This window comes from Georgenia ruanii, assembly GCF_009193175.1.
In the GTDB taxonomy this organism is placed as follows: domain Bacteria; phylum Actinomycetota; class Actinomycetes; order Actinomycetales; family Actinomycetaceae; genus Georgenia; species Georgenia ruanii.
Genome location: NZ_VUKE01000012.1, coordinates 1 through 166,617 on the forward strand (window position 1 = coordinate 1; position 166,617 = coordinate 166,617).

At 72.1% G+C, this 166,617-nt stretch carries 141 protein-coding genes, 2 tRNA genes, 1 rRNA gene, 5 pseudogenes and 3 riboswitches; of the genes and pseudogenes, 95 read left to right on the plus strand and 54 right to left on the minus strand.

Translation table 11 applies throughout. The features are described from left to right. The first annotated feature begins 2 nt into the window (after window positions 1–2). A 5S ribosomal RNA gene (gene rrf, locus GD880_RS12425) occupies window positions 3–119 on the plus strand. Window positions 120–511: 392 nt separating this feature from the next. Continuing rightward, a pseudogene (locus GD880_RS12430) lies at window positions 512–2,172 on the plus strand (IS1634 family transposase). Window positions 2,173–2,266: 94 nt separating this feature from the next. On the opposite strand, the gene GD880_RS12435 reads toward GD880_RS12430, so the two are convergent. Next, a complete protein-coding gene (locus GD880_RS12435; protein ID WP_152231948.1) occupies window positions 2,267–2,563 on the minus strand; it encodes a hypothetical protein in 297 nt (98 codons plus the stop codon). 487 nt (window positions 2,564–3,050) lie between these two features. Between GD880_RS12435 and GD880_RS12440 the strand changes: the two genes are divergently transcribed. From GD880_RS12440 to GD880_RS12465, 7 genes are all read left to right on the plus strand, one after another. Next, window positions 3,051–4,607, plus strand: coding sequence for a sensor histidine kinase (locus GD880_RS12440; protein WP_152231949.1), 1,557 nt, complete (start codon window positions 3,051–3,053; stop codon window positions 4,605–4,607). Continuing rightward, window positions 4,604–5,788: a GGDEF domain-containing protein gene (locus GD880_RS12445; protein WP_152231950.1), complete on the plus strand. Its 1,185-nt coding sequence runs from the start codon at window positions 4,604–4,606 to the stop codon at window positions 5,786–5,788. The genes GD880_RS12440 and GD880_RS12445 overlap by 4 nt, the downstream gene beginning before the upstream one ends. Before the next feature lie 162 nt (window positions 5,789–5,950). Beyond that, the gene (locus GD880_RS12450) at window positions 5,951–6,547 is read left to right on the plus strand and encodes an alternate-type signal peptide domain-containing protein (RefSeq protein ID WP_152231951.1); all 597 of its coding nucleotides are present in this window, start codon (window positions 5,951–5,953) and stop codon (window positions 6,545–6,547) included. 95 nt (window positions 6,548–6,642) lie between these two features. Then, window positions 6,643–7,188 (plus strand): hypothetical protein, encoded by a 546-nt coding sequence (locus GD880_RS12455; RefSeq protein WP_152231952.1) that lies wholly within the window; start codon window positions 6,643–6,645, stop codon window positions 7,186–7,188. Then, entirely contained in the window at window positions 7,185–8,390 is a 1,206-nt protein-coding gene (locus GD880_RS20365; protein ID WP_193314480.1) for a hypothetical protein, read from the plus strand. The genes GD880_RS12455 and GD880_RS20365 overlap by 4 nt, the downstream gene beginning before the upstream one ends. Before the next feature lie 4 nt (window positions 8,391–8,394). Continuing rightward, the gene (locus GD880_RS12460; RefSeq protein ID WP_193314481.1) at window positions 8,395–9,171 is read left to right on the plus strand and encodes a signal peptidase I; all 777 of its coding nucleotides are present in this window, start codon (window positions 8,395–8,397) and stop codon (window positions 9,169–9,171) included. Beyond that, a complete protein-coding gene (locus tag GD880_RS12465) occupies window positions 9,171–9,545 on the plus strand; it encodes an Hpt domain-containing protein (RefSeq protein ID WP_152231954.1) in 375 nt (124 codons plus the stop codon). Before GD880_RS12460 ends, GD880_RS12465 begins: the two co-directional genes overlap by 1 nt. Here the strand turns inward: GD880_RS12465 and GD880_RS12470 are convergent. Then, the gene (locus tag GD880_RS12470; protein ID WP_152231955.1) at window positions 9,529–10,344 is read right to left on the minus strand and encodes a response regulator transcription factor; all 816 of its coding nucleotides are present in this window, start codon (window positions 10,342–10,344) and stop codon (window positions 9,529–9,531) included. The genes GD880_RS12465 and GD880_RS12470 overlap by 17 nt on opposite strands. A 280-nt stretch (window positions 10,345–10,624) precedes the next feature. Here GD880_RS12470 and GD880_RS12475 point away from each other — a divergent pair, with 280 nt between their 5' ends. Beyond that, window positions 10,625–11,014 carry a hypothetical protein gene (locus GD880_RS12475; RefSeq protein WP_152231956.1) on the plus strand — a complete coding sequence of 130 codons (390 nt, stop codon included), beginning with the start codon at window positions 10,625–10,627 and terminating at the stop codon, window positions 11,012–11,014. 282 nt (window positions 11,015–11,296) lie between these two features. After that, window positions 11,297–11,680, plus strand: coding sequence for a hypothetical protein (locus tag GD880_RS12480; protein WP_152231957.1), 384 nt, complete (start codon window positions 11,297–11,299; stop codon window positions 11,678–11,680). Here the strand turns inward: GD880_RS12480 and GD880_RS12485 are convergent. Beyond that, window positions 11,631–12,605 (minus strand): response regulator transcription factor, encoded by a 975-nt coding sequence (locus tag GD880_RS12485; protein ID WP_152231958.1) that lies wholly within the window; start codon window positions 12,603–12,605, stop codon window positions 11,631–11,633. The genes GD880_RS12480 and GD880_RS12485 overlap by 50 nt on opposite strands. Before the next feature lie 283 nt (window positions 12,606–12,888). On the opposite strand from GD880_RS12485, the gene GD880_RS12490 reads away from it, so the two are divergent. Then, window positions 12,889–13,254 carry a hypothetical protein gene (locus GD880_RS12490; RefSeq protein ID WP_152231959.1) on the plus strand — a complete coding sequence of 122 codons (366 nt, stop codon included), beginning with the start codon at window positions 12,889–12,891 and terminating at the stop codon, window positions 13,252–13,254. Between the two features lie 45 nt (window positions 13,255–13,299). On the opposite strand, the gene GD880_RS12495 is transcribed toward GD880_RS12490, so the two are convergent. The 5 genes from GD880_RS12495 to GD880_RS12515 all read right to left on the minus strand — a co-directional run bounded on the left by GD880_RS12495 (window position 13,300) and on the right by GD880_RS12515 (window position 18,066). Beyond that, a complete protein-coding gene (locus GD880_RS12495) occupies window positions 13,300–14,106 on the minus strand; it encodes an IclR family transcriptional regulator (protein ID WP_226909622.1) in 807 nt (268 codons plus the stop codon). 146 nt (window positions 14,107–14,252) lie between these two features. Further along, window positions 14,253–15,110, minus strand: a complete 858-nt coding sequence (locus GD880_RS12500; RefSeq protein ID WP_152231961.1) for a creatininase — start codon at window positions 15,108–15,110, stop codon at window positions 14,253–14,255. A gap of 10 nt (window positions 15,111–15,120) precedes the next feature. After that, complete coding sequence (locus GD880_RS12505; RefSeq protein ID WP_226909623.1) at window positions 15,121–15,465, minus strand: BCCT family transporter; 345 nt, start codon at window positions 15,463–15,465, stop codon at window positions 15,121–15,123. Window positions 15,466–15,638: 173 nt separating this feature from the next. Continuing rightward, a complete protein-coding gene (locus GD880_RS12510; RefSeq protein ID WP_152231962.1) occupies window positions 15,639–16,889 on the minus strand; it encodes an aminopeptidase P family protein in 1,251 nt (416 codons plus the stop codon). Between the two features lie 517 nt (window positions 16,890–17,406). Further along, window positions 17,407–18,066: a GntR family transcriptional regulator gene (locus tag GD880_RS12515; RefSeq protein WP_152231963.1), complete on the minus strand. Its 660-nt coding sequence runs from the start codon at window positions 18,064–18,066 to the stop codon at window positions 17,407–17,409. A 130-nt stretch (window positions 18,067–18,196) separates the two neighbouring features. Between GD880_RS12515 and glyA the strand changes: the two genes are divergently transcribed. From glyA to GD880_RS12575, 13 genes are all read left to right on the plus strand, one after another. After that, entirely contained in the window at window positions 18,197–19,501 is a 1,305-nt protein-coding gene (gene glyA / locus GD880_RS12520; protein WP_152231964.1) for a serine hydroxymethyltransferase, read from the plus strand. Next, window positions 19,498–20,718: a sarcosine oxidase subunit beta family protein gene (locus tag GD880_RS12525; protein ID WP_152231965.1), complete on the plus strand. Its 1,221-nt coding sequence runs from the start codon at window positions 19,498–19,500 to the stop codon at window positions 20,716–20,718. The genes glyA and GD880_RS12525 overlap by 4 nt, the downstream gene beginning before the upstream one ends. A 23-nt stretch (window positions 20,719–20,741) precedes the next feature. Continuing rightward, a complete protein-coding gene (locus GD880_RS12530; protein ID WP_152231966.1) occupies window positions 20,742–21,029 on the plus strand; it encodes a sarcosine oxidase subunit delta in 288 nt (95 codons plus the stop codon). Between the two features lie 2 nt (window positions 21,030–21,031). Continuing rightward, window positions 21,032–23,992, plus strand: a complete 2,961-nt coding sequence (locus GD880_RS12535; RefSeq protein WP_152231967.1) for a 2Fe-2S iron-sulfur cluster-binding protein — start codon at window positions 21,032–21,034, stop codon at window positions 23,990–23,992. Continuing rightward, window positions 23,985–24,626 carry a sarcosine oxidase subunit gamma gene (locus tag GD880_RS12540; RefSeq protein WP_152231968.1) on the plus strand — a complete coding sequence of 214 codons (642 nt, stop codon included), beginning with the start codon at window positions 23,985–23,987 and terminating at the stop codon, window positions 24,624–24,626. The genes GD880_RS12535 and GD880_RS12540 overlap by 8 nt, the downstream gene beginning before the upstream one ends. Then, on the plus strand, window positions 24,626–26,026 hold the full coding sequence (locus tag GD880_RS12545) for an L-serine ammonia-lyase (RefSeq protein WP_152231969.1): 1,401 nt from the start codon (window positions 24,626–24,628) through the stop codon (window positions 26,024–26,026). Before GD880_RS12540 ends, GD880_RS12545 begins: the two co-directional genes overlap by 1 nt. A gap of 16 nt (window positions 26,027–26,042) precedes the next feature. After that, on the plus strand, window positions 26,043–26,888 hold the full coding sequence (gene purU, locus GD880_RS12550) for a formyltetrahydrofolate deformylase (RefSeq protein WP_152231970.1): 846 nt from the start codon (window positions 26,043–26,045) through the stop codon (window positions 26,886–26,888). 62 nt (window positions 26,889–26,950) lie between these two features. Next, window positions 26,951–28,246: an MFS transporter gene (locus GD880_RS12555; protein WP_152231971.1), complete on the plus strand. Its 1,296-nt coding sequence runs from the start codon at window positions 26,951–26,953 to the stop codon at window positions 28,244–28,246. 228 nt (window positions 28,247–28,474) lie between these two features. Beyond that, window positions 28,475–29,599, plus strand: coding sequence for a glycosyltransferase family 4 protein (locus GD880_RS12560; RefSeq protein ID WP_152231972.1), 1,125 nt, complete (start codon window positions 28,475–28,477; stop codon window positions 29,597–29,599). Window positions 29,600–29,721: 122 nt separating this feature from the next. Further along, window positions 29,722–29,985: a hypothetical protein gene (locus GD880_RS12565; RefSeq protein WP_226909625.1), complete on the plus strand. Its 264-nt coding sequence runs from the start codon at window positions 29,722–29,724 to the stop codon at window positions 29,983–29,985. A gap of 276 nt (window positions 29,986–30,261) precedes the next feature. After that, window positions 30,262–31,290 (plus strand): glycosyltransferase family 2 protein, encoded by a 1,029-nt coding sequence (locus GD880_RS12570; protein WP_193314482.1) that lies wholly within the window; start codon window positions 30,262–30,264, stop codon window positions 31,288–31,290. A gap of 1 nt (window position 31,291) precedes the next feature. Further along, a complete protein-coding gene (locus GD880_RS20370) occupies window positions 31,292–31,450 on the plus strand; it encodes a hypothetical protein (RefSeq protein WP_193314483.1) in 159 nt (52 codons plus the stop codon). Further along, entirely contained in the window at window positions 31,447–31,635 is a 189-nt protein-coding gene (locus tag GD880_RS12575; RefSeq protein WP_152231975.1) for a hypothetical protein, read from the plus strand. Before GD880_RS20370 ends, GD880_RS12575 begins: the two co-directional genes overlap by 4 nt. Window positions 31,636–31,730: 95 nt before the next feature. On the opposite strand, the gene GD880_RS12580 is transcribed toward GD880_RS12575, so the two are convergent. Continuing rightward, window positions 31,731–33,248 carry a S8 family peptidase gene (locus GD880_RS12580; RefSeq protein WP_226909626.1) on the minus strand — a complete coding sequence of 506 codons (1,518 nt, stop codon included), beginning with the start codon at window positions 33,246–33,248 and terminating at the stop codon, window positions 31,731–31,733. Between the two features lie 196 nt (window positions 33,249–33,444). On the opposite strand from GD880_RS12580, the gene GD880_RS12585 reads away from it, so the two are divergent. Beyond that, entirely contained in the window at window positions 33,445–33,789 is a 345-nt protein-coding gene (locus tag GD880_RS12585) for a hypothetical protein (protein WP_152231976.1), read from the plus strand. Window positions 33,790–33,980: 191 nt separating this feature from the next. Here the strand turns inward: GD880_RS12585 and GD880_RS20375 are convergent, their stop codons facing one another. Further along, window positions 33,981–34,250, minus strand: a complete 270-nt coding sequence (locus tag GD880_RS20375; RefSeq protein ID WP_193314484.1) for a DUF2530 domain-containing protein — start codon at window positions 34,248–34,250, stop codon at window positions 33,981–33,983. 140 nt (window positions 34,251–34,390) lie between these two features. Between GD880_RS20375 and GD880_RS12595 the strand changes: the two genes are divergently transcribed. Continuing rightward, complete coding sequence (locus GD880_RS12595) at window positions 34,391–35,854, plus strand: NCS2 family permease (protein ID WP_152231978.1); 1,464 nt, start codon at window positions 34,391–34,393, stop codon at window positions 35,852–35,854. A gap of 158 nt (window positions 35,855–36,012) precedes the next feature. Next, the gene (locus GD880_RS12600) at window positions 36,013–36,903 is read left to right on the plus strand and encodes a nuclease-related domain-containing protein (protein WP_193314485.1); all 891 of its coding nucleotides are present in this window, start codon (window positions 36,013–36,015) and stop codon (window positions 36,901–36,903) included. 71 nt (window positions 36,904–36,974) lie between these two features. Here the strand turns inward: GD880_RS12600 and GD880_RS12605 are convergent, their stop codons facing one another. Beyond that, window positions 36,975–37,355 carry an antitoxin Xre/MbcA/ParS toxin-binding domain-containing protein gene (locus GD880_RS12605; RefSeq protein WP_152231980.1) on the minus strand — a complete coding sequence of 127 codons (381 nt, stop codon included), beginning with the start codon at window positions 37,353–37,355 and terminating at the stop codon, window positions 36,975–36,977. Window positions 37,356–37,555: 200 nt separating this feature from the next. On the opposite strand from GD880_RS12605, the gene GD880_RS12610 reads away from it, so the two are divergent. After that, window positions 37,556–38,791, plus strand: a complete 1,236-nt coding sequence (locus GD880_RS12610) for a phospholipase D-like domain-containing protein (protein ID WP_226909627.1) — start codon at window positions 37,556–37,558, stop codon at window positions 38,789–38,791. A 144-nt stretch (window positions 38,792–38,935) separates the two neighbouring features. Beyond that, window positions 38,936–39,205, plus strand: coding sequence for a zinc-binding dehydrogenase (locus tag GD880_RS12615; RefSeq protein ID WP_193314486.1), 270 nt, complete (start codon window positions 38,936–38,938; stop codon window positions 39,203–39,205). A 108-nt stretch (window positions 39,206–39,313) separates the two neighbouring features. Here the strand turns inward: GD880_RS12615 and GD880_RS12620 are convergent, their stop codons facing one another. Next, complete coding sequence (locus tag GD880_RS12620) at window positions 39,314–40,852, minus strand: UxaA family hydrolase (protein ID WP_152231981.1); 1,539 nt, start codon at window positions 40,850–40,852, stop codon at window positions 39,314–39,316. A gap of 226 nt (window positions 40,853–41,078) precedes the next feature. Between GD880_RS12620 and GD880_RS12625 the strand changes: the two genes are divergently transcribed. The 3 genes from GD880_RS12625 to GD880_RS12635 all read left to right on the plus strand — a co-directional run bounded on the left by GD880_RS12625 (window position 41,079) and on the right by GD880_RS12635 (window position 43,181). Beyond that, a complete protein-coding gene (locus GD880_RS12625; protein ID WP_152231982.1) occupies window positions 41,079–41,525 on the plus strand; it encodes a MarR family winged helix-turn-helix transcriptional regulator in 447 nt (148 codons plus the stop codon). Further along, entirely contained in the window at window positions 41,522–42,874 is a 1,353-nt protein-coding gene (locus tag GD880_RS12630) for an MFS transporter (protein ID WP_152231983.1), read from the plus strand. The genes GD880_RS12625 and GD880_RS12630 overlap by 4 nt, the downstream gene beginning before the upstream one ends. A 79-nt stretch (window positions 42,875–42,953) precedes the next feature. Then, complete coding sequence (locus tag GD880_RS12635; RefSeq protein WP_193314487.1) at window positions 42,954–43,181, plus strand: hypothetical protein; 228 nt, start codon at window positions 42,954–42,956, stop codon at window positions 43,179–43,181. Window positions 43,182–43,224: 43 nt separating this feature from the next. Here the strand turns inward: GD880_RS12635 and GD880_RS12640 are convergent, their stop codons facing one another. From GD880_RS12640 to GD880_RS12650, 3 genes are all read right to left on the minus strand, one after another. Beyond that, a complete protein-coding gene (locus GD880_RS12640; RefSeq protein ID WP_152231984.1) occupies window positions 43,225–43,428 on the minus strand; it encodes a cold-shock protein in 204 nt (67 codons plus the stop codon). A 105-nt stretch (window positions 43,429–43,533) separates the two neighbouring features. Beyond that, window positions 43,534–44,304: a hypothetical protein gene (locus GD880_RS12645; protein ID WP_152231985.1), complete on the minus strand. Its 771-nt coding sequence runs from the start codon at window positions 44,302–44,304 to the stop codon at window positions 43,534–43,536. Window positions 44,305–44,357: 53 nt separating this feature from the next. Beyond that, window positions 44,358–45,029 carry a GNAT family N-acetyltransferase gene (locus tag GD880_RS12650; RefSeq protein ID WP_193314488.1) on the minus strand — a complete coding sequence of 224 codons (672 nt, stop codon included), beginning with the start codon at window positions 45,027–45,029 and terminating at the stop codon, window positions 44,358–44,360. A gap of 235 nt (window positions 45,030–45,264) precedes the next feature. Here GD880_RS12650 and GD880_RS12655 point away from each other — a divergent pair, with 235 nt between their 5' ends. Together GD880_RS12655 and GD880_RS20380 are read left to right on the plus strand one after the other, a co-directional pair. Continuing rightward, window positions 45,265–46,029 carry a class E sortase gene (locus GD880_RS12655; protein ID WP_152231987.1) on the plus strand — a complete coding sequence of 255 codons (765 nt, stop codon included), beginning with the start codon at window positions 45,265–45,267 and terminating at the stop codon, window positions 46,027–46,029. Further along, window positions 46,029–46,190 (plus strand): hypothetical protein, encoded by a 162-nt coding sequence (locus GD880_RS20380; protein WP_193314489.1) that lies wholly within the window; start codon window positions 46,029–46,031, stop codon window positions 46,188–46,190. Before GD880_RS12655 ends, GD880_RS20380 begins: the two co-directional genes overlap by 1 nt. Before the next feature lie 70 nt (window positions 46,191–46,260). Here the strand turns inward: GD880_RS20380 and GD880_RS12660 are convergent, their stop codons facing one another. Continuing rightward, complete coding sequence (locus GD880_RS12660; RefSeq protein WP_152231988.1) at window positions 46,261–47,490, minus strand: ROK family transcriptional regulator; 1,230 nt, start codon at window positions 47,488–47,490, stop codon at window positions 46,261–46,263. Window positions 47,491–47,597: 107 nt separating this feature from the next. Between GD880_RS12660 and GD880_RS12665 the strand changes: the two genes are divergently transcribed. The 5 genes from GD880_RS12665 (at window position 47,598) to GD880_RS12685 (ending at window position 53,695) form a co-directional block, all read left to right on the plus strand. Beyond that, window positions 47,598–49,112: a sugar ABC transporter ATP-binding protein gene (locus tag GD880_RS12665; RefSeq protein WP_152231989.1), complete on the plus strand. Its 1,515-nt coding sequence runs from the start codon at window positions 47,598–47,600 to the stop codon at window positions 49,110–49,112. A 110-nt stretch (window positions 49,113–49,222) separates the two neighbouring features. Then, window positions 49,223–50,161, plus strand: a complete 939-nt coding sequence (locus GD880_RS12670; RefSeq protein ID WP_226909640.1) for an ABC transporter permease — start codon at window positions 49,223–49,225, stop codon at window positions 50,159–50,161. A gap of 171 nt (window positions 50,162–50,332) precedes the next feature. Further along, a complete protein-coding gene (locus GD880_RS12675) occupies window positions 50,333–51,391 on the plus strand; it encodes a substrate-binding domain-containing protein (RefSeq protein WP_152231990.1) in 1,059 nt (352 codons plus the stop codon). Window positions 51,392–51,455: 64 nt separating this feature from the next. Then, window positions 51,456–52,655: a Gfo/Idh/MocA family protein gene (locus tag GD880_RS12680; protein WP_152231991.1), complete on the plus strand. Its 1,200-nt coding sequence runs from the start codon at window positions 51,456–51,458 to the stop codon at window positions 52,653–52,655. Window positions 52,656–52,690: 35 nt separating this feature from the next. Further along, entirely contained in the window at window positions 52,691–53,695 is a 1,005-nt protein-coding gene (locus GD880_RS12685; protein ID WP_152231992.1) for a sugar phosphate isomerase/epimerase family protein, read from the plus strand. Between the two features lie 9 nt (window positions 53,696–53,704). Here the strand turns inward: GD880_RS12685 and serC are convergent, their stop codons facing one another. Continuing rightward, on the minus strand, window positions 53,705–54,817 hold the full coding sequence (serC, locus tag GD880_RS12690) for a phosphoserine transaminase (RefSeq protein WP_152231993.1): 1,113 nt from the start codon (window positions 54,815–54,817) through the stop codon (window positions 53,705–53,707). 137 nt (window positions 54,818–54,954) lie between these two features. On the opposite strand from serC, the gene GD880_RS12695 reads away from it, so the two are divergent. Continuing rightward, window positions 54,955–55,608, plus strand: a complete 654-nt coding sequence (locus tag GD880_RS12695; protein WP_226909629.1) for a vitamin K epoxide reductase family protein — start codon at window positions 54,955–54,957, stop codon at window positions 55,606–55,608. A 13-nt stretch (window positions 55,609–55,621) separates the two neighbouring features. Here the strand turns inward: GD880_RS12695 and GD880_RS12700 are convergent, their stop codons facing one another. Next, window positions 55,622–56,641: a citrate/2-methylcitrate synthase gene (locus tag GD880_RS12700; protein ID WP_152231994.1), complete on the minus strand. Its 1,020-nt coding sequence runs from the start codon at window positions 56,639–56,641 to the stop codon at window positions 55,622–55,624. A gap of 275 nt (window positions 56,642–56,916) precedes the next feature. On the opposite strand from GD880_RS12700, the gene GD880_RS12705 reads away from it, so the two are divergent. The 3 genes from GD880_RS12705 (at window position 56,917) to GD880_RS12715 (ending at window position 60,353) form a co-directional block, all read left to right on the plus strand. Next, window positions 56,917–57,735 carry a metal-dependent transcriptional regulator gene (locus GD880_RS12705; RefSeq protein WP_152231995.1) on the plus strand — a complete coding sequence of 273 codons (819 nt, stop codon included), beginning with the start codon at window positions 56,917–56,919 and terminating at the stop codon, window positions 57,733–57,735. A gap of 578 nt (window positions 57,736–58,313) precedes the next feature. Continuing rightward, a riboswitch (cyclic di-AMP (ydaO/yuaA leader) is annotated at window positions 58,314–58,464 on the plus strand. Window positions 58,465–58,466: 2 nt separating this feature from the next. Continuing rightward, complete coding sequence (locus GD880_RS12710; RefSeq protein WP_152231996.1) at window positions 58,467–59,255, plus strand: C40 family peptidase; 789 nt, start codon at window positions 58,467–58,469, stop codon at window positions 59,253–59,255. 174 nt (window positions 59,256–59,429) lie between these two features. After that, window positions 59,430–60,353 carry a universal stress protein gene (locus GD880_RS12715; protein WP_152232069.1) on the plus strand — a complete coding sequence of 308 codons (924 nt, stop codon included), beginning with the start codon at window positions 59,430–59,432 and terminating at the stop codon, window positions 60,351–60,353. 283 nt (window positions 60,354–60,636) lie between these two features. Here GD880_RS12715 and rocD read toward each other — a convergent pair whose 3' ends face one another. After that, window positions 60,637–61,947, minus strand: coding sequence for an ornithine--oxo-acid transaminase (gene rocD, locus GD880_RS12720; RefSeq protein ID WP_152231997.1), 1,311 nt, complete (start codon window positions 61,945–61,947; stop codon window positions 60,637–60,639). Between the two features lie 465 nt (window positions 61,948–62,412). Between rocD and GD880_RS12725 the strand changes: the two genes are divergently transcribed. Continuing rightward, on the plus strand, window positions 62,413–63,840 hold the full coding sequence (locus GD880_RS12725) for a dicarboxylate/amino acid:cation symporter (protein ID WP_452176742.1): 1,428 nt from the start codon (window positions 62,413–62,415) through the stop codon (window positions 63,838–63,840). A 73-nt stretch (window positions 63,841–63,913) separates the two neighbouring features. On the opposite strand, the gene GD880_RS12730 is transcribed toward GD880_RS12725, so the two are convergent. Beyond that, window positions 63,914–64,303, minus strand: coding sequence for a universal stress protein (locus tag GD880_RS12730; RefSeq protein WP_152231998.1), 390 nt, complete (start codon window positions 64,301–64,303; stop codon window positions 63,914–63,916). Between the two features lie 211 nt (window positions 64,304–64,514). Here GD880_RS12730 and GD880_RS12735 point away from each other — a divergent pair, with 211 nt between their 5' ends. Further along, a complete protein-coding gene (locus GD880_RS12735) occupies window positions 64,515–65,129 on the plus strand; it encodes a GNAT family N-acetyltransferase (RefSeq protein ID WP_226909630.1) in 615 nt (204 codons plus the stop codon). Window positions 65,130–65,196: 67 nt separating this feature from the next. On the opposite strand, the gene GD880_RS12740 is transcribed toward GD880_RS12735, so the two are convergent. After that, window positions 65,197–66,027 (minus strand): alpha/beta fold hydrolase, encoded by an 831-nt coding sequence (locus GD880_RS12740; RefSeq protein ID WP_152231999.1) that lies wholly within the window; start codon window positions 66,025–66,027, stop codon window positions 65,197–65,199. Window positions 66,028–66,164: 137 nt separating this feature from the next. Then, window positions 66,165–67,925 carry a RecQ family ATP-dependent DNA helicase gene (locus GD880_RS12745; RefSeq protein WP_152232000.1) on the minus strand — a complete coding sequence of 587 codons (1,761 nt, stop codon included), beginning with the start codon at window positions 67,923–67,925 and terminating at the stop codon, window positions 66,165–66,167. A gap of 276 nt (window positions 67,926–68,201) precedes the next feature. On the opposite strand from GD880_RS12745, the gene GD880_RS12750 reads away from it, so the two are divergent. Then, entirely contained in the window at window positions 68,202–70,076 is a 1,875-nt protein-coding gene (locus GD880_RS12750) for an alpha-glucosidase (protein ID WP_152232001.1), read from the plus strand. 48 nt (window positions 70,077–70,124) lie between these two features. Here the strand turns inward: GD880_RS12750 and GD880_RS12755 are convergent, their stop codons facing one another. Next, complete coding sequence (locus GD880_RS12755) at window positions 70,125–70,889, minus strand: AfsR/SARP family transcriptional regulator (protein ID WP_152232002.1); 765 nt, start codon at window positions 70,887–70,889, stop codon at window positions 70,125–70,127. A gap of 270 nt (window positions 70,890–71,159) precedes the next feature. Here GD880_RS12755 and GD880_RS12760 point away from each other — a divergent pair, with 270 nt between their 5' ends. The 8 genes from GD880_RS12760 to GD880_RS12795 all read left to right on the plus strand — a co-directional run bounded on the left by GD880_RS12760 (window position 71,160) and on the right by GD880_RS12795 (window position 81,030). Beyond that, window positions 71,160–71,357 (plus strand): hypothetical protein, encoded by a 198-nt coding sequence (locus tag GD880_RS12760; protein WP_152232003.1) that lies wholly within the window; start codon window positions 71,160–71,162, stop codon window positions 71,355–71,357. Between the two features lie 36 nt (window positions 71,358–71,393). Next, window positions 71,394–71,591, plus strand: a complete 198-nt coding sequence (locus GD880_RS12765) for a hypothetical protein (protein ID WP_152232004.1) — start codon at window positions 71,394–71,396, stop codon at window positions 71,589–71,591. Window positions 71,592–71,676: 85 nt separating this feature from the next. Continuing rightward, entirely contained in the window at window positions 71,677–74,517 is a 2,841-nt protein-coding gene (locus tag GD880_RS12770; RefSeq protein ID WP_152232005.1) for a MinD/ParA family ATP-binding protein, read from the plus strand. A 166-nt stretch (window positions 74,518–74,683) separates the two neighbouring features. Next, window positions 74,684–74,759 (plus strand) — tRNA-Arg (locus GD880_RS12775). A gap of 79 nt (window positions 74,760–74,838) precedes the next feature. After that, window positions 74,839–75,573: a hypothetical protein gene (locus GD880_RS12780; protein ID WP_152232006.1), complete on the plus strand. Its 735-nt coding sequence runs from the start codon at window positions 74,839–74,841 to the stop codon at window positions 75,571–75,573. Between the two features lie 80 nt (window positions 75,574–75,653). Continuing rightward, window positions 75,654–76,073, plus strand: coding sequence for a pyridoxamine 5'-phosphate oxidase family protein (locus tag GD880_RS12785; RefSeq protein ID WP_193314490.1), 420 nt, complete (start codon window positions 75,654–75,656; stop codon window positions 76,071–76,073). A 443-nt stretch (window positions 76,074–76,516) separates the two neighbouring features. Further along, the gene (locus tag GD880_RS12790) at window positions 76,517–80,770 is read left to right on the plus strand and encodes a DNA helicase (protein WP_193314491.1); all 4,254 of its coding nucleotides are present in this window, start codon (window positions 76,517–76,519) and stop codon (window positions 80,768–80,770) included. Then, window positions 80,767–81,030: a hypothetical protein gene (locus GD880_RS12795; RefSeq protein ID WP_226909631.1), complete on the plus strand. Its 264-nt coding sequence runs from the start codon at window positions 80,767–80,769 to the stop codon at window positions 81,028–81,030. Before GD880_RS12790 ends, GD880_RS12795 begins: the two co-directional genes overlap by 4 nt. Window positions 81,031–81,134: 104 nt before the next feature. Here the strand turns inward: GD880_RS12795 and mscL are convergent, their stop codons facing one another. The 3 genes from mscL to GD880_RS21255 all read right to left on the minus strand — a co-directional run bounded on the left by mscL (window position 81,135) and on the right by GD880_RS21255 (window position 83,082). Then, window positions 81,135–81,623: a large conductance mechanosensitive channel protein MscL gene (gene mscL, locus GD880_RS12800; protein WP_152232008.1), complete on the minus strand. Its 489-nt coding sequence runs from the start codon at window positions 81,621–81,623 to the stop codon at window positions 81,135–81,137. 134 nt (window positions 81,624–81,757) lie between these two features. Beyond that, window positions 81,758–82,441 (minus strand): SAF domain-containing protein, encoded by a 684-nt coding sequence (locus tag GD880_RS12805; RefSeq protein ID WP_152232009.1) that lies wholly within the window; start codon window positions 82,439–82,441, stop codon window positions 81,758–81,760. Window positions 82,442–82,743: 302 nt separating this feature from the next. Next, complete coding sequence (locus tag GD880_RS21255; RefSeq protein WP_152232010.1) at window positions 82,744–83,082, minus strand: FmdB family zinc ribbon protein; 339 nt, start codon at window positions 83,080–83,082, stop codon at window positions 82,744–82,746. Between the two features lie 129 nt (window positions 83,083–83,211). Here GD880_RS21255 and GD880_RS12815 point away from each other — a divergent pair, with 129 nt between their 5' ends. Continuing rightward, window positions 83,212–85,917 carry a penicillin acylase family protein gene (locus GD880_RS12815; protein ID WP_152232073.1) on the plus strand — a complete coding sequence of 902 codons (2,706 nt, stop codon included), beginning with the start codon at window positions 83,212–83,214 and terminating at the stop codon, window positions 85,915–85,917. A 45-nt stretch (window positions 85,918–85,962) separates the two neighbouring features. Here the strand turns inward: GD880_RS12815 and GD880_RS12820 are convergent, their stop codons facing one another. Further along, complete coding sequence (locus tag GD880_RS12820; protein ID WP_152232011.1) at window positions 85,963–86,661, minus strand: 5-formyltetrahydrofolate cyclo-ligase; 699 nt, start codon at window positions 86,659–86,661, stop codon at window positions 85,963–85,965. A 139-nt stretch (window positions 86,662–86,800) separates the two neighbouring features. Here GD880_RS12820 and GD880_RS12825 point away from each other — a divergent pair, with 139 nt between their 5' ends. The 10 genes and pseudogenes from GD880_RS12825 (at window position 86,801) to GD880_RS12870 (ending at window position 99,063) form a co-directional block, all read left to right on the plus strand. After that, window positions 86,801–87,817, plus strand: a complete 1,017-nt coding sequence (locus GD880_RS12825; RefSeq protein ID WP_152232012.1) for a UTP--glucose-1-phosphate uridylyltransferase — start codon at window positions 86,801–86,803, stop codon at window positions 87,815–87,817. After that, entirely contained in the window at window positions 87,814–89,028 is a 1,215-nt protein-coding gene (glp, locus tag GD880_RS12830) for a molybdotransferase-like divisome protein Glp (RefSeq protein WP_152232013.1), read from the plus strand. Before GD880_RS12825 ends, glp begins: the two co-directional genes overlap by 4 nt. Next, window positions 89,025–89,639, plus strand: a complete 615-nt coding sequence (locus GD880_RS12835; RefSeq protein WP_226909632.1) for a GNAT family N-acetyltransferase — start codon at window positions 89,025–89,027, stop codon at window positions 89,637–89,639. The genes glp and GD880_RS12835 overlap by 4 nt, the downstream gene beginning before the upstream one ends. Before the next feature lie 134 nt (window positions 89,640–89,773). Continuing rightward, window positions 89,774–91,156 carry a hypothetical protein gene (locus GD880_RS12840; protein WP_152232014.1) on the plus strand — a complete coding sequence of 461 codons (1,383 nt, stop codon included), beginning with the start codon at window positions 89,774–89,776 and terminating at the stop codon, window positions 91,154–91,156. Window positions 91,157–91,248: 92 nt separating this feature from the next. Next, window positions 91,249–91,321 (plus strand) — tRNA-Ala (locus GD880_RS12845). 179 nt (window positions 91,322–91,500) lie between these two features. Further along, the gene (locus GD880_RS20385) at window positions 91,501–91,755 is read left to right on the plus strand and encodes a helix-turn-helix transcriptional regulator (RefSeq protein ID WP_193314492.1); all 255 of its coding nucleotides are present in this window, start codon (window positions 91,501–91,503) and stop codon (window positions 91,753–91,755) included. 4 nt (window positions 91,756–91,759) lie between these two features. After that, window positions 91,760–93,193, plus strand: a complete 1,434-nt coding sequence (locus tag GD880_RS12855; RefSeq protein WP_152232016.1) for a tyrosine-type recombinase/integrase — start codon at window positions 91,760–91,762, stop codon at window positions 93,191–93,193. Between the two features lie 271 nt (window positions 93,194–93,464). Beyond that, window positions 93,465–96,887, plus strand: a complete 3,423-nt coding sequence (mobF, locus tag GD880_RS12860) for a MobF family relaxase (RefSeq protein ID WP_152232017.1) — start codon at window positions 93,465–93,467, stop codon at window positions 96,885–96,887. Between the two features lie 430 nt (window positions 96,888–97,317). Continuing rightward, a pseudogene (locus GD880_RS21260) lies at window positions 97,318–97,486 on the plus strand (bifunctional DNA-formamidopyrimidine glycosylase/DNA-(apurinic or apyrimidinic site) lyase); the annotation flags it as partial. A 665-nt stretch (window positions 97,487–98,151) separates the two neighbouring features. After that, window positions 98,152–99,063 (plus strand): ABC transporter substrate-binding protein, encoded by a 912-nt coding sequence (locus GD880_RS12870; RefSeq protein WP_193314493.1) that lies wholly within the window; start codon window positions 98,152–98,154, stop codon window positions 99,061–99,063. A 97-nt stretch (window positions 99,064–99,160) separates the two neighbouring features. On the opposite strand, the gene GD880_RS12875 is transcribed toward GD880_RS12870, so the two are convergent. The 3 genes from GD880_RS12875 to GD880_RS12885 form a co-directional block, all read right to left on the minus strand. Continuing rightward, entirely contained in the window at window positions 99,161–100,270 is a 1,110-nt protein-coding gene (locus GD880_RS12875; protein WP_193314494.1) for an OsmC family protein, read from the minus strand. A gap of 158 nt (window positions 100,271–100,428) precedes the next feature. Then, a complete protein-coding gene (locus GD880_RS12880) occupies window positions 100,429–101,211 on the minus strand; it encodes an ABC transporter ATP-binding protein (protein ID WP_152232020.1) in 783 nt (260 codons plus the stop codon). After that, window positions 101,208–102,101, minus strand: coding sequence for an ABC transporter permease (locus GD880_RS12885; protein ID WP_152232021.1), 894 nt, complete (start codon window positions 102,099–102,101; stop codon window positions 101,208–101,210). The genes GD880_RS12880 and GD880_RS12885 overlap by 4 nt, the downstream gene beginning before the upstream one ends. A 904-nt stretch (window positions 102,102–103,005) precedes the next feature. Here GD880_RS12885 and GD880_RS12890 point away from each other — a divergent pair. From GD880_RS12890 to GD880_RS12930, 9 genes are all read left to right on the plus strand, one after another. After that, window positions 103,006–104,532, plus strand: a complete 1,527-nt coding sequence (locus tag GD880_RS12890) for an ABC transporter substrate-binding protein (protein WP_193314495.1) — start codon at window positions 103,006–103,008, stop codon at window positions 104,530–104,532. Between the two features lie 10 nt (window positions 104,533–104,542). Beyond that, entirely contained in the window at window positions 104,543–105,604 is a 1,062-nt protein-coding gene (locus tag GD880_RS12895) for an isocitrate/isopropylmalate dehydrogenase family protein (protein ID WP_152232023.1), read from the plus strand. Window positions 105,605–105,612: 8 nt separating this feature from the next. Beyond that, the gene (locus tag GD880_RS12900; RefSeq protein WP_152232024.1) at window positions 105,613–106,560 is read left to right on the plus strand and encodes an ABC transporter permease; all 948 of its coding nucleotides are present in this window, start codon (window positions 105,613–105,615) and stop codon (window positions 106,558–106,560) included. Continuing rightward, window positions 106,560–108,563: a dipeptide/oligopeptide/nickel ABC transporter permease/ATP-binding protein gene (locus tag GD880_RS12905; RefSeq protein WP_152232025.1), complete on the plus strand. Its 2,004-nt coding sequence runs from the start codon at window positions 106,560–106,562 to the stop codon at window positions 108,561–108,563. The genes GD880_RS12900 and GD880_RS12905 overlap by 1 nt, the downstream gene beginning before the upstream one ends. After that, complete coding sequence (locus tag GD880_RS12910; RefSeq protein WP_226909633.1) at window positions 108,556–109,575, plus strand: ABC transporter ATP-binding protein; 1,020 nt, start codon at window positions 108,556–108,558, stop codon at window positions 109,573–109,575. Before GD880_RS12905 ends, GD880_RS12910 begins: the two co-directional genes overlap by 8 nt. A 39-nt stretch (window positions 109,576–109,614) precedes the next feature. Next, the gene (locus GD880_RS12915; RefSeq protein ID WP_152232026.1) at window positions 109,615–110,823 is read left to right on the plus strand and encodes an LVIVD repeat-containing protein; all 1,209 of its coding nucleotides are present in this window, start codon (window positions 109,615–109,617) and stop codon (window positions 110,821–110,823) included. A 104-nt stretch (window positions 110,824–110,927) separates the two neighbouring features. After that, a complete protein-coding gene (locus GD880_RS12920; RefSeq protein WP_226909642.1) occupies window positions 110,928–112,067 on the plus strand; it encodes an MFS transporter in 1,140 nt (379 codons plus the stop codon). Between the two features lie 67 nt (window positions 112,068–112,134). Next, complete coding sequence (locus GD880_RS12925; protein ID WP_152232028.1) at window positions 112,135–113,208, plus strand: Ldh family oxidoreductase; 1,074 nt, start codon at window positions 112,135–112,137, stop codon at window positions 113,206–113,208. Window positions 113,209–113,272: 64 nt separating this feature from the next. Then, complete coding sequence (locus tag GD880_RS12930) at window positions 113,273–114,190, plus strand: LysR family transcriptional regulator (RefSeq protein ID WP_193314497.1); 918 nt, start codon at window positions 113,273–113,275, stop codon at window positions 114,188–114,190. Window positions 114,191–114,273: 83 nt separating this feature from the next. On the opposite strand, the gene GD880_RS12935 is transcribed toward GD880_RS12930, so the two are convergent. Further along, a complete protein-coding gene (locus GD880_RS12935; protein ID WP_152232030.1) occupies window positions 114,274–115,281 on the minus strand; it encodes an ABC transporter substrate-binding protein in 1,008 nt (335 codons plus the stop codon). 418 nt (window positions 115,282–115,699) lie between these two features. Between GD880_RS12935 and GD880_RS12940 the strand changes: the two genes are divergently transcribed. The 5 genes from GD880_RS12940 to GD880_RS12960 all read left to right on the plus strand — a co-directional run bounded on the left by GD880_RS12940 (window position 115,700) and on the right by GD880_RS12960 (window position 123,121). Next, the gene (locus GD880_RS12940) at window positions 115,700–116,530 is read left to right on the plus strand and encodes a PaaX family transcriptional regulator (RefSeq protein WP_152232031.1); all 831 of its coding nucleotides are present in this window, start codon (window positions 115,700–115,702) and stop codon (window positions 116,528–116,530) included. Between the two features lie 138 nt (window positions 116,531–116,668). Further along, entirely contained in the window at window positions 116,669–118,171 is a 1,503-nt protein-coding gene (locus GD880_RS12945) for an FAD-dependent monooxygenase (RefSeq protein ID WP_226909634.1), read from the plus strand. Then, the gene (locus tag GD880_RS12950) at window positions 118,164–120,257 is read left to right on the plus strand and encodes an acetate--CoA ligase family protein (RefSeq protein WP_226909635.1); all 2,094 of its coding nucleotides are present in this window, start codon (window positions 118,164–118,166) and stop codon (window positions 120,255–120,257) included. Before GD880_RS12945 ends, GD880_RS12950 begins: the two co-directional genes overlap by 8 nt. 285 nt (window positions 120,258–120,542) lie before the next feature. Beyond that, a complete protein-coding gene (locus tag GD880_RS12955) occupies window positions 120,543–122,027 on the plus strand; it encodes an aldehyde dehydrogenase family protein (protein ID WP_152232033.1) in 1,485 nt (494 codons plus the stop codon). 182 nt (window positions 122,028–122,209) lie between these two features. After that, entirely contained in the window at window positions 122,210–123,121 is a 912-nt protein-coding gene (locus GD880_RS12960; RefSeq protein ID WP_152232034.1) for an ABC transporter substrate-binding protein, read from the plus strand. 496 nt (window positions 123,122–123,617) lie between these two features. Here the strand turns inward: GD880_RS12960 and GD880_RS12965 are convergent, their stop codons facing one another. After that, window positions 123,618–124,379, minus strand: a complete 762-nt coding sequence (locus tag GD880_RS12965) for a sulfite exporter TauE/SafE family protein (protein WP_152232035.1) — start codon at window positions 124,377–124,379, stop codon at window positions 123,618–123,620. A gap of 241 nt (window positions 124,380–124,620) precedes the next feature. Between GD880_RS12965 and GD880_RS12970 the strand changes: the two genes are divergently transcribed. Further along, window positions 124,621–125,340: a GntR family transcriptional regulator gene (locus GD880_RS12970; protein WP_152232036.1), complete on the plus strand. Its 720-nt coding sequence runs from the start codon at window positions 124,621–124,623 to the stop codon at window positions 125,338–125,340. A 60-nt stretch (window positions 125,341–125,400) separates the two neighbouring features. Here GD880_RS12970 and GD880_RS12975 read toward each other — a convergent pair whose 3' ends face one another. Both GD880_RS12975 and GD880_RS12980 read right to left on the minus strand, forming a co-directional pair. Continuing rightward, the gene (locus GD880_RS12975) at window positions 125,401–126,210 is read right to left on the minus strand and encodes an alpha/beta fold hydrolase (protein ID WP_193314498.1); all 810 of its coding nucleotides are present in this window, start codon (window positions 126,208–126,210) and stop codon (window positions 125,401–125,403) included. Window positions 126,211–126,319: 109 nt separating this feature from the next. Continuing rightward, window positions 126,320–127,438: an NAD(P)/FAD-dependent oxidoreductase gene (locus tag GD880_RS12980; RefSeq protein ID WP_152232038.1), complete on the minus strand. Its 1,119-nt coding sequence runs from the start codon at window positions 127,436–127,438 to the stop codon at window positions 126,320–126,322. Window positions 127,439–127,675: 237 nt separating this feature from the next. Between GD880_RS12980 and GD880_RS12985 the strand changes: the two genes are divergently transcribed. The 4 genes from GD880_RS12985 (at window position 127,676) to GD880_RS13000 (ending at window position 132,144) form a co-directional block, all read left to right on the plus strand. Continuing rightward, window positions 127,676–128,983: an alpha-hydroxy acid oxidase gene (locus GD880_RS12985; RefSeq protein WP_193314499.1), complete on the plus strand. Its 1,308-nt coding sequence runs from the start codon at window positions 127,676–127,678 to the stop codon at window positions 128,981–128,983. A 37-nt stretch (window positions 128,984–129,020) separates the two neighbouring features. Beyond that, window positions 129,021–130,097: an NAD/NADP octopine/nopaline dehydrogenase family protein gene (locus GD880_RS12990; RefSeq protein WP_152232040.1), complete on the plus strand. Its 1,077-nt coding sequence runs from the start codon at window positions 129,021–129,023 to the stop codon at window positions 130,095–130,097. A 142-nt stretch (window positions 130,098–130,239) separates the two neighbouring features. After that, window positions 130,240–131,151 (plus strand): transporter substrate-binding domain-containing protein, encoded by a 912-nt coding sequence (locus tag GD880_RS12995; protein WP_193314500.1) that lies wholly within the window; start codon window positions 130,240–130,242, stop codon window positions 131,149–131,151. A gap of 201 nt (window positions 131,152–131,352) precedes the next feature. Next, window positions 131,353–132,144, plus strand: coding sequence for a cyclase family protein (locus GD880_RS13000; RefSeq protein WP_152232042.1), 792 nt, complete (start codon window positions 131,353–131,355; stop codon window positions 132,142–132,144). Window positions 132,145–132,171: 27 nt separating this feature from the next. Here GD880_RS13000 and GD880_RS13005 read toward each other — a convergent pair. From GD880_RS13005 to GD880_RS13065, 13 genes and pseudogenes are all read right to left on the minus strand, one after another. Continuing rightward, window positions 132,172–133,130, minus strand: a pseudogene (locus GD880_RS13005) (L-serine ammonia-lyase, iron-sulfur-dependent, subunit alpha); the annotation flags it as partial. A 17-nt stretch (window positions 133,131–133,147) separates the two neighbouring features. Continuing rightward, a pseudogene (locus tag GD880_RS13010) lies at window positions 133,148–133,560 on the minus strand (serine hydroxymethyltransferase); the annotation flags it as partial. A 19-nt stretch (window positions 133,561–133,579) separates the two neighbouring features. Next, window positions 133,580–133,960: a glycine cleavage system protein GcvH gene (gene gcvH / locus GD880_RS13015; protein WP_152232043.1), complete on the minus strand. Its 381-nt coding sequence runs from the start codon at window positions 133,958–133,960 to the stop codon at window positions 133,580–133,582. 124 nt (window positions 133,961–134,084) lie between these two features. Then, window positions 134,085–135,236, minus strand: coding sequence for a glycine cleavage system aminomethyltransferase GcvT (gene gcvT / locus GD880_RS13020; RefSeq protein ID WP_226909636.1), 1,152 nt, complete (start codon window positions 135,234–135,236; stop codon window positions 134,085–134,087). A gap of 19 nt (window positions 135,237–135,255) precedes the next feature. Beyond that, complete coding sequence (gene gcvP, locus GD880_RS13025) at window positions 135,256–138,144, minus strand: aminomethyl-transferring glycine dehydrogenase (RefSeq protein ID WP_452176743.1); 2,889 nt, start codon at window positions 138,142–138,144, stop codon at window positions 135,256–135,258. Window positions 138,145–138,194: 50 nt separating this feature from the next. Next, a riboswitch (glycine riboswitch) is annotated at window positions 138,195–138,286 on the minus strand. Continuing rightward, window positions 138,287–138,380, minus strand: a riboswitch (glycine riboswitch). 58 nt (window positions 138,381–138,438) lie between these two features. After that, window positions 138,439–138,703, minus strand: a pseudogene (locus GD880_RS21265) (3-keto-5-aminohexanoate cleavage protein); the annotation flags it as partial. Window positions 138,704–138,909: 206 nt separating this feature from the next. Further along, the gene (locus tag GD880_RS13035) at window positions 138,910–139,812 is read right to left on the minus strand and encodes a transporter substrate-binding domain-containing protein (RefSeq protein ID WP_152232045.1); all 903 of its coding nucleotides are present in this window, start codon (window positions 139,810–139,812) and stop codon (window positions 138,910–138,912) included. A 155-nt stretch (window positions 139,813–139,967) separates the two neighbouring features. Then, the gene (locus GD880_RS13040) at window positions 139,968–140,876 is read right to left on the minus strand and encodes an amino acid ABC transporter permease (protein ID WP_226909643.1); all 909 of its coding nucleotides are present in this window, start codon (window positions 140,874–140,876) and stop codon (window positions 139,968–139,970) included. Window positions 140,877–140,885: 9 nt separating this feature from the next. Next, a complete protein-coding gene (locus GD880_RS13045) occupies window positions 140,886–141,941 on the minus strand; it encodes an NAD/NADP octopine/nopaline dehydrogenase family protein (RefSeq protein WP_152232047.1) in 1,056 nt (351 codons plus the stop codon). Between the two features lie 62 nt (window positions 141,942–142,003). Then, window positions 142,004–143,251, minus strand: a complete 1,248-nt coding sequence (locus GD880_RS13050; RefSeq protein ID WP_152232048.1) for an alpha-hydroxy acid oxidase — start codon at window positions 143,249–143,251, stop codon at window positions 142,004–142,006. Between the two features lie 5 nt (window positions 143,252–143,256). Further along, on the minus strand, window positions 143,257–144,111 hold the full coding sequence (locus tag GD880_RS13055) for an amino acid ABC transporter ATP-binding protein (RefSeq protein WP_319593264.1): 855 nt from the start codon (window positions 144,109–144,111) through the stop codon (window positions 143,257–143,259). Next, the gene (locus GD880_RS13060; RefSeq protein ID WP_193314501.1) at window positions 144,108–145,085 is read right to left on the minus strand and encodes an amino acid ABC transporter permease; all 978 of its coding nucleotides are present in this window, start codon (window positions 145,083–145,085) and stop codon (window positions 144,108–144,110) included. The genes GD880_RS13055 and GD880_RS13060 overlap by 4 nt, the downstream gene beginning before the upstream one ends. Before the next feature lie 11 nt (window positions 145,086–145,096). After that, window positions 145,097–146,461 (minus strand): NAD(P)/FAD-dependent oxidoreductase, encoded by a 1,365-nt coding sequence (locus GD880_RS13065; RefSeq protein WP_152232050.1) that lies wholly within the window; start codon window positions 146,459–146,461, stop codon window positions 145,097–145,099. A gap of 263 nt (window positions 146,462–146,724) precedes the next feature. Between GD880_RS13065 and GD880_RS13070 the strand changes: the two genes are divergently transcribed. The 8 genes from GD880_RS13070 (at window position 146,725) to GD880_RS13105 (ending at window position 156,993) form a co-directional block, all read left to right on the plus strand. Next, window positions 146,725–148,866, plus strand: coding sequence for a hydantoinase/oxoprolinase family protein (locus tag GD880_RS13070; RefSeq protein ID WP_226909638.1), 2,142 nt, complete (start codon window positions 146,725–146,727; stop codon window positions 148,864–148,866). Further along, a complete protein-coding gene (locus tag GD880_RS13075) occupies window positions 148,863–151,157 on the plus strand; it encodes a hydantoinase B/oxoprolinase family protein (RefSeq protein ID WP_226909639.1) in 2,295 nt (764 codons plus the stop codon). The genes GD880_RS13070 and GD880_RS13075 overlap by 4 nt, the downstream gene beginning before the upstream one ends. 87 nt (window positions 151,158–151,244) lie before the next feature. Further along, window positions 151,245–152,063, plus strand: a complete 819-nt coding sequence (locus GD880_RS13080; protein ID WP_152232051.1) for a CoA transferase subunit A — start codon at window positions 151,245–151,247, stop codon at window positions 152,061–152,063. Then, window positions 152,063–152,725 (plus strand): CoA transferase subunit B, encoded by a 663-nt coding sequence (locus GD880_RS13085; protein WP_193314503.1) that lies wholly within the window; start codon window positions 152,063–152,065, stop codon window positions 152,723–152,725. The genes GD880_RS13080 and GD880_RS13085 overlap by 1 nt, the downstream gene beginning before the upstream one ends. 142 nt (window positions 152,726–152,867) lie before the next feature. Beyond that, window positions 152,868–154,031: an acetyl-CoA C-acyltransferase gene (locus tag GD880_RS13090; RefSeq protein WP_226909644.1), complete on the plus strand. Its 1,164-nt coding sequence runs from the start codon at window positions 152,868–152,870 to the stop codon at window positions 154,029–154,031. A gap of 604 nt (window positions 154,032–154,635) precedes the next feature. Continuing rightward, window positions 154,636–155,061: an acyl-CoA thioesterase gene (locus tag GD880_RS13095; protein ID WP_193314504.1), complete on the plus strand. Its 426-nt coding sequence runs from the start codon at window positions 154,636–154,638 to the stop codon at window positions 155,059–155,061. Window positions 155,062–155,299: 238 nt separating this feature from the next. Then, window positions 155,300–156,205 carry a BKACE family enzyme gene (locus GD880_RS13100; protein ID WP_152232082.1) on the plus strand — a complete coding sequence of 302 codons (906 nt, stop codon included), beginning with the start codon at window positions 155,300–155,302 and terminating at the stop codon, window positions 156,203–156,205. Between the two features lie 434 nt (window positions 156,206–156,639). Continuing rightward, window positions 156,640–156,993: a hypothetical protein gene (locus tag GD880_RS13105; protein WP_152232054.1), complete on the plus strand. Its 354-nt coding sequence runs from the start codon at window positions 156,640–156,642 to the stop codon at window positions 156,991–156,993. 60 nt (window positions 156,994–157,053) lie between these two features. Here the strand turns inward: GD880_RS13105 and GD880_RS13110 are convergent, their stop codons facing one another. The 6 genes from GD880_RS13110 to GD880_RS13135 all read right to left on the minus strand — a co-directional run bounded on the left by GD880_RS13110 (window position 157,054) and on the right by GD880_RS13135 (window position 162,813). After that, window positions 157,054–157,704 carry a TetR/AcrR family transcriptional regulator gene (locus tag GD880_RS13110; RefSeq protein WP_152232055.1) on the minus strand — a complete coding sequence of 217 codons (651 nt, stop codon included), beginning with the start codon at window positions 157,702–157,704 and terminating at the stop codon, window positions 157,054–157,056. Next, on the minus strand, window positions 157,601–159,007 hold the full coding sequence (locus GD880_RS13115; protein ID WP_193314506.1) for an NAD(P)/FAD-dependent oxidoreductase: 1,407 nt from the start codon (window positions 159,005–159,007) through the stop codon (window positions 157,601–157,603). The genes GD880_RS13110 and GD880_RS13115 overlap by 104 nt, the downstream gene beginning before the upstream one ends. Window positions 159,008–159,308: 301 nt before the next feature. Further along, a complete protein-coding gene (locus GD880_RS13120) occupies window positions 159,309–160,790 on the minus strand; it encodes an aldehyde dehydrogenase family protein (RefSeq protein WP_152232057.1) in 1,482 nt (493 codons plus the stop codon). Continuing rightward, complete coding sequence (locus GD880_RS13125) at window positions 160,787–161,194, minus strand: carboxymuconolactone decarboxylase family protein (protein WP_152232058.1); 408 nt, start codon at window positions 161,192–161,194, stop codon at window positions 160,787–160,789. Before GD880_RS13125 ends, GD880_RS13120 begins: the two co-directional genes overlap by 4 nt. Window positions 161,195–161,210: 16 nt before the next feature. Next, window positions 161,211–162,158 carry a fumarylacetoacetate hydrolase family protein gene (locus GD880_RS13130; RefSeq protein WP_152232059.1) on the minus strand — a complete coding sequence of 316 codons (948 nt, stop codon included), beginning with the start codon at window positions 162,156–162,158 and terminating at the stop codon, window positions 161,211–161,213. A 25-nt stretch (window positions 162,159–162,183) separates the two neighbouring features. Continuing rightward, entirely contained in the window at window positions 162,184–162,813 is a 630-nt protein-coding gene (locus tag GD880_RS13135; RefSeq protein WP_152232060.1) for a VOC family protein, read from the minus strand. A 407-nt stretch (window positions 162,814–163,220) separates the two neighbouring features. Between GD880_RS13135 and GD880_RS13140 the strand changes: the two genes are divergently transcribed. Both GD880_RS13140 and GD880_RS13145 read left to right on the plus strand, forming a co-directional pair. Then, window positions 163,221–163,958, plus strand: coding sequence for an IclR family transcriptional regulator (locus GD880_RS13140; protein ID WP_152232061.1), 738 nt, complete (start codon window positions 163,221–163,223; stop codon window positions 163,956–163,958). Further along, complete coding sequence (locus tag GD880_RS13145; RefSeq protein ID WP_152232062.1) at window positions 163,955–164,659, plus strand: IclR family transcriptional regulator; 705 nt, start codon at window positions 163,955–163,957, stop codon at window positions 164,657–164,659. The genes GD880_RS13140 and GD880_RS13145 overlap by 4 nt, the downstream gene beginning before the upstream one ends. 60 nt (window positions 164,660–164,719) lie before the next feature. On the opposite strand, the gene GD880_RS13150 is transcribed toward GD880_RS13145, so the two are convergent. Beyond that, a complete protein-coding gene (locus GD880_RS13150; protein WP_152232063.1) occupies window positions 164,720–166,216 on the minus strand; it encodes an APC family permease in 1,497 nt (498 codons plus the stop codon). Window positions 166,217–166,617 lie beyond the last annotated feature (401 nt).

The following is a 166,617-nucleotide window of genomic DNA, read 5'->3' on the forward strand; positions in this document are numbered from 1 at the left end:
GTTACGGCGGTCATAGCGAGGGGGAAACGCCCGGTCCCATTCCGAACCCGGAAGCTAAGCCCCTCAGCGCCGATGGTACTGCACGGGAGACCGTGTGGGAGAGTAGGACACCGCCGAACACCCATTCCAGAAAGGCCCCCACACCCGTGGGGGCCTTTCTGCGTCTACGCGCTTCGGACGCGGGTGCCGCCCGGCGGGTGAATTAACAATTTTCGAGCGCAAGTTTTCAATTGTTCTGCGGAGCACTCGACACTGCTGTTCTGCTGTTCGCGGACCGAAGGCTTCGCGTATGTTCTGCGGATAGCCGAACACTTCGCCGGCACATGCGTTGCATGACGCGGCCCCGTGCGGCCCGCGTGAAGTGCGTCTGTGCTGAGCCATCACGGCCGCGGTCCTAAGCCTGAGTTTGGTCACCGCTGCGCGATCCAGGATCGCGCACCTCGCTGACCTGGGGTGATGGGTGCGCGGGGGGCGGTTTTGAGGCACTAATTGGTGCTCTACCGTGGGGTTCGTGGCGTGGATTCGGCGGGTGCGGACGGCCTCGGGAGCGACGGCCGTGCAGATCGCTGAGTCCGTCAAGGGCCGTCGGCGGATCGTCGCCCATGTCGGCTCGGCCCATACCGAGGCCGAGCTCGGGCTGCTCCTCGAGCGGGCACGGGAACTGCTGGACAACCCCGGCCAGGGCGAGCTCGACCTCGGCCTCGAGCCCGCAGCGCCCAGGACGCCGCTGATCGGCCGGCCCGGGGTGCCGGCCCTCTTCGACGAGGCGGGCTCACCGGTACGTGAGCGGGGACCGGTCACGACACCCCGGGTGGTTGGCACCGCCTCGCGGGTGCTCTACGACGCGCTCGCCGCGGTGTTCACCGATCTGGGGTTCGACGCCCTCGGTGACGCGGTGTTCCGGGACCTGGTGATCGCCCGGATCGTGGAGCCGACCTCGATCCTGGACACCGCCCGGGTGCTGACCGAGCTCGGTGTCAGGCCGGCCAGTGAGAAGACGATGCGCCGCACCCTGGCCCGGGCCGCGGCCGGCGAGGGCCCGGGCGCCTACCGGGACCAGGTCGCCGCGCTGTGCTTCACCCACGCGGTGACCAGCGGTGATGTCTCGCTGTGCTTGTACGACGTGACGACGTTGTACTTCGAAGCGGAGAAGGAGGACGACCTGCGCAAGGTCGGCTACTCCAAGGAACGCCGCGTCGACCCCCAGATCGTCGTCGGGCTGCTCGTCGACCGGCACGGGTTCCCCCTCGAGATCGGCTGCTACGAGGGCAACCAGGCCGAGACGGCCACGATCGTGCCGATCGTCAAGCAGTTCCAGGACCGGCACGACATCGAGGACATGGTCGTCGTCGCGGACGCCGGCATGCTCTCGGCGGCCAACCTGACCGCCCTGGAGGAGGCGCACCTGCGCTTCATCGTCGGCTCCCGGGTGACGAAGGCGCCGCTGGACCTAGCCTCGCACTTCCGCTGGCACGGGGATGCGTTCACCGACTCCCAGGTCATCGACACCATCACCCCCAGGACCGGGCGGCACCGCAGCGAGAACAACGAAGCGGTCCGGGCTGAGCCGGTCTGGGACCCCCAGCAGCATCCCGGGTCCTGGCGGGCGGTCTGGGCGTACTCGGCCAAGCGGGCGGCCCGAGACGCCAAGACGTTGACGCTCCAGGAGAACCGGGCCCGCGCGGTCATCGCCGGGGAGAAGGCCGCCCGCACCCCGCGGTTTGTCAAGACCAAGGGCGACGCGCGCAGCCTGGACGAGGCCGCCCTGGCCCGCGCCCGCCGCCTGGTCGGCCTGAAGGGCTACGTCACGAACATCCCAGCCCAGCTGATGCCGGCCGGTGAGGTCATCGGGTCCTACCACGAGCTCTGGCACGTCGAGCAGTCGTTCCGGATGTCCAAGACCGACCTGGCGCCCGGCCGATGTTCGTGCGGACCCGGGACGCGATCGAGGCCCACCTGACCATCGTGTTCACCGCCCTGGCCGTCTCCCGCGAGGTCCAGCGACGCTCCGGGCTCGCGATCCGCAACGTCATCCGCCAGCTCCGCCCGCTGCGCTCGGCGACCATCACCGCCAACGGCGCCACCCAGACCATCCCACCCCAGATCGACCCCGACCGACGAGCCATCATCGACACCCTCACGACCGGGAAATCTCAGGCACTAAGCGAATGACCGAACTCAGGGCACATGCGTTGCATGACGCGGCCCCGTGCGGCCCGCGTGAAGTGCGTCTGTGCTGAGCCATCACGGCCGCGGTCCTAAGCGACTACTTGTCACGCTCCGCAACGACCTGCTCGCAGTTGGTGGCCGTTCGGTTGCACTGCCTGCACCACAGCTCGCCGACGTTGGCGTCGTACTCATGGTCATGGGCGGTCCAGTGCTCGTCGTCGAAGGGCAAGGTGTCCTGGATCCCGCTGGGGCGGAGCTCGCGATAGAGCTCGAAGGCCGTTTCGTATGAGATGACCCCGTCAAGGGCGAGATCGGCCAGTGCGTCGAAGACGCGGTACTTTTCCTCGTCGTCCGGGGCGGGCAGGCCGGTCGTGGGCTGGCGGTGACGTGCCATGGCGGATCCCCTCCTGGCGCGGAGTCGTGGCTCGGGCCGGAGCCTGCAACCTACCCCGACTGTTGGGGTCGCGCGCGACAACCCGCCATGGCATGTGGCGGCCGCCAGGCCCGTGAGCAGGCCTCTTACTTACCGCCTCAGGCAGTCGCAAATGCCGGTTCCTCGCTAGGCTCGGCGCATGCCGGAGGCAGACACCGAGAGCGAGGAGTCCCTCGGTCGTGCCGCCGCCCCACCAGCAGGGGCCGCGACGCCGGCCAGCCGGTCCGGGTCCGCCGCTATGCCCGACCCTCCGGACGGCGGCCGGTCATCCGATGACGCCCAGGGCGCTCGGCGGGGGACGCCGAGACAGACGCTCTCGCCGAGCGGGTTTGCCGGCGGGCCGCAGGACCTGCGCGAGGGTCCGTCGAAGACCGCTCCTCGCCGGGGCTATTCGCCACACACGGTGTTCTATCGACAGCTCCCGTTCCTGGCGGTCAGCCTGGTCCTCTTGGCGGCAGTCGTGGCCTACGACCCGGTGTACCTGCGCCAGCCGCGCTTCGGGGCCGGGCTGCTCGTGGCGATCGGTGCCTCGGTGCTGGCGATCGTGGTGCCGTGGCACCGGCTTCCCTCGCCGGCGGCCGTGCTGGTGCCCATGGCCGACATCGTCGCGGTCGGGCTCGTGGTCGCTGGCGGATACCGCGCCAGCTTCCTCCTCGTGCTGCCCGTGCTGTGGATGTCCGCCGTCCACGGCGCCGCGGGCGTCGTCGTCTCGGTGGCTGCGGCGACGTTGGCGGTGTGGGGTGGCAACCTCTACGCGCCCTCCATCGCCCTCGGCGACCTGCCCCGGTTGATCCTGCTGCCCGTCGTCCTCGTCGCCGTGGGGGTCGGCACCTACCTCTCTGAACGTCGCTCGGCTGCCCGGCTCGATCTGCTCGGCCGGCAGAGCGCCCTGATCGAGGAGACCCTGGCGGACTCCCACCAGCAGAGCCGGCTGCTGGACTCGATTCTCAACACCATCGACGTCGGCGTCGTGGCCCTCGACAAGGACGGGTACATCACCATCCTCAACCGCGCTCACGCCGCCGCGGTCGAGGGCCGGCTCAAGGTGGGCGACCACGTCAGCGTCCACGGCGGCATCGACGGCTACGCCGCGGACCGCAAGACCCCGCTGGGCGCCGGCGGCTCGCCGCTGGTGCGCGCGAGCCGCGGTGAGGACATCGACCGCGAGCTGACCTGGTGGGACCACGGCGAGGGCCGCTGGATCGCCTACCGGGTCTCCGCGGCCCAGCTCGCCGACGGGGCCGGAAGGCGCGCGGGCGCCGTCGTCGTCTATCAGGACCTCACGGCCGAGATGGCCGCGCTGGCCCAGCGCGAGGACTTCGTCTCCTCGGTGTCACACGAGCTGCGCACCCCGTTGACGTCGGTGCTGGGCTACCTCGAGCTTGCCGCCGACGAGCCGACGGCCACCGAGGGCGTGCGGACCCACCTGCGGGTGGCCGAACGCAATGCCGAGCGGCTGCTCCACCTGGTCGCGGACCTCCTCCTCGCGGCGCGCACCCGCGAGCGCGGGGTCGAGCTGGACCGCTCGATGACCGACCTGCGCAACCTCGTCGCCGAGTCGGTCCAGAGCCAGCTCCCGCACGCCCGCTCGGCGGGCCTGGAGGTTCGTCACCACCTCACGGAGCCGTGCCGGCTCCTCGGCGACCGGACCCGGCTCGGTCAGGTGATCGACAACGTGCTGTCCAACGCCATCAAGTACACCCCGCGGGGAGGGGAGGTCGAGGTGGCGCTGTGGCCGGGCCCGGACGTGGCCCGGCTGACGATCCGCGATACCGGGATCGGCATTGCGGCCGCCGACCAGGAGAAGCTCTTCGCCCGCTTCTACCGTGCGCCGGCGGTGCGCCAGGGCTCGGTGCCCGGCACCGGGCTCGGACTGTACCTGTCCCGCCAGATCGTCGAGGCCCACGGCGGGACCATGGAACTCACCTCGGTCCTGGGCGAGGGCACGAGCGTGGAGATCCTGCTGCCGACGCCGGGTCCGGGCGAACGGGAAACGCGGCCATGACGCTGGACCTCTTCTCCCTCCTCGTCGTCTCGGCGCTCGTCATCCTCACCTCGGCGGGGATGTTCGTGGCCGAGGCATGGGCGCGCACGGGTGACCTGGTCGACCGGCTCTGGACCCTGTCCTTCGCCGCCGCGATCACGACGGCGCTCGCGTACGTCGTCGGGTCGCTCGCCCCCGAGGGCTGGTGGGCCAACGCCATCGGCAACGGGGCGAGCGTGCTCTGCGTGTGGGCGATGTGGAGCGGCATCCGGGCCTATCAGCGCCGGCCGCCCCGCATCGTCCTATCGGCGGGGTTGGCGCTCGCGGCGGCGGCGGCCGTGCTGCTCCACGGACCCGGTGGTGGTCCCTGGGCCGGTGGGGCGGTGGCCCTGGGCGCCACCGCAGCCGGCGGCCTGGCCGGTGGCGTCGCGCTCCTGTACGGCCGGCTGCGGGCGGGGCGCGCGACGCTTGTCCTCGCGGTCATCCTGCTCCTCGCCGGTCTGTTCTACGCGGTGCGGTTCGCGGTGTTCGTCCTCGCCGGTCCGACGTCACCGAGCTTCGAGCGATACCTCGGGACCGCATTTACGACTGTTCTCAACACACTGCTCGTCAACGCCGCCGCCTTCGCCGCGGTGACGATGCGTGCCCGCACCGCCCGGGCGAAGGTGGCGGAGGGGCGCAACTTCGATCCGATGACCGGGGCCCGCACCAGCCACTCCTTCGAGCCGCGCGCGGCGGCGCAGTTGCGTCGGTCCGCCGAGACCCTGGCCCCGGTCGCGATGGTTCATCTCGTGCCCGACGGAACGGACGCGCTCGAGGTCGCGTTCGGTCGCGAGGTCGCCGAGCGCGCGCTCGTGACCTGCGGCGAGGTCGCGCAGATGCTGCTGCCGCCCCGGGCGTTGATGGGCCTGGACCCGGACGGGCAGGCGTCGTTCCAGGTGCTGCTGCCTGGTTGGGAGGCGGACGACGCCGCGGAGTGGGCGACGGCCGTGCGCCGAGAGCTCATCGCCACGACCGTGGAGGTGCCCGGCAGCCATGTGCGCATCGGCGCCTGCGCCGGCGTCGCCACGACCCGCGCGGCGGGCTACGAGCTCGGAGACCTGTGCGACGCCGCGCGGGCAGCGGCGCAGCGGGCTGTGGGCGACGGCGGGAACCGGGTCGTGGCGGCGGGCACGGAGGAACGCTCCGAGCGCCCCGGGTGAGGCGATGTGTCCGGCCTTGAGGAAGTGGCGGCAATCTTGAGCCGACCTTGAGGGGACCTGAAGCCGGCGCGGACGGCGTGTTGAGGCTGAACGGGCATCGTTGCCGACGTCGCAAGGAGCGGACGCAGCCGCTCGCCAGCCCGTCACCCCGAAGGAATACCGATGTCGCGCACCGCGCCCGCTCAGCCCCGTAGCTCCGCCAGAAAGATGCGCAAGGGCGTTATTGCCGGCATTGCTGGCATTGCGCTGCTCGCGGGTGGAGGGGCGTCGTTCGCGACGTGGAGTGCCGACTGGACCACCAGCGGAAGGATTTCTTCCGGCACGATGAGCTTGAAGAGCAGCTGGCAGGGTGAACCGATCTCCCACTGGCAATTGAACGACGCGGACATTGTCGGGATAACGAAGGTCGCCGACCTCAAGCTTGTCCCTGGTGACAAGCTCACCTATCGCGACAACATAACGCTGTCGGCCGAGAAGCGCGCCATGTCCGTTAATCTGGAACCGCTCGCTCCGGGAATTGTGGGGAACCTGCAGGGCGTCACGTACAGCGTCAAGGTCACCGGGCCGGACTTCGAGCGAACTTGGAATGGCCGTGAGAGTAAGCCTATGTCGATCGAGACCCGGGCTGGTTCGGATACCGCGATGTCCGTGGTCACGACCTTCACGTTCGACACGGACGCGGACAACAGCACGAAGAATAAGAACCTCACCTTCACTGACGCGGGCATTCGCGTCACTCAGGTCGCGAACGCGAACTGAGTCGCCCCTGATCTGGGGAGGGAGCCGGACGCCCCCCAACCCGGCTCCCTCCCCGCCTACTGCCCCAAGCTGCTGAGCAGCTGAAGAGGATGATCATGCGCGCCTACGCCATCCGTGGCCTTGTCGCGGTCGCCTTCGTCGTCGTTCTGCTCAGCAGCAGCCTCGGCAGCACTGCACTGTGGTCCGCGCAGGCCTCCATGTCGTCGGGCCAGGTCACGAGCGGCCAGCTGGACCTCACGCAGGACCCGATGACCATCACGCTCAGCCGCGAGGGAACGACGAGGGACGTCTCCACGACCCTGTGTCATGAAGCGCTGCGTCCCGGCGACGTCCTGACGTACCGCGTCCCCGTGACGCCAGTTCTCGAGGGCACGCACCTCGAGGCCACCCTCGCACTCGACGTCAGCGGGCTGGTCGTCGGCCCTCTGCGCGACGTCGTGGGCTCGCCCTCGGTCAGCGTCGAGACCCGGCCGCAAGGCTTGCTCCCCGCCGCCCCCGGCCCGTGGCACGTCACTCCTGCGCTACACGACAAGCTCGTGACCGGTATCGTCACGGTCACCATCCCGGAGTCGCTCGGCGGCGAGCATCAGGGACGGACCCTCGAGCCGGGCACCATCCGATGGACCCTGACGCAGGCATGACCCCCACTCCGCGCGACCTCAGGACGAACCGGCGCTCCGCCGTCCGAACCGGTCTCCTCGCCGCGATCGCCGCCGGTGTCTTCGCCATCCTCATGGCCCCAACGACCGGCACTCAGGCACGGTGGCACGCGGAGGCGATCGCGCAAACGCCCGCCGCGACCATGGACCAGGTGGCGCTCTCGGTTCCGGCAACCACGTCGGAGCCCGGCACGACCATCTCCAACACCGCCCGGGCGACGGCGGTGACGTGGAGACCCGCCGCCCTCACGGTGGCTACCGGCAGCGGAACGTTGCCCGCCGCCGCACTGGCGGGAACGGCCCTTTCCTATGGCCTCGCGTCTGCAGGAGCATGCCTCAGCGTGACAGCCCGGTGGATGGCTGGGGCCGACCTGACGATCATCCCGGCCGCCGGGGCTAGCCGCAGTGAGACGTTGGCGCCGGGTGCCTCGACAGCCCTGTGCCTGAGCATCCAACCAGGAGCCGAGCTGCTCGCCAGATACCCCGGCCAGACGCTGACTCTGACCACCGGCATTGAGGCCCGGGCGGCTGAACCGGCCACCTGGACCGCGCCCCTCGCCACCTGGACGACGACCTTCCATGTCCCCGCCGCAGCCCTGACCCCGCCCGGCCTGAGCGCCTGCAACGTCAAGTCGCCGAACGAGAAGACAGCGGAGATCAGCTGGACCTGGACTGGCCAAGCCAAGGGCTGGGACGTCCTGCAGCGGAAGGGCAGCGAGTGGGTGTCCCTCGGTAAGGATCAGGACCCCTCGGGGAACCACCCGAAGGTTCCGCCGGGTCAGCTGCTGCCCGGTGACCGGCGCTCCACCACGATCCGCCCGGCCGAGAACAGTGCCGAGGACGTCAAGGTGCGCGTCTACGTCACTGACACCGTCTTCGTCGACAGCACGCAGGTCTTCACATTCACCGCCAAGCACCCGAGGAACGAGAAGGTCGTCTGCGAGGGCCTGGACTGGGCTACCGCTGACCCAGCAGCCGCCGACGTAGCGCCTGCAGATGCCGCATCCACGTCCGGCCCGGTCGTGGCGAGCACCGCCCCGTCGGCATCCGCCACACCGGCTCCGGCGGCGACCGCCGCGCCCGCTCCCACGCCAGCCCCGTCGGCGACCGCTACCACCACGACGCTCACGCTCCCGGCGACCGCCACCGACGCGACCACCGTGCCCGCCACGGAAGGGAAGTAACTTCATGACCTCCATCGCCCGTTTCACGGGGAACGTCGTGCTCTGGCTGGTCCTCGCGGCCGTGGCCGCGCTCGCCGCCGTCATGGTGCTCATCCCCCGTGTCATGGGGTGGGTGCCTCTGACGATCCTGACCGGGTCGATGGACCCCACCATCCCGGCCGGCTCCCAGGTGGTCGTCGAGACCGTCGACGGCGAGGCGGACGCCGCGCAGCTGACCATCGGGGACGTCATCACCTTCATGCCCCACCCGGACGACCCCACTCTCGTCACCCACCGCATCGTCGCCCGCACCCTCAGCTCGGACGGCACGGTCTCCTTCACCACCCAGGGCGACGCGAACAACGCCCCGGACGAGTGGACCCTGACCGCCACGCAGATCCGCGGCGTCGTCGAGTACCACGTGCCCTACGCCGGCTACCTCGCCACCGCGCTGGACGGCTCGCAGAAGCAGACGGGCGTCGGGCTCGCCGCGGCCGCGCTGCTGGCCTACGCCGTCGTCCAGCTGCTCGGCGCCCTCCGCCAGCACCGCCGTCCCGCGCCCGTCGCGGCGGCCGGCATCGACGCCACCGCCGGCACGGTGACCCGCGAAGCCGCGTCCACGCTCGACGGCGTTGCACCGGAGCCCTCAGGGGACCACGGCGTCGCCCCCGCCGCCGCCCGCCCCGACGACGGCGCAGCCGCCCCGGCCGGCACCGTCGACCGCGACGCCGGCGCACGCACCAGCAGCCTTCGCACGCCCCAGGAGCGCACGAGCACACGCGAGCTCGCGGACGCCGCCTGATGAGCGTCGTGCTCAGCCATGGCACGCTGAGCGCCCTCTCCGACGACCTGGGCGCCGCCGCGGTCTGTTCCTTCGTGCGCCGCTACCTCGACCTCCTCGACGGGCGGGTGCGGGACCTGACCGCGGCGCTCGCTGGTAGAGACGTCGAGGCGGCGCAGGTGGTGGCGCTGAGCCTGCACAGCGCCAGCGCGATGATCGGGGCCGAGGCGCTCGCCGACGTCGCCCGCGCGCTCGCGACACAGCTCCGGACCGGCGCGGTGACAGCCGCGCGGCTGGCCCTGTGCGACGTGCCGTCGCTGGCGAGGGCGACGGCGCAGGCGCTGGCCGCGTTCCTCGCGCCGCCCGCCCCCGTCGCGCTCAGCGCGCGGGCGTGAGCCGATAGCCGGTGCCCCGGACGGTCTCGATGAACCGCGGCCGACTGGCGTTGTCGCCGAGCTTGCGACGCAGGTTCGCGATGTGGACCTCCACCGCCCGCTTGTCGGCGCCGGTGACGACCGCGCCGGTGCCGTAGTCCTCCGGCCACAGGTCCCGGACCAATTCGCTCTTGGGCAGCACCCGCCGCGGGGCGGCGAGCAGCGCCGCGAGCAGGTCGAACTCGGTGCGCGTCAGGTGCACCGGCGCGCCGTCGAGGTCGACGGTGCGGGCGCCGACGTCGACGTGCACCCCGTTGTGGGCGAGGACGCCGTCGCCGTCGGGCTGGGCGAGCACGACCTGGACGGGCGTCGCGGCGCTTTCCGAGAGCGCGATCGGCGCCGGGGCGGTGCTCGCGGAGGCGGGCGCGGCCGGGCCGGCCAACTGCCGCGGCCGGCGGAGCATGGCCTGGATCCGGGCCCGCAGCTCCCGCGGCCGGAACGGCTTGGTGACGTAGTCGTCGGCGCCGGCGTCCAGCCCCATGAGGGTGTCGATCTCCTCGTCGCGGGCGGTGAGCATGACGATGTAGGTCCCCGAGAAGGTGCGCACCCGGCGGGCGACCTCGAACCCGTCGATGTCCGGCAGGGACACGTCGAGCGTGGTGACCTGCGGGCTGTGCTCGCGCACCAGCTCCACGCCGGCGGTGCCGGTGCCCGCGGCGTGCACGGCGAACCCTGCCTGCGTCAGGACGGAGACGAGGAGCTCGCGGATGTCCCCGTCGTCCTCGACGACCACTGCCGCCCGCGGCTCGCAGTCCTCCATGGACCCAACCTACTTGCTGCTTCCGAAAAACTCCTGGGAGAGCGGCGGAGATCTCGCCAGTGCGGCACCACGACGGCCTACCGAGGGAAGCGCACCTCAGAACGCCACAAGTGGGGCTGGAGTGACGTATGTGGCGGAGATCAGGGCCTCCGGCCGCCTCACCCGCACCACTTGTGGTGTTCTCGGCTTTGTGTCGAGGCACCGGGCGACGGCGCACGCGCCGGCGGTCGCGGCGCGTGCGCGCATGCCCCTTCCGGACGACGGCGGTACGCTCCCGGCGATGAACGAGCCCGGCTGGCACGAACCGCCCCGCGTCACATCGGTGCTGCGCACCGATGCCCTGGACGCGCTGGCTGCCGATGTCGGAGCCGGCGAAGCCGAGCTTTTCGCCGGGCGATACCTGGCCCTCCTGGAGCAGCGGGTCGGCAACCTCCGCCAGGCAGCGGAGACGGCGGACGCCACCGGTGTCCGCGAGGCGGCGCTCAGCCTGCAGACGACCTCGGCCATGATCGGTGCCGAGGCGCTCGCGGGCACGGTCGCCGCGCTGCCGACGGTCGCCGGGTCCGTGGTGGGGGAGTCGGTGGCGGAGGTCGAGGTGGTCGCGGCGGTGACCACCGGCGCGCTGGTGGCGCGCGCGTCCGCCGCGATCCCGGTCGGCGCGGGCGCCTGACGCCGGCGAAGCCCGGGATCTCGCTGTTTGACGCATCCGCTGTTTGACGCTCAGGGCTCAGGCGTCCTGGCTGACGCGTCGCAGCTGGTACGCCCGCGGCCCGACTCACCCGGCGCCATGCCCGCCCTCACCCTGATCCCCGCAGGGTGAACACGGTCGTTCATCCTCGGATCACCTTGCCGAACGACAAATCGGCGGGTGGCCGTCCTGGTGTCCTGTCGTAGCCGGGGGGACCCGTCCGCGGCCGTATTGCCGCGTACGACCGGACATGAAAGGCGTGGCGTGGAGGAGATCATCGACCGCGGGGCGCTGGCCGCGCTCGTCGACGACATCGGTACCGAGCGGGTCCAAACCATCGTGGGCAGCTACCTCGCCACGTTGGACGAGCGGGTGTATCACCTGCGCGCCGCGCTGGTCGCGTGTGACACCGAACGCGCGCTCATCGCGCTGCGGGGGCTGGGCAGCGCCAGCACGCTCGTGGGCGCGCAGCAGCTGGCGGAGATCGTCCGGGAGGTCGAGCCCGCGCTCGCCAACGGCAGCGACGGCCCGGCCCGGGCCGCCCTGCCCGAACTCATGCTGAGCGCGGCGGCCACGACCGGCGTGCTCCTCGCCGTGCTCAGCGAGCCGGCACCAGCCGGTAGCCGACGCCCCGCACGGTCTCGATGAATCGCGGGCGGGCGGCATCGTCGCCGAGCTTGCGGCGCAGGTTGGCCATGTGGACCTCGAGGCTGCGGCGGTCGGCGCCCGCGAGGGGCGCCGCGTAGCTGGTGCCCCACAGGGACTCCACCAGCTCGGTCTTGGCCCGGACGACGCCCGGGGCCGTGAGCAGGGCGGCCAGCAGCGTGAACTCGGTCGGCGTGAGGTGGACCTCCGCGCCGTCGACGAAGACCTGGCGGGCGTCGACGTCGAGGCGCAGGCCGGCGGGGGCAGCCAGGGTCGCCGTCCGGGACGCGGCCGCGGTGGCAACAAGCGGTGGGACAGCCGTGATCGGGCCGAGGCCCGACGCCACGGCGGCGACCGGACCGGGGCTCGGCGCCCTGGCGGTGATCGGGCCGGGGGATACCGATGGGGCCGTGGCGGCCGGGCTGGGGGCGGCCGCCACGGCGCCCGGTGCGGGCAGCGCGAGGCTCGGTGCGGGCAGCGCGAGGCTCGGTGCGGCCAGCGCGAGGCTCGGCCGCGCGGGCGCCACCGCGGCGCGCGTGGTCCCGAGGTGGCGCGGCCGGCGCAGCATCGCCTCCACCCGGGCGCGCAGCTCACGGGGCCGGAAGGGCTTGGTGACGTAGTCGTCCGCGCCGGACTCCAGGCCCAGCAGCGTGTCCACCTCGTCGGTGTGCGCGGTGAGCATGACGAGGTACGTCGCCGAGAACGCCCGGATCCGCCGGGCCACCTCGAAGCCGTCGATGTCCGGCAGGGAGATGTCCAGCGTGGTCACCAACGGCTCGTGGCTCCGCACCAGCTCGACGCCCGCGTGCCCGGTCGCCGCCGGGTGCACCACGAACCCGGCCTGGGTCAGCACCGCGACGAGAAGCCCGCGAATGTCGTCGTCGTCCTCGACGACGACCGCCGTGCGGTGCTCCACGAATCCGGACATCAATCGGGAGATTACTACGGGCCCGACACCCGCATTCGATTTCCGTGCGCCCATGTCGCCGCAGGTCGCAGGGCACGGAGGGCTGGTCCCGGTGGGAGACGTTGCCGGTGGCGTCACCCCGGAGCCAGGGCCGTTCACCCCGGAAAACAGCCGGGGTGAACGGCGGTAATCATCTGGGATTCACCTACGCGTCGGCATTTTCCCAAATTGGTCAGGTGGTGTGCTGAAGCGCATCCCCGATAGGGGGCGCAACGTCGTGCCGAGCAGGGGGAGAGGGAGCGCGATGAATCGGGTGGTGGACCCCGCGGTGCTGACGGCGCTGCAGCAGGAGGCCGGCGCCGATCGCGCCCGGGAGATCGTCGCGCGCTACCTCGCCACGCTCGAGGAGCGGCTGTACATGCTGCGCGGCGCGGTCGCCGCCTACAACAGTGCCGGCGCGCTGGTCACCCTGCGGGGCCTGAGCGAGGCCAGCACCGTCGTCGGCGCGCACCAGCTCGGCCAGCTCGCCGACTCCCTCGAGCCGGCCCTGCGGCGCGGCAACTTTCGCCCCGCCCGCGACGCGCTGCCCGAGCTGCTGCAGCTGGTGGCCGCGACCAAGTCCGCCCTCGCCCCGGTGCTCGACCCGAGCGCGGTCCGCACCGCGCCGTGACCACCGCGGTAGGCGGCCGCTGAGCCCGGGCGAGGATGGTGCGGCTCAGGCCGGCACGGCCCCCAGGCGCGCGGAGATCTGTGCCGCGGTGTGCGCACACGCCCGGCCCAGCTCCTCACGGCGCCGCTCGTCGACCCGGTAGCGCGGCGCGGCCAGCAGAACCCCTGCCACCGTCTCCCCGCGGAGGTCGCGCACCGGCGCCGCGAGGCCGACCTCCTCGGGGTAGGTGTCGCCGTAGTTGACCGCGAAGCCGCGCTCGCGGGTCCGGGCCAGCCAGGTCAGCACCTCGTCGGTGCCCACGCCGGACCCCGCCGGCGGCGCTGCCGCGCCGGCGAGGAGCTCCCGGGCGCGGTCCTCGGACATGTCGGCGAGGAAGACCTGCACCGAGGCGTTGAGCGCCGAGGCGTACCGGGTCCCGAGCGGGGCAGTGTGCTTGATGTTCTGCGTGCTCGGCACCTGCTCCACCGTCACCGCCTCGGACCCGTCCCACACGACGAGCGCGACCGTCTCCTCGGTCGCGGCAGAAAGGTCCCGCAGCATGGGCAGCGAGACCCGCCGCACGTCGAGGTTGGCCAGCAGCGGGCCCGCGATGGCGATCAGCCCCAGCCCGAGGCGGAACTTCCGGGACAGCTCGTCCCGCTCGACGATGCCCTCGCGCTCCAGCGTGGCGAGGATCCGCGACACGCTGGACTTGTGGAGGCCCACCTGGGCGGCGATCTCCGTCACCCCCTGCAGCGGCTCCTCGACGGTGAAGCAGCGCAGCACGTCGATGACGTTGACGATGACCGAGGCCGACCGTGGCCCGGCCCCCTCGCCGTTCAGGTCGGCCGGCTGCGTCGTCGCCCCTGCCACACCGCGCCTCCGTTCCGTGCCCCCGGGATGTGACCGGCCCTGCGGGGGCCGGCTCGCCGTCCGTCCGGGCGAGGGACCCATGATGGCAGGCCCCGGGCGGGTGGTGCGGGAGCTCACCTGATCGTGGCGGCCGGTGGTGCTGGAGCTCACCCGACTGCGGCGGCCGACGACGGCGCCGCGTCCGACGACGGCGCAGCGCCCGGCGCCGACACCGGGCGCCCGCCCAGCTCGGCCTCCAGGTCGGCGGCGAGATCGCGCACGACCTGCTCGAACAGCAGCCGGCCCTTCGCCGCGTCGGCCCCGCGGGGCGCGGACAGGCACCCCGACGACGGCGTGCGGGCGGGCACCACGGGGAGCCGGTCGAACCGGGGCAGCTGCGCCGGGTCGTGGTCCACCACCCGGTCCATGCGCACGAGCTGGGGCTCCAGGTGCAGCATGAGCGCCGTCTCCAGGACGCCCCCGTGCTCGACGTCCCAGCCGGGGAACGACCCGTGGTAGACCGCCTCCAGCGTCTCCTCCGAGACGTAGTCCCAGTAGGACAGCAGCAGCACGCACCGGGCGTCGTCGGCCCCGATCCCCAGGTCGCGGACGGCGAGGTCGACGCCCTCGTAGAGGAACTGGTAGTTCTCGTAGTGGCCGTTGACGAGCACCACGTGCCGCACGCCCTGCTCGAGCAGGCTGCGCACGAGGCTGCGGGTGAGGCCGATCAGCGTCGCCGCGTCCACGCTCGTGGTCCCCACGAGGTGGTCCCCGCCGCCGGACTTCTGCTGGGAGCGGTAGCCGTACGTGATCGGCTGGGCCACGCGCGCCCCGGTGGCGGCGGCCACCGCCAGCGCGATGCGCTCGGACAGGATCGCGTCGGTGCCCATGGGCAGGTGCGGGCCGTGCTGCTCCAGCGCCCCCACGGGCACCAGGACGGTCGCGTCGCCGGCTCCCACCCAGTCGGCGAAGCTGTGGGCGTCGAGGTGGGCGAGCTTGACCTGGGGGTTGTCGTGCGTCGTCATGATGCTCCTGTCAGCTGCGGGTGGGGGAGGTGGGCGGGGCGGGGACGGCGGGCGCGGTGTGCTGGGCACCGGATCCTGGCGCAGCGACCGCCTCCGGCGCCAGGGGGAGGCCGTCGGCGTCGACCAGGTCGTCGCCGGGGCGGTGGCGCGGGTCGTTGACCTCCTTCTCGAGCTGCCGGACCGCCTTGTCCCGGCAGCGCAGGCGCCGCACCAGGGTGGCGATCATCAGCAGGATGACGAAGGAGAACGGGAACGCGCCGATGATCGTGCCGGTCTGCACGGTGTCCACCACGGCCGTCCCGCCGAGGGAGAGCAGCAGCAGCGCCACCGCGCCGATGCTCACCACGAGCACCACGCGGAAGCCCGGCCCGGGACTTCTTGGGGGCGGCGCGGGACCGGTCGGCCCCGGCGGACCGGGGGCGATGATCGGCCGTGACCACCCCCCGGGGGCCGGGGGCGGTCGGCCGTGACCACCCCCCCCGGGGGCCGGGGGCGGTCGGCCGTGACCACCCCCGGCACGGACGGTCGTCAGCAGGGGATGATGTTGTGCTCCGGGCCGAAGCCGAACTTGGTGATGTTCTCGGCGCCGTCCTCGTGGACGACGAGGATGTCGTGCTCGCGGTAGCCGCCGGCGCCGGGCTCGCCGTCGGGCACGGTGATCATCGGCTCCATCGACACGACCATGCCGGGCTCGAGCACGGTGTCGATGTCCTCGCGCAGCTCCAGGCCCGCCTCCCGGCCGTAGTAGTGCGAGAGCACCCCGAAGGAGTGCCCATAGCCGAAGGTCCGGTTGGGCAGCAGGCCGTAGCCGACGTAGATCTTGTTGAGTTCGGCGGCGATGTCCTTGCACACCGCGCCGGGCTTGATCAGCTCCAGCCCGGCGCGGTGCACCTCGACGTTGATGTTCCACAGCTCCAGGGACCGGCTGTCCGGCTCGCCCAGGAACATGGTGCGCTCCAGCGCGGTGTAGTAGCCGGAGGTCATCGGGAAGCAGTTCAGCGACAGGATGTCGCCCTTGCGCAGCTTCCGCGTGGTGGACCAGTTGTGCGCGCCGTCGGTGTTGATGCCGGACTGGAACCACACCCAGGTGTCGCGGACCTCCCGGTGGGGGAAGGTGCGCGCGATCTCGTGGGTCATCGCCTCGGTGCCGATCAGGGCGACCTCGTACTCGCTGATGCCCTCGCGCAGCGCGGCCTTGATCGCCTCGCCGCCCAGGTCGCCGATGCGGGCCCCGTGCTTGATGACCTCGATCTCCTCGGCCGACTTGATCATGCGCTGGCGCATGGCGTCCTGCGAGACGTCGACCAGCTCCACGCCGTCGAACGCGGCCTGGATCCGCTGGCGGTTGAGCAGCGGGAGCGAGTCGTCCTCGACGCCGAGCCGGCGGGCCTTCACGCCGCGCTGGCGCAGGGCCTCCTGCAGCCCGTGGTAGTAGTTGTCGCGCCTCCAGTCGGTGTAGACGATGTTCTCGCCGTAGCTGGTGCGCCACGGCATGCCGGCGTCGATGTTCGCGGTGATCGTGACGGTGTCGTCGGCGGTGACGACCAGGGCGTAGGAGCGGCCGAAGTACGTGAACAGGAAGTCCGAGTAGTACTTGATGCCGTGGTAGCTGGTCAGGATCACCGCGTCGAGGTCCTTGGCGGCCATGATCTGGCGCAGGCCGGAGAGGCGACGCTCGAACTCGGCGTCGGAGAAGGTCAGCGGCTGCTTGGTGCCGTTGTGCAGCACCTTGAGACGCTCCAGCTCGGTGACGGAGGCCGGGGTGTTGGTGGCGGTCATTGTCGGTGTCCTTTCGGGATGGAGGTCGTGCCAGGCGGCGGTGCCGTGCTCGTCTCACGCGGCGCTGCCGGGATGCCCAGTGCCGCTGGGATGGGAGGTGTCGGTCGGCGCCGGGGCTTCAGCGCTGAGCCGGCGTGCCGGCCGGGGCGGTGCTGCCCGGCCGGGGCGAGGGATATGTGTCCGTCGGATCCAGGTCCGCGGCCGTGGTCGGCCGGGCCCCAGCGAGTCGAGTCGGGGCCGGTGACGCGTGGGTGGCGGTCATGACTGTCCGATCCGTCCTCGTTGCACCCATTGCAACGATGTTGCGGAAGTATGCCCACGGCTTCTGACGAGCGTCAAGGGTGCGGAGTCCCCGAGGTGAGGGGGCGGGTGTCATCGACGGGCGGACGCCGCGGAACGGGCCGCGTCGCGGGGGTGGAGCGGCTTGGCGCCGGCAGCGGGCGCCACCCGGGTGTGGCGCGTGGAACGGCCCGTGGCGGGGACACCCGCATGGCGAGGCGCGCTCGGCGCGGCGCCGCTACAGCACCCGGCGGACCGACTCCTCGAACCGCGCGACGTGCTCGCCGGCCAGCGTCGCGGCCCGGTCGGCGTCGCCGTCGACGATCGCCCGCAGCAGGCCCACGTGCTCGTGGATGTGCGCGGCGACGTCGGGCAGGCGGTCCAGGACGAGGCACCAGATCCGGGTGGCGAGGTTGTCCAGCCGGACGAGGGTCTCCTCGACGTGGGGGTTGCCGGCGGCCCGGTAGATGAGCCGGTGCACCTCGAGGTCGTACTCCATGAGCCCGCGCCGGTCGGCCGGATCGTGGTCCATCGCGCCGATCTGCTCGGCCTTGGCCGCCAGCTGGGCGCGCAGCTCGGGCCCCGCGCGGCGCGCCGCGCCCGCGGCCGCCACCGGCTCGAGCACCTGGCGCAGCTCGCTGATGTCGGCCAGGTCGGTGAGGTCGACCCGCGTGGCGAAGGTGCCCCGGCGCGGGAAGGAGACCACGAGGTGGTCCTGCTCGAGCTTCTTCAGGCCCTCGCGGATCGGCGTGCGGCCGATGCCGAGCTCGAGCGCGAGCCGCGCCTCGTTGATGGGCGAGCCCGGCGCGATGTCCAGCAGCACCAGCTGGTCGCGCAGCTCGTGGTAGGCCCGCTCCGCCAGCGAGTCGTAGCTGCGTTCGGTGCTCTGGCGGGCCATGCGCCCTCCTCCTCGTTCGAACCGTCGATCAGAGTGTTGACCGTGCCGGGATTGTCCCCTTAGTGTTGCGCATCACTTGATATATCAGCCGTCGACACGACGTCGTGCGCCCGACCTGCTGGAGATCCCCATGACTGACACCACCTTGTCCCGGTCCGTGCTCGACGCGGACCTCGGCGTCGTCGACCCCGAGGTCGCCGCCGCGATCGACGCCGAGCTGACCCGCCAGCAAGGCACGCTGGAGATGATCGCCTCGGAGAACTTCGCCCCGGTGGCGGTCCTCCAGGCGCAGGGCTCGGTCCTGACCAACAAGTACGCCGAGGGCTACCCGGGCCGGCGCTACTACGGCGGCTGCGAGCACGTCGACGTCGTCGAGACGCTGGCCATCGAGCGGGTCAAGGGCCTGTTCGGCGCGGCCTTCGCCAACGTCCAGCCGCACTCCGGCGCCCAGGCCAACGCGGCGGTCATGCACGCGCTGCTCACCCCCGGCGACACGATCCTCGGGCTCGACCTGGCCCACGGCGGCCACCTGACCCACGGGATGCGCCTGAACTTCTCGGGCCGGCTGTACGACGTCGTCGCCTACGGCGTGCGCGAGGACACCCACCTCGTGGACGTGGACGAGGTCGCGCGGCTGGCCCGCGAGCACCGCCCGCGGATGATCGTCGCCGGCTGGTCGGCCTACCCCCGCCAGCTGGACTTCGCCCGGTTCCGGCAGATCGCCGACGAGGTGGGGGCTTACCTGTTCGTGGACATGGCGCACTTCGCCGGGCTGGTCGCCACGGGGCTGCACCCCTCGCCGGTGCCGCACGCCCACGTCGTCTCCTCCACCACCCACAAGACCCTCGGCGGGCCGCGCGGCGGGGTGATCCTCACCAACGACGCCGATATCGCCAAGAAGATCAACTCCGCGGTCTTCCCCGGCCAGCAGGGCGGCCCGCTCGAGCACGTCATCGCCGGCAAGGCCGTGGCGTTCAAGGTCGCCGCCGGCGAGGCCTTCCGGGAGCGTCAGCGGCGCACCCTTGAGGGCGCCCGCATCCTCGCCGAGCGCCTGTCCGCCCCGGACCTGGCCGACCGCGGCATCACCGTGCTCACCGGCGGCACCGACGTCCACCTCGTCCTGGTGGACCTGCGCCACTCCGAGCTCGACGGCCGCCAGGGCGAGGACCTGCTGCACTCGATCGGCATCACCGTCAACCGCAACGCCGTCCCGTTCGACCCGCGGCCCCCGATGGTCTCCTCGGGACTGCGCATCGGCACCCCGGCGCTCGCCACCCGCGGCTTCGACGCCGCGGCCTTCGCCGAGGTGGCCGACGTCATCGCCGCGGCGCTCACCGCCGGCCCGCAGGCCGACGTCGCCGCCCTGCGGGACCGCGTCAGCGCGCTGGCCGCCCGCTTCCCCCTCTACCTCACCGTCGGGAAGGCCGTCCGATGAACCAGCGCCACCTGCCCCCGCACCCGGAGTTCCTCTGGGACAACCCCGAGCCGCGCAGCAGCTACGACGTCGTCATCGTCGGCGCCGGCGGCCACGGCCTGGCCACCGCCTACTACCTGGCCAAGAACCACGGCATCACCAACGTCGCGGTGCTCGAGCGCGGCTGGCTGGCCGGCGGCAACATGGCCCGCAACACGACGATCATCCGGTCCAACTACCTGTGGGACGAGTCCGCCGCCATCTACGAGCACGCCCTGAAGCTGTGGGAGGGGCTCGAGGAGGAGCTCGACTACGACGTCTTCTTCTCCCAGCGCGGCGTGCTCAACCTCGCCCACACCCTGCAGGACGTGCGCGAGTCCGTCCGCCGGGTGGAGGCGAACCGGCTCAACGGCGTCGACGCCGAGTGGCTGGACCCCCGGCAGGTCAAGGAGGTCTGCCCGATCGTCAACATCGCCGACGACATCCGCTACCCGGTCATGGGCGGCACCTACCAGCCGCGCGCCGGCATCGCCAAGCACGACTGGGTCGCCTGGGCCTACGCCCGCCGCGCCGCCGAGCTCGGCGTGCACCTCATCCAGAACTGCGAGGTCACCGGCTTCACGTTCGACGGCGACCGGGTCACCGGCGTGGAGACCACCCGCGGGCGCATCGGCGCGGGCAAGGTCGCGCTGGCCGCGGCCGGGCACACCTCGGTGCTCACCGAGCGGGCCGGCTTCCGGGTGCCCATCCAGTCCCACCCGCTGCAGGCCCTGGTCTCCGAGCTGCACGAGATCATCCACCCCACCGTGGTGATGTCCAACCACGTGCACGTCTACGTCTCCCAGGCGCACAAGGGCGAGCTGGTCATGGGCGCGGGCATCGACGCCTACAACGGCTACGGCCAGCGCGGCTCGTTCCACATCATCGAGCACCAGATGTCCGCCGCCGTCGAGCTGTTCCCGGCCTTCTCCCGGGCCCACCTGCTGCGCACCTGGGGCGGCATCGTCGACGTCACCCTCGACGCCTCCCCGATCATGGGCCTGACCCCGGTCGACCAGCTCTACGTCAACTGCGGCTGGGGCACCGGCGGGTTCAAGGCCGTCCCCGGCGCCGGCTGGGCCTACGCCCACACCATCGCCCACGACGAGCCGCACGCGCTGAACCGCCCGTTCAGCCTCGACCGGTTCGTCACCGGCGCCCTCATCGACGAGCACGGCGCCGCCGCCGTCGCCCACTGACCCGGCCTTCCGGAAGGACCAGCATGCTCACCATCGACTGCCCGTTCTGCGGGCCGCGCCCCGAGACCGAGTTCGGCTACGGCGGCCAGGCGCACGTGGCCTACCCCGAGGACCCCCACGCCCTGACCGACGAGGAGTGGGCCGCGTACCTCTTCTACCGCGACAACCCCCAGGGCGACTTCGCCGAGCGGTGGGTGCACTCGGCCGGCTGCCGCAAGTGGTTCAACGCCGTCCGCGACACCCGGACCTACGAGATCGCCCGCGTCTACACCATGACCGAGCCACGACCCGTCACGAGCAAGGGAGCCTGAGGATGGGGACCGACCAGACCCTGCGACTGGACGCCGGCGGCGCCATCGACCGCTCCCGGCCGGTCGAGTTCGTCGTCGACGGCGCGCCGGTGACCGGCTATGCCGGCGACACCGTCGCCTCCGCCCTGCTCGCCGCCGGGCGGGCGCGCGTGGGCGACTCGATCTACCTCTCCCGGCCCCGCGGCATCCTCACCGCGGGCGTGGAGGAGCCCAACGCCCTCGTGCGCATCCGCGGCGACTACGACGAGTCCATGCTGCCGGCCACCACCGTGGAGATCACCGAGGGCCTGGACGTCACCCTGCTCACCGGGATCGGGGTGCTCGACCAGCGCCCGGACCCGGCCGAGTACGACACCATGAACGTCCACACCGACGTCGCCGTCGTCGGCGCCGGCCCCGCCGGCCTGGCCGCGGCGCGCGCGGCGGCCGCCACCGGTGCCCGGGTGATGCTCTTCGAGCAGGACTTTCTGCTCGGCGGGTCCCTGCTGGCCGACCCGGGCGAGACCGTCGACGGCGTGCCCGCCGCCGACTGGATCGCCGCGGTGCGCGCCGAGCTCGAGGCGGCCCCCGAGGTCAGCGTGCTCACCCGCACCTCGGTCTTCGGCAGCTACGACGGCAACTACCTCATGGCCCTGGAGAAGCGGGGCCCGCAGTTCGGCGGCACCGCCCGCCCTGGGGTCTCCCGGCAGCGGGTCTGGCGCGTCACCGCCGGCCGGGTGGTGCTGGCCACCGGCGCGAGCGAGCGGCCGATCGTCTTCGCCGACAACGACGTCCCCGGGGTCATGCTCGCCTCCGCGGTGCAGACCTACCTCGGGCGCTACGCCGTCCGGCCCGGCCGCGCGGCGGTCGTGTTCACCACCAACGACTCCGCCTACGCCACCGCCCACGCCCTGCGCGACGCCGGCGCCGAGGTGACCGTGGTCGACGCCCGCGAGGCGTCCGAGCCCTCCGCGGCGCGCGACCGGGCCGTCGCGGCCGGGCTGGCCATCCGCTCCGGGTCCGCCGTCGTCGGCGTCGACGGCACCACCGCCGTCGAGGCGGCCTGGGTCGCGCCGATCGACGCCGACGGCCGCCCCACCGTGGAGCCGGACCGGGTCGCGGCCGACCTGGTCGCCGTCTCCGGCGGCTGGAGCCCCGTGGTCCACCTGCACAGCCAGCGCCAGGGCGCCCTGACGTGGGACGACGCCCTCGCCGGCTTCCTGCCCGCGGCCCCGGTCCGCGGCCAGCACCTGGCCGGGGCGGTGACGGGGACGTCCTGGACCGCCGGGTGCGTGGCCGAGGGCCGTCGAGCCGGGGCGGCGGCCGCCGCGGCTGCCGGGTTCGGCGCGGTCGACGACGCCGCGGCCGCTTCCGCCGACGCCGCCGAGACCGACCCCGCCGGCGCCGGGACCGACCCGGCCGAGCGGCGCGCCCGGGCCGGCGCGACCCGCCAGCTGTGGATCGTCGAGGGCCGCGACGGCGCCTACGACACCCACATCGTCGACCCCGGGCGCGACCAGACCGCCGCGGACGTGCTGCGCGCGACCGGCGCCGGCATGCGCTCGGTCGAGCACGTCAAGCGCTACACCTCCATCGGCACCGGCCTGGACCAGGGCAAGATCGCCGGCGTCACCACCATCGGGCTGCTCGCCCGGGCGCTCGCGGGCGAGGCCGGCGGGCGCGTGTCCCCCGGGGACATCGGCACCACCACGTACCGGGCCCCGTTCACCCCGGTGGCCTTCGCCGCCCTGGCCGGGCGCCACCGCGGTGACCTGTTCGACGCCGCCCGCACCACCCCGGCGCACCCGTGGCACGTCGCCCACGGCGCGCGGTTCGAGGACGTCGGGCAGTGGAAGCGGCCCTGGTACTACCCCCAGGACGGCGAGGACATGGACGCCGCCGTCGCCCGGGAGTGCCGCGCCGCCCGCGAGAACGTCGCCTTCATGGACGCCACCACCCTGGGCAAGATCGAGATCCGCGGGGCCGACGCGGGGGAGTTCCTCAACCGCGTCTACACCAACGCGTTCAAGAAGCTCGCGGTGGGCAAGGGCCGCTACGGGGTCATGTGCACCCCGGACGGCATGGTCTTCGACGACGGCGTCACCCTCCGGCTGGCCGAGGACCGCTACTTCATGACCACCACCACCGGCGGGGCCGCCAAGGTCCTCGACTGGCTGGAGGAGTGGTCCCAGACCGAGTGGCCCGACCTGGACGTCACGTTCACCTCGGTGACCGAGCAGTGGGCGACCACCGCCGTCGTCGGCCCGCGCTCGCGGGAGGTGATCGCCCGGATCGCCCCGGACCTGGACGTGTCGACGGAGGGCTTCGGCTTCATGGAGTTCCGCGAGACCGTCCTGGCCTCCGGGATCCCGGCCCGCATCTGCCGGATCACCTTCTCCGGCGAGCTGGCCTTCGAGGTCAACGTCGCCACCTGGTACGGGCTGAAGGTCTGGGAGGACATCGCCGCCGCCGGCGCGGACCTGGGCATCACGCCCTACGGCACCGAGACCATGCACGTGCTGCGCGCCGAGAAGGCCTACCCCATCGTCGGGCAGGACACCGACGGCACGGTCACCCCGCAGGACCTGGGGATGGACTGGATCGTGTCCAAGACCAAGGACTTCATCGGCAAGCGGTCCTACGCCCGCGCCTCCCACGCCGAGGGCGGGCGCAAGGAGCTGGTCTCGGTCCTGCCGGTCGACGCCTCGCTGCGGCTGCCCGAGGGCACCCAGCTCGTCGCGGCCGACGCGCTCGGCGGCTACACCGGCGCGGGCCTGCCCGAACGGCCGATCCCCATGCTCGGGCACGTCACCTCCAGCTACCACAGCCAGGCGCTGGGCCGCAGCTTCGGCCTGGCCCTGGTCACGGACGGGCGGGCGCGGGTGGGGGAGACCCTGCTCGCCTCCTTCGGCGGGCGCTTCGCCGAGGTCCGGATCGACGAACCGGTGCTCTACGACAAGGAAGGAGCCAGGCGAGATGGCTGACGTGCTGACGCTCGCAGACGACCCGACCGCCCGCGGCGCGGAGGTGCTGGGCCACCGGCGCAGCCCCGCCCACCACCTTCGCGCCGAGATGGCGGCCGGCTCCGCCGCCGCCGTCGCCCTGCGCGAGGTCGCGTTCCTCACCCAGGTCGCCCTGCGCACCGAGCCGGGCACGCCCGGCGGGGACGCGCTCGAGGCCGCGCTCGGCGCCGTCCTGCCCCGGCGGGTGGGCGAGGTGACCGAGGGGCCCGGCGGGCTGTTCGTGCTGTGGCTGGCCCCCGACGAGTTCCTCGCCGTCGCGCCCGACGAGGCCGATTCCGGCGTGCTCACGACGGAGTACGCCGCCCGGCTGGCGGCGGCGCTGGGCGACCGGCGCGGGCAGGTGGTGGACCTCTCCGCCAACCGGACCACGCTCGAGCTGTCCGGGCCCGCCGCCCGCTGGGTGCTGGACAAGGCCTGCCGGCTCGACCTGCACCCGCGGGTCTTCCCGGTCGGCGCCGCCCTCGCCACCCAGCTGGGCGCGACCCCGGCGATCCTGTGGCGCACGGCCGAGCAGACCTGGCGGGTGCTCGTGCGCTCCTCCTTCACCACCCACGTGGTGCGCTGGCTGCTGGACGGGATGCGGGAGTACGCCTGATGGCCCTCTCCGCCCTGGACCTGTTCTCGATCGGGATCGGTCCGTCCTCCTCGCACACCGTCGGCCCGATGCGCGCCGCGCAGCGGTTCGCCGCCGGGCTGGCCGCGGCGGGGCTGCTCGAGCGCACCGCCCGGGTCCGTGCCCAGCTGTTCGGCTCGCTCGGGGCCACCGGGCACGGGCACGGGTCGGACCGGGCGGTGCTGCTCGGGCTGGAGGGCGAGGTCCCCGAGACGGTCGACACCGACCACGCGGTGGCCCGCGTCGCCGCGCTCAAGCAGGACCAGAGCCTGCGCCTGGGCGGCGCCCACCGGATCGCCTTCGACCCCGACGAGGACCTGGTCCTGCACCGCCGCAAGGCGCTGCCGGCCCACCCCAACGGGATGACGTTCGAGGCGTTCGACGACGGCGGGGCCCTGCTGCGCGAGCGGACCTACTACTCGGTGGGCGGCGGCTTCGTCGTCGACGACGAGGCCGCCGGGGCCGACCGGATCGTGGAGGACGCCACCGCGCTGCCCTACCCGTTCCGCACCGGCGCCGAGCTGCTGCAGCGGTGCCGGGAGGCGGGCACCTCCATCGCCGGGGTCATGCTCGCCAACGAGCTGAGCTGGCGGACCGAGGAGGAGCTGCGGGCCGAGCTGCTGACCATCTGGGACGTCATGCAGCAGTGCGTCGAGAACGGGTGCACCCGCACCGAGGAGACGCTCCCGGGCGGGCTGAAGGTGCGGCGCCGCGCCCCGCGGCTGCGCGAGCGGCTGCGCGCGCAGGAGGCCGAGGCCACCAAGGACGGCGGGGTGATGACCGACCCGCTGTGGGCCATGGAGTGGGTCAACCTCTACGCCCTGGCCGTCAACGAGGAGAACGCCTCCGGTGGACGGATCGTCACCGCCCCCACCAACGGCGCGGCCGGGATCATCCCGGCGGTGCTGCACTACTACACCCGGTTCGTCCCGGGGGCCGACGACGACGGCGTGGTCGAGTTCCTCCTCACCGCCGCCGCGATCGGCATCCTCTTCAAGATCAACGCCTCGATCTCCGGGGCGGAGGTCGGCTGCCAGGGCGAGGTGGGCTCGGCCTGCTCGATGGCCGCCGCCGGCATGTGCGCCGTCCTCGGCGGCAGGCCGGAGGAGGTCGAGAACGCCGCCGAGATCGGCATCGAGCACAACCTCGGGCTCACCTGCGACCCCGTCGGCGGGCTGGTGCAGATCCCGTGCATCGAGCGCAACGCGATCGCCTCGGTCAAGGCGATCAACGCCGCCCGGCTCGCCCGGCAGGGGGACGGCACGCACAAGGTCAGCCTCGACCAGGCGATCAAGACCATGCGCCAGACCGGCGCCGACATGAAGATCAAGTACAAGGAGACCTCCCGTGGCGGCCTCGCGGTCAACGTCATCGAGTGCTGAGGGAGCGCCGGGCTACGTGCTCACCCTGGACTGCCCCGAGCGGCCCAACCTCGTCCACGCGGTGACCGGGTTCCTCCTGCGCCACCACGGGGACATCCGCGAGCTCAAGCAGTTCGACGACTTCCGCGCCGGGCACTTCTTCCTCCGGCTGCACTTCGTCGTGGGCCAGGGGCATCCCGACCCGGGCGCGCACGGGCTGCGCGCGGACTTCGCCCCGCTCGCGGCGGAGCTGGGCGCCCGGTTCACGATCCGGGAGGCGGGGGCCAGGACCCGCGTGCTGGTCATGGTGTCCCGGTTCGCGCACGCCCTCAACGACCTGCTCTTCCGCACCCGCACCGGCGACCTGCCGGCCGAGATCGTCGCCGTGGTGTCCAACCACCCCGACCACCGCGACCTCGTGGAGTGGCACGGCATCCCGTACTTCCACGTCCCGGTGACCGCGGCCACCAAGCCCGAGGCCGAGGCGCGGCTGCTGGAGCTGGTCGACGCCCTCGACGTCGAGCTCGTCGCCCTCGCCCGCTACATGCAGATCCTCAGCGACGACCTCGCCGGGCGGCTGACCGGGCGGGCGATCAACATCCACCACTCGTTCCTGCCCAGCTTCAAGGGCGCCCAGCCCTACCACCAGGCCTACCAGCGCGGGGTCAAGACGGTCGGGGCCACCGCCCACTACGTCTCCTCCGACCTGGACGAGGGGCCGATCATCTCCCAGCAGGTCCAGGACGTCGACCACGCCTTCGGCCCCGAGGAGCTCGTCGCCGCCGGCCGGGACACCGAGTGCAAGGCGCTGTCGAACGCCGTCCGGTGGCACTGCGAGGGGCGGGTGTTCCTGCACGGCAACCGGACCGTGGTGCTGCGCTGACGGGCGACCGCTCCGTGGCCTCGGGCTGAGCGCCTCCGCGGGGCGCGCCATGATGGGCCATCATGACTGCCCGCCCCACCACGTCGCGCGACGGCGACGGCCCGATGTTCCCCTTCCGCACCGTGGTGCTCGGCGCCCTGCTGCCCTCCCTGGTCTTCGAGATCGGCGTGGGCGCGATGCTCCCGATCATCGCCCCGACGGCGGTGGGCCTGGGCTCGAGCCTCGCCGTCGCCGGGGTGGTCGCGGCCCTGCTGCCGGTGGGGCAGATCGTCGCCGACCTGCCCGCCGGGGCGCTCGCCGCCCGGGTGGGCGACCGGCGCGCGATGATCCTCGCCGGCGTCGTCGCGTCCCTCGCGTTCGCCGGGGCGGCGGCGTCGTCGAGCCTGCTGCTGCTCGCCGTCGCCGTGCTGGCCACCGGCGCGGCGGCGGCGGTGTTCAACCTCGCCCGGCAGTCCTACCTCACCGAGATCACCCCGCCGCTGCGTCGGGCCCGGGTGCTGTCGACCCTGGCCGGGGTGCACCGCATCGGGCAGTTCCTCGGCCCGTTCGTCGGCGCCGCCGTCATCCACGGCGGCGACCTCCACCACGCCTACCTCCTCGGCGCGGTCACCGCCGTCGCCGCCACCGTCACGGTCATCTTCGCCCGGGACGAGACCGAGCGGATCGGCGTGCCCGTCTCCGGCACCCTGCGCGAGCGCGCCGCCGCCGCCCGCGCCGCCCGCCGCGCGCACACCGCGCCGACGATGGTGCAGGTGCTGCGCGAGCACCGGGCCGTGCTGGGCACCCTCGGCGTGGCCGTGCTGCTCGTCGGCGCCGTGCGCGGCGCCCGGCAGACGGTGCTGCCGCTGTGGACCGAGCACCTGGGCTTCGACCCCAGCACCACCTCGCTGATCTTCGGCCTGGCCGGGGCGGTCGACATGCTGCTGTTCTACCCGGCCGGGAAGGTCATGGACCGCATGGGCCGGCTCTGGATCGGGATCCCGTCCATGATCGTCATGGCCGTCTCCATGGTCCTCCTGCCCTTCACCACCAGCCTCGCCGCCGTCGCGGTCGTCGCCGGGCTCATGGGGCTGGGCAACGGCATGGGCTCGGGCATCCTCATGACCCTCGGCTCCGACGTGGCCCCGGCGCACGCCCGCGCGAAGTTCCTGGGGCTGTGGCGGGTGCTGCAGGACGGCGGGATGGCGCTGGGCCCCCTGGTCGTCTCCGCCGGGGCCGCCCTCGGCTCGCTCGCCGCCGGCATCTGGGTGACCGGCGCCCTCGGGTTCGGCGCCGCCGGGGCTCTCGGGCGGTGGGTGCCGCGGTGGTCGGTGCACGCCAACCGCACCACCCGGCGCCGGGCCGGGATCCGCGTCTGAGACGCTGCATCACCCTGGACTCACCCCAGCGCCCCCGGCATCACCCACCCGTGGCGGGGTCCACCCCGCCGGATCATCAGGCGATCATCCGTCCGTTTCGAGGAGCACGGGGAGCCCGGCCGGTTTTCTGGGCTGGCGCGTACCCGCGCGGGCGTACCGGTCACCCGGTTCGCCCTTCGGGTCCTCCTGCGCACCGTCGCGGTGGTCCTTGGGACGAAGGGACGCTTCATGGACTCTCGGATGCTCGTGATCTCCACGGTCGCCCGCGACCTCGTCATGCAGGGCCCGGCGGCGTGGCAGATCGCGCGGGAGCAGGGGCTCCGGCTCACCTTCGCCGCGGCTCAGGACGGGTGGAGCGAGCGGCTCACCGCCCTGGGTACCTTCGTGCCGCTGCCGGCCCCACCCTCCCTCGGCCCCGCCGCGCTCGTGCGGCTCGGCCGCGCCCTCGCCCGGCTGGGCGAGGCCGAGGACTGGGACCTCGTCCAGGTCCAGGCGCCCGTCGCGGCCGCCGTGTGGCGGCTGGTGGCGCCCGAGCGCCTGCGCCGCCGCACCCTCTACGTCGCCCACGGGTTCCCCTTCCAGGACGGGGACAGGAGCCTGGCGTCCGCCGCCAGCCGCACGGTCGAACGTTTCCTCGCCCCGCGCTCCCTGGCGGTGGCCACCGTCAGCCGCGAGGACCACGCCTGGTTTTCGGCGCTCCCGCCACACCGGCGGCCGGCGATCGTCTGGAGCCTCCCCGGGGCGGGGGTGGACGTCCACCGCTTCCGGGACGCGCCTCGCCGGGCGCACGCCGGGGTTCCGTACGTCCTCTTCTGCGGCGATCTCGATGCCAACACCGACCCGCTCCTGGCGGTGGAGACCGTGGAGCGCGCCCACGTCAGCCTTCCCGGCCTCCGCCTGGTGGTGATCGGCGAGGGGCCGCTGCGCGGGCGCCTGGAGGAGCTCGCCCGCGCCCGTCCGTGGCTCACCCTGATCGACCGCGCCGACACGATGCCCGCGTGGGTCGCGGGCGCCGGAGCAGTGCTCGCACCCAGCCGGCGGGAGGGCATGGCTGAGACCGTCGTCCAGGCGCTGGCCGCCGGGACGCCCGTGCTCGCGCGTGCCAACCGGGGCAGCCGCGAGCTGCTCGGCGATGGCGCGGGGATGATCCTCCCGGCGAGCGCCGGTGCCGCACGGTGGGCGGCGGCGCTGGAGGCGCTCCTGAGGCAGCCGCCGGACCCCGCTCTCATGCTGGACCGGGCCATGGCCTACGACCTCACCGCGTTTCGCCCCGCCTACGCCGGCCTGCTCGCGACCTGTCTCGAGGCAACGTCCCGCGGCAGCGGCCAGACGGAGGCCCTGTCGGCCACCTGATCGGCACCGCTCAGCGCCGTGCTCCCGGTCGCGGCCGTCTGCCGTATCGTCGCTGCCGGCCCGTCAGGGGCCGGCCGAGGGCCGAAGGGAGAGCGGTGCCGTCGTACCGGGTAAGGGTGGGCGTGGGGCTGCTGCACCCGGGCGTCGATCCGGCCGCCGTGCTGCCCGCCGCCGCCGACGCGGCCGCCGCGCTGACCACGGTCGAGGCCCGCGACGTCGCCCTCGTGCGCGGTGAGCCGCTGGTGAGCGTGCGCTTCACCGCCGACGACGACGACGACGCCGACCACGTCGCCTTCCGGGTGGCCGCCGCCGTGGCCGCGCTCGCCGGGACCGGTCACGTCCGGCTGGAGTGCCGGGCCGGGGCCCGCTGGCGGCCGGTGCGCTGACTCCGGCCCGCCCATGCTCGAGGGTCACCCTCCCTCGCCCTGCCCCTGATCCCAGGGTGAGTCCTCCGAAATCCTCTGCCCTTCACCCTCGGGCCCCCACCCGCCGGTGACGCCGCCGCGGTGTGCTTGTGGGGACCGCACGGAGCACACCAGGGACGGGAGGGACGCCATGGCCGACCGGCACGCGCGCCTCACGCTCGCGCCGTGGGTCGTCCCGGGACGGCCCGGCGCGCACCGCGGGCGGCCTGGCCGCACGACCCTCGCCGAGGTCGCCCGGTGAGCGTCGTCGCCGTCATCCCGGCCCACAACGAGGAGGCCTCCGTCGGCCGGACCGTCCGCTCGCTGCGCGCGCAGACCATCAAGGTCAACCGGGTGCTCGTCGTGTCGGACAACTCCACCGACCGCACGGTCGTCGCCGCCCGCAAGGCCGGGGCGGGCACGATGGTCACCCGGGGGAACACCCACCGCAAGGCCGGGGCGCTGAACCAGGCCCTGGCCGCGTTGCACCTGGCGCCGGGCGACTTCGTCCTCGTCATGGACGCCGACACCGAGCTCGTCCCCACCTTCGTCGCGCGTGCGCTCGAGGATCTGCGCGACCCGCGGGTCGGGGCGGTGGGCGCGGTCTTCCGCGGCGAGCACCCGCGTGGCTACCTGCAGTTCATGCAGCACCTGGAGTGGGCCCGCTACGCCGAGCAGATCGCCCGGACCGGCAAGACGTTCGTGCTCTCGGGCACGGCCGCGCTGATCCGCTGGGAGGCGCTGGTGTCCGTCCGCGAGGCGCGCGGCCACTTCTACGACCCGCACTCCATCACCGAGGACTCCCGCCTCACACTCGACCTCAAGCAGCTCGGCTGGCGGGTGACCTCGCCCGTGGAGTGCCGCGCCACCACCGAGATGATGCCGACCCTCCGACTGTTGTTCCTGCAGCGCCGGCGGTGGTACCTCGGGGCGCTGCAGAACGTCACCGCCTGCGGACTGAACCGGGTGACCGCGCCCTACTGGGGCCAGCAGGTCATGCTCACCGTCTCGGTCGCGCTCATGGCCACCTACCTCGTCCTCACCACGATCGCCCTGGTCACCGGCAGCTTCCGGGTGGACCCGTTCTGGCTCTCGGTCGGGCTGGTCTTCGTCCTCGAGCGCGTGGTGACGGTGTGGGACGAGGGGTGGAAGGCCCGACTCACAGCGGTCGTCGTCCTGTTCGAGCTCACCTACGCCCTCGTCCTCCAGGCCGCGTTCGTCGCCGCCGTCGTCCAGCACGCCAGGCGCCAGGAGGGCACCTGGCACCACGTCACGCAAGGAGCATGAGATGTACGGATCCGACATGTCCTCGGCCGCGGCGCTCGCGGCCACCGGCCTCGCGGTCGGCTACCAGTCGCTCGCGCTGGGCGTCCTCGTCCTCGCCGGCGTCGCCGGGCTCACCGCCGCTCGCGTGCTCGCCCGCCGGCTGCTCGGGGAGCCCCGATGAGGGGCCTGCTGGCCGCGCTGCGCGCGGCGTTCGGAACGCCCCTCGCCGACGCCGCCGCGGAGCCGCAGCCCGCCGCCCCGAGGGTCACGCGCGCCCGGCACCGGGCCGAGTCGAGCGAGGACGTGGCCCGCCGTGCCGACGACTACGCGCCTGCCGGCCGGCATCGAGCGGCCGCGCCGGCCTGACCGCGCCTGGGCCAGAGCACGGAAGCAGGGCCTGCGAAGAGGGCTCAGGCCGCGCCCCGAGAACGGGACGCGGCCTGAGCGTGGGCTTCAGCCGGTCAGCCGATAGCCCTGAGGGCGTCGGCGATGCCCTCGCCGTAGAAGCTGTTGTTCAGCTCCGTGCCCACGCACGCGGCGCCGCGCGTGGTGGTGGTGCACGAGTGGTCGCGAGCCTGCTCACGCAGCGCGGTGACCACCTGCTCGGGCGTGTACTCCGGGTGCGCGGAGACGAGGAGCGCCGCGACGCCCGCCACGTGCGGGGAGGCCATCGAGGTGCCGCTCATCAGGGCGTACTTGCCGCCCGGGACGGTGGACAGGATCGACGAGCCCGGGGCCGCGACGTCGATGACGCCCAGGCCGCGGTTGGAGAAGGACGACAGCGCCTCGGTGTTCGTCGTGGAGGAGACGGTCACCACGCCGGGCAGCTCGGTGGGGATGTCGTGGCAGCCGCTGTTGATGACCCGGTCCACCGGCTTCGGGGCGTCGTTGGGGCTGGAGGCGTTGGTGGTCTTGTTCGCCAGGTCGTAGGCGCTGTTGCCGGCGGCGGCGACGGAGACCACACCCTTCTTCTGCGAGTAGGCGACGGCGCGGCGCACGGCCTCCTTGGCGGCGGCCTGGTCGCTCTGGTCGTCGCACCAGAACTCGAACGGGTCGACGTAGTAGCTGTTGTTGGTCACGTCCATGCCGTGCTCGGCGGCCCAGACGAACCCGCACACGGCGTACTCGGGGTAGATGAACCCGTCGTCGTTGACCACCTTCACCGAGGCGAGGCGCACGTTCGGGGCGACGCCGACGATGCCGGTGCCGTTGCGGGCCGCGGCGATGGTGCCGGCCACGTGCGTGCCGTGCGACGACGTCGTCGGCTCCCAGGATGCGGCGGAGGTGTCGGGCCGGCCGGCGTCGATGCAGCTGACCGAGCTCGCGGCGTCGATGTTCGCGGCGAGGTCGGGGTGGGTGGACTCGATGCCGCTGTCCAGCACACCGACGAGGACGCTGCGGGCGCCGTCGGTGATGGCGTGGGCGTCGTCGGCGTTGATCTGCGCCATGTCCCACTGCTGGGCCTCACCCGGGTCGGTGGCGGGGGCGACGTCGAAGACCTCGCCGGCCGCGAAGCCGTTCAGGTGCGGCTGGCCGTTGGCCTTCTTGTAGGCGGCGGCGCCGCGCGAGCCCGGGGTCCGCGGGGTGTCGGCGGTGGCCGGGGTGCCCTCGGAGACCGCGACGGTGCGGGTGGCGCCCACGGACTGCACGGCCGCCTTCGCCGCGAGCACGTCCTGGCGGAAGGTCGAGACGGTGGAGTGCGCGACGACGACGCCGATCTGCGGCCAGGACTGCACGACGACGCCGCCGGCGTCCTCGACGGCCCGCTCCACCAGGCGGGTCTGCCCGGGGTTGGCCTGCTTGGCGTTGACCACGTAGCTCATGAGCTTGCCGTCGGGCGTGGCGATGGGGACGGGCGTGGACGGCGGCTCCGCCGTCGGTGCGGCGCTGGCCGGCCCGGCGAGGAACGCGGCGCCCAGGAGCACCGCGGCGGTGGCGCCGGCGCCCAGACGACGGCGGCGCGAGAGATAACGAGACAAAGAAAACTCCCCCTAGTGTGATGTCCGAACCGGACGACGCTGTCCGGTGATGGGGGAGTGTAGCGGGGGTCACGTTTCGACAAGGTTTCTTCTCATACGGTTCTCGTTCGCCGTGGCGAGATGGCGGCGCAAACCCCTCCGGGGAGCCGTCCGAGGCTCTACGCTGACGCCGTCCGCAAACCAGTGGGGAGCCGGCATGAGCTACGAGGTCCACCTCACCCGGGCAGAGCTGCCCTGGGAGAGCGCCGAGCGGCCGATCGATCTGAGCGAGTGGCTGGCCTTCGCGGGTGCGCGCGCGGATCTCACCGTCAACGGCCGGATCGGGTGGGCGGACGGGACCGAGATCCCGGTCTACGAGTACCGGTCCGCCGGCGGCGACCCCGTCTCGCTGACGTGGGACGACGGGGCCGTGGCGGTCAAGGGACTCGCCGACGAGGACGGCGCGCGCGAGCTGTTGCCCCTGGCCGCCGCCCTCGGCGCGAACCTCGTGGGCGACGACGGCGAGCACTACACCGCCGACGGCGTCGTCTGGCCCGACTGACCCGTCCTCCCGACTGACCCGTCCTCCGCCTCCAGCGCGCTGGAGCGACGCAGAGTTCCGCGGACGCTGTCCGGCCGCGTGGGGGGACGACCTCTTCCAGGTGCACGGCGACGATGTGACGGCGCGGACGGGGGCCGGTTCAGCGCCGCGCACTGCGGCTGTGGGCCCGTTCGGCGTGACGCCTCACCGGCTCACTGCCGTGGCTCGGTCCGTGGCTCGGCCCGGGACCGCCGGGCGCGGCGCTCGTGGACGTACCCCCAGCCGATGGCGAGGACGCCCATGGCGAGGCCGGCGAAGCAGACGTCGAGCAGCGCGGCGTCGACGGCTCCGGCGACGATGAGGGCCGCGACCGCCGCCGTCGCGACGGCCCACACCAGCGTGCCGGTGACGGTGAGCGTGATGGCATTGACCTTCGCGGGCGGCGGGTCGGGGCGACGCTCGAAGAAGCGGGGCTCGGGCACGGCTTGATCGTAGGCCGGGCGGGCGGCGCGTCGGCTCCACCAGGACACCGGCAGCGGCCGGTGTTCGTGATGTGAGACACGGTTCCCAGTATCTGAGCCGGAGGGGCTGACTTTCTCGCGGAGTGGGACGATTCGGCAACGTGAGCACCACAGCGCCGAGCGCGCCCCCCACGTCCCTCGGTCGTCTGGACCGCTTCTTCCGCCTCACCGAACGGGGTTCCACCGTCGGGTCCGAGATCCGCGGCGGCTTCGCCACGTTCTTCGCGATGGCCTACGTCCTCGTGGTCAACGCCGGCATCCTCTCCGGCCCGGACTCCACCGGCGCCTACCTCGGCGGTGGCACGTCGCCCAACATTCCCGCCATCGCCGCCGCGACCGCCCTGGTGGCCGGCATCATGACGATCCTCATGGGCGTGGCCGCCAACTACCCCCTCGCGCTGGCCGCCGGCATGGGCATCAACGCCCTGCTCGCGTTCACCGTCGTCCAGCTGCCCGGCATGACATGGGCGGACGGCATGGGCCTGGTGGTCCTCGAGGGGCTCGTCATCCTCGTCCTGGTCCTCACCGGCCTGCGCGCCGCGGTGTTCAAGGCCGTGCCGCACACGCTCAAGGTCGCCATCTCGGTCGGCATCGGCCTGTTCATCACCCTGGTCGGCCTGGTCAACGCCGGCATCGTGCGTCCCGGCGGCACGCCGCTCGAGCTCGGCATCAACGGCTCGCTGGCCGGCTGGCCCGCTCTGGTGTTCGTCTTCGGGCTGTTCCTCATCGCCGTGCTCATGGTCCGCAAGGTCCGGGGCGCCATCCTCATCGGCATCGTCGCGGCCGCCGTGCTGGCGGCGATCATCGAGGCGGTGGCGCACATCGGCACCAAGAGCGACGCCAACCCGGCCGGCTGGGCGCTGAGCGCCCCGACCCTGAGTGGCTCGCCCGTCCAGCTGCCGGACTTCAGCACGCTCGGCCAGTTCTCCCTCTTCGGGGCGTTCGAGAAGCTGGGTCCGCTCGCGGCGATCCTGCTGATCTTCTCCATCATGCTCGCCGACTTCTTCGACACGATGGGCACGATGGTCGCCATCGGCGCCGAGGGGAATCTGCTCGACGAGGAGGGCAACCCGCCGAACACGCGCAACATCCTCGTGGTCGACTCCCTCGCCGCCGCCGCGGGTGGTGCCGCCGGCGTCTCGTCGAACACCAGCTATGTCGAGTCCGCGACCGGCGTCGGCGCGGGCGCGCGCACCGGTCTCTCGGCCGTCGTCACCGGGCTGGCGTTCCTGGTGGCCATGTTCTTCTCGCCGCTCGTGGCCTTCGTGCCCTTCGAGGCGGCCAGCCCCGCCCTCGTGATCGTCGGCTTCCTCATGATGACCCAGGTCGTCGAGGTCCCGTGGCGCGACCTGTCCATCGCCATCCCGGCCTTCCTCACCATCGTGATGATGCCGTTCGCCTACTCGATCACCGCCGGCATCGGCGCGGGCTTCATCGCCTACGTGCTGCTCTCCGTCGTGATGAAGGGTGGCGCGAGGCGGGTGCACTGGCTCATGTGGGTCGTCTCGGCGCTGTTCGTCCTCTACTTCGCCCTCGGGCCCATTCAGGCGGTGCTCGGTCTCTGACGAGCTCTGCACGGGACGGGGCCCCATCCGCCGCTCTCGGGTGGGGCCCCGTGCGTCTGCGGGGGAGCGGAACGTGGCAGAGCGGTGGGCCGGTCCCGGACGGCTCCGCGCCGTCGTTCCGCCGCCTGCGCCGACGACCCGGATGTAGTTTTGCCATGATGCCTCCGAATCCTGGCGGCGGCGGCGACATCGGTCCGCGACGCCGCGGCGCCGCCAACGTGCACCAGACCGGCACGTCGCTGCGCTCCCGGGCGCCGGGGCAGTCCGCCATGGCCCAGCTGCGCCGGTTGGAGGCGGGGCGGTCGCGCCGCGGCCTCCTCCGGCGACTGCTCGGCCTCGGCGCCCTCAGCCGGGAGGGCCGCAGCTGGTACCAGGGCGCGCTGGGCGAGATCGCGGCAGCGCGGGAGCTCGCACGGCTCGGACCGCGCTGGCTCGTCCTCCACGCCGTCCCCGTGGGTGCGGCGGACTCCGACATCGACCACGTCGCCATCGGCCCCGCCGGCGTCTACACCATCAACACCAAGCACCACGCCGGCCAGGACGTCGCCGTCTCCGAGGCGCTCTGGGTGTCCGGGCAGCGCACCGACCACCTGCGCAACTCCCGCCACGAGGCCGGACGGGCCGCCCGGCTGCTCGGTGCCGCCACCGGGCGGGCCGTCGTCGTCCGACCCATCGTCGCGATCCACGGTGCGAAGCGCGTCACGATCCGCCGGCGCCCGCGCGACGTCGAGGTTCTCACGGTGCGCCACCTGACGCGGTGGCTCGCGAAGCAGCGACCGCGACTGACCGAGGAGGACGCGGCGGCCATCCGATCGGCGGCGGAGGACCCGCGCACCTGGCGGACGCGGCTCGTGCCTGGCCTCGAACCGGCGCCGGAGGACTCGATGGAGCTGCGGGCGTGGTTCGACCGGCTGGACGGGACGGTCCGGGCGGCCCGCCGGCGCAGGATCGTGGTGGGGATCGCTGGGTTCTCGGTCGTGGCGGCAGTGATCCTACGCAGCGTCGCTGCCCTGCCTCCCGGCCTGGTCGCGGCCCTCATTCCCGGCTGACCGCCCCTCGGCCGCTCTGGGGAAGACGCCTCAGGAGTCGGCGTCGGGCACCTCGTCCGCGACGGCGGCGGTCATGTCGCCCAGGTGATCTCGTCCGCCTCGGCCAGCTCGACGATCGCTCGCACATCGGCCGGGCGGGCGTGCAGGAGCGCCTCGACGGGGCAGCGGCCGCCGAGGTCGGGCCGGGAGCGACGCAGCCACCGCGCCCTCTCGACGCCGGAGCGCTCGCCGAGGGCGCGCCAGACGTCGGGCAGGCCCTCGATCACCTGGCCGTCCGGACGGAACTGCCAGACGGGGAAGTGCGCCTCGCCCGAGCGGTCGCGCACGGCGAGGAGCTCCCCGGCGCGGACCCGGCGGCGGATGCGCCGCTCGCTCAGGCCCAGCCACCACTCCAGATCGACCGAGGTGTAGAACGGCCCGATCAGGACCTTCCACCGCTCCGAGACCGCCATGGCTCCTCCCTCGCCGCTGTCGCGCTCAAGGTAGTCCGCGCCGGGGGCCGCCAGGGGCGTTTCGAGCGACATCTGTCGGCCATTCGCGCACGTGAGACGCGCGCCGTCGGACGGCCACCGCGCCGTCACGTCGTGGCCACATTGACGCCATGAAGCGTCCGTAACGTGCCTGGTCATCACCGCCGTCGGAAGGAACGCTTGTGTCACGTTCGATGTCCCGTCTCGCCGGACTGGCTGCCGCCACACTGGTGGCCCTGCCCGTGGCCGCCACTGCCCTGCCCGCCGGCGCGGCCGCCACGGCCGCCGCTGTCGCGTCCCCTGCGGTAACGGCCGCCGCGGCCACGCCCGCCACCGCCTGCGCCGAGGCCCCGCCGACGCCCGTCACCACGGGCGCCGCGTTCAACAACCCCGCGGCCGGCGACGCGACCGGCGTCGTCGAGCAGATTTGCAGCCTCGTCACCCAGGCCCCCGCGGGCTCCCAGATCCGCCTCGCGCACTTCGTCATCTCCGGCTCCGCCGGCATGGACTTCACCAACGTGCTGCTGGCCGCGCGCGACCGCGGCGTCGACGTCCAGGTGGTCCTGGACGGCTGGCAGGTGGCCAACCCGGCCTCGGTGGCCCTCATCGAGGGGCTCGGCCAGGACGAGTCCGCCGACTCCTGGGTGCACGTGTGCGGGAACGTCTCCCCGGAGGGCAACACGTCCTCGTGCATCGGCACCAAGGGCCAGCACAACAAGTTCTACCTGTTCTCCGAGACCGGGGGCGCGAAGAACGTCGTCGTCCAGTCCTCGGCCAACTTCACCGACGTCAACTCGCGCACCTACTGGAACAACGCGGTGGTCCTCCCGGGCAACCACCGGCTCTACGACGCGTACAACGCCTACTTCGAGGACCTCGCGGCCGAGGTGCAGGACCCCGACTACTACCGCCAGGTGGCCACCGCCGGCCCCGGCGGCCCGGTCACCGCCCACTTCTTCCCCAGCGCCGACACCGACCCGGCGCTCGAGCGGCTGACCGAGCTGGGCTGCAAGAACAACGGGACCACCGAGATCCGGGTCGGCATGTCCGAGTGGGACACGACCCGCCTCGGCATCGCCGACCGGCTCGTGGAGATGGCGGAGAGCGGGTGCACCGTGCGGGTCGTGCACGGCCCCATGGACCAGGAGGTCGCCGACACTCTCACCGCGGCCGGCATCGAGCTGCGCGCGCTGAACAGCGGCACGCTGCCGGGGCGCATCCACTCCAAGTACCTCGTCGTCGACGGCGCCACCGGCACCCGCTCCGGCGGCCAGCTGGTGCTGACCGGCAGCCCGAACTTCAACACCACGTCGCTGCACCGCAACGACGAGACGATGCTCGAGCTGCGCGACAAGGGGATCTACGAGCAGTACGAGGAGAACTTCGAGACCATGTGGGCCGCCGCGGCCCAGGGCTGACCGGATGCGCCACGGCGCTGCCCGCCCCCGGTTCCCGACGACGGCGGCGGGCAGCGCCACCCCCGCCGGGGAATGACGTCCGGACAGAGGCGTTGACCGAACAAGCGCGCCATCGGTGTCACGGAGTTCGGCGGTCCCGACCAGATGGAGGTCGTCGACCTCCCCGAGCCGCACGCCGGGCCGGGCCGGGCGAGGGGCGGGGACGGCGACCCGGGACGCGGCATCCGCCTCCACCGGGTGATGGTCGCGCAGGTGGCCGGCCGCACGGACTGGCTCGAGGAGCTGCGCCGGGACGCCGAGGACGGCTGGCTCACCCCGCGGGTGGCCCGGACCTTCCCGGCCGAGCAGGCGCCCGAGGCGCACCGGACGCTCGAGGCGGGCGGGACGCGCGGGCGGCTGTTGCTGACATTCTGACGTCTGACCAGGCGCGCTCGCCGTCGTCGGAGGTCGACGCCGAGACGCGAGGTCCGCCGTCGTCCGTCCTGGCGGAGGTCGGCACGGAAACCCGGGCCCGCCGTCGGGCTAGGTGACGGTGCCGAGCTGCCAGGGGACGAACTCCTCCTGGCCCAGGTCCAGCTCCTCGCTGACCGTCCGCTCCCCTGAGGCGACGGCGATGATCTTCTCGAAGATCTCGGCGCCGACCTCCTCCAGGGTGGCCGTGCCGTCGACGATGCGTCCGCAGTTGAGGTCCATGTCTTCGCGCATGCGCTCGTACATCTCGGTGTTGGTGGCGAGCTTGATCGACGGTGCGGGCTTGCAGCCGAACACCGACCCGCGGCCGGTGGTGAAGGCGACGACGTTGGCCCCGCCGGCCACCAGCCCGGTCACCGACACCGGGTCGTAGCCGGGGGTGTCCATGAACGTGAACCCGTGGTCGGTGATGGGCTCGGCGTACTCGTACACCGCGGTGAGCTCGGCGGTGCCGCCCTTGGCGACGGCGCCGAGGGACTTCTCGAGGATGGTCGTCAGCCCGCCGGCCTTGTTGCCGGGGGAGGGGTTGTTGTCCAGCGTGCCGCCGCCGGCCGCGGCGTAGTCCTGCCACCAGGCGATCCGGTCGAGCAGCCTGCGGCCGACGGCCTCGCTCACCGCCCGGCGGGTGAGCAGGTGCTCGGCGCCGTAGACCTCCGGCGTCTCGGCGAGCACCGACGTCCCGCCGGCGCCGACGAGCAGGTCCGAGGCGTACCCGAGCGCCGGGTTGGCGGTGACGCCGGAGTAGCCGTCCGAGCCGCCGCAGTTGAGCCCGAGGACCAGGTGGGACAGGTCCGCCGGCTCGCGGCGCCGCTGGTTGACCACCGGCAGCATGTCCCGGATCTTCGCGACGGCGGCGCGCACGGTGGCCCGGATGCCGCCGGCGTCCTGGATGGTCAGGGTGTCCACGAGCAGCCCGTCGGGCAGGTCGAGCCCGTCCACCAGCGAGGTGACCGGGATCATCTCGCAGCCCAGCCCGAGGACGAGGAGGCCGCCGAAGTTGGGGTGGCGGGCGTAGCCGCGCAGGGTGCGCAGCAGCAGCTGGCCGCCGACGCTGTCGGGCACCAGACCGCAGCCGGACTGGTGGGTCAGCGCCATGACGCCGTCGACGTTCGGGTACTCGTCGAGGACGCCGAGCCCGCGGAACTGGTCGGCGATGATCCGCGCCGAGGAGGCCGAGCAGTTCACCGAGGTGATGACGCCGATGACGTTGCGGGTGCCGACCCGCCCGTCGGCGCGCGGGTAGCCGAGGAAGACCCGCGGCGGCGCCGGCGGGATCGTGACCCGGGCGGTGCCGAACTCGTGGGCGCGCTCGGCGTGGTCCATGCCCAGGTTGTGGGTGTGCACGTGGTCGCCCGGGGCGATGTCGGCGGTGGCCCGGCCGATGGACTGGCCGTACTTGTGCACCTGGCCGCCGCGCGGGACCGGCCGGACGGCCACCTTGTGCCCGCGGGGGACGGTGGCGGTGACGGTGAGCTCGCCGTCGGCGGTGGTCAGGCGGGCGCCGACGGGCAGGTCGCGGGTGGCGATGGCGACGTCGTCGTCCGGGCGCAGCCGGATGGTGACGGCGGCGAGCTCCGTGGTCGTGCTCATGCGTCCTCCCCAGGCCCCGATGGTCGTCGTCGACCGCGGGCGTCACTCACAGTAGCGCCGGGGCACCGCCGGAGGCCGGTCGAGGGCTGCCGCCGGTGGCGCCGGGGAGCCGCCGGGGGTCGGGCTCGGGCCGCGAGGGTGTTCCCGCCCTCGGTGCGGGGTGGCCCGCCTCACGTTCGTTACCCCTAGTAATTAGCAATGCTAATGACCTAGACTAACGAACGGTATGACTCAGACCTCTCCCACCCCGTCCCGCGCCGAGCGCCGCCCCGACCTGGCGACCAACCTGCGCATCGCCGTCCTGCGCCTGTCGCGCCGGCTGCGCAGCGAGTCCGGCGAGCTCACCGAGGCGCAGTACTCGGTGGTCTCGGCGCTGTGCCACCTCGGGCCCATGAGCCCGGGCCAGCTCGCCGAGCACGACAAGGTGCAGCGGCCGTCCATGACCCGCACGGTGGCGGCGCTGGAGGAGCGGGGGCTGGTGACGCGCGCGGCCCACCCGGACGACAAGCGGCAGGTGGTCGTCGCGGTGACCGACGCCGGGCGCGACCTCATCCGGGAGGTCAAGCGACGTCGGAACGCGTGGCTGGACAAGCGCCTCGCGAAGCTCACGCCGGCGGAACGGGAGATCGTCGCCCAGGCCGCCGTCATCCTGCGGAAGGTGGTGGAGGAATGACCCGGACGTTCTACTCGCTGCGGTACTTCAACTACCGCCTGTGGTTCGTCGGTGCCCTGGTGGCCAACGTCGGCACGTGGATGCAGCGCGTGGCGCAGGACTGGCTGGTGCTCACCGTCCTGTCGAACGACTCCGGGCTCGCCGTCGGCATCGTCACCGGCCTGCAGTTCCTGCCCATGCTGGTGCTCAGCCCGGTCGCCGGGCTGGTGGCCGACCGGCTGCCGCGGCGCAAGCTGCTCGTGGCCACCCAGGCCGCGCTCGGGCTGCTCGCCGCCGGGCTCGGCGTCCTCGTGCTCACCGGCGTCGCCGAGCTGTGGCACGTGTACGCCTTCGCCCTGGCCCTGGGCGTGGTGACGGCGTTCGACAACCCGGTGCGCCAGACCTTCGTCGCCGAGATGGTGCCCGCCAAGGACCTGCCCAACGCTGTCGGGCTGAACTCCACGTCCTTCAACGCCGCCCGGCTCATCGGGCCGGGCCTCGCCGGTCTGCTCATCGCCGCCGTCGGGCCGGGGTGGATCTTCATCATCAACGCCGTCTCCTTCGGCGCGACGATCTTCTCGCTGACCCTCATGCGGGCGCGGGAGCTGAAGGTCCTGCCGCACGCCGGGCGGGGCAAGGGGCAGGTCCGCGCGGGCGTGGAGTACGTGCGCCGTCGCTCGGACATCGTCGTGATCCTCGTGGTCGTCGGCGTCGTCAGCGCCCTCGGCCTGAACTTCCAGCTGACCTCCGCCACCATGGCGCGCGAGGTGTTCCACAAGGGCGCGGGGGAGTACGGCGTCCTCGGCTCCGTCATGGCCCTGGGCACGCTCGCCGGGGCGCTACTCGCGGCCCGGCGCCGGCGGCCGCGCGTGCGGCTGGTGGTCGGCGCGGCGCTGGCCTTCGGCGTGTCCGCGGGCATCCAGGCGCTGATGCCCACCTACGAGCTGTACGCGCTGATGTGCATCCCGGTGGGGCTGTTCTCCCTGACCATGATGACGGCGGCGAACACCACGATCCAGATGTCCACCGAGCCGGCCATGCGCGGGCGGGTGATGAGCCTGTACATGATGGTGTTCCTCGGTTCTACCCCCATCGGCTCGCCGATCATCGGCTGGATCTCCGAGCAGTGGGGTCCGCGCTGGTCGGTCGGGGTGGGCGCGATCGCCTCGATCCTCGTGGCGGTCGGGGCCGCCGCGTGGGTCCAGCGGCACTGGCACATGCGGGTGAGCTACTCGCTGCTGCACCGCCCGCACCTGGCCGTGGTCGGGCCGGGCGAGCGGTACACCCGGCAGGTGGAGCGCGCCGAGCGGGAGCTGGCCAAGGTCGCCATGGGCGCCGAGGAGGCGCAGCAGCGCACGGCGAGCGCCTGAGGCGGGCGGCTCGCCCTTCGCGTTGCGGCACCCCACGGGCCGGGACAGGGTGGGCCCATCCAGCCCCGGAGGGAGTGCCATGAACGAGTCCGCGCTGGGAGGCGGCCGCCAGAAGGCCGACGAGGCCAAGGACCTCGCCGAGGCGGCGGCGGAGAACCTCGGCGAGGCGAGGCCGCGGGACGACGACGCGGTCGATGAGGACGTCGACGTCGCGAACACGCCCGAGGCCGAGCGCGAGGGCCGGCCCGACATGGAGGCCGAGGGGGAGGGCGGGGACATCGCCGGCCCCGGCTCGCCGATGCCCTAGGCCGCGTCCCGCCGCGGCGCCGCCGGCGGGCAGCGCTTGCGGCTCAGGAGGGACGGACGTTCTCCGCCTGCGGGCCCTTCGGGCTCTCCGCGACGTCGAACTCGACCTTCTGGTCGTCCTCCAGCGTGCGGTACCCGCGCATCATGATCGCCGAGTAGTGCACGAACACGTCCGGGCCGCCGTCGTCGGGGCTGATGAAGCCGAAGCCCTTGTCGGCGTTGAACCACTTCACGGTCCCGGTGCTCATCTCGCACCCTCCCTCCCAGGAACCATCAGCCGGAACATAGGGCAGGGACCGGCCGGTTCGGGTCGGATTGGCGGGTGAATCCTCGGGCAGCGGCGCCGTCCACGGTCAGCGCGTCGCGGTGACCTCGCAGCTCTCCGGCGTGGCGCCGTACAACGTCACCTCGTAGGCGGCGTCGCCGTGGGCGGGCACCTTGGGCACCCGGCCGAACCCGGCGGCGACCGGCCTGCCGTCGGTGGTGCACACCGCCATGACGCGGACCGCCTCGAGGGCACGCGGGTGGGTGGAGCGCACGCGTCCGGTGACCGTGGGGTTGTGCGCGTCGGGGTGGATGGTGCGGCCCGTGACGCTCAGAGCCGGGCTCAGGGACGTGGGCCCGGCGGAGGCGGAGACCGGGGCTACCACCGAGTGGGCGGCGTCCATGCGGGCCACCGTCGTCCCCTCGGGGGAGATGACCTCGGCGACGAAGAGCGTCGATCCCCCGGCCGCCACCTCGACCTCCGCCGTGTTGTCCTGCGACAGGACGGCGCCGGCGTCGTCGTAGGTGGACACCTCGACGGTCACCCGCACGGCGGATCCCGTGGGGTTGACGACGGTGCCGAACGCGAGGTCGTGCGGCCCGCTGCGGAGCAGCCCCAGGTCCTCGATGACGACCCCGTCACCCACGGTGGGCCGCGCCTCGGGCGCCGGTTCGGCTGGTGCGGAGAGCGTCGTCGCGGCCGAGTCTCCTGGCTGCTCTGCCGACGGCGCCGGGGACGGGAGGGGCACCACCGCCTCGTTGGCCACCAGCACCGACGGCGCCCCCGCCGAACAGGCGGCGAGGCCGAGCACCGCGAGCACGCCGAGCGCCGCGAGGGCGGGGCGTCGGGCCGGGGGCATCCTGTCTCCGATGGTGGCCGGGCTGGTCTTGCCCTATCATTCGGCAGCTCTGGTCATTTCGTGACAGAACGGCGCGGGAAGTTCCGGCCAGCGGCGGGTGTCGCCGGCGTGGCATGGCCCGGCCGCGTGGCAGAGAAGTGGCTCGGTTCAGCCCCGTCGAGCGCCCGGCGCACGGTGGGCCGGCCGCGGCGCCGGCCGACCTCCACGAACCCCGCGCGCAGGAAGAGCTCGAGCGGCCCGCGGAACAGTCCGGAGTCGGACTGGCCGGGACCCGGCTCGACGGGGTAGGCCTCCAGGTGCTCGGCGCCGTGGGCGCGGGCGTGCTCGACGGCGGCGGCCAGCAACTGGCGCAGGAGGCCCCGGCCCCGGTGGTCGGGGTGGACGTAGAAGCAGGTGACGGCCCAGCAGCCGGGCACCTCCTCGTACGTGATGACGGTCGAGCGGGGGATGCGCGGGTACTCCGCCCGCGGCGCGAGCGCCACCCAGCCGATCGGGACGCCGTCGGCGTAGGCCAGCAGCCCCGGCGCCGGGGGCCGCGCCACCCGCTCGGCCAGGAGCGCGCGACGATCGGCCACCGATGTCGCGCTGTAGTCCGCCCGGGGCAGGCGCCACCACGCGCACCAGCAGTTGCGTGGATCGCCGGGGCCGCGGAAGAGGCGCTCGACGTCGGGCCACCGGTCGGCGTCGGCCGGGTGGATCGCGACGGTGGCGGGCGGCGTGACCACATGGGCTCCTTCGGCGGTGGGCGTCTCGGACGATGCCGGCCGAGCATGGCGCGAGGTCCTGCACGGTGGCAAGCAGCCGCCGCCCAGGAGGCGCCCGCGCGGCCGGCGCCGGCGCGAACCTTGTCGACGCTGACCGACCGGCAGGTGCTCGTCGTGCCGACACCGGGACGCCGCGCGCGGCGGCGAATAGGGTCACGGGGCGTCAGGTGTGAGACCGGCGGCGAGGGAGGCACCCATGAGCACGGTGATCGCCGAGCCCGGCCCGGCGCGATCGCCCGCCCGGCATCGCGGGCGGCGCCCGAGCCGGGGGGCACGCATCGTCGGCGTGCTCGGCGAGCTGCTGCTCACCGCCGGGGTGCTGCTCGGCCTGTTCGTCGTGTGGCAGGTCTGGTGGACCGACGTCGTCGCCGGTCGCGAGCAGGACACCGTCGTCGCCCAGCTCAAGGAGAGCTACGCGGCCCCGGCGGTGGAGGCGACGGCGCAACCCCGGACGGACCCGCCGCCCACGGTGGCCCCCGTTCCTGAGGGGCAGGGCTTCGCCACGCTCCACGTCCCGCGGTGGGGGAGCGACTACGAGGTGGCCGTGGCCGAGGGCGTCGGGCTGCGCACGGTGCTCAACACCGGCGCCGCCGGGCACTACCCGGGCACCGCGATGCCCGGCGAGCTGGGCAACTTCGCCCTGGCGGCGCACCGGCAGACCCACGGCGCGGCCTTCCACGGCGTCGACAAGCTGCGGCCAGGCGACCCGCTCGTCGTGGAGACGGCGGACGCGTGGCTGGTGTACCGGGTGACCGACAGCGATGTCGTCACCCCCGACGAGGTCGACGTCATCGCGCCGGTGCCCGGCGAGCCGGGGGCGCAGCCGACCGCCCGGACGATCACGCTGACCACCTGCCACCCGTTGTGGAGCGTGGCGGAGCGGTGGATCACCCATGGCGAGCTGACCGAGTGGTATCCGCGCGCCGAGGGCATGCCGGCCGAGCTGCTGGAGGGGAACTGATGTACGCGGCGATCTGGCGGCTGCTGCCCGGGCCGCGCTGGCTCAAGGCGCTCGAGGCGGTCGTGCTCGCGCTCGCGGTCGTGGCGGTGCTGTTCGCCTGGGTGTTCCCGGCGCTGGCCGACAGCGTCAGCCTGTTCGGCCCCACAACGGTGGGGGAGTAGCGCCCTCGCCGGGGCGGCATGGGGCGCCGGTGGACGTAGTCCCGCTCCGGGCGTGCGGAGGCGCCCGGACCTAGTCCGCCGAGCCGACCAGGGCGTTGATCTGCTCGGGGGAGAGCACGTGCTGGGCCACCATCGCGGCGGCCCCGAGCACCCCGGCCCTCCCCGCGGTGCGTGAGGCGACGATGCGCAGATGCTGCGTGGCGAGCGGCAGCGAGCGGGTGTAGACCACCTCGCGGATGCCCGCCAGCAGGTGCTCCCCGGCCGCCGCCACGGCGCCGCCGATGACGATCACGGACGGGTTGAGCAGGTTGACGCAGGTGGCCAGCACCGCGCCGATCTCCCGACCGGCCTGCCGGACGGCGAGGGTCGCCTCGAGGTTTCCCGATCGGATGAGGTCGACCAGCGCGGCGTTCGACGGCACCTCGAGGCCCTGTTCGCGCAGGGCGGCGGCCACCGCCGGCCCGCCGGCGACCGCCTCGAGGCACCCGAGGTTGCCGCACCGGCACGGCGCCTGCGCCCCGCCCGGGACGGCGATGTGGCCGAGGTCGCCGGCGGCGCCCTGGGCGCCGCGCTGGAGCGTGCCGTCGCTGATGATGCCCGCGCCGATGCCGGTGGCGATCTTGACGAAGAGGAGGTCGTCGACGTCGGGCCACACCGCCTCGTGCTCGCCCAGCGCCATGATGTTGACGTCGTTGTCGACGAGGATCGGGACGGGGAAGGCCTCGCCCAGCCGTGCGGGGACGTCGAAGCCGTCCCAGCCGGGCATGATCGGCGGGCTCGTCGGCCGGCCCGAGGCGTGCTCGACCGGCCCGGGCAGGCCGACCCCCATGCCGGCGACGTCGGACTCCGGCCGCCCGACCTCGCGCAGCAGGGCCCGAGCGACCTCGACGACGCGGTCCAGCACCGGTTCCGGGCCGTCCGCGATCGCCAGGTCCAGCGTGTCCTCCGCGAGGACGTGCCCGCCCAGGTCGGTCACCGCGACGCGGGCATGGCTCACCCCGAGGTCGACGGCGACGACGACGCGGGCGCGCGGGTTGAACGCAAAGGTCGCGGGCGGGCGCCCGCCGGTGGAGGCGGCCTCGCCGGTGGGGGCGAGCAGCCCGGTGGCGAGGAGGTCCTCGATGCGTGCCGCCACGGTGGACCGGGCGAGCCCGGTGGTCGCCGCGAGGTCCGCGCGGGTGCGGGGCTGGCCGTCACGCAGGAGCTGGAAGAGGCTGCCGGCGCTGTTCGGGCGCACGGCAGCCCGGCCTGCCTGGTCGGGTGAGGAGAGAGGAGCCGTTCTGGGGGCAGCGAGCGCCATGCCGCGAGTAAACCACGGCCACTTCCGCACGTCATCACGAGACAACTAGGAAAAATGGACGTCATCTTTTGCTTGACGGCCATCAGAAGCCTCCCTATGTTGTGCCCATGGTCACCGCCGACCCCCCGCTGCTGCTGCAGATGCGCGACATCGTCAAGACGTTCCCCGGCGCGCGGGCCCTCGACGGTGTCAACCTCGACATCCGTGCCGGCGAGGTCCACTGCCTCCTGGGCCAGAACGGCGCCGGGAAGTCCACCCTCATCAAGATCCTCGCCGGCGCCCACCAGCCGGACGAGGGGGAGATCCGCTGGCTCGGGGAGCCGGTGACGATCGCCGGCCCCCAGGCGGCGCTCGCGCTCGGTGTCGCCACGATGTACCAGGAGCTCGACGTCGTCGACGGCCTCACCGTCGCCGAGAACATCTTCCTCGGCCACGAGCTGGCGCGGGGCGGGTTCCTCCGCCGGTCGGAGGCGCACGCGCGCACCCGGGACCTGCTGCGCCGGCTCGGGCACCGGGAGATCGCCCCGGGCCGCGAGGTGGGCCGGCTCTCCGCGGCCGGCAAGCAGATCGTCTCCATGGCCCGGGCCCTGTCCCGCGACGCCAAGGTCATCGTCATGGACGAGCCGTCCGCGGTGCTCGACCCCGAGGAGGTGGAGAACCTCTTCCGGGTGGTCCGCTCGCTCACCGCCGAGGGCGTCGCCGTCGTCTACATCTCCCACCGCCTCGAGGAGATCCGCCGGCTCGGGGACCGCATCACCGTCCTCAAGGACGGGCGCACCGTCGCCGCCAACCTTGACGTCGCCGGCACCCCCACCCGCGAGCTCATCCGCCTCATGACCGGCCGCACCGTGGACCCCGCCCTCGGCGGCGAGCCCCGAGAGGTCCAGGGCGGGCCCGTGCTCGAGGTCGCGGGCCTCGCCCTTGCCGGGGTGTTCCAGGACGTCTCCTTCACGGTGCGTGCCGGAGAGATCGTCGGCCTCGCCGGCCTCGTGGGCGCCGGCCGGTCCGAGATCCTCGAGACGGTCTACGGCGCCCGCCGGCGCACCGCCGGCAGCGTGCGGGTGCGCGGGCGGGAGCTGCGCGCGGGCTCCGTGCCCGACGCCGTCGCCCACGGCGTGGGGCTGGCCCCCGAGGAGCGCAAGGGGCAGGGCCTGCTGCTGGACGAGCCGGTGTACCGCAACATCACCCTCTCGACGTTCGCGCGCTTCGCCCGCTCGGGGTTCGTCGACGAGCGCGCCGAGCGGGTCGCGGCCCGGGAGCAGATCCGGGCGATGCGGCTGTCCCCGAGCGACCCCGAACGGGCCATCCGCACCCTCTCCGGGGGCAACCAGCAGAAGGCGATGCTCGCCCGGTGGCTCGTCCACGGCTGCTCGGTCCTCCTGCTCGACGAGCCCACCCGCGGCGTCGACGTCGGGGCGCGGGCAGAGATCTACGGGCTGATCCGCCGCCTCGCCGGGGAGGGGGCCGCCGTCGTCGTCGTCTCCAGCGAGATCGAGGAGGTCCTGGGGCTGTCCGACCAGGTCCTCGTCGTCGCCGACGGCCGCATCGTCCACCAGGGCCCGTCCCACCTCATCGACGAGCACGGTGTGCTCGACCTCGTCATGGAAGGAGCGCACTCGTGAGCGAGCCGCAGACCACCGGGAGCGCGGCGGCGCTGCCGCCGTCCAACCGGGACCTGCTCCCCGCCGGGGCGGAGACGAAGCCCGCCGCGGCCCCGGCCCGCTGGCGCGGCATCGGCCTCGGGCACAACCTTGGCCTCGTCATCGCCCTGGCGCTGCTGGTCGCGATCGGCGTGGCGACGGCGGGGGAGCGCTTCGCCAGCCTCGACAACCTCATGACGATCCTGCGCCTCGCCGCCGTCACCGGCGTGGTGAGCGTGGGGATGACGTTCGTCATCACCTCGGGCGGCATCGACCTGTCCGTCGGCTCGGTCCTGGGCCTGGCCAGCGTGTGGGCGACGACGGTCGCCACCCAGACGATGGCGGCGAACACCCACTGGGTCGTGATGGTCTTCACCGCCCTGGCCGTCGGCGCCGTCGCCGGGCTCATCAACGGCGTCCTCGTCGCCTACGGGAAGGTCGTCGCCTTCATCGCGACCCTGGCGATGATGATCGCCGCTCGCGGCCTGGCTGAGATGATCGCCCAGAAGCGGACCCAGGTCGTCACCGTCCGGCCCTTCCTCGACTTCTTCCAGGCCCGCGTGCTCGGCATCCCGATGATCGTGTGGATCTTCGTGGTCGTCGCCGTGGCGGGGTGGGTGGTGCTCAACCGCACCACGTTCGGCCGGCGCACCGTCGCCGTGGGTGGCAACCCGGAGGCGGCCCGGCTGGCCGGCATCAAGGTCCAGCGGCACACGATGTACATCTACGCCCTCGCCGGCCTGACCGTCGGCATCGGCTCTGTCATGATGGTCGCCCGCACCACCTCTGGCTCGTCCACGCACGGCCAGCTCCTGGAGCTCGACGTCATCGCAGCGGTCGTCGTCGGCGGCACGCTGCTCATCGGCGGGCGCGGCACCATCGTCGGGACCGTCCTCGGCGTCCTCATCCTCGCGACGCTGACCAACATCTTCACCCAGAACAACCTGTCCATGTCGGCGCAGTCGGTGGCCAAGGGGGCCATCATCGTCGCCGCCGTGCTGCTGCAGCAGCGCTTCTCCCGCCGCACCTGAGGCGGGGCCGGGCGCGTCGCCCGGCCGCACCTGTCCCGCACGATCTCGGCCCGCACCCGCCGTCCCGCTCGCTTGTCGCTTCTCCGTCCCCCGTCCGCCCTCGACCGCACCCTTTGTCCCAGCCCCACCCCTTTGTGTTTGACGCCCACCCCCTTCCCAAGGAGAGAAAGCATGTCCGCACCGAAGACGCTGCGCCGCCGGGTCATGGCCCCGCTGGCGGTCCTGGCCGGGGCCGCCGTGCTGGCCGCCTGCACCTCGAACACTCCCGCGCCGACCGAGACCAGCGGCGGCGGCAGCGCGGCCCCGGCGCCCGCCGGGGCCAACGACGAGCCGGGCGACACGGTCACCATCGGCTTCTCGGCCCCGGCCGCCGACCACGGCTGGATGGGCGCGATCACCTCCGCCGCCCAGGCCGAGGCGGAGAAGTACAAGGACGTCGAGCTCCGGGTCGCCGAGGGCACCAACGATGTCAACGTGCAGATCAGCCAGGTCGAGCAGTTCATCAACGACAAGGTCGACGCCATCGTCCTGCTGCCCTTCGACGGCGCCGCCCTCACGGACGTCGCCACCAAGGCGATGGAGGCCGGCATCCCGGTGGTCAACGTCGACCGGGAGTTCTCCAGCCCGTTCGCCGCGCGCACCACCGTGCTCGGTGACAACTACGGCATGGGCGTCTCCGCGGGCACCTACATCTGCGAGCGCCTGGGCGACAAGCCCGACGCCGTCGTGGCCGAGATCGCCGGCATCGACAACCTGCCGCTGACCCAGGACCGCAGCCAGGGCTTCGCCGACGCGCTGGAGGACTGCGGGTTGAAGGTCTCCAACCGCGTGGCCGCCGACTTCACCGTCCAGGGCGGGGAGACGGCCACCTCCAACCTGCTTCAGGCCGCGCCGAAGATCGACGCCATCTGGAACCACGACGACGACCAGGGCGTCGGCGTCCTCGCCGCCATCGACAACGCGGGCCGCGACGAGTTCTTCCTCGTCGGCGGCGCCGGCTCGAAGAACGTGATGGACATGATCAAGGCCGGCGGCTCCGTCGTCGAGGCCACCGTCATCTACCCGTCCACGCAGGCCGCCGACGGCATCCGCATGGCCCGGCTCATCGCCCAGGGCAAGTCCATGAGCGACCTCGTCGAGGTCGAGGTGCCGCGCACGGTCCAGCTCCACGCGCCCGTGGTGACCAAGGACAACGTCGACCAGTACCTGCCCACGGCGTTCCAGTCCTGACGCGACGCCGCCCGGCGGCACCCGCCGGGCGGCCCGCCCAGGAGAGGTGAGGAGAGATTTTCTGATGAGTCAGGCAGCACGGCCGCTCCGCGTGGCCATGATCGGCTACGCGTTCATGGGGCGCGCGCACTCCCAGGGGTGGCGGGTGGCCCCCCGCTTCTTCGACCTGCCGTCGGAGCCGCGCATGCAGGTCCTCGTGGGCCGCCACGCCGACGCGGCGCAGGCGGTGGCGGACCGGCTGGGCTGGCAGGAGGTGGAGACGGACTGGCGGCGGGTGCTCGAGCGCGACGACGTCGACCTCGTGGACATCTGCACCCCCGGCGACACCCACGCCGAGATCGCCTGCGCGGCGCTCGCGGCCGGCAAGCACGTGCTGGTCGAGAAGCCGATGGCGAACACCCTCGCCGAGGCCGAGACGATGGCCGCCGCGGCCGAGGAGGCCGCCGCCCGCGGGGTGCTGTCCATGGTGGGCTTCACCTACCGGCGGGTGCCCGCCGTCCAGCTCGCCCGGCAGCTGGTGGCCGAGGGCCGCATCGGCCAGGTCCGGCAGGTGCGCTGCCAGTACCTGCAGGACTGGCTGGCCGATCCGGAGGCGCCGCTGTCCTGGCGCACCGACAAGGCCAAGGCCGGCTCCGGGGCGCTGGGCGACATCGGCGCCCACATCGTCGACCTCACCCACTTCGTCACCGGCGAGCGGGTCGCCGGGGTGTCGGGGATGCTCGAGACGCTCGTGGCGGAGCGGCCGGTGGCGGAGAGCTTCGACGGCCTGCACGGGGTCGGCGGCAGCGCGCGGGGACCGGTGACCGTGGACGACACGGCGATGTTCACCGCCCGCCTCGCGAGCGGCGCCCCGGCGGTGTTCGACGCCACCCGCTTCGCCTGGGGCCGCAAGAACGCCATCCGCATCGAGGTCAACGGCAGCACCGGGTCCCTGGCGTTCGACTTCGAGGACATGAACGTCCTGCAGTACTACGACGCCACCGAGCCCGCCCGCACCGCCGGGTTCCACCGGATCCTCGTCACCGAGCCCGAGCACCCCTACATGGCCGGCTGGTGGCCGGCGGGGCACGGCCTCGGCTACGAGCACGGCTTCGTCCACCAGGCCGTGGACCTCGTCCGGGCCGTCGCCGCCGGCGAGCAGCCCACCCCGTCCTTCGCCGACGGCCTGGCCGTGCAGCGCGTGCTCGACGCCGTCGAGCGCTCCAGCGCCGCACGCAGCGTCTACACCGACATCGCCGCGCACGCGGCGGCCGCACAGTCCTAGCCGCCACGGCGGCGCACAGTCCTCAAGGAGGGACCATGACGCGACCGATCACCCTGTTCACCGGCCAGTGGGCCGACCTGCCCTTCGAGGAGGTCGCCCGGCTCGCCTCCGAGTGGGGCTACGACGGGCTGGAGATCGCCTGCTGGGGCGATCACCTCGACCCCTGGCGCGGCGCCATGGACGACGCCTACATCCAGGACCGCCTCGACATCCTCGAGCGCCACCACCTCAAGGTCTACGCCATCTCCAACCACCTCAAGGGCCAGGCGGTGTGCGACGACCCGATCGACGAGCGGCACCGGGACATGCTGCCCGACCGGATCTGGGGCGATGGCGAGCCCGAGGGCGTGCGCCGGCGCGCCGCGGAGGAGATGAAGCTGACCGCCCGCACCGCCGCCCGGCTCGGGGTCAAGACGGTCGTCGGCTTCACCGGCTCCTCGATCTGGAAGTACGTGGCGATGTTCCCGCCGGTGAAGGAGGAGTGGGTCGAGGCCGGCTTCCGGGACTTCGCCGACCGGTGGAACCCCATCCTCGACGTCTTCGACGAGGTGGGGGTGCGCTTCGCCCACGAGGTTCACCCCAGCGAGATCGCCTACGACTACTGGACCGCCGTGCGCGCGCTGGAGGCGATCGGGCACCGCGAGGCCTTCGGTTTGAACTGGGACCCGAGTCATTTCGTCTGGCAGGACCTGGACCCGGTGGGCTTCCTGTGGGACTTCAGGGACCGGATCTACCACGTGGACTGCAAGGACGCCAAGCGCCGGGTGGGCAACGGGCGCAACGGGCGCCTCGGCTCCCACCTGCCCTGGGCGGACCCGCGCCGCGGCTGGGACTTCGTCTCCACCGGCCACGGCGACGTGCCCTGGGAGGACTGCTTCCGGATGCTCAACACCATCGGCTACGACGGCCCCATCTCGGTGGAGTGGGAGGACGCCGGGATGGACCGGCTGGTCGGCGCGCCCGAGGCGCTGGCGTTCGTGCGCACGCTGGCCTTCGACAAGCCCGCGGCCGCGTTCGATGCCGCGTTCAGCGTGCGCTGACCGGCCCGGTCAGCCCAGGCAGTCGACGACGTAGTCCACGCACGCGGTCAGCGCGCGCACGTCCGCGGGGTCGACCGCGGGGAACATCCCCACCCGCAGCTGGTTGCGGCCGAGCTTGCGGTACGGCTCGACATCGACCACGCCGTTGGCGCGCAGGGTGGCCGCCAGCGCCGCGGCGTCGACCGTCTCGGCGAGGTCGACGGTGCCGACCACGGGGGAGCGGTGCGCGGGGTCGGCGACGAACGGGGTGGCGAGCGCGTGGGCCTCCGCCCAGTCGTAGAGGATCCGGGACGACTCGGCGGTGCGCGCGGCGGCCCAGGCGAGCCCGCCGTTCTCGTTGAGCCAGTCCACCTGCTCGGCCAGCAGCACGAGCGTGGCGATGGCCGGGGTGTTGAGGGTCTGGTCCTTGCGCGAGTTGTCCACCGCCAGCTGGAGGTTGAGGAAGTCCGGCACCCACCGGGCCGCGGTCAGCTCCTCGACCCGGGCGAGCGCGGCGGGGGAGAGGACGGCGAGCCACAGCCCGCCGTCGGCGGCGAAGTTCTTCTGCGGGGCGAAGTAGTAGACGTCGGTGGCCTCGAGGTCCACGGCCACCCCGCCGGCGGCGGAGGTGGCGTCCACCACCGTGAGCGCGCCGTCCGCGGCCACCCGCTCCACCGGGGAGAGCACCCCGGTAGAGGTCTCGTTCTGGGGGTAGGCGTAGACGTCGACGCCGTCGGCGGGCTCGCAGCGCGCCAGGGTGCCGGGCGCGGCGGTGCGGATGTCCGAGGCGGCGAGGAACGGCGCCCGGTCGGTGGCGGTGGCGAACTTGTGCCCGAACTCCCCGAAGTCGGCGTGCTGGGCGCGCTCGCGGACCAGGGAGAACGTCGCCGCGTCCCAGAACGCGGTGGACCCGCCGTTGCCCAGCACCACCTCGTACCCCTCCGGCGCGCCGAGCAGCGTGGCGACGCCCTCGCGGACCCGGCGCACGAGCGAGCGGACCGGGGCCTGCCGGTGGGAGGTGCCGAGCAGGGTCGTGCCCAGCGCGGCGAGCATGTCCACCTGGGCCGGGCGGACCTTGCTCGGGCCGCAGCCGAACCGGCCGTCGGCGGGGAGGAGGTCGGTGGGGATGGTGACGGTCTCCATGGGGCGGATCATCCCATCGCGGCCGGGCGGTCCGGTGGGGTGTCCATGGGCGGCGCCTGAGCCCTTCGTCCCGCCCCGCGGCCCGGACGAACCGGAGGATTGGTGCGACCGCCCACGACCGATTCCCGGAGCCCGATGTGACCACCACGAACCTCGCGCCGGAGGCCGTCGGGTCCGACGACGACGCGCCGGACCCGGCCGCGGGGCGCCTGGTGCGGCGCCCGCTCGCCGTCATGCTGGCCTCGTCGCTGCTGAGCCTGGTCGCCTCCTTCGTGCTCTCCGTCGACGCCGTCCGGCTGGCCGCGGACCCGGACGTGGCGCTGAGCTGCAACATCAACGCCGCCATCTCCTGCGGGAAGGTCGCCGTCGCCTGGCAGGCGAGCCTGTTCGGATTCCCCAACGCCTTCCTCGGGCTGGTGACCGAGCCGGTCGTCATCACCATCGCCGTCGCCGCACTGACCGGGGTGCGCTTCCCGCGCTGGTTCATGCTGGCCGCGCAGGCGGTCTACCTGCTCGGCCTGGTCTTCGCCTACTGGCTGTTCGCCCAGTCCTACGTCGTCATCGGCGCGCTGTGCCCGTGGTGCCTGCTCGTGACGGCCTCCACCACGACGGTGTTCACGAGCCTGCTGCGGGTCAACCTCGTGCAGAACACCCTCGGCCTGCGCCCGCCGGCGTACGAGCGGACCGCGTCGCTGCTGCGCACCGGCGTCGACCACGCCGTCGTCGTCGTGATCTTCGTGCTGCTGGCCGCGGCGATCGTCGTGAAGTACCAGCACGAGCTGTTCGGCTGACGGCGGCGGCGGCTCAGCCGCGCAGCGCGCGCTGGACCTCGAGCACGTGGGCCGACCAGCCCGCGGTGCGCCCGCACAGGTACAGGGCGCCGTGCAGCGAGGCCGGCACTCCGGCGGCGTCGAGCAGGACCGCCCCCCAGAACAGCGCCCCGGCGCGCGGCCGGCCGTCCGGGGCGCCGTCGCCCGCGGTGCGCAGCGCCTCCTCGCCGGCGGCGGCCACGGCATCGGCGGCCTCCAGGCGCGCGGCCCCGAGCCGGACGCACGCCGCGCGCAGCAGCTGCCCGCGGGCGTCCTCGGGCAGGTGCGGGTCGCCGAAGCCGGGCAGCGCGCCGTGCCGGGCGAGGTGCTCGGCGACGACGGCGGCGGCGTCCCCGTCGCGCTCGGCCCGTTCGACCAGCGCCAGGGCCCGCGCGCCGGCCCCGCCGCTGCTGGGCCCGCTGCCCACGGCCACGGCCGCGGCCAGGCAGGAGGCGGCGTCGGCGCCCTCCTCGGCGGCGAGCCGGGCCGTGCGGGTCGACGGCGACAGGCCGTTCTCCGCCAGGGCCAGCCAGTAGGTGTTCAGCGCCTCGACGGCGGTCGGGTCCGCCTCGCCGCGCCAGCGCACGAGGAAGCGCTCGGTGATCGTGGCGGCGAGGTCAACCTCGCGCTGGGGCACGGCCGGGACGTCCTCGCCCCGCGCCGACTGGGCGACGAAGCTCAGCGCCATCACCGACGCGCGCGCGAGGTCCTCCCGGGCCTGCTGCGCGCCGATCTCCGCCAGCGGCCGGTACGCCCACACCGGGGTGAGCTGGGCCAGCGCCGACATGACGTCGACGCGCACGTCGCCGGTGCGCACCGGCAGGTTGAACGGCTCCGCCGGGGGCAGGCCGGGCGTGGGTGCGCCGTCGACGAGCAGGCCCCAGACCCGCTCGAACGGGGAGCCCAGCAGGTGGGGTAGCGGGTGGCCGCGGTAGACCGGCGTGCCCGTGCCCGGTTCGAAGGCGGAGATCGCCGGCTCTGGAGCCCCCGTCTGGTCGGCAGGTGTGGTGACCATCTCGGGCAGGATAGGGCGCGGCGGCCGCCAACGAGGAATCCCCGTCGGCGACTGGGCGCCGGCGGCGCGGGACGACGGCGTCTGGCGGTGACCGGCGGATGGCGCCGGCCCGCTCTGCCACCGACGCCGGGAGATGACTGGCGACGGCGACGGGGCCGCGAAGGCGGCGAGTCTGCCGAGATGTGGGCGATTCTCCCTATCCTGAGGCCAGAAGGGTGCGCGCCGGCCGGACGGCGGGCGCCGGCCGGGGCCACGTACGAAGGAGCGGCGGACGCGTGAGCGACCTGATCGACACCACCGAGATGTACCTCAAGACGGTCTACGAGCTCGAGGAGGAGGGCGTCGTCCCGCTGCGCGCCCGCATCGCGGAGCGGCTCGGCCACTCCGGGCCGACCGTCTCCCAGACCGTGGCGCGCATGGAGCGCGACGGGCTCCTGGTGCTCACGGGTAGCCGCCAGCTGCGCCTGACCGACGAAGGCCGGGCGCGGGCGACGATGGTCATGCGCAAGCACCGCCTCGCCGAACGTCTGCTCACCGACGTCGTGGGGCTGGAGTGGCCCTTCGTGCACGAGGAGGCCTGCCGCTGGGAGCACGTGATGAGCGAGCGCGTGGAGCGCCGCCTGGTCGAGCTGCTCGGCCACCCGCACATGGACCCCTACGGCAACCCCATCCCCGGGCTCGACCAGCTGGGCGAGCAGGGCTCGGCGGCGACCCACCCCGAGGTGCGCTCGCTCGCCGACGTCGCCGCGGAGTCCGTGCCCGCCGGGCTCGGTGCGGCCCCCGGGGCGGCGCGGCCGATCGTGCATGCGGCGGTGACCGGCGCGGCCGTGCCGCACGCGGCCCCCGCCGCGGCGCCCGGCCAGCCCGCCGGCGCCCCCGAGGGCTCCTTCACCGTCGAGCTCGCCCGCATCGGGGAGCCCCTGCAGGTCGACGTCGAGCTCCTCGGCCGCATGGCCGAGGCCGGGCTCCGGCCCGGGCTGCGGGTGGAGGTCACGGTGCACCCGGACGAGATGATCTCGCTGCACGCACCGGGCTCGGACGTGGTGCTCGATCTGCCGGAGGACATTGCACGCCACCTGTTCGTGGTGGCCTGAGCGCGGCGCGGCCGGGGCCGGCGGCGCTTGCGTGACCGTGCCCGGCTGAGTCCGGCGCGCAGGGGGCGCCGGGGGCGCGCCGCTGGCTCGATGCGCCGATGCACCCGTGTGAGCCGAGTTCCACTGCGCACCTGAGACGGAGCGCTGGGGCGGCGGAGCCCCGCGCCGCCCGGTGCCACGCACTTCGGACCGGACTCGTCCCCGCAGCCGAGTCCTCACCCGGTCCGGCCGGTCCGTTACCCTCGATCGCCGGCTGCAGGACGGCGTCGCGGGAGGTCCGCATCTCCCGAGCCCGGTCCCGTGCGATCGTCCTCAGGGGTTCTCGGACCTCGGAACCCCCGTCAGCTGGCCCGGCACTCCGCCACGTGGAGGCCTGACACAGCTCTCACCTGGGGCATCGCGGCCGCGACGACGCCGTCGCGCGGCTCGACGGGCAACGGCACCGCGTGACGTCCCCCACGGTCCGTTATAGAAACGTGACAATCGAGTTCGCGCCACGTAGATTCGCTATCGCTTTGCGGAAACCCTCCCCGTAAAGCCTCTGGACGGGCACCGAACCCTGCCGCCGTCCGGAGCCGTTCGACTACGCACCGCGGCAGGGGCGGGGGACCCACATCCGGTCCTGGCCCGGCCAGGACCTTGGGGTGAAGCGCGGCCCACCGGGACGCGCCGGGTGAACTCCACACCCGAACCCGACAGCTCACCCCGCAGGCTTCCAGGAGAGGTAGTTCGTGACCATCAGCACCACCACTGACGCGAAGCACCGCGCGGCGCGTCGCCCCAGCACCCCTCTGACCACCCTCACCGCCGGCACCCGCCGCGGTCTCGCGGCCATCGCGGCGTCGGGCCTCGTGCTCACGGCCGCGGCCACCGGGGCCACCGCCGCCACCGCCGGCGCCGACACCGTCGCCGCCCCGAAGGCCGACGTCGCCGCCGCCGCGCAGAAGGCCGCCGCGGTCGTCACCACGCCGACGGTCACCGTGCCCGCCGACGTCACGTGGAGCGTCGAGACCGACACCATCACGGCCAAGGCCACCCCGGCCCCCAAGCCGAAGCCCGTGCCCGCGCCGGCCCCGGCCGCCGCGGCCCCCGCCGTCGACCGCGAGGCGTCGACGGCGTCGCGCAGCACCGACCGCCCGGCGCTCGCCGCGGCCGAGCAGGAGGCCGCGCCGCAGCTGGCCTCCGCGTCGGCGAGCGCGGTCATCAACTACGCCCGCCAGTTCATCGGCACCCCGTACGTCTACGGCGGCTCCACCCCGGCCGGGTTCGACTGCTCCGGCTTCACCCAGTACGTGTTCGCCAAGTTCGGCGTGAACCTGCCGCGCAGCTCCGGCGCCCAGGGCACGGCCGGCAAGCAGGTCTCCGCCGCCCAGGCGCAGCCCGGCGACCTCGTCGTGTGGCCCGGCCACGTCGGCATCTACACCGGCAACGGCAACCACATCGCGGCCCGCAACCCGGGCACGCCCCTGGCCGAGACGCCGATCTACAAGGCGAACCCGACCTACGTCCGCGTGCTCTGACCCTCGCGCGCGCCGAGCGGCCCGTCCCCGACCCCGGGGGCGGGCCGCCGTCGTCCCCGGCTCCGACGCCCGGGGCGCGAGTTCCGGACAGTTCCCGCGGGTCCCGGCCCACCACCCCATCGATGGCGGCACAATGAAGGTCAACGGATGACCAACCAACGGAAGGGGCGGGTCATGGCGAACCAGAAGGTGGTCGTCGTCGGGGTCGACGGCTCGGAAGCGAGCCTCGCCGCCGTCGACTGGGCGGTGGCGGAGGCGAAGCAGGCGGGCATGCGCCTGCACATCGTGTGCGCCTACGCCCTGCCCTCCTTCACCGCGGCCTCGCTCGACGGCGGCTACGCGGCGATGGACGACACCGCGATCCAGCAGGGCGCCCAGGCCGTGGTCGAGGAGGCGGTCGTCCGCGTGGGCGACGCCGACGTCGTCGTCACCTCCGCGCTGGAGACCGGGGACCCCGCCGGCGTCCTCGTCGACCTGTCCCGGGAGGCGGCCCTCGTCGTCGTCGGCACCCGCGGCGGCGGCGGCTTCACCGACCGGCTGCTGGGGACCGTCTCCTCCGCGCTGCCCGCCCACGCGCACTGCCCGGTCGTGGTCGTCCCCGTCCGGGAGGGCCGCACCTACATGCCGATCCGGCGCCTCGTCGTCGGCGTCGACGGCTCGGAGTCGGCCCGGGTGGCGCTGCGACGCGCGGTCGACGAGGCGGCGGTGTGGGACGCCGAGCTGACCGCCGTCGCCGCGGTCCCGATCGCCACCGGCGCCGGCGCGATGGCGTGGCTGCCCGCCACCGTGGACCGCGAGGAGGTCCTCGCCGACGTCCGCGAGGGGCTCGGGGTGGCCGTGGCCGGCGCGGTGGGGGACCGCCCGGTGCGGGTGCGCCAGCACGCCTTGGACGGCAACGCCGCGGCGCTCATGGCCGAGTTCTCCACCGCCGTCGAGCTGATCGTGGTGGGCACGCGCGGCCGCGGCGGCTTCGCCGGGCTGCTGCTGGGCTCGACCAGCCAGGCCGTGCTGCACCACGCCGCCTCGCCGGTCATGGTCGTGCCGAGCCGCGTCAAGGACGAGGGCCGCTCGCCGTCCGACGTGCCCTGGAACGCGTAGCCGGAAGGGGCGCACTGGCCCGACGCGGGCCGAGCGAGAGGGTGCGGCGGGTGGGACAACCCGCCGCACCCTCCCGTTGCGCGTGCCGCCGACCACGATCGGCACGCCCCCAGGGCGCACTGGTGCGCATGGTCGATGCGGGCGGCAGGCGGGCCGCTCCCCGCCCCGGCGCCTGCGCTCCCGCTGTGCAGTATCCAAGCGTGCCGCACGTCCGGGCGCACACGGAACCGCGGGACGGTTCGGTGGGCAGGCGGGCTGGCCGCTGTGCGAACGGGCGGCGACGTCACGAACGCGGGCGTGCCGCCTCGGCGGCCTCCTCCTCGAGGACGTCGCCGAGCGTGTCGAGGGCCAGGTGCAGGTCGTCGCTGGAGATGGTCAGCGGCGGGGCCAGCCGGATGGTGGTCCCGTGCGTCTCCTTGACGAGGATCCCGCGGGTGACCAGCCGCTCGCAGGTGGCCCGCCCGCTCAGCCCCAGCGCGGGCTCGACGTCAAGCCCCGCCCACAGCCCGACCGTGCGCCCGGACGCCAGCAGCCCGCGCGCGACGAGCTCGTCCACCCGCTCGCGGAGCTCCGCGCCCAGCGCCGCCGCCCGGGCCTGCAGGTCGCCCGGCGCGAGCAGGTCGATCACGGCCAGGCCGACCGCGCACGCCAGGGAGTTGCCGCCGAAGGTCGACCCGTGCGTGCCCGCTGTGAGGACGCCGAGCACGTCGCGCCGGCCGACCACGGCGGAGACGGGCAGGATGCCGCCGCCGAGCGCCTTGCCCAGCGCGATGAGGTCCCCGCGCACGCCGGTGAGGTCCTGGGCGAGGGTGGTCCCGGTGCGACCCAGCCCGGACTGGACCTCGTCGAGCACGAGCAGCACGTCGGCCGCCGTGCACAGGTTGCGCAGCCGGGGCAGGTAGTCCGCCGGCGGGATGACGACGCCGGCCTCGCCCTGGATCGGCTCGACGAGCACCGCCACGGTCGTCTCGTCCACGGCGGCGGCGACGGCGTCGACGTCGCCGTAGGGGACGATCCGGAAGCCGGGCGTGTAGGGCCCGAAGCCGTCGCGGGCCTCGGGGTCGGAGCTCATCGAGACCATCGTCGTGGTCCGCCCGTGGAACGCGCCCTCGGCGACGACGATGGTCGCCCGGCCGTCCGGCACGCCCTTGATGTCGTAGCCCCACTTGCGGGCGGCCTTGACCGCCGTCTCCACCGCCTCGGCGCCGGTGTTCATCGGCAGCAGCATCTCGGTGCCGGTCAGCCGCGTCACCGCCTCGGCGAAGGGCCCGAGCAGCTCGTGGTCGAAGGCCCGGGAGGTGAGCGTGATCTTCCCCAGCTGGGCGGTGGCCGCGGCGACCAGGGCGGGGTGGCGGTGGCCGAAGTTGAGGGCGGAGTACCCGGCGAGGCAGTCGAGGAAGCGGCGGCCGCGCACGTCGGTGACCCACGAGCCCTCGCCGGCGGCGAGCACCACGTCCAGGGGGTGGTAGTTGTGGGCGAGCGCGCTGGGCGCGAGGGCGGGCGCCGCGGCCGCGGCTCCGTCGGTGGCCGGCGGGGCGGTGCCCGACCCGGACGACGCGTTGGTGCCGGTGCGAACCTGCCCGTCGTGGAGCACGTGGCCTCCCTGGTCTCATGACGGACGGTAGAGCAGGCGGTCACCCGGCGGAAGGGGAATGGAGACGCGGTGCTCGGCCGGCCGCGTCGTGAGGCCGCACACAGCCGCCACCCACCACTTTCAGGAACCGGTCGTCTGGAGTACGTTGGCCTCGTCCCGCGCTCCGCGGGCGGTCCTTCTTCTTGGAGCGAGCGTGCTCAACCCCTGGAACCTCACCATGCGCCACGACGTCGACCTTCGTCGTCAGGCCAGCATGCTGTGTGCGTCCGGGACGTGTTGTTGAGCCGTGACCACGCCGCCGACGACGACCGTCGGCACCTGCTGATGCCCCGCTGACCGGGGCCCCGCTCCCTCCCGCCGCGCCCTGCCCCGGCGGCCCGCGTTCGCGCGCGTGCCGCCGCGCGGCACCGCTCTTCCCGTCGTCCCCGCGCGCCGCCGGGACGAGACCCGAAAGGTAGAAAACCCGTGTCCTCGACCACCACCGAGCGCTCCCGGGGCCGCCGCCTCCGGATGCCCTCGTTCAGCGTCCAGATCCTGCTGGGCCTCGCGCTCGGCGTCGTCCTCGGCTGGATCGCCCTGAGCCTGGGCAAGACCGCCGACGACGCCGACAACTGGCTCACCGTCACGCTGAGCACCATCGGCTCCTCCTTCGTCACGCTCCTCAAGGCCGTCGTCCCGCCGCTGGTGTTCACCGCGATCGTCGCCTCCATCGCCAACCTGCGCGGCCTGACGAACGGCGCCCGGCTCGCCGGGCAGACCCTCCTGTGGTTCGCCGTCACCTCCCTGGTCGCCGTGGCGATCGGCATCGGCCTGGGCCTGGTGCTCCAGCCGGGCGCCAACGCGGGCGTGGACGCCGCGGAGGCCGCCGCGCCGAGCAAGACCGGCACCTGGCTGGACTTCGTCCAGGGGCTCATCCCGGCCAACTTCCTCGGCCTCGGCGCCTCGTCCTCGCTCCAGACCGGCGCCGACGGCGCCGTCACCGCCGTGACCACCGGCGTGAGCTTCAACGTCCTGCAGATCATCGTCATCGCCCTGGTGGTCGGCCTCGCCGCGCTGAGGGTCGGCACGAAGGCCGACCCGTTCCTCACCCTCAACGCCTCGGTCCTCGCCGTGATCCAGAAGGTGCTGTGGTGGATCATCCGCCTGGCGCCGCTGGGCACCCTCGGCCTGGTCGGCCGCGCCATCGCCACCTACGGCTGGTCCTCGCTGGCCAACCTCGGCACCTTCGCCGTCGCGATCTACGTGGGCCTGGCCCTGGTGCTCTTCGTGGTCTACCCGGTGCTGCTCAGGACGCACGGCCTGCCGGTGATGAGCTACTTCCGCGGCGCCTGGCCGGCCATCCAGCTGGCGTTCGTCTCCCGTTCCTCCATCGGCACCATGCCGGTGACCGAGCGGGTGACCCACCGCAACCTCGGCGTCCCGCGCGCCTACGCCGCCTTCGCGGTGCCGTTCGGCTCGACGACCAAGATGGACGGCTGCGCCGCCATCTACCCCGCCGTCGCCGCGATCTTCGTCGCGCAGTTCTTCGGCGTGGACCTCTCCGTCACCGACTACCTGCTCATCGCGTTCGTCTCGGTGGTCGGCTCCGCCGCGACCGCGGGCCTGACCGGCGCGACGGTGATGCTCACCCTGACCCTGTCCACCCTGGGCCTGCCGCTCGAGGGCGTGGGCCTGCTGCTGGCCATCGACCCGATCCTCGACATGGGCCGCACCGCGGTCAACGTCGCCGGGCAGGTGCTGGTGCCGATCGTGGTGGCCAAGCGCGAGGGCATCCTCGACGTCGAGAAGTACCGCGGCGCCGACGCCGAGGACCTCTTCACCGAGGACGACGCCGACGCCGACGCCGACGCCGACGTCGCCACCCGCGAACCGGAGCTCATGGCCAGCCGCTGAGGCGGGCGGCCAGGGGCCGCGCCGGACGAGGGCCGGTGGTGCGGGAGACCGCGCCGCCGGCCCTCGCGCCGTCTCAGGCCTTGACGGCGAGGACCGGCACGGCGGCGTTGAGCAGGATCCGCTGGGAGTTGCTGCCCAGGACGAGCTTGCCCACCGGGGTCCGCTTGCGCAGGCCGATGACGATGAGGCTGGCACCGACCTCCGCGGAGACGGCCTCGATCTCCTCGGCCGCGTCCTTGCCGCGCACCAGCTGGCGGACGGTGCCCTCGACGCCCGCCTGCGCCAGGTGCGCCCGCACCTCGTTCAGGTCGTCCTCGGAGGCGAGCAGCGGGTCGCGCATCCCGTCGCCGTCGGAGACGTTGAGGACGACGAGGGACTCGCCGTGCGTCTTCGCCTCGACGATCGCCTTCTCGAGCGCGGCGCGGCCCTCCGGCCTGGTGGTGTACCCCACAACGATGGTCATGACTGCATCATGGCGTGTCCCGGCTCACGGTGCAGGGATAAGAGTCCTATGCGCCGGATTTCTGCCGGACGGGCGGCTCGACGACGGGCCACGACGGCGCGTGCCCGGCTCCTCGGCGGCGGTAAGGGCACGCGGCCCCTGGCCGGTGTGGGAACGCGGCCCTGGAACGGCACGCCGGGGCGCCCGCGCCGGGTTGTAACGTCCCTGTCCCGTGAGCTTCCGCGACGTCCCGACCCTGCCCGGGACCCTCATGACCCTCGAGCCGCTGGCGCTCGAGCACGCCGACGAGCTGGCTGAGGCCGTTGCCGAGGGGGACCTGTGGAAGCGGTGGTACACGAACATCCCGGCGCCCGAGCAGATGCACGCCGAGATCGAGCGGCGCCTGGCGCTGCACGCCGCCGGGGAGGTGGTGCCGTGGACGGTCCGCCGCGCCAGCGACGGCCGGGCCGTCGGCATGACCACCTACCTCCACATCGTGGCGGAGCACCGGCGCCTGGAGATCGGCAGCACGTGGCTGGCGGCGAGTGCCCAGGGCACGGGGATCAACACCGAAGCCAAGCTTCACCTGCTCGCCCGCGCTTTCGACACGCTCGGGTGCATCGCCGTCGAGTTCCGCACCCACTGGCACAACCGGCAGTCGCGCCGGGCCATCGCGGCGCTGGGGGCCAAGCAGGACGGCGTGCTCCGCAGCCACCAGATCGGCCGGGACGGGACGCTGCGCGACACCGTCGTCTTCTCGATCCTGGCCAGCGAGTGGCCCACCGTGCGGCTTGCCCTCAGCGAGAAGCTCGCCCGGACCCGCGGGCACGCCTCCGCCGCGTCGTAGCGGGGCCGCGGCACGCCCCTGCCGCGTCGTAGCGGGCCCGCGGGCACCGCCCCCGGGCCGCCGGTGCTCAGCGCGCCGCCGCGTGGGCGCGATGCAGGATCGCCTCGGCGACCTCCTCCGGCCGCGTCTCGGGCAGCCAGTGGCCCGCGTCGAGGGCGACGGACCGGTACGGGGCGCTGATGTAGTGCTCCGTGCGGTCGGCGGTGGCCGCGCTCACGGCGGGGTCGTGCACGCCCCACAGGTACGTCGCGGGGGTCTCGACGGCCCCCGGCAACGGGCGGCCCGCGAGCGGGATCGCCCGGTACCAGTTCAGCGCCGCCCTCAGGGCGCCGGGCTCGCGCATCCGGGCGGCGTACCGCGCGGCGTCCGCTCCCGGCAGCCCGCCGGCCGCCAGGAGGCCCTCCAGCCGCGGGCCGAGGAGCGCCTCGGGCAAGGCGGGCAGCTGGAAGAAGCCCATGTACCAGGAGCGCAGCGGCTGGGCCGAGTGGGTCAGGGACCAGGCGAAGGCCCGCGGGTGCGGGGTGGTGAGGACGGTGAGCGAGGCGACCCGCGCCGGCTGGCTCGCCGCCGCGGCCCAGGCCACCCCCGCGCCCCAGTCGTGGCCGACCAGGTGCGCCCGGCCGAGGCCGGCGGCGTCGAGGACCGCCATGGCGTCGGCGACCAGGAACGGGAGCCGGTAGGCCGCCCGCTCGGGCGGGCGGGCGCCGGGGGAGTAGCCGCGCTGGTCCGGCGCGAGCGTGCGCAGACCCTCCCCGTGCAGCAGCGGCACCACCCGGTCCCAGCTGGTGGCGTCCTCGGGAAACCCGTGCAGCAGCAGGACGGCTTCCCCGTCCACCGGCCCCTCGTCGCGCACGTCGAAGAGCAGTCGGCCGCGGCGCACCTGGCTCAGGCGGGACATGGCGGGAGGCTATTTCGCCCGGCGCCCCCTCGCCACATCCCGCCGAGGTCGCCGAGAATCGGCTGCTGGTTCGCCGGTCCGCTGCTGGTTCGCCGATTGCCCGCCGTGTCGGCGGGCACGGCCGGATGGCGCCCCGGTCAGACCCGGCGCAGCAGGTCCTGGGCGGCGATGAGCTCCCGGCCAAGGGTCTTGTACCCCTCGCGCTCGAAGAAGACGGTGATGCGGTCGCCCTCGTGGCGCATGACGACGCCGCGGCCCCACTCGCGGTGCTCGACGGCCGCCTGGAGGGGGAAGGGGTCCTCACTGTCGCCGTCCGGGGCGGCGGGGAGGGGGCCGGCGGCCCGGATGCGCCCCGCAGGCGGGGTGGGCCCGCCGAGTGCGTCGGCGCCCTCGAGCCCGCCGGTGCCGGCGAGGACGTCGGTGTCCGCCATGACGTCCTCGACGCCGTCGTCCTCCCGCATCTCCGGACCCGCGCACACGTCGCACGTGCCGCATCGGCCGGCGTGCGGCTCCCCGAAGTACCCGAGGAGGAACTGGCGCCGGCAGCGCAGCGTCTCGGCGTAGCCGCGCACCATCTCCACCCGGGAGCGGTTGATGCGCTCGCGGGAGTCGGTGAGCTCCCGCGCCCGGTCCACCACCCCGGCCGGCGCCTCGGCGCCCACCGCCGCCACGCCGCGCCGCTCCCGCCGCACGGCGCCGACCTCCTGGAGCACATTGACCAGCCCGGCCGCCTTGCGCGCCGCCAGCCCGGTCCGCTCGCGCAGGTCCTTGAGCGCCAGCTCACCGGCGCGGCGCACCGCCGTCAGGACCGCGCGCAGCGCCTCCTCGTCGACCGAGGTGGTGGCGAAGTACTGCCGAACCCCCAGGTCCTCCGGCCGGTAGTGCAGCACGGCGCGGGCCGGCTCCCCGTCCCGGCCGGCGCGGCCGATCTCCTGGTAGTAGCTGTCCAGGGAGTCCGGGGCGTCGGCGTGGACGACGAAGCGCACGTTGGGCTTGTCGATGCCCATGCCGAAGGCGGAGGTGGCCACCACGACGTCGAGCTCGTCCTCGAGGAAGGCCCGGTGCACCTCCTCGCGTTCCGCGGCGGCCCGGCCGGCGTGGTACGCCGCGGCCCGCAGGCCCCGCTCGGCGAGGGCGGCGGCGTAGCGCTCGGTGTCCTTGCGGGTGGCCACGTAGACCAGGCCCGGCCCGGGCAGGTCGGCCACGTTCTCGACGACGGCGCGCCGCTTGGCGGCGTCGTCGGGGTGGCGGACCACGTCGAGGAAGATGTTCGGCCGGTCGAAGCCGCGGCTGACCACCAGCGGGTCGCGCAGCCCCAGCCGCTCGACGATCTCGGCCTGCACCGGGGTGGACGCGGTGGCCGTGAGGGCGATGACCACCGGCCGCCCGACCCGCTCGGCCGCCGCCCCCAGGGCGAGGTAGTCGGGCCGGAAGTCGTGGCCCCAGGAGGAGACGCAGTGCGCCTCGTCGACGACGAACAGCGACGGGCGCAGCGCCTGGAGCCGGTTGGTGACGTCCTCCTTGGCCAGCTGCTCGGGGGAGAGGAAGAGGAACTCCGCGCGCCCGCGGCCCACGGAGCGCCACGCCTCGGCGTTCTCGCGCCGGTCCTGGGCGGAGTTGACGGCGACCGCCTCCGCGCCGGCGCCGGCCTCCTCCAGGGCCGCCACCTGGTCCTGCTGCAGGGAGATCAGCGGCGAGACGACGACGGTCGGGCCGTCAAGGAGCAGCGCCGAGACCTGGTAGATGGCGGACTTGCCGTACCCGGTGGGCATCACGGCCAGGACGTCGCGGCCGGCGACGACGGCCTCCATCGCCTCGCGCTGCCCGGGCTTGAGCGTGGCCCAGTCGAAGGTGTCGCGGGCGGCCTCGCGCAGCCGCTCCAGGGTGGAGGCGCTCACGCGCGCACCGGGCGCGGCGCCGCCGTGCGGGGCGACGAGGCGGAGGGGCGGGCGGGCGCGTCGACGTCAGGTGTCACCGGACCACCTTGCGGCCCCGGTGGGGGCGCGGCAATCGGAACACCGGAGCACCGCAGCGACCACCACGCCATTCCGGCTGCGACCACTGTGTCATTCCGGCCGCGACCGGGACGCCATTCTGGCTGCGACCGGACTGGCACTCCGGCTCCGGGTGGGGCACCGCTGGCGGGACTCGGCGCCGTCGTTAGCCTGAGGGACATGACCGCCCGCTCCACGTCCGTAACCACCGGCGCGCTGGGCCCCGGCCGGGAGTGGTGGCGCCGCGCCGTCGTCTACCAGGTCTACCCGCGCTCGTTCGCCGACTCCGACGGTGACGGCGTGGGCGACCTGCGCGGCATCATCGGCAAGCTCGACTACATCGCCGCGCTCGGCGTCGACGTCGTGTGGCTCTCCCCGATCTACCGCTCGCCGCAGGCGGACAACGGCTACGACATCTCCGACTACCAGGACGTCGACCCCGCCTTCGGCTCTCTGGCGGACCTGGACGAGCTCATCGCGGGCCTGCACGCGCGCGGCATGAAGCTCGTCATGGATCTCGTGGTCAACCACACCAGCGACGAGCACCCGTGGTTCGCCGAGTCTCGCGCCTCGAAGGATGCGCCCAAGCGGGACTGGTACTGGTGGCGCCCGCCGCGCCCCGGCTTCCGCGGCGGGGCGCCGGGGGCCGAGCCCACCAACTGGCACGGCTTCTTCTCGGGCTCGACCTGGGAGTGGGACGATGCGACGGGCGAGTACTACCTGCACCTGTTCGACCGCAAGCAGCCGGACCTCAACTGGGAGAACCCCGAGGTGCGCCGGGCCGTGTTCGCCATGATGCGCTGGTGGGTCGACCGGGGCGTCGACGGCTTCCGGATGGACGTCATCAATCTCCTCTCGAAGGCGGTGCGCCCCGACGGCTCGCTGCCCGACGGTGCCCCGCTGCCGGGCCCGTCCCGGTACGGCGACGGCGCGCCGCACTACACCAACGGGCCCCGGCTCGACGAGTTCCTCCACGAGATGCACCAGGCCGTGCTCGCCGGCGGCGCGCGCGACGGCGCCGTGCTGCTGTCGGTGGGGGAGACCCCCGGCGTCACCCTGGAGCAGGCCCGCGCCATCACCGACCCGGCCCGCCGCGAGCTCGACATGGTGTTCCAGTTCGAGCACATGGGCGTCGACCACGGGCCGGGCGGGAAGTGGCAGCTGCGGCCGCTGCGCCTGCCGGACCTCAAGGCCAACCTGGCCAGGTGGCAGGAGGGGCTGGCCGGGGCGGGGTGGAACTCCCTGTACTGGAACAACCACGATCAGCCGCGCGTGGTCTCCCGCTGGGGCGACGACTCGCCGGAGCACCGCGTCGCCTCCGCCAAGACCCTCGGCACCGTGCTGCACCTGCAGCAGGGCACGCCCTACGTCTACCAGGGCGAGGAGCTGGGCATGACCAACGTGTCCTGGGCCCAGATCGGCGACTACCAGGACGTCGAGACGCTCAACTACTACCGCGAGTCCGTCGCCGGCGGGGCGAGCGACGGCGAGGTCATGGCCGGCATCGGCCCGGTCAGCCGGGACAACGCCCGCACCCCCATGCAGTGGGACGACTCCCCGCAGGCCGGGTTCACCACCGGCACCCCGTGGCTGAGCGTCAACCCCGCCTACCCCCAGATCAACGCCGCCGCCGCGGTCGCCGACCCGGACTCGGTGTTCCACCACTACCGCCGCCTGATCGAGCTGCGCCACCGCCTCGACGTCGTGGTGGACGGCCGGTTCGACCTGCTCCTGCCTGAGCACGAGCAGGTCTTCGCCTACACCCGCACCCTCGAGGCCCGCGGCGGGCGGCCCGGCGACGACGCCGCACCCGACGACGCCGCACCCGACGGCCACCACGGCCGGCTCGCGGCCGACGGCGATCCCGCCACGGGCGCGCCGCGGATCCTCCTCGTCGTGGCCAACATGTCCAGCCGACCGGCCGCCGTCGACCTGGCGGGGCAGGCCGCTGTGCTGGCCGGCGAGCTGCTGCTGACCACCCATCCCGACGGCGCCCCCGCGGACGGCGACCGTGTGCGCCTGGCGGCCTGGGAGTCCCGCGTCTACGCGGCCTGACGCTCGCCGGGGCCCGGCGTCGGCACGCCGGTCCGCGATCCCGGCGTCTCAGGCGGCCGGATCCGGCGGCGGGAGGTCGTCGCGTGCGTGCGCCGCCTGCAGGGGGCGGATGAGATCGACGATCTGGTTCGACACCGAGATGCCCAGCTCCTCGTTCAGCCGCTCCTTGAACGCCCGGTAGACCCGCACCGCCTCGACGTGGTTGCCGTCCTTGAGGTGGACGCGGATGAGCGCGCGGTGCGCGCTCTCGCGCAGCGGCTCGAGCTGGACCGCCCCCATCGCGGCCTGCAGGGCCCCGTCCAGGTCGCCGTGGTCGAGAAGGCGGTCCGCCAGCGCCTCGAGCGCCCGCAGCCGCAGCTGGTGCAGCTGCTCGCGCTCTTCCAGCGCCCAGTCGTCGTACCACCCGGGCAGCAGGGTGCCGCGCCGCAGCACCAGCAGCGCCCGGGACGTGTCCGGCGGGCCCTGGCCGGCGGTGACCTGGTGGGCGATCTCGCGCAGCTCGTGCACGTCCACATGGACACCCGGGGCCAGTGCCATCATCCCCTGGGACTCTTCGAGCACCCCGTCGTGCAGGTGCTGGATGCGCCAGACGGCGGCGCGAAGGTTCCCGTGCGCGCGGGGCTCCTCGCTCTCCGGCCACAACAGCCCCGCCAGGTGCGCCCGGGGCCGCTCGCCCTGCAGGGCGAGCAGGCTGAGCAGGCGGCGCTCGCGGTAGGCCACCACCACCGCGACGTCCCCGTCCCGCAGCTGCCAGCCGTCGAAGAGCCGCAGCGACCAGCGTGGTCCGGTGGTCGCGATCGCGTCGCTGTCCATCGTCGGTGCGTCCCCCTCGACCCGACTCCGCGGCGTGCGCCGCCCGGCCTCACGTGTCGCCGACCGGTCGACAGCATCACGATCCCCACCTGTCACTCCACCGTCAAGGATGAAATCGCGGATCGGGCGGTCTGCCGAAGCCCCGTCATGGCGCCGATGCCCGGCGGCGGTGCGGGCGCGGTCACGGACCTGTCACGCGCCAGTAACAGCGAACCCGGCTCACTGGGCACGTTCGTCACGTACCGGAGATCACGAGGGGGGGTGACAAAGATGCGCGAGCTGACCATCAGCGAGATCGAGGGCCAGGACGTGGAGCTGCTGCCGGAGCGGGAGACGCTGTTCTACTTCAAGAACAACAACTTCTCGGCGGTGTTCGCTCACAACTCGGCCACGGCGGTGAACTTCTTCACCAGGGACTCCGTCGCTGCCGCCAACGCCCAGCAGTGGATCGGCGTGAACCAAGAGTGACCTGCATGGCCCGACGTCTGCGAAAGGTGAGTGGTCATGACGGATCACGCGATCCTGGAACCCGAGCTCGACGACCAGGTGGTGGAGGTCCTCCCGGCTCGGGAGACTCTCTGGCTCAACATCAACGTTGCGCCGGTCATCGGGGTCAACATGGCAATCGCCGTCAACGCGTTCTCCACCCACTCGGTGGCCGCGGCGAACGCCCAGCAGTGGCTCGGCACCTTCCAGCGCTAGGAGCCGGCCGGTCCGTCGCCCGGTGGGTGCGCCGCGTGTGGCGTGCCCGCCGGGCGGCGGTTTCTCGCAACGAGGGGGGACGGGGATGTCGACCCAGACCCGCGGGCCCGCCGCCCCGCCGGTCGCGCCCGCCGGCGCCGCTCCGGACGGCGCCCCGGAAGCCGCGCGCCGGTGGCGCCGGGCCGACGGCGTGGAGTCGCTCGGGCAGGTGCAGGACTCGGGGCTGACCGCGCCGGCGTTCCTGGTGCGCCGCGGCGACGGCCAGGTGGTCCAGGTCTCCGAGCTCGTCCACCTCGTCCTCATGGCACTCAGCGCCGACCACAGCCCGGCCGAGGCCGCCGACGTCGTCAGCGCCGCGTTCGGCCGTCGCCTCAGCGTCGAGGGCCTCGACCGCCTGGTGACGACCAAGCTCGCGCCCGTCGGGCTGGTCACCGACGCCGCGGCCCCGGCGGCCCGGCCGGTCCCGCGGGCGACACCGCTGCTCGCGTTGCGCGCCAAGGTGACGCTGCTGCCGGCCGGTGCCGTCCGGTTCGTCGCCGGGGCGCTCGCGCCGCTGTACTGGCCGCCCGTCGTCGTGCTCGCGCTCGCCGCGCTGGTGGCGATGGACGTGGTGCTGTTCGTGCGCAGCGACGCCCTCGCGGCGCTGGCCGCCACGCTCGCCACGCCGGGGCTGCTCGTGGCGCTCTACGTGCTCACCGCCCTCGGCATCCTCGTCCACGAGCTCGGTCACGCGACGGCGTGCCGGTACGGCGGCGCCACGCCCGGCCGGATCGGCGCTGGGGTGTACCTCGTCTTCCCCGCCTTCTACACCGACGTCACCGACTCCTACCGGCTGGGCCGGGCCGGCCGGCTGCGCACCGACCTCGGGGGCCTGTACTTCAACGTCTGGGGGCTGCTGGCCGCCGGGAGCGCCTACCTGCTCGGCGGGCCGCAGGTGCTGGTGCTCTACGTGCTCATCACGCACGTCCAGATGATCCAGCAGCTCATCCCCACCCTGCGCTTCGACGGCTACTACGTCCTCGCCGACCTCGCCGGCGTGCCCGACCTGTTCTCGCGGGTCGGCCCGGTCATGCGGAGCCTGGTGCCGGGGCGGGCGGCCCACCCGCGCGTCGTCGAGCTGCGCCCGCGCGCCCGCCGGCTCGTCACGGCCTGGGTGCTCGTCGTCGTCCCGACGCTGGCGGTGGGGCTGGCTTTGCTGGTGTCGAACCTGCCCGAGATCGTGCGTGTGACGCTCGACGCCGTGCGCATCCACCTCGCGACGGCGCAGCAGGCCGTCGCCGACGGCGCGCCCCTGCCGTTCCTCGGCGCCGTCTTCGCGATGGTGGTCCTCGCCCTGCCCGCCGTGGGGGCGGCGCTGGTGGTCGAGCGCACCGCGGTCATGGCGCTGCTCCCCGCGCGCCGGGCGGCCCGGGCCTGGCGGGCCCGCCACCCGCGCCCCGCACCCATCACCAAGGTGCGTCGTCACGCGACCACGACACGGAGGCCGATCATGGTCCACCCCCGGCCCGGCAGCACCGGCGCCCCCGGCGCGCCCGCCGGCACCGCCGCGCCCCAGACGGCGGACGGCCCGTCCGGGCCCGCCGCCCGGCCCCTGCCGGCCGGCCAGGGGGGCTGGGACGGCTGGCGGATCATCGGCTCCGACGTCCCGGTGGCGCCCGCGGTGCCCGCCCCCGCGCCGCCCCCGGACACGGGCGCCCCGGCCGACGAGGCCGCCGTCCCCTCGCCGGCCCCCGCCCCGCCGGCCGAGCCGGCGGCGCCCTCGCCGGCCGCACGACCGGCCGACGCCGCCGCGCCCCCGATCACGGCTCGGCCCGCCCAGCAGGCCCCCGCACCCCCCCCCCCCCCCCCCCCCCCCCCCCCCCCCCCCCCCCCCCCCCCCCCCCCCCCCCCCCCCCCCCCCCCCCCCCCCCCCCGCCCCCCCGGCCCGGCGGCGGCGCCGTCGGACGCCGATCACCTGCCCGGCGCCGGCCACCCCCTCCCGCTGACGGCGGCGGCCTTCACCGACGCGGAGATGTTCCCCGCGCCGCGGCCGGCGGCCACGCTCGGCTGGCAGCACGCCGTCCACGCGCTCTCCGGCGGGCGGATCAGCCCCCGCCCGGGTGCCGCGGAGCGCCGCCATCTGGAGGTCCTCGAGCGGGTCCGCGCGCCCATCGCCGGCTCGCGCCGAGTGGTGGTGATGAGCCGCAAGGGCGGGGTCGGCAAGACCACCCTGGCGCTCGCCCTCGGCAGCACCTTCGCGCTCGAGCGCGGCGACCGGGTCATCGCCGTGGACGCCAACCCCGACGCGGGCAACCTCGCCCACCGGCTCGCCCGCAGCGGCACCCGGCCCACCGACCGGTCCATCACCGACGTCCTGGGCGACATGGACCGCATCCACACCTACGCGGACCTGCAGGGCTACACCTCCCAGGCGCCTGAGTCCCGGCTGGAGGTGCTCGCCTCCGACGACGACCCGCGCATCTCCCTGGCCCTGACGCGGGCGTCCTACCACCGGGTCATCAGGCTGCTCGACGCCTTCTACAACCTCATCCTGCTCGACACCGGCACCGGCATCCTCGACAGCGCCAACCAGGGCCTCATCACCGACGCCGACCAGCTCGTCCTCGTCCTTCGCCCCGCGCTCGACGGCGCCCGGGCCGCCGCGCTGACCCTCGACTGGCTCGACCAGCACGGCCACGGGGACCTGGTCGAGCGCGCCGTGGTCATCGTCAACGCGGTGCGGCCGGGTGTCGGGGTACCGCTGGAGAAGATCGAGGCCCACTTCACCAAGCGGTGCGCGCACGTGCTGACCGTGCCGTGGGACGAGATGCTCGACAAGGGCGCCCAGACCGCCGTCGGGCAGCTGCGCCGGCCCACCCGCGAGGCCCTGCAACGCGCGGCAGCGGCGGTCGCCGACAACTTCGTCCGGGTCCGCGGCGGCCGGTAGCGCGCCGACGACGTCGTCCGCTCGTGCGGCAGCCGACGAGCCCGCCGCGACCTCCCCCCTGCCCCCGCGAGCCGGCGTGGCGAGATCGCTGCCGGCTCGAGCTGCGCCGGCGGAGAGCCACGTTTCGGTGCGCGTGGTCGCGCCCGCTACCCTGGTGTGCGTCCCCGCCCTCGTAGCTCAGGGGATAGAGCACCGCTCTCCTAAAGCGGGTGTCGGCAGTTCGAATCTGCCCGAGGGCACCAGCCCGAGGCCTTCCGGCCCGAGGTCGACGGCGGCGGCGGCCCGGGACCACCGAGTCACCTCCACCGGGGGAGGCCGCTGATGAACCTCGGCAAGACCGTCGCCCGGGCGCGTGACGGCGTCGTCGTGCTCGGCGAGTACGCGCTCGAGACCGCCTACGCGGCCACCCATCCGGAGTGGCGACGCTCGGGCGCCACCGCCGAGGAGGAGGCCCGCGCGCTGCCGGGCGACGACCTGGTCCGCAGGCCGAACTGGTCCACCACCCGGGCCGTGACCATCACCGCGCCGCCCGGCCAGGTGTGGCCGTGGCTCGCGCAGATGGGCTACGGCCGCGGCGGCTGGTACAGCGACTTTCCCTGGTGGCAGGACCCCGCCGGGCACCGCGGCCGCCGGTCCGCGGCGACGCGTCTGCTCCCGGAGCACCAGCGCCTCGCCGTCGGTGACGTGCTCCTGGACGGGGCGAGGTGCTCGGAGGAGATCGGGTCGTGGTGGGTGCGCGCCGTCGCCCCCGACCGTCACCTCGTGCTGTTCAGCTCCCGGACCCTCACGGGGCGCGAGGTCCGGTTCCTCCCGGCCCGTCCGCGGAGCTACTTCGACTGCAGCTGGGCGTTCGCCCTCGCGCCGGCCGGCGAGGCCGTGCGGCTCCTCTTGCGCACCCGGGTGCGGTACCACCCGGCCTGGATGCTGCGCCTGGCGGTGGTGCTGCGCACCGGCGACACGGTGATGCAGCGGGCGATGCTGCTGGGGATCAAGCGCCGGGCCGAGTCGGCGCGGGCGGGCCATTCGTCCCTGGCCCGCCAGGACCGGGCGTGGTGACGTGGGGATGACACGGCCTCGCGCCGCCCCTTCGCCGGAGCGGCGCGTGGGGCACCGATCGGCAGTCTGTGGGAGGCGCGGTGGACACCCAGCCCTACGGCGAGGTCCTCGACCGCGGGGAGTCCCTGCGGCTCGTGCGGTCAGTCCCCGTCGGGTGGCTCACCTTCTGCGCCGGCGAGGAGCCGCAGGCGGTCCCGGTGAACTTCGCCCTCGACGGCGACGAGCTGGTGATCCGCTCGGGCTACGGCGCCAAGCTCGCGGCCGCCGCCCGCGGCGCGGTGGTGGCCCTGGCGGTCAGCGCCCTGGACACCGCGGCCCGCACCGGCTGGTCGGTGGTGGTGCGCGGCCCCGTCCGCCTCGTCGAGGACACCGATCCCGACGCCGGCGCGTGGCTCGCCGAGCCCTCGCCGTGGGCGCCCGGCGAGAAGGAGTTCGCCGTCGTGCTGCGGGCGGCGGAGGTCTCCGGGCGCCGGCTCCGCCGGCCCGGCACGGGCGCCTGACTCCCCGTCCGCACCGCCGGCCGCCGCCCCGCCAGCACGCCCGCCGGCGGCGGTGGGCCCCCGCCCGCGAGGACGGTTCGCGCACCAGGCGTCCGGAATCCGGAAATGTGATCGACGTCACATCGGTGCGCCGTGGGCGCACGGATGAGGTCGACTTTCGGCCAAAATTCAACGCCCCGCAACCCGGGGGAGGTCGCCGGCGCCCTGGAGGTGGCTACGGCAGGGGTGTTCGGGCTGGTCGCGGTGCTTGCGCCCGGCCGTCCGCAGGCCCCATGATTGGGCGGACGGAGCGCGACGCCTGCCCCCCCTGCGCGCCGCGCTCCGTTCTATACTTCCGGGCCCGCGCTGTCGCGAGTCGCCCGACCTCCCGCCGCGCCGCCTCTCCGGAGGCCCGTCCGGCGCGGCACCCCGCGAAGCGGCCCATGGCTGCCTACCTTGGTGGGATGACACTCCCTGCGCTCTTCTCCCGTGGCGCGTCCGGCCGGCGCCGGACCGCCGCGGCGGCACAGGACCAGCCGACGCCCGTGGCGCCCCCGCCCTCAGGACCGGCCTTCGGTGGCCGGGCGGCACCCGACGTCTCCGCGGGGCGGGCCTCGGTCGTCGCCCGCGCGGCCGGGCAGTGGCGCCGCTCGCTCGTCCAGCTGGGCGGGACCAGCACGCTCGCCGACATGACGCTGCTCGGGGACGCGGTCATCGACCTCACCGCGGCCCATCCCTCCGGCATCGCCCAGCTCTACGCCGGGCGCACCACGCGGCTCAGCAACCTCGTCCGCGAGGGCAGCGCGCAGCTCGCCGCCCGCCGCAGCGCCCGCATCGTGCGCGCCCGCGCCGACGAGCTCGCCCAGCGCTACGGCCTGGCCCCCACCTACCTCGCCATCGGCGTGGCCACCTGGACCGCGCTGCCCGACCCGCCCGAGCCGGACGTCGACGACCACCGCGACGTCGCGCTCGAGGTCTCCGCCGACCCCGGCGCCGCGCTGACCGACCGCGCCCAGGCGGCCGGGGACGACCCGGCGGGACCCGCCGCGCCCGGAGCCGCGCCCGAGGCCGCCGCGGCCCAGGTGCGCACCGTGCACGCCCCCGTCCTGCTGCGCCCGGTGCGGCTGACCGCTCACCCGGGCCCGGAGTCCGACTTCGACCTCGACCTCGAGTCCGCCGTGGACGTCAACCCGGTCCTCGTGCGCGCGCTGCGCGCGGCCGGGGTCCGGCTCGACCTCGCCGCCGTCGCCCGGGCCACCCAGCGCGACCACGGCTTCTCCCCGCGCGCCGCGCTGACGGCGCTGGCCGAGCTGGGCCGGGAGAACCTGCCCGGCTTCGAGATGACCGAGCGCATCGTCGTCGGCCCGTTCGTGCACCCCGGGCAGGTCCTCGTCGACGACCTCGACGCGATGCGCCCCTCCCTCGCCGGGGCCGACGTCGTCGCCGCCCTGGCCGGGGACGACGGCGCCCGCGCCGCCCTCGCCGCCGACCTGCCCGCCCGCGTCCCGGGGGACCGGGCGCCCGAGGCCGAGCGCGGCGCCGGCGACCTCGACGTCGACCAGCAGCACGCCGTCGACGCCGTCGCCGCCGGCGCGCACGTCTTCCTCGACGCCCCGCCCGGCGCCGACGTCCCCGGCACCCTGGCCGCCGTCGTCGCCGACGCCGCCGCCTCCGGCCGGCGCGTGCTGTACGTGCCCGGCACCCGCCGCACCGGGCGGGCGCTGCTCGGGCGCATCGAGGAGCTCGGCCTCGGCGACGTCGTCCTCGACCTGTCCACCGACGCCTCCTGGCGCGCCCGCGCCGCCGGGCAGCTGCGCGCCGGGCTGAGCCCGGCCGAGGTCGTCGTCGACGACGACGCCGTGCACGCCCTGCGCGCCGAGCTCACCGAGGTGCACGGCAAGCTGGCCGGCTACGTGGCCGGGCTGCACGCCAGCCACGAGCCGTGGGGCGTCTCCGCCTACGACGCCCTCCAGGCCCTGGCCCGGCTGACCTCCGCCCGCCCCGGCCCGCGCACCCGGGTGCGCCTGGACGCCGCCGCGCTGCGGGGCCTGACCGGTGGCGGCCTGGACCAGGCCCGCGAGCGGCTCGCGCGCGCGGCCGGGCTGGGCGCCTTCACGCTGCGCCCCCAGGACACCCCCTGGTACGGCGCGGCCCTCACGGACCCCGCCGCCGCCTCGGCCGCGCTCGAGCGCACCCAGCGCCTGGGCGAGCTGAGCCTGCCCGCCCTGCGCGCCCAGGTGCAGCGCGTGGCCGAGCAGACCGGCCTGGAGCCGGCGGCCACCCTGGCCGGGTGGACCGAGCAGCTGCAGATGCTCGACGGCGTCGCCGAGGCCCTCGACGTGTTCCTGCCCCAGATCTTCGAGCGGTCCGCCGCCGACATGGTGGTGGCCACCGCCACCCGCGCCTGGCGGCGCGAGCACGGCGTGGCGATGAAGGCCTCGGTGCGCCGCCGCCTGCGCAAGCAGGCCAAGGACCTGCTCCGGCCGGGCCGCCCGGTCGCGGACCTGCACGCCGAGCTCATCCACGTCCAGGAGCAGCGCGAGATCTGGCGGCGCTACAACTCCCAGGGCGGCTGGCCCCGCCTGCCCGACGGGCTCGCCGAGATCAAGGCCACCGAGCGCGAGGTCCGCGCCGACGTCGAGGCGCTCCAGGGCGTCATCGGCGCCGGCGCCGGCAAGGACGACCTGTTCGCGCTGGGCCTCGAGGCGCTCACCGACCGGATGCGCGAGCTGGGCCTGGACGCCCCGGCCCTGCGGCTGCTGCCCGAGCGGACCGCGCTGCTGCGCGACCTGCGCGCGGCCGGGCTCGGCCCGCTCGTGGACGACCTCACCGAGCGGCGGGTGGACACCGCCCTGGTCGGCGCCGAGCTGGACCTGGCCTGGTGGAGCTCGGTGCTCGAGCAGATCCTGCGCACCGACCCGGCGCTGGCCGGCTACGACGGGCCGGCGCTGGCCGCGCTCGCCGAGCGGTTCCGCGAGCTGGACGCCGCCCAGGTCGCGAGCCTGGCCGGGCCGGTGCGCCGCGCCGTCGTCCACCACCTCGCCGCCGCGGTGCGCGGCCGGCGCGACGAGGCCGCCGCGCTCTTCGGGGCCCTCGGCGCCGGCGGCGGCAGCCTGCGCGACGCCCTGGCCGCCTACCCCGAGGTGGTCGGCGCGGTCCGCCCGGCGTGGCTGGTCGCGCCCATGCTCGTCCCGCAGCTGCTGCCCGAGGGGCGCGTGGTCGACCTGCTCGTCCTCGACGGCGTCCAGCACCTGCCGGTCGAGCAGGCGGTCGCCATCCTCGCCCGCGCCCGCCAGGTGGTCCTCGTCGGCGACTCCCGCCGCGGCGGGGACGGGCTGGTGGGGGCCCTGGCGCCGCTGCTGCCCGCCGTCACGCTGCCCACCGGGCGGGCCCAGCGCAACGAGGGCATCACCGCCTTCCTCGCCGAGCACGGCTACGGCGACGTCATCCGGTCGGTGCCGGCGCCGCCGTCGACCTCCCGCATGCGCCTGGAGGTCGTCGAGGGCTTCGGGATGCCCGCGCCCGGCTCGGACGCCATCGAGAGCGTGCAGGCGGAGGTCGACCGGGTGGTCGACCTCGTCATCGAGCACGCCCTGGGCGCCACGGAGGCCTCCCTCGCGGTGGTCGCCCTCAACGCCCGGCACGCCGACCGGGTGCGCGAGGCCGTCACCACCGCCGCGGCCGGCAGCCCCGCGTTGGCCGAGTTCTTCCGGGCCGACCGGCCCGAGCCCTTCACCGTCGTCGAGGTCGACGCCGCCGCCGGGCTGCGCCGCGACGTCGTCCTCCTCGCCGTCGGGTTCGGCAAGACCCCGCACGGGCGCGTGCTGCACCGCTTCGGCGCCCTGGACGGGCCCGACGGGCTGGCCTGCCTGGTCGACGCGCTCGACGCGGTGCGCCACCAGCTCGTCATCGTCAGCTGCATCGGCCCGGGGGAGATCGACAAGGAGCGGCTGCGCCAGCCCGGCCCGCGGCTCCTCGCCGACCTGCTCGAGCAGGCCACCGTCGGCACGCTCACCGGGGAGACGCCCACCAGCGCCCCCGAGGAGAGCCCCGACCAGCTCCTGGTCGACCTGGCGGAGCGGCTGTGGCGCCTGGGCCTGACGGTGGTACCGCGCTACGGCCTCGAGGGCGGGGTGCGCATCCCGCTCGCCATCGGCCACCCGGACCTGCCCGGGGAGCTGGTCCTGGCGGTCCTGACGGACGACGCCGAGTACGTGGCCGAGCCGAGCCTGCGCCGGCGCGACCGGCACTGGGTCCAGCGCCTGACCGCCCGCGGGTGGCGGGTGCACATGGCGTTCTCGACGGCTGTGTTCATGGACCCGCAGGCCGAGGCGGAGGCGATCCTCGCCGAGGTCACCGGGGTGGTCGAGGAGCGCCGGGCCAGCCGCGCCGTCGCGTCCGTGGTCCAGGTCCCGCGCGTCCTCGACGAGGGCCCCGACGACGACGACGCCGCGCCCGCCGACGGCGACGCCGCCCCCGGTGACGGCGACGGCCCCGTCCGCCCGCGCGGCGCGCGCCCGCCCGTGGCGCCGGGGCTGCCGCTGGCCGCCTACGGCGACGACCAGCTCGACGACCTGCTGACCTGGATCGTCTCCGACGGCGCCGACCGCACCGACGACGAGCTCGTCGAGGCGCTGCGGGCGGAGCTGGCGCTGACCCGCCGCGGGGACCAGATCGACGCGGTGCTCGGCCACGTGGTGCGGCGGCGGGCGCAATGAGCGATCAGGGCGCGGGCCCGGGCGAGGCCCCGGGCGCGGGCGGTCCGGCCCCGCGCCGGCGCGGGCACCACCACCGCGTCGTGGCGCTGTCCGAGGCCGACCGGCGCCGCCTGGCCGCCGGGGAGCTGACGAGCGCGGTCGACGCGCTGCACCAGGGCGACGCCCCGCCGGTGACGCCCTCGGCCGAGCCGCAGCAGGGGACCGGGGAGAACGACGCGCGCCTGCTGCGCGACGTGCCCCCGCACTGGGGCAAGCGCTGAGGGCGTCCCTGGACCGGTCGGCCCGGTCCCGGCCGAGCCAGGACCGCGGGCCGTTCCGCGCCTAGGAGTCGGCAAGCATTCGGCGGCGGTTCAGTACTGGCGATTCAGTAGCGGCGGTCGGTCGCGGCACCACCCCAGCTGGGCGCCGACTCGTCACGGTGACGGGCCCCTGACGCGTCCAGGGCGTCCGGCTCGCCGAGGTCGCCGGCGCCGCGCCCGGCGGCGAGCAGGTCGCGGATCTCGGTGAGCACCCGGACGTCCTCGGCGGGTGCCTCGGGCTCGGCGGCCTGCACCTTGCGGCGGGCGGCCAGCTGGTTCATCGGCAGCACCACGAAGAAGTAGATGGCCGCGGAGACGATCAGGAAGTTCACGAGCGTCGTCACGACGGCGCCCGGTTGGACGACGGCGTCCCTGATCTTGAAGGCGAGCACGTCGTCGAAGTTGGGCTTGCCCACCAGCCCGGCGATCAGCGGGTTGAGCACCCGCTTGACGATCGAGTCCACCACGGCGGTGAACGCGGCACCCACGACCACGCCGACCGCCAGGTCGAGCGCGTTCCCGCGCGAGATGAACTCCTTGAAGCCCTTGAGCATGCCTGTCCTTTCGGTGGGGGCCGGTGGCCCTACGGTGCCGGCCGATGGCCGTGCGCGTCGTGTCCGGCGTGCGACCGCGCCCTCGACGCCGGCGTGCGCCCAGGCTCTGGAGCCGGCCGTGCCCGGTCGATGCGCTACCCGGCCCCCGGCGGCCCCTCGAGGACCGCACGCAGGGGCGCCCACGCGGCCGCACCCACCAGAACGGTAGCGACCCGCTCCGGCGCGGCAACGTAGACGGACGTGACTCCGGGCACGCCGCCGCTCAGCACCCCGCCGCCGGCGTCGTCCTCGTGCACGGCCAGGACGACGACGCCGCGGGCCACCACGCGGGCCTCGCCCGGGGAGCCGGCGGCGTCGGCGGTGGCCGCCACCAGGCTCACCCGCCGGCCCGGCTGGGCCAACCGGGCCGAGGCGGCGTCGGCGAGCGGGACGGCGGCGACGACCGTGCCCGGCGGCGCGCCCGCGGCGAGCCCGGGACCGGCGAGCATGGCGGGCAGCAGCGGTGTGCCGGCGGGCAGGCCGACGGCGAGCGGCTGGCCGGTCGCCTCCGCGGGGGCCCGCAGCGCCTCGGGCGGGACCACGCCGCGGGGGAGGGACCGGACGGCGACGTCCGCCGCGCTGAGCACGATGCCGGCGGCGACGTCGTCGGCCAGGACGAGCACCTGCTCGCGGGGCGGGGCGGGCGGGCGCACGGCCTCGAGCGCCGTGGCCGCCGCCAGCCCCAGGCTCAGTGCGGCGAGGGCGTGGCGACCGCGCCACAGTCCGCGCCGCAGCCGGCTGCGCAGGGAGCGGGAGGGCGGGGCGGGCGGGGTGCGCATCCGCCGACGCTAGGGCGCGCCGGGGCGGCGGCAGGATCGCCTCGGCCGTGCCTGTGGACGCCAGGGTCGCAGTAGCTCCTGGCCATCCCCGGCGGCCACCGGTCTGGTCCCGTTTCGCCCATCTGCCGCTGGCTCAACACGCGCCGGCGCCTGGCACGCGATACCGCCCGGCACGGAGGCGATACGCCGTCGCGCCCCGGCCCGCCAGGCGGGTCGGCGCGCGATTCGGGCGCTGAAGTCTGGCGCGCCTCAGCTCGCTGCGGCCGGCAAGGGGCAGTCTTCGGCGACTGCCGATGGTGCGGTCAGTTCGCGGCAGCCGCGGGAGCCGGCGCGGAGGTGGAGGAGCTCGACGAGCTGGACGACGAGGCCGAGCTGGAGCTGGACGAGGCCGAGCCGGAGCTGGAGGAGGCGGAGCCGGAGCTCGACTCCTTGGCCGCCGCGGCGGGGCTGGAGGAGGCCGAGGTGGAACGGGAGTCCGTGCGGTAGAAACCCGAGCCCTTGAAGACCACGCCGACGGACGAGAAGAGCTTGCGCAGCGCGCCGCCGCACTGGTCGCACACCGTCAGCGCCTCGTCACTGAAGGACTGCTTGATGTCGAACTCGTTGCCACAGACGGTGCAGCGGTAGGAATAGGTAGGCACTCCTGAACCTCCAAGGACTCGCGGGCGAGCGTTGGCACTCCACCACATCGAGTGCCAATCGTACTCCCGTCAACGCGCCGCACCCGGTGATGCTTCCCACCCCCGGATACGCTCGCGGACGTGCAACGGATGTCTCTGCCGCGGAAGGTGACCGTCGGCGTCGTCGGGCTGGTCGTGGTGGCCCTCGTCGTCGCCGCCGGCCTGAGCATGTTCCTCGTCCGCCGGCCGCTGCCCGAGCAGGCCGGCACGCAGTCGCTCAGCATCCTCGGCTCCCGGGTCGAGGTCGTGCGTGACGCGCGCGGCGTGCCGCAGATCTACGCCGACTCCGACGCCGACCTCATGCGGGCGCAGGGCTATGTGCACGCCCAGGACCGCTTCTTCGAGATGGACTACCGCCGCCACGTCACCGCCGGCCGGCTCTCCGAGCTCGTGGGCAAGAACGACGCGGCGCTCGCCGCCGATCAGGTGGTGCGCACCCTCGGCTGGCGGCGCGTGGCCGAGCAGGAGTGGGAGCAGCTCGACCAGGGCACCAAGGACCTCTACGCCGCTTACGCCGACGGCGTGAACGCCTACCTGCGCGGGCGGGAGGCGTCGGAGCTCGGGGTGGAGTACACGGTGCTGGGCACGAGCATCACCCTCAGGGACATCGCGCCGTGGGACCCGGTGGACTCCGTCGCCTGGCTCAAGGCCATGGCGTGGGACCTCAGCCAGAACTTCAACGCCGAGGTGGGGCGGGCCGCGGCGCTGCGTCCGCTGGGCGAGGACGTCGGCCGGGTCGAGCAGCTCTACCCGGACTACCCGTACGACCTCAACCCGCCCATCATCGACAACGCGCCGGCTCCCGCCGGGCGCGCGGCCCCCGCGGCGGGGTCGGCCACGTCAGGCCCGGCCGCCGCGTCAGGCCCGGCCGCCGCGTCAGGCCCGGCCGCCGCGTCAGGCCCGGCCGGCGCCTCGGCGGCCCCGGCCGGCGTGCCCGAGGCCGGGCGCGGCGCCACCCTGGCGCTCGCCCACGCCGCCACGGCGCTGGACGCCGTGCCCACGCTGCTCGGCGAGGGCGACAACATCGGCTCCAACTCCTTCGTGGTCAGCGGCCAGCACACCGCCTCCGGCAAGCCGCTGCTCGCCAACGACCCCCACCTCGCCCTCAGCGCGCCGGGCGTGTGGTACCAGGTGGGCCTGCACTGCACCGAGAAGCGGCCGGACTGCACCTTCGACGTCGCCGGCTTCAGCTTCTCCGGCATGCCGGGCATCGTCATCGGCCAGAACGCCGACCTCGCCTGGGGCCTGACCAACCAGGGCACCGACGTCATGGACCTCACCCTCGAGCGCATCTACGAGGACGGCACCTACCTGCGCGACGGCGCGCGGGTGCCCCTCGAGCAGCGGCGCGAGACCATCGAGGTCAACGGCGGCGACCCGGTCACCCTCACGGTCAGCAGCACCGCGCACGGCCCCATCGTCTCCGAGGTGCTCCCGAGCACGGGCGTGGCCGGCACCGTGCCGGTCCCCGAGGGGGCCCCGCCGGCCGGGTTCTCCGGCTACGCCGTCGCCCTGCAGTGGACGGCGCTCACGCCCGGGCGGACGGCGGAGGCCGTCCTCGCCCTCGACCGGGCCGCCACCCCCGACGACGTCGCCGCCGCGGCGGCCCTCCTCGACGCGCCCGCGCAGAACATCCTTTACGCCACCGCCGCCGGCGACATCGGCTACCAGTCCTCCGGCCGCACCCCGGTGCGCGCGGTGGTGCCGGACGCACCGGTGCCCTCCGACGGGTCCTGGCCCCGGCCGGGCTGGGACTCCCGCTACGACTGGCAGGGCTTCGTCGCCCCGCAGGACATGCCGGCCGAGCGCAACCCCGCCGCCGGGTTCATCGTCGCCGCCAACCAGGCGGTGACCGCCCGCGGCCAGGGGCCCTTCCTCACCACCGACTGGGACGAGGGCTACCGCGCGGGCCGCATCCGCGCGCTGATCGAGCGGCGCCTGGACGAGGGCAAGACGTTCGACGTCGCCGCGATGAACGCCATCATGACCGACGACGCCAGCCCCTTCGGCCCGGTGCTCGTCCCGGCGCTGCTCCAGGTCGACGTCGACGACGACTTCGTCGCCCAGGCCGTCGACGAGCTGCGCAGCTGGTCCGCCGCGGGCTTCCCGACCGACACCGACTCCGCGGGCGCCGCCTACTTCAACGCCGTGTGGTCGGCGCTGCTGCAGCTGACCTTCGCCGACGACCTGCCGGCGTCCCAGGCCCCCGACGGCGGGGCGCGGTGGCTGCGGGTGGTCCAGATCCTGCTCGAGGACCCGCAGAACCCCTGGTGGGACGACCGCACGACGGTCAACGTCGTCGAGGGCCGCGACGAGATCCTGCGTCAGGCGCTGGTCTCGGCCCGCCACCAGCTGACCAACTCGATGGGCAAGAACCCCCGGGACTGGACGTGGGGCCGCGTGCACCAGCTGCGCCTGGAGCACCCGGTGCTCGGCGGGCCCACGGTGCCCGAGCCGGTGCGCCGGCTGGTCAACCCGGCACCCATCGGCGTGCCGGGCGGCAGCGCGGTGGTCAACGCCATGGGCTACAACGCCGCCGCCCGCGACGAGCTCGGCCGGCCGGACTTCACCGTGACCGCCGGGCCGTCGATGCGGATGGTCGTGGACCTCGCCGACCGGGACGCCTCGACCTGGGTCGCCGGGCCGGGCAACTCCGGGCACCCCGGGTCGCCGCACTACACCGACCAGCTGCGCGCCTGGGCGCGCGGGGAGACCTTCCCCTGGGCGTTCGGCCGGGACGCCGTGGAGAAGGCGGCCACCGAGACGCTCACGCTGCGGCCCCCGGCGAACCAGTAGCCGGACCGACGGGTCGGTGCGAACACCTGGCCCCGGGCGTCCGGCTCAGCGGTCGGTGGCGTCGTCCTCGAGCGAGGCCACCTCGTCCGCCTGCTCGGCCAGCGCCTCGGTCTGGAAGACGGACTTCTCCAGCAGGAACCACTCCTCGGGGGTCATCACGGCCGTCACGGGCGCGTCGTGCCCCGCCTGGGGCAGCAGCACGTCGCGGACGAGCTCCTCGCCGTAGACCATCGCGAAGATCGGGGTGCCCGGGCGGGCGTGGCGCAGCACCCGGTCGTACCAGCCGCCGCCCTGCCCGAGCCGGGTCCCCGCGGCGTCGATCGCCAGGGCGGGGGCGATGACGACGTCGGCCTGGGCGATCGCCTCGGCCGGCAGCACCTCGCCCGAGGGCTCCGGCGGGCGGCCCGGCGCGCGGACCTGCAGGTCGTCCGGGCCTTGGTAGACCCCCCAGGTGCGGGCCAGGCCCGGGCCGAGCACGGGCAGCAGCACCCGGATCCCGGCGCGGCGCAGCGCCTCGAGCACCTCCAGGCTGTTCGGCTCGCTGCCCTGGGAGACGTAGGCCGCCACGCACCGGGCGTCGCCGACCGCCTCGAGCGCGTGGTCGGCGAAGGCCCGGGCGGCCGCCAGCCGCTCCTTCTCCGGCCGCTGGGCGCGGGCCTCGCGCACCAGCTGGCGGAGCATCTGCTTGGCGTCCTCCGCCTCGTAACCATCGGTGCGGGGCAGGGAGAGCTGCGGACGCTGCATGCGGCCAGTTTCCCAGCCGGTCCCGCGACCGACGCTCGAACGGCTGGCATTCCGCCCGGAGCGGACAACCTTGACGGCGCCACGCCACGACCGCCGTCCGCAGCGCGCGCCCGGGCGCCAGGCCGATAATGTCGGCCCCATGGCAGCCAACACCTCGCCCACGTCCGTGCCCGTTCGGAAGGCGGTGGTCCCGGTCGCCGGACTGGGTACCCGCTTCGTCCCTGCCACCAAGGCCATCCCCAAGGAGATGCTCCCAGTGGTGGACAAGCCGGCGATCCAGTACGTCGTGGAGGAGATCGCCGCCGCCGGCATCGACGACGCCGTCATGGTCACCGGCCGCGGCAAGGGCGCCATCGAGGACCACTTCGACGCCGCCCCCGAGCTCGAAAGCAAGCTGGAGGCGAAGGGCGACGACGCGCGCCTGGCCGCGGTGCAGGCCTCCACCGGCCTCGCGCACCTGCACTTCGTGCGCCAGGGCGAGCCCAAGGGGCTCGGCCACGCCGTCCTGCAGGGCAAGGACCACGTGGCCGGGGAGCCCTTCGCCGTCCTGCTGGGCGACGACCTCATCGACGCGCGCGAGACCCTGCTCCAGGACATGATCGCCGTGCGCGAGCGGCTCGGCGGGTCCGTCATCGCCCTGCTCGAGGTCGACCCGGCCCAGATCAACCTCTACGGCTGCGCCGCGGTCGAGCCGGTCGCCGGCGCCGCCGGTATCGGCTCCCTCGGTGAGGGCGACGTCGTCCAGGTCACCGAGCTCGTCGAGAAGCCCGCGGTGGAGGAGGCCCCGTCCAACCTCGCCGTCATCGGCCGCTACGTGCTGGACCCGGCCGTCTTCGCCGTGCTCGAGCAGACGCCCCCCGGCCGCGGCGGCGAGATCCAGCTGACCGACGCGCTGCAGACCCTCGCCCGCATGGACCCGGCCGAGGGCGGCGGGGTCTACGGGGTGGTCTTCCGCGGCCGCCGGTACGACACCGGCGACAAGCTCGACTACCTCAAGGCCGTGGTGCGCCTCGCCGTCGACCGCGAGGACCTCGGCCCGGACTTCGGCGCCTGGCTGGAGACCTTCGTCGCCGGGCGCCGCGTGGAGCTCGGGTCCGACGCCGGCGCCGCCGGGCGCGCCGCCGAGCCGAGCCCGGGCACGCCGAGCGCCCGGTGAGAACGGTCCAGGAGCACCTCGCCGCGTGCCTGGCGGCCGTGGGACCGCTGCCGCCGCTGGACGTGGTGCTCCCCGACGCCGTCGGCTGCATCCTCGCCGAGGACGTCGTGGCCGGCGAGGACCTGCCCGTGGCGGACCTCGCCGGCCTCGACGGGTACGCGGTGCGCGCCGCCGACGTCGCCGAGGCCCGGCCGGACCGGCCGGTCACCCTGCACGTGACGGACGAGCTGCGCGCCGGGCAGGTCGACCATCTGCGGCTGGTGAGCCACGCCGCGGTGCGCATCGCGTCCGGTGCGCCCATGCCGGTGGAGGCCGACGCCGTCGTGCCGGTGGAGCAGACCGACTTCGGCACCGCCGAGGTGGCGGTGCGCACCGCCGTCGTCGGCGGCGAGAACGTGCGCCGGCGCGCCGAGGACCTGCGCGCCGGGGAGGTGGTGCTGCCCGCGGGGGAGCGGGTCGGCGCGCGGCAGGTGGCCCTGCTGGCCGCCGTCGGCCGGGGGCGGGTCAGCGTGCACCCGCGCCCCCGGGTGGTCATCGTCTCCGTCGGCGACGAGCTGGTCGAGCCGGGCCGCCCGGCCCAGCCCGGCCAGGTGTTCGACGCCAACGGCCACGCCCTGGCCACCGCCGTCCAGGACGCCGGGGCGGCGACGTTCCGGGTGGCGGCGGTGCCCGACGAACGGCGCGCGCTGCGCGAGACGCTCGAGGACCAGCTGGTGCGCGCCGACCTGGTCATCACCACCGGCGGGCTGAGCTACGGCGCGAACGACACCGTCAAGGAGGTCCTCGCGCCGCTGGGCACGGTGCGGTTCGACAACGTCGCCATGTGGCCCGGGCGCCAGCTCGGCGTCGGGCACATCGGCGACGGCACCCCGATCTTCTGCCTGCCGGGCGACCCGGTGTCGGTGCAGGTGGCGTTCGAGGCGTTCGTGCGCCCGGCGCTGCGCGCCATGGCCGGCTACGCCGAGCTGTACCGGCCCTCGGTGGCGGCCGCGGTCACCGGCGGCTGGTACTCGCCCTACGGTCGGCGCGAGTTCGTGCGCGCCCACGTGACCGGGACGCCCGCCGAGGGCTACCGGGCCGAGCCGGTCGGGGCGCCGGCGTCGCTGCTGCTGTCCGCGCTCGCCCGGTCCAACGCCTTCGCCGTCGTGCCCGAGGACGTCACCGACGTGCGGGCCGGCGACCGGCTGCACTGCCTCCTGCTGGACTCGTGAGCGCCGACGCCTGGCCGCTGCGCTGGCCGCTCACCCTCGCCGAGGACCGGCTCGTGCTGCGCCCGCTGCGGCGCCGCGACCGCGACGCCTGGGACCGGCTGCGCCGGCAGAACGCCGCCTGGCTCGAGCGCTGGGAGGCCACCTCGCCCAGCGGGGCGCCGCCGACGTCGTTCGGGGGGTACGTGCGGGCGCTGAACCGCCAGGCCCGGGAGGGCCGGTCGCTGCCGTTCGCCGTCGAGCTCGACGGCGAGATGGTGGGCCAGCTGACGGTCTCCTCCATCACGCGCGGCTCCTTCTGCTCGGCGTCGATCGGGTACTGGGTGAGCCGGCACGTGGCCGGGCGCGGCGTCATGCCGACGGCGGTGGCCATGGCCTGCGACTACTGCTGGTTCGAGGCGGGGCTGCACCGCATCGAGATCAACATCCGGCCGGAGAACCACGCCTCCCGGCGGGTGGTGGAGAAGCTCGGTTTCCGCGACGAGGGGCTGCGGCTGCGGTTCCTTCACATCCAGGGCGACTGGCGCGACCATCGCTCCTACGCCCTGACCGCCGAGGAGGTCCCCGGCGGGCTGCTGCGCCGCTGGCGCGAGCAGGGCGGCGGGGTCCGGTAGGGGGGCCCGTGCCCTATCACCGAAGCCCCTGGTCAGCACGCCGGGAGGGTTGGGGCGCGGTCGTGCCCGAAACGTAAGCAGACACGCCGGAATAGGTCACGTTTCGCGCGGTGCGGCGCGCCTAGCGTTGGACCGTGGAGCTTCAGGGATACGTGGTCACCGCGCTGGCCCTGATGCTCCTGTGCTACCTGCTGCCGCAGCTCGTGCGCAGCCGGCAGTTCCTGCTCGACTCCCGCGTGGAGGACCGGTTCTCCGGCGACCTGCGGGTCCTGGCCACGGCCGGGGCCGGCGCGCCGGGGGCGGCCTCCGCCGGCCACGCACCGCACCACGGCCAGCCCGCGGCGCGGCCGTACCTGCACGATCCTGCCCGACGACCGGAGGCACCCGCCGTGAACAGGCCTCACGCCCGCACCGGGCGTCCCAGCGACGACGCCCGTGCGCTGGCGGCCGCCCGCGCCGCGCGCGCGGCCCGCGTCTCCCGCCGGGCGGCCGCCATCCGCCGGCGCCGGATCCTCACGGCGGTGCTGCTGGTGCTGGCCGTCGCTGGCTGGGTCGGCGTGGGGCTCGGCCGCGTGCCCTGGGTGATCGCGGCGGCGCCGACGCTGCTGCTGGTCACCGTGCTCGAGCTGGGCCGGCGCACCGCGATCAAGGCCCGCGCCCACGACCGGCGCGACCGCGCTGAGATGGCCCGGCTGGAGGAGCGGCTGCGGGCCCTGTCCGCCCGCGAGGGCGACGGCGCGCCGCGGCAGCCGCGTCCGGGCGCCCGTCCGGCGGGTCGGCCTGCCGCGCGTTCGACGGCCCCGGTGCGCTCCCGAGCTGGGGCCCGGCCGGCGGCGCGCCCGGATGTGGTCACCCCGGCCCGCGCGGCGTCGGCGCCCGCCGGTGATGGCGGAGCGGCCGCCGAGGCCTCGCCGGGTTCTCCGGCTGTGGCAGGCTTGCCCGCCGCCGCATCCCCGGGTGTGGCCGGATCGCCGTCCGTCACTTCGCCGGCCCGCGCCGGATCGCGCTCGGCCGCGGTGTCTCCTGCCGCCACCGTCTCCCCGGCGACTGCGGCCTCGGCTGGTGCTGGCTCCCCGGCGGCTGCGGTCTCCCCTGCGCCTGCCGCCTCGCCTGCCGCTGCGGCCTCCCCGGCCGTCGTCGTCTCGCCGATGTCGCCGCCGTCGGCTCTCTCCGCCCCCTCGCCCGCGGTCGCGGCGTCTCCCGGGACCGCGGCAGTGTCGGCCTCATCGCCCGCCGAGGTCGCCGGTCCGGCGCTCGACGGCGAGGCCGAGGTCCCGGCCCCGGCCAGCCCGTGGACGCCGGTGCCGGTGCCGGTGCCCTCCTACACGCTCAAGCCGACGGCGCCGCGCCGCGACGTCGACCCGTACGTCGACGCGCCGGTCGGTGCCACGGCGGCGGTGCCCCAGCGGCCCACCACGGCCTCGCCCGCCGCCGCGGCGGCCTCGCTGACCGAGCCGGTGGCCGTCACCCTCGACCTGGACGCCGTCCTCGCCCGGCGCCGCGCCGCGGGAGAGTGAGTGGCGAACGCCACCTCGAGCCTGCCCGTTCCGATTTCGCACGACGGGGCGAGCCGGTGCTAAACTCGTCATGCTCGCGTTGAGCGGGCGATGGGGCTATGGCGCAGTTGGTAGCGCGTCTCGTTCGCAATGAGAAGGTCGGGGGTTCGAATCCCCCTAGCTCCACCCGGTGAAGGCCGCTGAACCGCACGAAAGTGCAGGTCAGCGGCTTTTTGCTTTCCAGCCAGGGCGCCGACATCGAGGACGGTGACCTGCCGATGCCACGGTTTGTGCCACGGAATGGTCAGCGCCGGGGGCGCGCGAACGGGCGTTGTCGGCCGGTGTGCCTCGCACACCTGACGGGCATGAGCGAGGACATCGAGACCCCAGAGCCCCTGGCCCCCACGCCCTTGTGGACGCTGGAGGAGCTGTGCGAGAAGCTGCGCACCTCTCCGCGGACCGTCCACGGGTGGCGACGAGCTGGCACGGCGCCGAAGGCGTACAAGGTCGGCAAGCACCTGATGTTCGACGAGGCCGACATCCGCGCCTGGCTCGAGGCCAGGCAGACGACCGGCACGACCGCCGATCTCGCCGCCCGCGACGACGAGACGGGCTGGTGACCCCGTGGCCCGGCAACGGCTGAAGCCCGGCGAGCACGGGAAGATCTTCATCTACCAGACGCCGGGCGGGCAGTGGCGGGCGAAGACCCGGCTGCGGCTGATGGACGGCACCGAGACCCAGGTCTCGCGCGTCGGCAGGTCCGCCGACGCTGCGCGCCTCAATGTCCAGGCCGCCCTGGCCGAGCGGCTCGACGTGCCCCAGGGGTCCGGCGCTCTGAGGCCAGCCAGCAAGGTCGGGCTCGCCGCCCGGCAGTGGATTAACGAGCTGCGCGAGCAGTCGACGTGGCCCAACCCCCCGATCCTTCCGCAGACGGTCGACGAGTACGAGCGGCTGCTCGCCAACCACCTCGTGCCGTACCTGGGCAAGCTACGCCTGAACGAGCTGACGCCTGCGGTCTGCCAGGACTGGATCAACGCGCTCATCCAGAAGGGCAAGAGCGGCCCACACGATCTGGTGGTGACCGCGGCTCAGGTGCGTGGCGCATTCCGTCAGGTCCTCGACCGGGCGATCGTCCACGACGCGATGCGCTACAACCCTGCCGACAAGATCACCACGCCCAAGCGGAAGCAGCCGGACCCGAAGGCCCTGACGGTCAACGACGTGTATCGGCTGCGCAGGGCCGTGCGCGACTGGGAGACCTCACGGAAGGGCCGACCGGGTCCGAAGCCGACCGGGCACCTGCCGGCCGCGGTCGACGTCATGCTCGGCACGGGCCTGCGGATCGGGGAGGTGATGTCGCTGCTGTGGGGCGACGTGAACCTGACGGAGGACGGACTGCCGACGATCTCGGTCGCCTCGACGATGGTGGACATCAAGGGCCAGGGCACGGTGCGGCAGGCGCACACCAAGACCGCCGCGGGCCGGCGCACGATCATCATCCCGAAGTTCACCGTCGAGGCGCTGAAGGCGATCCGGCCCGCGACCACCACCGACGACATGCCGGTCTTCCCGGCGCGACGGTTCAAGAACGGAACCGTGGCGCTCAAGCCGCAGACCACGCACAACGTGCGGCGGACGCTGCGCGATGCGCTCGAGCTGGCCAAGATGCCCGGCGAGGTCCACCCGCACCTGCTGCGCTCGACGGTGGCCACCTTCGTCGCCCGCGAGCAGGGCGTGGCCGACGCCGCCGCGCTCCTGGGGCACAAGATCAACGCCGGGGTGACCGGCCGGCACTACATCGAGCGCCTGCAGCTCGCCCCCGACACCTCTGAGGTGCTGCAGGCACTGATCGAGATCGGGGAGGCCGAGGCGCGGGCGGAGGAGTCCGGCGGGCGGGAGGAAGACTTGTCGGACGACGGCGCGTTCCGCGCCAACGAAGTGGCCGGCCTCACTGACGGCCGTGCGAACAGCCAGAACGAGGCCGCCCAGACCCCCGAAGCGACGCCGCGGGGAGCAGCGCCGAGCAGCCGCCCGCGGCAACGAGCACTCTTCGACTGACGGCACGCAATTTCGACCCCCTTACGGCCCGCCTTCCACCCCGCCGCAGCCAGTCGCCCCCGAGAGCACGCCCGTCTTGTGCACGACGGCGCCGCCATCGCACGGACCGTCGGCCGCGGAGCGGGCGGCCCCGCGGTGGATGCAGAGCCGAGTTCGAGTGGACGGCGTGATGGTTCGTCCAGGTATCCCCACGCCTCTTGCAACCGAGGGCTGAGCGCCCCCGAGCACCCGGCGGGACCCGCACACCTACCTCCTAAAGGTAGGTGGGGCGATGACCGTCACGATCCGCAAGATGAGCGCGGGCAAGGGGTACGAATACCTGCTGCGGACCGTCGCCGCGGGCGACGGAGACAGGTCGCTGGCCACTCCACTGACTAGGTACTACACCGAGGCCGGCACGCCACCGGGACGATGGATGGGCTCCGGCCTCACCAGCCTCGCCTCCGGCATCGACGCCGGTGACGAGGTCACCGAGGACCAGCTCAGGCGACTGATCGGGCACGGCGCCCATCCCGTCACCGGCGAGCCCCTCGGCGGTAGGTACCGGGTCTTCCAGAAACCGGCAGCCGGCCAGCTCCGCCATGCCGTCGCGGGCTACGACCTGACCTTCTCGATCCCGAAGTCCGCCAGCATCCTGTGGGGAGTCGCCGACGCCGGGACCCAGGCGATCATCGCCGACGCCCACCACGCCGCCGTCGCCGAGGCGCTCGACTTCCTCGAGCGCGAGGTCGTCGCCACCCGCGTGGGCGCCAAGGGGCCGAAGGGCGCCGTCGCGCAGGTCGCCGTCACCGGGGTGCTCGCCACCGCCTTCGACCACTACGACTCCCGCGCCAATGACCCCCACCTGCACACGCACGTCGTCATCTCCAACAAGGTCAACACGGTCCGTGACGGCAAGTGGCGCACGATCGACGGCACCGCGCTGCACGCCTGGGTCGTTGCACTCTCCGAGCTGCACGAGGCCACCTTCAGCGACCACCTCACCCGGGCCCTCGGCGTCGGCTGGGAGCGGCGCCCGCGCGGCCGCGACCGCAACCCCGCCTGGGAGATCACCGGTGTCCCGCACTCGCTCGTCGAGGAGTTCTCCCGCCGCTCCCAAGGCATCGACGCCGAGACGGACCGCCTCATCGAGGACTACGTCGCCCACCACGGCCGCCGTCCCCGCCGCTCGACGATCATGAGGCTGCGCCAGCAGGCCACCCTGTCCACCCGCCCCTCCAAGGAGATCCACTCGCTCGCCGACCTCACCGGGCTCTGGCGGCGCCGCACCGCCGACTACCTCGGCACCGACCCGGTCGCCTGGGCGCGGCGTTCGACGACGAACCCACCGGCTCGGTTGCTGCGCGCAGACGACGTCCCGCTCGACGTCATTGCGGACGTTGGCCGCCGCGTCGTCGTCACGGTCGAGGAGAAGCGGTCGACCTGGCGACGTGCCAACCTTTACGCCGAGGCAGCCCGCCAGACCCTCGGGTGGCGGTTCGCCAGCACCGTCGACCGGGAGGCGATCACCGGCCTCGTCGTCGACGCCGCCGAGCGTGGCTCGCTGCGTCTCACCCCGCCGGAGCTCGCCACCAGCCCAGTGGCGTTCAGGCGCGATGACGGCACCAGCGTGTTCCGGCCCAAGTACTCCACCGTGTTCTCCTCCGAGCACCTGCTCGCGGCCGAGGACCGGCTGCTCAAACGCGCCGCCGCGATGACCGCACCCACCGTGGCGATCGAAATCGTCGACGCGATCACCGCCCAGCCGGTCAAGGGCAACCGACTCAGCCCCGAACAGGCGCAGGCCATCGCGACGATCGCGGTGTCCGGCCGTCAGGTTGACCTCCTCGTCGGCCCGGCGGGCGCGGGCAAGACCACGGCCATGACTGCGCTCTACCGTGCCTGGACCCGCCAGCACGGCAGGGGCAGCGTGATCGGCCTGGCACCCAGTGCCGTCGCAGCCGCGGTGCTCGCCGACGACCTCGGCATCCCCTGCGAGAACACCGCCAAGTGGCTCCACGACCACCAGCATGGGCGGACGGCCTTCCGGAAGGGCCAGCTCGTCGTCATCGACGAGGCCACCCTCGCCGGCACGCTCACCCTGGACCTGATCACCGGCCACGCAGCCGCCGCGGGAGCCAAGGTGCTGCTCGTCGGTGACTGGGCCCAGCTGCACTCGGTCGACGCCGGGGGAGCCTTCGCGATGCTGGCCGACGCCCGCGGCAACGCCCCGGAGCTCGTCGACATCCACCGCTTCACCCACGCCTGGGAGAAGACCGCTTCCCTCGACCTTCGTCACGGCCACCCCGAGGCCATCGACACCTATCTCGCCCACGATCGGGTGAGCGAGGGCGACGCCGATGCCATGACGGATGCCGCCTACCGAGCCTGGCGCGAAGACATCACCGCCGGCCGAGCAAGCGTCTTCATCGCCGACACGTCGCACACGGTCCGCGACCTCAACGCCCGCGCCCGCGGCGAACGCCTCCTCACCGGACAGACCCACACCGGCCCCGAGGTCCGCCTCGTCGACGGCACCTACGCCTCCGCCGGCGACTGGATCATCACCCGGAAGAACGACCGCCGCCTGCGCACCCTGCGCTCCGGCTGGGTCCGCAACGGCGACCGCTGGTGCGTCAGCGCCGTGTGCGGCGACGGCTCCCTCGTCGTCCGGCGCCTCGACCGGAAGGCCGGCGGCGCCGTCGTGCTGCCAGCGGCGTACGTCGCCGCGCACGTCGACCTCGGCTACGCCATCACCGCCTACCGCTCCCAGGGCATCACCGTCGACACCGCCCACGTCGTCGTCTCCGACGCCACGACGCGGGAGAACCTCTACGTCGCGATGACCCGGGGCCGCGACCACAACCAGGCCTACGTCGTCACGCAGGCCGCCGACGACAACCACGGCGCACCGCTCGGCGAGGAGGTCACCGCGAGATCGGTGCTGCTCCGCGTGCTCGCCAACCGCGGAGCCGAACTCTCGGCCCACCAGACGATCACGGCAGAGCACGAAACGTGGAGCTCCATTGCTCAGCTCGCCGCCGAGTACGAAACCCTCGCCGCGGCCGCGCAACGCGACCGCTGGGCCAGCCTGCTCCGGTCCTGCGAGCTCACCGAGGACCAGATCGACGACGTGCTCGCTTCGGAAGCCTTCGGCCCCCTCGCCGCAGAACTGCGCCGCGCCGAGGCCAACGGCCACGACGTCGACCGCCTCCTGCCGGCCGCAGTCGCGCGCCACGGGCTGCGCGACGCCGACGACATCGCCGCGGTCCTGCGCCACCGGGTGCACCTTGGCACCAACCAACGAGCCGGTGGCCGCGCCCGGCGCCCGCGCCTCATCGTCGGTCTGATCCCCGAAGCCCTCGGCCCGATGGAGCCCGAGATGCGTCAGGCCCTTGACGAACGCCGCGACCTGATCGAACAGCGCGCCCGGGCGCTCGCCGAGGAGGCCCTCAGCACGAGGACACCGTGGATCAGAGCACTCGGTCCCAAGCCCACCGATCGAGCCGCGTCCGTCCGCTGGGCGGAGGGCACCATCACCGTCGCTGCCTACCGCGACCGGTACGGCGTCGCCACAGCACAACCTCTCGGTGGACAGCCGGCCACGGATGCCCAGCGCCTCGACCGAGCACGCGCCACGTGGACCCTGCGAAGGTTCGATGTCGCGACCGTCAACATACCGCGGCGCGACAACGGCCCGCGGCTGAGCTTGTGAGCCCCTTTATTGGCCGTGGTCGATGCCTGCATCGGCGCAGGCGGTCAAGACTACGGGCCCCCGCGGGGTTCATCCGGGACCGTTCCACGGCCGGGGCGATTCGCCCCAGCCTCGGATTCCGCCCCTCCTGCCCCGGGGCCAATTGCGTCCCCTCGATCCGGCGCTGCGCGACTACCGCCGCCGCTGGAATCCAGCTCGCCGGTCCGGGCGTGTAGTCCATGGCCACCACGCTGGCCGCGCGGCATCACTCACTTCGTACCCCCACACGATCTACGCCATCACCCGAAACACGCGTTCACGCTGCTCACCGGGCATACCCCCGGACACCTTTGATGCGCCCGCGCTCCACGAGGTTGTCCCTGCCCTCGGCCCACACGCGTCGACGGGCGAGGGCGATGAGGGCCTGGCTGTGTCTCTTGCCCTCGTCGCGGTTGCGGTCGTAGTGGTCATGCGTGAGGCGCTGGCGGTGGGTGGGACGAGCTTCGACGGGTTGTACGTCGACGTCGAAGGTGCTGCCGGTTCTGCGCCCGGTCCCTCGCTGTGTATGGCCGCGCCGGGCTGCCCTGCCCGCAATGCGGGCGCCGGTGTGCCGTGAGTAGTTCATGAACCGCAGCTTCTGCTCGTGCCCACGAGTGCCAGCGGCGCCCGGCGGCCGCGACGGCCCGAGGCGCGTCCCACGGGGTGTGTCAGCTGCTTGACGGGCAGTGGGCAGGGCTGACAATCCCTCGATGAAGGCAGCCGTCGGGCGCCATCGGGAGGACCGGATCGGCCCGGACGGCAGAGTGCGGGGAGCGGAGATGCCGCCAACCCGAGCCGAGAGCGTCGATCGGAAGCAGTGACTGTCGCGTCCTGCCGCCGCGGCGAACACCGGTGTGAGGTGATGCCTCGCTATGTTGCATTAGAGCAACGACCGGCACGGAAGTGTGGCAACATCATTGACGTACTCCCGGGCGGACTCGATCATGGACGGGAAGCGTCCGGCAGGGTGGTCGGGCCGCGGTGGTGTACGGACCAACTGGGACAGCCGGGCGGTCCGCGTTGCCGAGGGCTCCACCCCAGCGACGTGCCCTCCACGACCGAGAGGAATGACCCGATGCAACGACGCACAGGACTGATGAGGCACCGTATCTTTGCCGTGGCAGGAGCCCTCGGCATCGCACTGGTTGCTGCCGGTTGCTCCGGCGGCGACGGCCAGGGCAAGAGTGCCGCGGCTCCGGATCCGGGAACGACGTCCCAGGGCGCCGGAGGGAAGGCCGGTGGCGAGGTGTGTGACCCGATCAACTTCGCCACCATCGACGACGACGCCCACCGCGTGGGGTGGTACGCACTGACCAACGGCCTGATCGAGTCGGACATCCTCACGGAGTTCGACGTCTCCTACCTGGCACTGCCCGCGCTGGCGCAGGCCGCCGGCACCGGCGAGTACCAGATCATGCAGGCATCGCTCGCGGTGGTGCCGTTCGCGCGGGCCAGCGGAGGGATCGACTTCCGCTTCCTGGGCTTCGGCAGCGGGTATGGCGGCAACGGCCCCGCCTTCTACGTCCAGGCCGACAGCGACATCACCTCACCCGAGCAGTTTGCCGGCAAGACCCTCGGCGTGCAGGGATTCACCTCGGTGTTCGCCAGAGAGGCGCAGTTAGTGCTCGCCGAGACCTATGGCCTGGCATTCCCGCTCGAGGGTGGGGACATCACGTGGGTGGAGCTCGACCCACCGACCCTGCTGAACGCCGTCAAGGAGGGTGACGTCGACGGCGCAGTGCTCGCCTACCAGGCGGGCTGGCTCGCCGAGCAGGACACGGCGCTGAAGAACATCGGCCAGCTCGACGCCCTGTACTCCGAGGCGACCGACGGTTCGGTCGCCTTCGGCTCAGCGATCATCGCGGAGAACGAGTACATTGAGGCCAACGGGGAGTGCGTGGCGGAGTTCCAGCGGATGGCCGAGGAGTCGACCAAGTACGCCGAGGAGCACTACACCGAGTTCGCCGACGAGATCGTCGAGGCGACCGGCGTGTCGCCCGAGTACCTCGACTACTACTGGTCGACGGACGAGAACTACATGTTCTACGGCGGCCTGGACGGGGAGTGGGTCAGGTCGGCCCAGGCCTTCTACGACGTCATGACCGAACACGGGCTCTACCCGGAGAGCCTTGACGTGGAGGCGCTCGTCGTCGACTGAGGTCAGGAGCGCTGCTCCCGCCCAGCGACGAGCCGGCCCCCACCACAGCCCAGCGTGGTGGGGGCCGGCTCCTTCGGTGCCGGTGGCGTGCCGCCCCTCAGTGCACGCGAGCGGTCGCGTCGACGCCGAAGCTGACCTCGACGTTGCTCGCGAGTGCCCGGTGGGCGTAGCAGATGTTCGCGGCCAGTGTCATCAGTGCCGTCGTCTGGGCGTCCTCGCAGCGGCCGTTGAGGAAGACGTGGGTGGCCAGCGGGTCCGCTGTCGCACGCGTGCGGTCGATCTCGAAACGACTTACCTGGGTCAGCCGCGCCCGCTCCAGGGGCAGGCGGCGGACGGCGACGTACCGGCACAGCTGGGTGTGGTAGCAGAAGGCCGTCCCGATGCTGAAATACGCCAGCGGGCTGGGCGCCACGGTGTCGGCGGGGTCGGACAGCAGGGACCACCGGTCGCCGGTGACCTCGGGGAAGCCGACAGTGGTGCGCACGGTGCCCAGCCGCGGATCGAGCTTCCCCCGGGCTTCGACGTGGAACTCCACCGCACCGTCGCTGTCGTCGGTCACTACGTGCGTCCGGTCGGGATGTCCCGGCTCGAAGCCGACGACATCCCCCAGCTGCTCGTCCGTCGGCTCGGGTACCTCGGCGTACTTCCGCAGCGGGTCCACCGCGGGGGCACCGTGGAGGGCGGGGATGCCGTGCACCGCCGTCGGGCGTCCGTTGCTGTGCAGCCCGAACCGGCCCTCGCGGGCAGTCGCCACCGCGGCGACCGCGGGCGAGGTGGCGATGGCGTGCGCGACGAGCGCGTCGAGCTCGGCCGGGGTCGCCGCGCCGTCGACGGCGACGTCGATCCGCAGGTCGAAGACCTTCGCCACCGCCTGAGCCCGGACGAAGGAGCCGGTGGCGGCGAACCCCTGCCGCACCGTGCCGCTCAGGGAGGTGAGCGTGACGCCACGCTCTCGGGCCGCAGCGGCGACTCTGGTGAGGATGTCGGCATGCAGGCCGGCACCCCAGTACATCAGCGGAGCGGGTGCCAGGTTGGTGCCGCGCAGGTAGGTCCCCTCGTCGGCCTCGAGGCGCCACATGCGGCCCGTCGATGTCGTCTCGACCAGTCCGCGCTTGTGGAAGCCCTCGAGGCCCATGACCTCGACGGTGTACGTCTCGGCGCCGTGGCCCAGCAGGTGCAGCGGCGAGTGGCCGGCCCGTGGGGTCACCGGCGCCGCAGCTTGCGATCCGACATCCATGGAACAGTCTTCCTTCCCGGCCCGGGAAACCTAGCCGCGGGCCACGATCGTCGTGATTGGCGTTGCCGCAGGAGCCGTTGCGCCAGGCAGTAGCGGGCTCGCTGTCGAGCCCGCCCGGGCCCCGCCGACTATCCGAGGTTGCTCTCGGTGAGCTCTTCGACCGCCGGGTCGTCGCCGAACTTGGCGACGATCTGTTTCCGAATGAGCTGGAACTGCGGGGAGAGGGGGTTGGCGGGGTGGGAAAGGTCGACAGGAATGTCGGCGAGCATCGTGGTGGGTTTGGGGGAGAAGACCACGATCCGGTTGCCCACGATGATCGCCTCGTCCACGTCATGAGTGACGAAGATGATCGTCAGGCCTGTGCGCTCCCACAGGCGCACGATCTCGTCGCGGAGCTGGTGTCGGGTCTGGACGTCCAGGGCGCTGAAGGGCTCGTCCATGAGCAGGATCTCGGGCTTGACTGCCAGGCCACGGGCGATAGCCACCCGCTGCTGCTCGCCGCCGGAGAGAACGTGGGCGGGGCGCTTGGCCAAGTGCTCGATGTCCACGGTCGCCAGGGCCTCACGGGCCTGTTGGCGCAGCTCGTCCTTGCTGCCGGGCATCCCGCGCAATTGCATGCCGAGCACTACGTTGTCCAAGGCGTTGCGCCACGGCACCAGGCGGGGCGCTTGAAAGACGTACGCCAGCCGGTCCCACGCCTCCCAGGTAGGCCGCTCGCCCACTCGCACCTCCCCGCCGTGGTGGCTGGTCAGCTCACCGATGATGCGCAGCATCGTCGACTTTCCGCACCCGCTCGGGCCGAGCAGGCACACGAACTGGCCCTGCTCGATCGTGAGATTCATGTGGTTCAGGACTACCTCGGTGCCGTACTGCACCTTCAGGTCCTCGATCTTCACTGCTGGGGCGCTCATGCTGCTCCTCCACCGCTACGCCGGGCGAACATCTGAGACATCGGATCGAACACGAAGCGCTCGACCACCGTGACGATGACCAGGACCACCACGATCGTGGCGAATACCGTCGGGGTGTCGAAGGCCTGCCGGGCCCGGTTCATCACCAGGCCCAGGCCCGACCGGGCGCCGAAGAATTCGGCGATCAAGGCCACCTTCCAGCCGACCGAGAAGGACAACCGGACGGCCGCCAGCACGTAGGGCATAAGCAGCGGCACCTGGATGCGGAACAGCATCTTCACCCGGGACCTGGTGAAGCTACGGGCCATCTCCTGCAGGCCGGCGTCGAGGTTGCGCATGCCCTCCCACATGTTCACCATGCAGAACGGGATAAGGATCAGCGTGACCACCACGATCACGGCCGAGTTCCCCACTCCGAACCAGATCACGCCCAAGATTGCCCACCCGAGCGCGGGAACACTGTTGAGGAACGGCAGCAAGGCCTTGGTCACCAAGGACTCCGTCACCGGCACCAGCCGGGCGAGGAACACCAGGCCGCTGCCGATCAACAGCGCCAGCACCACCGCCGCCAGGATGCGCACCATCGAGGTCCAGGTGTGCACTGACTCGGCGGTGAACAACAAGTCGATGGTGCGCCGCGCCACGTCGAGCGGCTGGGGGACCGTCAGGGGCGAGCTGTTCTGCGCCGCCCACCACCACATGGCCAACGCTGCGAGCGGCCCCAGGACCGCCAACGCCGTCCGCGCCCGAACCATTCGCAGACTACCGGCGCGCGATCGTCCCGAACGCACCCGCTCACGTGAGCTGCGGCCACCCGTCGGCGTCGACGCACGGCTGTCCGCGCCGTTCGGTAGGCGGTCGCCGATCACTTGCGGCTGCGCCTCGCTCACGACCGGCTCCTGTGTGTCTCGCACAATGTTGTGACTCCTTAAGACTTGTCCACCTGTAGCGGCTCGGCGCGTGGGAGATGCCGGGGTTGAGCGGGAGGTGCGATAACCGCTGTACCCAAGAGACGAAGAATCAGACGGCTGATATCCGCGGTAGGTCAAATCGATGGGCGCACCCTCGCGTCCGCAGTCCATCTCTGGCTATCGGACATGCCGTCCAGCCCATCCTCCTCCATTGCATAAGTCGGTGGCGGCCGCATGTGATCCGCAACATTAGAGCTCACGGCTTGATCTGTACAAGTAATGCGTGTCGATAGGTCGCATCAACGCTAGTGATCAGTCGTAGGGTGCCGATGGCCCACGGCCAGTCCGGTTCGCCCCCGTTGTGAGTGGGGGTGCGCGGCGTTCACGGCAGCGCCCCTGCGCCGGCACGCCCACATCACGTTGAATGATGAGATGTATCGATTCCCATTGCTTGCAGGAATCCCACGCGGCCTCCTAGTGTGCTGAATCACAGACGGTCGACGGAGAAATAGCACGGCCGGTTCGCAGCCACATCGCCGCGAAGGAGCGAGCACTGTGATTGTCGAGTTACCTCCCAAGCTCTCGGGATGAACGAAGGTTGGCCGGAGTCCACAGCGTCAACTGGGACGCGCGGCTCCGCCGGGCCCTAGGTTTCGCGCCCCGCCGAAAAGGCGTTCGCCAGGCCCCTCTCGGAATCACTGATGGTTCCCCCGCGCACCACCCGGCTGTCGGAGCGTCCCGCGTGGGCCGGCACCGGAGCGAGCGGCCGCACCGATTCTCAGCACCACCGCCATCGGATCGCTCAGCAACTCAACTTTCGACAATGAGAGGCAAAACCATGATTGCTCGACCGCAGGTCCCGGGTGTCCGTGCACACCGACGGGTGGCCGTCTCTGTGGCGGCGCTTGCCATCCTCCTCGCGGGATGCGCCGCCGGCGCCGAGTCGACGGAGTCGGAGTCCACGGGGGACTCCCAGGACAAGGGTGTCCTGAAGGTCGCTCTCGGTCGCGAGCTCCCCATTCTCGACCCGTACCTCTCGGTCGCGAACAAGGACCTGGAGTTCTACTTCGCCTTCTACGACCGTCTGGTCCACGTCGCGCCCGACTACACGCTCGTTCCCGGGCTGGCCGAGTCCTGGGAGTTCGCCGAGGACATGTCCTACCTCGAGCTCAAGCTCCGTCAGGGCGTCACCTTCCACGACGGCGTGCCGTTCAACGCGGAAGCAGTGAAGAAAAACTACGAGCGCGCCATCTCCGAGGGCACCGGCTCCATCGTGACGGACCTGGCCGACGTCACCGGCGTGGAGATCGTCGACGACTACACCGTCAGGTTCATGACGGCCGTGCCCGTCTCCAACCTCCCCGCCATCCTCTCCGACCGCGCCGGCATCCAGCCCAGCCCGGAGATGTCCGAGGGATCGGACCACGTGGCCGGCTCCGGGATGTACGAGATCGACCGGTACGAGCCTGGTGTGGGCCTCTCTCTCAAGCCCTTCGCAGACTACTGGGACAAGGAGGCCCAGGGCCTGGCGGGACTCGAGTTCAGCTTCCTGACCGACAGCTCTGCGATCTTCAGCGCTCTGCAGTCGGGGCAGCTAAACGCGGCGCCCATCGACATCCCGCAGGCCGAGCAGGCCCGCGCCGTCGGGCTCCAGATCGACGACAAGCCCACAGTCGGGGTCACCATCATCAGCCTGAACTCCGACCGTGAGGGGCTCGACGACGCGCGGCTCCGCCGCGCCATCAACGTCGGGATCGACCGGCAGGCGCTGGTCGACAAGCTGGCATTGGGCGCCGGTGAGCCGACCTGCCAGTGGTTCCCCGAGGGTATGGCCGAGCACGACCCCGAGATGGGGCTGGAGCCCTGCGCATACGACCCCGACGAGGCGCGCCGCCTGGTCGAGGAGGCCGCCCCGGACGGGTGGACGCTCACGCTCTCCCACATGTCCGACGACTTCGCGAACACCCAGTTCGCCCAGGCCGTGGTGGAGATGTGGAAGGAGGTCGGCATCAACGCCCAGCTCAACCCCGTGGAGTCGTCCGTTGCGATCGGGCTCCTCAACGACACCAAGGAGATCACCGCCCTCGGCGCACCGTTCGCCGGCCGGCCCAGCGCGCTGCAGACCATTGCGCACTTCACCATCGACGGCGGGTTCGGCGTGTTGGGCGACGCACACCTGAGCGACAAGCGCGAGGAGCTCTACGCCCAGGCGCGTGCGGCAGCCGACCCTGACGAGCAGGCAGGCCTCGTCCGGGAGATCAGCGCCGAGATGGTCGAGAACTCGGCGGTGCCGATCCCGCTCTATTTCGAGCGTGCTCCGCTCGCCTTCACCAAGGACGTCCACGGCCTGGAGAAGTACGTCTCGAACAAGCTGGAGTTCCGAGGCGTCACCGTCGGCTCAGCGAGCTGAGGAAGGTCTCATGCGCAGCTACTCCATCTGTCTGATGCCCGGTGACGGCATCGGCCCCGAGGTCATCGGAGCCGCGAGGGAGGTGCTCACCGCGGTGGCCGGCATGTCTGGGGCGGTGGACCTCTCGTTCGACGAGCACCGGATGGGCCACGAGGCCTACAGCGACGGCTTCGAGCCCCTCTCAGAGACGGCGATCCAAGCGGCACTGACCGCCGACGGCGTGCTCGTCGGCGCAGTGGACACCGTCAGCTTTCCCGAGCACGTCGCCCAACCGACGCGCACGCTCCGGGAACGGCTGGAGGTCCGTGCGAGCGTGCGGCCCAGCCGGAACTTCCGCGGTGTGCCCTCCAGGTTCGACGGCGTGGACCTCGTAGTCGTCCGGGAGGTCACTGAGGGCTTATACGCCGGCATCGAGGAGTACGTCGGGCAGAACGAGGTCCGTGCGGCGCGCGTCATCACCCGAGGAGCGTCCTCCCGAGCGGCACGTGTCGCCTTCGAGGCCGCCGCGGGACGAAGAAAGAAGGTGACGGTGGTGCACAAGCTCGGGGCGCTGCCCCTGTCTGACGGCATGTTCGTCGCCGCCGCCCGCGAGGTTGCCGACGAGTATCCGGACGTCGAGCTCGAGCTTCGCAACGTGGATGCATGCGCCATGGAGATGGTCGAGCACCCCGAACGCCTCGACGTCGTCCTGTCCACGAACGCGTTCGGGGACATTCTCTCCGACGTGGCGGCCGGGGTCGCCGGCGGCATCGGCATCGCACCGTCCGCCTGCGTCGGCACGCACGGCAGCTACTTCGAGCCCGTGCACGGCACCGCGCCGGACATCGCCGGCCGAGGGATCGCAAACCCCATGGCGGCCATCCTCACCGCCGCGATGATGCTGCGTCACCTCGGTGAGGAGGAGCTGGCAGTGACGGTCGAGGACGCGGTCGAGCGGGTGCTCGTGCAGGGCCGTCACCTCACCGCCGACCTCGGTGGCGAGGCCACCGGCGCCGAGGTGACAAGAGCGGTCATCGGGCAGCTCACCGTCGGTGGGCGTCAGGCGGTCGCCGCAACGCGTACCGAGAGGTAGAGGCAGGCATGGCAGTTGTGGTCCTCCGACGGCTCGTAAGTGTGGTGCCGCTGTTCGCGGTCGTGAGCGTCGTCGTGTTCCTCATGGTGCACATGGTGCCCGGGGATCCCGCCGTTCTAGTCGCGGGCGACTTCGCCTCGCCCGAGCAGATCGCCGCCGCACGCGAGATGCTCGGCCTCAATGACCCGCTGTGGCTGCAGTACTGGAACTGGCTGCTGGCCGCGCTGCAGGGCGATCTGGGTGCCTCGTTCCTGCCTTCCTCGCAGAGCGTTACGGAGGCGCTCGCGGCCAGGGTCCCGGTCACGGCATCGCTCATCGGCGGGGGCATCGTGGTCGCGCTCGTGCTCGGCCTTCCGGCGGGCATCGTGTCGGCACGGTTCCGCGACACCTGGATCGACCGGGCGACCCTCCTCACGGCCACGATCGGGTATGTGGTGCCCGGGTTCGTGTTCGCAATCATCGTGGTCTCGGTGGTGAGCATCCGGCTGGGCCTGCTGCCCGCAACGGGGTACGTCTCACCGGCCGTCGATCCGGTCGCTTGGATGCGCCACCTGATCCTGCCAAGCCTGGCGGTCGGGATCGGGATCTTCGCCTTCGTGGCCAACCAGTGCCGCGCCTCACTGATCGAGGCGCTGGGGCAGCCCTACGTGCGGACGGCGACGGCGAAGGGTCTCCTGCCTCAGCAGGTGCTGATCAAGCACGCGTTGCGAAACGCCGCCGTGCCAGTCGTGACCTCGGTGGGCCTGCAAATCGCGTTCGCGATCGGCGGCTCCGTCCTCATCGAGGTGGTGTTCGGCCTCCCCGGGCTCGGCTCGCTGGCTGTCAGCGCCATCCAGCAGCGTGACTTCCCCATGATCCAGGGCGTCGTCCTCGTGAGCTGCATCTGGGTCGTCGTGGTCAACCTCCTCGTCGACATCGTTCACATGGCGCTCGACCCGAAGGTGAGGACTGCGTGATGACCAAGCACGAGGGCCGGAACCGCTGGGGCGGGGCCGGTATCCGGAGATTCATGCGACAGCCCATGGCCATCGCGGGTCTCGCCGCGCTCGCCGTCATGGCATTGATGGCCGCCGTGTACGGCCTGTTCATCCCCGGAGGGGCCGCCACCAACCAGGACGGCATGCCATTCCAGGCGCCCCTCGGCGCGGCGGGTCTGCTCGGCACAGACAGCCTTGGCCGCGACGTCCTGATGCGCATGTGGGGCGGAACCGAGGTCGCCGCCGTCACTGCCTCGGTGGTTCTCCTCGTGGCGATGAGCCTAGGCGTGCCGGTCGGCGTCGTCGCCGGGTACTGGGGTGGCCGGCTCGACCAGGTCATCATGCGCGTCGTCGACGGCGTCATGAGCTTCCCGGCGATCATCCTAGCTATGGCTGCGGTCGCCGTTCTTGGGCCCGGGCTCATGAACGCGCTGTTCATCATCGGGGTGATCTTCGCGCCCCGGTTCGCGCGGCTGGCCCGGGCGTCGACCATCTCAGTGCGGCACCAGGGCTATGTGGAGGCGGCGATCGTGGCCGGGCTGCCACGTCGCCGCATCATCACCCGGCACGTCCTGGCCAACATCCGGGGGCCTTTGCTCGTGGAGATGGCGCTGACCTCTGGCAACGCAATCGGCGCCGAAGCAGCACTGAGCTTCCTCGGTCTCGGCGTGCAGTCCCCGGATCCCAGTTGGGGAAACATCCTCTCCGATGGATACCGCGGCATCTTCCTCGCCCCCTGGCTCGTGGTGTGGCCCTCCGTGGCGATCGGCCTGACGGTCCTGGCGTTCCACGCCGTCGGTGACGGGCTCACGGACGCGCTCGGCATCGAGAGCCGCGTGCGGCGGGTTCGACGCCGAGGGGCCCCCGTTGCTGGTGAGGCTGCCGCAGCCGTTGCCGCGGCCGGCTCCCCGGCGCCGGCGGGCTCCACCGCCAGGGCCGTGATCCCACCATCCTCGGAACAGGCGCCCGCTGCCGACGACACCGTGCTGGAGGTCGCGGACTTGCGGGTGAGCGTGCTGGCCCAGTCGGGATGGACGCCCATCCTCAGAGGCGTGGACCTGCGCCTGGCGCCTGGTGAGATCCACGGCCTTGTCGGGGAGTCCGGATCCGGCAAGACGATGGCAGGGCAGGCACTCATGGGCATGATCCCGCCCGACACCGCCCGCATGCGGGCGGCGAGGTTCGCACTTGACGGGCGCGACCTGCGCGGTCTGTCGAGCCGGGCGATGGCGGACGTGCGAGGAAACGACATCGCGATGATCTTCCAAGACCCGATGTCGAGCCTCAACCCATCGTTCAAGGTCGGCGAGCAGATCGCCGAGAGCGTCCGCAGGCACACCGGCGCCTCGCGGCGGGTGGCCTGGGCGAAGGCCGTCGAGATGTTGCGCCTCATGCACATCCCCAGCCCTAGCCGTATCGCCGACTGCTACCCGCACCAGCTGTCCGGCGGCATGCGCCAGCGGTGCGTCATCGCCATGGCGCTCTCGTGCGATCCGAAGGTGCTGATCGCAGATGAGCCGACGACGGCGCTCGACGTGACGATCCAGGCGCAGATCCTGGACCTGATCAAGGAGAAGAGCCAGGAGCTGAACATGGCGGTCCTCTTCGTCACCCACGACCTGGGGGTGGTCGCCGACGTGTGTGACCGCGTGTCGGTCATGTACGCGGGCCAGATCGTGGAGACCGCGGCGGTGGAGGACATCTTCGCCCGGCCGACTCATCCGTACACCCGCGCTCTTCACGACGCGACACCCCGCCTTGACACGATCGCCCCCGCAGTCGCGGCGCTGCACGGGGGCCCCCCGCAGTTCGACGAACTTCCACCCGGCTGCAGCTTCGCCGCGCGCTGCGCCTGGGCGAGCGACGCGTGCGCCGCCAGCCCTGTCCTGCTCGAGCCGACCGCCACCGGGTCGACACGGTGCATCCGGCGCCAAGAGCTGGATCTCGCCCTCATTCCGCAGAAGGAGCTGAGCCGTGATTGACGGTGCACAGACGCCGGTCCTGGAGATGGAGGACGTCCACGTCTCCTTCCGTGTGCGTGCAGGAGGATGGCGCGGTGGGCGCGTGCAGGCCGTCGACGGCGTGAGCCTGACGGTCGAGCGTGGCGAGGCACTGGCCCTGGTGGGCGAGTCGGGCTCGGGCAAGTCCACGTGCGCGCGGGCCATCACGGGACTCGTCCGGCCGTCCGATGGGACGATCCGCGTGAACGGCGTCGAACTAGGACGGCTGCACGGCCGGGCGTTGCGCGAGCACCGCGGCAAGGTCCAGATGGTGTTCCAAGACCCCTACTCCTCCCTGGACCCCTCCATGGTGATCGGGGAGTCGATCGCGGAGGTGGTCGCGCTCACGGACCGCCTGCGGGGGAAGGCGCTGAAGGACCGGGTGGCCGAGTTGCTCGGCTTGGTCGGGCTGCGCGCAGAGCACGCCACCCGGTACCCGCACGAGTTCTCCGGCGGTCAGCGCCAGCGGATCGCCATCGCGCGCGCACTGGCCAGACGCCCCGAGCTAGTCGTCATGGACGAGGCCATCAGCGCGCTCGACGTCTCCAGCCAGGCCCAGATCATCGAGCTTCTCGTGCGGCTGCGCGCAGAGCTCGGGCTGTCCTACCTCTTTATCTCCCACGACCTCTCGGCCATGCGAGCCCTTGTGGACCGGGTCGCCGTGCTCTACCTCGGCCGGCTCGTGGAGATTCGGTCCGCCGATGAGTTCTACGGCGACCCGGCACACCCCTACTCGGCGTCGTTGATCACGGCGGTGCCGACCCCCGACCCGGTCGCCCAGCGCAAGCGCGAGCGGGTCGTCATCGCGGGGGAGATACCGGACCCGGCCAACCCGCCCAGCGGGTGCACCTTTCACACCCGGTGCCCGCACCGCATGGACGTCTGCGCTCAGCAGCGCCCAGCCACCCGCGAGCTGCCGGACGGCGGGAGGGTGGCGTGCCACCTTCCCGGCCCCGTCAGCGCCACCTTTGCGGTCTCTGCACCGCCGGCATGACAAGCGAATTCTTTCCCGCCCACTGAACAAGGAGACATCTTGACCACGACGACATGGAACCCGGACGTCATGAACGCCGAGGCGTCGGGACTGCGCGTCATCGGCTGGACGGACCTCAACGGGTCCGGTGACGCCATGCACATCAACTTCCACCGCAACGGCAAGTACGCCTATGTCGGGCACATGGGCGACACAGAGATCGGGACGTCCGTGGTCGACATCTCGGACCCGCGGAACCCTGTCGTGGTCAACCAGCTCACCAAGCCGGACGGGGTCCGGTCCCACAAGGTCGCCGTCGTGGACGACCTCCTCGTCGTCAACTATGAGGGCTACCCCTTCCAGCCGGTCGACCCCGCCCTGGCGACCGGGTTCAAGGTCTTCTCGCTCGAGGACCCGGTGAACCCCCGTGAGCTCGCCTACTACCACATGCCCGGCAAGGGCGTGCACCGCATGAAGTTCACCGAGATGCCCTACTGCTATGTCAGTGGCAGCGACACCGGGTTCCACGAGGACCGGCAGACCTTCATGATCATCGACCTCAGCGACCCGGCGAACCCCAAGGAGGTCAGCCGCTGGTGGTTCCCCGGTATGAACACCGGGGCGGGGGAGACGCCGACCTGGCACCCGGACCGGTGGGTGTGGAACCATCACGCCCACATCGTCGGTGACCGGGCCTACTGCGCCTGGTGGGACGCCGGAGTCATCATCCTGGACATCTCCGACAAGACCCGGCCGACCCTGGTCAGCCACCTGACGTTCGACGACCTCAGCGCGCCCCCGCGCGTAGCGGGCTCGGTCCACACGGTGATGGCGATCCCCGAGAAGAACCTGCTGATCGTGACGGAGGAGGAACTCGAGGACGGCGTCGCGAGCTACAAGAAGTACGTGCGGGTCATCGACATCGCCGACGAGCAGCGGCCCCGTCAGATCAGCATCCTGCCCGAGCCCCAGGGCGACTTCGCCCATCGGGGTGGCCGGTTCGGACCGCACAACCTCCACGAGCGCCGCCCGGGCACGTACCAGAACCCCGATGAGGTCTTCGTCACCTACTTCAACGCCGGCGTGCGCGTGTACGACATCAGCGACCCTTTCTCCCCGCGAGAGATCGCCTACCACGTGCCGCCGGCGCCGACGGGGGACCGTCCCATCCACATGAACGACCTCATCGTCGACGCCGCCGGGCGGGTCTACGTCACGGACCGGCACGGCGGCGGGCTGTACATCATGGAACGCACAAAAAATGCCTAGGCCGGCCCCCGCCGCGTCGCCCGATCGGCGCCTGCGTGGCTGACCGGTGCCCGGCAAGCGGCGCGGTGCGCAGGTCGCACCGCGCCGCACTGCTCGCCGGCGGGATGATCGGCCCTTTCGCTGGGCTGATGACCACCTCGGTGCTGCCGGAGCTCGGCGCTTCCTTCGGTGTCGGCGCCGACACGGCGTCGCTCTCCGTCATGGCCTACACCCTGCCGTTCGCCGCGACGATGCTCTTCTCGGGACGGCTCGGCCAGCGGTGGGGCGTCGAGCGGACCGTCGCACGGACCTACTCGCTGTTCGTGGTCGCCGCCCTCGCCTGCGCTGTCGCGCCCGTCTGGTGGGTGTTCCTGACGTCCTTCATGGCGTTGGGGGTGCTCAACGCCTTCACCACGCCGCTGATCATGGCCGTCCTGGCCAAGGTCACCGAGCAGGCCCGCCTCGGCAGGGTGCTCGGGACGATGGGCGCGTTGGCGGCGACCGGCACGCTGTCGGCCCCGCTCGTCAGCGGGATGCTCGCCCAGTTCTCGTGGCGCTACGCGTTCGTGTGCCTGGCGGTGGCGGCCCTGGCGCTGCGCCTCGTCGGCGTCCCGGCCGCACCCGGGCAGGGCGCGCCCCACGTGGTACCGGTGCCGGTGGCGGGCCGAAGCCGAACCCTGTGGTTGTGCGGCATCAACCTCATGGTCGGGACCGGCGTGGTCGGGCTCGGCTTCCTCGTGGCTCTTTTCGCCGACGACACCCTCGGCTCTGGGTCCGCCGAGCGCGGGATCATCCTCATGAGTGGCGGGGTGGCGTCGTTGGTGCTCGCCCCACTCATCGGTGCTGGGCTCGACCGCTGGGGCGCGATGCGTGTGGGCGGCGCCGCGCTGCTCACCAGCGCGAGCTGCATCGCGCTGGTGCCTACCGGGGCGACGTCGGCGCTGGCACTGGCGGCCCTGTGGGCGGCGGCGTCGGCAGGGGCCCAGGGCGTGGGCGTGGCGATCAACAAGTACGTGCTCGGCACCCCGGGCGGACCGTCGACGATCTCCTTCGTGCAGGCCTTCCGCTTCTTCGGGATGGGACTCGCTCCGGTGATCCTCCTGCCGGCCCACCGGCAGGTGGACGGCGGGGGGTTCTTCCTGGCCGCGGCACTGGTGGGCGCGGCGCTCCTCGTGCACCTCGCCGCCAGGCCGGTGGACGACCGCTCGCTCGCAGCACGCGTCGGTGCCACAGGAGACGCCAGGGAACACCGGCCGGACCGCTGACGGGCACCTGAACAGCTGACGGAGGCTGGTCCCAGGACGGGCAGCCGATGAGAGGAAGGACCGCACGATGCGACGAACTGACCCAGCCGTGCTCCACCGCATCACCACGAGCGTCTTCAAGGCGGTCGGCACACCGGAGGACATCGCGTCCGACGTCGCCGAGGTGCTGGTCGACAACCACCTGGCCGGACACGACTCCCACGGCGTCCTGCGGATCGCGCAGTACCTGCAGTGGATCCGCGAGGGGCGCATCGTGCCGCACGCGCGCCCCGAGGTGCTGGCCGAGACAACGAGCACGGCGCTGATCCGTGGTCACATGGGGTTCGGCCAGTCCGTTGCGCTCGCCGCCACAGACCTGGCCACCACCAAGGCGAAGGAGAACGGCGCCGCTGCCGTGAGCGTCGTGGATCTCGGGCACACCGGCCGGCTGGGCGCCTTCACTGAGCGTGCAGCCCGGCGTGGGGTGGTCATGTTCATGACGGTCGGCAGGGGAGGGCCCCCCATGACCGTGCCGTACGGGGGGGCTGAGCCCTCGCTCGGCACGAACCCGGTGGCGTTCTCATTGCCGCGCGGGCCGCATGCCCCAGTCACCCTCGACTACGCGACCTCCGCCATCGCGAATGGCAAGCTCATGCTCGCGCGAGCAAAGGGCGAGCCGGTTCCGGAGGGGGCCATCGTTGACCGCGAAGGTGCGCCCACCACCGATCCGGAGGACTACTTCGCAGGCGGTCACCTGCTGCCCTTCGGCGGCCACAAGGGATATGCGCTGGCGGTGATCGCGGACCTGCTCGCGGGTCCGCTCACCGGCGCGGACCGCTATTCGGGAGCCGTGATGGAGACCGGCGTCTTCATCTTCGCTGTGGCGAGCGACGCCTTCCGGCCCGAGCCCGACTACCTCCACGCCATGGACAGCGTCACCCGCCGCATCACCGATGTCCCGGCCGCGCCCGGCTTCGACGCCGTCCTGCTGCCAGGGGAGCCGGAGAGCCAGACCCGCGGAGTCCGGACCGCCGACGGGATCCCCCTGCCCGCGCAGACGCTCGCAGAGCTCGCCCGTATTGCCACCGGCCTTGGGCTCCCGGTGGACGAGCTGGGCCTGTCGGCGCCATCCGCCGGGGCGGCGCGCGCCACCACCCTCTAGACGATTGCGGCTCGCGCTGGCCGATACGATCTGTTCAGCGGGCCCGTCGGGAGGATTGTGTCGGATGGAGCTTTCCCGGATCGATCTCAACCTGTTGGTGGCGTTGGACGCGCTGCTGACCGAGCGCAGCGTCACCCGCGCCGCCGACAGATTGTCCGTTGGTCAGCCGGCCATGAGTGCCACGCTGGTGCGGCTGCGCAAGCTCTTCGATGACGAGCTGCTATTGCGGCAGGGGCGCGGCATGATCCTCACGCCGGTCGCCGAGGCGCTAATCGAACCGGTCCGGGATGTGATCCGGCATGTCGAGGCGGTGTTCGCGGCGCGGCAGACGTTCGAGCCCTCCACCACGCGGCGGACGTTCTCGGTCACGGCCAACGACTACGTGACGCGAGTCTTCCTGCAACCACTGCTGGAGGTGCTCGCGGCCGAGGCGCCCAACCTGTCCTTCGATATCAACGCGGTGCGGGACGACTACGAGACCCGGCTCAGCCGCGAGGAGACGGACCTGCTGATCATTCCCAGCCAGGTCTTTCCCGGGCACACCCAGTACTCCCACGAGGTGGTCTTCCAGGACCGCTACGTCTGTGCGGTCGATGCCGACAACGCTGACGTCGGTGAGGTGCTGACCCTGGAGCAGTTCTCCGAGCTGCCCTACGTGGCGTTCAACGTGGGTCTCCTGCGCTCACACGTCGAACTCCAGCTGGACGCCCAGGGGATTGCGCGCAACACCCAAGTGAGCATCCAATCCCCAACGGTGGCGCCGTACCTGCTGCGCGGCACCCGGAGGGTGACGATCATCCAAGAGCGCCTGGGGCGGGCGTTCGACGAGGCGGCACGCCTCCGGCTTGTCGAGCCCCCTGTGGAACTCGCACCCGTGACGATGGTGATGGTCTGGGGCCGGCACGCCGAGCACGACCCCGGGCACCGTTGGTTCCGGCAGCGCGTCGCCGCCTTCGCGCAGGAGATGATGCAGGAGGACTGAAGGCACCATGGGCTGGGCCTGTGGGCGGCGGGTCATCGCCAAGCACCGACGGAGCCCGAGGCCCCGCCGTCGGCTAGCCTGCGTCAGGCCTTCGGTAGCAAGGAGCTGACCTCGACCGGGTTGGAGATGAGCCCCTGCCGTTCGGCGAAGTCGATCAGGAACTCCAGCTCCGACCTGGTGACCTTGGCATTGAACCGTGGCAGCACCAGCTTTTCGGCGATCGCGGGATCGATCGTCATGTAGGTGCCGAGGACGTCCCGGGTCATGTCCTCGTTCTCCTGGGCGAAGGCCTGAGACTCCTCCATGGCCGCGCTAAATCGCTCGACGACCTCCGGCTCCGACTCCATCAGCCCGGTGGAAGTGAAGTAGCTCGCGATCAGCAGGTCGGGCGTCGTGGCGACGTAGTTGGAGGCCAGCAGGCGCGCGCCCTGATCGAGGGCAATGGTCAGGAACGGCTCCACCACCCATGCCGCTTCGACCTGGCCGCTCTCGATGGAGGGAAGCATGTCCGGGAAGGCGATCTCGGCGAAGGTGACCGAGGAGCCGTCACCACCAGCGTTGTCGACCGTTTCCCGGACCGTCGCGTCTCCGATGCTGTTCATCGTGTTTACGGCCACCCGAGCTCCATCGAGGTCCGCGGGCCCGGAGATGTCGCTGGCCCCGGCGACGATGATGCCCGAGGTGTCGTTGCCATCGACTCCGGTCGAGCTGGACGCAGATGCGACGAGGGGAAGCGCCAGCCCCTGGGAGTGCGCCGTGATCAGCGCGGCCACGTTGCCAAAGCCGAAGTCCAACTGGCCACTGACCACGCCGGGCACCAACGCAGCCGCACCTTGGCTCGACGTCTGCAGATCAAGGTCGAGGCCGTGCTCGGCGAAGATGCCTTCCTGGACGCCCAGGTAGATGGGTGCAGTGTCGACAATCGGCATGACGCCCACCGTGACCTTGGTCGTGCCCCCGGAGCCTTCGGAAGAGCCGTCCCCAGCGGACGTCTGCGAGCTCTGGGCTGCGGTGCCGCTGGAGCCGCAAGCGGTTAGGAGGGTGGCCGCCGCCGCGAGCGCAGCTACCGCGACCGCAAGATGTGTGCGCATGGGTTCCTCTCGGGGTTGACTGTCGGCAGCGTGACGCTGCCATGCCGTCTTCAGGCGCGCGGTCCACCGTCGGACCCGGCCCAGGCAGCTCTGGGCGAACCAGACCGATCATCAGACAATGCGACGCGTGGCGTCAAAGATTTGTCACATGTCGGGTGTGTCGGGTGCGGTCAGGTGGTTCGTGCGGCTTCCAAGTTGTAACGGCGGCGGCCGACGTGATACTCCCACGAGCGTCAACGGTCGTGGCGCCTGCTGACCTCACCCGACCCGTGAGGTAAACGAGGAGGCCCGACGTCGAGCGCGTGTCGGCGCACCGCGGGCCCCTACCTGTCCATGCCCAGCCTAAGAAGGGCCCGCGGCGCGGCCGAGCCATCCGGGTCGCAGGTGACGGGCGGTACAGATGTGAAACGATTGCACGATGAAGCCTCGCGCCCTGCTGATCGACCTCTTCGGTGACTACCTGCGCTACCGCGGCGGCCAGGCCCGTCTTCGTGAGCTCACCGCCCTGCTCGAGTGCTTCGACGTCGGCGCCAGCACGGCGCGGGTCACCCTGGCGCGGCTGCGCAAGGACGGTTGGTTCGAGACCATCCCCGAGGGCCGTGAGGTGAGCTACCGGCTGACCGAGAAGAGCTGGCACATGCTCGACGAGGGGCGTGTGCGCATCTTCGACCGGGCAGACGGGGAGTGGGGCGGTGTGTGGCACATGGTGATCTACTACGTCCCCGAGGCGGAGCGCGCGGTCCGTGAGCGCCTGCGCCGTGAGCTGGCCTGGCTCGGCTTCGGTCCGCTTGCCGCCTCAACGTGGCTCTCCCCCCATGACCGCCTCGCCGCCGTCGAGGAGAAGTTCGGTGGTACGCCGATGCTGCGTCTGGACATGCTGCGTGCGAGGTCGCGAGGACTGACATACGACCGCGACATGGCAGAGCGTTGCTGGGACCTGTCCGGGCTCAATGCCGACTACGGCGACTTCCTCGACCGGTACCGGGCTCGGATGCCCCGGTTCCGCGCCGGCCGGATCCCGCCGCGTGAGGCGCTGGTCGAACGCACCCGGCTCATTCAGGAGTACCGGCAGTTCCCGTTCCGAGACCCCGACCTGCCGGAGGAACTGCTGCCTCCGCGCTGGCGCGGTGGCGAGGCCCACGAGATGTTCCTTGAGGCGCGTGAGTTGCTCCGTGAGGCGGCGGAGGCTCAGGTCGACGCCATCATGTCTCGTCGTGATGCATCTCTGTTGCGGCCGCTAGAATCTTGACACATGTCCTGCCTCCCGTGACGATGGGCACCTCACGTCGTTTCCCGGGAGGTAGTCATGAAGGTCGCGTGCGTCGGTGGTGGTCCAGGAGGGTTGTTCTTCGCAACCTTGCTCAAGCAGCGGGACCCCGCGGCCGAGGTGGTGGTGTTCGAGCGCAATCGGTCGGACGACACATTCGGCTTTGGGGTCGTGTTTTCCGATGCCACGCTGGCGCGAATCCACGAGGCGGACCCCGTTCTGCTGCGTGGCCTGCAGGACCAGGGCCGGCACTGGGACGACATCGAGGTGCGCCTGAAGGGCGACCGGCTGCGCGTCGGTGGCAACGGGATGGCGGCAATCTCCCGGAAGACCCTCCTGCAGCTTCTGCAGGACAGGGCGCGAGAGGTGGGTGTGGACCTGCGCTTCGAGGCCGAGGTGCCCGGCTTGCGCGCCTTGGACGGGTACGACGTGGTGGTTGGCAGCGACGGGGCGAATTCCCGGGTGCGCGAGGAGCTCGCGGCCGAGCTGGAGCCGTCGTTCGACGAGGCCACCGCGAAGTTCATCTGGTTCGGGACTCCCTACATGTTCGAGGGCCTGACCTTCGTGCACAAGCAGAGCCCGTACGGCACCTTCGCCGTCCACGGCTACCCGATCTCGGCAGACGTGAGCACCTTCATCGTCGAGACCGACGAGGCGACGTGGCAGGCCGCCGGCCTCGACGAGTTCGACACCACGCAGCCGCCCGGGCCCAGCGACGAGAAGACGCGGGCGTTCCTCGAGGACCTGTTCGCCGACGAGATCGACGGCCAGGGGCTGCTGGTGAACAACTCCCGGTGGGCCAACTTCCGCACCCGGCGTGCGCGCACGTGGCACGCCGGCAACGTGGCCATCCTGGGCGACGCCGCCCACACCGCCCACTTCTCGGTCGGCTCGGGCACCAAGATGGCCATGGAGGACGCCATCGAGCTCGCCCGCGCCCTCACCGAGCACGACGACCTGGAAACGGCCCTGCGCGCCTACGAGTCCGCCGCCCGTCCGTCGGTCGAGAAGATCCAGGGCTCGGCCCGCCCGAGCCTGTCGTGGTGGGAGCACTTCGGCCGTTACCACGAGGCGTTCGAGCCCACCCAATTCGCGTTCCACTTCATGAGCCGGAGCATCGGCCGGGACAAGATCGCCCGCCGCGACCCCGGCTTCATCGCCGAGGTCGACGCACACTGGCGTGCGCGGCACGGGGCGGAGCCCCGCCACACCCCGATGGCTCTCGGTGATGTCCACTTCTCGAAGCGTGTCGTCGACCTCGTGGAGGAGGGCTCCGGCCCCAGTCTCGAATGCGCGGGCACGCGCCTGGAGCTTGCGTCGACCGTGCCGGGGCGGGGCCCGTGGGGTCTCTGGTTCGAGGCGCCGGAGACCGAGAGCGGCCTGCCGACCGCCATTGAGCGGCTCCGCGGGTACCTGGCGACCGCTCCCGCCGCCGTCGTTGTCCATGGCGGCACCGCGCTCACCCGGGTCCTGGTTGCTGAGCAGGCCCGACTCGTCGAGGGTGTCCCGGCGGCCGTCGTCGAGGCCGAGCCGGACGCTGACCGGGTCACCACCCTGCTGCTCTCCGGCCGCGCCGACCTGGTCGCGGTCCCCGCTGTCGCGAGGGAGCGCGCACATGCCTGAGCTGGTCACCATGGGCACAACCACGGCCACCGGGGTCGACGCCGACCTGTCCGCACTCTTCGCGCCCCGCGGCGTCGTAGTCGTGGGCGCCTCCCGGACGGGCACCAAGCTGGGTTCCGTGATGGCGCGGTCACTGCAAGCGTTCGGCGGGCCGCTCGCCCTGGTCAACGCCCGCAACCCCGACCCTGCGGTCGGGCTGTACCCCTCTGTCGCCGCAGCCGCCGACACACTGGGGGAGCCACTGGACCTCGCCGTGTTGTGCGTGCCCGCCGGGGCGTGCGCGGACGCGCTCAAGGACGCTGCGGCCGCCGGCGTGCGTGCGGCGCTGGTGTGCGCGGGCGGGTTCGCCGAGGCGGGCGGTGATGGCGTCGCCTATCAGGAGCGGCTCGTGGCCGCGTCGCGTGCGAGCGGTGTGCGTCTGCTCGGCCCCAACACCTCCGGGTTCCTCATCCCGCACCGCCGCCTCACCGCCAGCTTTGTGCCCGGTGTGGGCGACGTGCCCGCTGGCGCCGTCGCCGTGGTCGCCGCCAGCGGCGGAGTGAACCACGCGCTCGCGTTCCTGCTGGCCGACGCCGGTGTCGGCGTCAGCCTGGCCGTTGGCCTGGGCAACGCCACCGACGTCGACGCCGCCGACGTCCTGGAGCACCTGGTCGGCGACGACAGCACCGAGGCGGTGGCTCTCCACGTGGAGTCGGTGGGCGATGGACCCCGGCTGTACGCGGCGGTGCGGCGGCTCACCCGCACGAAGCCCGTGGTCGCGCTCGTCGTCGGGCGCAACGACGTCGCCGAGTTCGCCGCATCCCACACCGGGGCGTTGGCCACCTCCTGGCGCACCACCCGTGCCGTGCTGCGCCAGGCCGGCGCCGTCCTCGTCGACGACGAGCGCGCCCTGGTCGACGCCGTCGCCACCCTCTCGCACAGCCGCCTGCAGCCCAACCCCGACCCGGGCGTAGGCATCGTCACCGCCCAGGCGGGGCCCGGGCTGATCCTTCTCGACGCGCTGCGCGGCGCCGGGGTGCGGACCCCCACGCTGACGGAGGACACGCAGGCGCGTATCGCCGGGCTGCTGCCGCCCATGACGTTCCAGCGCAACCCCGTCGACACCGGCCGCCCGGGGGAGACGTTCGGCGACGTGCTGACCGCCGTGGCCGCCGATGCCGGCGTGGACGTCGTGGCCGCGTACGCGCTGGCCGAGCTCGGCAGCACAGAGCAGCTGGCGGCCGCGGCGGCTGCAACGGCGACGGAGGGTGCACCGGTCGTGGCGGGTTTGGGTGGCAGCCCGACCGAGGCGGGTGAGCTGCGGCATCAGCTGCACGCCGCCGCCGTCGCGTCGCACCTGTCGCCCACCGCGCTCGCGACGGGCGTGGCCGCCCTGGTCGAGGACGCCCGGCTGGCGCACCTCGCGCAACAGCCCGACGCGGAGGGCGCGTTCGATGGCCGGTCGGTTCTCGTCGGTCGTGCGTGGGACGAGGACCAGGCGAAGTCCGTCATCGAGGACCTAGGGCTGCGGGCGATGCCGCGGCGAGCGTGCGACGACGAGGAGTCGGCCCACCGAGCGCTCGACGCCCTGGGCGGCCCTGTCGCCGTCAAGCTGCTCGACGCCGCCGTCCTGCACAAGACGGAGATCGGCGGGGTGCAACTGGGCGTGCGGTCGCACGCCGAGCTCGACGACGCGCTGACTGCGCTGCGCGCAGCGGGAGCGTCCCGCTACCTCGTCGAGGCAATGGCCCCGTCCGGTGTCGACCTCATCGTCGGCGCTCACCGCGACGCGGTGTTCGGGCCCATCGTGCTTCTCGGCCTGGGCGGCACCCAGGCGGAGGCCCTGGCCGACGTCACCATGCGCCTGGTTCCCGTGAGCACGGCCGAGGCCGCCGCCATGCCGGACGAGCTCCTCGGTGCGGCCCTGCTCGACGGATGGCGCTCCGGCCCGCGCCTGGACCGAGGCGAGCTGGCTCGTGTGGTGCGTGCCCTCGGTACACAGCTGGCTGCCGATCCCGGCCTGCAGAGTCTGGAGATCAACCCGCTGCGGCTCACCCACGACGGGCTGATCGCGCTCGATGCCGTGATCACTGCGATCGAGAACTGACGCCCGCGGCTTCGTGGGCCCTACGCGATCACCGTGCGGGAAAGGTGCGGAGGGCATTGATGGAATCTCCTAAATGGCTCGCCGCGTCCTCCGCCGGGGTTGGGGCGGGCCTGGGCGAACGCCGCGAACTGCCGGCTGCTGCGGTGTTTCGGCGCGGGTCCGTCCTGTGGAACCAGACGTTCCGTTACCGAGCGACGAGTTGCTGTTACGTTACAAATGGGGCGCCCTCGCTGCCGTTCGGCGGTGGTGTGCTCACTGTCGGCACGATGGAGTGGAGAGGTGGAAATGGCCAGCACCGCGTCAAAGAACATCGTCAGTAACGCCTGGTCCTCCGCGAACGAGGAGGACGCGTTCGATGTGGAGGACCCCGCGACGGGTGCGGTGCTCGCTCGGGTGCAGGGCAGCGGTCCGGATGAGGTCGGTGCCGCGGTGCGACGCGCCCACGACGCGTTCCTGACGTGGCGTGAACTGACAGGCCGGGAGCGAGGTCAGTACCTGTTTGGGGCGGCGGACAGCCTTGGTGCCCACACCGACGAGCTGGCCGAGCTGCTGTCCGCCGAGAACGGGAAGCCCGTCAGGGACGCCAAGGAACTCGACCTGCAGATGCTCGTGGGATCGTTCCGGTTCTTTGGCGGCCTTGCCGACAAGCTGCCCGGCTCGTTTCTGACGCAGGGCTCGGTCAACGTCGGCACCGTCCGTGAGCCGTTCGGGGTAGTCGCCGGGATCATCCCGTTCAACTGGCCCCCGATCCACCTCGGCGGAAAGGTCGCCCCGGCGCTCGCGGCCGGCAACACGGTGGTCCTGAAGCCCGGCGAGCAAGCCCCACTGACAATCCTGCGCATCGTGGAGATTCTCAATGAAGTCCTGCCCGCCGGTGTGGTCTCCGCAGTGGCGGGCGGTGCCGCCGTGGGGATCGCGCTGACTGCGCACCCGCTAGTGCGCATGATCTCCTTCACGGGTTCCCCGGAGTCCGGGACCGCGGTGCTGAAGGCAGCGGCGGAACGCCATGTCCCTGTGCTGACCGAACTCGGCGGGAAGAACCCGTTCATCGTGTTCGACGATGCGGATCTTGATCGCGCCGTCTACGACGCCGTCGAGGGCGCCTTCTTCAACAAGGGCGAGGCATGCACTGCGGCGTCCCGCATCCTCGTGCAGGACGGTGTCCACGAAGAGTTCGTGCGCCGCTTCGCCGACGCCGTCTCCAAGCTCCGGGTCGGCGACGGTCGTGACGACGGCACGCATGTGGGCCCATTGGTCAGCCGGCAGCAGCAGGCGAAAGTCGCCGAGTACATCAACGTGGGCGTTGGCGAGGGGGCCACCATCACGGCGCAGGCGGCCCTTCCCGACGACGAGGACCTTCGCGACGGGTTCTTCGTGCAGCCGACCGTGTTCACCGGCGTCGAGCCGGGGATGCGAATCGCCCAGGAGGAGATCTTCGGGCCGGTCACCTGCGTGATGAGGTTCTCCACCGAGGACGAGGCGGTGGAGATTGCCAACGGCACTCGGTACGCCCTTGTCTCGGCCGTTTACACTCGCAACAGCGACGTGGCGACACGCGTCGCGCGGCGTGTCGAAGCAGGGGTGGCGTTCATCAACAACTACTTCCGCGCCTTTCTGGGCTCCCCGTTCGGTGGCACGAAGGCCAGCGGCTCGGGTCGCGAGCACTCGGCGGACACGTTGCTCGAGTTCACGTATGCGAAGGCGCTGCGAGCCCCGTCGGGCGAGGGCGTAGTACCCCGGTGGGGTGCGATCTCGGAGATCTTCGACTGAGGAGGAGTCCGGCACCTCTGAGGCCCCACAGGGTCGGAGGATAGCCCCTGTCGGTCGCGCGTCCCCGAGCGGGTAAGCCCGGGAAACTCTGCTGTTCGCAAATAACCATGCAATGACGTAGGCACATCGGTCGCTGGAATAAGGCGGAGGTCGTCGGATCTAAGCCGAACGAGAGGAGTACCATGGATCGGCTCAACGTGGGTATCTTCGTGCCATCGGCAGCAATGGTGGTCGCACAGGCCGCCGGGTTCTTCGCGGCCCAGGACCTCGCAGTCACGTACGAGCGTGTGGAGTCCTCCGAAGCCCAGTTCCGTGATCTAGCGGGTGGGCGCTACCAGTTCGTGCACACAGCGTTCGACAACGTCCCCAACTACCGGCTGAACAGGCAGAACCCACTTGGCGACCGCTTCCAGGTCAGCGTGGTGTTTGCACTGGACCGCGGCATGGACCTCACCGTCGTCGGTGCCCCGGAGGTGGAGTCCCTGGCCGATCTTCGGGGCCGCGTCGTCTCCGTCGACGCTCTCGACACGGGGTTCGCGTTCGTGCTGTTCGACATCCTGGCGTCGGCAGGCCTCGAACGTGACGTCGACTATGAGGTCGTCCGTCACGGCGGTGTCGCGTCGCGCTTCGACCGCCTGCTCGCCGGCGACGCATCCGCCACACTGCTCAGCAACGGGCTCGAGCTTGTCGCGATGGCTCGGGGCCTGAACCGGTTGGCGCGCTACGAGGACGTCGTCACGCCGTACCTCGGGGGTGTGATCGCCGCGGCCGATGCGTGGCTTGATGGCCACGGCAAGCTCGCGTCGCGGTTCCGTGCGGCGTACGAAGAGGCGCTGCGGTTCGTTCTGGACCCCGTCAACCGCACCGACGTCGTCGCGCAGGTCGCTGCAGCGCGAGGGATTCCGGTGGAGCGAAGCGAAGCGATCGTGGGTGCAGAACTGTCCGACACCGGTCTGGCGCGCTCGACGTCGATCGATCCCCGGGCGGTCGAGACCGTTCTCCGGCTCCGCGCTGCATGGGGCGGTTTCGAGGAGGAACTGGACATCGCCGCCCTAGCATCCGCGGATTCGGAGCTCTTCGCGCGGGAGCGGTGATTGCGCGTCGGCCCCGCCACGGCGCCCGGTGCCGGCCGTACGGCGAATGCTGGAGTGAGAAGTTTGGCGGTGGGCAGCTCAGATCCGAAGCGGCACCCTGTCACCGGCCCGGAGCGCCGATCTAAGGGTTAATTCTGACCGTCCAAGTCAACATGCCCCCACCGGACCCGTGTGAGTCAACTCAGAAATAGGTCGTGGGCACCCCCAAACTCCTCTCGCATTGATGCACCACGTACGTGGGCTGATCGCGAACAGTCAGATGCCTGGTCCTGCGGCGCCGCTTCATAACCAGGGATTCGAAGCGCGTTGGCGGCTTCTCTGGGCACTCGGTACTTGGCCGGATCGCCGTCGGCCACGTGTGGCGAGCCGACGTGCTTGGAGGCGGGTGGTGAGTCCAGGGTCTGCTGACCGGGGATGGCTCTCCTCCCGCGTAGCGACGGGACCGTCTACGGGCTCCGAGTGGGCCTTGAAGGGTAAGCCCACCGGGACGACAACCTCAGAAGAACAAGATGCGCGCGATGGCGACGATGCCGATCGCCACGATGACGACGCGAAAGGCCAGGTCGGGGATCCGCCGGCCGACCCGAGCGCCTATCTGCCCACCGATGATCGCGCCAAGCGCTACGACGCCTGCGGCGGCCCAGTCGATCTCGCTGATCAGCACGAAGACAACGGCGGCCGCAGCATTGGCGGCGGCGGCCAGGACGTTCTTGAGCGCATTGGCCCGCTGCATCCCACCCGGCAGCGCAATCGAGAGGACCGAGAGCAGGATGACGCCTTGGGCAGCCCCGAAGTAGCCGCCATAGACGCCGGTGAGACCCACTCCGAGCGCGAGCTTGCCGCTCACCGTCCGCGGAGCGCCGAGGGCCACCCGTCGTGCGGAAAGCCAGGTCTTGATCCGCGGGCCGGCGATAATGAGCACGCACGCGAGCACGATGAGCAGCGGCACCACCCAGGAGAAGACCTCCTCGGGCAGCACGAGCAGCAGCAGTGCCCCGGCCACGCCACCCGCGACCGAAGCAATCGCGAGGCGCCAGGCGGTCCCGCCGTTGCCACGCAGCTCACCGCGGTAGCCCAGCGCACCGGAGATGTTCCCTGGCAGGACGCCGATGTTGTTGGTGACATTGGCCAGCACCGGCGGGAGCCCCACCATCAGCAGCGCAGGGAAGGTAACGAGCGAGCCGGATCCGACAACGGCGTTGATCGTTCCGGCGGCTGTGCCAGCTACCACGAGAAGGAGGACGTCGGCCCAGGACATGGGGTTCCCTTCAGGGTCAGGGGCTTCCGGATGTACGGGCAACTACGACGTCGCGCGGCACTGATCCAGGTGCGTATGCAAAACCTTACTGATTGCATGCAGTCAGGGCAAGCTGCCCGATTATTGGGCCGGGGCGATCCTCGCCGGCTTCAGCCATGGATCGCATGCAATTCGGCAGTACGCGCACGCGAACCAGTTGCTTTCGTATGTCGGTACCGGATGGCGCGACTAGGATCGGGTCGTGGCTGAGGGTGCGGTGGTGGACGGTGTGCGTGCCGACGAGGAGACCGTCGGTGCGGCGGACAGGATTGCGGCGGGGTTGCGACGCAAGGTGGCCAGCGGTGAGCTTCCGCTCGGGTCGTGGCTGCGGCAGAGCGCGATAGCGGAGGAGTTCGGGACCAGCCGGACGCCGGTGCGTGAGGCGATCCAGGCCCTCACCGCGACCGGCGTGGCGGAACTCATTCCCAATCGAGGTGCACGGATCCGGGTACCGACTGTCCGCGAAATCCAGGACGGGTATCGGGTGCGCGCCGAGCTCGAAGGTCTGGCGGCTTCGATCGCCGCCCGTTACGCCACCCAGCACCAGATCGAGCAGCTGCGAGAGGCGGAACGGCTGTTCGAGACTGCAGTCGCGGACGTCGTCGCTGGAGAGGAAGGCCTGGAGGAGGGCCGGCAACGGTGGACCCGTGCCAACGACCGGTTCCACGACATCATTCTCGATGCCGCGAGAAACCGGACGCTGTCAGCGGCTCTTGAGTGGTTGCACCTGACCCTGCCAAGGAACCTCACCTGGAACGAGCTCAGCCGCGACCCCAGGCTGATGCAGACCAACGTCGCTCAGCACAGTGCGATCCGGGAGGCCATCGAGCGCGGTGACGCGGGGGCGGCCCGCGAGGCCGTGATCGCACACGTGATGAGCTCAGCCGAGGTGGTCTCGATCGGACTTGGAGATCAGTCGTAAGGGGTCAGCTCCGGCGGCCCGTAGTGGCCGGGAGCCGAAAGGGGCGAGCACGTCGGTTGTTCAGGTGCCCCCCAGGAATGTGCGTAGCTCCTCGTTGAAGCGGGCCACCTCTTCCAGCTGCGGCTGGTGCGCACTGTTCTCGAACGTGACGAGATGCGCACCGGAGATGTGCTCCGCGAAGTACTGCGCGCCCTCGTACCGCTGCTTCTTGTCGTGACGCCCGTGCGCCACCAGCACCGGACAGCGGACCTCGGAGAGGCGTCCGCGGTGGTCGGCGCCGGCCACGTTGCGGTTGTAGGTCTTGAGGACGTGGAGCGGCGTCTCGAACGCCATGTTGAGATACCACTCCTTGACCGCTGGCCCGGGGTCCTCGAAGAACATGTAGCGGTCGTAAAGCTCGGCATTGGCCTTCGGGCGAAGGGAGCTGCCGCCGAGGTTCTGCGAGGCCCAGGCCACGAACTCCTCGGTCAGCCCGCCGTCGACGCCGTCCCGGGTGCCCGAGCGCCATGGCGCACCGCACACCAGGGCGAGCCCGGCTACGAGGTCGGGGCGTCGATAGGTCGCCTCGAGCGCGACGTTGTTGCCGGTTCCCTGCGCGACCAGGGTGACGGGGCCGCTGTCGAGGTGAGTGATCAGGGAGATGAGGTCACTGGTGACCGCGTCGAGGGTGTACCCGGCCCGTGGCTTGCACGAGCGACCCACCCCCCTCCAGTCGAAGGTGACTGTCCGAAACTCGTCGGCAAGGTCGGCGGCCTGGTGCTCCCAGATCGCGTGGGTCTCCGAGAGGCCGTGCACGAAGACGACGGCCGCGCCGTCCCCGAAGTCCTCGAAATATAGCTCGACGTCGTCGTCGGTCTTCAGATAAGGCATCTTGCTGATTCTCCTGTCGCGTTTGTGCCGGGCCGTGGGTGAGCCCGCCGAGATGGGCTTGAGCAGTTCGGATCGATGACCCGCCCTCTGTTCCCTGCGGCGTAAGTCGCTAGTTGAGGAACCGTGCCGGGCGGTAACTGGCAAGCAGTGGGCTCTGCTCTCCTGTCGCGATTTCCGCGGCAAGGAGGCGGCCCAGGAGGGGGCCGAATATCGCACCATTGTGCGTGACGGCCTCGAAGTAGCCGGGGACCGACTCCACGGCGCCGACCCTCGGAAACCCGTCGGACGGGATCGGGCGCACGCCGGACCAGGTGGCGATCGGCCGGAGCGATACCGACGGAATGAGCTTCTTCGCCTCCTCGACGACGTGAGCAACGAAATCGTTCCGCTCGAGACCGCCCGTGAAGCCGGCGTCCGGTGCCGAGACCCCCGCGCTGGTTCTCCAACCGAGCATGCTCCGCAGGCGGATCACGCCCTCGGCCTCGCGCTTGGCGACCAACTCCTTCGTGAAGACGCTTCGGCGGAGAGGATCTCCTGCTGCCCGCACCTGGATGCCGATGCCGGGCTGGGGTCGCATCGGCATCGCAATGTCGTAGAACCCAGCGACCACGTCGGCGCCGGGCCCGGCGCAGTTCACGACCGCGTCAACCTCGAGCGCGGCGCCGTCATCGAACGCGACCCGGTGCCGGCCGCCCTGGACCTGCTCGAGGCCGACGACTCGAGAGCCGAGGTGGCTGATCGCACCGTTGTCGGTCGCTGCCTCGACCAGGACCTGGGTCAGCAGGGAGCCAGTCACGGTCAGCTCGGTCGGGAAGTGCGCGACGCGCAGGTCCGGGCGCTCGAACGAGACGTTTGGCTCCAGCCGCGTATTAACCTCCGCCGCTGTCAGGACCTCGACCGGGAAGTCGGTCCGCTCGCAGTCCTCGATCAGCGTCCCGAAGTCGTTCGCGGCGTCCTCGGTCCACAGCGTCCCGCCCACCGTCAGCCATGGGCTGGCAGGGAAGAGGGCGGCGAGCCGGTGGTGCTCGTCCATCGCGAGCAGTCCGAGCCGGCGGTACTCCGGGTCCCGCTCGTCGCGCGCGGTGATCCACCCGGTACCCGCAGACGTCGTCGCGGCGCCGGGGTAGCCGACGTCAACGATCGTCACCCGGAGGCCTTCGAGCCGCGAGAGATAGAACGCGGTCGACGCTCCGACGATGCCGGCCCCGATCACGCAGACGTCTCGCATTACGCACCACTCATCCTCGAGGTCGAGTCCAGGTGTCCCCTCGCCGGACACGGACGGGCGCCAGCGAGCCGCAGACGGAGGCGCCCCGCTGAACGATCCCGAAGGCGGCTGAAAGTGTCAAGTACTTGACGGTCGACATGTTTGTGTTACGTTCCGCTCGGCGGCCACCACGGGTCAATGCAATGTATGCGACATATCGATGGCGGTCGCTGCTTGGACAACGGAGTCAGGTGCGGCGTGGTCTTCCCGTCGCGAAAGGCGCGACGAAGGGAGCTGGCGCAGGTGGCAGGATCATCTCTCGCGACGCAGGCGGTCGACATCTCGCACCTCAGGGAGCTGGCCAGGAGACGGCTGCCGGCGGCGCTGTTCGGTGCCCTCGACCACGGCAGCGAGGACGACGTCGCTTACCAGCACAATCGCGAGGTCCTCCAGCGGATCAAGTTGGTCCACCGGGTGCTGAACGACGTGTCGCACAGGGACCCCGCGGTGACGTTGTTCGGCAAGCGGCACCAGTTGCCGCTGGTGGTAGCGCCCACCGGCATCTCGAGCTGGATCGCGTTCCGCGGTGAGGTCGCGCTGGCGCGCGCCGCGGCGAGCTCCGGCATCCCGTTCACTTTGACGAGCACTACGGACACCCCGATGGAGAACGTCCTCAATGAGGGGGGCGGGACCCAGTGGTACAACCCCATCATTTGGCGGGACACCGCCGCGTCGCTCCGGGGCGTCGCGCGGGCGCGGGACGCCGGCTTTGACGCCCTCGTGCTCTCCGTCGACTCCAACGTGCCGTACAACCGGCCTCATGACCAGCGCAACCGGGTGACGTTCCCTATGAACATCCGGCCGAGCAACCTCCTGGAGGCGGTGCGCCACCCGCGCTGGACGTTCGGCACCCCGACCCGGTACCTGCTCCGCGAGAGGCGCCTGCCGGCCTTCACCAACATCTCGGTGCCAGAAGGTCTGTCGCGGGCCGACAAGCAGAAGTTCTTCGTCAAGGACGACTCGCTGACGTGGGAATTCCTGCACCGGGTCCGCGACGTGTGGCCGCGCACCATGGTGATTAAAGGCATCCTGCACCCGGACGACGCGCAGCGGGCCGTCGAGTACGGGGCCGACGGCATCGTGGTCAGCAACCAGGGGGGTGGCACAAACGATGCGGCACCCTCCCCGGTCGAGATGCTGCCCGGTGTGGTCGCGGCAGTGGCAGGCCGCGTCCCGGTGCTCGTGGACAGCGGATTCCGGCGCGGCAGCGACGTGCTTAAGGCGCTCGCGCTGGGAGCAGACGCGGTCATGGTCGGCCGGGCTCCGCTGTATGGCCTCTCCGCCGGCGGGGAGGCCGGTGCGCACCATGCGCTGTCGCTCCTCGGCCAGGAGATCACCCGGATGATGGGCGTCATCGGACTGTCCGGCCTGTCGGAGCTTGGTCGCGACCACCTCATGCTCCCCGGCGACCTCGAGCACTTCGCGGGTCCCGGCATGCCCTGGAAGGGACCGGCGATGGCCGCGCGCTCGCACGTGGACGTCGAGTCCCCGGCCGGAGTCCGCTGAGCCGGCGGCAGGCAGCAGGCTGAGAGGAGAAGAGGACATGCTGGTCGTTGTCGGACCCGCCGAACGCACGCTGCCCGTGGCCGCAGTGGCGTCGGTCTCCAGCGGTGAGCGGGTGCTGTTCACGAGCGAGGAGGTCTCCGGGCAGCTGACGGCCCCGATCGAGGGCTGCGGCTTCTCCGGGACCGCTGTCATACAGGCGATCTCCCCGGATGCCGCGTTTGCCGGGGACAACTTCGTCGCAACCGGCACCGCCGAGGAGCTCGAGGGCTTCTTCGGTGCACGCCCCGAGGCGTTCGCGGGGAAGCCGGTCCTGCTCGCCCCGGGCGGTCTCGGCGCGGTGCTCGTGGTCCCAGAACGGTTCCGGCAGTGGGGCGTGGCAGAACCGCGGCTCAGTGAGGTACCGGGGTGGATGGTCGGCGGCGGGCTCCACGAGGGCCGGGTACGGATAGTGCTGCGGAGGCAACGCCTGGCGCTCGCCGCGGCAAGTGAGGAGGAGACCTACGCGGCGCTCGGGCTCTTCGGCAGGTACTTCCCCGACCTGGTGGCGTCGGACCTGGTCTCGACCGGGCTGGGCGGCATCAATGCCATGGTCCATCCGCCGCTGGCGCTGTTGAACGCGACCAGGATCGACAACGGCGAGGTGTGGCACTACTGGGACGAGGGCTTCACGGCGGCGGTGGAGCGGCTCATGGAGGCGGTGGACCGTGAGCGGCTGGACCTGGTCGAGGCGTTGCAGGGCACGTCGCCGCGGCTGCGGGAGATGGTGTTGTCATGGCGCGGCGACGGCGCGTCGGCGAGCGCCCCCCTCTACGAGGAGATCAGGTCGAGCGAGCACTACCGGAGCCGGCCGGGGCCGACCGTGCTGGACACCAGGTTCCTCACGGACGACGTGCCGTACGGGATCGCCGGGTGGGAGCAGGTCGCAGCACGGCTCGGGCTGGCGCACGAGACGCTCAAGGCGGTCCGCGTGCTGTCCGAGATCGTCCTCGGCCGTGAGCTGGAGGCGGACCCGCACGCGGTCGAAGCACTCCTGACGTACGCGCAGCGGCGGACCGCCGCGACGCCGGTCCCGGACGACGCCGCAGAACCAGGGGCGACGCCGAAGCGCGCCTAGCACCTCGCAGGCGCGGGCGTGAGGGCGGTCGACAAACAGGCGACACCGCCGTCGCCCCGAGGGCAAGGGAAGTCACCTTGGTATCACGTTCCATCCGCAGTGCCGGGAGCGTCCCGGTGTTCGACCATGATTGGAGTCCGCATTGAGTACCAGGAAGCTGTTCGTCGCAGGATGCCTCGCAGGGGTGCTCGGCCTGAGCGCCTGTACCAGCACGACGGCCGGAGGCGGGGATAAGGCCGGGCCCGGCGATGCCGCGACGGGGATCGAGCCCGTCCAGGAGCTGGCGGACGCGTTGCCCGACGCCATCCGGGACCGCGGTCACCTCAGTTTTGCCGCCACGAGTGCCAACCTGCCGGCCCAGTACGTCGACGAGGACGGTGAGATCCTCGGGGCCCAGGTCGAGCTCATCCAGGCGGTGGGAGCGGTGCTGGATATCCCGGTCGAGATCGACGTGGTGACCAACGACGCGTTCGACAGCGGTATCGCGTCCGGCCGGTATGACACCGTGACGAGGGGCGACAACGCGGATCGCCAGAAGACCATGGACTTCATCGACACGTTCAACAACGGCTTCTCTGTCATCGCGCATTCGGGGTTCGAGCTCGACGAGCTCGACTACAAGACGGAGCTGTGCGGCGTGTCCACCGCGGTGACGAAGGCGACGTTCACCGAGAACGTCCTTGTTGGCCTGTCCGAGGAGTGCGAGGCCCGGGGGGAGCCCGCGATCGCGATGAACTCCTACCTCGACGAGGCAGGAGTTGTGCTGGCGCTGCAGAGCGAGCAGAACGACGTCGGCTTCATCGAGGCCGTCATCGGGCTGGCGTACGTCTCGAAGGACCCTGAGGGCCTGAAGATGGTGGACCGGGACCTGGGGGAGGACGTCGGCGGCTACTTCAGCGGGTTCGCCGTCAAGAAGGGCAACACGGAGTTCCGAGACGTGCTCCACACCGCCCTGCTCCACCTCGCGGAGCTGGGCGTCTACCAGGAGATCTTCGAGGCCTATGGCATCGGGGAGCTGACTCTCCCCGAGTTCCCGCTCAATCAGGGAGCCTAGCCCGTCCGCTGCTCGTGACCGGCGTGCCCGGCCACGAGCATGACTTGCATGCCTCTGCCCGACCGGCGGCGACCTGTGCGGCCGCCGGCTCGGCAGGGGAAGCATGAGGGGGCGGTCCGGACGGCACGTCCCGGGCGGCCCAAGATCAATCCGCCCCGGGGGCCCGCAAGAGTTCAGGGAGCAGCTGCGACGGAGGAATCTATGACCCAGGTGACACCTCGCTTTGTCGATCTCTCGGTTCCGTTCGAGAACGACGTCGCGGCCGATCCACCGTTCCAGCGACTCGACATCCAGTACGCAAGGCACGAGGAGACCGCGAACGACATCGCCGGCCTCTTTCCGGGCCTCGCGGCCGAGGACCTCCTCGAGGGGCAGGGCTGGGCCGTCGAGAGGGTGACGATGTCCACCCATAACGGCACGCACGTCGACGCGCCGTGGCACTACCACCCCACCATGGACGGGGGCGCACGCGCCTGGACCATCGACGAGGTGCCACTCGACTGGTTCTTCAGGCCCGGGGTCAAGCTCGACTTCCGCGCGTACGACGACGGGTACGTCGTCCAGCCGGCCGACATCGACGCCGCGCTGGAGGACATCGGGTACGAGCTCCAGCCCTACGACATCGTTCTCATGAACACCTCCGCCGGCGCGGCCTACGGCAGTGACGACTACGTCGACCGCGGCTGCGGGTTCGGCCGGGAGGCCACCCTGCACCTGGCGTCCCGTGGCATCCGTGTCGTCGGGACCGACGGCTGGAGCTGGGACGCACCGTTCAGGGCAACCGCCCAGCGGTACGCCGAGACCGGAGACGTCTCGCTGATCTGGGAAGGGCACAAGGCCGGCGCCGAGGTCGGCTACTGCCAGGTGGAGAAGCTCCACAACCTCGATACCCTGCCCGCGACGGGCTTTACCGTGGCCTGCTTCCCGGCCAAGGTCCGCGGCGCCTCCGCCGGCTGGACCCGGGCAGTGGCGATCCTCGGCGGCGAGGCGTGACGGAAGGGCAGTGACCTCCGGCTCGGGTCAGCACTCCAGAATGTTCACGGCGAGCTCGCTGGTCGGGGTCTCCTTGTACTTGGTACTTGGTACTTGGTACTTGGTACTTGGTACTTGGTACTTGGTACTTGGTACTTGGTACTTGGTACTTGGTACTTGGCGCTCATGTCGTGTGGCTGGTCTCGCGCTTGGTCACGATGACCTCGTCCAGCGAGACGCGCTGCCGGCCGTCGCCATACAGGACCATCATGGCGGCGTTGATCGCCTTCGCGGCGGCGCCGGCGTCGCGTTTCGATGCGGGGCACCTGGACGCAGCCGCAGAGCGGGTCGCACGTCCGGCCCAGGTCGTGCTCCATGGCGATCTCGGCGGCGTTCTCGACCTGCTCGGGGATGCCGCCGAAGCACCTCGGCGAGCCCGGCGGACGCCGAGCCGACCTCGCCCTGCCAGCCGACCTCGGTTCCGGAGATGGAGGCATGGTCCTTTTAGAGGACACCTATAGTGCCGGCCACGAGCAGGTACCGCACGGTGGCCTTGTCCCGCGCGGCGGTCCGCCGTCGGCCACGGCCGGCACGTAGTAGGTGGCGTAGTGCAGCACGGCCGGCACGATTCCCGGGCCCCGTTGGTCGGCGCGGTGACGACCCGGCGGCCCGAGGCGTTCTCCTCGTTGGCGGCCAGCGCCACTGGGTTGACCCACTCCTTCCAGTAGCGCGGGTCGCCGGGTGGGCGCCTCGCCCAGCAGACGCTCGTACCACGCCCACGCCCGCGCGCGACGCCGCACACCGAGCCCGCCGGGCCGGACGCCGTCGCGGGTGAGCGAGGAGGCCACGCGGGCGTCCATGACGTGTGCAGCAGCCCAGCACGTATCTCCTCGGTGCGCGGGCGAGCTCGTTAGTGAGCACCACTCGCTTACGTTCAGCCCTCGTGCGGCAAAGTGGGTGAGCAGCTTGGCTGCAGTGCAGAAGGGCCAGCGGCCGGTCGCGCCATGGCCGCTCGGTGGGTGCCCTCGGCGACGTGGTGAGAGACGACGTCGTAGAGGCGGCCGGAGAAGTTGATCCTCATGCCGTCGGTGAGGCGGCCGCCGTGGGTCAGGTCCAGGCCGAGGATCGTGTCGCCCGGCCGCAGGAGGGTGCGTATGACCGCGGGGTTTGGCTAGGGCGCCGGAGTGGGGCTGGATGTTGGCGAACGGGCGTCGAAGAGCGCCTCGCCGGGTCGATCGTCAGCTGCTCGCTGACGTTGACGTGCTCGCAGCCGCCGTAGTAGCTCCGGCCGGGGTAGCCCTCGGCGTACGTGATGGGTGAGCGCCGAACCCTGTGCCTGCATGACCATCTCCGGGCCGCCCTGCTGCGACGCAGCTCGGCGTCGATGCTCGCGGCGACCTGGGGTCGAGCTCGGCGAGCAGCGCAGTCTGGTGCCACAGCCGGTCCGCGGGTGCGCTCAGAGCTCGGCCCCGGTGATTCCGGCGTACTCGGCGGCGGAGAGCAGCGGCCCCTCCTCGGCGACGTCGACGGCGAAGAGCCAGCCCTCGCCGAACGGGTCGGCGTTGAGCAGGGAGGGGTCGGCGACGACGGCGTCGTTGATCGCGGTGACCACGCCTGACACGGGCGCATAGAGCTCCGAGACGGACTTGGTGGACTCGACCTCGCCGCAGGGCTCACCGGCGACGACCTCGGCGCCGACGGCAGGCAGCTCGACGTAGACGATGTCGCCGAGCGCCCCGGTAGCGATGGTGGTGATACCGATGCGGGCGGGGGCGGCGTCGTCTACCCACTCGTGCTCGGCGGAGTAGCGCAGGTCGGACAGGATCTTCTCGGTCATGATGGCCTTTCGGAGTTGGCGCGCGGGTGCGCGTTCGACGGGAGCCGGTGCGTGGGTGCGCGTTCGGGTTTGGGGGCCCGCCGGTGCCGTGTGTGGACGGACGGGCTTCGGGGGATCGGTGAGGCTAGGCGGCGCGCTTGTAGAACGGCGGCTTGACGACCTCGAAGGGGTGTGCGGTGCCGCGTACGTCGACGTGGAGGGCGGTGCCCACGGCCGCGTGGGCGGGGTCGACGTAGGCCAGGGCGACCGGGTGCCCGAGGGTGGGGCTGGGGGCGCCGGAGGTGATCTCGCCGACGACCGCGCCGCAGGCGAGGACCGGGTGGTGGGCGCGTGCCGCCCGCCTGCCCAGCCCCTTGAGCCCGACGAGCACGCGGCGCCCGTGCGGGTCGGCGCCCGGCGCCGTCGCGGCGTCGTGCGCGGTCTTGGCCGCCTCCAGGGCCGCCCGGCCGACGAAGTCCCCGGGCTTGGACAGTGCGACGACGGCGCCCAGGCCCGCCGTGTAGGGGTCGGTGTGGCGGGAGAGCTCGTTGCCGTACAGGGGCATGCCGGCCTCGAGGCGCAGCGAGTCCCGGCAGGCGAGCCCGGCGGGGAGGAGGCCGCGGCCGGCGCCGGTGGCCCGCAGCGCCTGCCAGAGGGCCGGCGCCTGCGCGGCGGGCAGGTACAGCTCGAACCCGTCCTCCCCGGTGTAGCCGGTCCGCGCCAGCAGCGCGTCCAGCCCTGCCAGGGTGGCCTCGGTGGCCGCGTAGTACCGCAGGGAGGTCACGGTCTCGGCGTGCTCGGCGGGGATCAGCTCGAGCAGGATCGCCTCGGCGGCGGGGCCCTGGAGCGCGATGAGCGCCGTCTCGGCCGTGGCGTCGGCGAGCTCGACGTCGAATCCGGCGGCCCGCTCGGTCAGCGCGGCGACGACTGCGGGGGTGTTGCCGGCGTTGGGCACCACCAGGAATCGGTCCTCGGCGCGCCGGTAGCTGATGAGGTCGTCGATGATGCCGCCGTCCTCGGCGCAGAGGAGTGAGTACTTCGCCCGCCCCATCGCCACCGCGGACAGCTTGCCAACGAGGGCATGATCCAGGAACTGCGCGGCCTGCGGGCCGCTCACCCAGACCTCGCCCATGTGGCTGAGGTCGAACAGCCCGGCGGCGCGACGCACCGCGTGGTGCTCCGCAAGCTCGGAGGTGTACCTCAGGGGCATCTGCCAGCCGCCGAAGTCGGTGAAGGAGGCACCCTGGTCGACATGTTCGTCATACAGCGGTGTGCGCAGGGTCATCGTCTCGGTCATCGGGTTGGTCCTTCCGGGGTCAGGCGAAGTCGGCGACGGGCGGGCATGAGCAGACGAGGTGCCGGTCGCCGTGGGCGCCGTCGATCCGCGCCACCGGGGGGAAGTACTTGTCCCGCCGCAGGGTCGCGAGCGGGAACGCCGCCTGCTCGCGGGTGTAGGGCCGGTCCCAGTCGGTGGCGGCGACGATGGTGGCAGGGTGCGGGGCGTGCCGCAGGGGGCTGGCCTCGACGGGGAAGCCGTCCGCGGCGATCTGGTCGATCTCGGCGCGGATGGCGATCATCGCGTCGATGAACCGGTCGAGCTCGGCCAGGTCCTCGCTCTCGGTCGGTTCCACCATGAGGGTCCCGGGCACCGGGAACGCGAGGGTGGGGGCGTGGAAGCCGAAGTCGATCAGCCGCTTGGCCACGTCCTCCGCCGTGACGCCGGTGGCGGCGGTGAGCTGGCGCAGGTCGAGGATGCACTCGTGGGCGACCAGGCCGCTCTCGCCGGTGTAGAGCGCCGGGAAGTAGGGATCCAGGCGGCGGGCGATGTAGTTGGCGGCGAGCAGCGCGCTCTCGGTCGCCCGGGTCAGTCCCTCGCCGCCCATGAGGGCGATGTAGGCCCACGAGATGGGCAGCACCCCGGCGGAACCGAACCGTGCCGCGGAGATCGCGGCGCCGAGCCCGGCCTCTGCGTTGCCCGCGGCGGGCGCCGGGTCCCCCGGCAGGAACGGCGCGAGGTGCGCGCGCACGGCCACCGGGCCGACGCCGGGGCCGCCGCCGCCGTGGGGGATGCAGAAGGTCTTGTGCAGGTTCAGGTGCGAGACGTCGCCGCCGAACCGGCCCGGCTGGGCCAGCCCCACGAGGGCGTTGAGGTTCGCGCCGTCGACGTAGACCTGCCCGCCGGCCGCGTGCACCGCGTCGCACACGTCGCGCACGTCGGTGTCGTAGACCCCGTGCGTGGACGGGTAGGTGATCATGATGGCCGCGAGCCGGTCGCCGTGCTCGGTGAGCTTCGCGCTCAGGTCGGCCTGGTCGATTGTGCCGTCCGCGGCGGTGGCGACGGCCACGACCTGCATGCCGGCGAGCACCGCGGAGGCGGCGTTGGTGCCGTGGGCGGACGCGGGGATGAGGCACACGGTGCGCTGGTGCTCACCGCGGGAGCGGTGGTAGCCGCGGATGGCGAGCAGCCCGGCGAGCTCGCCCTGCGAGCCGGCGTTGGGCTGGATGGAGACCCGGTCGTACCCGGTGATCGTCGCCAGCCACGACTCGAGGTCGGCGATGAGCTCGCGCCAGCCCGCGGTCTGGTGGTCCGGGGCGAGGGGGTGGATCGAGGCGAACTCGGGCCAGGTGATGGCCTGCATCTCGGTGGTTGCGTTGAGCTTCATGGTGCACGAGCCCAGCGGGATCATCGTGCGGTCCAGCGCCAGGTCCCGGTCGGCCAGGCGGCGCAGGTAGCGCAGCATCTGGGTCTCGGAGCGGTGCTGGTGGAAGACCGGGTGGGTGAGGTACTCCGTGGAGCGGACCAGCCCGGCCGGCAGGGCGAAGGCCTCGTCGGTCGGGGTGTCGAGGCCCGCGGCGTCTTCTCCCGTGAAGGCCGCGACGACGGCCGCAAGATGGGCGGGCGTGGTGGTCTCGTCGCACGAAATGCCAACGTGGTCGGCGTCCGCGAGGCGCAGGTTCACGCCGGCGGCGTCCGCCGCGGCGACGACGGCGCGCGCCCGCCCGGGCACCCGGACGGTCAGGGTGTCGAAAAAGTGCTCCGCCGTCAGCTCGACCCCTTGGTCGGTGAGGGTGGCCGCCAGGGTGCGGGCGGCGTCGTGCGCGTGCCGGGCGATGCGGCGCAGCCCCTCCGGACCGTGGTACACCGCGTAGAACCCGGCGACGATCGCCAGCAGGGCCTGAGCCGTGCAGATGTTCGAGGTCGCCCGCTCACGGCGGATGTGCTGCTCGCGGGTCTGCAGTGCGAGGCGGTAGGCCGGAGTGCCGAGGGCGTCCTTGGACACGCCGACGAGCCGGCCCGGCAGGGCGCGCTCGAGGCCCTGCCTGACGGCCATGTAGGCGGCGTGCGGCCCCCCGTAGAAGAGGGGCACCCCGAAACGCTGCGCGGAGCCGACGGCGATGTCCGCGCCCTGCTCGCCCGGCGGGGTGATCAGGGTCAGCGCCAGCAGGTCCGCCGCAACCGTGACCATGGCTCCACGGGCGCGGGCTGCGGCGATGATGCCGGACTGGTCACGCATGCGTCCGGAGGTGCCCGGCTGCTGCAGGACGACGCCGGTGATCTCCCCGTCCGGCAGGCCGACGTCGAGGTCCGCGACGACGACCTCGAACCCGAGGGCTTCCGCCCGCCCGCGGACGACGGCGATCGACTGCGGGAGCAGCTCGGCGTCCAGGACGACGAACCCGTCGGCCGCCGCCTTGTTGGTCCGGCGCATGAGGAGGACGGCCTCCGCCACGGCGGTCGCCTCGTCCAGCAGGGACGCGTTTGCGACCGGCAGGGCGGTGAGGTCAGCGACGACCGTCTGGAAGTTCAGCAGGGCCTCGAGCCGTCCCTGGGAGATCTCCGGCTGATAGGGCGTGTAGGCGGTGTACCAGGCAGGGGACTCGAGCACGTTGCGCTGGATCACCCCGGGCGTGACGGTGCCGTAGTAGCCCTGGCCGATCATCTGCACCTTGCAGATGTTCTTCGCCGCCAGCTGGCGCAGCCGCTCGAGCACCTCGGGCTCGCTGAGCGGAGCCGGAAGCTCGAGGGGCGTCGTCTGGCGGATCGCCGTGGGGACGGCCGCGTCAGTGAGGGCGCCGCAGTCGTCCATGCCCATGGCGGCGAGCATGATCCGCTGGTCGTCGCTGCCGGTCCCGACGTGCCGGTGGGCGAAAGGTGCCGGCGCCGTCGTGCGCCTGGACATGGTGGCAGTGGGTGGTGGTGTCATGAGGAACTCCCGGGTCTTGCGGCGTGCCGACCGGCACGCCTGAACGAGTTCCTCCCCGCTCTGTAGCTGGACCTGAGAGATTTCACCGGCTGCTGCCGGCCTGCCCCTTCGGTGAGCATTGCATGCTGCTTTCCAGAGGTGCCTTCCCGTGGCGGTGGTGGATGCCTGAGAGATTCCTGGGGAGGAGTTGCTCCTACGGCGCCCGCCGACGGGCGGGACTCTCCCGCCACGGGTCGAACGGCATGTTCAGTTGTTGCGGCGCAGCCTGGTGCAGCGTGCGCGGTTCAGCGGAGCCTAGGACCAGACGCCCTGCCGTGCCGGCTCCTCGCCGCCCGCGGTGCCCGAGGGCAGCGTCTCGTGGGGCGGCCTGAGGCGGAGCGCGACCCGGGCCTCCTCGACCGTGGACCCGCCGCGTTCCAGGTCCCGCGCGAGCCGGACAGCGCGTTCCATGAGCGGGGGTGCTGCCCGGGGAGAGTTCACCCCGGCGTAGGTACAGCGTGTCCACGAGGCCCGCGCGTGCGTTCCCACCGAGCGCGAGGCCCATGGCCGTGCGCTCCAGGGGGTACCTCCTCGGCATCGCGGTCCATTCGCCGGCGGTCGTCTCACAGGCTGGGGTGCGCGGTCGGGGTCCAGTTCGTGTGCGGTCATGCCCCGGCTCCTCCGCCTCCTGGCGCTGACGGCCTGACCGTGGGCTCGGCCGTCGTGCGAGGCGCGGGGATCCCCGCCCGTGCCCGGACAGGGATCTCCCGACGGCATCCGGGTGCGCTACATCGTCAGGTCGATCGGCAGCTCGGGGAGCATCATGTCCGCGATGCCGTACTTCGTCATGATCTGCTCGTACACACCGGTGTCCACGAGGTGCAGCATCGCGGCGTGGACCGCGTCGAGCAGCTCGTCGTTGCCCTGCTTGATCGCCGCGCCGCTCGAGAGGGTGACGTCCGTGTCCACCACCTTCACGGCGTCCGGGTCCCGGTCGGCGTAGGCGAGCGCGACGACGATCTCGAGCACGCCGAACTCGTCCTGCTCGCTCGTGACGGCGAGCGCGACTCCGGCGTTGTCGACGTAGGAGTTGACCTGGATCTCCGGCTCACCCGCGTCGACGCACGCGGTGTTGATGTCCCCGCTGATGAGCCGCTCGACGAGCGTGCCCTTGGTGACCGCCACCGAACGACCGCACAGGTCGGCCTTGTAGTCGACCTCGTCGTCCTCCGAGCCGGCGTGGGCGATGGTCGCAAAGCCGTTCTGGTAGAGCGAGATGATGTCGAAGAGCTCCATGCGTTCCTTGTTGGCGCCCATGGTGGCCAGGTCGTAGCGCCCGGACTCGACCCCCGGCTGGAGGGCGTCGAACGTCACCACGTCGAAGTCGGCCTCGAGGTCCAGCACCCGGGCCGTGGCCTCGTAGATCTCGATCGCGACGCCGGTGAGCTCGCCGTCCTCGTCGGTGTACTGGGCGGGCATGTTGGTGCTGGTAGCCCCGATCCGCAGGGTGCCGCGCTCGCGGATCTCCGCGGGCACCATCTCCGCGATCTCGGGCACGGCCTCGCCCCCTGCCGCCTCCTGGCCCGACGTCGCGCCGTCCGGGGTGTCGCCCGAGCTCGGGTTCGAGCATGCGCTCAAGCCGAGCAGTGCCAGGAACGCCCCCGCGGTGACCAGCTTCTTCCTCAACATCGTGAATTCCTCTCGTTGGGCACAACTGTGTGTGACGCGCGGCGGGCCGACGGCCCGCGCCGTTGTCCTGCTCCTCCAGCGGCGATCGGGGCCGCCGGATCATTTCCTCGCCCCCCACCGACGCCCACGGCCTGTGCGGGACGTCGGGAGTCGGGTCACGCCTTCACGGGCGTGATGCTCGGACGCCGGTTGAAGCCGCGCCCCAATCTCCGTTCCAGCCAGATCTGTCCGACCATCAGCACGCTCGTCAGGGCGAGGTACCACACGCACGCGACCGTGAGCATGGGGATGGTCTCCCCGGTCTGCGAGTAGACCTTCTGCACCGTCGTCAGCAGCTCGCCGTAGCCGATCACCGTGACGATCGAGGTGTTCTTGAACATCGTGACGACCTCGTTCGCCATCGGCGGGATCAGCACGCGGATCGCCTGAGGCCCGCTGACCCGCGTCAGTGCCGTCCACGGCGTCAGACCCAGCGCTCGCACCGCCTCGTGCTGGCCGGAGGCGACCGCGAGGTACCCGCCCCGGAAGATCTCCGCCGCCTTCCCGCCGAAGTAGAGCGACAGACCCAGCAGGGCCGATCCGAACTGGGTGACCACCCGCTTGGTCTCCACCTCCCACAGCGGCGGAAGGCCCGGGATCCCGAACCCGAGGGTGGGGACCAGAGCGGCCAGGAAGAAGATGAACAGCAGCACCACCATGATCGGCAGTGCCCGGATCACCCAGATGTAGATGAGCGCCAGGTTTCGCAGCAGCGGGTACCGGGACAGCCGCGCCGCGCACACCAGCAGCCCGAGGAGGCATCCGCCCACGAGGCTCAGCGCAGTCAGACCCAAAGTCCTTCCGACGCCCGCGAGCACCTTGTCGGCGAACAGGTGCTGGGCGACGATGTGCCAATTCCACCCCGGGCTCAGGAGGAAGTCGACAAGGAGGAGCACGAGGAGAATCCCGGCCGCCGCCGTCACCCACCGGGAAATCTCGAAGCGTCGTCGGACCGGCATCGCCGCGATCTGCTCGTGGTCCAGCACGGTCGCGGACGCCGAGCCGGCCTGCATGGTCATCTGCATGCGGATCACTCAGCCTTCCCTGGTGCCGGCGCCGACGCGCAGCGCACTCCGCTCGTGCGCGTACGCCACGAGAGCCTCGACCGCCTCGTCGTCCGCCCGGAGACCACGCCCGAGGATGATCTCGGAGATCACTCGCACCGCGGTCAGGGCGGTGTGGTCCAGCCCCACCCGTGCTGCGAGCTGCTCGTAGCCGGCGACGCCGAACGGCACGTCGTCCGTCAGGAACCGGCTGTCCAAGTCTGTGGGTCCCGGCCGGTTGCGGTAACCCGCGAATGACTTCACCGTCTCGTAGTAGGACTCGCCCCGCATGCCGTCGTCTCCGTACGCGGCGAGCGCCATCTCGAGGATCGTGTCGGCCCGTCCGCCCAACGCCTCGACGACCGCACGGCGTTCACGGTCGATGGCCACCATGAGCCGCTCGACCGCCGGTGTGAAGCCCTCGTCCCAGTAGTGCCACACCTCCCGGTTCTCGATCCGGGTGGCGTTGAGGATCGCGAGCGGCGGGTGGATGAGTGCGTTGATGTTGGACAGCGAGGTCGTCACCAGGTCGGACGGGACCACGTCGGGAAAGTAGCGGCCGAAGTGTGCCAGTGCCGCGGACGTCTCCTCGTCGCTTGGCGCCGCCAGATCGAGGTTCCGCTTGCGCATGAACAGCTGCACCCGGCCGTGTGTGAGCCGTCCACCGAACATCCAGCCGGGAACCTCGCTGAAGCGGGGGAGCGGTACACCCCACTGCCGGAACCGTTCCGCCGACAGCAGCGCCCCGGCGAAGCCTCCCGGAGCCAGGAGCACCGGCCTGCCCGCGAACTGCTCGGGTCGTGCCGAGAAGATGCGCTCGAGGTCCATCGCCGGCGCCGTGACCACGAAGCTGCCCCCATCCAACGGGACGTCCGGCGAGACCGAGGCGATGACGGCGGTCCCGGACAGCCCGCTCCCCGTCACCGGGACCGTCAGCTCCCCCAGGTCCTCGTCGCTGGTGAACATCACGCGCTCGCCGCTCGCCAGCGAGGCGACGGCAGCCACCGGCAGCGTGCGCTCGGCGTCTCCCACGATGATGAGACTCATCTACTGCTCCTCGCTCCTCGCTCGTCGCTCGGTCGTTCGTCGGTTCCTCGTCGCCGTGCCCGTCACGGGGTCGTCACCGGTTCGAGCTCCGGCGAGGCCAGGGCGAGGTTGGGGCCCTTCCACGGCGCGGCGTCGCGTGCGAGGTGGGCGAGGTCGCCGGGGAGCATGAGATGGTCCCGGCCTAGGGACGACAGTTCCGATACGCCCAGGACCCCCATCATTCGTCTGATCTCGTTGCCCAGGATCGAGACCGCACGCTGCGCGCCTGCCTGTCCGCCGGCGCCCAGGCCGTACAGGGTGGCGCGGCCGACCAGCACCGCGTCGGCACCCAGCGCGATCGCCTTGACCACGTCGCTCCCACGGCGGAACCCGCTGTCGACCAGCACCGGCACCCGTCCGGCCACCGCGGCGGCCACACCGGGCAGCATCTCCAGCGGGGCCGGCGCCGCGTCGTTGGTGCCGCCCCCGTGGTTGCTGACGACGATGCCGTTGGCACCGCAGTCGATGGCCTTGACCGCGTCGTCGGGGTGGAGGATGCCCTTGACGACCAGGTTGCCCGGCCAGAGGGCGCGCACGCGGCGCAGGAAGTCCCACGTCAGGGAGTCGGCCTTGACCCAGAAGGGACTGCCCGCGCCTCGCGAGACGCCCTTCGGGACGTCGATGTTGACCATCTGCGGCAGCCGCCGCTCGTTGAGCAGATACCGAACGGGCGTGGTGAACGTCCAGCCTGGATGACGCAGCGGCTCCAGGAAGTGGCTGGGCCGGAGCTTCAGCGGGAACTTCAGGCGATTGCGCTGGTCGTACGGACGGTTGTACGGGATGGTCGAGTCGACGGTGAGGATCAGTGTCTCGAAGCCCGCGTCCCTGGCGCGGATGATCCCGCTCAGCGCCGCCTCGACGTCCCGCCAGATGATCGCCTGGTACCACTGGCGCCCGCCGCCCTGCTCGAGCACCGTCTCCATCGGGGTGGCGGTGGTGCTCGTGAGCACGAACGGGATGCCCGCCTCCGCCGCGGCCCGGGCGAGCGCCACCTCGCCGCGGTAAGACACCCAGCTCGTGATGCCCGTCGGTCCGATGATCAGGGGCAGGGCCTGCCGGTGCCCGAAGAGGTCGGTCGAGGGATCCCGGTCGGACACGTCGTTCAGCACCCGGTGCACGAGCTTGATCCGGTCCAGGACGTCGCGGTTGTGCCGGTACGCGACATCGTCCTCGCTGCCGTGGTCGAGCGAGTCGAACATGGCTCGCGGCAGGCGCTTCTTGGCGAGCTCACGAAGGTGGAAGATGTCGACTGCCTCTGCGATGTTGGCCATGTGACCTAGCTCCTCGTCCGTGGCGTCGCGACGACCTCGCCCTGCTGCGGGTCCGCGGAGGCCTGTTGCTCTGCCGGGTGAATCTGCCCGTTGACCGCGGCGAAAAACGCTCGCCCGCGCTCCGTCCTCGGATGGGCCAGCACCTCTCGCGGTGGGCCCTGCTCGATGATCCGGCCGTCCGCCATGACGACCAGCTGGTCGGCGATCTCCGCGGCAAGGTTCATCTCGTGGGTGACGATCACCATGGTGGTGCCGTCGTTCGCGAGCGACCGGATGACCTCCAGGACCTCGGCGACGAGCTCGGGGTCGAGCGCGCTGGTCGGCTCGTCGAACAGCATGACCTCGGGCTCCATGGCCAGTGCCCGCGCGATCGCGACGCGCTGCTGCTGCCCGCCGGACAGCTCGTTGGGGTAGTTGTTGCGTTTGTCCGCCAGCCCCACCCGCGAGAGGTGCTCGACGCCGATGCGCTCGGCCTCCGCCCGTGAGAGTCCGCGGACGGTCCGGGGAGCAAGCGTGACGTTCTGCAGCGCGGTCATGTTCGGGAACAGGTTGAACGACTGGAAGACCATGCCGAAGCTAAGGACCTGCTCGCGGGCCTTGGCGGGCGACACGGGTACGCGGTACCCGTTGCGTACCTCCTCGCCGCACAGCTCACCCTTGAAGAAGATCGCACCGCCCTGGATCGACTCGAGCATGTTGACGGTGCGCAGCAGCGTCGACTTTCCCGACCCGGAGGGCCCCACGATGCAGGTCACCGTCCCCGCGGGGACCTCCAGGCTCACGCCGTGCAACGCCTGGAACGACCCGAAGAACTTCTCCACCTTGACCAGCTCAAGAATCGGCACGGAGGACGCGTTCACCGGACACCACCTTTCTCACTCACGGTCTCTGACACCGGCACAGGGACCGGGAACGGCACATCGGGCCCGAGGCCCTTCTCCTTGGACAGCTTCGTGTTGGGACGACGGTCGAACCCGCGGGCGAACTTGCGCTCGAGGAGCAGCTGCCCGGCCATGAGCACGCTCGTCAGTGCGAGGTACCAGATGCACGCCACCGTCAGCATCGGGATCGTCTCGAAGTTGGTTGCGTACAGGCGCTGCGTGGTCGTCAGCAGCTCCGCGAAGCCGACCACCGAGACCAGCGACGTGTTCTTGAACATCGTGACAACTTCGTTGGCCATCGGTGGGATCAGCACCCGGACCGCCTGCGGGCCGGTCACCCGGGTCAGCGCCGTCCACGGGCTCAAACCCAACGCCCTGACGGCCTCGCGCTGCCCGGTGCCGACGGCGAGGAACCCGGAGCGGAAGATCTCGGCCGTCTTCCCGCCCAGGTAGAACGCCAGTCCGACGACCGCGGCCGTGAAAGGCGTGATCAGGTCGTTCGTCGGCCACGCGACGAGGTAGGGCAGGAACGGCAGCCCGATACCGAGGGTGGGCTTCAGCACGCCCAGGAAGTAGATGAGCAGCAGTATGACCAGCGGTGGTGTCGCGCGGACGAGCCACACGTACCCGAACGCGATCGTGCGCAGGACGGCGAACCGCGACAGCCTGGCCCCGCATGCCACGAGCCCCACGAGCAGGCCGAAGGTGAGGCTAAGGACGGTCAGCCAGATCGTGTTGAACACGCCGAGCACGATCCGTTGCGAGAACAGGTAGGACGCGACCAGCGGCCAGTTCCACGACTCGTTGAAGATCAGGAGGTTCCCCACCACCGCCACCATGTAGATGACCGCGATCAGGATCACCCACTGCACCAGGTCGAAGCGCCCTTTATGGGGTAGTCCGAGCAGTTGGTCCACTGGCGGCGTCTCGTGCCGGGTCGTCGTCGACCGCATACGCATCTCCATCAGGTCAGGGTCGAGCCGGCGGCGTCGCCGGCGAGGTGTGCGGACGGGGCCGGGGAGCCGAGGAACCGGTCCGGGCGGTAACCGGCGAGCAACGGGCTCTGCTTGCCGGTCACGATCTCCTCGGCGAGGAGGCGGCCCACGAGCGGGCCGAGGACGCCACCGCTGTGCATGACCGCGTCGAAGTAGCCGGGCACCGAGTCCACCGTGCCGACCCGGGGGAGCCCGTCCGCCGGCATGGGCCGGACACCGACCCTGGTGGCGATCGGGCGGATCGGGGCCATCGACGGGAGCAGCTGCTCCGCCTGGGCGAGGACGTGCGCGACGAACGCGTTGCGCTCCATCCCGCCGGTGAAACCCTCGTCCCGTGCGGAGGCCACCTCGCCGGTCTTCCACCCGACGAGACTCCGCAGCCGTATGATGCCGTCCGTTTCGGGCTTGGCGGCGAGCTCCTTCACCGTGATCATCCGGCGCAACGGGTTCCCGATCGCCCGTACGTGGATACCCATCCCGGGCTGAGGACTCATCGGCATGGCGATGTCGTAGGACGCCGCGACCTCGCCGGCGCGGGCTCCGGCCGCGTTGACCACCGCGTCTGCCTCGAGCGCGGTGCCGTCGTCGTGGACGATGCGGTGCCGACCGCCCGGGAGTTGCTCGAGGCGAAGCACCCGTGAGCCGAAGTGCCCGATCGCACCGTTGTCGACCGCCGCCTGGAACAACGTCCTCGCGAGCAGCGAGCCGGCGACCGTGAACTCGTCCAGGAAGTGCGCGACGCGCAGGTCGGGACGCGCGAACGCGACATGGGGCTCCAGCCTCGCGTTCACCTCGGCCGCGCTCAGCACCTCGACCGGGTAGCCGGCAGCGTGAGACTCCTCGACCAGCAAGTCGAGCTCGTCGGCCGAGTCCTCCACCTGGAGGGTGCCGCCGGTGGTCATCCACGGGCTCGAGGGGAACGACTCGGCGAGACGGTGGTGCTCCTCCATGGCAAGCAGTCGGAGCTCGCGGTAGTGCGGGTCCGACTTGCCGCGAGCGGAGATCCATCCCGTGCCGGCCTCGGTCGTGCCGGCACCGGGATACCCGGCATCCACGACGGACACCCGTACGTCCCCGAACCGCGACAGATGGAACGCCACCGAGGTCCCGACGATCCCGGCTCCGATCACACAGACGTTCCGCACGCCGTCCACCTCTCCCTTCGCTGCGGACGTGAACACGGGTAACGGGTCCACGTCCGCGTGGTGCGCCATGAGCGGATGCGCTCGTAGATGCATGGTCGCGATCGCCAATCCCATGTGCAGGTGGCAGCGCAGCTCGCGCGTCGTTGTTGCCCGGCATCGTCGGCTGGCTCCTTCGCCGCGTGCCGCCATACCGGATCCAGCATGAACCGGATTGCGTGCAATCGTGAGAGCAGTGCACGCCAAGATGCAACATGTCGACACCGTTCGTTATCAATTTGTTACATGGCTGAGAGGGGCTACTGGGCATCAGTGACGGTGATGTGAGTCATTGGCAACCATTGTTTGAAGAGATTACTTCCCCGCTTCTACAGTTCCGGAAACGGGCCACGACGGCCCCACCGGGCGGTCTGGCCTTCGCCAGGCACGCCGCACAGCTGCGAAGGAGCACGGACTTGACTGCCATCACCGACGATCGGCCAGGACCTGTCGGCACCGACTGCGAGGGGAGCCTCGGCTGGGCCATCGGGACGGACGTGGGCGGCACATTCACGGACCTGTGGCTGCGCACCGATGACGGGCGTTCGTTCGTGTGCAAGTCGCCGACCACCGCCGACGTCGTCACCGGCGTCATCGACGCGCTGCACATCGCGGCGCGGACCGCCGGCGTCAGCACCGAGGAGCTCTGCGGCAAGGTTGACCGGTTCGGCCACGGTACTACGGTCGGGCTCAACGCCCTGCTCACCGGGCGCACCGCGCGGGTCGGCCTCGTCACCACTCTCGGGTTCGGTGACGTGCTCGAGATCGGCCGGCTGCGGCGGGGCACGGCCGGACTGGAGGGGCTCGACCTCGGGAACTACTTCCTGCGCGGTCAGGTGGCGCCTCTCGTGCCGCGCGAGCTCGTCGTCGAGGTGGCCGAGCGCGTGAATCCGCAGGGCGAGGTGCTGACCCCGCTCGACACGGGCTCCGCGCGCCGGGCCCTGGAGGCGCTGCGGGACGAGGGGGTCGAGGCGGTCGCGATCTGCCTGCTGTGGTCCACCGAGAATCCCGCGCACGAGCTCGAGGTCGCCCGCTTGGCGGAGGAGATCTTGCCCGGAGCATTCATCAGTGTCTCCCACGACGTCGCGCCCACGGTCGGGGAGTACGCACGCGCCTCCACCACCGTGGCGAACGCGGCGCTGGGCCCGGTCGCGGGCCGGTACCTGGGCAACCTCCAGGCGCAGCTGCAGGCACTGGGGATGACGGCCCCGATCATGATGACCACCAGCGCCGGCGGCGTGGTCCCGGCGGCTGCCCTTACCGCTGTGCCCGTCCGCGGCCTGCTCAGCGGACCCGCGTCGTGCGTGGTGGCCGGCCAGGCCCTCGGTGTGGCGCTGGCGCGGCCGAAGGTCCTCACTCTCGACGTCGGCGGGACGAGCTTCGACGTCGGCGTCGTCGTCGACGGTGCCCCCCTGCTGCGGGAGGAGGTGACGTTCGGCGGTGCCGACATGCGGGTGCCCAGCGTCGACATCGCCAGCATCGGCGCCGGCGGAGGCTCCATCGCCGCCGTGAACGACGGCATCCTCACCGTCGGCCCGCGCAGCGCCGGGGCGGAGCCGGGGCCGGTCTGCTACGGCAAGGGCGGCACGGAGCCCACCACCACCGACGCCGACCTCGTCCTGGGCGTGCTGGACCCCGATCGGTTCGGCAGCGGCGGCATCCGGCTCGACGTCGACGGCGCCCGGGCGGCCCTCGCCGAGAAGATTGGTGAGCCCCTCGGGCTCACCGGCATCGAGGCGGCGCGCGCGGTGCGGGAGGTCTTCGACGCTGCGATGGCCGACCTGGTTCGCTCCGTCACCATCGAACGCGGTCACGACCCGCGCGAGTTCACCCTCGTCGCCGGCGGCGGCAGCGGGCCGTCGCACGCCTGGAAGCTGTGCCGCGAGCTGGGCCTGGATGGCTTCATCGTCCCGGCGACCGCCACCGCGCAATCCGCCTTCGGGGCCGGCACGTCGGACCTGCGCACCACTGCCTCGCGCACCTGCTATGTCCGGCTCTCACCCGGGACCGTGCCCGATGACGACCACGCCGCCATCCTCACGGCGGCGTTCGAGGACGCCGGGCGCCGCGCCCTGGACGCCATGCCGCACCCTGAGCGCGCCGAGGTCGTCTACACCGCGGCGGTGCGCTACCGCGGCCAGACCCACCACCTCGACATTCCTGTCGACCCGGAGCCGGACGCCGCCGCGCTGGTTGCGCTGCTCGCGGCGTTCGAGGCGGAGTACGAGCTGCTGTTTGGCAAGGGTGCGGGCTTCCGCGAGGCGGGCTTCGAGATCCTCTCGGTCCGCGCCGTCGCCGCCGTCCGTACCGCCGACGCGTCGGCGTCGACCACGGGGGAGCAGCTGGCCGTGCGGGACGTCCGCCCGGTCGTCTTCGACGACCCGCACACCCCCGAGGAGACCGTCGTGCTGGGGTGCGATTGGCCCGCGGCGGACCAGGAGATCTCCGGCCCGGCCCTCATCCAGCTGCCCGGCTGCGTTGTGGTCGTCCCGCCCGGTGGGACGGCACGCACGGACGACGGCGGAAACATCCACGTGAAGGTAGGAGACGCAGCATGAGTACCCTGCAGACGCGGCCCGCGACGGCTGCCGAGGATCGGACCGGGATGGCTGATCCGGTCATCGCACAGGTCGTGCGGAGCCGCCTGGTGGCGATCACCGACCAGATGCGCATGGCCCTGCAGTCGGTCAGCGGCAGCCCGACCGTGACCGAGGCCAGTGACTTCTTCACCGGCCTCTACCTGCCGGACGGCTCCTTCGCCACCATGGGCCACCAGGTCACGTTCGAGGCCCCGCCCGTCGGCGCCCTGATCCGGCACCTGCTCGACAGCGGCCGCACCTTGCGCGACGGGGACCGCATCATCGGCAACGACCCGTTCGTCGGTGCCCTGCACCAGAACGACCTCCAGATGTGTGCACCCCTCTTCGTTGACGGCGAGATCGTCGCCTGGGCCGGGGTGATGGCGCACGAGACCGACATCGGCGGCATGGACTTCGCGTCCTGGTCGCCCAAGGCGAAGGAGATCTGGCAGGAGGGCCTGCGGATCCCGGCCGTCACGCTCGTCTCCGGTGGAGAGCTCCGCGAGGACGTGCTCGAGATGGTCCTCTCCGCCACACGCCTGCCCGCGCAGGTCGGGCTCGACATCCGCGCGTTCATCGCGACGCTCAACGTCGCCGCCGAGCGGCTGGTGGAGCTCTGCCACCGGTACGGCACCGACGTCGTGCAGGCCGCCATGGTCTCCATGGTCGACGACTCCGAGCGCAAGCTCCGCCAACGGCTGCTCGAACTGCCGGACGGGGTGGTCCACACCCACGACTTCCTCGAGCACGACGGCCACACCAACAAGCTCTACGAGGTCGATCTGGTGCTGACAAAGGAGGGGGACCGTCTCCGGTTCGACTTCTCCGGGTCCTCCGAGCAGGCGCAGGGCTTCGTAAACTGCTCCCGTGCCGGGCTCACGGGCGGCGTCGCGGGGGCGCTCATCCCGACTCTCGGGTTTGAGATCCCGTGGAACGACGGGCTGCTCCGGCCGGTGGAGATCGTCGCCCCCAACGGACTCGTCTGCACAGCGATCCCGCCGGCACCGGTGGGCAGCGCGACGGTCGAGACCGTCTGGGTGGTCAGCAACGTCGTCGCCAGTGCCCTCAACCGGCTCCTCGCGGCGACCCCCAAGTACGCGCACCGGGCCCAGGCCGTCAGCAGCGGCACCATGGCTACTTACAACATGAGCGGGTGGAACCAGTTCGGTGAACGGTTCGGGCTTCACCTCATGGACCCGCTCGCCGGCGGCTTCGGGGCGTACGTGAGCCATGACGGCCAAGATGCGGCAGGTCCGATCAACACGCCGTGCCCCTCCATCGCCGACGTGGAGGTCAACGAGCAGGGGACGCCGCTGTTCTACCTGTACCGGCGGCTCGCTGAGGACACCGGCGGCGCGGGACGTCGCCGGGGCGGCGTCGGGGCGGAGATCGCCCTGTCCATCTCCGTCCCCGAGGCAGAGGCCCTCGTGATGACCCATGGCGCCGAGGTGCCCAACTCCTCCGGCCTGTCCGGCGGGCTGCCGGGCGGAACGATCCATCAGTCCCTCGCGCGTGACGGTCGCCACGAGACCGGACCCGAGAAGGCGTTGGTGGGCCTGCACGGCGGGCGCACCGACAGGATCCCCGCGTTCGAGAACCTCGGCCCTAAGCCGGGTGCCTTCCGTATCACCGACCAGGACGTCTTCGCGGTGACCTGGCAGGGCGGCGGCGGGATCGGGGATCCGCTGGACCGCGACCCCGCCGAGGTGCTGCACGACGTGCGGCGCCGGGTCGTGAGTGTGTCGGCCGCCAGCTCGACCTACGGCGTGGTCCTCGAGTACGAGGCCGACGGACGCGTCAGCGGATGGGACCGGCCGGCCACTGAGCAGGCGCGGCACGAGGCACGCGCGGCACGTCTGGGTCGCCCCGTTGAGGACGTTGTGGCACCGCTGGGGCAGGTCGGGCCCGACGTGCCGCCCAGCGGGCTCGGCGAAGGCGAGCGGTGGCTGCCGCTCTCCGACCGGCTCAGGGCAATCCACGGTGCCGACGGCGACTGGCGCGTGGAGACCATCGACGGCACCCGCCTCGTCACGGGTTCCACGCGTTGGCGTGCAGGGGCCTCCCGGATAGCCATGCAGCTGCCGGAACGGGTGGGCGACACCCTTCACACGGAGCTGACAGTCACCGGCTGGCTGGACCCGGCGACCGGAGCCCTGCTTGCTGTGGACCTGCACCGCAACGATACCGAACCCTTCGACGACCTCGATCTCGACCTAGCAGCGGGTGGCAGCGCCGACCGGCTCGCCGCCATAGGTGACCGCCTCGGTTAGTTGACACCCATCTCACCGGGCGACATCCGGACGACCGCCGGGAGGCATCACGGCCCGCCCATCCACCGACGGAAGGAATGGCACGACATGGCAGAGCAGACGACGCTCGACACCCGCGACAGACCCCGAGGCCTGGGGAAGGTGGTGGCCTCGGCCGCGGAGGCGGTCTCGGACATCGGCGACGGCGCGTCGCTGGCGGTGGGCGGGTTCGGCCTCTCGGGCAACCCGATGGCGCTGATCGAGGCGCTGCTGGCCACCGGGGTGGGCAACCTCAAGGTGGTGTCGAACAACTGCGGGGTGGACGACTGGGGCCTGGGGCTGCTCCTCGGCGCGGGCCGCCTGGCGAAGATGACCGCCTCCTACGTGGGGGAGAACAAGGAGTTCGAGCGGCAGTTCCTCTCCGGCGAGCTCGAGGTCGAGCTGACCCCGCAGGGCACCCTGGCGGAGAAGCTGCGCGCGGGCGGGTCCGGGATCGCCGCGTTTTTCACCCCCACCGGGGTGGGTACCCAGGTGGCCGAGGGCGGCCTGCCGCGCCGCTACGACGGCTCCGGCGGGGTGGCGGTGGCCTCCCCGGTCAAGGAGACCCGCACGTTCCCCTTCGCCGGGGCCGAGCGGGAGTTCGTCCTGGAGGAGGCCATCACGACCGACTTCGCCCTGGTGCACGCCGCCACGGGAGACCGGCACGGGAACCTGGTGTTCACCAAGGCGGCGCGGAACTTCTCCCCGCTGGCGGCGATGGCCGGGCGGGTGTGCATCGCCCAGGTCGAGGAACTGGTCGAGCCCGGCGAGCTCGACCCCGACGAGATCCACCTGCCCGGCATCTACGTCCACCGGGTCGTGCACGTCGGTAAGAACATCGAGAAGCGGATCGAGAAGCGCACCGTGCGCAAGGAGGGGCAAGTCTGATGACTCTCAGCAGGCAGGAGATGGCCGCGCGGGCGGCCCTGGAGCTGCCCGACGGCGCGTACGTCAACCTTGGCATCGGGCTGCCCACGCTGGTGCCCAACTACGTCCCGGACGGTCGGGAGGTGGTGCTGCAGTCGGAGAACGGGATCCTCGGCGTCGGCCCCTACCCGGCCGAGGACGCGGTGGACCCGGATCTGATCAACGCGGGCAAGGAGACCGTCACCACCCTGCCCGGGGCGGCGTACTTCGACTCGGCCCTGTCCTTCGGGATGATCCGGGGCGGGAAGATCGACGTCGCCATCCTCGGCGGGATGCAGGTCAGCGAGAGCGGGGACCTGGCGAACTGGATGATCCCGGGGAAGATGGTCAAGGGCCCGGGCGGGGCGATGGACCTCGTCCACGGCGCCGGGAAGGTCATCGTCCTGATGGAGCACAACGCGCGTGACGGGGCGGCGAAGATCGTCTCCGAGTGCTCCCTGCCGCTGACCGGTAGGGGCGTGGTCGACCGGATCATCACGGACCTCGCCGTCATCGACGTGCGCACCGAGGGCCTGGTACTGGTCGAGACCGCTCCCGGTGTGAGCGTCGAGGAGGTCCGGGCGCGCACCGAGCCGGAGCTGGCTGTGTCCGAGGAGCTGAGCGCCGTGGAGGTGCGGGGATGAGCGCCCAACGGCCGCCCACCATCATGTCGTTCGCCGTCACGTCGTCCACCGCGAGCGAGGAGGCCCAGCCGTGAGCACCACCGAGAACACCAACGACAGCAACGGCACCCACCCGCCGGCCGCGGAGCCGGGCGACGTCGTCATCGTCGGGGCGGCCCGGACCCCGCAGGGCAAGCTGCGCGGGCAGCTCGCCTCCTGCACCGCCGTCCAGCTCGGCGCCGCCGCGATCCGCGGCGCGCTCGAGCGTGCCGGCATCAACCCCGGTGAGGTCGAGGCGGTCATCCTGGGCCAGGTGCTGCAGGCAGGGGTGGGGCAGAACCCCGCCCGGCAGGCCGCCATCGGCGCCGGGATTCCCTGGTCGGCGCACACCGCCACGGTGAACAAGGTGTGCTTGTCCGGGCTGACCGCCATCATCGACGCCGCCCGCCTGCTGCGCTCGGGGGAGGCCGACGTCGTCGTGGCAGGCGGCATGGAGTCCATGACCAACGCCCCGCACCTGCTGCCCGGCTCGCGGGCCGGGTACGCCTACGGGCCGGTGACGCTGCTGGACCACACCGCCCACGACGGGCTCACCGACGCCTTCGACCACGAGGCCATGGGCACCGCCACCGAGCGGTACACCACGCAGAAGTACCCCCTCACGCGGGAGCAGCAGGACGCCGTGGCCGCCGCCTCCCACCAGCGCGCCGCCGCCGCTTGGGAGGCCGGGGCCTTCGCCGCCGAGGTCGTGCCCCTGACGGTGACGACCCGCAAGGGCGAGACGCTCGTGGACCGCGACGAGGGCATCCGCCCCGACACCACCGTCGAGACCCTGACGAGGCTGCGGCCGGCGTTCGTCGAGGGCGGGTCGATCACCGCCGGCAACGCCTCGCCGATCTCCGACGGCGCCGCCGCCGTGGTGCTGACCACCCGGCGGGTAGCCGAGGAACGGGGCTGGCCGGTCATGGCCACGATCCGGGCCGCCGGGCAGGTCGCCGGCCCCGACACCTCCCTGCACGCCCAGCCCGCCCGCGCCATCGAGGCCGCCCTGAAGCGGCAGGGCTGGGACACCGCCGACCTCGACCTCATCGAGATCAACGAGGCCTTCGGTGCCGTCGTCGCCCAGTCCGTCGCCGAGCTCGGCGCCGACCCGGACAAGGTCAATCCCCACGGCGGCGGCATCGCCATCGGCCACCCCATCGGCGCCTCCGGCGCCCGCCTCGTCGTCCACGCCGCCCACCAGCTCGCCACCGACGGCGTCCGCCGCGCCGCGGTCGCCCTGTGCGGCGGCGGCGGCCAGGGCGAGGCCCTGCTCCTCCAAACCTGAGGCATACCAATGAAGCAGACCGTGTGATGGAGGCACTGTCACCCTGGTCGGTCCGGCCGATGCGCCTAATCAGGGGATGGCAGGCGCGTCCGTGCGACAAATGGACGGCGACACTGATCACACGGCATCTCTAAATCAATAGTTGATTCTAATTCCCGAAGGATTAAGACCGGTAGTTCTCCATACACCAACGGGGTTGACAACCGTTCGAGCATCAACTTCGACGATGTGCGTGAGACATAGCAGGTCCCGGCGTCGGCGGCGCGTAACAGGCTCGCGGGGGATCATCGCCGGTGGCACCGCACCGACCAGCGCCAGTCCAGCACAGTCTCTCCCCGCTCTCCTCGCAGCAGGAGGCTCACACGTTGTCACGCGCCTAGCGCACACCCACCAATGTTATGTGCGGCACGCTTGACGACCGTCGGCCAGATGACACATGCTGTGTGTCCACGTCACATCGACGTCGACCATCGGGACGAGGAGGTCCGGACATGGAGACGCACCGCCGCCACGGCACCGAGGGTCCCTTCGCGGAGCCGACTTCAAGGTGCTGACCACCCGACCAGCCCCTCACAACGGACGGGCTCACGACCAGGAGACGTGCATGCACAGCCATACGGTCGACGGCACTGTGACGTGGGCCGAGACAGACGCCAGCGGCCGGATCCACAACACAGCTGTCTTCCGCTGGGCCGAGTCCGCGGAGCACGCCCTGTGCTACCGCCTCGACCCAGGCCTCGCCATCGAGCGAATACCGCGACGCAGAGTCGAGGCCAACTACCACCGGCCCTTGGCGTTCCGGGACGCCTACACGCTCACGCTGTCCGTCGCGCACCTCGGCCGCACCTCGATCACGTATGCGTGGACGGTGACTTCCGGCGACGAATTGTGCATCGAAGGTGGCCACGTAGCTGTCTTCACCGATGACGTGGGGCGCGCCAGCCCTTGGCCCGAGACCTTTAGGGCGGCCGTCTCGGGTGGGCCCGTCCACCATGATGGAATTTCTTCGACCAATGGCGACCAGCCTTGAGAAAGGCCAAGAATGCGTACCCGCGCTGCCGTGTCTTCGGCCGTTCTCACGGCGGCTACCACCGTCGCCCACGCGGCGGGCGGCAATGCCAAGGCCGAAGCCGCGCCAGCGGAGCTGCCCTGACCGCACATCCACGCGGCTGCGAGCCGCCACAAGCACCGGCTCTCTCGCCGGAACACACAGTGCCGACCACGACACAAGGAGGTAGGTGGCCATGGCCACGACACGACAGGCAGACATCAAGCCCCGCAAGGTGATCGTCACGGTCGCCCCGACCGGCGGGATGGCGGGCAAAGACCAGAACCCGAACCTGCCTACCCAGCCCGAGGAGATCGCGGACGACATCGCGGCGTGCGTCGAGGCTGGCGCGTCCGTCGCCGCCATTCACGCCCGTCGGCCCGACGGCCTGGCCACGTGCAACCCCGAGATCTACGGGCGGATCAACGAACTCGTCCGCGAGCGGTGCGACGTCGTGATCAATAACTCCACGGGCGGGGGCATCAGTGGGGACATGATAAAGGAGTACGACACCGGCGAGTTGCGCATCGACTGGAATGAGCGGCTTAAGGGCTTAGAGGCCCCACTGGTGGAGATGGCCACGTTCGACTGCCAGACGATCATCGGGTTACACAACGGCAAGGAATACCTGTCCAAGACCTCTCCGGCTCAGTGCGACGAGCTGGCCGAAAAGATGGCGGCTCGGGGGATTAAGCCTGAGTGGGAGGTGTTCAACCACGCAAACATCGCCCAGGACTGCAAGCGGCTCATCAACGCTGGGTTCGACTCCAAGCCCTACTACATAAACATCGTCATCGGGGTGGACAAGGGCTTCCAGGGGGCCATGCCTTACACCCCGGCGGCCCTGCAGCAGATGGTTGAGGAGCTGCCGGTGGGCGCCGAGCTTTGCGTCTCGGGCATCGGCCCCAACCAGCTGCCGGTCATCGCTCACTCCATCCTGCTCGGCGGGCACGTTCGCGTGGGCCTCGAGGACAACCTCTACTTCCGGCGCGGCGAGCTGGCGACCAACGTCCAGCTGGTCGAGCGTGCGGTCCGGATCGTGCGTGAGCTCGGACACGAGCCCGCCACGCCGGCTGAAGCGCGCCAGATGCTCGGCTTGAAGGCTCTGGAGCCCGCTTCCGCCTGAGGTTCTGCCGCTCCACAACGAGGCCCAGCCGCTCGGCTGCGGGTAGTTGTGGCGGGCAACACCGCCGTGCGGACGGATCCCGTCCTCACGGCGGCGCCGTCTGTTCATGATCAAGAACATCGTGCGTGACCGGTCGGGTGGCACCGCCAGTCCGGCTAGGTGAAGGCGGTGGCGAACCCCTACTCGGCTGTCGTCGGCTTCGAATCACCAACGTCGAGGTCGTGGACGGCAGAGTGACCAAACGTCATAGCGGACGAGTTCGTGCCACGGTTGTGCCACGGAATCACCGTGTGCCACGGTTGTGCCACGGGTCGAGCCAGCATCTTCGCGTGTGATGCGTACCGTTGTGAGGTCTGCGAAAGTACATGTCAATGGGGGCGAGATGCGCGGGGTTCCACCGGTTTCTGCGCCTCAAGGGCGATGAGGACAGCGCCTTGGCTGGGCAGGGCCGGAGTTCCTCCGGCCGTGAGAAGGTCGGCGGTTCGAATCTCTACGGCTCCAACTGGCGCGGGCCTCTGGTCACCGAAACAGAGAAGAACTTCTACGGTTCGTCAGGATTTCGCGCGAGATCGATGAGCCCCGTTGCCGAGCGCTGGTGGCCGATGCCAGCTGCGACCGGTTTCATCGATGCGGGCAGCGCTCTCGCGGCGTGCCGGGTCGCGATGAACGCGAACATCCCGCTGCTTGATCGTCGCGTGCGGGACCGCGGTTTCAAAGAAGTCGCCCCGGGTCGGTCATATCCGCGCCGGAAACCGCGCTGGGCCTTCAGCAACGAACGTTGGATGTAGACGTAGGAGGGCAGCAGGCGACCGCTTTCGACAACCCCGGGGCGAGGCGTGGCCAACTGCTCAATCGTTTCGTCCGAGCTGCCGGATGAGACGACTGAGAGCCGCAAAGGCGCCGTCGACGTCGACCTCATCTCCTCGGCTGAGACGTTGCAGGGCCAGCCCGTCCAGCGCCGCCACCACCAGGAGAACCGTGTCCTCGTCCGCCGCTGCACCGTGTCGGTCGAGCCACTGACCGACCTCCGCGCGGTACTGCGCGTATACGTCATCGATCGCCTCCGTCCCGGGTTCGCTGAGCATGGTGCTGTACTGCACCCGCAGCTCACCGAGCGTGCGATCGATGCGCGAGGACAGCGGTGCCTCGTCGTTGATCTCCAGGTACATCGTGCGGCTCGCCGCCTCGGCGACGGTGGCGGAGATGAGCCCGTCTCGGGTGCCGAAGTGGTGGCGCACGAGGCCGTGGCTCACCCCCGCCCGTTCCGCCACTGCGCGCAGCGTCACCGCGTGAAGGCCGCGCTCGGTGGCGATGGCGAGGGCCGCCGCCCGGATCGCGGCGACCCCCTCGCCATACGCCGGGTGGGAGCGACGCGAGCCTCCCCATGCGGCCCCGCTACCCGAGGTGACCACTGAACCCAGCCACACGGTTGGCGACCTGCAGCAGTCTCGACGGCTTCCCAGAGCGCTCCTCGTTCGCCTCGCCCAGCACCCGACCACGGAAGATCACCTGCGCGCCGACGGTCCGCAGGGGCTCCGGCTCCCAGTTGCGCGGGTGCCGGCGCACCCACGGCAGCGCGGTCATCTCCGTGTCCTGCTGGAGGATGAGGTCCCGGAGCGTTCGTCCCGCCATGTTCGAGGGCACGACCCCTTCACCGACATACCCCCCGCCCCACCCGAGGCCGGTCTTGTGGTCGACGCCGACCGAGGGCGCCCAGTCCCGCGGGGCGCCGAAGACGCCGGCCCACGCGTGCGCGATCTTGACGCCGTGGAGCGAGGGGAAGAGCTTCATCAGCTGTCGGTAGTAGTGCTGCTGCAGCTCGCGCGGCGGCTCCTTGTCGAAGGAGGTCTTCGACCCGGAGTAGTACGGGACACGGGGGTCGTCCCCACCGATGGTGATCCGGTGGTCGTGGGTGCGCTGCAGATGCAGGAACGGGTGCTCGGCAAGCACGGTCTCGCGGTTGTACCAGCCGATCTCCTCCCAACTGCTCTCCGGGATCGGCTCCGTCGCGATCATCGTGGTGTGCACCGGGACGATCTGGCGCTCGTGCCCGTCCAGCCAGCGGGTGTAGGCCTCGGTCGCGCGGATGACGTACCGCGCCTCGACCGTGCCGTGCTCGGTGACCGCGCGATGAGGGGCGATGGACTGTACCCGCGTCTGCTCGTAGATCGTGCCGCCGAGCCGCTCGACGACCTCGGCCAGCCCACGGACGAGCCGGGCCGGGTCGTGGCTTGCCGAGTGGGAGTTGTACTTGGCGCCGAGCAGGCCGGCGACGCGGATGCGCTCGGCTGCCTGCTCTCGGTCCAGGTACACCGTGTCGTCCGGGTCGAAGCCGTACTCGCGGTCCTCCGTGACGCTCTCGCGGAAGCTGCGGGCCTCGAGCGGCGTGCGCGCCACCATCAGCACGCCCGCCTTCGCGAACTTGGCATCGATCTGCTCGCGTTCGATGACAGCGCCGATCTCGTCGACGCCGGCCTGGACGGCGCGCTCCATCGCGATCGCGCCCGCGACCCCACCACGCTTCGTCCAGAACTCCCGGGAGCCGACCAGCTGGGAGATGACGGCTCCACCGTTGCGGCCGGAGGGGCCGTAGCCGGCGAACCTCGCCTCGAGGAGGACGACCTTCAGGCCCGGATCCGAGCGCAACAGCTCGTACGCCGTCCACAGCCCCGTGTACCCGGCGCCGACGATGGCGACGTCGGCCTTGATGTTTCCCGGCAGACGGTCACGCAACGGGATGGTGCCGTCGTCTCCGTACATCTCGGCGTACCAGTGCGAGATGTTCCTGGCTCGATAGGCCATGGGCGCTCCTTCGCGATTCATGCGGGCAAGTAGCGCTGACGCTACACGGAAACTATCCAACTGGATAGTCCTTAGTGCTCGGTATTCGTGTGCTGTAGCCCGAATACCGATGAGCCGACGGCGATCGGTCGGCGATCCGCCGACGTCCGGCACGTAGGTGCACAGACGTCGAGGTCCTCCGGATCGGTCGCGACTGACGAAACCGAACCGGAGGACCTCGACGGTGGCGCATGCAGGTGTGCCACCGGCTCGGGGAGCCGGTGGGGCGTGCTTACGCCGTTGGGGCGGACAGGATGCGTGCTTACGCCGTTGGGGCGGACAGGATGTTGACGGTCTTGAGCTGGGTGTTGGCGTGGAGTCCGGCAAGCCCGAGCTCCTCGCCGATCCCGCTGGACTTCACGCCGAGCCACGGGAGCGCAGGGTGCGGCGGGCCCCAGGCGTTGACCCACACGACACCGGCGCGGATGTCCCGGGTGAACCGGTTGATCCGGCTCGAGTCGTTCGTCCACAGCACCGCCGTCAGGCCGTAGTCAGTGCCGTTGGCGTAGGCGAGGACCTGGTCGTCGTCGTCGAAGGGGATGACCGTCCCGACGGGGCCGAAGATCTCCTCCCGCGCGATCGTCAGGTCGTTGGTGCCGACGAACACGGTGGGCTGGACGAAGTACCCCGTGTCCCCGATGCGCTCGCCGCCCGTGAGCAGCTCGGCCCCCTCCTCGCGTGCCGTGGCGATGTAACGGAGCACTCGCTGGAGCTGCTGCTCGTTGATCAACGAGCCCATCTGGGAGTCCTCGGCGAGCGGGTCGCCGACGACGATGCTCTCGGCGTGCGCCTTCAGCCGGGCGGTGAAGCTGTCGATGATGTCGCGGTGGACGTACACCCGCGACCCGGAGGCGCAGGTCTGCCCCTGGTTGGCGAACAGGGAGAGCGCGGCGGTGGGCACGACGCGGTCGAGGTCGGCGTCGGGCCAGACGATCTGGGGTGACTTCCCGCCCAGCTCGAGCGTGACCTTCTTGAGCGCCGGGCCGGCGGCCGCGGCGATCTCCTGGCCGACCGCCGTCGACCCGGTGAAGGTCACCTTGTCCACCAGAGGGTGCCGGACCAGCGCCGCCCCGGCGGTCGCACCGCGGCCGGGGAGCACGTTGATGACGCCCGGCGGAAAACCTGCTTCTGCGGCCAGCTCGGCCATGCGCAGCGTCGTGAGCGAGGCGTCCTCCGCGGGCTTGATGACGATCGTGTTCCCGGCCGCCAGCGCGGGGGCGATCTTCCACGCGAGGATCATCGTCGGCGCGTTCCACGGCGTGATCGCCCCGACGACGCCGAGCGGCTGGCGCAACGTGTAGGAGAAGCGGTCGGCACCGGCAAACGGCGGCAGGGAGAACGTGGTGCCGGTGATCTTGTCCGCCCAGCCGGCGAAGTGGCGCAGCGTGTCGATCACGAGGGGGATCTCGGCGAAGCGCGCCTCACCGAACGGCCTGCCCACATCGACGGCCTCGAGCCGGGCGAGGTTGTCGATGTCGGCCTCGACGAGGTCGGCGAGCTTCCAGAGCAGCCGTCCGCGCTCGGCGCCGTCCAGGCGCGCCCACTCACCGCCCTCGAACTGCGCATGGGCGGCGCGGACGGCGCTGTCGACGTCCGCCTCCGTGGCCGCCGCCAGGTGGTCCAGGACCTCCCCGGTCGCCGGGGCGACCACCGGGATCGTCCCGCCGTCCGACGACGCGCGCCACGTACCGTCGATGAACAGCTCGAGGCGGGGGAGCCGCACGGCGGTCTCGACGGCCGTCACGAGCCGGGGCCTTCCGGCTGCTGGGTGGCCGCCGCGTTCTCGGCCAGCACCTCGCCGGCGATCCGGAAGGCCTCGACGCCCGCCGGGATGCCCGCGTAGACGGAGAGGTGGATCAGGGCGTCCTTGATCTCCTCGGGTGTGACGCCGTTGCGCAGCGCGCCCTCGGTGTGGAGGCGGAACTCCGCCGTACGGCCCAGGGTGCCGATGATCGCGAGGTTCAGCAGGCTGCGGTCGCGCCGGCTCAGCGTCTCGCGCCCCCAGGAGGCCCCCCAGCAGAACTCGGTGACGAGCTCTTGGAAGTCCCGGCCGAACTCGCCGGCGTTCGCGAACGAGCGCTCGACGTACTCCTCGCCGACGACGTCCTTGCGGATGCGCAGGCCCCGCTCGAATCCAGACTCGGTCATGTCCGTCCTTCCTCTCTCAGCGGGCCTCGGCCCGGACCGGGTTGCTCAGCGTCCCGATGCCCTCGACGGTGACGTCGATGACGTCCCCGTCCGCCAGGTACTCCGGGGGGGTGCGCTTGAAGCCCACGCCGGCGGGCGTGCCCATGGGGATGATGTCGCCCGGCTCGAGCTCGATGAACTCCGAGACGTGCTCGATGATCGTCGGGATGTCGAAGATGAACTCCTCGGTGCTGGCGTCCTGCTTCACCACGCCGTTGACGGTGGTGGTGATGCGCAGGTTGTGCGGGTCGAGCCCCTCGTCGACGAGCGAGATGTGCGGGCCGACGGGGCCCGAGGCGTGGAAGTTCTTGCCACCGGTGTACTGGGTGACCCGGAACTGGTAGTCCCGGACCGTGACGTCGTTGAAGATCGTGTAGCCCCCGACGTGGTCGAAGGCGTCCTCCTTGGCGATGTGGCGTCCGCCCTTGCCGACGACGACGGCCAGCTCGCCCTCCCAGTCGAGCTCGTGGGACACGAACGGGGCGATGATCGGGTCGCCGTCCGCGACCTGGGTCGCGGCGAAGCGCGGGAAGAGGATCGGGATCTCCGAGATCTGCAGGCCCGCCTCGGCGGCGTGCTTGCCGAAGTTGCGGGCCACGCAGACGATCTTGGGCGGGTTGGGGATCGGGACGAGCGTCTTGGTCGCGGAGCGGGGGACCAGCACCCCGTCGTTGACCGCCTGCGCCGTCTCCAGGGAGCGGGCGTGGACGAGCGCCTCACGCAGCGCGGCCAGGCTTGCCTCGCCGCCCTCGAAGAAGCTCAGCGCGTCGGGCGGGAGGACGGCGGCGGCGAGGGCGTCGCCGTTGCTCGCGCCCTTCGCCGCCTGGGCGGCGGCGTAGGCGCGGGTCACGTCGATGTAGTGCTCCCCGTGGACCGCGCCGAGCCGGTCGGTGCCTGCGTGGCGGAAACGTGCGATCTGCGTCATGTGTCTGTGTGCTCCTGAGCTCGTTCTAGTTCGTGGGGATGGGTTCGGGGGCGGCGTCCTTGGCCGACGCGCGCAGGGTGGACGCGTCCAGGCTTGCCCAGGCGGGGTCGTCCAGCGTCTCGCGCAGTCGCTGGTACTCGTCGAAGTCGAAGTCGTCGAGCTCGACCACCTGGATGGGCGGGTAGACGTGCGCCCTGTCGTCCCAGCCGATCTGGTCGATGTTCCAGTAGAACTCCAGGACGTTGCCGTCCGGGTCCAGGCCATAGAACCGGGTGTGGTTGCCCGGGCCGCCGATGCGGGCGTTGACGATCGGGATCTCCTCGTCCTTGAAGCGCTTGTACAGCATGAGGAGGTCCTCGCGCGTGTCGAACTCGAACGCGATGTGGTGCAACCCCAGGGTCTGCGCCCCGGGCACCTTCGCCGCGGGGTTGCGCAGGGTGAAGATCGACAGCCGGTGGTGGATCGTGTCCTTGTCGCCCCGGACGAAGGCTCCAGACAGCACCGCGACACCGTGCCCAGCCGTGCTCTCGTCGTACCGGAAGATCTCCGTGACACGCATCCCCAGGACGTTCGAGTAGAAGTCCACCGACCTGTCCAGGTCGGCCACCGCGATGCCCACGTGGCCGAGCCGAGCCACCTTCCCCGTGACCGTCATTGTTGTTCCTTCCGTCAGCGTCGACGTACTTGCGACGGTGCTAGCCGTCGATAATCGGGTTTGTAACCACGAATACCGTACACAACACCCGGGCTTGGCGGCAACGGCGAGACGACGGCACGGGGGGTTCGTCCGCGCTGCCACCGGTGCGCACCGCTGCGTGCGCCGCCCGCTATCCGGGCGATAGGGTTCGCCATGACGGCGAATGGCGGCCGATCGGCACCGCGGGGATGGCCGCGTCGGCGGCCCGAGGGGCTCCACACGTCCGGGCGCGACGTGACCAGAGGCGACGTTGCGGAACCCGGCCCACGTCAGCCCGAGTGCCCTGGCTCTCGCCGGTCGGTCACGGCCATGGTTAGCATCACGAGTTCGATAGTCGATCAATCCACCGACGATGAAGGAGCGGGATGGAAACCGCGCAGACCGCGGACTACGCACTGCTCACCCTGCTCGAGCTCGAACGCAGCGATGGTCAGACGGTGTCGCAGCTCGCTGCCGCCCTCTCGCTGAACCGGACCGTTGCCCAGCGGATCGTCACCACGCTCCACCGCCGTGCGGCGGTGTCGCGGGATCTCGAGGGGCGCTACTGGCTCGGGCCGCTTCTCATCGCCTTGGCCGAGCGACTTCCCCACGAGCTGTCCATCGTCAGCGCCCCGCTTGTCGGCGAGCTCGCGCGACGAGCGCAGGAGACCGTCGTCGTCGCCGCGAGGGACGGGGCCGAGGCGGTCGTCGTCGCGCGTGAGAACGGAAGCTCGAGCCCGCTGCGGGTCGAGTACGAGGTTGGCTTCCGGCAGCCGATCAACCGTGGCGCCAGCAGCCTGGCGATCCTCGCTCACCTGGATGAGGCGACCGCGCGCCGCCACGTCGCCGCCTCCGACCTTCCCGCGCTGGCGAAGATCAGGGAGCAGGGGTATGCGCGCTCCGAGGGGCAGCTCCGCGCGCACATGGTCGGAATCGCCGCTCCCATCCTGGCCGGCGAGCTCGGCGTCGTCGGCTCGATCGCGATCATCGTGCCTTCGGCACGGGCCACGCGGTTGGAGGGCTTCCTCGACGACGTCGTCGAGACGGCGGCGCGCATCGGGCGCGCGTACAGGCAGCATGACGACGCGGTGGACGGGATGGCAACGGCAGGGACGGGCCGATGAGCGAGATCTCCAAGACGGCCGACAAGGCGATCGCCCTCCTCGTCGAGCTCGCCGAGGAGGGGATGGCGACCCCTCAGAAGCTCGCCGCGCGCGTGAAGATGAACAGGACCGTGGTGCAACGACTCCTCACGACCCTTGTGGGGCGTGGCTTCGTCACCCGGGTCGACGGCGAGTATGCGGTGTCCCCACGGCTGCGCCGCCTCGCCGCCGCGGTGCAGCCCGAGCTCCGTCGTGCCGCCGCGCCGCACGCCGCCGCACTGTCGGCGAAGACCCATGAGACCGTCGTGGTCCAGGTGCTCGATGGCGACACCGCGGTCGTCATTGCCGAGATCGTCCAGCCGTCCTCCATCGCGCTGCAGGCGCGTCACACCGTGGGCTCCCGGAGCCCGCTCACGCTGAGCGCCTCCGGCCTCGCCATTCTCGCCGCCCTCGACGCGCGCGACACGGAACGCATCCTTCGCTCGGCCGACGACGAGGACGGCACGCTGGCGCGGCGCCTCGAGCACATCCGCCAGACCGGCGTGGCCACCACCTCCGACGAGCTCCAGGAGGGCGTGAGCGGGATCGCGGTCGCGCTGCGTCGTGAGGGGGTCGTGGGGAGCCTCGCCATTCTCGCGCCGACATTCCGCGCGGGGGACCTCGAGAAGCATCAACCGCACCTGATCCGCGCGGCCGCACGGATCGAGCGTTCCCTGGCGTGACAGCAGAAGGGGCTGAGGGGCCTGCGGGCCCCTCAGCCCCTTCGTCGCACAGCGCGGTCGTCAGCCCTGCCGTGCCAGCCTCGCGGTGCGCAGCATCTCCGCCTCCTCGGCGGTGTCACCGGCGGCAAGGTCCTGGTAGGTGTGCGGCCGGTTCTTCTTGATCCAGAACCCGAAGCCGGTCCCGCCGAGCAGGACGATCGGGATCACCCAGGGCAGTGCCGCCGTCCACGGCGCCTCGATCCCGGTGATCCAGCTGAATGCGCTGATCTCGACGACGAGCGCGGCCGCGAGCAGCACGGTCGACAGCGCCGGCGCGACGAGCGTGCGCCACCAGTGCCGGTCGGACGCCGGCTGCTTGAGGAAGTACGCCACCACGGCGGCGGAGGCGAGCGCCTGCAGCGCCGTCGCGCCGAGCGCGCCGATCCCGAAGCCCACGGCGGTGATCTGGGTGTACGGGTCGATCCCCACGAAAGACAGGACCAGAATGACCACCACCGCGGAGATGACGAGGGTCAGCAGGGCGACCCCCGGAGCATCGTGCTTGTTGCGCTTCGCGAGCGCTCGGGGGAGCAGGTCCTCGGCGGCGAGGCTCTGCAGGTACCGCGACATGAAGTTGGCGATCGCCAGGTTGCACGCCAGGCCGGCCAGGATGGCGACGAAGGAGAGGATCCACAGCCCGACCGAGCCGAGATACTGCTCCACGGTGGCGAAGATGAAGCCCACGATCCCGGCATCCTGGACGATCTGCTGCTGGTCCTGCACTCCGGTGACGGAGGTCAGCGCCCAGGTCGTCAGCGCCAGGAGCCCCACGATGATGATGAGGGCACCGTAGAGGGCGCGGGGCACGGTCTTCTCGGGCCGCTTCGCCTCCGGGGCGTAGAGCGCGCCGGACTCGTAGCCCTGGAAGCAGAGGATCGCGAAGACGAAGGCCACAGCCCACTGCCCGACGTTGAGCACGTCGAACGAGACGGCCTCGGCCGGGAAGGCGCCCAGGCCCTTGTCGGCGATGATGGACACGACGAGCGAGCCGATGAGGAGGACCTCGGCCGTGACGACGGCCAGCACCGCGGCCGCGTTGAGATCGATGCGCCGGTAGGCGAGCGTCCCGACGATGATCGCCTCGGCCAGGAGGATCACCTGCCACGGGAACGTGACGCCGAAGAGCGCGACGAGGGTCTCCTGGATGACGAAGGCCTGGATGGCGAACGAGGCGATCAGGCCGACCGGATAGCCCACGACGGCGATCATGGCGGCGCCGACGCCTGCCGGCCGGCCGAGGCCCCGAGCGATGTAGTTGTAGAAGGCCCCGGGTCGGGTGATGCGCCGGACCATCTGCGTGTAGCCGACGCAGAACAGCCAGATGATGACTCCCGAAGCGGCGAACATGAGCGTCATGGAGGGCCCGCCGAATGCCAGGCCCAGCGGCAGCGTGCCGACGACGACGGCCAGCGGCGTCATCGCGGCGATGATGAGGACGACGATCTTCCAGGTCGTGAGGGTGCGCGCAGGGGTACTGGCCTCAGCCACATCGGTTGCGGCGAGCGAGCTTGACGCCATGCTGAGCACCTCCTTGGAGTGAGGGGGGAGGGGGACGGGTGTGCCGCACCGGTGCGGCACAGTGACGAGCGCTCGAGCGGTCGGCCGTGACCGCACGGTCGATATGAGGTCGTGAGTGATCCCATATCGGAAACAACGCAATATTGATGGGGCGCTCAAAAAAAGTCAATAGGCCCGGAGCGACCGTGGCCGGCGCGCATTGGTCGGATCGCCTCGCGCGCCCTCGAGCGGGGCGTCGAGGGGGCCCGGTGGGCCGAGTCGCTTGACTCGGAGGCTAGGAGCGTGGGTCGGTAAGGGCATGGCGACGCGCTGACCGCGGTCATTGGGTCGGTTCGCGAACATCGTGAGTGCTCGAGGCGGTGAGGGCGGTCCTGGCAGGGCGGTCATGGCCGGGAGGGCCG

What these genes read in the sequence shown, in the direction of transcription:
- GD880_RS12435 (WP_152231948.1), bottom strand. Translation starts at nt 2,563, where the DNA reads ATGGCACGTCACCGCCAGCCCACGACCGGCCTGCCCGCCCCGGACGAC.
- GD880_RS12445 (WP_152231950.1), top strand. Translation starts at nt 4,604, where the DNA reads ATGACGCTGGACCTCTTCTCCCTCCTCGTCGTCTCGGCGCTCGTCATC.
- GD880_RS12450 (WP_152231951.1), top strand. Translation starts at nt 5,951, where the DNA reads ATGTCGCGCACCGCGCCCGCTCAGCCCCGTAGCTCCGCCAGAAAGATG.
- GD880_RS12455 (WP_152231952.1), top strand. Translation starts at nt 6,643, where the DNA reads ATGCGCGCCTACGCCATCCGTGGCCTTGTCGCGGTCGCCTTCGTCGTC.
- GD880_RS20365 (WP_193314480.1), top strand. Translation starts at nt 7,185, where the DNA reads ATGACCCCCACTCCGCGCGACCTCAGGACGAACCGGCGCTCCGCCGTC.
- GD880_RS12460 (WP_193314481.1), top strand. Translation starts at nt 8,395, where the DNA reads ATGACCTCCATCGCCCGTTTCACGGGGAACGTCGTGCTCTGGCTGGTC.
- GD880_RS12465 (WP_152231954.1), top strand. Translation starts at nt 9,171, where the DNA reads ATGAGCGTCGTGCTCAGCCATGGCACGCTGAGCGCCCTCTCCGACGAC.
- GD880_RS12470 (WP_152231955.1), bottom strand. Translation starts at nt 10,344, where the DNA reads ATGGAGGACTGCGAGCCGCGGGCGGCAGTGGTCGTCGAGGACGACGGG.
- GD880_RS12475 (WP_152231956.1), top strand. Translation starts at nt 10,625, where the DNA reads ATGAACGAGCCCGGCTGGCACGAACCGCCCCGCGTCACATCGGTGCTG.
- GD880_RS12485 (WP_152231958.1), bottom strand. Translation starts at nt 12,605, where the DNA reads ATGTCCGGATTCGTGGAGCACCGCACGGCGGTCGTCGTCGAGGACGAC.
- GD880_RS12490 (WP_152231959.1), top strand. Translation starts at nt 12,889, where the DNA reads ATGAATCGGGTGGTGGACCCCGCGGTGCTGACGGCGCTGCAGCAGGAG.
- GD880_RS12500 (WP_152231961.1), bottom strand. Translation starts at nt 15,110, where the DNA reads ATGACGACGCACGACAACCCCCAGGTCAAGCTCGCCCACCTCGACGCC.
- GD880_RS12510 (WP_152231962.1), bottom strand. Translation starts at nt 16,889, where the DNA reads ATGACCGCCACCAACACCCCGGCCTCCGTCACCGAGCTGGAGCGTCTC.
- GD880_RS12515 (WP_152231963.1), bottom strand. Translation starts at nt 18,066, where the DNA reads ATGGCCCGCCAGAGCACCGAACGCAGCTACGACTCGCTGGCGGAGCGG.
- glyA (WP_152231964.1), top strand. Translation starts at nt 18,197, where the DNA reads ATGACTGACACCACCTTGTCCCGGTCCGTGCTCGACGCGGACCTCGGC.
- GD880_RS12525 (WP_152231965.1), top strand. Translation starts at nt 19,498, where the DNA reads ATGAACCAGCGCCACCTGCCCCCGCACCCGGAGTTCCTCTGGGACAAC.
- GD880_RS12530 (WP_152231966.1), top strand. Translation starts at nt 20,742, where the DNA reads ATGCTCACCATCGACTGCCCGTTCTGCGGGCCGCGCCCCGAGACCGAG.
- GD880_RS12535 (WP_152231967.1), top strand. Translation starts at nt 21,032, where the DNA reads ATGGGGACCGACCAGACCCTGCGACTGGACGCCGGCGGCGCCATCGAC.
- GD880_RS12540 (WP_152231968.1), top strand. Translation starts at nt 23,985, where the DNA reads ATGGCTGACGTGCTGACGCTCGCAGACGACCCGACCGCCCGCGGCGCG.
- GD880_RS12545 (WP_152231969.1), top strand. Translation starts at nt 24,626, where the DNA reads ATGGCCCTCTCCGCCCTGGACCTGTTCTCGATCGGGATCGGTCCGTCC.
- GD880_RS12555 (WP_152231971.1), top strand. Translation starts at nt 26,951, where the DNA reads ATGACTGCCCGCCCCACCACGTCGCGCGACGGCGACGGCCCGATGTTC.
- GD880_RS12560 (WP_152231972.1), top strand. Translation starts at nt 28,475, where the DNA reads ATGGACTCTCGGATGCTCGTGATCTCCACGGTCGCCCGCGACCTCGTC.
- GD880_RS20370 (WP_193314483.1), top strand. Translation starts at nt 31,292, where the DNA reads ATGTACGGATCCGACATGTCCTCGGCCGCGGCGCTCGCGGCCACCGGC.
- GD880_RS12575 (WP_152231975.1), top strand. Translation starts at nt 31,447, where the DNA reads ATGAGGGGCCTGCTGGCCGCGCTGCGCGCGGCGTTCGGAACGCCCCTC.
- GD880_RS12585 (WP_152231976.1), top strand. Translation starts at nt 33,445, where the DNA reads ATGAGCTACGAGGTCCACCTCACCCGGGCAGAGCTGCCCTGGGAGAGC.
- GD880_RS12600 (WP_193314485.1), top strand. Translation starts at nt 36,013, where the DNA reads ATGCCTCCGAATCCTGGCGGCGGCGGCGACATCGGTCCGCGACGCCGC.
- GD880_RS12605 (WP_152231980.1), bottom strand. Translation starts at nt 37,355, where the DNA reads ATGGCGGTCTCGGAGCGGTGGAAGGTCCTGATCGGGCCGTTCTACACC.
- GD880_RS12615 (WP_193314486.1), top strand. Translation starts at nt 38,936, where the DNA reads ATGGAGGTCGTCGACCTCCCCGAGCCGCACGCCGGGCCGGGCCGGGCG.
- GD880_RS12620 (WP_152231981.1), bottom strand. Translation starts at nt 40,852, where the DNA reads ATGAGCACGACCACGGAGCTCGCCGCCGTCACCATCCGGCTGCGCCCG.
- GD880_RS12625 (WP_152231982.1), top strand. Translation starts at nt 41,079, where the DNA reads ATGACTCAGACCTCTCCCACCCCGTCCCGCGCCGAGCGCCGCCCCGAC.
- GD880_RS12630 (WP_152231983.1), top strand. Translation starts at nt 41,522, where the DNA reads ATGACCCGGACGTTCTACTCGCTGCGGTACTTCAACTACCGCCTGTGG.
- GD880_RS12635 (WP_193314487.1), top strand. Translation starts at nt 42,954, where the DNA reads ATGAACGAGTCCGCGCTGGGAGGCGGCCGCCAGAAGGCCGACGAGGCC.
- GD880_RS12640 (WP_152231984.1), bottom strand. Translation starts at nt 43,428, where the DNA reads ATGAGCACCGGGACCGTGAAGTGGTTCAACGCCGACAAGGGCTTCGGC.
- GD880_RS12645 (WP_152231985.1), bottom strand. Translation starts at nt 44,304, where the DNA reads ATGCCCCCGGCCCGACGCCCCGCCCTCGCGGCGCTCGGCGTGCTCGCG.
- GD880_RS12655 (WP_152231987.1), top strand. Translation starts at nt 45,265, where the DNA reads ATGAGCACGGTGATCGCCGAGCCCGGCCCGGCGCGATCGCCCGCCCGG.
- GD880_RS20380 (WP_193314489.1), top strand. Translation starts at nt 46,029, where the DNA reads ATGTACGCGGCGATCTGGCGGCTGCTGCCCGGGCCGCGCTGGCTCAAG.
- GD880_RS12660 (WP_152231988.1), bottom strand. Translation starts at nt 47,490, where the DNA reads ATGGCGCTCGCTGCCCCCAGAACGGCTCCTCTCTCCTCACCCGACCAG.
- GD880_RS12665 (WP_152231989.1), top strand. Translation starts at nt 47,598, where the DNA reads ATGGTCACCGCCGACCCCCCGCTGCTGCTGCAGATGCGCGACATCGTC.
- GD880_RS12675 (WP_152231990.1), top strand. Translation starts at nt 50,333, where the DNA reads ATGTCCGCACCGAAGACGCTGCGCCGCCGGGTCATGGCCCCGCTGGCG.
- GD880_RS12680 (WP_152231991.1), top strand. Translation starts at nt 51,456, where the DNA reads ATGAGTCAGGCAGCACGGCCGCTCCGCGTGGCCATGATCGGCTACGCG.
- GD880_RS12685 (WP_152231992.1), top strand. Translation starts at nt 52,691, where the DNA reads ATGACGCGACCGATCACCCTGTTCACCGGCCAGTGGGCCGACCTGCCC.
- serC (WP_152231993.1), bottom strand. Translation starts at nt 54,817, where the DNA reads ATGGAGACCGTCACCATCCCCACCGACCTCCTCCCCGCCGACGGCCGG.
- GD880_RS12700 (WP_152231994.1), bottom strand. Translation starts at nt 56,641, where the DNA reads ATGGTCACCACACCTGCCGACCAGACGGGGGCTCCAGAGCCGGCGATC.
- GD880_RS12715 (WP_152232069.1), top strand. Translation starts at nt 59,430, where the DNA reads ATGGCGAACCAGAAGGTGGTCGTCGTCGGGGTCGACGGCTCGGAAGCG.
- GD880_RS12730 (WP_152231998.1), bottom strand. Translation starts at nt 64,303, where the DNA reads ATGACCATCGTTGTGGGGTACACCACCAGGCCGGAGGGCCGCGCCGCG.
- GD880_RS12740 (WP_152231999.1), bottom strand. Translation starts at nt 66,027, where the DNA reads ATGTCCCGCCTGAGCCAGGTGCGCCGCGGCCGACTGCTCTTCGACGTG.
- GD880_RS12750 (WP_152232001.1), top strand. Translation starts at nt 68,202, where the DNA reads ATGACCGCCCGCTCCACGTCCGTAACCACCGGCGCGCTGGGCCCCGGC.
- GD880_RS12755 (WP_152232002.1), bottom strand. Translation starts at nt 70,889, where the DNA reads ATGGACAGCGACGCGATCGCGACCACCGGACCACGCTGGTCGCTGCGG.
- GD880_RS12760 (WP_152232003.1), top strand. Translation starts at nt 71,160, where the DNA reads ATGCGCGAGCTGACCATCAGCGAGATCGAGGGCCAGGACGTGGAGCTG.
- GD880_RS12765 (WP_152232004.1), top strand. Translation starts at nt 71,394, where the DNA reads ATGACGGATCACGCGATCCTGGAACCCGAGCTCGACGACCAGGTGGTG.
- GD880_RS12770 (WP_152232005.1), top strand. Translation starts at nt 71,677, where the DNA reads ATGTCGACCCAGACCCGCGGGCCCGCCGCCCCGCCGGTCGCGCCCGCC.
- GD880_RS12780 (WP_152232006.1), top strand. Translation starts at nt 74,839, where the DNA reads ATGAACCTCGGCAAGACCGTCGCCCGGGCGCGTGACGGCGTCGTCGTG.
- GD880_RS12790 (WP_193314491.1), top strand. Translation starts at nt 76,517, where the DNA reads ATGACACTCCCTGCGCTCTTCTCCCGTGGCGCGTCCGGCCGGCGCCGG.
- GD880_RS12795 (WP_226909631.1), top strand. Translation starts at nt 80,767, where the DNA reads ATGAGCGATCAGGGCGCGGGCCCGGGCGAGGCCCCGGGCGCGGGCGGT.
- mscL (WP_152232008.1), bottom strand. Translation starts at nt 81,623, where the DNA reads ATGCTCAAGGGCTTCAAGGAGTTCATCTCGCGCGGGAACGCGCTCGAC.
- GD880_RS12805 (WP_152232009.1), bottom strand. Translation starts at nt 82,441, where the DNA reads ATGCGCACCCCGCCCGCCCCGCCCTCCCGCTCCCTGCGCAGCCGGCTG.
- GD880_RS12815 (WP_152232073.1), top strand. Translation starts at nt 83,212, where the DNA reads ATGTCTCTGCCGCGGAAGGTGACCGTCGGCGTCGTCGGGCTGGTCGTG.
- GD880_RS12820 (WP_152232011.1), bottom strand. Translation starts at nt 86,661, where the DNA reads ATGCAGCGTCCGCAGCTCTCCCTGCCCCGCACCGATGGTTACGAGGCG.
- GD880_RS12825 (WP_152232012.1), top strand. Translation starts at nt 86,801, where the DNA reads ATGGCAGCCAACACCTCGCCCACGTCCGTGCCCGTTCGGAAGGCGGTG.
- GD880_RS20385 (WP_193314492.1), top strand. Translation starts at nt 91,501, where the DNA reads ATGAGCGAGGACATCGAGACCCCAGAGCCCCTGGCCCCCACGCCCTTG.
- mobF (WP_152232017.1), top strand. Translation starts at nt 93,465, where the DNA reads ATGACCGTCACGATCCGCAAGATGAGCGCGGGCAAGGGGTACGAATAC.
- GD880_RS12880 (WP_152232020.1), bottom strand. Translation starts at nt 101,211, where the DNA reads ATGAGCGCCCCAGCAGTGAAGATCGAGGACCTGAAGGTGCAGTACGGC.
- GD880_RS12895 (WP_152232023.1), top strand. Translation starts at nt 104,543, where the DNA reads ATGCGCAGCTACTCCATCTGTCTGATGCCCGGTGACGGCATCGGCCCC.
- GD880_RS12900 (WP_152232024.1), top strand. Translation starts at nt 105,613, where the DNA reads ATGGCAGTTGTGGTCCTCCGACGGCTCGTAAGTGTGGTGCCGCTGTTC.
- GD880_RS12905 (WP_152232025.1), top strand. Translation starts at nt 106,560, where the DNA reads ATGACCAAGCACGAGGGCCGGAACCGCTGGGGCGGGGCCGGTATCCGG.
- GD880_RS12920 (WP_226909642.1), top strand. Translation starts at nt 110,928, where the DNA reads ATGATCGGCCCTTTCGCTGGGCTGATGACCACCTCGGTGCTGCCGGAG.
- GD880_RS12925 (WP_152232028.1), top strand. Translation starts at nt 112,135, where the DNA reads ATGCGACGAACTGACCCAGCCGTGCTCCACCGCATCACCACGAGCGTC.
- GD880_RS12930 (WP_193314497.1), top strand. Translation starts at nt 113,273, where the DNA reads ATGGAGCTTTCCCGGATCGATCTCAACCTGTTGGTGGCGTTGGACGCG.
- GD880_RS12935 (WP_152232030.1), bottom strand. Translation starts at nt 115,281, where the DNA reads ATGCGCACACATCTTGCGGTCGCGGTAGCTGCGCTCGCGGCGGCGGCC.
- GD880_RS12940 (WP_152232031.1), top strand. Translation starts at nt 115,700, where the DNA reads ATGAAGCCTCGCGCCCTGCTGATCGACCTCTTCGGTGACTACCTGCGC.
- GD880_RS12950 (WP_226909635.1), top strand. Translation starts at nt 118,164, where the DNA reads ATGCCTGAGCTGGTCACCATGGGCACAACCACGGCCACCGGGGTCGAC.
- GD880_RS12955 (WP_152232033.1), top strand. Translation starts at nt 120,543, where the DNA reads ATGGCCAGCACCGCGTCAAAGAACATCGTCAGTAACGCCTGGTCCTCC.
- GD880_RS12960 (WP_152232034.1), top strand. Translation starts at nt 122,210, where the DNA reads ATGGATCGGCTCAACGTGGGTATCTTCGTGCCATCGGCAGCAATGGTG.
- GD880_RS12965 (WP_152232035.1), bottom strand. Translation starts at nt 124,379, where the DNA reads ATGTCCTGGGCCGACGTCCTCCTTCTCGTGGTAGCTGGCACAGCCGCC.
- GD880_RS12975 (WP_193314498.1), bottom strand. Translation starts at nt 126,210, where the DNA reads ATGCCTTATCTGAAGACCGACGACGACGTCGAGCTATATTTCGAGGAC.
- GD880_RS12980 (WP_152232038.1), bottom strand. Translation starts at nt 127,438, where the DNA reads ATGCGAGACGTCTGCGTGATCGGGGCCGGCATCGTCGGAGCGTCGACC.
- GD880_RS12990 (WP_152232040.1), top strand. Translation starts at nt 129,021, where the DNA reads ATGCTGGTCGTTGTCGGACCCGCCGAACGCACGCTGCCCGTGGCCGCA.
- GD880_RS13000 (WP_152232042.1), top strand. Translation starts at nt 131,353, where the DNA reads ATGACCCAGGTGACACCTCGCTTTGTCGATCTCTCGGTTCCGTTCGAG.
- gcvH (WP_152232043.1), bottom strand. Translation starts at nt 133,960, where the DNA reads ATGACCGAGAAGATCCTGTCCGACCTGCGCTACTCCGCCGAGCACGAG.
- gcvT (WP_226909636.1), bottom strand. Translation starts at nt 135,236, where the DNA reads ATGACCGAGACGATGACCCTGCGCACACCGCTGTATGACGAACATGTC.
- gcvP (WP_452176743.1), bottom strand. Translation starts at nt 138,144, where the DNA reads ATGACACCACCACCCACTGCCACCATGTCCAGGCGCACGACGGCGCCG.
- GD880_RS13035 (WP_152232045.1), bottom strand. Translation starts at nt 139,812, where the DNA reads ATGTTGAGGAAGAAGCTGGTCACCGCGGGGGCGTTCCTGGCACTGCTC.
- GD880_RS13040 (WP_226909643.1), bottom strand. Translation starts at nt 140,876, where the DNA reads ATGCAGATGACCATGCAGGCCGGCTCGGCGTCCGCGACCGTGCTGGAC.
- GD880_RS13045 (WP_152232047.1), bottom strand. Translation starts at nt 141,941, where the DNA reads ATGAGTCTCATCATCGTGGGAGACGCCGAGCGCACGCTGCCGGTGGCT.
- GD880_RS13050 (WP_152232048.1), bottom strand. Translation starts at nt 143,251, where the DNA reads ATGGCCAACATCGCAGAGGCAGTCGACATCTTCCACCTTCGTGAGCTC.
- GD880_RS13060 (WP_193314501.1), bottom strand. Translation starts at nt 145,085, where the DNA reads ATGCGGTCGACGACGACCCGGCACGAGACGCCGCCAGTGGACCAACTG.
- GD880_RS13065 (WP_152232050.1), bottom strand. Translation starts at nt 146,461, where the DNA reads ATGGCGGCACGCGGCGAAGGAGCCAGCCGACGATGCCGGGCAACAACG.
- GD880_RS13075 (WP_226909639.1), top strand. Translation starts at nt 148,863, where the DNA reads ATGAGTACCCTGCAGACGCGGCCCGCGACGGCTGCCGAGGATCGGACC.
- GD880_RS13080 (WP_152232051.1), top strand. Translation starts at nt 151,245, where the DNA reads ATGGCAGAGCAGACGACGCTCGACACCCGCGACAGACCCCGAGGCCTG.
- GD880_RS13085 (WP_193314503.1), top strand. Translation starts at nt 152,063, where the DNA reads ATGACTCTCAGCAGGCAGGAGATGGCCGCGCGGGCGGCCCTGGAGCTG.
- GD880_RS13095 (WP_193314504.1), top strand. Translation starts at nt 154,636, where the DNA reads ATGCACAGCCATACGGTCGACGGCACTGTGACGTGGGCCGAGACAGAC.
- GD880_RS13115 (WP_193314506.1), bottom strand. Translation starts at nt 159,007, where the DNA reads ATGGCCTATCGAGCCAGGAACATCTCGCACTGGTACGCCGAGATGTAC.
- GD880_RS13125 (WP_152232058.1), bottom strand. Translation starts at nt 161,194, where the DNA reads ATGACCGAGTCTGGATTCGAGCGGGGCCTGCGCATCCGCAAGGACGTC.
- GD880_RS13130 (WP_152232059.1), bottom strand. Translation starts at nt 162,158, where the DNA reads ATGACGCAGATCGCACGTTTCCGCCACGCAGGCACCGACCGGCTCGGC.
- GD880_RS13135 (WP_152232060.1), bottom strand. Translation starts at nt 162,813, where the DNA reads ATGACGGTCACGGGGAAGGTGGCTCGGCTCGGCCACGTGGGCATCGCG.
- GD880_RS13140 (WP_152232061.1), top strand. Translation starts at nt 163,221, where the DNA reads ATGGAAACCGCGCAGACCGCGGACTACGCACTGCTCACCCTGCTCGAG.
- GD880_RS13145 (WP_152232062.1), top strand. Translation starts at nt 163,955, where the DNA reads ATGAGCGAGATCTCCAAGACGGCCGACAAGGCGATCGCCCTCCTCGTC.
- GD880_RS13150 (WP_152232063.1), bottom strand. Translation starts at nt 166,216, where the DNA reads ATGGCGTCAAGCTCGCTCGCCGCAACCGATGTGGCTGAGGCCAGTACC.